The 185,527-nt window shown below is 66.5% G+C and carries 161 protein-coding genes, 1 tRNA gene and 2 pseudogenes; 68 read left to right on the plus strand and 96 right to left on the minus strand.

The window, feature by feature from the left end; genetic code table 11:
• Window positions 1-70: 70 nt before the first annotated feature.
• Complete coding sequence (locus ACQ3DC_RS03940; RefSeq protein ID WP_321214298.1) at window positions 71-1,234, minus strand: acetate kinase; 1,164 nt, start codon at window positions 1,232-1,234, stop codon at window positions 71-73.
• Between the two features lie 136 nt (window positions 1,235-1,370).
• On the opposite strand from ACQ3DC_RS03940, the gene ACQ3DC_RS03945 reads away from it, so the two are divergent.
• Window positions 1,371-1,676, plus strand: coding sequence for a hypothetical protein (locus ACQ3DC_RS03945; protein ID WP_321214299.1), 306 nt, complete (start codon window positions 1,371-1,373; stop codon window positions 1,674-1,676).
• 87 nt (window positions 1,677-1,763) lie between these two features.
• On the opposite strand, the gene pta is transcribed toward ACQ3DC_RS03945, so the two are convergent.
• The gene (gene pta / locus ACQ3DC_RS03950; RefSeq protein ID WP_430751599.1) at window positions 1,764-3,854 is read right to left on the minus strand and encodes a phosphate acetyltransferase; all 2,091 of its coding nucleotides are present in this window, start codon (window positions 3,852-3,854) and stop codon (window positions 1,764-1,766) included.
• A gap of 265 nt (window positions 3,855-4,119) precedes the next feature.
• On the opposite strand from pta, the gene ACQ3DC_RS03955 reads away from it, so the two are divergent.
• Complete coding sequence (locus ACQ3DC_RS03955; RefSeq protein ID WP_157241303.1) at window positions 4,120-4,602, plus strand: hotdog fold thioesterase; 483 nt, start codon at window positions 4,120-4,122, stop codon at window positions 4,600-4,602.
• 6 nt (window positions 4,603-4,608) lie between these two features.
• Window positions 4,609-5,958, plus strand: coding sequence for a phenylacetate--CoA ligase PaaK (gene paaK, locus ACQ3DC_RS03960; protein ID WP_323056768.1), 1,350 nt, complete (start codon window positions 4,609-4,611; stop codon window positions 5,956-5,958).
• A gap of 24 nt (window positions 5,959-5,982) precedes the next feature.
• Here the strand turns inward: paaK and ACQ3DC_RS03965 are convergent, their stop codons facing one another.
• On the minus strand, window positions 5,983-7,803 hold the full coding sequence (locus tag ACQ3DC_RS03965; protein ID WP_430751600.1) for an MBL fold metallo-hydrolase: 1,821 nt from the start codon (window positions 7,801-7,803) through the stop codon (window positions 5,983-5,985).
• 139 nt (window positions 7,804-7,942) lie between these two features.
• Between ACQ3DC_RS03965 and ACQ3DC_RS03970 the strand changes: the two genes are divergently transcribed.
• The gene (locus tag ACQ3DC_RS03970; protein WP_430751601.1) at window positions 7,943-8,548 is read left to right on the plus strand and encodes a TetR/AcrR family transcriptional regulator; all 606 of its coding nucleotides are present in this window, start codon (window positions 7,943-7,945) and stop codon (window positions 8,546-8,548) included.
• A 45-nt stretch (window positions 8,549-8,593) separates the two neighbouring features.
• Here ACQ3DC_RS03970 and ACQ3DC_RS03975 read toward each other — a convergent pair whose 3' ends face one another.
• Complete coding sequence (locus ACQ3DC_RS03975; RefSeq protein WP_430751602.1) at window positions 8,594-9,016, minus strand: hypothetical protein; 423 nt, start codon at window positions 9,014-9,016, stop codon at window positions 8,594-8,596.
• A 423-nt stretch (window positions 9,017-9,439) separates the two neighbouring features.
• Between ACQ3DC_RS03975 and ACQ3DC_RS03980 the strand changes: the two genes are divergently transcribed.
• Both ACQ3DC_RS03980 and ACQ3DC_RS03985 read left to right on the plus strand, forming a co-directional pair.
• Complete coding sequence (locus tag ACQ3DC_RS03980) at window positions 9,440-10,546, plus strand: S1C family serine protease (protein ID WP_430751603.1); 1,107 nt, start codon at window positions 9,440-9,442, stop codon at window positions 10,544-10,546.
• A 12-nt stretch (window positions 10,547-10,558) separates the two neighbouring features.
• Window positions 10,559-10,864, plus strand: a complete 306-nt coding sequence (locus tag ACQ3DC_RS03985) for a hypothetical protein (RefSeq protein ID WP_157241291.1) — start codon at window positions 10,559-10,561, stop codon at window positions 10,862-10,864.
• Between the two features lie 84 nt (window positions 10,865-10,948).
• On the opposite strand, the gene ACQ3DC_RS03990 is transcribed toward ACQ3DC_RS03985, so the two are convergent.
• Together ACQ3DC_RS03990 and paaZ are read right to left on the minus strand one after the other, a co-directional pair.
• Window positions 10,949-11,344 (minus strand): VOC family protein, encoded by a 396-nt coding sequence (locus ACQ3DC_RS03990; RefSeq protein ID WP_231754862.1) that lies wholly within the window; start codon window positions 11,342-11,344, stop codon window positions 10,949-10,951.
• A 245-nt stretch (window positions 11,345-11,589) separates the two neighbouring features.
• Window positions 11,590-13,701: a phenylacetic acid degradation bifunctional protein PaaZ gene (gene paaZ, locus ACQ3DC_RS03995; RefSeq protein ID WP_430751604.1), complete on the minus strand. Its 2,112-nt coding sequence runs from the start codon at window positions 13,699-13,701 to the stop codon at window positions 11,590-11,592.
• A gap of 145 nt (window positions 13,702-13,846) precedes the next feature.
• Here paaZ and ACQ3DC_RS04000 point away from each other — a divergent pair, with 145 nt between their 5' ends.
• Window positions 13,847-14,308 (plus strand): PaaI family thioesterase, encoded by a 462-nt coding sequence (locus ACQ3DC_RS04000; protein ID WP_157241285.1) that lies wholly within the window; start codon window positions 13,847-13,849, stop codon window positions 14,306-14,308.
• Here ACQ3DC_RS04000 and ACQ3DC_RS04005 read toward each other — a convergent pair.
• From ACQ3DC_RS04005 to ACQ3DC_RS04015, 3 genes are read right to left on the minus strand one after another with little or no spacing between them, the layout of a single operon-like run.
• Entirely contained in the window at window positions 14,305-16,491 is a 2,187-nt protein-coding gene (locus tag ACQ3DC_RS04005) for a S1 family peptidase (RefSeq protein WP_430751605.1), read from the minus strand. The genes ACQ3DC_RS04000 and ACQ3DC_RS04005 overlap by 4 nt on opposite strands.
• Entirely contained in the window at window positions 16,488-17,216 is a 729-nt protein-coding gene (locus ACQ3DC_RS04010) for a tyrosine-protein phosphatase (protein ID WP_430751606.1), read from the minus strand. Before ACQ3DC_RS04010 ends, ACQ3DC_RS04005 begins: the two co-directional genes overlap by 4 nt.
• Window positions 17,217-17,265: 49 nt before the next feature.
• On the minus strand, window positions 17,266-17,886 hold the full coding sequence (locus ACQ3DC_RS04015) for a GNAT family N-acetyltransferase (protein WP_430751607.1): 621 nt from the start codon (window positions 17,884-17,886) through the stop codon (window positions 17,266-17,268).
• Window positions 17,887-17,962: 76 nt separating this feature from the next.
• Here ACQ3DC_RS04015 and ACQ3DC_RS04020 point away from each other — a divergent pair, with 76 nt between their 5' ends.
• Window positions 17,963-18,196, plus strand: a complete 234-nt coding sequence (locus tag ACQ3DC_RS04020) for a DUF6480 family protein (RefSeq protein ID WP_104998929.1) — start codon at window positions 17,963-17,965, stop codon at window positions 18,194-18,196.
• Here the strand turns inward: ACQ3DC_RS04020 and ACQ3DC_RS04025 are convergent.
• The 5 genes from ACQ3DC_RS04025 to ACQ3DC_RS04045 all read right to left on the minus strand — a co-directional run bounded on the left by ACQ3DC_RS04025 (window position 18,193) and on the right by ACQ3DC_RS04045 (window position 22,407).
• Window positions 18,193-19,092, minus strand: coding sequence for a 3-hydroxyacyl-CoA dehydrogenase family protein (locus ACQ3DC_RS04025; protein WP_430751608.1), 900 nt, complete (start codon window positions 19,090-19,092; stop codon window positions 18,193-18,195). The genes ACQ3DC_RS04020 and ACQ3DC_RS04025 overlap by 4 nt on opposite strands.
• A complete protein-coding gene (locus ACQ3DC_RS04030; protein WP_430751609.1) occupies window positions 19,092-19,925 on the minus strand; it encodes an enoyl-CoA hydratase/isomerase family protein in 834 nt (277 codons plus the stop codon). Before ACQ3DC_RS04030 ends, ACQ3DC_RS04025 begins: the two co-directional genes overlap by 1 nt.
• On the minus strand, window positions 19,925-21,151 hold the full coding sequence (locus tag ACQ3DC_RS04035) for a thiolase family protein (protein WP_157241279.1): 1,227 nt from the start codon (window positions 21,149-21,151) through the stop codon (window positions 19,925-19,927). Before ACQ3DC_RS04035 ends, ACQ3DC_RS04030 begins: the two co-directional genes overlap by 1 nt.
• Before the next feature lie 120 nt (window positions 21,152-21,271).
• Window positions 21,272-21,949, minus strand: coding sequence for a pentapeptide repeat-containing protein (locus ACQ3DC_RS04040; protein ID WP_421092524.1), 678 nt, complete (start codon window positions 21,947-21,949; stop codon window positions 21,272-21,274).
• A complete protein-coding gene (locus ACQ3DC_RS04045; protein WP_157241277.1) occupies window positions 21,949-22,407 on the minus strand; it encodes an SRPBCC family protein in 459 nt (152 codons plus the stop codon). Before ACQ3DC_RS04045 ends, ACQ3DC_RS04040 begins: the two co-directional genes overlap by 1 nt.
• A 143-nt stretch (window positions 22,408-22,550) precedes the next feature.
• Here ACQ3DC_RS04045 and ACQ3DC_RS04050 point away from each other — a divergent pair, with 143 nt between their 5' ends.
• Window positions 22,551-22,727 (plus strand): CsbD family protein, encoded by a 177-nt coding sequence (locus ACQ3DC_RS04050; RefSeq protein WP_104998934.1) that lies wholly within the window; start codon window positions 22,551-22,553, stop codon window positions 22,725-22,727.
• Between the two features lie 117 nt (window positions 22,728-22,844).
• Here the strand turns inward: ACQ3DC_RS04050 and ACQ3DC_RS04055 are convergent, their stop codons facing one another.
• The 9 genes from ACQ3DC_RS04055 to ACQ3DC_RS04095 all read right to left on the minus strand — a co-directional run bounded on the left by ACQ3DC_RS04055 (window position 22,845) and on the right by ACQ3DC_RS04095 (window position 33,671).
• Window positions 22,845-23,900 (minus strand): DNA polymerase IV, encoded by a 1,056-nt coding sequence (locus tag ACQ3DC_RS04055; RefSeq protein WP_430751676.1) that lies wholly within the window; start codon window positions 23,898-23,900, stop codon window positions 22,845-22,847.
• A 198-nt stretch (window positions 23,901-24,098) separates the two neighbouring features.
• Window positions 24,099-25,559, minus strand: coding sequence for an amino acid permease (locus tag ACQ3DC_RS04060; protein WP_321214319.1), 1,461 nt, complete (start codon window positions 25,557-25,559; stop codon window positions 24,099-24,101).
• Between the two features lie 175 nt (window positions 25,560-25,734).
• Window positions 25,735-26,070: a Rieske (2Fe-2S) protein gene (locus ACQ3DC_RS04065; RefSeq protein WP_323056761.1), complete on the minus strand. Its 336-nt coding sequence runs from the start codon at window positions 26,068-26,070 to the stop codon at window positions 25,735-25,737.
• Window positions 26,067-28,586 carry a nitrite reductase large subunit NirB gene (nirB, locus tag ACQ3DC_RS04070; protein ID WP_430751677.1) on the minus strand — a complete coding sequence of 840 codons (2,520 nt, stop codon included), beginning with the start codon at window positions 28,584-28,586 and terminating at the stop codon, window positions 26,067-26,069. Before nirB ends, ACQ3DC_RS04065 begins: the two co-directional genes overlap by 4 nt.
• Before the next feature lie 20 nt (window positions 28,587-28,606).
• Entirely contained in the window at window positions 28,607-28,954 is a 348-nt protein-coding gene (locus tag ACQ3DC_RS04075; protein WP_421092521.1) for a molybdopterin oxidoreductase, read from the minus strand.
• 258 nt (window positions 28,955-29,212) lie between these two features.
• Window positions 29,213-30,922, minus strand: coding sequence for an ABC-F family ATP-binding cassette domain-containing protein (locus tag ACQ3DC_RS04080; protein ID WP_430751610.1), 1,710 nt, complete (start codon window positions 30,920-30,922; stop codon window positions 29,213-29,215).
• A 161-nt stretch (window positions 30,923-31,083) separates the two neighbouring features.
• Window positions 31,084-31,953, minus strand: a complete 870-nt coding sequence (locus ACQ3DC_RS04085) for a metal ABC transporter permease (protein ID WP_321214323.1) — start codon at window positions 31,951-31,953, stop codon at window positions 31,084-31,086.
• A gap of 3 nt (window positions 31,954-31,956) precedes the next feature.
• A complete protein-coding gene (locus ACQ3DC_RS04090; RefSeq protein WP_157241268.1) occupies window positions 31,957-32,700 on the minus strand; it encodes a metal ABC transporter ATP-binding protein in 744 nt (247 codons plus the stop codon).
• The gene (locus ACQ3DC_RS04095; RefSeq protein WP_430751611.1) at window positions 32,697-33,671 is read right to left on the minus strand and encodes a metal ABC transporter substrate-binding protein; all 975 of its coding nucleotides are present in this window, start codon (window positions 33,669-33,671) and stop codon (window positions 32,697-32,699) included. Before ACQ3DC_RS04095 ends, ACQ3DC_RS04090 begins: the two co-directional genes overlap by 4 nt.
• 147 nt (window positions 33,672-33,818) lie before the next feature.
• Here ACQ3DC_RS04095 and ACQ3DC_RS04100 point away from each other — a divergent pair, with 147 nt between their 5' ends.
• The 5 genes from ACQ3DC_RS04100 (at window position 33,819) to ACQ3DC_RS04120 (ending at window position 38,193) form a co-directional block, all read left to right on the plus strand.
• Complete coding sequence (locus ACQ3DC_RS04100; protein ID WP_430751612.1) at window positions 33,819-34,580, plus strand: lysostaphin resistance A-like protein; 762 nt, start codon at window positions 33,819-33,821, stop codon at window positions 34,578-34,580.
• Window positions 34,581-34,619: 39 nt separating this feature from the next.
• On the plus strand, window positions 34,620-35,060 hold the full coding sequence (locus ACQ3DC_RS04105; protein ID WP_157241262.1) for a VOC family protein: 441 nt from the start codon (window positions 34,620-34,622) through the stop codon (window positions 35,058-35,060).
• A gap of 22 nt (window positions 35,061-35,082) precedes the next feature.
• Window positions 35,083-36,051, plus strand: a complete 969-nt coding sequence (locus tag ACQ3DC_RS04110) for a 1,4-dihydroxy-2-naphthoyl-CoA synthase (RefSeq protein WP_321214327.1) — start codon at window positions 35,083-35,085, stop codon at window positions 36,049-36,051.
• Window positions 36,052-36,064: 13 nt separating this feature from the next.
• Complete coding sequence (locus ACQ3DC_RS04115) at window positions 36,065-37,243, plus strand: AMP-binding protein (protein WP_430751613.1); 1,179 nt, start codon at window positions 36,065-36,067, stop codon at window positions 37,241-37,243.
• A 68-nt stretch (window positions 37,244-37,311) separates the two neighbouring features.
• Entirely contained in the window at window positions 37,312-38,193 is an 882-nt protein-coding gene (locus ACQ3DC_RS04120; protein ID WP_104998946.1) for a 1,4-dihydroxy-2-naphthoate polyprenyltransferase, read from the plus strand.
• 2 nt (window positions 38,194-38,195) lie between these two features.
• Here ACQ3DC_RS04120 and ACQ3DC_RS04125 read toward each other — a convergent pair whose 3' ends face one another.
• On the minus strand, window positions 38,196-38,507 hold the full coding sequence (locus ACQ3DC_RS04125) for a DUF4229 domain-containing protein (RefSeq protein WP_321214329.1): 312 nt from the start codon (window positions 38,505-38,507) through the stop codon (window positions 38,196-38,198).
• 62 nt (window positions 38,508-38,569) lie between these two features.
• On the opposite strand from ACQ3DC_RS04125, the gene ACQ3DC_RS04130 reads away from it, so the two are divergent.
• Both ACQ3DC_RS04130 and ACQ3DC_RS04135 read left to right on the plus strand, forming a co-directional pair.
• Window positions 38,570-38,962, plus strand: a complete 393-nt coding sequence (locus ACQ3DC_RS04130; protein ID WP_157241258.1) for a PLD nuclease N-terminal domain-containing protein — start codon at window positions 38,570-38,572, stop codon at window positions 38,960-38,962.
• A 12-nt stretch (window positions 38,963-38,974) separates the two neighbouring features.
• The gene (locus tag ACQ3DC_RS04135; protein WP_430751614.1) at window positions 38,975-39,583 is read left to right on the plus strand and encodes a hypothetical protein; all 609 of its coding nucleotides are present in this window, start codon (window positions 38,975-38,977) and stop codon (window positions 39,581-39,583) included.
• On the opposite strand, the gene ACQ3DC_RS04140 is transcribed toward ACQ3DC_RS04135, so the two are convergent.
• From ACQ3DC_RS04140 to ACQ3DC_RS04185, 10 genes are all read right to left on the minus strand, one after another.
• Window positions 39,572-41,101 carry a dynamin family protein gene (locus ACQ3DC_RS04140; protein ID WP_430751615.1) on the minus strand — a complete coding sequence of 510 codons (1,530 nt, stop codon included), beginning with the start codon at window positions 41,099-41,101 and terminating at the stop codon, window positions 39,572-39,574. The two genes, ACQ3DC_RS04135 and ACQ3DC_RS04140, sit on opposite strands and share 12 nt — an antisense overlap.
• Window positions 41,098-43,044 carry a dynamin family protein gene (locus ACQ3DC_RS04145; RefSeq protein WP_430751616.1) on the minus strand — a complete coding sequence of 649 codons (1,947 nt, stop codon included), beginning with the start codon at window positions 43,042-43,044 and terminating at the stop codon, window positions 41,098-41,100. The genes ACQ3DC_RS04140 and ACQ3DC_RS04145 overlap by 4 nt, the downstream gene beginning before the upstream one ends.
• Before the next feature lie 109 nt (window positions 43,045-43,153).
• Window positions 43,154-44,269, minus strand: a complete 1,116-nt coding sequence (locus tag ACQ3DC_RS04150; protein WP_430751617.1) for an IniB N-terminal domain-containing protein — start codon at window positions 44,267-44,269, stop codon at window positions 43,154-43,156.
• A gap of 163 nt (window positions 44,270-44,432) precedes the next feature.
• Window positions 44,433-46,496, minus strand: coding sequence for a LuxR C-terminal-related transcriptional regulator (locus ACQ3DC_RS04155; protein WP_430751618.1), 2,064 nt, complete (start codon window positions 46,494-46,496; stop codon window positions 44,433-44,435).
• A gap of 2 nt (window positions 46,497-46,498) precedes the next feature.
• The gene (locus tag ACQ3DC_RS04160) at window positions 46,499-48,586 is read right to left on the minus strand and encodes an Hsp70 family protein (protein ID WP_430751619.1); all 2,088 of its coding nucleotides are present in this window, start codon (window positions 48,584-48,586) and stop codon (window positions 46,499-46,501) included.
• A 155-nt stretch (window positions 48,587-48,741) separates the two neighbouring features.
• A complete protein-coding gene (gene ccsB / locus ACQ3DC_RS04165; RefSeq protein WP_430751620.1) occupies window positions 48,742-49,845 on the minus strand; it encodes a c-type cytochrome biogenesis protein CcsB in 1,104 nt (367 codons plus the stop codon).
• Window positions 49,845-51,620 (minus strand): cytochrome c biogenesis protein ResB, encoded by a 1,776-nt coding sequence (gene resB / locus ACQ3DC_RS04170; RefSeq protein WP_323056751.1) that lies wholly within the window; start codon window positions 51,618-51,620, stop codon window positions 49,845-49,847. Before resB ends, ccsB begins: the two co-directional genes overlap by 1 nt.
• Complete coding sequence (locus ACQ3DC_RS04175; protein ID WP_321214338.1) at window positions 51,620-52,375, minus strand: cytochrome c biogenesis CcdA family protein; 756 nt, start codon at window positions 52,373-52,375, stop codon at window positions 51,620-51,622. The genes resB and ACQ3DC_RS04175 overlap by 1 nt, the downstream gene beginning before the upstream one ends.
• Window positions 52,376-52,389: 14 nt before the next feature.
• Window positions 52,390-53,028: a TlpA family protein disulfide reductase gene (locus ACQ3DC_RS04180; RefSeq protein WP_430751621.1), complete on the minus strand. Its 639-nt coding sequence runs from the start codon at window positions 53,026-53,028 to the stop codon at window positions 52,390-52,392.
• A 2-nt stretch (window positions 53,029-53,030) separates the two neighbouring features.
• Window positions 53,031-53,711: a histidine phosphatase family protein gene (locus tag ACQ3DC_RS04185; protein WP_157241245.1), complete on the minus strand. Its 681-nt coding sequence runs from the start codon at window positions 53,709-53,711 to the stop codon at window positions 53,031-53,033.
• Window positions 53,712-53,908: 197 nt separating this feature from the next.
• Here ACQ3DC_RS04185 and ACQ3DC_RS04190 point away from each other — a divergent pair, with 197 nt between their 5' ends.
• The 3 genes from ACQ3DC_RS04190 (at window position 53,909) to ACQ3DC_RS04200 (ending at window position 55,968) form a co-directional block, all read left to right on the plus strand.
• Window positions 53,909-54,457 (plus strand): YceI family protein, encoded by a 549-nt coding sequence (locus ACQ3DC_RS04190; protein WP_157241243.1) that lies wholly within the window; start codon window positions 53,909-53,911, stop codon window positions 54,455-54,457.
• A 112-nt stretch (window positions 54,458-54,569) separates the two neighbouring features.
• On the plus strand, window positions 54,570-55,037 hold the full coding sequence (locus ACQ3DC_RS04195) for a hypothetical protein (RefSeq protein ID WP_430751622.1): 468 nt from the start codon (window positions 54,570-54,572) through the stop codon (window positions 55,035-55,037).
• 109 nt (window positions 55,038-55,146) lie between these two features.
• On the plus strand, window positions 55,147-55,968 hold the full coding sequence (locus ACQ3DC_RS04200; protein ID WP_321214340.1) for a hypothetical protein: 822 nt from the start codon (window positions 55,147-55,149) through the stop codon (window positions 55,966-55,968).
• Window positions 55,969-56,030: 62 nt separating this feature from the next.
• Here ACQ3DC_RS04200 and ACQ3DC_RS04205 read toward each other — a convergent pair whose 3' ends face one another.
• The gene (locus ACQ3DC_RS04205; RefSeq protein WP_321214341.1) at window positions 56,031-56,735 is read right to left on the minus strand and encodes a redox-sensing transcriptional repressor Rex; all 705 of its coding nucleotides are present in this window, start codon (window positions 56,733-56,735) and stop codon (window positions 56,031-56,033) included.
• Window positions 56,736-56,839: 104 nt separating this feature from the next.
• Window positions 56,840-57,094 (minus strand): glutaredoxin family protein, encoded by a 255-nt coding sequence (locus ACQ3DC_RS04210; RefSeq protein ID WP_157241237.1) that lies wholly within the window; start codon window positions 57,092-57,094, stop codon window positions 56,840-56,842.
• 89 nt (window positions 57,095-57,183) lie between these two features.
• Here ACQ3DC_RS04210 and ACQ3DC_RS04215 point away from each other — a divergent pair, with 89 nt between their 5' ends.
• On the plus strand, window positions 57,184-58,002 hold the full coding sequence (locus ACQ3DC_RS04215) for an HAD family hydrolase (protein WP_157241235.1): 819 nt from the start codon (window positions 57,184-57,186) through the stop codon (window positions 58,000-58,002).
• 67 nt (window positions 58,003-58,069) lie between these two features.
• Here the strand turns inward: ACQ3DC_RS04215 and ACQ3DC_RS04220 are convergent, their stop codons facing one another.
• The 8 genes from ACQ3DC_RS04220 to ACQ3DC_RS04255 form a co-directional block, all read right to left on the minus strand.
• Complete coding sequence (locus ACQ3DC_RS04220) at window positions 58,070-58,168, minus strand: 30S ribosomal protein bS22 (protein ID WP_003792170.1); 99 nt, start codon at window positions 58,166-58,168, stop codon at window positions 58,070-58,072.
• Window positions 58,169-58,318: 150 nt separating this feature from the next.
• The gene (locus ACQ3DC_RS04225) at window positions 58,319-58,531 is read right to left on the minus strand and encodes a helix-turn-helix domain-containing protein (protein WP_104998964.1); all 213 of its coding nucleotides are present in this window, start codon (window positions 58,529-58,531) and stop codon (window positions 58,319-58,321) included.
• A gap of 154 nt (window positions 58,532-58,685) precedes the next feature.
• Window positions 58,686-59,840 (minus strand): 3-deoxy-7-phosphoheptulonate synthase, encoded by a 1,155-nt coding sequence (locus ACQ3DC_RS04230; RefSeq protein WP_321214342.1) that lies wholly within the window; start codon window positions 59,838-59,840, stop codon window positions 58,686-58,688.
• A gap of 241 nt (window positions 59,841-60,081) precedes the next feature.
• The gene (locus ACQ3DC_RS04235; RefSeq protein WP_430751623.1) at window positions 60,082-61,101 is read right to left on the minus strand and encodes an acetylxylan esterase; all 1,020 of its coding nucleotides are present in this window, start codon (window positions 61,099-61,101) and stop codon (window positions 60,082-60,084) included.
• Window positions 61,102-61,147: 46 nt separating this feature from the next.
• On the minus strand, window positions 61,148-62,593 hold the full coding sequence (locus ACQ3DC_RS04240) for a rhamnulokinase (RefSeq protein WP_430751624.1): 1,446 nt from the start codon (window positions 62,591-62,593) through the stop codon (window positions 61,148-61,150).
• A complete protein-coding gene (locus ACQ3DC_RS04245; RefSeq protein ID WP_430751625.1) occupies window positions 62,590-64,632 on the minus strand; it encodes a bifunctional aldolase/short-chain dehydrogenase in 2,043 nt (680 codons plus the stop codon). The genes ACQ3DC_RS04240 and ACQ3DC_RS04245 overlap by 4 nt, the downstream gene beginning before the upstream one ends.
• An 11-nt stretch (window positions 64,633-64,643) precedes the next feature.
• Window positions 64,644-65,810 carry an L-rhamnose isomerase gene (gene rhaI / locus ACQ3DC_RS04250; protein WP_321214345.1) on the minus strand — a complete coding sequence of 389 codons (1,167 nt, stop codon included), beginning with the start codon at window positions 65,808-65,810 and terminating at the stop codon, window positions 64,644-64,646.
• 87 nt (window positions 65,811-65,897) lie between these two features.
• Window positions 65,898-66,245 carry an L-rhamnose mutarotase gene (locus tag ACQ3DC_RS04255; RefSeq protein WP_430751626.1) on the minus strand — a complete coding sequence of 116 codons (348 nt, stop codon included), beginning with the start codon at window positions 66,243-66,245 and terminating at the stop codon, window positions 65,898-65,900.
• Between the two features lie 151 nt (window positions 66,246-66,396).
• Here ACQ3DC_RS04255 and ACQ3DC_RS04260 point away from each other — a divergent pair, with 151 nt between their 5' ends.
• Entirely contained in the window at window positions 66,397-67,419 is a 1,023-nt protein-coding gene (locus ACQ3DC_RS04260; RefSeq protein ID WP_430751627.1) for a LacI family DNA-binding transcriptional regulator, read from the plus strand.
• A gap of 52 nt (window positions 67,420-67,471) precedes the next feature.
• On the opposite strand, the gene ACQ3DC_RS04265 is transcribed toward ACQ3DC_RS04260, so the two are convergent.
• The gene (locus ACQ3DC_RS04265; protein ID WP_157241224.1) at window positions 67,472-67,846 is read right to left on the minus strand and encodes an STAS/SEC14 domain-containing protein; all 375 of its coding nucleotides are present in this window, start codon (window positions 67,844-67,846) and stop codon (window positions 67,472-67,474) included.
• A 226-nt stretch (window positions 67,847-68,072) separates the two neighbouring features.
• On the opposite strand from ACQ3DC_RS04265, the gene ACQ3DC_RS04270 reads away from it, so the two are divergent.
• From ACQ3DC_RS04270 to ACQ3DC_RS04280, 3 genes are all read left to right on the plus strand, one after another.
• Window positions 68,073-69,137 carry a spore photoproduct lyase family protein gene (locus ACQ3DC_RS04270; RefSeq protein ID WP_430751628.1) on the plus strand — a complete coding sequence of 355 codons (1,065 nt, stop codon included), beginning with the start codon at window positions 68,073-68,075 and terminating at the stop codon, window positions 69,135-69,137.
• 83 nt (window positions 69,138-69,220) lie between these two features.
• Window positions 69,221-70,036 (plus strand): hypothetical protein, encoded by an 816-nt coding sequence (locus ACQ3DC_RS04275; protein ID WP_430751629.1) that lies wholly within the window; start codon window positions 69,221-69,223, stop codon window positions 70,034-70,036.
• 164 nt (window positions 70,037-70,200) lie between these two features.
• The gene (locus tag ACQ3DC_RS04280) at window positions 70,201-71,223 is read left to right on the plus strand and encodes a DUF808 domain-containing protein (RefSeq protein WP_321214349.1); all 1,023 of its coding nucleotides are present in this window, start codon (window positions 70,201-70,203) and stop codon (window positions 71,221-71,223) included.
• Here ACQ3DC_RS04280 and ACQ3DC_RS04285 read toward each other — a convergent pair whose 3' ends face one another.
• From ACQ3DC_RS04285 to ACQ3DC_RS04310, 6 genes are all read right to left on the minus strand, one after another.
• Window positions 71,224-71,868: a DUF1961 family protein gene (locus ACQ3DC_RS04285; RefSeq protein ID WP_430751630.1), complete on the minus strand. Its 645-nt coding sequence runs from the start codon at window positions 71,866-71,868 to the stop codon at window positions 71,224-71,226. It lies immediately after the preceding gene.
• A gap of 42 nt (window positions 71,869-71,910) precedes the next feature.
• On the minus strand, window positions 71,911-72,612 hold the full coding sequence (locus tag ACQ3DC_RS04290) for a rhamnogalacturonan acetylesterase (RefSeq protein ID WP_430751631.1): 702 nt from the start codon (window positions 72,610-72,612) through the stop codon (window positions 71,911-71,913).
• A 30-nt stretch (window positions 72,613-72,642) separates the two neighbouring features.
• Window positions 72,643-73,515 (minus strand): carbohydrate ABC transporter permease, encoded by an 873-nt coding sequence (locus ACQ3DC_RS04295; protein ID WP_157241214.1) that lies wholly within the window; start codon window positions 73,513-73,515, stop codon window positions 72,643-72,645.
• A complete protein-coding gene (locus tag ACQ3DC_RS04300) occupies window positions 73,515-74,486 on the minus strand; it encodes an ABC transporter permease (protein ID WP_430751632.1) in 972 nt (323 codons plus the stop codon). Before ACQ3DC_RS04300 ends, ACQ3DC_RS04295 begins: the two co-directional genes overlap by 1 nt.
• Window positions 74,487-76,016, minus strand: coding sequence for an extracellular solute-binding protein (locus tag ACQ3DC_RS04305; RefSeq protein ID WP_157241210.1), 1,530 nt, complete (start codon window positions 76,014-76,016; stop codon window positions 74,487-74,489).
• Between the two features lie 137 nt (window positions 76,017-76,153).
• Window positions 76,154-76,822, minus strand: coding sequence for a YesL family protein (locus ACQ3DC_RS04310; RefSeq protein WP_430751633.1), 669 nt, complete (start codon window positions 76,820-76,822; stop codon window positions 76,154-76,156).
• Between the two features lie 237 nt (window positions 76,823-77,059).
• Between ACQ3DC_RS04310 and ACQ3DC_RS04315 the strand changes: the two genes are divergently transcribed.
• Window positions 77,060-78,310 (plus strand): Gfo/Idh/MocA family protein, encoded by a 1,251-nt coding sequence (locus tag ACQ3DC_RS04315; RefSeq protein ID WP_430751634.1) that lies wholly within the window; start codon window positions 77,060-77,062, stop codon window positions 78,308-78,310.
• Window positions 78,310-81,630 carry a family 78 glycoside hydrolase catalytic domain gene (locus ACQ3DC_RS04320; protein WP_430751635.1) on the plus strand — a complete coding sequence of 1,107 codons (3,321 nt, stop codon included), beginning with the start codon at window positions 78,310-78,312 and terminating at the stop codon, window positions 81,628-81,630. The genes ACQ3DC_RS04315 and ACQ3DC_RS04320 overlap by 1 nt, the downstream gene beginning before the upstream one ends.
• A 24-nt stretch (window positions 81,631-81,654) precedes the next feature.
• Here the strand turns inward: ACQ3DC_RS04320 and ACQ3DC_RS04325 are convergent, their stop codons facing one another.
• Genes ACQ3DC_RS04325 through ACQ3DC_RS04345 form a run of 5 tightly spaced genes read right to left on the minus strand, consistent with a single transcriptional unit; the run spans window position 81,655 to window position 86,807 of the window.
• Window positions 81,655-82,908 (minus strand): MFS transporter, encoded by a 1,254-nt coding sequence (locus ACQ3DC_RS04325; protein ID WP_430751636.1) that lies wholly within the window; start codon window positions 82,906-82,908, stop codon window positions 81,655-81,657.
• A gap of 44 nt (window positions 82,909-82,952) precedes the next feature.
• On the minus strand, window positions 82,953-83,579 hold the full coding sequence (locus ACQ3DC_RS04330; protein WP_430751637.1) for a Poxvirus protein I5: 627 nt from the start codon (window positions 83,577-83,579) through the stop codon (window positions 82,953-82,955).
• Window positions 83,580-83,601: 22 nt separating this feature from the next.
• A complete protein-coding gene (locus ACQ3DC_RS04335) occupies window positions 83,602-84,519 on the minus strand; it encodes a carbohydrate ABC transporter permease (protein WP_321214358.1) in 918 nt (305 codons plus the stop codon).
• Entirely contained in the window at window positions 84,516-85,469 is a 954-nt protein-coding gene (locus ACQ3DC_RS04340) for a carbohydrate ABC transporter permease (RefSeq protein ID WP_321214359.1), read from the minus strand. The genes ACQ3DC_RS04335 and ACQ3DC_RS04340 overlap by 4 nt, the downstream gene beginning before the upstream one ends.
• A gap of 48 nt (window positions 85,470-85,517) precedes the next feature.
• Complete coding sequence (locus ACQ3DC_RS04345; protein WP_430751638.1) at window positions 85,518-86,807, minus strand: ABC transporter substrate-binding protein; 1,290 nt, start codon at window positions 86,805-86,807, stop codon at window positions 85,518-85,520.
• A gap of 199 nt (window positions 86,808-87,006) precedes the next feature.
• Between ACQ3DC_RS04345 and ACQ3DC_RS04350 the strand changes: the two genes are divergently transcribed.
• Entirely contained in the window at window positions 87,007-89,022 is a 2,016-nt protein-coding gene (locus ACQ3DC_RS04350) for a beta-galactosidase (RefSeq protein ID WP_430751639.1), read from the plus strand.
• 490 nt (window positions 89,023-89,512) lie between these two features.
• Window positions 89,513-91,054 carry an HNH endonuclease gene (locus ACQ3DC_RS04355; RefSeq protein WP_430751640.1) on the plus strand — a complete coding sequence of 514 codons (1,542 nt, stop codon included), beginning with the start codon at window positions 89,513-89,515 and terminating at the stop codon, window positions 91,052-91,054.
• Window positions 91,055-91,178: 124 nt separating this feature from the next.
• On the opposite strand, the gene ACQ3DC_RS04360 is transcribed toward ACQ3DC_RS04355, so the two are convergent.
• The 3 genes from ACQ3DC_RS04360 to ACQ3DC_RS04370 all read right to left on the minus strand — a co-directional run bounded on the left by ACQ3DC_RS04360 (window position 91,179) and on the right by ACQ3DC_RS04370 (window position 94,661).
• On the minus strand, window positions 91,179-92,546 hold the full coding sequence (locus ACQ3DC_RS04360; protein ID WP_421092492.1) for an ABC transporter substrate-binding protein: 1,368 nt from the start codon (window positions 92,544-92,546) through the stop codon (window positions 91,179-91,181).
• Between the two features lie 239 nt (window positions 92,547-92,785).
• Complete coding sequence (locus ACQ3DC_RS04365; RefSeq protein WP_421092491.1) at window positions 92,786-93,727, minus strand: carbohydrate ABC transporter permease; 942 nt, start codon at window positions 93,725-93,727, stop codon at window positions 92,786-92,788.
• Window positions 93,717-94,661: a carbohydrate ABC transporter permease gene (locus ACQ3DC_RS04370; protein ID WP_321214363.1), complete on the minus strand. Its 945-nt coding sequence runs from the start codon at window positions 94,659-94,661 to the stop codon at window positions 93,717-93,719. The genes ACQ3DC_RS04365 and ACQ3DC_RS04370 overlap by 11 nt, the downstream gene beginning before the upstream one ends.
• Before the next feature lie 522 nt (window positions 94,662-95,183).
• Between ACQ3DC_RS04370 and ACQ3DC_RS04375 the strand changes: the two genes are divergently transcribed.
• Genes ACQ3DC_RS04375 through ACQ3DC_RS04385 form a run of 3 tightly spaced genes read left to right on the plus strand, consistent with a single transcriptional unit; the run spans window position 95,184 to window position 99,624 of the window.
• Window positions 95,184-96,359 (plus strand): acetylxylan esterase, encoded by a 1,176-nt coding sequence (locus ACQ3DC_RS04375; RefSeq protein WP_430751641.1) that lies wholly within the window; start codon window positions 95,184-95,186, stop codon window positions 96,357-96,359.
• On the plus strand, window positions 96,356-98,458 hold the full coding sequence (locus tag ACQ3DC_RS04380; protein ID WP_430751642.1) for a DUF6807 family protein: 2,103 nt from the start codon (window positions 96,356-96,358) through the stop codon (window positions 98,456-98,458). Before ACQ3DC_RS04375 ends, ACQ3DC_RS04380 begins: the two co-directional genes overlap by 4 nt.
• Entirely contained in the window at window positions 98,455-99,624 is a 1,170-nt protein-coding gene (locus tag ACQ3DC_RS04385; RefSeq protein ID WP_430751643.1) for a M24 family metallopeptidase, read from the plus strand. The genes ACQ3DC_RS04380 and ACQ3DC_RS04385 overlap by 4 nt, the downstream gene beginning before the upstream one ends.
• A gap of 119 nt (window positions 99,625-99,743) precedes the next feature.
• Here ACQ3DC_RS04385 and ACQ3DC_RS04390 read toward each other — a convergent pair whose 3' ends face one another.
• The 5 genes from ACQ3DC_RS04390 to ACQ3DC_RS04410 are packed head-to-tail and all read right to left on the minus strand — an operon-like array spanning window position 99,744 to window position 105,692.
• Window positions 99,744-101,195, minus strand: a complete 1,452-nt coding sequence (locus ACQ3DC_RS04390) for an aldehyde dehydrogenase (NADP(+)) (protein ID WP_430751644.1) — start codon at window positions 101,193-101,195, stop codon at window positions 99,744-99,746.
• Between the two features lie 20 nt (window positions 101,196-101,215).
• Window positions 101,216-102,325 (minus strand): mandelate racemase/muconate lactonizing enzyme family protein, encoded by a 1,110-nt coding sequence (locus tag ACQ3DC_RS04395; RefSeq protein ID WP_430751645.1) that lies wholly within the window; start codon window positions 102,323-102,325, stop codon window positions 101,216-101,218.
• Window positions 102,325-103,230 carry a 5-dehydro-4-deoxyglucarate dehydratase gene (locus ACQ3DC_RS04400; RefSeq protein WP_430751646.1) on the minus strand — a complete coding sequence of 302 codons (906 nt, stop codon included), beginning with the start codon at window positions 103,228-103,230 and terminating at the stop codon, window positions 102,325-102,327. Before ACQ3DC_RS04400 ends, ACQ3DC_RS04395 begins: the two co-directional genes overlap by 1 nt.
• Window positions 103,227-104,192 (minus strand): NAD-dependent epimerase/dehydratase family protein, encoded by a 966-nt coding sequence (locus ACQ3DC_RS04405; protein ID WP_430751647.1) that lies wholly within the window; start codon window positions 104,190-104,192, stop codon window positions 103,227-103,229. The genes ACQ3DC_RS04400 and ACQ3DC_RS04405 overlap by 4 nt, the downstream gene beginning before the upstream one ends.
• 27 nt (window positions 104,193-104,219) lie before the next feature.
• Complete coding sequence (locus ACQ3DC_RS04410) at window positions 104,220-105,692, minus strand: Gfo/Idh/MocA family protein (protein ID WP_430751648.1); 1,473 nt, start codon at window positions 105,690-105,692, stop codon at window positions 104,220-104,222.
• Between the two features lie 375 nt (window positions 105,693-106,067).
• Between ACQ3DC_RS04410 and ACQ3DC_RS04415 the strand changes: the two genes are divergently transcribed.
• Window positions 106,068-107,102 carry a LacI family DNA-binding transcriptional regulator gene (locus ACQ3DC_RS04415; RefSeq protein ID WP_157241174.1) on the plus strand — a complete coding sequence of 345 codons (1,035 nt, stop codon included), beginning with the start codon at window positions 106,068-106,070 and terminating at the stop codon, window positions 107,100-107,102.
• A 7-nt stretch (window positions 107,103-107,109) separates the two neighbouring features.
• Here ACQ3DC_RS04415 and ACQ3DC_RS04420 read toward each other — a convergent pair whose 3' ends face one another.
• Window positions 107,110-107,817 carry a FadR/GntR family transcriptional regulator gene (locus ACQ3DC_RS04420; RefSeq protein ID WP_157241172.1) on the minus strand — a complete coding sequence of 236 codons (708 nt, stop codon included), beginning with the start codon at window positions 107,815-107,817 and terminating at the stop codon, window positions 107,110-107,112.
• 98 nt (window positions 107,818-107,915) lie between these two features.
• Between ACQ3DC_RS04420 and ACQ3DC_RS04425 the strand changes: the two genes are divergently transcribed.
• Window positions 107,916-109,277 (plus strand): alpha-hydroxy acid oxidase, encoded by a 1,362-nt coding sequence (locus tag ACQ3DC_RS04425; protein WP_321214372.1) that lies wholly within the window; start codon window positions 107,916-107,918, stop codon window positions 109,275-109,277.
• Between the two features lie 79 nt (window positions 109,278-109,356).
• On the opposite strand, the gene ACQ3DC_RS04430 is transcribed toward ACQ3DC_RS04425, so the two are convergent.
• Entirely contained in the window at window positions 109,357-109,962 is a 606-nt protein-coding gene (locus ACQ3DC_RS04430) for an ArsR/SmtB family transcription factor (protein ID WP_430751649.1), read from the minus strand.
• 150 nt (window positions 109,963-110,112) lie between these two features.
• Here ACQ3DC_RS04430 and ACQ3DC_RS04435 point away from each other — a divergent pair, with 150 nt between their 5' ends.
• On the plus strand, window positions 110,113-110,427 hold the full coding sequence (locus ACQ3DC_RS04435) for a hypothetical protein (RefSeq protein WP_430751650.1): 315 nt from the start codon (window positions 110,113-110,115) through the stop codon (window positions 110,425-110,427).
• 23 nt (window positions 110,428-110,450) lie between these two features.
• On the opposite strand, the gene ACQ3DC_RS04440 is transcribed toward ACQ3DC_RS04435, so the two are convergent.
• Entirely contained in the window at window positions 110,451-111,662 is a 1,212-nt protein-coding gene (locus ACQ3DC_RS04440; protein WP_157241166.1) for an acetoin utilization protein AcuC, read from the minus strand.
• Window positions 111,663-111,765: 103 nt separating this feature from the next.
• Between ACQ3DC_RS04440 and ACQ3DC_RS04445 the strand changes: the two genes are divergently transcribed.
• Window positions 111,766-113,199 (plus strand): TrkH family potassium uptake protein, encoded by a 1,434-nt coding sequence (locus ACQ3DC_RS04445; RefSeq protein WP_157241164.1) that lies wholly within the window; start codon window positions 111,766-111,768, stop codon window positions 113,197-113,199.
• A 40-nt stretch (window positions 113,200-113,239) separates the two neighbouring features.
• On the plus strand, window positions 113,240-113,878 hold the full coding sequence (locus ACQ3DC_RS04450) for a potassium channel family protein (protein WP_171059109.1): 639 nt from the start codon (window positions 113,240-113,242) through the stop codon (window positions 113,876-113,878).
• Window positions 113,879-113,950: 72 nt separating this feature from the next.
• Here ACQ3DC_RS04450 and proC read toward each other — a convergent pair whose 3' ends face one another.
• The 5 genes from proC to ACQ3DC_RS04475 all read right to left on the minus strand — a co-directional run bounded on the left by proC (window position 113,951) and on the right by ACQ3DC_RS04475 (window position 121,060).
• The gene (gene proC / locus ACQ3DC_RS04455) at window positions 113,951-114,784 is read right to left on the minus strand and encodes a pyrroline-5-carboxylate reductase (protein WP_321214374.1); all 834 of its coding nucleotides are present in this window, start codon (window positions 114,782-114,784) and stop codon (window positions 113,951-113,953) included.
• Window positions 114,785-115,090: 306 nt separating this feature from the next.
• Window positions 115,091-116,080: a Ppx/GppA phosphatase family protein gene (locus ACQ3DC_RS04460; RefSeq protein WP_157241159.1), complete on the minus strand. Its 990-nt coding sequence runs from the start codon at window positions 116,078-116,080 to the stop codon at window positions 115,091-115,093.
• A 7-nt stretch (window positions 116,081-116,087) separates the two neighbouring features.
• Window positions 116,088-116,507, minus strand: a complete 420-nt coding sequence (locus ACQ3DC_RS04465; protein ID WP_157241157.1) for an SseB family protein — start codon at window positions 116,505-116,507, stop codon at window positions 116,088-116,090.
• A 43-nt stretch (window positions 116,508-116,550) separates the two neighbouring features.
• On the minus strand, window positions 116,551-119,277 hold the full coding sequence (topA, locus tag ACQ3DC_RS04470; protein ID WP_323056719.1) for a type I DNA topoisomerase: 2,727 nt from the start codon (window positions 119,275-119,277) through the stop codon (window positions 116,551-116,553).
• Window positions 119,278-119,392: 115 nt separating this feature from the next.
• Window positions 119,393-121,060, minus strand: a complete 1,668-nt coding sequence (locus tag ACQ3DC_RS04475; protein WP_321214377.1) for a DUF7059 domain-containing protein — start codon at window positions 121,058-121,060, stop codon at window positions 119,393-119,395.
• A gap of 65 nt (window positions 121,061-121,125) precedes the next feature.
• On the opposite strand from ACQ3DC_RS04475, the gene ACQ3DC_RS04480 reads away from it, so the two are divergent.
• A complete protein-coding gene (locus tag ACQ3DC_RS04480) occupies window positions 121,126-121,602 on the plus strand; it encodes a hypothetical protein (RefSeq protein ID WP_321214378.1) in 477 nt (158 codons plus the stop codon).
• A 50-nt stretch (window positions 121,603-121,652) separates the two neighbouring features.
• Window positions 121,653-122,252, plus strand: a complete 600-nt coding sequence (locus tag ACQ3DC_RS04485; protein ID WP_157241152.1) for a hypothetical protein — start codon at window positions 121,653-121,655, stop codon at window positions 122,250-122,252.
• Here ACQ3DC_RS04485 and ACQ3DC_RS04490 read toward each other — a convergent pair.
• Window positions 122,249-123,142, minus strand: a complete 894-nt coding sequence (locus ACQ3DC_RS04490) for a rhodanese-related sulfurtransferase (protein ID WP_370460582.1) — start codon at window positions 123,140-123,142, stop codon at window positions 122,249-122,251. The genes ACQ3DC_RS04485 and ACQ3DC_RS04490 overlap by 4 nt on opposite strands.
• A gap of 152 nt (window positions 123,143-123,294) precedes the next feature.
• Here ACQ3DC_RS04490 and ACQ3DC_RS04495 point away from each other — a divergent pair, with 152 nt between their 5' ends.
• Complete coding sequence (locus ACQ3DC_RS04495) at window positions 123,295-123,987, plus strand: GNAT family N-acetyltransferase (protein WP_157241150.1); 693 nt, start codon at window positions 123,295-123,297, stop codon at window positions 123,985-123,987.
• 80 nt (window positions 123,988-124,067) lie between these two features.
• Entirely contained in the window at window positions 124,068-126,443 is a 2,376-nt protein-coding gene (locus ACQ3DC_RS04500; protein ID WP_430751651.1) for a DEAD/DEAH box helicase, read from the plus strand.
• A 95-nt stretch (window positions 126,444-126,538) separates the two neighbouring features.
• Here ACQ3DC_RS04500 and ACQ3DC_RS04505 read toward each other — a convergent pair whose 3' ends face one another.
• Complete coding sequence (locus tag ACQ3DC_RS04505; RefSeq protein ID WP_370460581.1) at window positions 126,539-126,814, minus strand: Rv3654c family TadE-like protein; 276 nt, start codon at window positions 126,812-126,814, stop codon at window positions 126,539-126,541.
• On the opposite strand from ACQ3DC_RS04505, the gene ACQ3DC_RS04510 reads away from it, so the two are divergent.
• On the plus strand, window positions 126,813-126,935 hold the full coding sequence (locus tag ACQ3DC_RS04510; protein WP_255428755.1) for a hypothetical protein: 123 nt from the start codon (window positions 126,813-126,815) through the stop codon (window positions 126,933-126,935). The two genes, ACQ3DC_RS04505 and ACQ3DC_RS04510, sit on opposite strands and share 2 nt — an antisense overlap.
• Window positions 126,936-126,969: 34 nt before the next feature.
• Here ACQ3DC_RS04510 and ACQ3DC_RS04515 read toward each other — a convergent pair whose 3' ends face one another.
• From ACQ3DC_RS04515 to ssd, 6 genes are all read right to left on the minus strand, one after another.
• The gene (locus ACQ3DC_RS04515; RefSeq protein ID WP_430751652.1) at window positions 126,970-127,416 is read right to left on the minus strand and encodes a TadE family type IV pilus minor pilin; all 447 of its coding nucleotides are present in this window, start codon (window positions 127,414-127,416) and stop codon (window positions 126,970-126,972) included.
• Window positions 127,413-127,757, minus strand: coding sequence for a DUF4244 domain-containing protein (locus ACQ3DC_RS04520; protein WP_430751653.1), 345 nt, complete (start codon window positions 127,755-127,757; stop codon window positions 127,413-127,415). The genes ACQ3DC_RS04515 and ACQ3DC_RS04520 overlap by 4 nt, the downstream gene beginning before the upstream one ends.
• A gap of 165 nt (window positions 127,758-127,922) precedes the next feature.
• A complete protein-coding gene (locus tag ACQ3DC_RS04525) occupies window positions 127,923-128,531 on the minus strand; it encodes a type II secretion system F family protein (RefSeq protein WP_430751654.1) in 609 nt (202 codons plus the stop codon).
• The gene (locus ACQ3DC_RS04530; RefSeq protein ID WP_321214389.1) at window positions 128,528-129,334 is read right to left on the minus strand and encodes a hypothetical protein; all 807 of its coding nucleotides are present in this window, start codon (window positions 129,332-129,334) and stop codon (window positions 128,528-128,530) included. Before ACQ3DC_RS04530 ends, ACQ3DC_RS04525 begins: the two co-directional genes overlap by 4 nt.
• Window positions 129,331-130,485 (minus strand): TadA family conjugal transfer-associated ATPase, encoded by a 1,155-nt coding sequence (locus tag ACQ3DC_RS04535; protein ID WP_321216295.1) that lies wholly within the window; start codon window positions 130,483-130,485, stop codon window positions 129,331-129,333. The genes ACQ3DC_RS04530 and ACQ3DC_RS04535 overlap by 4 nt, the downstream gene beginning before the upstream one ends.
• Before the next feature lie 152 nt (window positions 130,486-130,637).
• On the minus strand, window positions 130,638-131,702 hold the full coding sequence (gene ssd / locus ACQ3DC_RS04540; protein WP_421092561.1) for a septum site-determining protein Ssd: 1,065 nt from the start codon (window positions 131,700-131,702) through the stop codon (window positions 130,638-130,640).
• 263 nt (window positions 131,703-131,965) lie between these two features.
• Here ssd and ACQ3DC_RS04545 point away from each other — a divergent pair, with 263 nt between their 5' ends.
• Together ACQ3DC_RS04545 and ACQ3DC_RS04550 are read left to right on the plus strand one after the other, a co-directional pair.
• Window positions 131,966-133,684 (plus strand): bifunctional 3'-5' exonuclease/DNA polymerase, encoded by a 1,719-nt coding sequence (locus ACQ3DC_RS04545; protein WP_321214390.1) that lies wholly within the window; start codon window positions 131,966-131,968, stop codon window positions 133,682-133,684.
• A 166-nt stretch (window positions 133,685-133,850) separates the two neighbouring features.
• The gene (locus ACQ3DC_RS04550; protein WP_157241136.1) at window positions 133,851-134,042 is read left to right on the plus strand and encodes a YegP family protein; all 192 of its coding nucleotides are present in this window, start codon (window positions 133,851-133,853) and stop codon (window positions 134,040-134,042) included.
• A gap of 2 nt (window positions 134,043-134,044) precedes the next feature.
• On the opposite strand, the gene ACQ3DC_RS04555 is transcribed toward ACQ3DC_RS04550, so the two are convergent.
• From ACQ3DC_RS04555 to ACQ3DC_RS04565, 3 genes are all read right to left on the minus strand, one after another.
• Window positions 134,045-134,722 (minus strand): NUDIX hydrolase, encoded by a 678-nt coding sequence (locus tag ACQ3DC_RS04555; RefSeq protein WP_323056714.1) that lies wholly within the window; start codon window positions 134,720-134,722, stop codon window positions 134,045-134,047.
• Complete coding sequence (gene nth, locus ACQ3DC_RS04560) at window positions 134,719-135,513, minus strand: endonuclease III (protein ID WP_430751678.1); 795 nt, start codon at window positions 135,511-135,513, stop codon at window positions 134,719-134,721. The genes ACQ3DC_RS04555 and nth overlap by 4 nt, the downstream gene beginning before the upstream one ends.
• Window positions 135,514-135,581: 68 nt before the next feature.
• The gene (locus tag ACQ3DC_RS04565) at window positions 135,582-136,928 is read right to left on the minus strand and encodes a hypothetical protein (protein WP_430751655.1); all 1,347 of its coding nucleotides are present in this window, start codon (window positions 136,926-136,928) and stop codon (window positions 135,582-135,584) included.
• A 410-nt stretch (window positions 136,929-137,338) separates the two neighbouring features.
• Here ACQ3DC_RS04565 and acs point away from each other — a divergent pair, with 410 nt between their 5' ends.
• Both acs and ACQ3DC_RS04575 read left to right on the plus strand, forming a co-directional pair.
• Window positions 137,339-139,363: an acetate--CoA ligase gene (gene acs / locus ACQ3DC_RS04570; protein ID WP_321214393.1), complete on the plus strand. Its 2,025-nt coding sequence runs from the start codon at window positions 137,339-137,341 to the stop codon at window positions 139,361-139,363.
• Window positions 139,364-139,463: 100 nt separating this feature from the next.
• The gene (locus ACQ3DC_RS04575; RefSeq protein ID WP_157241130.1) at window positions 139,464-140,249 is read left to right on the plus strand and encodes a DeoR/GlpR family DNA-binding transcription regulator; all 786 of its coding nucleotides are present in this window, start codon (window positions 139,464-139,466) and stop codon (window positions 140,247-140,249) included.
• 7 nt (window positions 140,250-140,256) lie between these two features.
• Here ACQ3DC_RS04575 and ACQ3DC_RS04580 read toward each other — a convergent pair whose 3' ends face one another.
• The gene (locus ACQ3DC_RS04580) at window positions 140,257-141,273 is read right to left on the minus strand and encodes a LacI family DNA-binding transcriptional regulator (RefSeq protein ID WP_321214394.1); all 1,017 of its coding nucleotides are present in this window, start codon (window positions 141,271-141,273) and stop codon (window positions 140,257-140,259) included.
• 212 nt (window positions 141,274-141,485) lie between these two features.
• Here ACQ3DC_RS04580 and ACQ3DC_RS04585 point away from each other — a divergent pair, with 212 nt between their 5' ends.
• From ACQ3DC_RS04585 to ACQ3DC_RS04600, 4 genes are all read left to right on the plus strand, one after another.
• Complete coding sequence (locus ACQ3DC_RS04585; RefSeq protein WP_430751656.1) at window positions 141,486-143,549, plus strand: beta-galactosidase; 2,064 nt, start codon at window positions 141,486-141,488, stop codon at window positions 143,547-143,549.
• A complete protein-coding gene (locus tag ACQ3DC_RS04590) occupies window positions 143,536-144,471 on the plus strand; it encodes a carbohydrate ABC transporter permease (RefSeq protein WP_157241124.1) in 936 nt (311 codons plus the stop codon). Before ACQ3DC_RS04585 ends, ACQ3DC_RS04590 begins: the two co-directional genes overlap by 14 nt.
• 77 nt (window positions 144,472-144,548) lie before the next feature.
• Window positions 144,549-145,382: a carbohydrate ABC transporter permease gene (locus ACQ3DC_RS04595; protein ID WP_157242935.1), complete on the plus strand. Its 834-nt coding sequence runs from the start codon at window positions 144,549-144,551 to the stop codon at window positions 145,380-145,382.
• Between the two features lie 72 nt (window positions 145,383-145,454).
• Complete coding sequence (locus ACQ3DC_RS04600; protein ID WP_157241122.1) at window positions 145,455-146,786, plus strand: ABC transporter substrate-binding protein; 1,332 nt, start codon at window positions 145,455-145,457, stop codon at window positions 146,784-146,786.
• 82 nt (window positions 146,787-146,868) lie between these two features.
• On the opposite strand, the gene ACQ3DC_RS04605 is transcribed toward ACQ3DC_RS04600, so the two are convergent.
• Window positions 146,869-147,924 carry a LacI family DNA-binding transcriptional regulator gene (locus ACQ3DC_RS04605; protein ID WP_157241120.1) on the minus strand — a complete coding sequence of 352 codons (1,056 nt, stop codon included), beginning with the start codon at window positions 147,922-147,924 and terminating at the stop codon, window positions 146,869-146,871.
• Between the two features lie 10 nt (window positions 147,925-147,934).
• On the minus strand, window positions 147,935-149,140 hold the full coding sequence (locus ACQ3DC_RS04610; RefSeq protein WP_321214396.1) for a Gfo/Idh/MocA family protein: 1,206 nt from the start codon (window positions 149,138-149,140) through the stop codon (window positions 147,935-147,937).
• A gap of 206 nt (window positions 149,141-149,346) precedes the next feature.
• Here ACQ3DC_RS04610 and ACQ3DC_RS04615 point away from each other — a divergent pair, with 206 nt between their 5' ends.
• The 5 genes from ACQ3DC_RS04615 to aroQ all read left to right on the plus strand — a co-directional run bounded on the left by ACQ3DC_RS04615 (window position 149,347) and on the right by aroQ (window position 155,535).
• Complete coding sequence (locus ACQ3DC_RS04615; RefSeq protein ID WP_311217723.1) at window positions 149,347-150,291, plus strand: carbohydrate ABC transporter permease; 945 nt, start codon at window positions 149,347-149,349, stop codon at window positions 150,289-150,291.
• Between the two features lie 12 nt (window positions 150,292-150,303).
• Window positions 150,304-151,230 (plus strand): carbohydrate ABC transporter permease, encoded by a 927-nt coding sequence (locus ACQ3DC_RS04620; RefSeq protein WP_323056707.1) that lies wholly within the window; start codon window positions 150,304-150,306, stop codon window positions 151,228-151,230.
• A 48-nt stretch (window positions 151,231-151,278) separates the two neighbouring features.
• Complete coding sequence (locus ACQ3DC_RS04625) at window positions 151,279-152,619, plus strand: ABC transporter substrate-binding protein (RefSeq protein ID WP_157241112.1); 1,341 nt, start codon at window positions 151,279-151,281, stop codon at window positions 152,617-152,619.
• Window positions 152,620-152,759: 140 nt separating this feature from the next.
• On the plus strand, window positions 152,760-154,952 hold the full coding sequence (locus ACQ3DC_RS04630; protein WP_430751657.1) for an alpha-galactosidase: 2,193 nt from the start codon (window positions 152,760-152,762) through the stop codon (window positions 154,950-154,952).
• Between the two features lie 121 nt (window positions 154,953-155,073).
• Entirely contained in the window at window positions 155,074-155,535 is a 462-nt protein-coding gene (aroQ, locus tag ACQ3DC_RS04635; protein ID WP_157241108.1) for a type II 3-dehydroquinate dehydratase, read from the plus strand.
• A 3-nt stretch (window positions 155,536-155,538) separates the two neighbouring features.
• On the opposite strand, the gene ACQ3DC_RS04640 is transcribed toward aroQ, so the two are convergent.
• Entirely contained in the window at window positions 155,539-156,723 is a 1,185-nt protein-coding gene (locus tag ACQ3DC_RS04640; protein ID WP_157241106.1) for a MarP family serine protease, read from the minus strand.
• Between the two features lie 251 nt (window positions 156,724-156,974).
• Here ACQ3DC_RS04640 and ACQ3DC_RS04645 point away from each other — a divergent pair, with 251 nt between their 5' ends.
• A complete protein-coding gene (locus tag ACQ3DC_RS04645) occupies window positions 156,975-157,652 on the plus strand; it encodes a Crp/Fnr family transcriptional regulator (protein WP_050684013.1) in 678 nt (225 codons plus the stop codon).
• Window positions 157,653-157,842: 190 nt separating this feature from the next.
• Here ACQ3DC_RS04645 and ACQ3DC_RS04650 read toward each other — a convergent pair whose 3' ends face one another.
• Genes ACQ3DC_RS04650 through ACQ3DC_RS04660 form a run of 3 tightly spaced genes read right to left on the minus strand, consistent with a single transcriptional unit; the run spans window position 157,843 to window position 159,461 of the window.
• Window positions 157,843-158,754, minus strand: coding sequence for an NUDIX hydrolase (locus ACQ3DC_RS04650; RefSeq protein ID WP_323056704.1), 912 nt, complete (start codon window positions 158,752-158,754; stop codon window positions 157,843-157,845).
• Between the two features lie 16 nt (window positions 158,755-158,770).
• Window positions 158,771-159,304, minus strand: coding sequence for a RidA family protein (locus ACQ3DC_RS04655; RefSeq protein ID WP_321214401.1), 534 nt, complete (start codon window positions 159,302-159,304; stop codon window positions 158,771-158,773).
• 1 nt (window position 159,305) lies between these two features.
• Entirely contained in the window at window positions 159,306-159,461 is a 156-nt protein-coding gene (locus ACQ3DC_RS04660; RefSeq protein WP_003797879.1) for a DUF4177 domain-containing protein, read from the minus strand.
• A 37-nt stretch (window positions 159,462-159,498) separates the two neighbouring features.
• On the opposite strand from ACQ3DC_RS04660, the gene ACQ3DC_RS04665 reads away from it, so the two are divergent.
• From ACQ3DC_RS04665 to ACQ3DC_RS04700, 8 genes and pseudogenes are all read left to right on the plus strand, one after another.
• Window positions 159,499-161,784: a transglycosylase domain-containing protein gene (locus ACQ3DC_RS04665; RefSeq protein WP_157241101.1), complete on the plus strand. Its 2,286-nt coding sequence runs from the start codon at window positions 159,499-159,501 to the stop codon at window positions 161,782-161,784.
• Between the two features lie 6 nt (window positions 161,785-161,790).
• Complete coding sequence (locus ACQ3DC_RS04670; protein ID WP_430751658.1) at window positions 161,791-162,738, plus strand: metallophosphoesterase; 948 nt, start codon at window positions 161,791-161,793, stop codon at window positions 162,736-162,738.
• A gap of 139 nt (window positions 162,739-162,877) precedes the next feature.
• On the plus strand, window positions 162,878-164,698 hold the full coding sequence (locus ACQ3DC_RS04675; protein WP_430751659.1) for an ABC transporter ATP-binding protein: 1,821 nt from the start codon (window positions 162,878-162,880) through the stop codon (window positions 164,696-164,698).
• Window positions 164,695-166,521, plus strand: coding sequence for an ABC transporter ATP-binding protein (locus tag ACQ3DC_RS04680; RefSeq protein ID WP_430751660.1), 1,827 nt, complete (start codon window positions 164,695-164,697; stop codon window positions 166,519-166,521). The genes ACQ3DC_RS04675 and ACQ3DC_RS04680 overlap by 4 nt, the downstream gene beginning before the upstream one ends.
• 104 nt (window positions 166,522-166,625) lie before the next feature.
• Window positions 166,626-166,702, plus strand: a tRNA-Pro gene (locus tag ACQ3DC_RS04685).
• Between the two features lie 175 nt (window positions 166,703-166,877).
• On the plus strand, window positions 166,878-167,435 hold the full coding sequence (locus ACQ3DC_RS04690) for a hypothetical protein (protein ID WP_323056701.1): 558 nt from the start codon (window positions 166,878-166,880) through the stop codon (window positions 167,433-167,435).
• 67 nt (window positions 167,436-167,502) lie between these two features.
• Window positions 167,503-168,477 (plus strand): annotated as a pseudogene (locus ACQ3DC_RS04695) (M48 family metallopeptidase).
• A gap of 68 nt (window positions 168,478-168,545) precedes the next feature.
• Window positions 168,546-173,006 carry a hypothetical protein gene (locus ACQ3DC_RS04700; protein WP_323056700.1) on the plus strand — a complete coding sequence of 1,487 codons (4,461 nt, stop codon included), beginning with the start codon at window positions 168,546-168,548 and terminating at the stop codon, window positions 173,004-173,006.
• Between the two features lie 632 nt (window positions 173,007-173,638).
• On the opposite strand, the gene ACQ3DC_RS04705 is transcribed toward ACQ3DC_RS04700, so the two are convergent.
• Complete coding sequence (locus tag ACQ3DC_RS04705) at window positions 173,639-173,866, minus strand: hypothetical protein (RefSeq protein ID WP_323056699.1); 228 nt, start codon at window positions 173,864-173,866, stop codon at window positions 173,639-173,641.
• Window positions 173,867-173,994: 128 nt separating this feature from the next.
• Here ACQ3DC_RS04705 and ACQ3DC_RS04710 point away from each other — a divergent pair, with 128 nt between their 5' ends.
• Window positions 173,995-175,260 (plus strand): helix-turn-helix transcriptional regulator, encoded by a 1,266-nt coding sequence (locus ACQ3DC_RS04710; RefSeq protein ID WP_321214406.1) that lies wholly within the window; start codon window positions 173,995-173,997, stop codon window positions 175,258-175,260.
• Window positions 175,261-175,296: 36 nt separating this feature from the next.
• On the opposite strand, the gene ACQ3DC_RS04715 is transcribed toward ACQ3DC_RS04710, so the two are convergent.
• Window positions 175,297-176,235 (minus strand): phosphoribosylaminoimidazolesuccinocarboxamide synthase, encoded by a 939-nt coding sequence (locus ACQ3DC_RS04715; protein WP_157241089.1) that lies wholly within the window; start codon window positions 176,233-176,235, stop codon window positions 175,297-175,299.
• 1 nt (window position 176,236) lies between these two features.
• Window positions 176,237-177,553, minus strand: coding sequence for a phosphoribosylamine--glycine ligase (purD, locus tag ACQ3DC_RS04720; protein WP_321216298.1), 1,317 nt, complete (start codon window positions 177,551-177,553; stop codon window positions 176,237-176,239).
• A gap of 125 nt (window positions 177,554-177,678) precedes the next feature.
• Here purD and ACQ3DC_RS04725 point away from each other — a divergent pair, with 125 nt between their 5' ends.
• The 3 genes from ACQ3DC_RS04725 to ACQ3DC_RS04735 are packed head-to-tail and all read left to right on the plus strand — an operon-like array spanning window position 177,679 to window position 180,752.
• Window positions 177,679-179,253 carry a molybdopterin-dependent oxidoreductase gene (locus tag ACQ3DC_RS04725; RefSeq protein WP_430751661.1) on the plus strand — a complete coding sequence of 525 codons (1,575 nt, stop codon included), beginning with the start codon at window positions 177,679-177,681 and terminating at the stop codon, window positions 179,251-179,253.
• Window positions 179,254-179,299: 46 nt separating this feature from the next.
• On the plus strand, window positions 179,300-180,316 hold the full coding sequence (locus ACQ3DC_RS04730) for an asparaginase (protein WP_157241085.1): 1,017 nt from the start codon (window positions 179,300-179,302) through the stop codon (window positions 180,314-180,316).
• 58 nt (window positions 180,317-180,374) lie between these two features.
• Window positions 180,375-180,752 (plus strand): sterol carrier family protein, encoded by a 378-nt coding sequence (locus tag ACQ3DC_RS04735; RefSeq protein WP_430751662.1) that lies wholly within the window; start codon window positions 180,375-180,377, stop codon window positions 180,750-180,752.
• A 6-nt stretch (window positions 180,753-180,758) separates the two neighbouring features.
• Here the strand turns inward: ACQ3DC_RS04735 and ACQ3DC_RS04740 are convergent, their stop codons facing one another.
• Genes ACQ3DC_RS04740 through ACQ3DC_RS04750 form a run of 3 tightly spaced genes read right to left on the minus strand, consistent with a single transcriptional unit; the run spans window position 180,759 to window position 183,891 of the window.
• On the minus strand, window positions 180,759-181,520 hold the full coding sequence (locus ACQ3DC_RS04740) for an SDR family oxidoreductase (protein WP_157241082.1): 762 nt from the start codon (window positions 181,518-181,520) through the stop codon (window positions 180,759-180,761).
• A 24-nt stretch (window positions 181,521-181,544) separates the two neighbouring features.
• Window positions 181,545-182,312, minus strand: coding sequence for an aspartate/glutamate racemase family protein (locus ACQ3DC_RS04745; RefSeq protein ID WP_430751663.1), 768 nt, complete (start codon window positions 182,310-182,312; stop codon window positions 181,545-181,547).
• 10 nt (window positions 182,313-182,322) lie between these two features.
• Window positions 182,323-183,891, minus strand: a complete 1,569-nt coding sequence (locus ACQ3DC_RS04750) for an NCS1 family nucleobase:cation symporter-1 (RefSeq protein ID WP_421093983.1) — start codon at window positions 183,889-183,891, stop codon at window positions 182,323-182,325.
• 296 nt (window positions 183,892-184,187) lie between these two features.
• On the opposite strand from ACQ3DC_RS04750, the pseudogene ACQ3DC_RS04755 reads away from it, so the two are divergent.
• Window positions 184,188-185,527: pseudogene (locus ACQ3DC_RS04755) on the plus strand (pyruvate dehydrogenase (acetyl-transferring), homodimeric type); the annotation flags it as partial.

A 185,527-nucleotide genomic window follows, 5' to 3' on the forward strand; every position in this document is an offset into this window, starting at 1 on the left:
CGTCCGGGGAAACCCCGCGTTAAGTGAAAGAGCGTCCAAGGAAACTCCGCGTTAAGTGAGAGAGCGTCGGTTACCCGGCCGCGGAAGTCACGACGGCGGCAGTCGCCTCCGCGATGGCCCGCTCCTCGTCCGTGGGAACCACCAGGACGGGAATGGCGGACCGCGCCGTGGAAATGACGCGCGGCTCCTTTGACCGCTCGGCGTTCAGGCCGGCGTCGAGCTCTATGCCCAGCGCGCCCAGCCTGTCCGCCACCAGGGCACGGAACTGGTGGGAGTTCTCGCCGATCCCTGCAGTGAACACCAGTGCCTTCGCCCCGCCCACGGCGACGTGGTACCCGCCGATGTACTTGGCCAGCCGGTAGGAGGTGACGGCGAGCGCCGTCGCAGCCCGCGCGTCGCCGGATTCCGAGGCCTCCACCACGGAGCGCATGTCGTTGTTGCCGGCCAGGCCTTTCAACCCGGATTCCCGGTTGAGCATGGTGTCCAGGTCCTCCGGCGTCCAGCCTGCCCGGCCCAGGAACACCAGGATGGACGGGTCCAGGTCGCCCGAGCGGGTCCCCATCACCAGGCCTTCCAGGGGCGTGAAGCCCATGGACGTGTCCACGGAGTGGCCGCCCCGGATGGCGGTGACGGAGGCGCCGTTGCCCAGGTGGGCAATCACGCCGTCGAACTCTTCCATGGGCAGGTCCAGCAGCGCTGCCGCGCGCCGCGCCACGTACTCGTGGGAGGTGCCGTGGAAGCCGTAGCGGCGGATGCCGTGGTTGGTGTACAGCTCATCCGGGACAGCGTAGCGCCAGGCGTGCTCCGGGAGGGTGCGGTGGAAGGCGGTGTCGAACACGGCAACCTGCGGCATGTCCGGCCACTTCCTGGTGATGGCGCGGATCCCCAGCACGTTGGCCGGGTTGTGCAGCGGTGCCAGCGGGTTCAGGCGCTCGATGGCGCGGGTGATCTCGTTGTCAATCAGTACGGGTTCGGCGAACCGCTCGCCGCCGTGCACCACCCGGTGGCCCACTGCCGCCAGCTCCAGGCCGCCGAGTTCCTGGTGGATGGCGGCGTCCACCTGTTCCAGTGCCTCGGCATGGTCCCGCGGGCCCTCGATTTCCCCGTCCCCGTCACCGCCGTTGCCCATGCCGATCTTCTCGATCAGCCCCTCGGTCAGGACGCTCCCGGCCGCGACATCGCGCACCTGGTATTTGAGCGAGGACGATCCGGAGTTGATGACGAGCACGAGCATGAGGGGCCTCCTGAGCCTTGCTTCTGCGGTTCAAACCCCACTATAGGTGGGCGCGGCGGCCGATTCCTTGCGGATGGGCCCGGCTGCGCCTAGAGTCGGGGCGGACAGGCTGGACCACGCCCGAGAGGACACTTCCATGACGAACGAACCCGCGTCGATTGACGAGAATGATCCCACCAACACGGGATCCAGCAGCACCGCTCCCCTGAATGCCCAGGCGGATTCGGATGCCCGGCCGGGCTCCGGAAAGAAGGACCCCACGGTGGTGGAGGGCGCCAACCCGGCCCTGGACGACACCGGCAACCTCAAGGCCGCCGAGACGGGCGAAGCCCCCGAGGCTCCGGAGAACACGGAGGACCTGGACCTCACCCCGCAGGGCCTGTCGGACGAACCCGCCAAGCAGGAGGACCAGGAAAGCCTGGCCAAGCCGGACAACAGCTGACTTATGCAAAAGGGCGACGCCGGCACCCATGGTGGTGTCGGCGTCGCCCTTTTGCATTGGCCCTCCCCCGCGGGCCTGGAGAGGGCCTTAGGAGGGTTCTTGGGAGGCCTGCGCCTGGGCCTGGATGGCCGTGATGGCTACGGTGTTGACGATGTCCTCCACGGTGCAGCCGCGGGAGAGGTCGTTGACAGGCTTCCGGAGCCCCTGCAGGACAGGCCCGACGGCGACCGCCCCGGAGCTCTGCTGCACCGCCTTGTACGTGTTGTTGCCGGTGTTGAGGTCCGGGAAGATGAAAACGGTGGCCTGCCCGGCAACCGAGGACCCCGGCATCTTTGACTCGGCGATGGAGGCGTCCACCGCGGCGTCGTACTGGATGGGGCCTTCGACGGCGAGGTCCGGCCGGCGCTCACGGACCAGCTCGGTGGCCTGCCGCACCTCGTCCACCGCCTCCCCGGAGCCGGAGCCGCCCGTTGAGTAGGACAGCATGGCCACCCGCGGCTCCACCCCGAACTGGGCGGCGGTCTCCGCCGAAGCCAGCGCAATGTCCGCCAGCTGCTCCACGTTGGGGTCAGGGTTCACCGCGCAGTCGCCGTACACCAGCACCCGGTCCGGCATGAGCATGAGGAACACCGAGGACACGATCTTCACGCCCGGGCGCGTCTTCACGAACTCCAGGGCCGGCCGGATGGTGTGGGCCGTGGTGTGCGCGGCCCCGGACACCATGCCGTCCACCACGCCCAGCTGGACCATCATGGTGCCGAAGTAGCTGACGTCCTGCATGATCTCCAGCGCCTTGGCCAGGTCCACCCCCTTGTGCGCCCTCAGCTCGGCGTACTTCTCGGCAAACTTCTGCCGGAGGTCCGAGGTGGCGGGGTCCACGATGCTGATGCCGGTGAGGTCGATGCCGTTCGCTGCGGCCAGTTCGCGGACGTCAGGCTCCGGCCCAAGCACGGTGAGGTCGCAGACGTCGCGCCGGTGCAGGATCTCCGCCGCGCGCAGGATCCTCACGTCCGTTCCTTCCGGCAGCACCACGTGCCGGCGCTGCGAGCGGGCGCGTTCGATGAGGTCGTGCAGGAAGCGCAGCGGCGTCATCCGCTCGGCCCTTGGCAGGTGCAGGCGCTCCACAAGTTCGGTTTCGTCCACCCGGCGGGACCACAGCCCCAGGGCGGAGGCAACCTTGCGGCGGTGCCCGGACCAGATCTCGCTGCGGACTTCGGAGACCCGGCGCGCGGTGGTGTAGGTGTCCTCCTTCGTGGCGAACACGGGGAACGGCGCCTGCGCCAGGAGCGGGTAGATGTTGGCGTCCGGCGCGAGCCCGCCGGTGAGGATGAGCGCGGATGCCACCGGAAATTCCGGCGAGAAGGATGAGGCCAGGCAGGCCACCATCACGTCGGCGCGGTCCCCGGGAACGATCACCAGCGCGCCCTCGTCCAGCACGTTCAGGAAGTTGCCCACGTTCATGGCCGCCACCTTGATGTCCTTGACGTCGCGCTCCATGTCCCGCCGGCCGGCGATCTGCCGGACCCCGAGCGCCGTGGCCACTTCACCGGTGGTGGGCCGGGCTATCTCCTCCAGTTCCGGCAGGACGTACACGGGCCGTTTGGACGCGCCGGGCTTGACCGCCGCCCCGATCGCTTCCACGTCCTCCGGGTCCGCACGGTTCACCAGGATGGCCAGGAGCGCGCACCGTTCTGCGGCAAGTTCCTTCCGGGCAACCTCGACGGCGGCCACGGCTTCTGCAACGGTCCGCCCCTTGGCGCCCACCACGGCCACCACGGGCGTGGCCAGGTTGTTCGCCAGGCGGGCGTTGAGGTCGAATTCGACGGCGGAGTCCTGGCCCACCAGGTCGGTTCCCTCCACGATCACCACGTCGCAGTGCCGCGAAATGTCCGCGAAAATTTCCACGCAGCGGGCATCGATCTCGGCGCGGTTGCCTTCCGCCAGCAGATCACGGACTTCGGTGTAGGTCAGGCCGCCGCGGCACCGCTCATCCTCCAGCGCGAAACGGGATTTCATCAGCGCCACCATGGGATCGGCCGTGGCATCCGGGCCGTGGACCACGGGTTTGAAGAAGCCGATCCTGTCCGCGTGCCGGTGCAGGGTGTCCGCCAGGCCCAGGGCAACAAGTGACTTGCCCGAGCCGGGGGTGGTTGCGCTGACGTAAATGCCTTTGGCCATGGTCCGCCCTTTGCTGTGCTGGTGCCGGTCCCTCCATCCTTGCACTTCCAACCCTCCCGCGCCGCCGCTGTACGTTCCCGCCCAGTTGCCGGCCGCCGTCGTCCCTTCCAGCCCAGTTTTCGAACGCCTCCCTGGACTGCCCCCACAGACTGCTGGCCTGGACCCTCCTAAACTGGGCTGGTCCGGCCGCCCTCCCCTTGACACAGGACCCCTCGATGGGATTACCTAATGAACATTCGGTAAATAAAGCTGGAGGCAATGACGCATGGCTGAAACCACCCTTTCCGGGCCCACGCACCAGATCCTGGAGAACGACTATGCCTCCGAGTGGATGGGCATCCAGGTCCTCGCCATCAGCGACGGGCACGCCACCATCCGGATGACCCTCCGGCAGGAAATGCTCAACGGCTTCGGCATGGCCCACGGCGGAATGATCTTCGCCTTCGGGGATACGGCGTTCGCCCTCGCGTGCAACCCCGCCGTGCCGGCACCCGGCGAGGAAAACAGCATCACCGTGGCCTCCGGCGTCGACATCAACTTCCTCAAGCCAGCCTTCCGCGGCCAGGTGCTCACCGCAGTGGCGGACCGCCGCTCCAGCGCCGGACGCAGCGGCCTGTACGACATCCAGATTTTCGCCGCCGACGCCCCGCCCGCCGACGCCGGCCAGCCGGGCGAGCCCACCCCGAACCAGCCAGGCGAGCTCATTGCCGAGTTCCGCGGACGCAGCCGCACCATCCCCAAGAAGTAGGAAACCATGACCCTGCATGCCCCCGAATCCCCCGCAGCCACCACCGCAGCCGGACTGGACCGCGAGGAGACCATCTCCCGCGACGAGCTCGAGGCCCTCCAGCTCAGCCGGCTACAGCACACCGTTGCCTACGCCTACGAGCGCGTGCCCCTCTACAAGCGCAAGTTCGACGACGCCGGCATCCACCCCAACGACCTGCGTGAACTGAGCGACCTGGGCAACTTCCCGTTCACCACCAAGGACGACCTGCGCGAGGAATACCCGTTCGGCATGTTCGCGGTGCCGCAGCACGAAGTAGCCCGCATCCATGCCAGCTCGGGCACCACGGGCCGGCCCACCGTCGTCGGCTACACCAAGCAGGACCTGGCGGACTGGGCAAAACTCGTGGCCCGCAGCTTCCGCGCCTCCGGCATCCGCCCGGGCATGAAAGTCCACAACGCCTACGGGTACGGCCTGTTCACCGGCGGCCTGGGCGCCCACGCCGGCGCCGAAGCCCTGGGCTGCACCGTCATCCCCATCTCCGGCGGCCAGACCGAACGCCAGATCCAGCTGATCCAGGACTTCAAGCCCGACGCCATCCTGGCCACGCCCACGTACCTGCTGACCATCGCCGACGCCATGGCCCACATGGGCATCGACCCCGCCTCCACGTCGCTGAAGTATGCGGTGCTGGGCGCCGAGCCGTGGACCGAAGAGATGCGGCACGAGCTTGAGGTCACCATGAACCTCAAGGCCTGCGACATCTACGGGCTGTCCGAAGTGATGGGCCCGGGCGTGGCCGGCGAAGCGGTGGAAACACAGGACGGCAGCCACATCTGGGAGGACCACTTCCGCCCCGAAATCATCGACGCCTTCAACCCGGTAGTGGGCAAGGAAAACGTCCTGGGCGACGGCGAGCACGGCGAACTGGTGTTCACCTCGCTGACCAAGGAAGCGCTGCCCATCATCCGGTACCGCACCAAGGACCTCACCCGCCTGCTCCCCGGCACGGCCCGCCCCGCGCACCGCCGGATGGGGCGCATCACCGGCCGCAGCGACGACATGATCATCCTCCGCGGCGTGAACGTGTTCCCGTCCCAGATCGAGGAAATCGCCCTCCGGATCCCCGAACTCAGCCCGCACTTCCAGCTGGAGCTCACCCGCCCCGAGGGGCAGCGGATGGACCAGATGACGGTCAAGATCGAACGCCGGGAGAGCGTCACCTTCGAGCAGAGCACGACGGCGGCACGCACCTTGAAGGAACAGATCAAGATCCACGTGGGTTCCTCCTGCGCGGTTGACGTGGTGGAGCCGGGCTCGCTTGAGCGGTCCAACGGCAAGCTGCGGAGGATCTACGACCTGCGCCCCAAGGGGTAGCAGCCCAAGGGGTAGCAGCGGTGCTCAGGGCCGGTCTTCTCCCGGCACCATGAGGACGAGGTTTCCCGCAATGTCCCCGCGCTCCAGCCGGGCGTGCGCCTGCCGCGCCTCAGCCAGCGGGAACCGGTCCGCGATCACCGGGGCTATTTTCCGCGCCCCGAGCAGTCCATAAAGCGTGGCCCACGCCTCCATCAGCGGCCGGCGGTCCAGCCGCCAGGACGTCGTCCCGTACAGCCGGATCCTCTTGCCCTTCGGGATCAGGTCCTGCCCTGCGGCCCGGGCCAGGAGGCGCAGGGTGGAGGCCGGGCTGCCGGGGTTGGCGTACTCCACCAGCACCCCGCCGGGCCGCAGCACGGCAAGGCCGGCATCGGCCCACTCCCCGCCTGCCCCGTCCAGGACTGCATCGACGCCGGCGGGCTCCAGCCTGCGGAGGGCCTTGACCACGTCGTCCCGCTGCGTGTCCAGGGGCACCACCCCGTGCTCAACGAGCCAGCGGTGTTTGGCCGGGATGTCCACGCCGTACATCCTGAGCCGCAGCAACCGGCCGAGCTGGACGATCGCCGTACCGATCCCGCCGGCGGCGCCGGTGACAAGGACGGCCTGCCCCCGCCGGATCCGGGCCACGCGGGAGAGGGCCTGGTGGGCCACCAGGTAGTTCAGCGCAACAACCACCACCTCGCCGGCGTCCAGTTCATCGGGAATCCGCATCATGGGGTGCGAGCTGGCGAAGATGTACTCGGCGTACCCGCCCTTCTCGGTCATCACCACCACCCTGTCCCCCGGCGCAACCGCGGTGACGCCCGCCCCTGTCGCATCCACCACGCCCACCACGGCGTAGCCGGGCACAAAGGGGAACGTCGGCGGGTAGGTGGAGAGCCCGCTGCGGGCCTGCACGTCAACAGCGCTCACGCTGCACGCCTCAACCCGCACCCTGGCCTCGTCCCGTCGCGGCGTCCGCAGCCGCCGTCGTACAACCTCCAGCACTTCCGGCCCGCCCATCCGGACAGCGGCCACGCAGCGGTACTCCAAAGGCGCCTCCGGCGCCGCGGTTGAAGCGGCGGCATTGTCCGCAGCACCGGCCCTGGCGGCCAGTTCTTCCAACTGGCGGGAGGCCGCCGGCCCGGACACCGCACGCCCGTGCCCGCTGGCCAGGACCCGCGGCCGAAGCCGGGCCAGCGTACCGATGGAAGCCTCCGCCGTCGGCCAGTCGCAGGTGGCAATCCGGGGCGGGTCGCTGACCCTGTGCGTCCGGCCCAGGAGGCCGCGCAGCGAGTTCACGTCAGTGGTCAGCACCGCGTCGCCGGTGAGCAGCACGCCGTCGGCCTCCCGAAAGAAGGCGATGTGCCCGGGTGTGTGCCCCGGGGTGGGCACGCACCTCCAGTCCGGAAGCCCCGGGACGCCGGCTGCCGGATCGAAAGGACGCACGACGGAGGTCAGGTCCGTCGCGGGCATGGTCCCCTGCGGCAGGACCTTCTGCAGTGGACGCAACACCCGGCGGTCGAGGGGGTTGGCGTATTCATCCAGCAGCTTCCCGGACGCCTGCGGCAGTTCATCCGGATGAACGAAAACCGGCACGTCCCACCGGCGGGCCAGGCCGGGGACGGCGCCGGTGTGGTCCGGGTGGATATGCGTCAGGATAATCGCTGCGGGCGTGCTGCTTTTTCCAAAGAGGGACTCCGCAGCGGCCGCAATCGCCTCGTCCGCCTTCGGCCAGCCGGCATCCACCAGCACCCAGCCCTGCCCGGAGCGGACAAAATAGACGTGGGAGGCGAACCGGCCGCTCCCGGTGGGCAGCTGGTACACGCCGTCCGCGACGGCTGTGGGCTGGGGTGTGCTGGGCCTCATGCCTGTGCGCCTTCCTGGAGTAATGCGGCTGGTTTGCCTGCCCTACCAGCGTGGTCCTCCCGCACAAACCGCCACAGGGTCCAAGGTCCCTCGCCGATAACGGCCTAAATAACCGAACGTTCATGAGAAAATGGCCGGTATGTCCACAACTGATGCACCCACCAAGCGCGGCCGCCCGGGGTACGACCAGCAATCGGTGCTCCGCATCGCCGTCGACGTCTTCAACCGGCACGGCTACGACGCCACCTCAATGGGGATCCTGGCGGACAACCTCGGCATTTCAAAGTCTGCCATCTACCACCACGTCCCCTCCAAGGGCGACCTCCTCAAACTCGCACTGGACCACGCGCTCGGCGGGCTCGAGGCCATGCTGGAAGAACCCGCGGCGGTGTCCGGCGCGGCGGATGCGCGCCTGGAGTTTGTGCTGCGGCAAACCGTGGCGGTGCTGGTGGACCGGCTGCCGTTCGTCACGCTGCTCCTGCGCCTGCGCGGCAACACCGAGATAGAGCGGGACGCCCTGGAACGCCGTCGCGCGTTCGACCACAAGGTTGCCGGGCTGATCTCCGCCGCCCGGGACGAGGGCTCGCTGCGCCAGGACATCGATCCGCGAACCGTCACCCGCCTGCTGTTCGGCATGATCAACTCCATCGTTGAGTGGTACAAGCCGGGCGGCTCCCTCTCGCCCGAACGGCTGGCGGACGACGTGATCACCATGGCGTTCGACGGCCTGCACGCGGAACCCTAGCAGCCTGCAGTACGGGTCTCGCGGCACTGGCCTACGCCGCCCCCCTCACTGGCTGGCGATGACCACCGTCATCGAAGAGCCCTTCGAGGCTGAGATGTAGGCGTTCTCGAACGAGAGCGTCCCGCTGACCACTGCCTCCTGAATGGTGCCGCGATTGGTGGTTCGCTGCACGAACTGTCCGGGCAGGATGTCCCTCGACGTGCTGCCGCCGCGTTCGATCGTTCCCGTACCCTGCCACGTGAGGTCCAAGCCGATGTCGGTCCCGTCGGAAAGCGGCACTGTGGCGGTGGCATGTACCGAAGTGCGTTCGAAAGTGAACACCTCTGTCGGGGCTTCGCCGTAGACCGAGTAGCCCTCCCCGGTGCAGACGTTGAAGCTGGACGAAGAGTAGAACATGGTGGTGCCGCCGCCGAATGCGGTTCCCGCGGCAGCCGATATGGAGCTGAAGGCGCATCCGTCCTCAGACATCGTGCTTGTATAGGCCTGCGCGTACTCGGAGGTGTACTGCATCCTGAAGACGTCAGCGGCCTGTGCTGGTGGTGCTGCGACCAAGCTGCTTCCCAAAGCAGCTGCCAGGCCCGCTATCGCTGCGATGCGGGTTCTTGGATTCGAGTTTGCAGTACGCATGAAGCGCCTCTTCTTCCGATTAATTGTCCCTCCCGGCCGGGCTGGATGCCCGAAGGCTAGCACCGCCCCAGGAGCGCAGATAGGGCCCTTCGGCAGTGCCTTCCGGGCAGCCCCGCGTCCACCGGCTCCGGCCCGGCCCCGTCTCGCCGGTGACGTTATCCGGGCGCCGCCGCGCGCGACGGAACGCGGATAATAAGCGTGCTTGGTATTTTGCCCGCTCCCCGGCTACCGTGGTAGAAAACCAGCATCCGCAGGGAGGTACCAATGAGCCAAGCCAGCGGTCCGCAGCGTACAGGCCGCCTGCGGACAGTACTTGGAACCACCGCCCTCGCGGCCGCACTGGCCCTCAGCGGCTGCACCGGGACGCCAAGTCCCCCGGCGCCCAGCGACACCACAACCGCCGCTCCCACTTCCACCTCCACCGCCACGCCGGGCAGCTCTTCGCCGGCCCCGGCACCGGCCGCGGCGGGCGACATCCCCCAGCTCGTGGAGAACCTCGCGCCGTCCGTGGTGACCATCTTCACCGAGGGCGGCCTGGGCAGCGGCGTTGTCTATTCCGAGGACGGCCTCATCCTCACGAACGAACACGTGATCCGGGGCAACACCACGGTGGAAGTTGCCTTTGCCGACGGCCAGCGGGTAGAGGGAACAGTCAAGGCCACGGATCCTGTCACCGACCTCGCCCTGGTGCAGGCAAAGCGCACCGGCCTGCCCAAACCCGTCTACCAGGCCAACCTGCCGCGCGTTGGTGAGGGGGCTGTGGTGCTGGGCTCTCCCCTGGGCTTCGAGAACACCGCCACGGCCGGCATCATCTCGGGACTGCACCGCTCCATCCCGGGCTCCGCCTCCAACAGCCTGTCCCTCGTGGACCTGATCCAGACCGATGCCCCCATCAGCCCCGGCAACTCCGGCGGCGCCGTCATCAACATGCGCGGCGAAATCATTGGCATCAGCGAGGCCTACATCCCGCCGTCTGCAGGCGCCGTGGCTTTGGGATTCGCCATTCCCGCCGCGACGGCCGTGGAGGTGGCCGAGGACCTGCTGGCGGACGGCACTGCCGAGCACGCCTACCTGGGCCTCACGCCCGGCGAACTTACGGCCCAGATTGCCGAGCAGCTGGGCATTGACGCCAGTACCGGCGTCGTGGTCCTGGCAGTGGACGACGGCGGTCCGGCGGCACGTGCGGGCATCCGGCCGGGCGACGTGCTGGAGTCGATGGAAGGCGTGGAACTGAACGCACCGGAGAAGCTCCTGGCGGAACTCCGCGGCCGCAATCCCGGCGATACCGTAGGCTTCAAGGTCAAGCGGGGAGGTCAGAGCCTTGACGTCAAGGCGGACCTCATCGCCCGGCCCACAAGTAACACCCGATAGGAAGGTAAGAACATGAGCCACCCCAAGGACGATGCAGAGGCCGGATACATCATTCCGGACCCCTCAAAGATCCGCGAAGACCTAACCGGCGACGCCGGAGACGAAGCCAACGCCATCCGCTTCAGCGAAGAGCAGGCACTGATCGAGGAACAGTCCCACGGCATCCGCCCGGACACCTACAGCGTCCCCTCCGGCGGCCCCACCATGGCGGAGGCCCGCGGCAACATGGACCTTTCCGACCAAAGCGAAAGCGGGCACGGCACCGGCCGCGAGGACGACAGCAGCGACGACGGCCTGCATGGCGGCGCCGAATCCTGACCCCGCTTCCTGCCGGAACGGCAGCAGGGGCGCCCCGGAAACCCGGGGCGCCCCTGCTGTGTTTTGGGGGCGTTCGCTGCGCCGCTAGAGCTCGTACTCGGCCTGGACGCCCAGCTTCTCGTGGACGCAGAGGATGTTGTGCTCGGTGTCCATGAACCAGGCACATTTTTCCGAGTCGGTTGTGCAGATATGGTTCTCGGTCCTCAGGTTCGGCAGGTCATAATCCTGGAACCTGACGCCCCTGGCCTCCATGTCCCGGACCGTCCTCTCGATGTCCGTCACCTCAAAGCTCAGGGCGGTGTGCTCGGAGTGCTTACCGTCCGAAACCGGCAACAACTGCAGCATCGGGCCGCCGTCACTGCCGAGCAATTCGCTTCCATCGTCTGCCTTGCCGCGGAGCGGGAGTCCGAGCTTTTCGGTGTAGAACCTACGGGCGCGTGCTGGATCGTCGACTGGCAGGACCGTTGTGGCTGTGTTCATTCTTAGGCTCATAAGGGCCACCTCCTACGGGCAGAATTTTACGCTTCCGCCAGCCAAAAAGATCCCCGCGCTCCCTCACTTCCCGCAGGAAGACCCACACCCTCTCTCACTTAATGCGGCTTAAGCGCCAACGCTCTATCACCTGTCGCCGGCAGGTGATAGAGCGTCCGGGGGTAACCCGCGTTAAGTGAGAGAGCGTCCGGGGGAAACCCGCGTTAAGTGATAGAGCGTCCGGGGGGCGTGGGCTACTTGGCGACGAGGGTGAGGACGTCGTAGGTGGCCACGATCTCGTCGTCCTGGTTGGTGAGCACGGCGTCCCAGGCCACCTCGCCGTATTCGTCGGTTTCGCGGGGGGTGATCTTCTTGGCCGTGAGGGTCACCCGGATCGAATCACCTGCGGCCACAGGGGTGATGAAGCGCAGGTTCTCCAGCCCGTAGTTGGCCAGGACCGGGCCCGGGGCAGGCTCCACGAACAGTCCGGCGCCCCAGGCAAGCAGGAGGTAGCCGTGGGCCACGATGCCCGGGAAGAACGGGTTGGCTTCCGCGGCCTCCTGGTTGGTGTGGGCGTAGAACGTGTCGCCGGTGGAGTTGGCAAACGCGGTGATGTCCTCCAGCGTGACCTGGCGCAGGTCCGAGCGGACGGCGTCACCGATCCGCAGCGTCTCCAGCGACTTCCGGAACGGGTGGGTCCCCTCGGTTTCCAGGGTGAAGTTGCGGTCCGCGCCGGCGTGCCACAGTCCGGTGACGGCGGTGAGCATGTTCGGCGAGCCCTGGATGGCCGTGCGCTGCATGTGGTGCATCACCGACCGGATGCCGCCCAGTTCCTCGCCGCCGCCCGCACGGCCGGGACCACCGTGGACCAGGTGCGGCACGGGCGAACCGTGGCCCGTTGACGAACGTGCGTCCTCGCGGTTGAGCATCAGGACACGTCCGTGGTGAGCCGCGATCCCGGTGACAAGTTCGCGGGCCACGGACGGATCGTTGGTGCACACCGAGGCCACCAGGGAGCCGCCGCCGCGGGCGGCGAGGCGGACGGCGTCGGGAATGTCCTTGTACCCGATCACGGACGAAACGGGACCGAACGCCTCGAGCGAGTGCACTTCCTCGGCCTCGGGGTCCTGCCAGTTCAAGACGACGGGCGCCATGAATGCCCCGCCGTCCACCACGCCGGTGGTTCCGTCGGCGGAAGTGACCGACGGCGAATCGAGGGTTCCGTACGCAAGCTCACCGCCGGCGTCGAGCATGGACTGCACGGCCGCGCGCACATCGTTCAGCTGCTCCACCGAGGCGAGGGCACCCATGGTGACGCCGTCGGCCCGGGGATCGCCCAGGACAACGCGCTCGGAGATCCGCGTGCCGATGGCCGCTGAGACTGCGGCAACCAGCTCCTGCGGCACGATGGCGCGGCGGATGGCGGTGCACTTCTGCCCTGCCTTCGCCGTCATTTCCGTGACCACCGATTTTACGAAGGCATCGAATTCAGGCGTCCCTTCCACCGCGTCCGGGCCGAGGATGGCGGCGTTCAGGGAGTCCGTTTCGGAAGTGAAGCGGACCCCGCCCTGGACCACATTGGGGTGGGCCTTCAGGGAAAGCGCGGTGGATGCGGAGCCGGTGAAGGCCACCAGGTCGCGGTAGTCCAGGACGTCCAGCAGCCCGCGGACGGAGCCGGAGATCAGCTGCAGCGAGCCCTTGGGCAGGATGTTCGATTCGACGATGGCCTTGACCACTGCGGCCGCCACGTAGCCGGTGGGCGTTGCGGGCTTGACGATGGTGGGGACGCCGGCGAGGAAGGCCGGGGCGAACTTTTCCAGCATGCCCCAGACCGGGAAGTTGAAGGCGTTGATCTGCACGGCGACGCCGGGGATGCGGGTGTAGATGTGTTCGCCGGCGAAGGAGCCGTCCTTGGACAGGACCTCCATGGGGCCGTCCACCACCACCTGCGAGTTGGGCAGTTCGCGCCGGCCCTTGGAACCGAACGTGAAGAGTACGCCGATGCCGCCGTCGATATCGATCATGGAGTCCACCTTGGTGGCGCCCGTCTGGGCCGAGAACGTGTAGAAGTGCTCGCGCCGGGCATTGAGGTACTGGGCGAGCTCCTTCAGCTTGAGGGCACGCTGGTGGAAGGTGAACCGGCCGAGCTCCTGTTGGCCCGTGCTGCGGCCGTAGTCCACGACCGCAGCCAGGTCCAGCCCTTCAGTGCTCACCTTGGCCAGGATCTCCCCCGTGCTTGCGTCCCTGACGGGCGTCGCGGACCCGGCCGATCCGGCGTCGGGGGTCCACCAGGAATCCATGATGAAGCTGGGCACTGTCTCCACGGTGTCGACCGTGGCCTGGGGAGCTGTGGCGGTGGTGGTCATCGTTGACGGGTCCTTCCAACAAGGGGGCAGGCAGAATCGGCCAATGATTACTGACCGTCCGTTCGGTAATATATTCACCATACATGAAGTGCCGTGCTGCACACTAGAAGGCCGGGACTGAATCCGGCCACCCAAAGGAGAATGTATGAGCGCCCCGTCACCCATGGATGCTGCCGAGAACCAGCCCTCCGCGCACGAGCTGTGGAAGATCACGCTCGGGGAGCTGGACGAGAAGATGGGCGTGAAGATCGTCGAGGAGTCCGTCCAGCGCGTGGTGGCCACCATGCCTGTGGAGGGCAACCGGCAGTCGTTCGGACTGCTCCACGGCGGCGCCTCCCTTGCCGTAGGCGAGGCCGTCGGGTCCTGGGCGGCCGTGATCCACGCGAGCACCCTGGGCAAGACGGCAGTAGGCGTGGACGTCTCGGCCACCCACCACCGCTCCGCACGCGAGGGGCAGATCACCATCACCGCCACGCCCATCCACCTGGGCGGCACGCTCACCACCCACGAGGTACTAATCACCAACGAGGCCGGCCAGCGGCTCTGCACCCTGCGCATCACCAACCTGCTGATGAGGCGGCACAAGAAGCCCGCCGCCGAAGCCTAGTCCCGGGTGCGCTGCCTCCGGCGCCGGACCAGCAGCATGAGCACCGCGCCGGCCGCGATGGCCGCCGCGGCCGCGCCCGCCGGCGGGAGGGCATTGGCGCCGGTATAGGCGAGGTTGCCCCCGTCCGCCGCGTCCCTGGCGCTGCCGCCCGTGTCCGCCAGGCCAGCAGGAGGGGTGGACGCCGGACCGGGGACGACGGCGGCGCGGTCGTCCACCGGGGCTGGAGCTGTTGGGGACGGGGCCGGGTCCGCCGGGGCCGGGTTCGCCGGGGCAGGTTCGGCCGGTACCGGCCCAGCGGCTGCCGGAGGCTCCGGGACGGGAGCCGGGTCGGGAGCCGGGTCGGCAGGCGCTGCCGGAACGGGTTCTGCCGGCGCGGGTTGGGCCGGCGCAACAGGGGCAAACCCGAAATCCGCGGCGCCCGAGACGCTGAAGCCGTTGACCGTCTCCGCGGTGAACCGGAGCGTCTGCCTGCCGTCCGGTGCCGTGAAACTCCAGCTTCCGTCAGCATTCACCGGGACCTCGAACCGGTCCTGCCCCTGGACGGTAATCCGCACGGTGGACCCGGCAGCAACGGCCGAGGCCGGGGCGGCGGGAACGGTTCCGCTGACGACCTGCCCGGGTTCATAGGCGCCGCCGGGCGCGGGCGAGGAAACCAGCGGCTTGTTGAGGAAGAGCTCCAGTTGGTAGCCGGGCAGGACCTTCAGGGATTCCTCCAACGTAGCCGCGACGGCGAAGTTGGGCGGCGGGGGTTCGTTGGGCTGGGGGTCGTCGCCGGCGCTGTGCGTCCCTACCGCGTAGTTTCCGCTGATCCACGGACCGCCGGAGTCACCGCCGCTGGATTGCACGTCGTAGGACAGGAAACCGTTGAAGGCGCGGACATCGGCAGGGTCCGCGGGATAGGCGGGTCCTCCCACCAAAAAGATCCCCACGGCGCTCACGGTTCCGCAGGACCATCCCGTCCGCCAGCCCGAACGGCAGACCTCCATGCCAACCACCGGACTGGCGGTGCCGATGATTTTGACGTCCGGTCCCGGCTGCAGCGTGTCACCGTGCGTGCTGGCGGCCGGCACCGGGTCCTGTTCAGGGCTGAGCGCTCCGACGACCGCAATGTCGGTTCCCACGTTGCCGGGGTCCTCAAGTGCCGCGCCGTCCTGGTTCGTGGGAATATTCGGGTCCAGCACCCTCGAATTGCCGGGCCCGCCCAGCTGGCTGAATTCGAAGGCACCCAAGGGCCCGGCAGGCACACCCTGAAGCAACAGGTCCGCGGTTGTGGCCGCGCCGTCACCTGTGCAGTGCCCGGCCGTGAGGACCGCGGGCAGGCCCGAGGGATCAAACGCGGAAAATCCCGTGGAGCAGATTTCGCCTTTGTCCGTTTGGTAACCCACCCCGCCCGGGACGTCCGCCTCAGGCTTAAGGGGCGCGCCGCCGTCGAGCACTACGTTGGCGTACCTCGCGACGAATTCCGACGGCGATATCTTGCCGGGGGCGGCAGTGGTGTCCAGCGTGCCAGGCGGGGTGGAGGGCGCCCCGCCCGTGCCCTGCGTTGCCTGGGCTGCGGCGATGCTGCCCGTCCGGATGACGAATTTGCCGCCGGAATAGACCACTGCCTGCAGGCCGGCGGTTCCGACCTCGCGCAGATAGGCGTGGAACAGCTGTTCGGTGCTCACGGCGATTTGGGATCCGGGAGCGGCCGTCGCCGCAGGAACCGGAGCAGGTGCGGGCTGCGGCGCTGAACTGCCGGGCGCTTCAAGGTTGAGGCCAGCCAGGCTGCCGGACAGCCGGTCGACGGCCGACTGCAGCTCGGCCCCCGTACCACTCACGATGATTCTGTTGTCCTGCAGCCTGATGCCTGTATAGCCGGGAACGCCGCGCAGCCGGCTGGCGGCAGCAGCTGCCCGGCTGCCCAGCTCCCCTGCCGCATTGAACTGCTCAGGGGTGAGGCCCAGGTCCCGCCGGACCGCGTCGGCGAGGCCCTCCTCCGAAAGCCCGGCGCTCCCCGTTTCCGCGGCGGGTGCAGTGGCAGCAGGGCCGGACGCTGCAGCCGGAGCCGGCGGCGCCGCGTCCTCCGCCTCCGTCATGGCCCAGCCGGGAGCGTAACCCAGAACGGATGCGGCGAGGACGCCGGCGGCGGCGCCCAGGACAACACCGCGTTTTCCCCGGCGGAACGCTGCACCGGTTCTCATTGTGGTTCCTTGACGCGGGCGGCTCCGCAGAGGGACAGCACCGCATCCAGCTCGGGGACACTCAGTCCGTTGGCCAGCAGGAAAGCGCGCGTGTCCAGGGTCCGCACGAAGTGGGCCACGGCTTCTCCGCGCGACTGGAGGAGGGGGCCAAGTTCATCCTCGGGCAAGTAGCGTTCCCGTGCATGGGGCGGCCCATGGGTGCGGTAGCGCTCGTTGATGCCGCGGGCTGCGCGCCGGTAGCCGTCGGCAATGTCCTGGCAGGAGTCCCCCGCGAGGTCCTGGACCATGGCGGCCACCATGCCGCTGCGGTCACGCCCGGCCGCGCAGTGCAGCACCGCGCCGCCCCGGGCGGAGGCGGCGGCCAGCTCCTTGAAGACGCCCACCAGCTTGCCCGGAAAGAGCCGGGCGTTCTCCGCGTAGTGGGCAGGATCGTTGAGGTAGGGCCCGGCCACCGCGGTGAACTGCGGATGGTTCGGCTCCTCCGTGGGCGCCGAAACGACAGTCATGCCGGACCAGGCCGCCCCGCCCACCACCGGGTCCGTGCTGCGGCGCCGCGCCTCCGCAGCGTTGCGGAGATCGATCACGGTGCGGATGCCGTCGTCGTACGCCTGCTGCCAGCCCGCTTCCGTGAGCCATTCCCGCCGCCCCATCCGGTACACCCCGCCGGCCACATGCCACGCGTTGACAGCACCATGCCAGTCCATGGATCCGCCCGGTTTCCTCATTGGCAAAGTTAATCACACTGGCCACATGAGACGCACGTCATAACGTAGTTCAGCCGAGCCCCTGCCCACGCCGGGCCAGCCTGTACTCGAGGCCGGCCCGGACCATGGGCCATTCGTGCTCCAGGATGGAGTACACCACCGTGTCACGGAGGAGCCCGTCGCCGGTCCGGGAATGGCTGCGGAGCACGCCGTCCTGCTTGGCCCCGAGCCGGGCGATGGCCTCCCGCGACTGGTGGTTGAGCCAGTGCGTCCGGAACTCCACGGCAGGGCAGCCAACAGCCTCGAACGCGTGCCGCAGGAGCAACAGCTTGGACTCGGGGTTCGTGCCGGTGCCGTGGACGGACGCGGCGTTCCAGGTGGAGCCGATCTCCACGCGGGGAGTACCGGCGTCGATATTCATGTAGGTGGTCATGCCGATGATCCGCCCGGGGCCTCCGGTGGCCGGATCGGTCAGCCGGGTGGTGAACGGCAGCATGGAGCCCTGCTCCTGCAGGGCCAGCCGCCGCTCGATCTCCCCGGCCATCTGCTCCGGCGACGGCACCGAGGTGTACCAGAGCCGCCACAGCTCACCGTCCCGGGCCGCGTCCACCAGGCCGTCGTGGTGATCCCCGGACAAGGGTTCCAGGGTTACATACCTGCCAGTCAGCGTAAGGGGTTCCAGGAAAGTCACGGCACCAGCCTAGGTGCAACCACCACGCCACGGTTACGCTGGGGAAACACCCAGGACGGCGAGCAAGGGAGTTTACGTGTCAGGAACCAATCCGGACCCGGAGGACGACAAGATCACAGGCCTGGAGCCCGGCGGTGGCGTGCCGCCGGGCGAAACGCCTCCCGGTGAAGGGTCGGTGGCAGGCACCCAGGAGCCCCGGCAGAAGGGGTCCGGGAAGGGACAGCAGGTCTTCTGGCTTGGAGCCATCGGAGCCGGCGTGCTGCTGTTCCTCCTGTACTTCATCGGCTACATCGTCGGGCTTTTCGACTAACCCGCGGTCCCCTGGCTGGGCCAGTCAAAGAAACCCTTGCCGGACTTCCGTCCCAGCTCCCCCCGGGCCACCTTCTCCTTGAGGATCCGGGGCGGGGCGAAGCGCTCCCCCAGCGTGGAGTGCAGGTACTCGGCGATGCCCAGCCGGACATCCAGCCCCACGATGTCCGTGGTCCGCAGCGGTCCGGTGGGGTGCTTGTAGCCCAGGACCATGGCGTTGTCGATGTCCTCGGCGCTGGCAACGCCCTCCTCCACCATGCGCATCGCCTCGAGGGCGATGGCCACGCCCAGCCGTGAGGACGCGAATCCCGGGGCGTCATTGACCACGACGGCGGTCTTGCCGAGTGCCTCGACCCACCTTTTCGCGGCGGCGGCAAGTTCGGGGGACGTGCGCTCCCCCAGCACCACTTCGATGAGGGTGGACGCCGGGACCGGGTTGAAGAAGTGAAGGCCCAGGAAGTTCCCTGGCCGCTTCAGTTCACCGGCCAGTCCGTTGACGGAAAGCGATGACGTGTTGGAGGCGAGATAGGCGTCATCGGCCAGCCGCTCTTCGATTCCGCGCAGTGAGGTGACTTTCAGGTCCCAGTCCTCGGGAACGGCTTCCACCACCAGCTGCCGGTCCGCGAACGCGTCGTAGTCCACGCCCACGGTGAGCCGGGACGCCATCTCATCGAGGTTCGCGTCCGTCATGCCCCGCTCGATGCTCTTGGCAGCGGCAGATTCCACCCGCTCCCGGGCAGCCTCCGCGGACTGGTCGTCGCGCTCCACCACCAGCACGTCGGCACCCTTGACCAGGAAGGCATGGGCAATGCCGGCGCCCATGCGGCCGCCGCCCAGGACACCGACGAAGACGGGAAGACCAGATGGCAGGCCGGGGGCAGGTTTCGATGTGTTCATCAGTTCTTTTCTCCGGTCTCGGCAGCGGCGCTCCCGGCTGCGTTCTTGTCGGCCTTCCGGGCCTTCTTGGCTGCGTTCTTGTCCAGGAACTTCTGCATCCGGTCGAACTTGGCCTCGGATTCGAAGAGGATGCCCTGGGCCAGCTGGTCGATCAGGGGGTGTGCTTCCGCAGGGGCGTGGAACACGGACTTGGTGATGCGCACGGCCAGCGGATCCTGCCGTCCGATCCTGTCCGCCAGGTTGTGCGCGGCGTCCAGGAGCCCCGCGGGCTCGTGGACCTCGGTAATGAGGTTCACGGCCAGGGCTTCGTCGGCGCCCAGGATCCGGCCGGCCAGGAGGATCTGCTTGGCCACCGGTTCGCCCACCAGTTCCTTCAGCCGCCAGCTGGCGCCGGCAGCGGCGAGGATTCCCAGCCCGGTTTCGGGGTTGCCGATGCGGACACCGGGGGTTCCGATCCGGAAGTCGGCGGCGTACGCGAGTTCCGCCCCGCCGCCCAGGCAGTAGCCGTCAAGTGCCGCGATGACCGGCATGGGCAGCTTGGCGATCCGGACGAAGATGGTGGAGTTGATGCCCTGCAGGGCATCGTCCCGGCGCCGCTCGCGCAGCTGGCCGATGTCCGCGCCGGAGGCAAACACCCCGTCCACGCCGGCAATGATCAGCACCTTGGGGTTCTGTTCCAGCGCCGTGCAGACCACATGCAGCTCGTCCACCATCTGCTGGTCGATGGCGTTGCGCACCTCGGGCCGGTTGAGCAGCACCACCACCCGGTCGCCGCGTTCCTCCACCAGGAGGGCGTGGAACTTCTCCGCGGCCAGGTCCACAGCCCCGGGCATCAGACCTTCTCCAGCAGCATCGCGGTACCCTGGCCCACGCCGATGCACATGGTGGCCAGGCCGATCCTGGCGTCCTCGCGCTCCATGCGCCCCAGAAGGGTGATGGCGATCCGTGCCCCGCTGGAACCGAGCGGGTGCCCCAGGGCGATCGCGCCGCCGTCGTTGTTCACAATGTCCTGTTCCAGGCCCAGGCGCCGGATGCAGGCAAGGGACTGCGTGGCAAAGGCCTCGTTAAGTTCGACGGCGGCAAGGTCGCCTACGCTGAGTCCGCTGCGCTTGAGGACCTTCTGCGTGGCCGGCACCGGGCCGATGCCCATGATCTCGGGTTCACAGCCTGCGGAGGCGCCGTCGATGATCCGCGCGCGGGGCGTCAGGCCCAGCCGCTCGATGGCTGCTTCCGAGGCGACGATGATCGCTGAGGCGCCGTCGTTGAGGGAGGAGGAGTTGCCTGCAGTGACCACGGATCCGCCGTGGGTTACCGGTTTCAGTCCTGCGAGGACGTCCAGGGTGGTGCCCTCACGGGGCCCTTCATCGGTGTCCACGACGTTCTCGGACTTGCGGGTCCTGACGGTGACGGGAACGATTTCGTCCTTGAACCGCCCGGCTGCGATGGCGTCCAGGGCCCGCTGGTGGGAGCGGACGGCGAAGGCGTCGGCGTCCTCACGGGAAATGTTGTCCACACGGGCCACCTCTTCGGCAGTCTCCGGCATGGAGTAGGTCATCTTGCCGTCCCGGGACAGCCCGCCCTTGTGGAACAGCGGGTTGGTGAAGCGCCAGCCGATGGAGGTGTCGAAAATCTGCCCGGGCTTCGCGAAGGCGGCGGTGGGCTTTTCCTGGACCCACGGCGCCCGGCTCATCGATTCCACGCCGCCGGCGATCACGATGTCCGCGGCTCCGGCCTTGATCATGTGGCTGGCCTGGATGATGGCGCTCAGGCCGGAGGCGCAGAGCCGGTTCACTGTGATCCCGGGGATGTGGAGGGGAAGTCCGGCCAGCAGGGTTGCCATGCGGGCCACGTTGCGGTTCTCTTCGCCGGCCCCGTTGGCATTGCCCAGGATGACCTCGTCAATGCTGTCCGGATCCAGTCCCGCCCGGGCCACCGCCTCCCGGAGAACCAGGGCTGCCAGGTCATCGGGGCGGACCGACGAGAGCGCCCCGCCGTATCTACCCACCGGCGTTCGGACCCCGCCAACAAGGAAAGCCTGCGGACCTGCGGTTGCAGCCATGGAAACACCCTTCACGCGATAAACGGCACTGTCATCTGCAGCCGGCAGCTCCCCCACTTACCGACCGTTCGTTCTGTAAATAGTACACGGGAGGGCTGATCCGTGGATACCGGATAAGGCCTAGCGGACAGTGAGGCCCAGATGGGCTGCCAGCAGCGGCGCGAGGAGGCCCAGCTGGTACTCATCTATGACCATGCCGGCCACGCTGCCGAGTCCGCTGATGCTCCGGAATTCCGTGCCGCGAACGTCAAAGTCCTTCAGCCTGGCCCCGCTGACATCCAGGGATCCGATGGTGCAGTCCTTCAGCGCCACCCGGGTTGCGGCGGCCGAGCCCAGGTCCAGCTCGTTGATGATGCAGCCGGTGATCAGGACGTCCGTGAGCTTTGCGCCCCGCAGGTTGAGGAAATCCAGCTTGCCGCCGTCGATGTGGACCGACTGCCAGCCGCTCTCATGCAGTTCGGCGGACCCCAGCCGGGGATTGCGGATCTCCACCTCCCGCCAGGTTGACCGCGCCGCCCGGAAAACCGGGGCGTACAGCTCCGCGAGGATGCAGTCACGGAAGGTGGAGCCGCGGAGCTGTGCCTCATTGAATGACGCGCCGCTGAACTCGCATCCGGCAAAGTCGGTGCCGCCCAGCTCCAGCCCGTCGGCAGCCACGCGGCTGTACCGCTCGCCGTCGTACCTCCCGCCGCGCCGGAAGTCCGGCACGGCGACGTCCGTGAGGTTCTCGAGCCGCACGGGAGTGAGCCGCGGCGCAGCCGCGTCGGGGCCGCCCTTCCGCGGGATGCGCGCGGCCACTACAGCGTTTCCGCCTTCGCCGCTATTTCCGTGAGGTCCTTGGCCAGGGCTTTGCGGGTGGCAGCCATGCCCATCCTGCCGAACAGCAGCATCATGATCCTGCTGGCCAGGGTGGGCTTGATGACCTCGGCCCCGAAGGTGAGGGTGAGGTCCGTTCCGCCGTCGCGCGGGGCCAGGCTGAACCGCGTGGTGTAGTCCGCCCCGCCCTGGACTGCCTTGACGGTGGTGCTGCGGTTCCGTTCAGCCTCGGCCACCCACATCTCCACCGTTTCCGCTTTGCCCAGCATCTTCCGGGTCTCCTTCCAGCGGGTCCCCTCACCGTAGGGGCCATCTGTCAGGAGCTGGATCGAGTCCACTCCGGAGAGGGTGGCCGCGGAGCCCGGGATGTCCGTGATGACGGACCAGACTTTCTCGGGTGGCGCCTGGATGTGCTGGGTGAGGCTGAGGCTGTGGTCCATGGTTTCGAGCCTAGCGGCGGGTACGGAGAATCAACAGGCGCTGCCCGCAGCAGGCGCCCAAAGGCTTGAATTAGTAAGCATGCTTCGTGTTAGTGTGAAAATGCATTGTTTTGGTCAACGGAAACGAAAGGAGGCCACACACCATGGGCCTCGGAGACAAGATCAGTAACGCAGCGGAAGACATGGGCGGCAAGGCCAAGGAAGCGGCCGGCAACGCCACCGACAATGACCGCCTGAAGGCTGAAGGCCAGGCGGACCAGGTCAAGGCTGACGCCAAGAAGGTCGGCGAAAGCGTCAAGGACGAGTTCAAGCGCGACTAGCCCCTGCCTGGGGCAGGCCCGGCCGGACCGGGCGGCTGCAACAGAGCGACACGGCGGTGGATCCTACGGGATCCGCCGCCGTTCTGTTTGCGCGGTACTTGAGGGATCGGGGGCCCGTCACCAGCCGCTGCGGGTGGGGGTGTGCCCCTGCCGGGAGTCGTCCGGCATCGTCATTTCGGCCCGCAGCCCCAGGAGCCTGATGGGGCGGCCCGGCTCGATCTTCGCCACCAGGTCCAGGACCCGGGCGAGCACTTCCGCCGGGTCCGAGGTCTCGGGGATCTTCCGGGCATACGTCTTGGTGATGAACGGTGCATAGCGGACCTTGAGCGTCAGCCCGACCACCGGCCGGCCCTCTGCCGCGACATCCTCCAGCACGTGCGCCGCCAGCTCCCTGACGGCATCGTCAATCTGCCCCGGCCCGGTCAGGTCGCGCTGGAAGGTGGTTTCACGGCTGTGCCCGCGCGCCACCCAGGGTGTGTCATCAACTGTCCGTCCGCCGTCGCCGCGGCCCAGCTGCGCATACCAGGGACCCATCTTCGGGCCGAACTCGGGGACAAGGTCGTCAGGGTTGGACGCTGCCAGCTCGGCCACCGTCCGGATGCCAAGCTTGGCGAGCCGCTGGGACACTTTCGTTCCCACGCCCCACAGCTCGATGGTGGGCCGGCTCCCCATGACGTCCAGCCAATTGCCTGCCGTGAGCCGGAAGACGCCGGCCGGCTTGCCGAACGTCGTCGCCACCTTGGCGCGGAGAAGGGTGTCGCCGATACCCACGCTGCAGTGCAGCCGGGTCGCCCCGAGCACGGCCTGCTGCAGTTGCCGGGCGTAGGCGTCCGGATCATCCGTCTGCACGCCAACAAACGCCTCGTCCCAGCCGAGCACCTGGACGGTAGCGCCCGGCTGCGAGCGCAGCACCGCCATGACCTGTTCGGACGCCTCCAGGTAGGCTTCATGGTCGACCGGCAGGATGACGGCATCGGGCACTTTCCGCGCGGCGATGCGCAGCGGCATCCCCGAGCCGACGCCGTACGCCCTGGCTTCGTAGGATGCCGTGGACACCACCGCCCGTTCGGTGGGATCGCCGCGGCCGCCGACAATCACCGCCTTGCCCGCAAGCTCGGGCTGGCGAAGCACTTCGACGGCCGCGATGAACTGGTCAAGGTCCACATGCAGCACCCAGGGTTCGCCCACAAGCCCCAGTCTGCCCCGGCGGCGCGCTCCGCACCACCGCTCCGGCACCATCGATTGCTCCGTAGCGGTCCTTTTGAGGCCCCAAAACGGCAGTTGCGGAGCAATCGATGCAGGGAAACGCCGCCGGCGGGACTCCCCTCCCAAGGGGCGTCCCGCCGTCGTATGTACTGCTTGGGTGAGCCGTTAGCTGTAGAGCGCGCTCTTCGGCTCGTTGTTCTTGACCTTCTGCCAGCCCAGCCACAGGACCACGGCGAAGAACGGGATGGTGGCCAGGGTCCAGAGGCCCAGGTAGAACACCTCACCGCTCTTGCTGGTCATGGTGTCGAAGCCGATCAGGACGGTGATGGCCAGCAGGCCCACCAGTCCGGCCCAGCTGGTCCACGGCGAACCGGGCATCGGCAGGCCGGAGGTGACGCCCTTGCGGCGGCGCAGCACGATCTGGCTGGCGAAGATGGAGCCCCAGCAGAAGATCACGCCGATGGAGGCGGTGTTGAGGGCGAGGTCGAACGCGTGCGATCCGCCCAGCCAGATGTTCAGCAGGATGCCTACCGCGTAGAAGGCAGCGATGGCCAGGATGGCCGCGTACGGGACGTGCCGCTTGGACATCTTGGTGAGCCACTGCGGGGCGTGGCCGTTGTTGGCCATGGTGCGGAACACGCGGCCGATCGAGTACAGGCCGGAGTTGCAGGAGGACAGCGCGGCGGTGATGACGATCATGTTCATCACGTCGCCCACCCAGGCGAGGCCCATCTGGCCGAAGACGGTGACGAACGGGGACGTTCCGGCAACGTACTGGTCGGACGGCAGCAGCATGGCGAGCAGGGTCACGGAACCGACGTAGAACACCACAATGCGGAGGACGACGGCGCGGATCGCCTTGGGCACTTCGCGTTCCGGGTCCTGCATTTCACCGGCGGTGATGCCCACCAGTTCGATGCCGTTGTAGGCGAAGATGACGGCGTTGAGCACCAGGACCATCACCAGGGCGCCCTTGGGGAACATGCCGCCTTCGGCCGCGAAGAGGTTGGCAACCGAGGCGTTGCCGTCGCCCACCCGGGCGTTGGTGACCACCATGAAGGTGCCCACCGCCAGGAAGATCAGGATGGCGCCCACCTTGAGGCAGGAGGCCCAGAATTCGAACTCGCCGAACGCCTTGACGCTGAGCAGGTTCACTGCCACCAGGATGGCCAGGGCGGCGATGGCCGAGGCTTCCACGGGGACATTGGGGAAGAAGAACTGGAAGTACAGGCCGATGGCAATCAGTTCGGCGATGCCGGTCATGCCCCAGTTGATGAAGTACATCCAGCCGGACAGGAACGCGCCCTTCTTGCCGAACATTTCGCCGGCGTAGCTCACGAAGGAGCCGGAGGTCTGGCGGTACATGATGAGTTCGCCCAGGGCCCGCATGAGCAGGTAGGCGATGACGCCCGCGATGGCGTAGGAGAAGATCAGGGCCGGGCCGGTGGAGGCCAGCCGGCCGCCGGCACCCATGAAGAGGCCGACGCCGATGGCGCCGCCCATGGCGATCATGGTGACATGGCGCCGGCCCAGGGTCTTGCTGTAGCCCTCGGCGCTGAGGGTGGGGTCGACGGCGACGGATGGGGCCGTACGGTTCTCGAGATCTGTGGGGGTAATTTGAGGCACAACGATTCCTTGTGGGTTGGGGGTTGGCCGCATCCGGACTACAGCATGATCCAGCTCACAAAATTCGGGCTTACGCCGTTGGGGCGACCGTTTGTGAGCGCAATCCTCCGTAAAGCCGAAGCTTCGCGCGGCTCGTCCATCCTACAAGACGCTGAGGGGTGCTACGTGACGCGCGCTACACAGCGGCCGTCTCAAGCACCATATTCTGCTCCCCGTCCAGGGAAATCCGGTAGGTCCGCAGGGGTTCCGCACCGGTAGTGGAGCATCCGGAGGTGAGGTCAAAAGCGTGCTGGTGCAGCGGACAAATGACCACCTGCCGGTCCACGGTGCCGTCCGCAACCGGCCCGCCGCGGTGGGGACAGACGCCGGAGACCGCCCGCAGTGAACCGTCCCGCAGCCGGAAGACGGCCACCTGCTCGCCGCCGACCCCGAAGGCCCGCCCCTCGCCCAGCGGAATCTGGTCCACCGGGCCCAGGACGTGGGCGTTGGCATGTGTTCCGGTACTGCTCATCGGACCGGCACCTGCGGGAGGACGGTCAGGGGCAGCGACGTCCTGAACTGCCCGGGCGTTTGCGGGTCATCGCGTTCCCGCCACGGGTCAACGTAGCTGTCCACGGAGGCCTGCATCGCCTCGTCCAGCCGGCCCGCGATCCCCTCCGAATCCTCCACGATCACGGCCCGCAGGTGCTCGATGCCCACTCGCGGGACGAAGGCGTAGGTCCGTTCCAGCCAGTTGGCCTGTTCCCGGTAGTACTGCATGAACCGGCCGGTGAGGACTTTCACCTCGTCCGGATCGTCCACGGTGGCCAGCAGGTCTCCCTTGCGGATGTGGGCACCGGCGGCTCCGCCCACGTAGATCTCCCAGCGGCCGCCCTCCACTGCCACCACGCCCACATCCTTCACCAGCGATTCGGCGCAGTTCCGGGGACAGCCCGAGACCGCGAGCTTCAGTTTGGCGGGCGCCTCAAGGCCCTGGAAGCGGGATTCGATCTCGATCCCCAGCTTGGTGGAGTCACCGGTGCCGTAGCGGCAAAAGTCCTTTCCCACGCACGTCTTCACCGTCCGGAAGCTCTTGCCGTAGGCATAGCCGGAGGGCATGTCCAGGTCCGCCCAGACCTGCGGCAGGTCCTCCTTGCGGATCCCCAGCAGGTCGATGCGCTGCCCCCCGGTGAGCTTGATCAGCGGGACGTTGTGCTTCTCCGCCACGTCAGCGATCCGGCGCAGCTGCTGGACCGACGTCACGCCGCCCTTCATCTGGGGCACCACGGAGAAGGTGCCGTCCCGCTGGATGTTGGCGTGGACGCGGTCGTTGATGAAGCGGGCGTCGCGTTCGTCGATGTACCGGTCGCCCAGCATCATCTTGAGCAGCGAGGCGAGCCCCATCTTGGACTTTGCGTCCTCGGCGCCGCCCGGAGCCAGCGCCTGGAACACCGCCGAAACCGACCGCAGGCCGCGGGCCCGGACCTCTGCCATCAGAGCCTGCTTGTCCAGTGGAATGCCGCGGACGTAGTAAGCGGCAGCCGGATCCTCCTCCACGGCCCCGTCCGCCGCCCACTCCACCACCTGTTTCACCAGGAGCTTGCAGGAGCCGCACCCTTTGCCGGCGCGGGTGGCGTCCATGGCCCCGGATACCGAGCTGCAGCCGCCCTTCACCGCGCCCACCAGGTCCTTCTTGCTGACGCCGTTGCAGTTGCAGACCTGTGCCTCGTCGTCGAGCTCGGCAACCCCGGTCTCCTCCCCGGGCGTGCCGAGGTCGAACATCAGCCCGAGCCGTTCCTCGGGCAGCGGCAGCCCGCGGTCGAACGCCTGGGTCAGGTAGGCCACCTTGCGGCTGTCCCCCAGGAGCGTGGCGCCCACCATCTTGTTGTCCCGGACCACGAAGGACTTGAAGATCCCGCGGCTGGGCTCCGAGAAGACGATGTGTTCGTCCGTCTCAAGTTCCGGCCCGTGCAGGCCCATGGAGGCCACTTCGACGCCGGCCACCTTGAGTTTGGTGGCCGTGCGCGAGCCCAGGTACGCGGAGCCGGTGTCCGTGCCCGTCACATGGTTGGCCAGCACCACCGCCTGCTCCCACAGCGGGGCCACCAGCCCGTACACCTCGCCGCGGTGCTGGACGCACTCCCCCACCGCGTAGATGTCGTCCTCGTCCTGGACCCGCAGGCTGTCATCCACCACAATGGCCCGCTCCACCGGGAGCCCGCTGAGGACGGCCAGGTCCACGTTGGGACGGATCCCGGCCGCCACCACCACCATGTCGCACCCGATGTCCGGCCGGCCGCGGAGGCTGACGCCGGTCACCCTGTCCCTGCCAAGGACGGCCGCGGTCCGGCAGCCGGTCAGTACCCCGATGCCCAGTGCCTCTACGCTCCGGCGGAGCACCGCACCGCCGTCGGGCCCCATCTGTGCGCTCATCAGGTGGCCGCCGGAGTGGACCACGTCCACGCCCAGCCCGAAGCTGCGCAGCCCGGCAGCGGCCTCCAGCCCCAGCAGGCCCCCGCCGATCACCACGGCGTGCCGGTGGTGTTCCTGCTGCGCGTGGGCAGCCATTTTGCGGGTGTCGTCGATGGTGCGGAAGCCGAAGACGCCCGGCTTGACCGACCCGCCGGGTGTGTAGAGGCCGTCCATGGGAGGAAGGTGGGAGCGGCTTCCCGTGGCGATGATCAGCGTGTCGTAGGGCGTCACCCGGCCGTCGCTGGAAAACACGTGTTTGGCGAACCGGTCGATCCGGTCCGCCCGGACGCCCGCGTGCAGCGTGATCCCGTTGTCCTGGTACCAGGACAGGGGGTTGAGGAAGATGTCTGCGTCGCTCTCCTCGCCCGAAAGGACGTGGCTGAGCATGATCCGGTTGTAGTTTCCGTACGGCTCGTCCCCGAACATGGTGATGCTGAACTGCTCCGCACCGCCCCGGGCCAGGATCTCCTCCACGGCCCGGGCGCCGGCCATGCCGTTGCCGATGACCACGAGGCGCCGCCGGCTGTCCCGGCCGCCGGACCGGGAGCGCGGCCTGGCCTGGGCCCCGGCTTGCATCTGCTCCGCCACGCTGCCCATCAGTGTTCCACCATCCCCAGGTCGATCACCACAGACCCGTTGAGGCCCTCCGGAGCCGCCAGGTACAGCTCGATCACCGAGCCGCCGTCGATATCCTCCACCACGCGCAGCGGAACATGGACCTCGCTCTTGGCGCCGATGGGGAAGTAGCGCATGGGAACCCCGTTGCGCATGAGCACCACGGCGATCAGCTCACTGCTCGAGTTACCGCCGCGGAAGTACAGCGCCTGGTTGATCACGCCGTCCGGGACATAGTGCGAGAGCTCGCTGTGCAGCGGGACGGGCTTCTCCAGGCCCACGCCCTGGAAGTGGTAGATGCCTTGCAGGAAAAGGTTCTTGGCGATCACGGACAGATCCTTTCGGCCGGCGGAAAGACGGGCATGGGCCCCATTTTCCGCCGCCGATGTTTCCGGCCGCCGGTCCCCCGGTAAAGACTGCTTTACGCGAATCTCACCGGTTCCCAGGCCAGGCTGCTGCCCCAAATGCGTGACTTATGCCCTGCCAGGCGGGAGGAAACCCCGCCAATCCGGACCAACTGCGCCACTGCGGGGCCAAAAGTGACGCATTCCGGTCGGGATTGCCCCTTGGTTGCCCCAGGCAATCCCCTAAGCCGGTGCGAGCACGCCCTTGTCCATGGAATACCGGGTCCAACGTCCGCCGGCGGTGTTCCCGGCCCGGGTGCCTTCCAGGGCGCCGGCCCCACCGCTGCTCCGCCGCGCGCACGCCGCGAACCACTCCCGAAGCGCCCTGTCATGGCTGACCATCACCAGGGTCCCGGCAAAGTCCGCCAGCGCCGCCTCCAGCTGTTCCACCAGCACGGGCGCCAAGTGGTTGGTCGGCTCGTCCACCACCAGGGTGCCGTAGCCGCCCAACAGCAGCCGGGCCAGGGCAAGCCTGCGTTGCTGGCCGGCGGACAGGCTGCCGACGGGTACGTGGAACTCGCTGGTGCGGAAGAGGCCGAGGCGGAGGAGGGCCTCGGCGTGCTCGTCGATGTTGCCGCCGAGGCCCGCGGCGAAGGCCGGCAGCAGGCGCAAGGCGGGCCGTTGCGGCAGCTCCAGTTCCTGCTGCAGGTAGCCAACGCGTTCGGGCCGCGTGACGGAGCCGGCAGCTGGTTCCAGGGGTCCGGCAAGGATGGAGAGCAGCGTGGATTTGCCCGCGCCGTTGGGCCCGGTGATCAGGATCTTCTCGCCGGCGCCCGCCTGGAAGTCTGTGGTTTCCAGCCTGCCGGGCACGCTCACCCCGCGCAGTGCCAGCACCGGCACACCCTCCTGCGCTGCCCCGGAAGGCGCGGCACCTGAGTCCGCGGCCAGATCGACGTTCAGCCGCAGGGGTACCGGCGGCCGGTCCACGGGGCTGGCTTCGAGCCGGCGCAGCCGCTCCTGGGCGTTCCGGACCTGGCTGCTGGCGGCCTTCTGCCAGGTGCCGGCCTTGAAGTCGAAGCCCATCTTGTCGCCGTCGCGCTTGCGGCCGTAGCCCATGGTCCCGGCAACAGTTTCTGCCTGCCGCTTTTCGGACTCCATTGCATCAATCCAGGTGTGGTACTGCTGGACCCAGCGCGCGCGTTCGGCTGCCTTCTCCCGGAGGTAGCCGTCGTAGCCGTTGCCGTAACGGGTCACGGCGCGGCGCTCGGCATCCACCTCAATGATGGTGGCCGCCACCTTGCGGAGGAGCACGCGGTCGTGGGACACCACCACCACCGTGCCGCGGTGGGCCGCCAGCCGGTCCTCCAGCCAGGCGGTTCCGCGGGCGTCCAGATGGTTGGTGGGTTCGTCCAGGAGCAGGATGTCCGCCGGATCGGCCAGGACACAGGCCAAGGCCACGCGTTCCTGTTCCCCGCCGGACAGGGATCCCAGCACCCGGTTCCGGTCCAGGCCGCCCAGGCCCAGCCGGTCCAGGGCAGCCTCCACCCGGTGTTCCGCGGCGTAGCCTTCGCGCAGCTGGTACTCCGTCTGCAGCCGGCCGTAGGTATCCAGTTCGTCGTCCCCGGCGTCGGCGAGGTTGGCCTCCAGCCGGTCAAGCTCCGCTTCGAGGGCACGCAGCGAGGCAAGGGAAGCGTCGACGGCGGCGCCCACGGTGAAGGACTCGGGCAGGCCATGGGTCTGGGCCAGGTAGCCCACCCTGCCTTGGATCACCACGGCGCCTTCGTCAGGCGCTTCGAGGCCGGCCAGGATCCGGAGCAGGGTGGATTTGCCGGCACCGTTTTCGCCCACCACGGCAACGTGCTCGCCGGCCGTAATCACCAGGCTGATGCGGTCCAGCAGCCGGCGGTCGCCATAGCCATGGGAAACGTCCGAAAGGTTAAGGTGTTCAGTCAAGGGAAGTCCTCGCAAATTTCCGCAGTGTGGCCGCCGGAGCTGAACGGGACGTTTCATCCAGCGCTCGAGGGCGGCCTTGGTTTGGGAGAACAGCCTGGCGCAGGGCCGGGGCTGCTGGTCAGGACTTCATCGCTCCAGACTGCCCCGGGTGAAGCCACGAGTCAAGCTGCAGCGAGGGCCGCCGCCTTCCTGCGCCGGGCCTTCGCCAGGCGGGTGCCGATCAGGCCCTGGCGCGGGCTGAAAAGGTAGACGACGGCGAACACCACTCCCTGCGTCAGCACCACCATGGCGCCCGAGGCCGTGTCCAGGTAGTAGCTGACGTAGATGCCGGTGATCGAACAGAGCGCCGAGACCACCGGGGCGATCACCAGCATCCGGGAGAACCGGTCCGTGAGCAGGTAGGCCGTGGCGCCGGGGATGATGAGCATGGCCACCACCAGGACAACGCCCACGGTCTGCAGCGCCACCACCGATGTCAGGGCCAGGAGGCCCAGCAGCAGCGCCCCGAGCCTCCGCGGGGACAGTCCGATGGCGTGCGCATGCGTGGGATCGAAGGCGTAGAGCGTGAGGTCGCGGCGCTTGAGGATCAGGATGGCGAAGGCCACCACGCCCAGCACCAGCACCTGGATGAGGTCCGGAATGCTGACGCCCAGCAGGTTGCCGAAGATGATGTGGTTCAGGTCCGTCTGGCTGGGCGTCACGGAAATCAGCACCAGGCCAAGGGCGAACAGCGAGGAGAACACGATGCCGATCGCCGCGTCCTCCTTCACCCGGCTGGTATTGCGGACCACCCCGATCAGGGTCACGGCGATCAGGGCGAACACCAGAGCGCCGAGCGCGAAGGGGGCGCCCACAATGTAGGCCAGGACGACGCCGGGCAGCACCGCGTGGGAGACGGCGTCGCCCATGAGGGACCAGCCGATCAGCACCAGCCAGCAGCTGAGGACGGCGCAGACGACGGCGGCGAGCGCCGTGGTGACGATGGCCCGGACCATGAAGTCGTAGCTGAGGGGTTCGAGGAGGAGTTCCACGGGTCAGCTCCGCCCTTCCCGGTTGAGCACGTCCAGGCCGAACGCCATGGCCAGGTTTTCGGGCTGCAGCACCACCTGCGGCGGGCCGTGCATGAGGACCCGGTGCATCAGCAGCACGGCTTCGTCGCAGAGCTGCGGGAGCGCGTGCAGGTCGTGGGTGGAGACCAGGATGGTGCAGCCGTCCGCGGCGAGCTCGCGCAGGAGCCTGGTGATGGTGGCTTCCGACCTCTTGTCCACGCCGGCGAATGGTTCGTCCAGCAGCATGGTGGTGGCACCCTGCGCTATCCCGCGGGCAACAAAGGCACGCTTCTTCTGCCCGCCGGAGAGTTGGCCGATCTGCCGCCCGGCGTACTCCCCCAGTTCCACCCGGTCCAGTGCCTCGTCCACGGCAGCCCGGTCGGCCTTCGATGCCCGGCGGGTGAAGCCCTGGTGGCCGTAGCGGCCCATCATCACCACGTCGCGCACGGACAGCGGGAACTGCCAGTCCACTTCCTCGCTTTGCGGCACGTAGCCGATGCCCCCTTCCCTGCGCGCCTTGGAAGGTGGCTCTCCTCCGATCCGCACCGTGCCGGCGTCGGGCTTGATCATGCCCATGATCACCTTGAACAGCGTGGACTTCCCGGAGCCGTTCATGCCCACCAGGCCGCAGATCCGCGCCGGGTCAAGGGACAGCGACGCCGAGTCGAGTGCCAGGACTTCGCCGTAGTGGACGGTGACGTTGTCCACCTGGATGGCCGGGGAGGTCATTGCCCCACCCCTGCTGTGAGTGCTTTGGTGATGGTGTCGGCGTCGTGCCTGATCAGGTCCAGGTAGGTGGGGACGGGCCCGTCCGCTTCGGAAAGGGAGTCCACGTACAGGGTGCCGCCGAACCGTGCGCCCGTGGCTTCCACCACCTGCTGCATGGGGGCGTTGGAAACCGTGGATTCGCAGAAGACGGCCGGGACTTTGTTGGCCTTCACGTACTCGATGGCACGGGTGATCTGCTGGGGCGTGGCCTGCTGTTCGGCGTTCACGGCCCAGATGTACACCTCCTTGAGCCCGGTGTCGCGGGCCAGGTAGGAGAACGCGCCTTCGCAGGTCACCAGGGCCCGCTGGGCTTCCGGAACCGCGGCAAGGCTGGTGGTCATCTGGTCCTGCACGGCCTGGAGTTCGGCTTTGTAGGCGTCCCCGTTGGCTTTGAAGGCAGCGGCGTTGCCGGGGTCAAGGTCGCTGAAGGCCCGCACCATGTTGTCCACGTAGGCCTGGACGTTCACCGGTGACATCCAGGCGTGCGGGTTGGGCTTGCCTTGGTAGGAGTCCTCGCTGATGGGCATCGGCTCAACGCCCTCGCTCACCACGGCGTGGGGCACGTCCAGCCCGTCCACGAACTGCGCGAACCAGGCTTCCAGGTTCAGGCCGTTGTCCAGGATGAGATCGGCCTTGGAGGCTTTCCGGATGTCGCCGGGAGTGGGTTCGTAGCCGTGGATTTCCGCGCCGGCCTTTGTGATGGATTCCACGGTGAGCTTGTCCCCCGCGACGTTCCGGGCGATGTCCGCCAGCACCGTGAACGTGGTCAGCACCACGGGCTTGCTGTCCCCGTCCCCCGAAGCCCCGCCGCCGCAGGCGGTCAGCACAAGGGAAAGCACGACGGCGGCAGCGGCCGCCGCCCTGAAGCGCACGGTCCTGCGGGCGCCGGTCGGGGCAGCTTCTTTGGCGCACCGAAACGTAAATTTAGGCATACCGAATATTCTAGGGGACGCGCGTTTCCCCCAGCAACGCGGCCGGCCCACCTCCCCCCGTTCCCGCCCAACTAGGTAGCGCTAAGTGTCGTTTTGGAGCCCCAGAACGACACTTAGCGCTACCTAGTTGGGGGATAGGCTGAAGCCATGGCGACCGCCCACCGAATACCCCCTGCTCCGCAGCCGCAGCTGTACCGCTTCTCGCCGTTGGACGGGGCAACCCTGATTGTGTACGTGGCCATCGCCGGGTTCTTCGCCGTGGCGGGGGAACTCCTGGCCCCGTTCCTGCGGCAGGTTGCTCCTTCCCCGGCGGCGGCTTCCTACGCGGCGAACCTGCTTTTTTACGCCACAGTGGGCATCCTGGCGCTCCTGGCGGCCCGGAAGGTGGTGGGCCGCGACCTGAAGGTCCTCGCCACGCGCCCGTGGTTCACGCTCATGATGGTGCCCGCCGCGGTGATTGCCATGCTGATCCTGACCGCCATCGTGGTGGCCGCCGGCGGCGAGGCACAGACGTCAGAGAACCAGGCGGGCCTGCAGGAACTGATGCAGCAGGTGCCGGCCTGGCTCATGGTTCCGCTGGTGGTAGTGGTGGGACCGTTCGTGGAGGAGTACATCTTCCGCCACCTGCTCATAGGCAAGCTGAGCCGGCGGGTGAACATCTGGATCTGCTGCGCCGTCTCGGTGGTCCTGTTCGCCGCCATGCACATCGTGGGCCGGGAAGCCATCACCCTGGCTGCCCTGCTCCCCTACCTGGCCATGGGCGCCACCCTGGTCTTCATGTACGTCTGGACAGGGAAGAACCTGATGTTTTCCTACTTCGTCCATGCTGCGAAGAACCTGCTGGCCGTGGTGTTCATCTATGCCATCCCGCCGGAGGTCTTCGACCAGCTCCAGCAGGTGCAGCCGTAGGCCCTACCGCGGCCCCATCGACCCCCGTACCTTGGTGGGATGGGACTGAACATCCAGATCGTCGTCGATTGCAGCAAGCCGCACGAGCTCGCGGACTGGTGGGCTGAAACCCTGCAGTGGTCCGTGGAGCCCCAGGACGCCGCGTTCATCCGCTCCATGATCGAGCAGGGCTTCGCCACGGAGGACCAGACCATGACGCACCGGGGCAACCTGGTCTGGCGTGAGGGCTGCGCCATCCGGCCGCCGGAGGAACTGGAGTCCAAACAACCCGCAAGGCGTGTCCTCTTCCAGACGGCACCCGAGGGGAAAACCGTGAAGAACCGCGTGCACTGGGACGTGAACCTGGCCGGCCGGGACAAGGATGAGGTCCGCCGGGAGCTTGAGGCCAGGGGCGCCACTTTCCTCTGGACCGCCAGCCAGGGTCCGCACTCCTGGCACACCATGGCAGATCCGGAAGGCAACGAGTTCTGCATCAGCTAAGGCCGATTACTAGACTTGGACAGTGAGCAAACAGATTCCCGCCCAAGTGTCAGACGTCTTCGACCCCATCCGCTGGCGGACCGTGGCCGGTTTCGAGGACTTCCAGGACATGACGTACCACCGGCAGGTGGAAAGGGATTCCGACGGCGGGTGGGTGCGTGACCTGCCCGCGGTGCGGATCGCCTTCAACCGGCCGGAAGTGCGGAACGCGTTCCGGCCCGGCACTGTCGACGAGCTCTACCGTGCCATGGACCACGCCCGCATGACCCCGGACGTTGCCACCGTGCTGCTCACCGGCAACGGCCCCTCCCCCAAGGACGGCGGCCACTCCTTCTGCTCCGGCGGGGACCAGCGGATCCGGGGCCGGGACGGCTATCGGTACGTAGTACAAGACACAGCAGACGGCGAGTCGCAGGAAACCATCGACCCCGCCCGCGCCGGCAGGCTGCACATCCTGGAAGTCCAGCGGCTGATGCGGACCATGCCGAAGGTGGTCATCGCCGTCGTCAACGGCTGGGCGGCCGGCGGCGGGCACTCGCTGCACGTCGTGGCGGACCTGACCATCGCCTCCCGCCAGCACGGCAAGTTCAAGCAGACGGATGCCACCGTGGGCAGCTTCGACGCCGGCTACGGCTCCGCCCTGCTCGCACGGCAGATCGGGCAGAAGGCAGCGCGCGAGATCTTCTTCCTGGCCCGCGAATATTCCGCCGGGGACATGGTGCGGATGGGTGCGGTGAACGAGGCCGTGGACCACGAACGCCTGGAAGAGGTTGCCTTGGAGTACGCAGCTGATATTGCCCGGCAGTCGCCGCAGGCCATCCGCATGCTCAAGTTCGCCTTCAACCTTGCCGACGACGGCCTGGCCGGCCAGCAGGTGTTTGCCGGCGAGGCCACGCGGCTGGCGTACATGACGGACGAGGCGGTGGAGGGCAAGGAAGCCTTCCTGCAAAAACGCGAACCCGACTGGTCCTCCTTCCCGTACTACTTCTAGCCAGGAGCGGCATATGAACAGCGGCCCACTCAATGTAGAGCCCGCCCTCAAGGCCCTCGCGGCCGCCCTCCACGGCGAGGGCCCCGCCGTCGAACTCTCCGTCGGGAGCGACGGCGCCCTGCTGGTGGGACATGTGGAAACTCCCGGCTGCGATGACGCGGTGGCCGTGGTGCGCACGTCCGGCTCCACCGGCGCCCCCAAGGCGACGGTGTTGACGGTGGAATCCCTGGCTGCCTCCTCCATGGCTACGGCTCTGGCGCTCAAGGGCGAAGGCCAGTGGCTCCTGGCCCTTCCGGTGGAGTACGTGGCGGGCATCCAGGTCCTGGTCCGTTCCCTGTTCGCCGGCACCCGCCCGTGGGTCATGGACATGTCCCGGGGTTTCACGCCCGAAGCATTCACCGAGGCTGCCCTGGAACTGACGGACAGGATCAGGTTCACCTCCCTGGTTCCCACCCAGCTCCAGCGCCTCCTCGACGAACCGTCTCCGGAAACCCTGGCCGTGCTCCGCCGCTTCAACGCCGTCCTGCTGGGCGGCGCCCCGGCCCCCGCCTCACTGCTGGCCGCCGCCCGCGACGCCGGCGTCCGGGTCATCACCACCTACGGCTCCGCCGAGACGTCCGGCGGGTGCGTCTACGACGGCTTCCCCCTGGAGGGAGTGTCCCTCCGGGTTGAGGGGGACGGCCGGATCCTGCTCGGCGGTGACACCATCGCCGCGGGGTACCTTGAGGCCCCTGAAAGCACCGAGACATTCTTCGAGGAAGACGGCGTGCGCTGGTACCGCACCAGCGACCTGGGCAGCATCGGCGAGGACGGCCGCCTGACCGTCCTGGGCCGCGCCGACGACGTGATCATCACCGGGGGGATGAAGGTTTCCGCGGCGCACGTCCAGGACGAGCTGGTGAAGTCCGACGGCGTCGCGGCGGCTTTCGTGGCGGGCGTGCCCTCCGCGGAATGGGGCCAGGCCGTGGCCGCCTACGTGGCGCTGGCAGAGTCCGCACGGGGCGCCGAATCCGACGACGCCCTGCGCAGCCGGGACCACGCCGTCGTGCTTCAGCAGGAATGGCGCCGGACATTGGGGATCCTGGCACCCAAAACGGTCCTGGCCGCATCCTCGCTGCCGCTGCTGCCCAACGGCAAGCCGGACCGGCTGGCCATGACCGCCGAACTGAATGCCCTCCACGAGGGAAAGTAAAGTAGACCTGCACCATCCGGCAGGCCCCCCGCCTGCCGCCCTCCCCAACCACACACGAGGTACTGACCGTGGCTACAGCCGCACAATGGATCCAAGGCGCCCGACTCCGGACGCTGCCCGCCGCGATTGCGCCGGTGCTGATCGGCTCCGCCGCAGCCTACGAGATGGATTCGTTCCTCCTGTTCAACGCCATCCTCGCGGCGCTCGTGGCACTCCTGCTGCAGGTGGGCGTGAACTTCGCCAACGACTACTCGGACGGCATCCGCGGCACCGACGATGACCGGGTGGGCCCGCTGCGGCTTGTGGGATCAGGGGCCGCAAGCCCGGAACACGTCAAGCGGGCCGCCTTCGGCGCGTTCGCCGCAGCCATGGTCTTCGGGCTGGTCCTGGTGGTGATCACCCAGAGCTGGTGGCTCATCCTGGTGGGACTGGGCTGCGTCATGGCCGCCTGGGGCTACACCGGAGGCAAGAACCCCTACGGCTACATGGGCCTGGGCGATGTTTTCGTGTTTGTGTTCTTCGGACTGGTAGCAACCCTGGGCACCACCTACACCCAGGCCGGGCAGATCAACCTGCCCTCCATCATCGGCGCGATCGGCACCGGCCTCATCGCCACCGCGCTGCTCATGGCCAACAACGTCCGGGACATTCCCACGGACATGCAGGCCGGCAAGAAGACCCTGGCGGTCCGGCTGGGCGACAAGCACGCCCGGGAAAGCTACGTGCTGATGCTCGCGGTGGCCATCCTGTTGGTGGTGATCCTGGCTCCCGGCCGGCCGTGGATGCTGATTGTGCTGCTGCTGATTCCGGCCTGCCTGATGCCGGCATGGCTGATGATCAACGGCCGCAAGCGCAAGAGCCTGATCCCGGTCCTGAAGCAGACCGGCCTGATCAACCTCGGCTACAGCCTGCTGTTCTCACTGGGCCTGGTCCTCAGCCACGGGTTCTAGTCCTAAGCCCGCTTGCGGTCCTTGGCGTCGTTGCTGATGGCCACGTCCGGGTTGGCGTCCAGGAGGGCGTCCTCGGCGCGGGCGTCCTGGACCTCGCCGGCCGAACGCAGCGGTTTGGCCTTGCCGGAGAAACGGTGCTGCAGTGCTGCCGCTGCTTCGTCCCGCTGCTTCTGGAAGAACAGGTAGCTCACGGCGAAGGCAATCAGGGCCGCGCAGATGACGGACATCAGGGCGCCCAGGCCCAGGAAAGTGAAAAGCACGAACAGGGGTGCGAACAGCGCCAGGCGGATCAGGGAATATTTCAAAAAGGCCACTATTCAAGTTTAGCCGCCTCCCGCCCACGGCCCCTGCGCCTCCTGACGATAGACTTAATGGCATGCTCCTCCGTGTGGTTTTGGCCGTCGCAGTCCTCGCCATCTTCGTGTACGGGCTCGTCGACGTGATCCGCACCGACGCGCGCCTCACCCGCGGGATCTCCAAACCTGCCTGGATCGTGGTCATGATCGTCCTGCCGGTGATCGGGGCGGTCCTCTGGCTCCTGATCGGCCGGCCGCGCGGCGCTCCCCCGCAGCGCCAGAACTACAGCCACCCCACCGCCCCGGACGACGATCCGGACTTCCTCCGCAACCTGGAGGTGCGCCGCCGGCAGGAAGCCGAGGCCGCACGCCTGAAGAAGCTCAAGGATGAGCTGGACGCCAAGGCAAAGACCGACGACGGCGGGAAAGACAAGCACGAGACCGACGAACACGACACCGACGGACTGAAGTAGGGGACCAGTCTGATGGCCCGCGACGCTGACGGAGAAGACCGGCTGCGGAACCCTGCCGGTGCAGCGTCGCCGCCAGACGGGGCACCCCGCACACAGCCCGCGCCGCCTCCGCGGCCCGGGCTGTCCTATTCGTCCCCGGCACCGATCGTGGTGGTCCCGCCGGCACCGGGGAGCGTCCGGGTGGCCAGGAACCTCTGGCTGTTCAGCTTCGTGGCCGGGTTGGCGGTCCTGGTGGGCTCCTTCCTTACCCGGGACTCCCACTTGGAACGGCTGCGAAGCGTGGTGCAGGAAACGGCTCCCGGCGGCGACGAGACCGCCATAACCACGGCCACCGCCATCGTCTTTTGGGGAAGCATCGGTGCGCTGCTGCTGGTAATGCTCCTCGAGGCGGCAATGCTCGGCGTGGTGGCAGGCCGGCAGGGCTGGGCCCGGTTGGCACTGGTCCCGCTGCTGGCGGGGCACGTGCTGGTCATGGTGGTGACGGCCACGTTCCTGGTGCCCCCGGGCGACGCCGGCAGCTATGTGGCCATCCTCTGGGGCATCGAGATCCTGCTGGCATTCATCGGGCTCGTCCTGTTCTTCTTCCCGTCCGCTGCCGCCTGGCTCAGGTCAGGCCGGTAACGGTTTGGCCTGGCGCGACGAGTGTTGGGCGAGCTGACGCTGGAATTCGCGCACTGAACATTCCGCCACGATGCCTTCGCAGCTCCGGATCACCACCCGGCAGGCGTCCTGGGCCGCCCGGTCCGTCAGCGGGTTCTCCGCCAGTGCACGCCAGCGGGTCAGCAAACGCCGTGCCTCGTCAGCCAACTGTTCGGGGGTGGCATCCGGGCCCAGCCCGAGCCGTACATGGGAGGCAGCACCCAGGCCCCCGATGAGTGCCTCTGCTTCGGCGGCAAACTCGGGGTTCAGTCCGACGCCGGTGGTCCGCAGCGTCGACAACAGCCGCAGTTCCCGGAACTCATGGGCGTTGGCCTGCAGCTTCTCCAGGGCCTCGGCGAGGTGCTCGGTCCCCTTGCGGGGAGAAGCGCGGAGCAGGGCTTCCACCCCCACCAAGGCTGTCCGGGCCTTCAACGCATCTGCCCGTGCCTGGAACTGCCGGCCCACCGTCTCCAGCAGCGGGTCCAGGCCGCTGCGCCGGGCAAGCTCGTGGGCCAGTGGCGTTGGCTGGTCGAATCCATTCCGGAGCAGGACCACCGCCAGGCGGATGCCAAAAAGGCCGTATCTCTCCAGCAGCGAGGCCCGGGCCTCCGCCGTCATGCCTTCCGGATCCGTTGCGCGGAGGAACCGGTCCGCCGAGAGCATCATCTTTTCCCTGGCCGCGCGGTCCATGCCGGCCAGCAGTTCAAGCGCGCGGAAGTCCGGCTGGCGCATGGTCCGGGCACTTTGCGCCAGGAGGCCGGCAACGGGTACCACACCCAGCGCCAGCTTCCTCAGGTTGTGGTCGCGGCGGTACCTTTCGGCGATGTCTCCGGCGGACAGGAGGGAATCGATCCGTCCTGCGCCCACCTCGTCGGCCCGGGACAGGACGGCAATGGCATTCACGGTGCCTGAGCGGCCCACGGCGGTGTCGGCAAAGGATTCCAGGAACCTTAGGTCCGAGGCGTGCATGTGCCGCATCAGGTAGATGATGGCATCAGCCTCCGACGGGGTATCCAAGGGGGTCAGGAAGCTGGTGGACCGTGCAGATATGTCCCCCGAGAGCGAGGCTATGCCGGGGGTATCGATCAGCGTCATGTCTTTCAGGCCCGGCGCGGGCCACTGGACGTCCAGGCGCTCCACGTCCTCCGCCCGCACGTCCCCCAGGACGAACACCAGCCGCCCGTCCACGCGTTTGAGGGGCAGGCTCCTGGGTTCGCCCTGCACCGGGTATAGCGTGATGCGGGGCGTGTGCCCGTGCCGGTACCACGTGATGATCCGGGTGCATTCGCCGGTATCCGTGGGAGCTATCTCTTCCCCGATAATCGCGTTCAGCAGCGTGGACTTTCCGGCTTTCACCATTCCGGCGATGGCGATCCGCAGGGGCTCGGACAGCCTGCGCCCATAGCCCTTGAGCGCGTCGGAGGCAGCAGGATCATCCCCGTACACTTCCAGGGCGGCGGCAACCAGCTCCTTGGCACCGGCTATCGTAGGGTTCTTCATCCCACGGCCGCCACGGTTGAAGCCCCCGCCGGCCGGCCGGCTGAAGGCCGGGCAGTGTCCTGGCCTCCGCCCGCCTGGCGGGGCGTTGCCGCAGATACCTCTGCGGCAACAGCTGCGGCGGCGCGGGACACCGCGTCAACCTTCTTAAGCTCCGCCTTGATCTCCCGGATGCGGGCGTCCTTTTCGAGGGCGTATGTGGTGGCTGCCTGTTGCGCTGCCGCTACAGAGTCCGTCAGCGAACGGTGGTGCTCGTCCGCGATCTCCGTGAAGTGGTCACGGATGGAGCGCTGAACCAGCCGCAGCCGGTCCTTCAGCTGTTTGCCTACCTGGAACGTGACATCGTCCAGCTGGCGCCGTACCAACGCCTTGGCTTCGGCCTGCCGGCGCTTGAGCCGCGCTTCCTGGTCTTCCCGGAATGCCTTGCGTCCCAGCAACAGTCCGGCCCCCACGGAGAGGGGATTGATCAAAGCCATCCCAAAGATCCCCGTCAGGAGGCCAAACATCAGCACACCGCCGTAGGATCCGCGCATGCCGATCAGGACCTTCTGCACCGGCTTGATGCGTCCGTCGTCGAGCGTTGGCATTTCGTCCACGGGGTCCAGGGCATCCCCGGTGTCGGAGACGCGGAACACCGGCAGGGTGACTTCATCGGCAGCGAAGTGTTCTGCCACCTGCGCCGCCAGCCACTGGGCCCGTTCACTGGTCCATACGAACGTGTCCGAAATGGCGGCCGCCGCGCATTCCTCGAGCCACTTGGAGAACTGCGGCCACGTGGGTCCCGGGTCGCCCTGGTCTATGGCTGTCTCGGCTTCCCGCTGGATCCGCCGCAGCCGGTCCCGGAGGTCGTATTCCATGTCCGCGATCAGGTCGCTGATGCCGTCGTTGAGGGTGATCTGCCACCGCGCGGAGCGTTTCCGCAGGTCGTCCGCCTCGGCCTTGGCCAGCTCCAGCCCCGCGATCATCTGGGGCGTACCCTGCGGGTTCTCGAGGGCTTCAAGCTCGGACTGCAGCGAGAGCCGCAGGTTTTCCGTAACTGACAGCAGGTCCTGGCTCACCGAACGTCGCTGGAGGCGCTGCGCCTTGCCCAGGATCTCGTTCCGGAGGTGCGTGATCAGCCCCGGGAAGCCGGATTCGGCGTTGAGCTCGGCATCCTGCAGCCGGGAGGCCTCCAGGCGCAGGTCGGAGGAGACGGGGTAGAGCGGGATGTCCGGTGCAACCTGGGCCAGGTGGGCCCGGTCCAGCTCCTCGACGCGACGCCATTCCGGGTAGAGGTCGGTCTTGGACAGGACCCCCACCACACTGGGGGTGATCCGCATGGCCTGCCGGAGGAAGCGCAGTTCCGGTTCGGTGTATTCCTGCGAGGCGTCGCTGACCAGCAGCATGGCATCCGCTGTGGGCAGTGCGGTGAGGGTGGTCAGGGTGTGTGAGGATCCCATGCCGCCAACGCCCGGGGAGTCGATAACGGTGAGTCCGCCGGTCAGTATCCTGCGGGGAAGGCAGACCTCGGCGGCCACCAGTTTCTTGCTGTTGCCAGGGTTGCCGCGTTCTGAAACGAAGGCGGCAAGTTCGGCAATGTTGACTGGCTGCCGCTCCACGTTGGATTCGTCCGGGGCGTCCGTGCCGTCTTTTGGCACCAGGATGCTCGCCGAGGCGGGATCGCCGTAGCGGACCACCGTGGGGACGGAGGTGGCGATGTCGTCATCCACCGGGCACACAGGGGCATTAACCAGGGCATTGATGAGCTTGCTCTTGCCTTGCTTGAATTCGCCGACGACGATCACCCGGATGCTCGGGTCCTTCAGCCTTGCCAGGGTTTGGTGCAGGCGTTTGCGGAGATCCGCCCTGTCCCCCGTGCCCACCAGCTGAAGGCCTTGCTCCACCAGCTTGATGAGCTGCCCCGCGCTTGCCGGCGTTGGCTGTCCTGCCGTTCCTGCTTCTGCCACGGTCTGTCCTTTGCCTCAATTCTCGGAAATGGAACGGGGGGTGAGCCCCGAAAAGCCCGGCAGGAGGGAGAAACCTCCTGCCGGGCACTTCCGCTGCCCCCGGGGCCGCCTAGCCGGCGACTGAATCGTCTATGGCCGTGTTGACCTCGATGTCTTCCACGTACACGTCGGTGTTGGTGGAGTTGTCCTCGGTGTGGGTCATCTCGGTCTCGGAGTTGTCCTGGAACGAGTCCTCGATCGCAACCTCGGTGGTGTTGGTCTCCGCGGTGGAGTTGTCCTGGAACGAGTCCTCGATCGCAACCTCGGTGGTGTTGGTCTCCGTGGTGGAGTTGTCGTTGAACGAATCCTCCAGTGCGACGTCCACGTCGGTGTTGGTGGAGCTGTCTTCGTTGAAGGAATCTTCAATGGCAACGTCGGTGGAGTTGTCCGTGTTGTCCACGCTGTTGTCCGAGTTGTCGGAGTTGTCGGAGTTGTCGTTGAAGGAATCCTCGACGGCGACATCCATATCGTGGTTCACGGAGTTGTCCGAGTTGTCGTTGAACGAATCAGCCACGTCAACATCCAGGTCTGTGTTGAAGGAGTCGTCGATGTCCGTCTTCTCGTTGCCGATGTTGACGTCGCCGCCGGCGTGGACCGAGTTGTCCGTGGAGTTGTCCGCGGAATTGTCCGTGTTGTTGGAATCGCTGATGTTGTTGGAGTCCCGGACGTATGCGTCGTCGCCGGCTGCGACGGAGCGGTCCCCCGAGGCGATGACGGAGTCATTGTCGAACCACTGCTCAACGTCGCCCTCGGCCCAGATGTTCTGGTTGACGGACTGGTCAACGATGTTGTCCCGGTCATCCACCGTTGAGGTGTAGGAGTAATTGTTCACCACGTGGTGGAGCTGCTGGACTGCGTGGGCGTGGTCATCGTGGTCGTGGTGTCCGCCGCCGCTTCCGCCACCTGCAGGAGGAGTTTGTCCGGTGCCGCCCGCGCCCCCGCCGCCGCCGATGTGGCCGGTCCAGGACGTGTTGCCGCCGGTGTTGTACTCGCGGTCGAACCGGGAGGTGGTGACTGGTGCGTAGTCCAGGACTACCGGCATTGCGGCATCCACATCTGCGGAGCAGACTTCACCGAAGCCGTGGTCTTCCAGAACCTTCTCGGGATTGTCCAGGAAGTCCTGTGCGGCCTGGCGGTTGCCGAAGAGGTGCATCAGGAACTGGACGAGGTCGTTTGCGAGCGTCATTTGATTTGTCCTCAATCTTCTCTGAGTTGCGGATCGCTCGGCGTCGTAACCGGGCTTGCATCAAACGTATGGTTCGGGCCAAGGACCGGGCATCGGGCCGATTCCCCCTACCGGATGGCTTTCCGCCGGGGAATCGGGCCCCGTGGCGTTAGGGCGTTAGGGGTTATTCCTGCATAGGGTCCTCGGGGCCCAAGGCCAGGCGGAGCCGGGCCAGCAGGTCGGAGCGGTTTTCAGCGCCAAGGCGGCGGCGCATCCTGGCGATGTGGTGTTCAGCGGTCCGCGGGGAGATGTAGATGGCCTCGCCGATCTCGCGGTACGTCTTGCCCTCGAGCACCAGGCGGGCCACTTCCTTTTCCCTTTCGCTCAGCCCCGGACCGTCCGGCTGCAGGCTGCCGGCCGCCTCAGCGGCGGCAGGGGTGCTGCGGGCCGCGGGGCCGGATGAGCCGTTGGCTGCCGGGCTAACTTGGGGATGCAGGTCCCTGGCACAGGACAGCAGCCGCACCATGTCCTTACGCTCCTCTGCCCGCGCCGCTGCATGCCCGGCCAGCCTGGCGCCCTCCCAGGGCATGCCCACCCTGCCCAGGCCCCGGGCAGCGGCCTCCACATCAGCGGGCGTCATCCTCCCGGCCAGGACCGACACCCAGGCTTTGCCCGCTGCGGCAAGCACCGCGGCGAGGTGGCTGTCACGCGCCGCCCGTGCCAGCGCCGCCGCATGGGGCGCGAGGCCCGCGGGGTCTTCGCTCAGCAACGCTGCCTGGACCGCCGCCCAGTGGAAGGGAACGGCCCACAGCGGCGGATCGCCCAGCCGGTCAAGAAGCTGCCACGCTTCGGTGAGGTAGTGCGCCACCCGCCGGGTCTCCCTGAGGCGGGCGGCCGTGATCATGAGCTCGCCCCATGGCAGGAGGCTGTAGAGGTCCACGGACGTGTGCAGCATGGCTTCCCGGGCCCGCTCCCACGCCATGATGAGTTCCGGCACGTCGCCGTTCCGCCTGGCCAGGCCAACTTCCAGGGCTGCGCGCAGGAACTCGTCCCTGGGCACGAGCGGCCAGTGGTTCGCTTTGGAGGCCTCGTTGATCGCGAGCCGGGCATCCTCGAGTTTGTCCTGCTGCATGGCAGACCACGCCTGAAGCAGGAAAAGCCTGGGCTTCGCGGCATTGCCGCCCTGGCCGGCAGCGGTGGCAGACCGGCACACGGTTTCCGCCAGCCGCGGCTCCCCGCTGTGCAGTGCCAGGAGGGCAGCCATTGCGGCCGGCGTCTCCGGAAGGGGAAGCGCCGCGTTTGCCGCATTGAACATGTCCGAGGCATGGATCAGCACGGGGAGTGCCTGCTGCGGGTCCGCGCTTACTGATCCGTAGATGCCCTTCCCTGTCTCGACCAGCGTGGCAGCCAGGAGGGTGGGAGAAGCGGGCGGCGCGGCCGGCTGGAAAAGTGCTTCCGCGCCGGCCCGGTTGCCGCACCCGATCATGGCCACTGCCGCGAGGGGGGCTGATGGTCCAATCCGGCTGGCACCCAGCCAGCTGTACACGTCCGCTGCCCGCGCCAGCATGCCTCGCTGGGCCCAGACTGCTGCGGCCACGTCCACGCCCCGGCGCACGTCCGGCGGATCGTCGCACACGAGCAGCGAGTCGATGATCCGCGTAGCTGCGTCCAGGTCGCCGTTCGCTGCTGCGGCCTGCGCGCGGCGGGCGGCGGTCGCTGCTTCGTCGGCCCCTGCCAGCAGGGCTTCCCCATAGAGTTGGGACGCCAGCGCAGGATCATGGTCAAGAGCCTTGTCGGCCGCATGCTCCAGTTCAGCCGCCACGCGGGAATCTGCCAGGCCTCCGCGCGCCAGTTCGCGGGCGACGTCGCCGAGGGGCACGCCGTCCCTGGCGTACACCGTAACGAGCTCCCGCTGAAGCGCATGGACCTTGGCGGCGGGGACGACGGCAAGCAGGGCTTGCTGCGCCGGCCCCGCCACGGTCCCGTCCGCCGTCAGGAGTCCTGCAGCTTCTGCCCGTTCCACAAGGGCGCCAAGGCTTTGCACGTCGCCAGTGTCAAGTCTGCGCTGCAGGTCCGCTGGCAGTGGTCCAGGCAGGACGAAGCCGACGGAAAGGGCCAGCAGCAGTTCACGCATGGCAGCGTTCTCGCCTTTGAGCTGCCGGGCCATCTGTTCTGCGGCACCGGGCTCCTGCACGTGGTGGTTCAGCTCGGGCAACAGGGTCACCGGCCGGATCTCATTCCCGGTCATGCTCAAGCCGCCGGTTCAGCGGCCGTGGCCGGATCGGTGGCCGGAGCGGCCTCCGTGGCCGTGGCCGGATCGGTGGCCGGAGCGGACTCCGTGGCCGTGGACGCGGTGGGTTCGGGCGCGGAAGGCGGCGGCTCCTCGGTTGCCGGCGGCGTGGGCTCCTCCGTCACCGGGGGCGGAGGCTCCTCGGTAGCTGGCGGGGGCTCCTCGGTCACTGGCGGAGGCTCCTCGGTCGCGGGCGGCTCCTCCGTCGTCGGCGGCGGGTCCACGGGGACAGGGCTCCCCGTTCCCGTCTCAACCGGCACTGGTTCGCTTGTACCCGGCGCAGGATCAACCGTTCCGGCAGGGACAGTGGGTGTGCCGACGGGCTCCGTAACTCCGCCGGCACCGGTTCCGGCGGAGTCAGCTGTACCGGTACCGGTGTCAAGAGCGCCCGTTCCGCCGGAGTCCGCGGCAGCCTGCTCCGCGGCGGCGCTGGACGTCGGCCTGCTGGTGGGTGAGGCGGCCACGTCCAGGCCCGCGCCGCCCGGGGCGGAGTCCTTCGTGCTGGCACTGGCTTCGATGCCCCTCGCAGGTTCCTGCGCTTCCGCACCGGCACCGGCCGCTGCCGCCCCGCCGACTCCTCCGCCGCCGCCCGAGCCGCCTAAGGAAGAACCCTTCTCGGGGGCGGCGTCCGCCTTGGGGGTGAAGATGGATGTCAGGCTGCTGAGGCCCTCGGGGCTCTGGGCAGCGGTAGCCGAAAGGACCGTGAACGCGGCCGCAGCTGCCGCGATGGCGGTCAGCCGAACCGTAGGTTTCGGCGCATGGGCGCCGCCCCGGTGTCCGTGCTGGCCATGCCCGGCACCCTGGGCTGCGATTCCAGCCATCGCGCCTGCCGCCGTCGTGCTCTTCCGCGACCAGCTCGCCAGCCGTCCGGGCGCGTAACCCGGTGCGGCCGCATCACGGGCCGCGGCGGCACGGCCGGCTTCCGCCGCAGCGGCAGCCTGCGCCGCAACCTCGGCGGCGGCTGCCTCGCGCGCCAGGACAGCCGCGGCGGCAGCACCGAGGCAAATGGAGGACTTGGGATCAGCGTCGACGGCGATGGGCCGGTCCAGCTGTTCGGAGATCACCTGCGCAACCAGGGGGATCCTCGATGATCCGCCAATGAGCAGCACGGCGGAAAGGTCCGCCGGTTCCAGCCGCAGGCTCGCCAGGGACTGTTCCAGCGCGTCCACCGTGTCCCGGATGGGCTCGTTGATCAGTGCTTCGAATTCGGAACGGACCAGGCGCACCTGCTGGTGGAATCCCGGCAGCAGGACGGAGATGCTGGCTTCGCTGTCCGCGGAGAGCGCCTCCTTGGCTTCCACGCATTCGCGCTGCAGCCTCGCCAGCGCAGCGCGGGCCCCGGGATCGGAGGTGTCGAGGCTGGAGAGGAAGCCGCCGGTGTTACTGGCCACGTAGCGCAGGACCGCCGCATCAAAGTCGGCTCCCCCAAGGTTTTCGATGCCTTCCGGGCGGCCCAGCAGCTCAAACCGGTTGTTGCCGGCCTTCCGGAGGACGGCCGTGTCGAAGGTTCCGCCGCCAAGGTCGTAGACGGCAATGGTGCTTCCCTCTTCCACGCGCACCTGGGAGGCGTAATGCAGGGCTGCGGCCTCCGGTTCCGTCACCAGGGCAACGTTCTGCAGGCTCCTGGCGGCCAGGGCTTCCCTGAGGAGCGAGGTGCGGTGGCTCCCCCAGGCGGCCGGGTGGGTCAGGATGATCTCCGACGGCGGCGCCCCCTCGCGTTCCTCCGCGCGGTCGGCCACCCAGCGGGCCATGGTGGCGAAGACGTCCTCGGCGGGCAGGGAGAGCGTGCCCACGGAGATCGGCACGGCGTCGCCCATCCGGCGCTTGAATTCCCGTACCACCCGGCCCGGGGAATCAAGCCCGCGGCGTTCCGCGGCTTCCCCCACCAGGACGGGGCCTTCCTCCGGGTAAAACAGCACAGAGGGTACTGAGGTTCCGCGGATTCCCAGCGGGAGGCACTCAGGAGAAGAGGAGGTACCGTGATCGAAGCGTGCAACGGCAGCAGCGGTGAAGCTGGTCCCGACATCAATGGCGAGAACGTAGCTCATGGGGTACCTCAGGGAATACTGTCGTTTCGCCTGCAAGCTTCATCACTGGCGAACGTCACCAAGGTAGCATTACGGCCGGACCGGGAACACCCCCATTGCTAAAACGAATTGTTATTTCCCTGCCCGGCGCCTTGGCCTCCGGAAGAAACCCCTGCTCAGAGCCCTGAATAGGAGTGGAGGCCGTTGAAGAATTGGTTCACGATGGTGAAATTGAAAATGACGCAAAGGTAGCCCACAATCGACAGCCAGGCAGCCCGCGTGCCCGTCCACCCGCGCGTTGCGCGCGCATGGAGGTAGCCTGCGTAGACCACCCAGATGACGAAGGTCCACACCTCCTTGGTGTCCCAGCCCCAGAACCGTCCCCACGCCTTCTCGGCCCAGATGGCGCCGAACATGAGGGTGAAGGTCCAGCCGATGAAAGCGATGGCATTGATGCGGTAGGACAGGTTCTCCAGGCTCAGCGCGGACGGCACCAGGCGCATGAAGCCGAGCTTGTCAGCGCCACCGGCAGCCACCGATTTCTGCCGGTGCGATTGGACCAGCTGGAGCGCGGACATGGCGAATGTCAGGGTGAACAGCGCGGAGGACAGCACGGCGATGGACACGTGGATGATCAGCCAGTAGCTCTGCAGGGCGGGAACCAGGTGGCCCACCGGGGTCCAGTAGGCCACGGACGCGGCTACCAGCATGATGATAGCCAGGCCCACCACGAAGGTACCCAGGAAGCGGAGGTCGCGGCGGACCAGGACCAGCAGGAACACCGCCACCGCCACGAAGGCGCCGGTGGTGAGGAATTCGTACATGTTGCCCCAGGGCACGCGTCCCGCACCCAGCGCCCGGGTCACGACACCGGCACCATGGATCAGTGCGCCGAGGACGGTCAGGGCCACGGCTACCCGGGCGGGGGCGCGGCGTTCAGCGGCGTACCGCATGTCAGCGTCGGCGGTGGCCACGCCTCCGGCCCCTGCCCCTGCGGTCCTGGCAGTGGACGACGACGGCCGCTCGGCCCTGCCGGCAGGTCCGGCCAGGTGCGTTTCAGCGCGCTCCCCCGCCCCGGCCGCCACCGGAACCTTGGCTGCCTCCCGGGTGTGGCCGTCGAGGCCGGCCTGCGCAGCCTTCAGGTCGATGGCGCGCAGGGCCTTGCTGCTCTTGGCCAGGTCCCAGGCGAAGGCGATGAAGGCCACCGTGTATGTGCCGGCCGCCAGGAGCATGAACAGCTCGCTGTACTGGCCCATGGTTTCGTTGATTCCAAACGGCATTACTGGTCCTTTTCGGGCCCTGGGGGGCCGGCTGGGGTGGTGGCTGGGCCTGCGGTTGCGGCAGCGCCGGCGCTATTCTCGCGCACGCTGCTGGGTGTTTGCTGGGAATCGCCCGGCTGTGCAGTGTCCGGCCCGGGGTCCAGCTGCCACTCACCGCCGAGCAGCTGACGGAGGGCAGCGGCTTCGGCAGCAAGCCGGTGGTCCTCGCCGCGGGCCAGGAGTCCGTACTCAACCATGGTGCGGCCGTCCTCGTGGGTGCCCGTGCGGATCCACACCCGGCGGCGGTTGACGTAAAGCGAGAGGATCAGTCCGGCCACGGCCAGGAGCGCAAACACCAGGGCGTAGGCCTGCCCGGGGTTGTGGTGGATGTCCACGCCGATGTAGCGCTTGACGCCGTCGAAGCTGATGGTGCCTTTACCGTCCGGCAGCGTGTAGCTGGTCCCGGGGGCCAGGGTAATGCCGCCGGCGTCCAGGTTCCGTGCGTTCAGCGGTGTGAGGTCCTTGACGTCCAGTTCGAAGACGTTCTGCGGAGCCCCGTCATCCAGGCCGAGATCCCCGTAGTAGGAGTTGAGCGTCAGCTGCGGGTTGAACAGTTCCGGGTCCCCGCTGAAGGAGACCCCCTCGTTGGAGACGAAGGCGGTGGGCAGGAAGAAGCCCGCGAACCCCAGCTGGTCTGGCTTGGCGTCGGGAACCTTGATCACCACGGAGGAGTAGTAGTTGTCCCCCTGCAGCTTGGCCACCACGGGTCCCTGCATGGCCACGTTGCCGGCGCCGTCCCGGATGGTCACCACGGGAGCGTAGCCGTTGCCGGTCAGGTAGATGCTGGTGCCGCCGAGGGTGATGGGATCGTTGACCTTCAGGGTTTCCTGGCGCGCGGGTGCGTCCGGGTTTTCCTTGGTGGTGACGGCGGCGGAGAAATCGATGGGCTGGCCGAACTTGCCCCGGGATTCGCGGTCGAAGGTGATGTCGAACTTGTCCAGCTGGATGGAGTAGGGCTGCAGCTGGCTGGACTGGAAGTTGGTGCCGGGGTTGAACTGGTCATAGCCCACCAGGGTGTTCACGAAGGTGTCGCCCTCCACCAGGATGCGCTGGCCGCTGTAGCCGAACAGGCCGCCGGCGGCCACGGACACCAGCACGCCAATGAGGGAAGTGTGGAAGACAAGGTTTCCCACTTCCTTCAGGAAGCCGCGCTCGGCGCCCAAAGACGGCCGCGCGCCGTCGTCGTCCCTCACTTCAACGCGGTAGCCGCGCTTCCTCAGCAGCCCGGCGGCACTGTGGATGGCCGCGGGCGCCGGAATCCCGGCGTCGGCCGGTATGACCAGGGTGCCGTACTCGGGAAGGCGGGACAGGCGTTTGGGGGTCCGCGGCGGCTGGGACCGCATGGCCCTGTAGTGGGCAATGGCGCGGGGCACCACGCAGCCGATCAGCGAGATGAACAGCAGCAGGTAGATGGCCGAGAACCAGGCCGAAGAGTAGACGTCGTACAGCTGCAGGGTGTCCAGCAGCTTTCCGTAGTCCGGGTTGTCCTTGATGTACTGGGTGACGACGGCGGGATTGGCCGGGCGCTGCGGGAACAGCGAGCCCGGCACGGCCGCGACGGCCAGGAGCAGCAGCAGGAAAAGCGCCGTGCGCATGCTGGTCAGCTGGGTCCACGCCCAGCGCAGCATCTCTTTGGGGCCCAGGGCCGGCAGCGCGGCGTCCGCCTTGGAACCTGGCGCACCGGCGCCAGTGACCGGGGCGGAAGATTTCTTGTCTACGTTCACGCGCTCGCTCATCAGATCGGCAACTTCACATCGGTTTGGAACCAGTACTGGAGTTCGGTCACCCAGGCGCCCCAGACGCCGCTGGCCATCAGCAGGCCCAGCACCACCAGGATGCCCCCGCCGGTGCGCTGGATGGCCAGGCGGTGCTTGCGGAAGAACGCCATCACACCCATGCCGCGGCGGAGTGCCAAAGCGATCAGCAGGAAGGGAATGCCCAGGCCCAGGCTGTAGACAAAGGCCAGGAAGGCGCCCTTGGCGGCGGAGGAGCCGCCGGAGAGGCTCAGCAGCTGGACGGCGGAGTAGGTGGGGCCGATGCACGGCGCCCAGCCCAGCCCGAAGGTCAGGCCCAGCAGCGGCGCGCCCCAGAGCCCGGCCGGCGGCTTGGCGTGGATCTTGGCGTCGCGCTGCAGCCAGCTGAAGCCGCCCATGAACACCACGCCCATGACGATCACCAGGATGCCCAGGAGTTGGGTGATCCAGGCGTTCTGCGTGCCAGTGATGAGGGTTCCCAGCTGGCCGAAGGCACCGCCCAGCAGGACGAAGATCACGGAGAAGCCGAGCACGAACAGTCCAATGCCCAGCAGCATCCGGCCGCGCTTCTGCTTTTCCAGGTCCACGCCGCTCAGCCCGGTGACGTAACCCAGGTACCCGGGAACCAGGGGCAGGACGCAGGGCGAGAGGAAGGAAACCAGTCCGGCCAGCAGTGCCACGGGAATGGCAAGGAGGAGCGAGCCGTTCAGGATGGCTTCGGCGAAGGGGCTGTTCACGGTCCGGGCCGCCGCTACTCTGCCACGGCGGCAGCGATGAGGGCCTTCAGGGTGCCCTTTTGGACTTCGCCCAGGACACGGGAGGCCACGCGGCCCTGCTTGTCCAGCACCAGGGTGGTGGGAACCGCGCCGGGCGGAACCAGCCCGGAGACGGCCAGGAGGACGCCGCCGTCCTTGTCGTCGAAGCTCGGGTAGGTCAGGTTGAAGTTCTTCTCGAACGCCTCTGCCGTGGCTTTCTCGTCCCGGAGGTTGACGCCGAAGAACTGCACGCCCTGGTCCTTGAATTCCTGGTGGAGCTCTTCCAGGATGGGCGCTTCCACCCGGCAGGGGGCGCAGGCCGCGAACCAGAAGTTCAGGACTGTCACTTTGCCCTGGAAGTCGGCGGGCGCAACCGCGGTGCCGTTGAACAGGGTGCCGTTGACCTGGATGGCGGACTTGCGGTCTCCGGCGGCGAACTCCGTGACGGACCCGTCCCCGGCCACATAGTTCTTGTTGTCCCCCGCTTTGGCCTGCTGCGCCAGGGCGTCCTCCTGCGCACAGCCGGACAGCCCCAGGGCCAGGGCGGCCAGGGCGAGGCCGCCGGCAGCAAGCAGGCTGCGGCGGGAGGTGACGGGCGCAGGGGGCAGCCCGTTCCTTTCATTACTGTCGGTCACTACTAGGCTCCAGGGGTGCTTGCCGCACCCGGAAGTAGGGATGCCGCCGGTTCGCTGTACTGCACGCGCAGGAGCGCGCCGCCGTCGTCGAACACCAGCGACGTGATGGATGTCAGCGTGCATTCACGCTTCCGGGGGTCGTGCCACAGGGGCCTGCCCTCGGCGCTCAGCCGGGTGGCCCAGATGGGGAGCTGGTGGCTGACCATGATCGCTTCAGGCCCGTCCGTTCCGAAGTCCCCGGCTGCCAGTTCGATGGCGCGCAGCCGTGCATCCTGCACCGCTTCCATCACCCGGGAGGCCTGGTTCCTGTAGGGCTCGCCCCACGAAGGCCGCAGCGGGTTGACCAGCCTGGGCCAGTGCTTGGGCCGGCGAAGCTCCGCCTTGGTGACCTTCATGCCCTCGAAGTAGTTCTCCGCCTCGATGATCCGCTCGTCCGTGTGGATTTCCAGGTGCAGGGCGTCCGACGTCGGCCGTGCAGTTTCCTGCGCACGGTCCAGCGGCGACGCTGCCAGGTAGGTGATGCGGGCACCTGCTGCGGCGCGGCGGCGGAAGTGCTCGGCGAGCATGCGCGCCATCTCCTGCCCCAGCTCGGAGAGGTGGAATTCGGGCAGCCTTCCGTACAGAACGCCGTCAGGGTTGTGGACCTCGCCGTGGCGGAGCAAATGGACAGTGGCTTGGGGCATGTTTACCAGTTTCTCAAAGATGGCGTGCGATCCGAAATCTTCTACACAGAGTAGAACTGAAGTTTTTGAAGAAATGTTCCGAAGATGGGAATGAAACATGCAAATGCATGTTTATACTGGATGCAGCAGTTAGTTGATACTTCAACAGATGAAGCTTCAATAGCAGAACCCTCACGGCACACACAAGGAGCAAAATCATGGCACTTCCCGCAGACGTCACCACCGGCACCTGGACCCTGGACAACTCCCACAGCGAGATCGGCTTCACCGTCCGCCACGCGGGCATCAGCAAGGTCCGCGGCCAGTTCAAGGAAGCCGCAGCAACCCTGGACCTCCCTGAGGATGTGGCCGGCGCGAAGATCAACGCCACCATCAACACGGCCAGCTTCGATTCCGGCGATGCCAACCGCGACGGCCACGTCAAGGGCGAGGACTTCTTCGACGTGGAGAAGTTCCCCGAGATCTCCTTCGTCTCCAACGGCCTGGTGGCCAAGGGCAACAGCTACGAGCTGACCGGGGACCTGACCATCAAGGGCGTCACCCGCCCCGTCACGCTGGACACCGAGTTCAACGGCGTGGCCGTGGACCCGTTCGGCAACACCCGCGCCGGCGTTTCCGCTGAGACCACCATCAGCCGCAAGGACTTCGGCCTGACCTGGAACGCTGTCCTGGAGACCGGCGGCGTCCTGGTGAGCGACAAGGTGGCCATCAACCTGGAACTGGCTTTCATCGCTCCCGCAGCGTAATCGCCTTTCCCGCCGGCACCCCGGCACTGGACGTCCTCAGTCCGGTGCCGGGGTGCCTCCTTTTAACTCCCGACTCCACTCCCCCTCGCCGGAGGGGTTTACAGTGAGGGCCATGAGCAACTCTCCCAGCGCGCCCCGGACCGGTTTCGCCCGGATCTTCGCGGTGGCGGCCCTTCCCACCGAACTCAAGGTTTCGTTCTGGATCTGGTTCTTGGGCGGCATCCTGGGCCTGCTGGGGGGACTCCTCGGCATGCTGGCCTCCCTGGTGCTCTTCGCTGCTGCGCCGGGAGCCGCAACCCAGGTGCTGCTGCTCATGCTGCTGGCGGCCAGCGTGGGGGCGGCCCAGATCGTGTTCGCCCTCGCCATGAAAGAGGGGAAGCACCGGGCACGGCTGGGCCTGACGGCACTCACCGGCATCACCCTGGTCCTGGCCGTCGCCAACGGGGCCATGGGCGTGGGCCAGGCTGGCAACTGGGCTGCCTTCCTCATCAGCCTGGCCGCCACTGTCCTTCTCTGGCTGCCCCGTTCGCAGGCCTTCTTTGCCGCAGCAGGACGGCGCGGGAATACCTCTTCCGAATGACCCACAAGCCGCCCGCCCCGGAGTACGGTGGACTTAAGCCATGCTGGGGGTAGGGCACAGGACCATTCCCGGCAGCCTACCTGGAACCCGACATGCAAAAGGAACGCCCATGAGTACTCCCCCTGTCCCGCCTCCCGTTCCAAACGATCCCGAGTCCGGCTCCGAGCCTGGCACGCAGGGTCCCCGCTACGGCCAGAACGCACCCCAGTCCGGCGCCCCGCAGTACGGCCAGAACGCACCCCAGTACGGGCAGAGCGCCCCGCAGTACGGCCAGCAGTCCGGCGCGCCCCAGTACGGGCAGAACGCCCCGCAGTACGGCCAGCAGTCCGGCGCACCCCAGTACGGGCAAAACGCGCCGCAGTACGGCCAGAACCCGCCGGCGGCTCCGGGCTACGGGCAGCAGCCGTACGGGCAGTCACCCTACGCGCAATACCCGTCGGAGCAGCCGCAGCCGTCCGGAAGCACGGGCGTTCCCCAGCTGGTCAACATTTCGTTCTGGTTGCTGATCGCCTCTGCCGCCATCTTCGTTGCCTCCGCGCTTGCCGGCCTCACCACGCTGGATGATCCCCGGTTCCGCGATGTCTTCGACAGCCAGGTCCAGGGCACCGGCGCCGGAGTCACGTACGAGGATATGAAGGGTGTCATCGCCGGCACCCTGGTGGTTTTCACCATCATCGGCCTGGCGCTGTACCTGTTGGTGGCATTCTTTGTCCGCAAGGGCAAGAACTGGGCACGCATCCTGGGCACCGTCTTCGCGGCACTTTCCGTCCTGGGCCTCTTCGGCCCTCCCAGTTTCGCGACCATCGGCACGTTGTTGGGGATCGCGGCCATTGTGCTGCTCTACCTGCCTGGTGCCGCTCCGTATTTCCGGCGGCAGCAGCCGTTCGCCAATCCGTACGGCGGCAACATGGGCAACCCGTACGGCCGGTAGTCCAGGCACCAACCACCCTGCGGGCGTGGGTCCCGAAAAAGCAGCCGGAACCGCGAAGGAACCTAGGCGGTCTGGCCCGGGGCCTGCGCCCGCTGTGCGTGGTAGGCCAGGATCTGCAGCTCCGTTGCCATGTCCACCTTGCGGAGGTTGACCCCCTCCGGCACCTGGAGCATCACGGGGGCGAAACTCAGGACGCTGCGGACGCCGGCCGCCACCACGCGGTCGCAAACATCCTGGGCCACGGCGGCCGGCAGTGCCAGCACCACCATGTTGGCCCCGGTCCGGTGCAACACCGCTTCCAGGTCGGCCACGTCGCTGACCCGCAGCCAGCCCACTTCGTTGCCCACCACCATCTGGTCCGCGTCAAAAATGGCAACTACGTCGAAGCCGCGGGATTCAAAGCCGCCGTACCGGGCCAGGGCCTTGCCCAGGTTGCCGGCCCCCACGATCGCCACTTTCCAGTCGTGCGTAAGTCCCAGGGCGGCCGCGATGTGCCGGCTCAAGTACTGCACCTCGTAGCCCACACCGCGGGTTCCATACGAACCAACGTGGGAGAGGTCTTTGCGCAGGGTTGCGGAGCTGACGCCCGAGGCCTCGGCGAGGGATTCTGAGGAGACCCGCTCCACCCCCTCGGAGAGCAGGGTGTTGAGGGCGCGCAGGTAGAGGGTCAGCCGTGCCACCGCAGCGGGCGGAATCTGTTTACCCGCCGTGCCCGTGGCTCCCGGCAGGTCCGGGACAGCCTGGGGAGTTGAATCCAGCGAAGCCACCAGCTCCTCCCTCGCATTGCGTTGTGACACCACTCTAGAGCCCCATCAGCATTGCCAACAAAGCAGGTGACGCCGATGTCCGCATCATCACAAGGTGCTGCTCCCTACTGCGCCATTGCCTGCCGGAGCACGCGTTCAAGGCGGGCTTCGTCGATCTTCCAGAAATCGCGCTGCACCCCGTCCACCAGCACCACGGGGATTTCTTCCGCATAGCGTTCACGGAGTTCCGGCTGGTGGTCCACCAACTCCTCGTCCCACTCAAGTCCCAGCGACGCGGTAACCCGCCCGACGGCGTCGCGCGCGTCTTCGCAAAGGTGGCAGTCTGCTTTGGTGATGAGGAGGACGCGCGGTGAGGCCATGCCTTAACGGTATCCCCGTTGCCCGGGCGCGGCGACGTCCGGCGTGACACCGCAGTGGAATGAAGAGTGGATTGACTAGACTCAACTGCATGCCCGTCGAGAAATACGTCGCCGTAGTCACCAAGCCGGTTGCTGCGCCGCAGCCCGGCGAGGCGGCGTTCTTCGATGTGGACAACACCCTGATGCGCGGCGCCAGCCTCTTCCACGTTGCACGGAAGATGCACCAGCGCGGCGCCTTCACCATGACCCAGGCTGCCGGCTTTGCCTGGAAGCAGTTCAAGTTCGTGGCCCGCGGCGAGAACATCGACGACGTCCATGCGGTGCGCGACTCCGCCCTGACCCTCGCCGCGGGGATCACGGTCGACGACGTAAAGGCCTTGGGCGAAGAGGTCTACGACGAGATGATCGCCTCGAGGATCTGGCCCGGCGCCAAGGCCTTGGCGGAGCAGCACCTGCGGGTTGGCCGCCGGGTGTGGCTGGTGACCGCCACACCCATCGAAGTGGCCACCGTGATTTCCACCCGGCTGGGACTGACCGGAGCCCTGGGAACGGTGGGCGAAATACATGACGGCATGTACACGGGCCGGCTGGTGGGGGACATCCTGCACGGCTCCGCCAAGGCCGTTGCCGTCCGGGCCATTGCCGACGCCGAAGAGCTGGACCTGATGCGCTGCTGGGCCTACAGCGACTCCTACAACGACATCCCCCTGCTGACCCTGGTGGGCCACCCCGTGGCCATTAACCCGGACGCCCGCCTGCGCCGGCACGCCCGGGACAACAACTGGCCCGTCTACGACTTCCGCGCAGGCCGCCGCGCAGCCACGCTCGGGCTCAAAGCGGCAACGGCCTGCGGCGCCGTCTACGGTCTCTGGAAGGGGTTCGCCCGCATCCGGGGCCCCCGCGTCTAGGCAGCGCCAACAGAAATGCCCGCCACCTCGGAAGGCGGCGGGCATTTCCACGCAGTTCGAAGTATTGCTACTTCTTGTTGCGGCGCTGGTGACGGGTCTTGCGAAGCAACTTGCGGTGCTTCTTCTTGGCCATACGCTTGCGACGCTTCTTAATAACTGAACCCACGAAAGTTCCTCACAAACTAGATGCAGTACCTGTCTGATGGAAAAGGTTCGTGGACAGAGCTACGAACTGAACAACTGACAGATTCTTACAATGACGTAAAACGTTCCTTAACAGGGTACCGCTTCCGGGAGGCGGCTATGGACAAGCTTGTCAGGCGGTCTCGGTGTGGCCGTCCACCACAGCACCTTTGAGGTACTGCTCCACCGCCTGCTCCGGGACGCGGTAGGAGCGTCCGAAGCGCACTGCCGGCATTTCGCCGGAGTGGACCAGCCGGTACACGGTCATCTTGGAGACCCGCATAACCTGGGCGACTTCAGCCACGGTGAGGAACTTCGCGTTTGAGAAGTTCTGTTCTGGCGACATTTCCCATATTCCTTTGCTGACGGATGGACAACAGTGACCCCATGTTCATGCCAATGCGGTGTTCCGATGCTGAGCCATCCACCAACCACCTATCTAGATACTCTAGATGTTCCTGTGGCAGAAGTGAAAGTAGTACGGTCCCCTATTTCATCCCCTATTTAGTGAGAGCCGACTCCCTCCGCTTGCGGGCGGAGGCGGCCAGCTGGTCCAGGACAGAGACCGAAACATCCCACTCCATGCAGGCGTCCGTGACGCTCTGCCCGTACACCAGCTCCGGTCGTCCCGCGGCGTGCCCGGCAACATCGAGGTTCTGTGCGCCGCCCACCAGGAAGCTTTCCAGCATGACACCGGCAATCGCCTGGGCCGAAGTGCCGCCGTCTTCCAGCTGGGCGCCGATCTCCATGGCCACTTCGGCCTGGCGGTGGTGGCTCTTGCCGCTGTTGGCGTGGCTGGCGTCGACGATGAGGCGGGGGTTCAGCTGCTTGCCCGCCAGCTTTGCCGAGGCAGCCTCCACGTCGGCGGCAGAGTAGTTCGGTCCCTTGCGCCCGCCGCGGAGGATGACATGGGCGTCCGGGTTTCCGGCGGTGGACACCAGCGCGGCCCGGCCGTCGCCATCAATGCCGAGGAAGGCCTGGGCGGCCGCCGCCGCGCCGCAGGCGTCGATGGCTACCTGGAGATCGCCGTCGGTCCCGTTCTTGAAGCCGATGGGCATGGACAGGCCCGAGGCAAGCTGCCGGTGGATCTGGCTTTCGGTGGTGCGGGCCCCGATGGCGCCCCAGGAAATCAAATCCGCCATGTACTGCGGGCTGATCGGCTCGAGGAATTCCGTGGCCGTGGGCAGCCCCAGCGCGGTGACCTGCTGCAGGAAGCGCCGCGCGGTCCGCAGGCCGGTGACCATGTCGTGGCTGCCGTCCAGCCGCGGGTCGTTGATCAGGCCCTTCCAGCCCACCGTGGTGCGGGGCTTCTCGAAGTAGGTCCGCATGACGATGAGCAGGTCTTCCCGGTGCTTCTCGGCCTGGCTGACCAGCCGCCGCGCGTACTCCAGTCCCGCCTTCGGATCATGGATGGAGCAGGGTCCCACGATCACCAGCAGGCGGTCGTCCACACCGTCCATGATGGCGCGGACTTCGTCGCGTCCGCGTTCGACGACGTCCGCCGCCCGTGCGTCCAGCGGCAGTTCCGCGATGACTTCCTGGGGCGTGGGCAGCGCGGTGAATTCGCTGACACGAAGGTTGGACGTCGATTTTGCGGCTTCGGCGCCGGCGGCGGTCTGGGCTGTGGCGGATGCTTCTGCTGTTGCGGTGCTCATGTTCGGGTCCTGTTCCAGATGGGAAGCGGGCCCGGATCAGAACCCGCCGGAGAAACGGCGAAGGGCAGAGAATAATCTCTGCCCTGTTGGCTCTGAAGGAAAGTTGGATGCGTGTCAGTTAGACGCGGGCCCCTCCAGAGCCAACGAAAAATACGCATACCAACGGTTTGTCATGCCTTGAACCATAACCGCAACCTGTTGCCCCCCGCAAAGTGTTACGCCGCATCGCGGGACGGGCGGCCTACCCCAGCAGCTTCCGCAGGAAAAGCAGCTGCCTGATCCAGTGGTGCTCCTGGCCGCCCTCGTGGTTGTTGAACCTGTACACCTCGATCTCTTTCGCAGCACCGGTGGCCGGAACGCCGGGCGTCCCGCATCCGTACGCGTTGAAACTGGCAAAAACAGTCGAGGGCGGGCAGATGTCATCCATCTGCGCCGCCGAATACAGCGCCGGCGCGGTTGCCCAGCGTGCCAGGTTGACGCCGTCGAAATAGCGCAGCACCGCGAGGGCGGCGTCGTACCGGTCCCGGTGCCGGGCCAGGAACTGCGCTATCTCCGGGTACGGCCCGCGCGGGGTGATGTCGATGGCGCGGGGGAAGTCCTGCAGGAAGGGGACGTCGGGCAGGGCGGCGATGACGCCGTCGAGCCTTCCGGCCACCAGCCCGGCGACGGCCACAACGATGCCGCCGCCCTGGCTGACGCCGGCCAGCACCACGCGGGACGGGTCGACGGCGGGGTGGGACCGGGCAGCTTCCACGGCCCGGAAGGCGTCCACGTAGACCCGGCGGTAGTAATAACCGTCCCGGTTGGCGATGCCGCGGGTCATAAGGCCGGCGTGGGCCACGTCCCCGGCGGAAGGGTGCGGGTCCGGCGTCTCCCCCAGGGTGCCGCCGTAGCCCTGGCCCCGGGTGTCCATGATGAAGTGCGCGTATCCGGCCTGCGCCCACCGGGTGTCCTGGTTGACCAGCCCGCGGCCGCCGGAATATCCGACGTACTGGACCACCACGGGCAGCGCCGCATCGGGTTCCCGGTGCGCAGGGAGGTGCAGCCACCCCTTGACCGGAGCGCCGCCGTAGCCGGCAAAGGTCACGTCGAAGGTGTCGATGACGGAAAGGTAGTTCTCCACGGGTTCAAAGCCGGGGTCCAGGGGGAACTCCCGTGCTTCCGCGATGGTTGCGTCCCAGAATTCGCGCAGGTCCTCCGGCGGCGTCACGTCCGAGGTGTAGGTACGGAGCTGGGCGAGCGGGAGATCGAAGAGCGGCATGGTTATCGAATCCTGTCCTGTGTTGACGTGTCGCAGTGCGGTCAGGCTACAGCCGCGAGAGTTCCGGCGCGAACGCCTGCAGGTCATGGCCCTGCACCACCAGGGCGCGGAGCTCAGCCAGCCCGCCGCAGACGGCACCGGCCGCCCGTGCCTGCACCAGCACATTGCCCAGTGCGGTGGCTTCCACGGGTCCTGCCACCACTTTCCTGCCCGTGGCGTCTGCCGTGAGCTGGCACAGCAGCCTGTTCTGGGAACCGCCGCCCACGATGTGCACCACGTCGACGGTCCGGTCGGCGACGCGTTCGGCGTCGCGGATGGTGCGGGCGTAGCCGGCCGCGAGGCTGTCCATGATGCACCGTGTGATGGCTGCTGGATCGTTGGGCAGCACCTCTCCGGTGCGGCGAACGGCACCCCGGATGCGTTCGGGCATGTGGTCCGGGGCGATGAAGTAGGGGTCGTCCGGGTTGATCTGCGGCCCGCCGGCCGGCAGCGCGGCCGCCGCGGTGAGCAGCGCCGTCAGTTCGGGACGGACCCCTTCCTGTGCCCAGGTCCGCTGGCATTCGCTGAGCAGCCAGAGCCCGCCCATGTTCCGGAGGTACCGGATGGTGCCGTCCACGCCCCGTTCGTTGGTGAAGTTCGCCGCGCGGCTGGCTTCGGTGAGGACGGGGTGTTTCAGTTCCAGCCCCACCAGGGACCAGGTTCCCGAGGAGATGTACGCGAAGTTTTCCTCGCCGTCTTCCGCTTTGGCGGGGACTGCGGCGACGGCGGATGCGGTGTCGTGCGAGCCGACCGCCACCACCTTTGTATCCCGCGGCAGTCCCGACCGGGCGGCGATCTCCGGCAGCAGGGTGCCTATCGCTTCACCGGGCTGGATCAGCGGCGGGAACAGGTCCTTCCGCAGGCCCAGGGCGGTGAAGAACTCGGTGGCCCACTCCCCCGCCACGGCATCGAACAGGCCGGTGGTGGAGGCGTTGGTGGCCTCGGTCCGCCGCTGCCCGGTGAGCAGGAACGCGATGAGGTCCGGGATCAGCAGGGCCTGCAGCCCGTCCAGGTCCGGTTCGCTGGCCAGCTGGTAGATCGTGTTGAACTGCAGGAACTGCAGCCCGGTGGTGGCGTAGAGGCGGGCGGGGTCCAGTTTCCGGTGCACGGGTTCGACGGCGGCGCGGCTGCGGTCGTCGCGGTAGCTGAACGGCGGAGCCGTCAGCTCGCCCGCGGCGTTGACCAGGCCGTAGTCCACAGCCCAGGTGTCGATGCCGATGCTGAGGATCCGCTCGCCCTGCACGGCGGCAACCGTGGCCGCGGCCGTCAGGCCCTTCAGCACCTCCGCGAAGAGGGCGTCGAAGTCCCAGCGGAGGCCGCCGTCGATCTCCACCACGCCGTTGGAGAAACGGTGGACCACCTCCAGCTCCACGCCGCTTCCTGCGATCCGGCCCAGGATGACCCGGCCGGAGGAAGCGCCAATATCGACGGCGGCAAACACAGGCGTGTTCATCGGAGGAAGGCTGCGGCCACTCCGGCGTCCACGGGGATGTGCAGGCCGGTGGTGTGGGACAGTTCGCTGCCGGTGAGGACGGCGGCGGCGTTGGCGACGTGTTCGGGGAGGACTTCGCGTTTGAGCAGGGTGCGCTGGGCGTAGTACTTGCCCAGTTCCGTCTCGTCCACGCCGTAAACGGCGGCGCGTTTGGCGCCCCAGCCGCCGGCGAAGATCCCGGAGCCGCGGACCACGCCGTCGGGGTTGATGCCGTTGACGCGGATGCCGTGCTCGCCCAGTTCCGCGGCGAGGAGGCGGACCTGGTGGGCCTGGTCGGCCTTGGTGGCGGAGTAGGCGATGTTGTTCGGGCCGGCGAACACGGAGTTCTTGGAGGAGATGTAGATGATGTCCCCGCCCATGCCCTGGGCGATCATGACCTTTGCCGCGGCCTTTGCCACCAGGAAGGAGCCCTTGGCCATCACGTTGTGCTGCAGGTCCCAGTCCTTTTCGGTGGTGTCCAGCAGCGGCTTGGAGATGGACAGGCCGGCGTTGTTGACCACCAGGTCCAGCCCGCCGAACGCCAGCACCGCGGCGTCGATGGCAGCGGCGACCTGGGCCTCGTCCGTGACGTCGGCCTGGACACCGACTGCAACGTCCGGCCCGCCAAGCTCTTCGGCCACCTTCTGCGCGTTCTCGAGGTTGAGGTCCGCGATGACCACGCAGGCGCCTTCGGCGGCGAGGCGGGTGGCGATGGCCTTGCCGATCCCGGACGCCGCGCCGGTGACCAGGGCGATCCGGGTGGCGTGGGACTTGGGCTTGGGCATCCGTGCCAGCTTGGCTTCCTCCAGCGCCCAGTATTCGATCCGGAACTTCTCGGATTCCTCGATCGGGGCGTAGCTGGAGATGGCCTCGGCGCCTCGCATCACGTTGATCGCGTTGAGGTAGAACTCGCCGGCCACCCGGGCGGTCTGCTTGTTGGCGCCGTACGAGAACATGCCCACGCCGGGGACCAGCACGATGGCCGGGTCGGCGCCGCGCAGCGCCGGCGAATCGGCATCCGCGTGGCGGTCGTAGTAGGCCTGGTAGTCCTCGCGGTATCCGGCGTGGAGCTCCTGCAGCCGGGCAATCGAATCCTCGATGGAGGCGTCGGCCGGAAGGTCCAGGATCAGCGGCTTGACCTTGGTCCGAAGGAAATGGTCCGGGCAGGACGTGCCCAGCGCACCCAGGCGCGGGTGCCCGGCGGCTTCCAGGAAGTCCAGCACGACGGCGTCATCACTGAAGTGCCCCAGGACCGGCTTGTCCGTGGAGGCCAGGCCGCGGATCACCGGCGCCAGGGCCCCGGCTTTGGCGCGCCGCTCGGCCTCGGGCAGGGCGCCGTAGCCGGGCAGCTTCGCACCGAACGGCTCGGCCTTGCCGTTGTCCCTGATGTACTTCTCGGCCTGGTCGATGATCCACAGCGAGTTCTGTTCCGCCTCTTCGGAGGTGGCGCCCCACGCGGTGATGCCGTGCCCGCCCAGGATAGTGCCGATGGCCTGCGGGTTTGCGTCCTTGATCGCCGCGATGTCCAGGCCCAGCTGGAATCCCGGACGGCGCCATGGCACCCACACCACCTTGTTCCCGAAAATCTTCGCCGTCAGCGCCTCACCCTCGGCCGCCGTCGCAATGGCAATCCCGGAGTCCGGGTGCAGATGGTCCACGTGCGCCGCATCCACCAGCCCGTGCATCGCCGTGTCAATCGATGGGGCCGCGCCGCCTTTGCCATGCAGGCAGTAATCGAACGCGGCCACCATCTCGTCTTCACGCTCAACGCCCGGGTACACGTTCTTCAAAGCGTTCAGCCGGTCAAGGCGCAGCACCGCAAGGTTCCCGGCCCTCAAAGTACCCAGGTCCCCGCCGGAACCCTTGACCCACAGCAGCTGGACGTCCTCACCCGTCACCGGGTCCTTCTCCGTGCCCTTCGCCGACGTGTTGCCCCCGGCAAAGTTAGTGTTCCGCTTATCCGCACCCAGGCGGTTCGAACGGGAAATCAGGTCTTCAACAGTCTTGGCTGTGTTCTGCATGTTCATGCCTTTCAGGCGCCCCATCCGGCTTGCTGGCCGCCCACGCGGTCCTCGTTGATCTTCTTCTGGTAACCGCTGGCCTTGAACGCGGCCAGCGGGTCCGCGGGCAGGCCGCGGGATTCACGCCACTCGGCCAGGACCGGCCGGACGTCGGTGTAGAACGCATCATTGAAGATGCCGTTGGCGGCCAGCACATCTCCGGCACGCTGGGCCTCGGCCAGGGCCTCGGTGTCCACGAGCAGGGCGCGGGCGGTCATTTCCTGGACGTTCAGGACCGAGCGGATCTGGCCCGGGATCTTCTCCTCCAGGTTGTGGCACTGGTCCAGCATCAGCGCAACTCCAGAGTCCTTGCCGAACCCGCCGCCGCGGATCACCTCATGCATGATGCGGAACAGCTGGAACGGGTCCGCCGCGCCCACGATCAGGTCATCATCCGCGTAGAAGCGGGAGTTGAAGTCGAACGAGCCAAGCTTGCCCAGGCGCAGCAGTTGCATCACGATGAACTCGATATTGGTGCCCGGGGCGTGGTGGCCGGTGTCCAGGCACACAAACGCCTTCTCCCCGAGCGCGAGGGTCTGGGCGTAAGAGGTGCCCCAGTCCGGAACATCGGTGTGATAGAAAGCCGGCTCGAAGAACTTGTACTCCAGCACCAGGCGCTGCCCGTCCCCGAGGGCCGCGTAGATCTCCTGCAGGGACTCGGCCAGGCGGTCCTGGCGGCCGCGCATATCGTCCTGGCCCGGGTAGTTGGTGCCGTCCGCCAGCCAGATCTTCAGGTCCTTGGAACCCGTGGCGTGCATGATCCCAATGCAGTCCAGGTGATGGTCGATGGCCCTGCGGCGCACGGACTCATTGGACGAGGTCAGCGAACCGAACTTGTACTCATCATCCTGGAACGTGTTGGAGTTGATAGTGCCCAGGCCAACACCCAGGCCGGCCGCGTACTCCTTCAAAGCCGAGTAGTCATCCACCTTGTCCCACGGGATGTGCAGCGCCACCGTGGGCGCGAGGCCGGTCAGTTCATGGACCTTTGCGGCGTCCGCCAGCTTCTCCTGCACAGTGCGCGGGGTGCCGGGCGTGCCGAACACCCTGAACCGCGTACCCGAATTTCCATATGCCCACGAAGGGACCTCGATGGCAAGCTCCCCGAGCCTGCCCAGCGCCGTTGCTACGTCATTCATGATGATTCTTTCCGGTGTCTTGTGATGCTGTTGGTCTGCTGGATGCCGCCCCGCTGCTGGAGCCTGTTGTTTGCCGGCCCGCCGGCTTTAGGAGGTGGAGGCCTGTGCCGCGGCCAGCTGGCTGTCAAGGTTGAAGACTTCCTCCAGGACCTGGAACCCTTCATCGGGAGCCTGGCCAGGGTTTTCAAAAAGCGCTGCCATTTCCGCCTGCCACCGGGCGTTGACCTCGGTCAGGGCCATGCGGGCGCGGGCGGCATCGAAATCGTCGCATTCCACGTAGCCAACCAGGAGCCCGTCCCCGGCCAGGAACAGGGAGTAGTTGTTCCAGCCCGCGGCCTTGAGGGCGCGCAGCATCTCCAGCCACACGGCCGCATGCCGCCGCCGGTATTCGTCAATCAGCGCTGGCTGTATCGAGGAGCGGAAACACACCCTCATGTTGGACCCTCCTAAACTCGCGGAAACTTTGAATCGTTTCATTGTTACGATTCAAAGTACTCTTGAACTGGAGTAGGTGTCAAGCATTCCGGACAAGCCGTCCATGGGGCGGCCCGGACGCCTGGCACATCGCGCAGCAGCACGGAGAATCATGAACCGCTCAGCCAGTATCAAGGACGTCGCCAACCATGCCAGCGTGGCGGTGGGCACGGTCTCCAACGTGCTGAATTACCCTGACAGGGTCTCGCAGCGGACCAAGGACCGGGTGCTCAAGGCGATCGATGAGTTGGGGTTCGTCCGTAACGACGCAGCCCGCCAATTGCGCGCCGGCCACAGCCGCACCATCGGCCTGATCGTCCTGGACGTAGGCAACCCGTTCTTCACCTCCGTGGTGCGTGCGGCCGAGGACGCCGCTGCCCTGCACGGCAGTGCGGTGCTGCTTGGGGACAGCGGCCACGACGTCGGCCGGGAGGCCAATTACATCGATCTTTTCCAGGAACAGCGTGTCCAGGGACTGCTGATCTCGCCGGTGGGTGACGTGACGGAGCGCCTTGACCTCCTCCGCGAGCGCGGCGTGCCCACCGTACTGGTGGACCGGCTGGCTGACGAGGCAAAGTTCAGCTCCGTAGCAGTGGACGACGACGCCGGGGGGTACCTTGCCGCGCGGCACCTGCTGGACACCGGCCGCCGTCGGCTGGCCTTTGTGGGCGGCCCCACCTCCATCCGGCAGGTGGCGGACCGCCTGCAGGGCGCGCAGCGTGCCGTCAAGGAAGAACCCGACGCGTCGCTGGAGGTTCTGGCATCGGACGCCATGACGGTCCTGGCCGGGCGAAGCGTGGGGAACGCACTGGTGGAGCGGGGCCGGGAAAAGCTGCCGGACGGCATCTTCTGCGCCAACGACCTCCTGGCGCTGGGGGTCATGCAGTCCCTGACCATGACCCACACGTTCCGCATCCCCGAGGACGTTGCGCTGATTGGCTATGACGACATTGACTTCGCCGTCTCGGCCGTGGTTCCGCTGTCCTCCATCCGGCAGCCCACGGAGGCGCTGGGGCGCACGGCAATCGAACTTCTCGCCGAAGAAGTGGGGTCCCGGAACCCCACGCACCGTTCGGTGGTCTTCACGCCGGAACTGGTGGTCCGGCAGAGCACGGGGACTTCCGCCGGCGGCTGATATGGCACCGTCCGGTTAAGTAGGCATTGCCCGGTTGGCAGGCAACGCCCGGTCAGTCACCTTCCTGCAGCCATTTCATGGACTCTGTCCGGGAGGTGAAGAAACGGGTGGGGCAGGGCGGGATGTGCACGCCCAGGAAGAAGTTTGCGATGATCCGGTCTACCGGGCTTGCTCCCAGCAGCGCGATCCGGTTGGCAGCGCACGGGATGGAAAAGACAGCACGGGCTGCCCTGGTGACGTCCTCGGTGGTGGCCATGTCCACCAGCATCGGGTAAGTGCTGTCCCCCGCTATCTGGTTGACGGCAGCCATGGCTGCCCGTGCGTCCTGCAGCTCTATCCGGACCCTGGGTTCCCAGATCAGGTGGATGATGCCGTCGGAGCGGAGCTCCACCGTCCCCTTGCCGCCGTCGACAATTACAGGCTCCATAACCTGCCTCCCTCCCTGGGCGCACGCCCATGATCTTCCTATCTTGCCGTATGCCTCCGAAGCGGCGGACAGGCTTGTGCCAACGCAGGAGGCATTGCCCGTTGACTGTTTCGACATGGGTGGATTGGCCGTGGCTGTTGAGGAACTGGCGCTGGAGACCATAGCCTGGCGAGGCCCTGGGCTTAATTGCCCGCGGCCATCCCCGCGACTTGCAAGAATGGCCATCATGGACTTCAACCGGCTGCTGCAGATCCGCCGCATCTACGCGCAGCCTGCCGCACTGGAGCTGCCCCGGGGCAGGGACATCGTGGAACGGTGGCCGGACGCCGACGTCGTGCTTGTCGATAACCACTGGAACATCCCGGCTGTGCACGGTGATGAAACGAACGTGCCGCGCTGGTCCCGGATCAAAACGGAGGCGTTGGTCCTCGGGGTCAAGAAAGCGCTGACCGTCAAGCCGAACGGCAGGTCCGCAGACTTCATTGCGCCCTCAACCGCTAACGGCTGCGCCATGGCGTGCGCCTACTGCTACGTGCCCCGGCACAAGGGGTACAGCAATCCCGTCACGGTGTTCGCGAACATCGACCAGATCGCGGGGTCACTGGAGCGCCACGTTACGCGCCAAGGCATCAAGCTTGAGCCCAACCAGTGCGATCCGGAGTTCTGGGTCTACGACATCGGTGAGAACAGCGACTGCTCCGTGGACGCCCTTGTCAGCGACAACGTGGAAGATCTGGTCACGCTCTTCCGCGACCTGCCTACCGCCAAGCTGTCCTTTGCCACCAAGTACGTCAACCCGGCGATGCTGGGCTGGGACCACGGCGGCCACACCCGGATCCGCTTTTCCCTCATGCCCGCGGCTTTGGCGAAGTCGATCGACGTCAGGACCTCGCCGGTGGGCGAACGCATGGCGGCCATCAACGACTTCGTCGCTGCCGGCTATGAGGTGCACGTGAACTTTTCCCCGGTCATCATTACGGACACCTGGCTCAGCGACTGGGAGGAGCTGCTCTGCCAACTCGACGCGACGCTGAGTGCCGCTGCGAAGTCCCAGCTGGCGGCGGAAGTCATCTTCCTGACGCACAATGAACGGCTCCACGAGGTCAACCTCGGCTGGCATCCGCAGGCCGAGAGCGTGCTGTGGCGCCCGGACCTCCAAGAGGCAAAGGTCTCATCCAACGGCTTCACCAACGTCCGCTACCGCTCCGGAACCAAGGCCGGCTACGTGCGGCAACTGACCGCCCTGATTGGGAGGATCGCACCATACTGCCGCATCCGGTACGCCTTCTGAGGGTCCGGGTTCCTGGCCGGCGTCGGGGCGCGAACCGGGCCTCGGGCCAGGGCCTGCCCCGCCGCGCGGCGCTAGACTGAAGCATGACCGGCGCCCGCCCCCGTCTCTTGGCCTGGCTCCTCGTCCTGGCAGCCTTCCTCGGGGCCTGCACGCCCGCCGTCGGCATCAACGACGCCGTTACCGGGCAAGCGAGCCCGGCCTCCCCGGCGCCGGCATCGGCCGCCCTGACCGCCCCGCCGCCGGCGTCAGCGGCCCCGCCCGCCCCGTCGCCGGCACCCGCGGCACCGCCGGAACCCCAGCCGTTCGCCCTTAACCTTTACCAGGAGGGCGACTTCGTGCCGCAGTACACCTTTGACTGGTGTGTGGCAGCGAGCATCCAGATGGCCCACAACCTCGTCGACGACACGGGCGGCGGCACGTGGGCGGATTCCACCCAGCAGGGGGAACTCTGGGAGATGGCCCGGGCCCGATCGTCCAACTCGTTCAACGGCGCCAACCCCCTCGGGTGGGCGCAGGTGCTGACGGAGGTTGGCATGGGGCCGTACACGGTGGTCAGCATCGCCGACTACGGGACCGCGCTCCGGACGGCGGCGCGCGCCATTGCCGCCACGGGCCGGCCGGTGGGGCTGGTCATGTGGCGCGGCCGCCACGCATGGGTGATGAGCGGTTTCGAGTCGATCGGCGATCCCGCCCGGTTCCAGGATTTCTCCGTCACCGGCGTCCGGGTCCAGGATCCGCTCTACCCGCACGGCAGCGGGCAGTGGGGCCCGTCGCCCGCGCCCAACAGCCTGCTCACCCCGGAGGAGCTGGCAACGCAATTCGTGGTCCGCGAGCCGCGGCGCTGGAGCAGCGAACTGCCCACCGGTTACCTGATGGTGCTGCCGGTCGCCGGGGCCTGACCGGCCGCGGTTGGGGACAAAGGTCGAAGGAATGCTGGCCGTGCGCAGCGGAGCCGGGCCGGTACGGCTGCCCGCCCCCCGTATAATCTCAGCATGCCGATCACGCGCCTGCACCCAGGCAGCCAAGCCCAGCCGACGGAACGCGAACACTGCGGGAGCGGTCTGTGAGCGGCGGCCTCGTCGCCCTGCTGGACGACGTCGCGGCCCTGGCCCGCATCGCCGCCGCGTCGGTTGACGACGTCGCAGCCGGAGCCGCCAAGGCGGGAGCCAAGGCCGCCGGTGTGGTCATCGACGACGCCGCTGTAACCCCGCAGTACGTGTCCGGGGCTGACCCGTCCCGCGAACTGCCGATGATCAAGCGGATCTTCTGGGGCTCGCTCCGGAACAAGCTGCTGATCATCCTCCCGGCCCTGCTGCTCATCAGCGCCTTCCTCCCGTGGGCCATCCCGTTCATCCTCATGCTGGGCGGCACGTACCTGTGCTTCGAAGGTGCCGAGAAGGTCTGGCACAAACTCCGCCGGGACCACTCGGACGAAAAAGCGCCGGCGGTCCAGCGGGGTCCGGAGGCGGAGGCGAAGGTGGTCAAGGGCGCCATCACCACAGACTTCATCCTGTCCTGCGAGATCATGGTCATCTCGATGAACGAGGTGGCCGCCGAATCCATCTGGGCGCGGGCTGTCATCCTGGTGGTCGTGGCCCTCGCCATCACGGTGCTCGTGTACGGTGCGGTGGCACTGATCGTCAAGATGGACGACATTGGCCTGCACCTGGCCGCCAAGGAATCTGCGGGCTCGCAACGCTTCGGCGAGCTGCTGGTCAAGGGGATGCCCGCCGTGCTGGCTGCAATCACCCTGATCGGGACAGTCGCCATGCTGTGGGTTGGCGGCCACATCATGCTGCAGGGGGCCTACGACCTCGGCTGGCACCTTCCGTATGACCTGGTCCATGCCCTTGAGGCCCCGGTCGCCGGAATCGCGGGCATTGGCGGGCTCCTGGCCTGGCTCGTGAACACCCTGTGCTCAGCCGTCCTGGGACTCGTGTGGGGCCTCGCCGTGATGGCCGTCCTGCACCCGCTGCTGAAGGCCCTGCCGTTCGGCAAGGAGAAGGGCCAGCACGAGGAAGGTGACGTCCGCGCCGAACTCGCCGGCTACCGGCCGACGAAACACAAGGCGGATCCCGCTCCCTAGCTAGAGTTCCTCCACCACCAGGTTGCGGTAGGCCGCCCGGAGCGGGGCCATGTGCCGGAAGCCCAGGTGGCCGGCCCCAAGCACCTTGCCGGACGGATCCTGCCACTCAAGCAGCGGCAACCCGTTGATGGAAAAAGCCACGCGTGGCCCGTCCTTCACCACCTCCAGGCGGTAGAAGTCCATCGCGTCCCCGGCAGGCGGCAACGGATCGGCACCCTGCGCCACGAGCTCAAAACCCGCGCTCTTGCGCAGGTTGCAGGTGCGGAACGCCCGCTCGGACGCGTATTTGTGCCGGAAGTAGGAGATGTGCAGGGCATCGATGTCCCCGGAATGGTATTGCGGGTAGTACCCCGTCCGCGGTGCGAGCCCGGGTGAGAACAGGTCCCGCCCGCCGTGCCCCCGGGCGGCGAAGAAGAGCATGGCCAGGCCCGGCTCCTCCAGCGGAAGGAACTCCCAGCTGATCCGGACTCCGTCCGGGAACTCCACCGGGCACCAGAACGTCCAGTGCGCGTGGTCCCCGAATTCCGCGTCGTCCAGCGAACCCGAAAGTTCCAGCGCACCGCCATGCCCGCCCGCGCTCAGCGGCCCTTCCGCCACCCAGTCCGCGACATCCTCCGGCCCGGTCAGTGCGTTGCTGTAGAGCACCTTCGTCCCCGGGCCAGGCGTTCCCAAGCCAGGCGTGCCCACTTAGCTGCGTCCCGCCGTCGTACTTAACACACTGTCCGGGACCAGCCCCAGCTCCTGGAGCTCCGCGGCAACATGCTCCGCCACCAGGGCGGCTCCCGGCCGGGAAAAGTGGGTGTTGTCCGCCAGCCCTTCCGGCCAGTAGGCGTGCGTGCCCGGCGCAAAGTGGCAGAAGAGGGACGCCGAGTCCTCCGGTCCCAGGCGAAGGTAAAGCCCGCGCGTCCACGCGTTCAGGTCAACCACCGGCAGCCCCAGCTCCAGGCCGATTTCCCGGACCACCTCCGGGTAGTCCTCCAGGCTCGGCTCCAGGATCCCCTCCGCAGCAGCGTCCGACGGCGGCGCGTCCAGGAAGTGCCGCCGCTCCACCGGGGTGCACAGGACGGGAAGCGCCCCGCGGCTCCGCACGTCCCCGGCCATGGTGCGCAGGTTCGCCGCGTAACCGGTGCGGGCCGCGAGGTGTTGCCTCTTCTGGTCGTTGTGGCCGAACTGGATCAGCACCAGGTCCCCCTCGGCTGCTTCCGAAAGCAGCCGGCCCCACAGCCCCTCCTCCCGGAAGGACTCCGTGCTTGCCCCGCCCTTGGCGAAGTTGTGCACGGCCGCCCGATTGTAGACATGCGGCGCAAGCTGCGCTCCCCAGCCGCTCATGGGGTACTCATGCGTGGGGCAGTTGGCCACCGTGGAATCTCCGGCGAGCAGGATTTTCATGCTGTGCTTTCTGGTAGTCCGGCTCCCCCATCAGCCCTTGACGGAGCCGATGAGCATGCCTTTGGCGAAGTGTTTTTGCAGGAACGGGTAGAAGACCAAAATGGGCAGGGTTGCCACCACGATGACCGCGAATTTGATGCCCTGTTCCGGCGGGATGTAGTTGGGGTCCACGTTTCCGGTGCCGAGCAGGTCGGAGGAGGCTGTGACCTGGCGCAGGTACATCTGCAGGGTCCATTTGGAGTTGTCGGACAGGTAGAGAAGGGGTGACATGAAGTCGTTCCAGATGCCCACGGCGTAGAACAGCGCGAACGTGGCCAGCACCGGCTTGGACAGCGGCAGCAGGATGCGCCAGAGGATCCCGACCTCGGTGGCGCCGTCCATCTTGGCGGATTCCTCGAGCTCGGCGGGAAGCTCCTGGAAGAAGTTCTTGATGATGATCAGGCTGAACGGGTTGATGGCCGCCGGCAGGATCAGGGCCCAGTAGCTGTTGAGCAGGCCGAGGTCCTTGACCAGCAGGAAAGTGGGAATCATGCCGCCGGAGAAGACCATGGCGAAGACCACCAGGGACAGGATGAGCTTGCGGCCGCGGAGGTTCCGTTTGGCCAGCGGGTAGGCCATGGTGACGGTCAGGATCAGCTGGACCCCGGTGCCCACGGCGGTGACCAGGACAGTGGTGACCAGGGCGCGGATGAAGGCGGGCGTGGAGAAGATGTACTCGTAGGAGCCCAGGGAAAACTGTTCGGGCCAGACGAAGAAGGCCCGCCGGGTGATCTCGGCTTCGGTGGCGAAGGAACCGGCGAAAACATAGATGAACGGCAGCAGGGTGATGATGCCGATCAGGGCCAGGAAGACGTAGTTGGCGGCGTCGAAAATCCGGCCGCCGGTGGTGTTGTGAATCTTCATTAGAACAGTCCGCTCTGGTTGAACCGCTTGGCCAGGGCGTTGGTGCCGAAGATCAGCACGATGCCCACCAGGGATTTGAACAGTCCCACCGCGGTGGAATAGGAGTAGGCGCCCTGGGTGATGCCCACGAAGTAGACGTAGGTGTCGAAGACGTCAGCGACATCGCGGTTCAGGGCGTTGGTCATCAGGTAGATCTGCTCGAAGCCGGTGTTGAGCATCTGCCCGATCGCGAGGATGAGCATCACGATGATGGTGGAGCGGATCCCGGGCAGGGTGATGTGCCATACCCGGCGGAACCGTCCGGCGCCGTCAATGATGGCGGCCTCGTACTGGTCCTGGTCCACGGTGGCCAGGGCGGCGAGGAAGATGATGGTTCCCCAGCCGGTGTTCTTCCAGATCTCTTGGAGCACGATCAGCGGCCGGAACCAGGCAGGGTCGGACAGGAAGTCGATGTCCGTGCCCATCACGTTGTTCAGGAACAGGAACAGCGGGCCGAAGTCCAGCGCGAACAGCAGGAAACTCAGCGACGCCACGATGGTCCACGAGAGAAAGTGCGGGATGTAGACCAGGGTCTGGACGGTGCGCTTGAGGATGGAGAGGCGGACCTCGTTCAGCAGCAGCGCCAGCACGATGGTCAGCGGGAACGCGATACCCAGGTTCAGGAACGCCAGGACCAGCGTGTTGCCCAGCAGCCGGGGGAAGTCCGGGTTGGCGAAGAAGTCCTGGAAATGCTGGATCCCCACCCACGGGCTGCCGTTCACCCCGAGGAACGGGACGTAGTCCTTGAAGGCGATCGACACCCCGTACATCGGGGCGTAGCGGAAGACGGCGAAATAGAGCACGCCGGGCAGCAGCAGGAGGTACAGCCACTTATAGTGCGCGAAGTGGACGGAGAACCTGCCCCGCGGCCGGGGAACGGAGACGGGCTGCGCCCGCTCCCCGGCCTGGGCGTCAATGACAGGGGCTGCCATTTACTTGCTGTCCTGCCAGAGCTTGTTGATTTCTTCCTGGACCTTGTCGCCGCCGCTGCTCTTCCACAGCTTGATGGCGTCCTTCAGGCCCTGCTCATCAATCTGGCCGGCCAGGTACTTGATCCGGGCATCGGCCACAATGTTGTCCAGCTGCGCGCCCTTGGCCACATACGTGGGTGAGACGAAGGCTGCTGCCGGGTTGTAGACCGCGCTCTTGAGGTCCTCGGCCATGACCTCGACCCGCTTGTCGAAGACCTCCTGCTCGTAGCCCGAGGCCTGCTTGACCGGGTAGAAGTTGTTGCCCGTGACGTTCATTCCCAGCTGGGCGTAGCTCTTGATATCGGTGTTGACCACCTTGCCCTCAGGGGTCTCGGGTTTGATGGTGGCGGCCTTGCCGTCCTCCACCGTGAAGTTCACGCCCTCGATGCCGTTGTTCAGCAGGACAGCGGTTTCCTTGGAGTTCATCTTGTTCAGGAACTCCAGCACGGTCTTCAGCTCGGCCTCGGTCCGGACGCTGGTTTTGGGAATGGCCAGGAAGCCGGAGTAACCGTCGGTGGGATGTGTGTGCAGTTCACCGTCCGGGCCTTCGAGCCCGCCGACAAAGCCGACCTTGTTTTCAAAGTCGTTGGGGTTGGCCTGCTTGAACAGGTTGATCAGCACGCTGACACGGGAGTCGACGTCGATAATGATGCCGCCCTTGCCGTTGAAGAAGGGCTCGTTCCACTTGGTCCCGTCGAAGGTGGCAAAGTCAGGGTTGATGAGCTTCTCATCCACCATCTTCTTGACGAAGCGGTTGGCTTCGATGAACTCTTCGGTCTCAAAGCTCGGGACCAGCTTGCCGTCACGTTCGGCCCAGCGGTTGCCGGCGCCGTACCAGGTTTCGATCATGTCGTAGGGGCTGTTGGACCCCAATGCGCCCCACTTCGGGATGGTGATGCCCCAGGTATCGTTCTGGCCGTTGCCGTCCGGGTCCTGTTCCGTGAAGGCCTTGGCCACCTTGTAGAGGTCCTCGGTGGTTTTGGGCGCTTGCAGGCCCAGTTTGTCCAGCCAGTCCTGGCGGAACATGACAGCCGAGCGGATCGGGTTGCGGGCGCGGTAAACGCCGTAGACCTTGCCGTTGATGCTGGCGTTCCGCTCCACCGCCGGGGAGGTGGACTTCAGGTTTGGGTACTCCTTGAGCTTATCCGTGAGGTCCCAGAAGGCACCCGCTTCGGCGTTCTTGACGAAGCCCGGAGACTTGCTCTGCACCACCAGGACGTGCGGAATCTCGGACGAAGCCAGCGTGATGTTCATCTTGTCTTCATAGGAGGCGTTAGGCGTCCAGGCGATGTTGACGTCCTTCCCTGTGAGTTCCTCCAACTTCTGTTGGACGGCGCCGTCCGCGGAGGGCGGCTGCGCCTCGAGGAAGGGGGCCATCACGTTGATGGCGGCCAGGTCCGCGGACTGGGTTTCCCCGGCTCCGCAGGCTGTCAGTGTCAGGGCCGTGGCGGTCACGACGGCGGCGGCCAGGCTGAGTTTTCTAGTAATCATCTTGTTCCTTTTCCACTTCTTCTGGGTTGGTTGGCGAGCATGGCATAGGGATTTTGATACGTTTCAGTAGTGCGGTGAGGCCGACGGCGGCAAGGGGCCGGAGCACCGGCGCAGGACTTGCTGGCGGGTACGACGGGTCAGGCCACTGAGGCCACCGGCACGGCATCATCGGGGGCTGCCGCTTCCGCCGTGGCGACCGATTCGTCATTGGCGCTGAAGAACCTGTCACACAGCCAGCCTGTAACGAACAGCCAGGCGCCGACGCTGAAGAACGGGATCAGGCCGGGGACCGTGCTGCTTGCATAGAACGCGGCAGCGGAGATGAACAGCAGGATGACCGTTCCAGCCAGATGGCGGAAGGCAAAACGGGACGACGTGAGCAGGTACTGGGCCAGGGGCAGCTCATACCGCGCATACATGGGAAAGAGGTAGCACGCTGCCCCGGCCAGGAAGATGGCCACCACGAAGATTCCTGCCGCAACGAGCTGCGAAATGACATCGCCGGAGCGCGAAAAGTAGTTCCAGTTCATGGCCAGGACTACCGCCACACCCATGACGGGCAGGGCGATGGCATTGGCTCTGCCGAAGTTGCTGAAGTAGTGGGAAGCAAAGCTCCGAGCCAGCGGAGCCCCATCCCCCCGCACCCGCTTTCGTATTGCGATGTGGGCGGCCGCGGTGGCCGGACCGGCACCGAGGATGCCCGCGCCAGCCAGGGCAAAAAAGATCCACAGCAAGTTCAGGCAGGCGATCCAAAGGAGCGTGTCAAAGAACGAGTAGGCACGGGCGTTGAAGGATCCAGACGGCATGGCGCAGCTCCCTCCATTTCTCCATCGTTGCAGAGGCGAAGGCGGTAGTGGTCCGCGTCACGCCAGTAATCGGTTTCTCGAAAATCTAGACCCCCTGAGGCGGTCGGGTCAAGCCAACTTTTGAATCGTTACATAACTGGACTCCAACCCTTCCCGTCCCGCACACTGGTTGGTGGAAAGCGCTTGCTGAATCCTGCTCGCGCAACGGCCAGTGCCCGCCGGGCAGAACGGAGAACCATGGGAACGCCAAGAGGCACCCGTTCCACCGAAACGCCCGCCGAAGCGCCCGCCGAAGCGTCCGCCGGGGCCTGGGCGCCTGCCATGGACGGCAGCAGGGCAGCCAGGGTGGCCCTCGTCGGCGTGCACGGCTTCGGCACCCACCACCTCCGCAACCTTGAACGGCTCCAGGCGGCAGGCGCCGTCGAACTCATTGCCGTGGCGGACCCGCAGCCGCCGGAAGCCGGTTCCCTCCCGCCGTCTGCCGCGGTCTATCCGGGGCTGGCCGAGCTGCTCGCCGCCACCCGGACGCTGGACCTGGTCATCGTGGCAACCCCCATCCAGACCCATGCCCCGCTGGCGCTGGCGGCCCTGCGGACAGACGCGGACCTCTATCTGGAGAAGCCTCCCGTTGCGTCATTGGCGGACTTCAACCGGCTCTGTGACGCAGCCGCGGCATCGGGCAGAAGCGTCCAGGTGGGGTTCCAGAGCCTCGGTTCGCATGCCCTTCAGGCCATCGAAGACCTGCTGGCGGACGGCACCATCGGCACGCTCCAGGGCATTTCGGCCACGGGCCGCTGGGTCCGCGACCGGGCGTACTACAAACGCTCACGGTGGGCCGGAAAGCGCAGCATCAACGGCGTGGACGTGGTGGACGGTGTGGCCACCAATCCCCTGGCGCATGCCGTGGCAACGGCGTTGAGGATCGCCGGGGCACGGACCACGGCTGATGTGGTGTCCGTGGAAACCGAGCTGTACCGTGCCAACGATATCGAGTCCGATGACACCTCAGTGATCCGTATCCGCACGGTGTCCGGCCTGCCCATCACCTGCGCCCTCACCATCTGCGCGGCGGAATCGGTGGAGCCCTGCGTCACCCTCCAGGGATCAGCCGGAACTGCCGTGTTCCACTACACGGAGGACCGCCTGAGCGTCACCACGGAGGCCGGCACCTCCGAGGAAACCTATGGCCGCGACGACCTCACCGAGAACCTCCTGGCGCACCGGAACGGCGGAACCCCGCTGACCAGCCCGCTGCTGGACAGCGGCGCATTCATGCTGGTCCTGGAAGCGGTCCGGACCGCTCCGCCGCCCGCGCCCATCGGTGATGCGCACGTCCGGTGGGAGGGGGCAGGTGAAGCAGCCCGCGCCGTCGTCCTTGACATCGAGTCGGCACTGGACCGTGCCGGCCGCGGGCACGCCACGTTCAGTGAGCTGGGCCTGCCGTGGGCAACCAGTGCCCCTCACGCCTTCAGCCTGCCGGTTTCCTGATGCGCCGGCAGTGGGCAGGGAAGGCCGCGGCACGCAAAGCACCAGCCACCGCCACCGGCCAGCTGCACGCCGTCAACCTCCTGACCGACGGCCTCGCGGCCTGCCTGACGGCCACGCCGCGCCCCACCTTCAGCTGGCAACTTGCCCAGCAGGAGGGCGCAGACCCGGCGCGCGCACTGCAGACCGGCTTTGAAATCACGGTGGAAGACTCACAAGGGGTGAAGTTTTGGAGTTCGGGGCCGGTCCCCTCCGCCGCCCAGCGGGGCGTCCCCTATTGCGGGCCAGCGCTCGACGACGACACAGACTATGCCTGGCGCGTGCGGGTCCGCGACGCAACAGGAATGCCCGGGGCCTGGTCCGCGGCGCAGCCTTTCAGCACCGGGCTTGCCGATCCTTCCTGGCAGGCGGACTGGATCAGGAGGGTGCCCGGCGGCCGCGCACCCCTGGAAATCCTGGACAACGCCCTGCGGGTGGCGGGCTCGCCGTTCCTTCCGGTTCCCTGCCCGCCTGTCCGCAGCTTCCGCCTTGAAGCCCGCGTCCGGCCGGCCATGGGATGGGCGGGACTGATCCTGCGGAGCAACGGACCCGGCACAGGCCTGCTGCTGGAACTCAACTCGGCGGGCGAGGTGGTCCTGCGGCATGCACCGGAATGGGACATTCCCGCCCCGGGCGCCCCGGAGACCGCCGAGCTGGCCACGGCCCGGCTGCCGCGCCAGGACGTGGCGTCCGGCTCGTGGCAGGACCTGGTGGTCACTGATGACGGGCTGGCCATCACAGTCTCCCTGGACGGTGTAGAACTCTTGGCCGTGCATGAGCCGGCCGCTGCCGGGTCCGCCGGCAAACTCGCCCTGCACCAGGGTCCGCGGACCCAGGCCGAGTACGCGTCCCTTCGCATCACCACCGCCGGCGCCCTGCTGCTGGACCACAAGTTCAACGCCGCCGGGGACCACGCCCGCGCCTGCCTGGCCCACTGGAGTTCCACTACGGCGCACCGCCAACCGGATGAATGGACCTTGTTCCGGACCACCCTGACGTTGACCGGTACAGTGCGCCGCGCGCGGGTGTTCCTGGCCGCGAACCACCACGCGCAGCTCTCCCTGGCCGGTACCGCCTGCTTGAGCACAACATCCTTCGGCTATCCGGGCGAAGGCTACTACGACGCCGCAGACGTCACCGGGCTGCTCGCCGCCCAGCCTCCGGCCACAGCTGTTCCGCTGACGGCCCTGCTCCACTGGTACGGCCCGGGCCAAGGCCGCGCCGCCGGACTGCCCGGCCTGCTGGTCCACATCAGCGTGCAGTACACGGACGGCCGCCGGGAAGTGTTCGGCTCCGGAGCGGACTGGACCGCAGGCGAGGCGCCCTACCGGCAGTCCGGGTACCGCAACGACGAGGGCGACCCCGTGGAACACCTGGACGGGCATGCTGCCGCCGCCCCTCCCTCCGCCGCCGATGACCTGCCCGCCGCGATCAGTTACGGCGGCCACCCGGCACCGGAATGTCCCCGGCTGCACCCGCGCCGCACTTTCCTTGCCCAGGAATTCGCGGCGCCCAAGGCCTTTCTGGCGGCTGACGACGGCACGCTGGTGGCGGACTTCGGCCAGGTCCTTCCCGGGCGCCCCGAAGTGGACTTCCTGGACGGCGTTCCCGGCCGCACCCTTATGATCCGTACCGGCTACACCCTCCGGGCCGACGGACGGGTGGACACCGGAAGGACGGCAAGCCAGAACACGGACATGTCCTTCCCGTATACGCAGTCGGCGGGCCCGCAGCAGTTCCGGGCCACGGTGCACCTGGGCTTCCGCTACCTTGAGCTTCCCGGCGTGGACACCGCAGAGGTGAACCGGCTGGGCGCACTGGTGGTGCACGGCCGGCATCCGGGCGAGGGGAGCTTCAGCAGTTCGGATCCCGCCCTGAATGATGTCTTCAAGCTGCTGCGGGACTCAGCACTGTTCGGCGTCCAGGAGCAGTTCGTGGACACCCCTACGCGGGAGAAGGGCCAGTTCCTGGCGGACGCCGTGAACATCTCCTACGCCACGATGGCGCTCTTCGGGGAACATGCCTATACCGCCCAGGCGCTGCGCGAGTTCGGCTGGTCGGCGGCCCGGTACTGGACAGACGGCGAAGACCGGGGCCGCTACAACGCGGTATACCCCAACGGGGACGGCAAGCGCGACATACCGGATTTCTCCCTCATGATTCCCGAGTGGGCCGAGGAGTACCATCTGCGCACCGGGGACCTCGCCCTGGTCCGGGAACTGCTGCCGCACTGCCGCAACACCGCGGACTACGCGCTGCGGCACATTCCGGCAGATGGTCCGACGGCGGGACTGGTCACCCGGCTGGGCGGCGGTTCCGGCCCCTACCTGCACGGCATCGTGGACTGGCCCGAACCCGGCCGGTTCGGCTACGACATGGAGTGCGCGGCCAAGACAACCGTCAACGCCCAGGCCTATTCTGCACTCGTCGCCACGTCCCGGCTCTGCAGCCTGGCGGGCGACCACGAGGCCGCCATCCGCTACGCCTCGTCTGCCCGGCACCTGGCCGGCGCAATCCGCGCCCGCCTGCGCGTGGACGGTGTGATGGTGGACGGCCTGCACGCCGACGGCACACCCAGCTCGCACGCCTCACAGCACGCCACGTCCTTTCCGCTGTCCTTGGGCATCACTGAGCCGGAACTGGCGGCCTCTGACGCCCGGCGGATCGCCGGCCTGGGCATGATGCAGGGGCCCATGACCGTGCACCGCCTGGTTCGCGCACTCCTTTCCCAGGGGCTGACGGACGCCGTGCTGGACCTTCTGACGGACAAGGACCAGCCCGGCTGGGCACGTCTTTTGGACCGCGGTGCCACCTTCACCTGGGAGGCGTGGGACCTGGTGGAGGGAACGGACTACAGCCAGTCCCACGCCTGGTCGGCATCCGTGGCCAAGGAGATCCTTGAACACCTGCTGGGCGTCCGGTACAGCTCACCGGGAGGCTGCGGGCTGGTGCTCGAGCCACCGCTGTGCCGGCTGGAACATGCCCGCGGCTCCGTGCCTGCGGCGAACGGATATGTGGAGGCCAACTGGAGCCGGGAAGACGGGCTGGTGCGGCTGGAATGCACCATTCCGGCCGGAACCACCGCAGTTGTCCGGCTACCGGCCGGCAGGTACCGGGTCACGTCCCGGCCTAAGCACGCTGCGGCGGATGCCGCCGTCGAACAATCCGCTCCGGCGAGTCCCGCGAAACCGGGCATGCATCCCGACGGCGGCACGGCCAGCGGTGCAGCCAAGGTGGAGTTCCGCGTCCTTGCCGGCACCTGGACGTTCACGCCATCCCGGTGATCCGCACCCGCGCCGTACGCGGGCTTAGGTTTTCCGGGAGTTCAGCCAGAGCAGGAATCCGATGACGGCGGCTGACAGCATGCCTCCGGCGCCGGTGGCCACCAAGCCGGGCCGCACGCCGAACTGCTCAGTCAACCAGCCGGCCAGGAGACCGCCCAGGGCATGGCCGCCGAGCAGGAGCGGAAGGTAGAGGGCCATCACGCGGCCACGGATTTCCGGCCCGGCTTCAAGCTGGACCGCGGTGGCGGCGCTGGTCAGGAACAGGAGGGTCATGAGGCCCACCACCGCAAGCATCGCAGTGAAGAGGACGAGGTTGGGCATCAGGGCAGCCACCAGCTGGGAGAGCCCGAACAGGCCGGCGGCGGCCACGATCCCCTTCCGGCCCAGGCTTCTCAGCCGGGCTGCCAGGAGCGCTCCGGCCAGGGCACCGAGGGCGCTGACGGTATTGAAGAGGCCGAACCCTTCAACGCCGTTGTGCCACACCCGCTCGGCGAACGCCGCCAAGACCACCGGTCCGTTCATGCCGAACACACCCAACAGCCCGGCCAGGGCAATGACCAGCAGCAACGGAGGCCGTTCCCGGACGTAGCGGAACCCGGCCAGGAGCTGGCCCTGCCCGCGAACCACCGGAACGCTTGTGTGCAGCTCGGCAGGACGGATGGCCGCGATCAGGCCGAGGACCAGCAGGCACAGCAGCGAGTTCGCCGCGAACGCCGCGGCCGTTCCTGCCTGCGCAATGACAACTCCTGCCAGGGCCGGCCCCGCCATGGCGCCCAGCTGGCCGGTTGCATTGTTGAGGCCGATAGCGGGCCGGAGGGCGGCGTCGCCTACCACTTCGTTAACGAACACCTGGATGGCAGGCTGGTTGATGGCCGACGTCACGCCGAGCGCAGCGCAACTGGCGTAGACAGCCCAGACGGTGATGGTGCCGGTCGCCGCCCAGGCCGCCAGGCCCAGGGCCAGGACGGCAACGACGGCCTGGCAGGCCAGCATGATGCGCCGCTTGGAAAACATGTCCACCAGCAGGCCGCTCAGGGGCCCCACCACCAGCATGGGAAGGAACTGGAGGGCAACGGCCACGCCGACGGCGGCGGGACTGCCGGTCAGCTGCAGCACCAGCCAGTCCTGGGCGAGCCGCTGCATCCACACACCCACGCTCCCTGCAAACACCAGGGCCAGGAAGAGCCGGTAGTTCCGCTGCGTCAGCGGCTGGTACCACCGGGGCTGGTCCTGCGGGGAATGGACGGACTGTTCGGAACGCTGGCGGTCGGAAGGCACGTCGGACTCAACTCAATAGTGGCGGGCAGGACCAGGAAAAATGTTCAGCGGGCGGAACGCAGTTTGACCGCCGCGGCGGCGAGGATGAGGGTGCCGGGAACCACCACGAAGAGTGCTGCGAGCATCCAGACGAAAACCACTGCCCCGAAGAGTGCGGCAGCCAGCAGGAGCGATCCGGTCCAGTCCCTGACGGACAGCGATTGGGCATTTTCGAGCGCCAAGCGCCAGGCACTCTTGCCATCCTTTGAAGAGACTGCGGCGTCAGGCCACCCGGCGGCGGTGCGCAGCAGCAGGATGGCCGCCCCGGCGGCAAGGATGAGGGTGGCCGGCAGGACCACTTCGCGGCCGGGCAGCTGCCCCACCCATGCGAGCAGCAGGTTGAGGACAATCACGACGGCGGCTGCCGCCGTCGTGATTCCCAGCTTCCAGCTGCCGGGCAGGGCAGCTTTGAACGTGCCCCAGAGGCCGCGGACGGAATCGTCGCGGCCGGAGAGGTGCCGTTCCAGGTGGGCGATTCCCGCCGCGTACGCGGCGGGAATCGTCACCAGCGGGACGGAGAGCACCAGGACCAGCACCCCGGCCAGGAGGGTCTCGGAGAACAATGCGAAGCGGTTCACCGGGACGGGTTCGTGGTGGTTGGGGGCGGGTGTGGTGCTGTCCATGGCGCTCATTTTCTGTCTCGGGTTCCCGGCACTAGCCTTTGAGGCCCTGGGTGGAGACGCCTTCGACGATGTAGCGCTGGAACACCAGGAAGAAGATCAGCACGGGCAGGAGGGCCAGGACGGACATGGCGATCATGGCGCCGTAGTCCGAGGACTGGGTCTGGTCCACGAAGAGGCGCAGCGCCAGGGGCAGCGGGTACTTGTCCGGGGTGTTCAGGTAGAGCAGCGGGCCCAGGAAGTCGTTCCAGCTCCAGATGAAGGAGAAGATCGAGGTGGAGATCAGGGCCGGCTTCATCAGCGGGAGCATGATGGAGGTGAAGATCCGGACGTGCCCGGCGCCGTCGATCCTTGCCGCCTCGTCCAGCTCACCGGGGAGGTTGCGCATGAACTGGACCATGAGGAACACGAAGAACGCGTCGGCGGCGAGGAACTTGCCGATCAGCAGCGGCACGTACGTGTCCACCAGGCCCAGCTGCTGGAACACGATGTACTGCGGGATGATCACCACGTGGAACGGCAGGAGCAGGGTGGCGATCATCATGCCGAAGAACACGCTGCGGCCGGGAAATTTGATCCGGGCGAACGCGTAGGCGGAGACCGACGCGGAGAGGACGGTTCCCGCCACGGCGCCGACGGCCAGGATCAGGGAGTTGGTGAAGAACTGCAGGGTGGAGACCCCGCCGATCCCGTCCATGGCTGTGACGAAGTTGTCGAAGCTGAAGTTGTTGGACCACAGCGACGTGTTCGCGCCGCCGATCTCGGCATTGGGCTTGAACGAGGAGGCGATCATCCACAGGCCCGGGTACAGGACCACGGCCGTGAGTGCCAGCGCCACGACGTGGAAAATGGTGCTCTTGGCGCGCTTGGCACCTGCTGATTCGGATTTCGGGTTGTAGTGCGGCACCTGTGCGTCGCGGGCGGACTGGGTGGGGGTTGCCATGGTTGTCATTTTGCATCACCGCTGTAATGGACCCAGGACTTGGACGTGCGGAAGATGATCAGGGTCAGGATGCCCACCACGATCAGGAGCAGCCAGGCCATGGCCGAGGCGTAGCCCATCCGGAAATCGCTGAAGCCCCGCAGGTAGAGGTAGAGGGTGTAGAAGAGGGTGGAGCCGGCCGGGCCGCCTTCACCGTTGGAGATGATGTAGGCCGAGTTGAAGATCTGGAACGCGTGGATGGTTTCCATCAGCAGGTTGAAGAAGATCACCGGCGAGAGCATGGGCCAGGTGATGTTGAGGAACTTCCGCACCGGCCCGGCCCCATCCATGGACGCGGCCTCGTAAAGGTCGTTGGGGATCTGCTTCAGGCCGGCCAGGAAGATCACCATCGGGGCGCCGAACTGCCACACGGTCAGCAGGATGAACATCGGCATGGTCATGGCCGGGTTGCCCACCCACCCGCCCAGGTTGATCCCGAAGAGGGACAGGCCCTGGTCCACCGGGCCGGAATCGCCGAACATGGCCTTCCAGACAATCGCGATGGACACCGAGGCGCCGATCAGGGACGGGGCATAGAACGCGGACCGGTAGAACCCCTGGCCGCGGCGCTTGCTGTTCAGGAGCATCGCCACTGCCAGTGCGGCGGCGAGCTTGAGCGGGGTACCGAACACAACGTAGCTGACGGTCACGCCCACCGACTGCAGGAACCGCTCGTCCTGGAAGAGGGTGGTGTAGTTGTCGAAACCGATCCATTTGGGCGGATCAAACAGGTTGTAGTTGGTGAAGGACAGATACAGCGAGGAAATCATCGGCCCGATGGTGAGGGCGATGAATCCCAGCAGCCAGGGCAGCAGGAAGGTATAGCCGGCGCGGGCGTCCACCCCCCGCTGCCGCGACTTGCGCGGCAGCGGGGAGGCGGACGACGTCGAACGCCTGCTCAGGGTTGGGCTTTGGGTCACGGGTTCATTCCGTCAGTTGTGGACGTCTTGGTCAGTCAGTCTGCCTGGTCAGGCGTTCTGCTTGATGAGGTCTTCGGCTTCCTTGAACCAGGAATCGGCTGCACCGTCGATGGTCAGCTTGCCGTAGTTCAGGTCCGAGCTGACCCGCTTGAAGGATGTCTCGAGGGTGCCGAAACCGACGATGGGCGGCTCGGGAGCGTCCTTGAGGTACTGCTCGATCGACTTTTCGTAGTCGACGACGAGCTTGTCAGTACCTTCGAAGGTGGTGCCGTCCCGCTGGGTCTTCGACGCCGGAACGCCGCGGGAGGTCTTGAAGATGTTGCTCACCTCGGGGTCGTTGACCATGAAGTCGATGAAGCGGGCAGCAGCATCCTTGTACTTGGTCTTGGCGCTGGCCACCATCAGCATGGACGGCTTGAGGAACAGGCCCAGGTTGTCCGGGTCATCCGAGGGCACCGGCACAAGCTTGAGCTCCTTGGCACCGCTGTCCCCGAGGTAGGCAGCCATGAAGTTGTCCCAGGTGACTTCGCTGGCGGTGACATTCGAGCCAAAGGGGGACTTGGGGGCGAGCTGGGTGACGCGCTCTTCGGAGACGAGGGCAGGGGTGCCGCGAAGGGCGGCGGTCTGGTTCCACCACTTCTTCAGGTCATCCTTGGTGAAGCCGAGCTTGCCGTCCTCAGTGAACGCTTGGATGTTGTTCTGGCGCAGCCAGATGTTGAACATCCACCAGACGCCGGTGTAGTCGGTGGAGCCGAAAAGCGCGCCGTTGCCCTTGGTGCCTACTTCGGCGAGGAAGGCGTTGTACTCCTTGTAGGTCCACGTGCCGTCCGGCTCGGCAATGCCCAGGGAGGCCAGCTTGGCGGGATCGTAGTAGACGGCGAAGGCGTTGGTGCTGGTGGGGATGCCGTAGGTCTTGCCCCGGATCTGGCCGGACGGCAGGAGGGACTTGTCAAAGGCATCCGTGTTGATCTTGACGGTACCCAGGTCCAGGAGCTGGTTGCGCTGGCCGTAATCCCGCAAGTAGGAGAGGTCCCACTGCATAACGTCGGGCAGGCCGCCGCCGGCAGCTTCGGTGGCACGCTTCTGCCAGTACCCGGCGAAGTCGGTGAAGTTGCCGTTGACCTTGATATCCGGGTTCTTCGACTCGAACAGGGCAATGGCCTTGCGGGTGCGCTCCGCACGGTCATCGTTGCCCCACCAGGTGTAATTGATGGTGACGGGCTTCTCGGCGGTGCCGGTCCCTCCGGAAGAGCTGGAGCCCGTTCCGCACGCCGCGAGGGCCGCAGCAGATGCGGTGCCGACGGCCACGGTGGTGAGGAAATGCCTTCTGTTGATCATGGGAGCCTCCTTGCTCGATCTGTGCAATGCTGTCGCCCACCTGCAACGGGAGTAGTGAGCTGGCTTACACGGCTTCTGAATCGATACAATATCGGCATTCCCGGCTGCGGGCAAGCGTTTTCCATGAATATGGGCAAGCGTTTTCCAAGAACACGTTTTCTCCCAGTGCCACAGCCCTCCCATTAGATAAAGGAGTCCCATGGATTCGCAGGATATCCCTCAGCCGGCCAGCGTCTGGAACAACATCGGAGGCATCGCCTACGGCGGGGACTACAACCCTGAGCAGTGGCCCGTCAGCGTCCGTATGGAGGACCTGGAGCTGATGAGGGAAGCGGGCGTGAACTTCCTGAGCGTGGGAATTTTCTCCTGGGCACTGCTGGAACCCGCCGAAGGGAAGTACGACTTCGGCTGGCTCGATGAGGTGCTGGACAACCTCCACGGCATCGGCGTCAAGGTCGCCCTGGCCACCGCCACCGCAGCTCCCCCGGCATGGCTGGTACGGAAGCATCCGGAAATCCTCCCGGTCACGGCTGACGGAACCGTGCTGGGCCCGGGGTCACGGCGGCACTACACGCCGTCGTCGGCCGTTTACCGCCGCTACGCCAGCGGCATCACCCGGATGCTCGCTGAGCGCTACAAGGACCACCCCGCCCTGGCGCTGTGGCACGTGGACAACGAACTGGGCTGCCACGTTTCGGAGTTCTACGGCGAGGAAGACGCCGCCGCGTTCCGCCTGTGGCTCGAGCGGCGGTACGGCAGCATCGCGGCCTTGAATGCAGCCTGGGGCACAGCGTTCTGGTCCCAGAACTACGGCTCATTCGAGGAGATCCTGCCGCCCGCAGCCGCGCCTTCCACGCTGAATCCGGGGCAGCAGCTGGACTTCCAGCGCTTCAGCTCCTGGGTACTCATGGACTACTACCGCGAACTCGTGGCGGTCCTGCGGGAAGTCACACCGGGCGTGCCGTGCACCACCAACCTCATGGCTTCCAGCGCCACCAAGTCCATGGACTACTTTGACTGGGCCAAGGACCTGGACGTCATCGCCAACGACCACTACCTCGTGGCCGCCGATCCGGAGCGGCACATCGAACTCGCGTTCAGCGCGGACCTCACCCGCGGCATCGCGGAAGGGGACCCGTGGATCCTGATGGAACATTCGACGTCGGCCGTCAACTGGCAGCCGCGAAACCGGCCCAAGATGCCCGGGGAAATGCTGCGCAACTCGCTGGCGCACGTGTCCCGCGGTGCCGACGCCGTGATGTTTTTCCAGTGGCGGCAGAGCTTCGCCGGCTCGGAGAAGTTCCACTCGGCCATGGTGCCGCACGGCGGCCGGGACACACGGGTGTGGCGCGAGGTGGTGGAACTGGGGGCGGACCTGACGCGGTTGGCTCCGGTGCGCGGTTCCCGCGTGGAATCGCGGGTTGCCATCGTGTTCGACTACGAGGCCTGGTGGGCCAGTGAGATCGACTCCAAGCCGAGCATTGACGTGCGGTACCTGGACCTGCAGCGGGCGTTCCACCGCTCGCTGTTCCTTCGGGGCGTGTCCGTGGATTTCGTGCACCCTTCCGCTTCCCTTGATGGATACGACCTCGTGCTGGTGTGCACCCTGTACACCGTCACTGACGAGGCCGCGGCCAACATTTCCGCCGCAGCCTCCGCCGGCGCCACTGTGCTGGTGAGCTACTTCAGCGGGATCGCGGACGGGAAGGACCACGTCCGGCTGGGCGGCTATCCCGGGGCCTTCCGGGAGCTGCTGGGCGTTCGGGTTGAGGAGTTCCATCCATTGCTGGCCGGGTCGCAGCTGAAGCTGAGCGACGGGACCGTTTCTTCCATCTGGAGCGAGCACGTCCACCTGGCCGGCGGGGAAGCCATGCAGGCGTTTACCGAGTATCCGCTGGAAGGCGTACCGTCCCTCACGCGACGGGCCGTGGGTTCGGGAGCGGCCTGGTACCTGGCCACGTTCCCCGATCCCGACGGCATTGATTCCGTGGTGGACCGGCTGTTGGAAGAGTCCTGTGTGGCCCCCGCTGCTGCGGCCGACCCTGGTGTGGAACTGGTGCGGCGGCGCTCTGCCGACGGGCAGGGCTTCCTTTTCGCGATCAACCACACGCGTTCGGATGCCGCCGTGGAGGCATCCGGCCAGGATTTGCTGACCGGCGAACCGTTTCCGGGGCTGGTCCCGGCGGGCGGCGTGGCGGTAGTTGCGGAGGGCTAGGCACCCGCGCTAAGAACGTGCGACGGCGGCGCCTCCTTTGGCGTCGCCGTTCCGCTTCGCACAGGGCGGCCTGGAGGCGGGGCCGCTTGGGGCGGAGCGGCACAGGGCGGAGCGGCTTTTCCCGTTTTCCACATAGGGCTTTTGGGTGGCTGTCGTTGTCACACCCTGGTGGAAGACTTTGGCTATGGAAGCGGTATTGGGGACGGTTGCAGTGCTGGGGGCGGAGCCTCGGGTGCCCCTTGCTGCCAGCGTGCCGCAGCCCTCGCCTGTGGTTATCGAAGGGGATAAGCCGGACTCCTCCCCTGCCATTCCGACCTTTGCCGATAAACCCCACGCATCGCGTGCCATTCCCACCGCTGCCGATACACCCCACCCAACGCCTGTTGTTCCGGCTTCCGGAGGCGCGCCTGCGTCCCTGCCTGCCGCGCCGACCCTCGCTGATGCATTGGCCGTTCTGGCTGGTATTCCTGTGGCCCGCGATAGTGCGGGGATGGTTGAGCAGATGCGGCAGTGGGAGGACCTGAAATGCCTGGCCGGCGCGCAGCAGGCCCGGCTTGCTGTGGCCTTCGATCTATTGCAGCGGCAGGAGCAGGCTGACGCCGGCGTGCCCGTGGATGAGCAGGGCGCCGGTGTCGCGGCGCAGATCGCACTGGCACGGCGGGAATCCCCGGCCAGGGGGTCCCGGTTGCTGGGCCTGGCCAAAGCCCTTACGGGCATGCCCCGCACCTTCGCCGCCTTTCGGAGCGGCCAGCTGAACGAGTGGCGCGCCACCCTGATCGTGAAGGAAACCATCTGTCTCACGGTGGAGGACCGTGCCGGCGTGGATGAGGAACTCGCTGCCGACACCGGCACGCTCGACGGCGCCGGCGACCGCGCCATCGTCGCCGCAGTCCGCGCCGCGGCGTACCGCCGGGACCCCCGCTCCATCGCAAAGCGGGCCGCACGAGCGGTTACCGAACGGACCGTGAGCCTTCGCCCGGCCCCTGACACTATGACCTACCTGACCGCGCTGCTCCCCGTTGCCCAAGGCGTCGCCGCCTACGCCGCCCTGGCCAGGGACGCCGATGCCGCCCGCTCTGCAGGAGACGAACGGTCCCGGGGGCAAGTTATGGCCGACACCCTCGTCGACAGGGTTACCGGCACCCCGGCCGGCATCAGCGGGGTGGAGATTCAGCTCGTTATGACCGACCGCGCCCTGCTCCAGGCCGATTCAGAGACCGCCCGGCTTCCCGGGTACGGCACCATTCCCGCAGACTCGGCCAGAACCATCGCCCTTGCCAGTACATCGGCCGCGGGAATGCCGGCCACAGACCCAAGCACCGGCAGCGCTAGTTCTCCTGCCGCTGACGGCACCGCCGGCGACGGTGCCGGAGGCGAGGGCGCAGCGGGCGATCACGCCGCTGCTGTTCGCCGCGAGCTTGATGTGTGGGTCCGGCGGCTTTACACCGCCCCCGGCAGCGGGGACCTGCTGGCCATGGATGCCAAAGCCCGGCTTTTCCCGGCGGGGCTGAAGCGCTTCCTTCAAGTCCGGGACGAAACCTGCCGCACCCCGTACTGCGACGCCCCCATCAGGCATCACGATCACATCGCTTCCTGGCATAGCGGCGGAGCCACCAGCGCCGGCAACGGCCAAGGCCTCTGCGAAGCCTGTAACCACACCAAGGAAACCGGCGGCTGGGCGGCAGAACGCGTGCCCGGCCCGCGGCATACAGTGGCAACCACCACCCCAACCGGCCACACCTACTATTCCACCGCACCACCCCTCCCCGGAACATTCCCGGTACCTCAGGAAGACGGTAGGGGGCCACACCAGGTGGACCCGGGAGCGGAGCCACCCGGTCGTGCACATCCGGCCCGCCCCGCCCGGGCCCCGGCAGTCGCACAGTCGCCACCCCACGATGCCGTCCAACTCCCGGGAAGGGTGATGCCGCCGCGCGTCTATAGGCGGGGAGAACGCGTCCATGCGCAAGGAGCAGGTGTCGGACGGCCACGGTCCAGGGAAAGCGCCCTTCCCTGGCCTCCACAAGATTAGACAGCTCCGCCCCGGCTGGAACCTGATGGTTCCAGCCGGGGCGAAGCTGCCGCCCGCCGTCGGACGTGGTGGGCGGAGGAGGCGTCCACCCACGTTGTCCCAAGCCGTGTTGGCGGCGTGAAGACTAGCTGCTGATTGCGGATTTCATTTCGGCGTGGGCCTTCTTGCCGGCTTCCTCCGTGGACAGCCTCTCAAAGAGAACCTCGGAAGTGTAGCGCTTGATGATTTCCTGGATGGCCCCGGCTCCCTTCGGCGGCGGCGCGGGGGCTTCGCCCAGTTCGTCCTTGATCTGGTCGATGAACTTGACCACCTTCACGTCCGCCGGGGTCAGCTTGGACTCGATGGCCGCACGGACCTCGGAGTTCGGGTAGACGCCGCGGTCAGCCAGCAGGGTCTCGCCGGCCTTGACGTCGTTGGCCAGGAAGTTGATGAACTTGGCGGTCTCCTCAGGGTGCTTGGTGCGTGAGGACGCGGACCAGAACTGGGAAGCCTTGTACCAAAGCTTCGCATCGGCGGATGACCCGGTCTTGCTGGGGAACCGCAGGATCTTCAAGTCGCTGCCGGATGCCTTCTCCAAGGCAGGAGCCTGGTTGGACCACCAGAATGCGAGGCCGTTCTTTCCGGTGGCGAGTCCGGACTGGTCAAGCGGGGCGGCCTCAGCTTCCACAACCTCGGATGCCGTCGGAACGGCCTTGTTCTCGCTGAGCTGCTTCAGGAAGGCCCACCATTCGGCGATGTCGCCCGGCTCGAAGCCCAGCTTGCCATCGGAGGTGTAGAGGGACTTGCCGTTCTGGCGTAGCCAGACTCCGAGTGACGCCTCGTCGGTCCCGTAGGCGGCAGCGCCGTAGGTGCCCTTCGGGGACTTGGCAGTGACCTCGGAGGCGATCCGCCCAAAGTCCTCCCAGGTCCACTTGGAGTCGTCAGGCAGCGGAACACCGGCAGCCTCAAAAACCTTCGGGTTCGCCAGGATGGTGGCGGCGTTGATGCCGGCCGCTATGCCAGTCAGGCCGTCTTCGCCCTTGCCCGCGTTCAGTGCCGCTTCGTCGAGCTTGGAGGTGTCGATGTCGTACTTGGACAGGTCAAGAAGGGCTCCGCGGCTGGAGTACTCGGTGATGTACTTTTCGTCCATCTGGATAATGTCCGGGGCATCGTTCGCCGCCACCTGGGTGGCAAGCTTGTCCCAATAACCGCTCCAGTCACCGAATTCCGGCTTGATCTTGATGTTGGGGTTTTCGGCCTCAAACTTTTTGATGGCTTCCTGGGTCAGCTGGGCCCGCTTGTCGCCGCCCCACCAGGAGAAACGGAGTTCGACGGGGCCGTCAGCGTTTTGTTGACCGGATCCCCCGCCACAGGCACTGAGGCTCAGAGCCATGACGACGGCGGCAGCAGCTGCTGCAACACCAGTCTTACGTCGGCGGCGTCGTCCGCCCGTGGAGGATGTTGCTGCCGGCTGCTTGGCTGCAGCAGGGGCAGAGCGGGAAAAAAGCGGCATTGGTGCTCCGATCTTCTTTGATCTTGGTGCTGGGGCTGGAGTTCGGGGATGAATCTCAAACGAGGTGGCACCGAAACGGGAAACCGTTTTCTTAGTCTAAGAATACAAGTAGCAAACTTGTATTACAAGATGTTTCAGAATGTTATGGACCTCGGAAGCGGCCCGTCGGCGGACGGGCCGCTTCCTGCAGCGCAGTTAGTACCGCGGCCGGCGAGGGAGGCGTGTAAAAGCCGGGACTGCTATTTGATGCCTGTGGTGGCAATGCCCTTGATGAGGAACCGCTGGCCGAAGAGGAACACGAGGAAGACCGGCAGGAGCGACACGATGGACATCGCGAACAGCGATCCCCAGCTCGTAGCCGACTGCGAATCCACGAAGGCGCGCAGTGCGACAGGAACCGTGAACATGTCGGGGTCCGTCAGGTAGATCAGGGCGCCGAAAAAGTCGTTCCACGTCCAGATGAACGTGAAGATTGTGGTGGTGGCCAGGGCCGGGACCATCAGCGGCAGGATGACCCGCAGGAAGATGCGGGGGTGGCCTGCGCCGTCGATCCTTGCGGCCTCATCCAGCTCCCGGGGAATGCCGCGGATGAACTGGACCATAAGGAAGACAAAGAACGCTTCGGTGGCCAGCAGCTTGGGCACGATCAGCGGCCAGAACGTATTCACCCAGCCAATCTGCGAGAAAAGGATGTACTGGGGAACGATCACCACATGGAACGGCAGCATGATGGTCAGCAGCATGATGCCGAACAGCAGCTTCTTCGCGGTGAACTGAAGACGGGCGAAGGCGTACGCGGCCATGGAGCAGGAGACCAGGTTGCCAAGGATCGAGCCGATCACCACAATCGCGGAGTTGATCATGTAGTGGCCGAAGGGATGCGTCAGGGCCGACCAGCCTGAGGTGTAGTTGCTCATTTCCAGGCTGTTGAGCCAGAGTCCGGGTTCGCGGAAGATCAGCTCGTTGGGACGAAGTGATGAAACCACCATCCACAGCAGGGGGTAGATCATCAACCCGCCGGCAAGGATCAGGACGGCGTGCTTCATCAGGGCCTTGCCGCGCTGGGCCTTGCTGAAGGCCAGTGTTCCGCGGGACTCGCGGGGCTTGCGATGGTTCGTAGGCTTGCCGGCACCTCCGGACTTCTTGTCCGTGGCGGGCAGCGTCTCCAGCTTAGTCGTCATAGAAAACCCAATACTTAGAAGCGATGAAGTTGATGGCGGTGAACACACCGATGATCACCAGCAGGATCCACGCCATGGCGGAGGCGTAGCCCATGTCGAACTGGCCGAAGCCCTTTTGGTAGAGGTACAGGGTGAAGAACATCGTGGAGTCCGAAGGGCCGCCGTTGCCGCCCGAGACGATGAACGCCTGGGTGAACGACTGGAAGGACCCGATGATCTGCAGCACGAGGTTGAAGAAGATGATCGGGCTCAGCATGGGGAGGGTAATCCGCCAGAACTGCTGGAGGGTGGTGGCACCGTCAACCCTGGCTGCCTCGTAGTACATGTTCGGGATCTGGCGCAGGCCGGCCAGGAAGATGATCATGGGGGCGCCAAAGGTCCAGACGTGCAGCAGGATAATCGAGCCCAGCGCCGTGCTCGGGTCAGAAATCCAGCCGGGCCCCTGGATGCCGAACATGGCGAGGACCTGGTTCACCAGGCCGGTGGTGCCGAAAATCTGCTTCCAGAGGATAGCGACGGCAACCGAGCCGCCCAGCAGGGACGGCAGGTAGAACACCGAGCGGTAGAACGGCAGGCCTCGCAGGCCTTTGTCCAGGACGAGGGCAATCAGCAGCGCCACCGCAAGCTGGAGCGGGACCCCGATGAACACGTACGTGAAGGTCACGCCAAGCGAGTTGTGCAGCCGGGCGTCCGTGAGCATGCGGGTGAAGTTGTCCAGGCCCACCCATTCCGGAGGCTGGAGGAGGTTGTAGTCGGTGAAGGACAGGTACAGGGACATCAGCATGGGGCCGATGGTGATCGCCACCAGGCCCACCAGCCATGGCAGCAGGAAGATATAGGCGGCCTTGTTGTCCCTGCCGTTGGCCTTCTTTTCCGCGGCGGTGAGTTTGCCCTTTCGCCGGGTAATGGAGCTGAGTTCGCTGATGGCGCTCACTGGTCGCGCCCCATTCGTCTTGATGGCACCACTGCTGCCGGCATTCCTGCCGGGCGCGATACCTCCGGTATGTGCTTAGCGGCCATGTGGTCTCCTTTGGTCATCGTGGCCTCCACGTTGGTGTTTCCGCCCTGGGCGGAGGTGTGCTCCCGCTGCGGGGCGGCATCCCCGCCAAATTATTGGCAGTGGGAGGCCCCGCGCCGCCGGGAGGTGGGGGTTTGAAAAAGCGGCTCCGTACCAAAGTAAACGGTTTCTTGACTCGTGTATAGCCCTTTGCTAGTTTTTGAGAAAACGCTTTCCGCGTTGTCTGTCACTACGAATAGAATCGAAGGGCCCAGGGGACGCAACAGTGCGGTTTCGTCTCACGGAATCTGTCTTGGCGCGGATGTGCTGTTCGGGAAGATCTCGCCGCAGGGCGGCGCGAAAGGGGCTTCAAGAAGCCAGCTCCAAGCCGGCCTGACCCCCGGTTGGTCCCCGTTTGATCCACGCCATCAAAACCACATCCGAACAGGAGGTCAGCCAATGACAGGTAGCAGCCAGCGCGTCAGGCCCAGCGCCATCGCCGGCTACGAAGACTGGCCCGCCTATGTCCAGCAGCACCCCCGCTACCAGGCTGCCACCATTGCAGCCCAGGAACTTGCGGACGCCCTCGGCGTTCCCGGGGCGCTGCCGTCTCCTGACGTGACCGTCCACTGGGAGGAGACGTACGACGGCGTCACCACCTCCCAGCTCAGCTGGCAGTTGGGCTTCGGTCCCCGGAGTACGGGCTGGCTGATCCGCCCGGCCGGCGCTTCCGGGCCGCTGCCCGGCATCCTGGCACTGCACTGCCACGGCGGCAACAAGTTCGGCGGCGCGGACCGGCTGGTTGAACTCCCCAAGTCCCATCCCTCCGCGAAAAACGCCCGGGCCGGCCATTACGACGGCCGCGCCCTGGCCACGGACCTGGCCCGTGCCGGTTCCGCCGTCCTGGCCCACGACACGTTCGGCTGGGGCAGCCGCCGTTTTGACCTATCGGTTCCGGCCTGGCGGACGGCCGACGCACTGGAGGCGAGGCAGGCGCAGTGGCGGCAGGACGGCGTCGTACCTTCCGAGGCCGACGTGTACAACGCCGCAGCCGGATTCCACGAGGAAACCGTGGCCAAGACCGCCGGCCTGCTGGGCACCAGCCTCGCCGGGATGGTGGCCCACGACGACCTCGCTGCCCTGGAGATCCTCGCCTCGCTGCCGGACGTGGACCAGCAAAGGCTCGGCTGCATCGGCTTCTCCGGCGGCGGGGGCCGGTCCCTGGCCCTCGCCGCGCTGAGCCCCCGCATCAAGAGCTACGTGGTGACGTGCATGATGACCACCTTCCAGTCGCTTCTGCCCGCCTACCTCGACGCCCATTCATGGCTGCTGCAGACGCCGGGGCTGTGGAAGCTGGGTGACTGGCCGGAACTCTCCGCCCGGGCCGCGGCCCGCCGCCTGCTGGTGCAGTACGCACTGGCGGACCAGCTCTTCCCTGAAGACGGCATGCGCGGCGCCCACCGCATACTGGAGTCCCTGCACAGCCCCGACAGCTACACCGGGAGCTTCTGGCCCGGCGGCCACGTCTTCACCGCAGGCATGCAACAGGAAGCGATCGATTTCCTGTCCGCCTCGCTCGGCGCCAAAGACCCCAAAACCCTTCCTCCCTTCAGCTACCAAGGACCCACCTCATGATTGATCAATCCGCCACAGCGCAGCGCGGCCGCCACGCCACGGGAGGTGCCGCCCCCGGGGGCGTCCAGCGCATCGCCCTGGTGGGCGTCCACGGCTTCGGCGAACAACACCTCGCCAACCTCGCCAGGCTCGAACAGGCCGGCACCGTGGAACTCGTCGCCGTCGCGGACCCCAACCCGCCGGCCCCCGGACGGCTCGCGGAATCCGTAGCTGTCTTCGACAACCTGGCCCAGCTGCTGGCAGCAGACCCCGGCGTCGACGTCGTCATTCTCGCCACCCCCATCCAGACCCATGCTCCCCTGGCCCTCGCAGCCCTGTCAGCGGGCACGGACGTCTATGTGGAAAAGCCGCCGGTGGCCTCGCTGGCCCAGTTCCGGGAAGTGCTGGCAGCAGCCGAAACCGCGGGACGCCTGGTCCAGGTGGGCTTCCAAAGCCTCGGCTCCCACGCGCTTCCCGCCATCCGGGCGCACGTCGCATCAGGCGGCATCGGTGACATCCTCGGCGTGAGCGCAAGGGGCGAATGGGTGCGCAGCAAGGCGTACTTCAAGCGCTCCCGCTGGGCCGGAAAGCGCAACCTGGACGGCACCGACGTGGTGGACGGGGTGGCAACCAACGCCCTGGCCCACGCCGTGGCCACGGCGCTCCACCTGGCCGGGGCGCACACCCTGGCGGACGTGGAATCGGTGGAGACGGACCTGTACCGGGCACACGATACCGAGAGCGACGACACCTCCGTCCTCCGCGTGCGCACCGCCGGCGGAACCACCGTCACCTGCGGGCTGACGCTGTGCGCGCCGGAGCAGCAGAACCCGTCCGTGACGGTGCACGGCACCCAGGGCGAAATCACCTTCTTCTACACCGAGGACCAGGTGGTCTTCAGCACCGCGGACGGCGAGCGCCGGGAGACGTTCGGCCGTACGGACCTGCTGGAGAACCTGTTGGCCGCGCGCTCCACGGGCACGCCGCTGCTGTGTTCGCTGGCGGACACCGGCGCCTTCACTACAGTGCTGGAAGCCATCCGGACGGCCCCGGCGCCGCAGCCCATCCCGCCGGAACATGTCACCTGGGAGGGCGAAGGCGACGACGCCCACCCCGTGGTTCACGGCGTCGCAGCCGTCATCGAAAGGGCCCTCAAGGCCCAGGCCACCTTCGCCGAGCTGGGTGTTCGCTGGGCCCGGGACCTGCCGCCGGCCCGCACGCTCACTGTGGACCGCAAGCCCGTTGCCGGGTACCAGGACGGCAGCCGGATCCGGGCAGTGTCCTCGCCCCGCCCCTACCTGCATCCCGTCCGGACCCTGGCGGGCACGGTGGTGACGGACCACCAGCCGCTTGACCACGTGTGGCATCTCGGCGTCGGAGTGGCGCTGCAGGACGTGGACGGCATCAACTTCTGGGGCGGCCGTACCTATACCCGTGAAGCCGGCCAGTACGTCTGGCGCCCGGACCACGGCAGCATCACGGTCCGGGACACCCTCGTCGAAGAAACAGCTGCCCGGACGGGCGGACGGGACGGGAAGCTACAGGAACTCCTGGGCTGGAACGGTCCCGACGGCGCGCCGGTGCTCGTCGAGGAGCGCACCTGGACCTGGGCCGGCGTCAGCCCGTCCATCTGGCGAATGTCCCTGGACTTCGCCCTCTCCCCCGCGGGCGGCCAGCCCGTCAGCCTCGGGAGCCCCGGCTCCAACGGCCGCCTTGAAGGCGGCTACGGCGGGTTCTTCTGGCGGCTGCCCGCGTGTGAGGCCGCCACCGTATGGACGTCCGCCGGTTCCGGCGAGTCCGGGGTGCACGGTTCGGTGACGCCCTGGCTCGCCTGGGCTGCAAAGTTCGACGGCGGCGCGCCAGTCGGCGGGGCATCAGGCGCCGGGGCACCCGCCGGCAGCGCCACGCTCGTCTTCGTCGCCGCTGAGGGCTCCACCGACCCCTGGTTCGTCCGCGTGGACGGCTACCCGGGCGTCGGCCAATCCCTCGCCTGGGACACCCCGGTCATCGCCGAACCGGGCCGTCCGGTCCAGCGCAGCATCACCGTTTTCGTAGCCGACGGGATCCTGGGCACCACCGACATCGAAGCACTCATCAACCAGCAGGGGAACCGTTCATGAGCCAGACCACAGCCGACAAAACGCTGCATTCGGGCAGGACGGCCCCGGCCTCCGCGGCGGACCGCGCCATCAAACGCCGGCGCGCGCTGGACATCCTTGACGCCAAAGGGCGCGAATCCCTGCTCCTGACCACCAACACCGCGCTGACGTGGTACCTGGACGGCAGCCGGGTGCACATCAGCCTGGCCGGCGATCCGATCGCCGCCCTTCTCGTGGACCGCGAGGGCGACCACCTCGTGACCTTCAACAATGAGGCCGGCCGGATCGCCGCCGAGGAGCTGCCGGCCGGCGTCGCCCTGCACTCCGTGCCCTGGTACGGCAACCTGCACGAGGCCGCTGCCGCCGTCGGACGTACTGCCTCGGCTGGAACTGGCCCGGGTGGAACTGCCGCCCAAGGCGGCACAGCCGGGCGTGGCACAGCGCCGCTGGCCGAAGCCGACGTGGCGTCGGAGCTGCGCGCCGCACGCCAGCAGCTGCTCCCGGCCGAGAGCACCCGCTATGCCCGGCTCAGCGCCGAGGTTGCCGTGATCATGACGGACGTCCTCTCCACGGCCCGGCCGGAGACCACGGAGTTCGAGCTGGTGTCCGCCTTGGCCGGCCGGGTTGTCGCCGCCGGCGCGGAGCCCCTGGTCCTGCTGTGCAACGGCAGCAGCCGCAGCGGGTTCCGGCACCCGCTGGCCACGCACTCGCCCCTGGGCCGCCGCGCGATGGCCGTCGTGTGCGCCCGTCGGGACGGCCTGGTTGCCAACATCACCCGCTGGGTAAGGTTCGACGCCGGCACGGCGGAAGAGCGCGACGCCGAGGCACGCATCGCCGCAGTGGAAGCAGACATCTTCGACGCCATGGTCCCCGGAGCACGGCTGGACCGGATCTTCACCGAGATCCAGGCCTCCTACGCCCGGCACGGCTTCGGCGCGGACCAATGGGAGCAGCACCACCAGGGCGGTCCCGCCGGCTACGCGGGCCGTGACCCCCGGGTTACGGCCGCCGCGACGGACACAGTGGTCCTGGACCAGGCCTTCACCTGGAACCCGTCCGGGCCCGGCGTCAAGATCGAGGACACGGTCCAGCTCACCGCAACGGGCCTGCGGGTCCTCACCGTCGACCCCCGCTGGCCCTCGACGGCGGTCAACGGACTGGAGCGGCCGGCCACCCTCCAGCTCTAGCCACAACGCTCGCTCAGTTCCTGCGGCAAAACCCGAAACGCTCTATCAGTTGACGCCGTAGTCCCGGCACCAACTGATAGAGCGTTTCGGTTAAACCGACATTAAGTGGGAGAGCGTTGTCAGGGAAGTACGAGTTCCCCGTCGACCCGGCGCGGGATGCCCAGCGGGTTGCTTTCGTGCAGGGCCGGGTGCAGCACCGTTTCGGGCGCATCCTGGTAGGCAACCGGACGCTGGAAGCGGCGGACCGCCGTCGCGCCCACCGAGGTGAACAGCGAGGTGGTGGCCGGGTAGGGGCCGCCGTGCTGCTGGGCCCAGTTGACGGCCACACCGGTGGGCCAGCCGTCGAAGAGGACGCGGCCGGCCAGCTCGGACAACTGGCCGACTAGGCCGGACACGTCCTCGCCCGGCTGGGCGTGCACGGTGGCGGTGAGGCTGCCCGGCACCTTGGCCAGGACCGCGGACAGCTCCTCCTGGCCCGAGTACTCGATCAGCATGGTGGTGGGGCCGAAGCACTCTTCCAGCAGCTCCCCGGGGCGCTCCAGGACCTTTGCCGCCGAGGTGGAAAAGACCACGGGTGCGGCGCCGTCGGACACTGCGTCCTGGTCCACGGTGCCGCTGACCACCTTCACGCCCTCCACGGACGCGAAGCTGCGCAGGCCGTCCGGGTAGGCCTCCGCAATCCGGCTGGTGAGCATGCCCAGGGCAGGCTTGTCCTTGCTGGCTGCCGCCACTTTCGCGGCAAAGTCTGTGCCAGCCGGGATGAATACCAGGCCGGGCTTGGTGCAGAACTGTCCGGCGCCCAGGGTGAAGGACCCTGCAAGCCCGGCAGCGAGCTGGTCCGGGCGTTGCGCCAGGGCTGCCTCCGTGACCACTACCGGGTTGAGGCTGCCCAGTTCGCCGTAGAACGGGATGGGATCGGGGCGGGACGTGGCCAGGTCGAAGAGGGCGCGGCCGCCGGGGATGGACCCGGTGAAGCCCACGGCCTTGATGGCGGGGTCCTGGACCAGCGCTGTTCCCACTTCGCGGCCGCTCACCAGGGCGAACAGGCCGTCCGGAGCGCCCGCGCCGCGAAGCGCCTCTGCCACAATCTCCGCCGTCCGTTCCGACAGCCGGAGGTGGCCCGAGTGCGCCTTGACGATCACGGAGCAGCCCACGGCCAGGGCCGAGGCAGTGTCGCCGCCGGCAACCGAGAAGGCGAACGGGAAGTTGGAGGCGGAGAAGACCGCAACCGGTCCGATGGGCCGCAGGATGCGCCGCAGGTCCGGCTTGGGCGGGGTGGAGTCCGGATCCGCGTGGTCGATGATGGCCTCAAGGTAAGTGCCCTCGGTGATCACCCCGGCGAACAGGCGCAGCTGGCCGGTGGTGCGGGCCACTTCGCCGGTGAGGCGGGCGGCGCCCAGGCTGGTCTCGGAATCCGCGATCTCGACGAGCTCGGCGGCGTTGGCGTCCAAAGCATCGGCCACAGCGTTGAGCCAGGCAGCGCGCCGGGCATCCGAGGCAGCCGCGGAAACTTTCGCTGCCTTCGTGGCCGCAGCCGTGAGCTCGGTAAGGGAAAGGGTTGCAGTAGTCACTGGGATCCTGTTCGTCGTGATTAGGTCTGCGGGTTGTCAGTGAACCGGAAGCCGAGCCCCGGCTGGTCCGTGAGCCTCACCCGGTTGTTGCTGAACCGGACCGGCGACGGGCCGGCCAGGATCCCCAACTGTTCGAAGGATGCCTCTTCGACGTCCTCCACCATGGTGGGCTCCGCCAGGGTCAGGGCCAGCTGCCCGGACAGTTCGGGCAGCAGATGCGGCATGACCCTGATGCTGTTGGTCCGTGCCAGCTCAACGATCCGCCGGAACGGGGTAATGCCGCCCACCCGGACGATGTTGGGCTGGATGATGTCCACCGCTTCCGCCTCAATGAAATCGCGGAACCGGTAGACGGTGTGCAGGTTTTCGCCAAGGGCAATCGGCACCGGTGAATGCTTGCGGAGCCGCCGGTACGCCCAGAGATCGTCCGCCCGGATGGGTTCCTCGAGCCACTCCAGCCCGAATTCGGACAGGACGTCGAGGGCGCGGAAGGTGGCGGGCAGGTCCCACCGCTGGTTCGCGTCGATCATGAGCTTCCGGTCCGGCCCCAGCACGGAGCGGACCGCGGCAACACGTTCGCGGTCCTCGCGCAGGTCGGGTTTGCCCACCTTGATCTTCACTGCCTGGTGCCCGGCCGCGACCCAGCGTTCGGCCTGCGCCACCAGCTCGTCAAGTGTGTAGTGCAGGTTCACCCCGGAGCCGTAGACCTCGGCAGACTCCTGCCGCTGGCCGAGGTATCCGGTGACGGAGGTTCCGGCGCGGGAGGCCTGCAGGTCCCAGAGGGCAAGGTCCACCCCGGCCATCGCGATGGTGGTCAGTCCCCCGCCGCCGGCCTCATGCAGCCGTTTCCACAGCGCGTCCCACACCACCTCGGGGTTGGCCGGCAAGCCGGCGACGAAAGGCGCAATGTCATGGTCCAGCAGTGCCTTAACCGCCTGGGGGCCGATGGTGGGCGTCCAGGAGAAACCGTGCCCCGCGCCGCCGTCGTCCGTGTGGATCTCCGTGACGATCACGTGGTTTTCGGGTGCTTCCACGCCCCAGCTGCGGCGCAGCGGAACCGTGATGAGGCGGGTGGTGAGGCCCGTGATGCGCGGTGCGGTGCGCACCGCTTCGGCGGCCGGGGCGCCCATCAGCGGCCGGCCAACTCGTAGCCCCTGGCGAGGATGGCCTTCAGCTGGACCAACTGCTCCTCGGTGGGGTCGACCAGCGGCGGGCGCACGGGGCCCACCGGCAGGCCGCCCAGGCGCAGGCCTGCCTTGATCAGTGAAACGCCGAAGCCCGGAGTCTGGTCACGGAGCCGAACCAGCGGCGCGTAGAAGCCTTCCAGCAGGGCGTTCCGGCGGTCCTCGTCGCCCGCTTCGTAGGCGTGGTAGTAGGCCGTGGCGATTTCCGGCGCCATGGCGAACGCGGCGGACGAGTACAGCGGGATCCCCAGTCCGCGGTAGGCGCCCTGGGTCAGTTCGGCGGTCAGCAGCCCGTTGAAGAACGCAAAGTCCGGGCGTCCCGTGGCGCGGACCGCGGACACAATTTCCTGGGCCAGGCCAACGTCGCCGAGCCCGTCCTTGAAGCCGATGACCTTGGGGTTGGCGGCCAGCCTGGTCATGGATGCGGCCGTGAACCTGGCGTTGCCGCGGTGGTACACGATGACCGGCAGGCCGCTGGCGTTGGCCACGGCCTCGACATAGGCCACCAGACCGTCCGTGGGGCCGGTGACCAGGTACGGCGGCAGCACCAGGAGCGCGTCCGCGCCTGCTTCTTCGGCAGCGCGGGCGGCGGCGAGGGCATGGCCCAGGGGTCCGCCGGCTCCTGCTACTACCGGCACCTTTCCGGCAACAACCTCGACGGCGGCAGCGACTACGATGCGGATCTCGTCGATGCTGAGGGCGTGGAATTCGCCGGTGCCGCAGGCGGGGAAAACGCCGCCCGGCCCGAACGGAAGCCGCGAGCTGATGTGTTCTTTGAGCAGTTCCACGTCGACGGGACCAACGGCTGTGAACGGGGTGACGGGGAAGAACAGTACGCCGTCGAATTTCATGGTGTCTCCTTGGCTCCGCCGCCGGTGCTGACCAGCGCGGAGTTCTCGTCGTTGAGGGTGGAACGGGACTTGAGTTCCGTGCGCCAACTGCGCGCGGGGTGCCAGCCCAGGAGTTCCTGTGCTTTGGCGATGGAGAAGGCCGGGCTGGTGCCGGTGAGCCCTGCGCTGAGGACTTCGCTTCCGGGCAGGAATTTTGGCATCAGTTCGGCCAGGGGCGCGGTGGCGAGGGCGTCAGCGGCTCCGACGAAGAAGGTTTCCCCGTTGGGGATGAACGGCATCCTGTCCAGCAGCAAATCGAGGAAGTCCGCCACGTCCCGGGCGTCCACGTAGTTGAACAGGGCGGGTGCGGAGAGGGCGGGGTCGGCCAGCCGTTCCACAAGGGTGTGGCCCTGCTGGGTGGGCGCGCCTTCCCACTCCTCCGGGGAGATCACGTAGCAGGGGCGGAACGCCGCGTAGCGGATCTTTTCGCCCTGGGCTGCCGCGAAGGCCTGGACGGTCTGCTCCGCGATGAGCTTGGAGAGCGCGTACGCGTTCCACGGCTTCGGCGGGGTCCGCTCATCCAGCGGGAACGACGGCGGCAGCCAGCCCGCAGGTGCGCCGTAGCCCAGCACGGTGGGGCTGCTGGCGGTGACGATCTTCGGCACGCCCACTTCCGTCGCGGCGCTGACCACGGCGAAGGCGAGGCGTGTGTTCGTAGCGAAGATGACGTCCTCGGGCGCGCTGAAAGGCACCGCGATCGCAGCGAGGTGGATGACGGCGTCGGGCGTGGTTTCCCGGAGGAGGCGCGGCGCCTCGCCCGGCGCCAGGAGGTCGGCGGTTTCCTGCACCACCCCGGCGGGAAGCTGGTCCGCCGGGACGGCGTCGCGGTCCACGGAGATGACCTGGTGGCCTTTGCCGGCCAGCCCCGCCACCACGCTGCGTCCCAGCCGGCCGGAGCCGCCGGTGACAAAGATCCTGCTCATGGTTGTTCCTTCAGGTTCTCGGGCCGGTCACTTGCCGCGGCGGAGGTCGATGCCGAGGTCCAGGTCCGCGATGCGTACGGGCAGGGAGGTCTCGAGGGAGCGGTTGCCGGCGATGCCCACGGACACCGACCTCAGCCCGTCCAGGTAACCGGAGGGGCGGCCCAGCGGGTCCTCGCCCGGACCGTTGAAGAGGTCCGAGAGCAGGAGCTCGTCGCCGCCGCCGTGTCCGCCTTCGCCGTTGACGATCGGCACCTCGTAGGCGGCTTCCCAGTGGCGCTGGACCACCAGGCGTTCGCCGTTGCGGCGGATGGCGTCCTCTTCCTCCACCGGGGTGGCGCTGGGGTCCACCACAGTCTTCTTGTCCGTGCTGTGCAGCACGGCGGCGCGTTCCACGACTTCCAGCTCGGCGCGGCCCTCGGTGCCGTTGACTGCGACGCGATAGCCCTCCCAGGGGCTGTGGGCGTTCAGCGAGTAGCTCAGGCGGGGCCCGCCCTGGTACTCCACCACGAGTGCGAGGTTGTCCTCGATGGTGATGCCGCCGGTGAAGACGTCCTGGTCGCGGCGGTAGCCGTCGTAGTGCTCGTTGTCCAGGAACAGCGCCTTGAGCCGCTCGTCCTCCCGCAGGTCCAGCGCGAAGGGGTCCTTCGCGCTGGTGCTTGTTCCGGCGGCGGAAGCATCGGCGTCGGGCGTGCCGCGCTCCGGACGGGGGCCCAGGCCGCGCTCGGCGGCGTTCGTGTCACCGTAGAACTTCAGCCCGCCGGAGGCGAACACGCGCTCGGGGACGTCGTCGATCCACCAGTTCACCAGGTCGAAGTGGTGGGACGCCTTGTGGATGAGCAGGCCGCCGGAGTTCTTCTTTTCGCGGTGCCAGCGGCGGAAGTAGTCCGCGCCGTGGACGGTGTCCAGCACCCAGCTGAAGTCGACGGACGTGACCTTGCCGATCACGCCGCTCTGGATGATCCCCTTCAGTGCGGTGTTGCGCGGCGAATAGCGGTAGTTGAAGGTGACCACAACGTTGCGGCCGGTCTCGTGCACGGCCTGGGTGATGCGGCGGCAGCCCTCGGCGTCGATGGTGAGGGGTTTTTCGACGACGACGTCCGCCCCGGCGCGCAGGCCCTCCACGATGTAATCGGCGTGGGTGTAGTCCGGCGTGGTCACGATGACCCGGTCGATGTTGTTGGCCTGGATGAAGGCTGTGAGGTCCGCCGGATCAAAGGACGCAACGGGTCCCGGGGCGCCGAGTTCCTGGATGAGCTGCTGGTAGAACTCCACCCGGCCGGGGTTTACATCCGAGAACGCCACCAGTTCGGCGGTATCTGCGTGCTTGCCGAAGATCGCGCGGATGTACATCTCGGAGCGCCCGCCGGTCCCGATCAGGGCGATGCGGGCCTTTCCGCCCCGGCGGGCGGCAGCAGCTTGGGCGCCGGGAACGGCGTGAAGGCCGTCCGCGGACTCGGACCGGGCCTCTGAAGCAGAAGTCGACTCGGCTGTGTTGACCATGAGGGTCCCTTTCGAAGGCTTAAATCCGGCCCGCCGGGCCGTTGTTCGGGGTTGATCCGGTTCTATGCTGACGAGGCGTGAGAAAACGCTTTCCGGATTCGTTATATGAGTTCTATCAACCGGACCGCCCATCCGTCAACCATTGGCAGCGTTGTGAGAAAGCGTTTTCTACCCCGGCGCGGCGGCCGCACGGGAAAAGCCGGGAAAACCGTGCGGGAAAATTCGGGAAAAGAAGAGAAATCGCTTTCCCGTCCCGTTATATGCTTTCACGTACGACATGCTCTGACTAGTACGTCGACAAGGAGTTGGCCGGGTACCCCCGCCAGCGGACTGCGCCCGGGCCTGCCGGCTCCGGCGCTGAGGAAGGGGCCACTTATGGTCAGGAAATCGGCTTCCGGCCGGATCGGCATCGCGGATGTTGCCCTCAAGGCGGGCGTCTCGCACGCCACGGTTTCGCGCGTCATGAACGGCAACTTCACTGTTGACCCTGAGATCGCCGCCCGCGTGAAGGCAGCTGCGGCTGACCTGAAGTACCAGCCCAACCCGGTGGGACGAAGCCTGGCCCTCGGCAAGACCGACACCATCGGCATCGTGGTGCCGGACCTGGCCAACCCCACTTTCCAGGCCATCCTCCGCGGCCTCAGCCGGGCGGCCGCCCAGGACGGCTACCGCGTCCTCATCGCCGACTCCTTTGAAGTCTCCAGCGAGGAGTCCATCCTTGCGGGTGAGGCGCGGCGGCGCTGCGATGGCCTGGTCCTGTGCGCTCCGCGCATGAGCGACGCCGAGCTGGAAGAGCTGGCCCCGTCACTGCGCCCGCTGGTGCTGATCAACCGCACCACGGCAGCCGCCGATGTTCCCAGCCTGGTGGTGGACTACGGCCAGGGCGTGCAGGACATCGCCGAACATTTGGTAGAGCTCGGGCATACCCGCCTCGCCTTCCTGGCAGGGCCTCCCCGCAGCGCGTCCAACAACCTCCGGCTCCAGGGCCTGGAGGCGTTCAAGGCCGCCCATCCGCATGTTGAGGTCACCATGCTTGAAGGCGGCTCCGATTTCGACACCGGCCATGGGTCAGTAGACGCGGTGCTGGAGAGCGGTGCCACCGGGATCCTGGCCTTCAACGACCTCGTGGCCATGGGCCTGATGAGCGGGCTGCACGAGCGCGGCCTTGACGTTCCCGGCGACATCTCCGTCACCGGGTTTGATGACATCCCCTTCGCCAAATACACGACGCCGACGCTCACCACGGCAGCGGTGCCCATCACCGAGCTGGGGGCGGAGGCATGGCACCAGCTGCGGGCCCTCATCCGGAATGAAGCGAGCCAGACTCCCGGCAGCCGCTACCAGCCGAGGCTCGAAGTGCGGGCCAGCACGGGCCCGGCCAAGGCCGCCCGCACCGCGGTGCACGGCTGACATCCGCTCACGGGGCTGGCCGGGCCTCCGCCGGATCCAGTCCTGCTTCCTTGTAGTAGCCCTGGATGTGGGCGGCAACGAGCCTTGCCGCCCGTTCGCCGTCGTCATTCCTGATGGCGGCGAGGATGCCGCCGTGCTCCGACTTCAGCCGCGATGCCGTGTCCTCCCAGTCGGGGAGGCTGGAGGTGATCTGCGCGGCATAGCTCTGGATGGATTCGCGCAACGATCCCATCATGGCGCTCACGACGGCATTGCCGGCGGCGTCGGCCAGGGCAAGGTGGAACCGGACGTCCAGCGCCAGGAACTCGTCGACGGCAAGCCCTTCCGCGGCCATCTGGTCCAGCAAGGCGGCGGCTGTCTCCAGCTCCGGCGCGTCCGGCCTGGCTTTCGACGCGGCCCAGGACTCGAGGAGCACCCGGGTTTCCACGATGTCCGCCACCGGAAGGTGCTGGGTTGCAACGTGCAGCCGCAGGGCAGAGCCGAGGGCCGCCGTGGGATCCGAAATGACCACCGTGCCGGCCTCCGGACCCGAGCCGACCCCGGCCCGGACCACGCCCATCGCCTCAAGGATCCTGATGGCCTCGCGCACGGACGTTCGCGAGACCTTCAGCTGTTCCGCAAGCGTGCGCTCGGCCGGAAGGCGGCCGCCCACGGTCAGCCTGCCCTCCGAAAGCTCATTTTCGATCCACGACAAAACAAGCTGGTGCGTCCGCATAGGGCAATGGTACTTGATGTGGTTGGACCACATGGCCTACAGTGTGGTTAGACCACAGGAGGTCCCGGATGCGGACCTGCCGGCCAATGGAGGACGCCATGACCCACACCATCCAGCCCAACAATCCGGAAGCAACTCCCGCACCGGACGCGACGGATATTCCGGCCACAACGCCGCCCGCCCCGTCCACTACCCAGGCACCGGCCGCTCCCCCGGCCGCCGCTGCCGTGCCGGCGGCGCTGAAGCGCCGCATCCCGAAGTACTCGGACCTGGCTCCGCTGATGCAGTTCAAGAAGCCGGAGTTCAGCAAGGAAGCCCGGCTCAAGCGGGCCAGCACGGTCTGGGAGCTGCGGGACATCGCAAAGCGCCGCACCCCGCAGGCGCCTTTTGACTACACGGACGGCGCCGCCGAAGCGGAAATCACCCTTCGGCGTGCACGCCAGGCCTTCCTGGACATCGAATTCCGGCCCGGCATCCTGCGGAACGTCTCCGCGATCGACCTCAGTACCGACATCCTGGGCAAGCCGTCCCGCCTTCCGGTGGGGATCGCGCCCACCGGCTTCACGCGGATGATGCAGTCCGAGGGCGAGTACGCCGGTTCGCAGGCAGCCGAGGCCGCCGGCATCCCCTACACGCTGTCCACCATGGGCACCGCGTCCATCGAGGATGTTGCCGCCGCCGCACCGAACGGCCGCAACTGGTTCCAGCTGTACCTGTGGACGGACCGCGACCGCTCGCTGGAACTGATCGAGCGCGCCGCCAAGGCGGGTAACGACACGCTGATGGTCACCGTGGACACCGCCGTCGCCGGCGCCCGCCTCCGCGATGTCCGCAACGGCATGACCATCCCGCCGGCGCTGACCATCAAGACTGTCCTTGATGCGTCCTACCGGCCCGCCTGGTGGTTCAACTTCCTCACGCATGAGCCGCTGACCTTCGCTTCCCTGTCCCGCTACACCGGCACCGTGGCGGACCTGATCAACTCCATGTTCGACCCCACCCTGACGTTCGAGGACCTGGACTGGCTGCGCGAAACCTGGAAGGGCAACCTGGTGGTCAAGGGCATCCAGACCGTGGAGGATGCCCGCCGGGTTGTTGACCATGGAGCGGACGGCGTCATCCTGTCCAACCACGGCGGCCGCCAGCTGGACCGGGCCCCCATCCCGTTCCATTTGCTCCCCGAGGTCAAGGAAGCCTTCACCAAGGACAACACGGATGCGGCGATCATGCTGGACACCGGCATCATGAGCGGCGCGGACATCGTGGCAGCCCTCGCCCTGGGCGCCGACTTCACGCTGATCGGCCGCGCTTACCTGTACGGCCTGATGGCCGGCGGCCGGGCGGGCGTTGACCGCACCCTGCAGATCCTCGAGAAGGACATGGCCCGCACCATGGCGCTGCTGGGCGCCAGCAAGATCTCCGAGCTGACCCCGGACCACGTGCGCCTGCTCAACAACTAAGCCCCGCCCAACTGGCTCGCAGTTAACGCACCGAAATCCGGATTTGAATGCGTCAACTGCGAGTCAGTTGGATTAAGAGCTACTTCTTCCGGCCGAACTTCGGCAGGTTGGGGAGGTTGGCCAGGAGATCCGCGGCCCTGGTGGCGGCGCGCCCCACGGTCCTGCCGATCTGCTGGGGCACGCTGTCATCACTCAGTGGCGCGGTGGTTCCGCCGGGAATCACGACGGCGGGACTCAGGTCCGCACCGTCCCTCGCCAAGACTCCGGCGGACACAGCCTCGGCCGCTACTGCGCCGGCGGTCGCGGCCTCCTTGTGTGCGGCAGCCGCCTTCCTGGCTTGCGCGGGCGCAGGTTCGGCCCGCTTGGCGTCAGTGGCTGCGGCCGGGGCCGCGCCGGCTGCCGCAGCCGGCGCCGGTGCCGCCGAACCGACGTCGAGCGTTTCCAGCCAGCTGGCAATCCCCTCCAGCGGCTTACGGTTCAGTGCGTAGTAGCGCTTCTGCCCCTGGGCCCTCATGCTCACCAGCTGGGCTTCGCGGAGGACTTTGAGGTGCTTGGAAATGGTGGGCTGGCTTGCCGCCAGTTCCTCCACCAGTTCGCCCACGGCCTTGTCTCCGGAACGGAGGGAGACGAGGATGTCCCGCCGGGTCGATTCCGCTATGACGGCAAATACGTCGTCTGTCACCATGCCTCCCACCCTAGCGACATATACGCCCAAAGGCATCAACTATTTCGGCCGGTACCCGTCACCATTGCCCCGGTTTCCCGGCAGTGCTAGAACGGTGTCACTGCTGCCCGGATTCCCGCGCGGCGGCCACCACGGTTTGAGGGGTGGGTGGTGATGGAGTTCCTTCGCCAGCAACTGTTCAATATCATCGCGTTCGTGTTCCTGGGCTTTTTCGTGGCGGTCTGGGGCGCGGTGCTGCTGCGCGTCGGATTCTGGGTGCCGGACGGACGCACGGTGGCGCCGCCGCTCAACGGGGCCCTGGTCACGGGCTGTCCTGTTGCTCTGGCTGGCCAAAGGGACGGCATCAACGGACCTGATCGGCGCTTTCGCGTTGTCCCTGCTGGGCTGGCTCATCGGCGCTGCCGGGGTGGTGTTCCAGACGGAAAAGCCGAGCAGCTGACCAGGCAATCAGCGCATGGAAGTTGAACCGGCACCGGTCGAACCCGCGGTCAGTCGAACCAGGGGTCCAGCCCGTGGAGCGGGAAGACTGCCTTCCTCGTGGCCATGACCGTCCTGTCCACGGCATCGTTGGGGTCGAAGCCCACTTCCCAGGACCGCCACCACAGTTCCACGTCGTCGCCCATCAGGAGGGGGGCGTCCCTGCCGAATTTTGCCAGGACATAGGCGCGCCAGTCCTCCGGGACGGGAGTGCGCAGCGGCACGGGCCGCCCTGACGCGATGGCAATCAGGTGGCTCCAGGACCGCGGGACCACGTCCGTAACGTTGTACCCGCCGCCCCCGGTGGCGATCCAGCGGTTGTCGCAGTGCCGGGCGGCGAGACTGCCGACGGCGGATGCGGCCTCGCGCTGGCCGTCAACGCTGAGGTTGAGGTGTGTCAGCGGGTCCGTGCGGTGGGAGTCGCACCCGTGCTGGCTGACGATCACCTCCGGCTGGAAAGCGGCCACCAGCTGCGGCACCACCGCGTGGAAGGCGCGAAGCCAGCCGGCATCCCCCGTCCCTGACGGCAGGGCGACATTCACCGCCGTCCCCTCGGCCTGCGGACCGCCGATCTCATTGGCGAATCCGGTTCCGGGGAAGAGCGTAAGGCCGCTCTCGTGCAGCGAAATGGTGAGCACACGGGGATCATTCCAGAAGATGCTCTCCGTCCCGTCCCCGTGGTGGGCGTCGACGTCGATATATGCCACCTTGCTGATGCCGCCGTCGAGCAGCTTCTGCACGGCGAGTGCAGCGTCGTTATAGATGCAGAACCCGCTGGCCCGTTCGCGGGCGGCATGGTGCATGCCGCCGCCGAAGTTAACCGCGTGCAGCGCGGAGCCGTCCAGGATCCGGGAAGCTGACAGCAGCGAACCGCCGGCCAGCCGGGCTGCCGCCTCATGCATGCCGGCGAAGGCGGGATCGTCTTCCGTGCCCAGCCCGCGGGCCTCATCGGGCTCCGCTGGGTTGGCGCTGACCCTGCGGACCGCCGCAACAAAGTCTGCGGAATGCACCGACTCCAGCGCGGCGTCGTCCGCCACTTCGGGCGCTTCCACCACGACGTGGTCCAGGCCGAACAAACCCAGGCTGCCGGCCAGGCGGGCTGTCAGGTCCATCCGCTCCGGCGCCATCGGATGGCCCGGACCGAAATTGTAGGCAGTCATGTCAGAACTCCACGCCACCACCGTTGGGGGCGCGGGCTGGCTGAGACCCGGGAGGTATGTCATCAATCACAGGCTACCTGAGCCGGCGGCCCCTCCTGCCCGGCCATAACGCCGCATTAGTGGTTTACTACTGAGGGAAGCAGTTTCTACCGAGGAAAAGCCACACATGACGCAAAGCCAGTCGAGGCCCCGGAACCCGGCCAGCTGGCATCCCGCAGCGCAGGAGCGGGAAGGCCTCTGGATCCTTACGCGGCTGCGCGACTTCATTGACGACATCGCAAACACCTCCCCGGCCCGGCTTGCCCTGACGGTGTTCGCCGCCGTCTGCCTGGTCTTCACACTCATCCTCTCGCTGCCGGTCTCGTCCGCCGCCGGCACGCCCACCCCGGTCCACCAGGCACTGTTCACGGCCGTTTCGGCCGTGTGCGTCACCGGCCTGACCGTGGTGTCGACGGCGGTCCACTGGTCCTTCTTCGGGCAGCTGGTGATCCTGGTGGGCGTCTTCATTGGAGGCCTGGGCACGCTGACCCTGGCCTCCTTGCTTGCCCTGATGGTCAGCAAGCGGCTGGGCGTGCGGGGGAAAATCATCGCCGCGGAATCCATGAACAACGCAGGCCGCCTGGGCGAGGTGGGCACCCTGCTGCGGATCGTCATCACAACATCAGTGGTGATCGAAGGAATGCTGGCGCTTGCCCTTGTCCCGCGGTTCCTGACCCTGGGAGAGCCGTTCTGGCAGTCCGTGTGGCACGGGATCTTCTACTCCATCTCGTCCTTCAACAATGCCGGTTTTACCCCGCATTCGGATGGGATCGTGCCTTACGAAACGGACCTTTGGATCCTGGTCCCGCTGATGCTCGGCGTCTTCCTGGGAAGCCTCGGGTTTCCCGTGGTGATGGTCCTCCAGCAGAACGGGCTGAACTGGAAGAAGTGGAACCTCCACACCAAGCTCACCATCCAGGTATCCTTCATCCTCTTGTTTGCCGGCACTTTCCTGTGGGCTTTGATGGAGTGGGACAACCTGCGGACCATCGGGACCATGGATTTCGATGACAAGGTGACGCATGCCCTGTTCGCCTCCGTGATGATGCGGTCCGGCGGCTTCAACCTGGTGGACCAGAACCAGATGGAGTCCACCACCATGCTCTTGACCGACGCGCTCATGTTCGCCGGCGGCGGCTCGGCATCCACGGCCGGCGGCATCAAGGTCACCACCATCGCCGTGATGTTCCTGGCGATCGTGGCGGAGGCCAGGGGCGACACCGACGTGCAGGTCTACGGCAGGACCATCCCGCAGGGCACCATGCGCGTTGCCATCTCCGTGATCGTCGCGGGCGCCACCCTGGTGTCCGTGTCCGCCTTCCTCCTGCTGCACATCAGCGGGGCGTCCCTGGACCGGGTGCTGTTCGAGACCATTTCGGCTTTCGCCACCGTGGGTCTCAGCACCAACCTCAGCGCAGAGGTGCCGCCGGCGGGCGTTTACGTCCTTGCCGCCCTGATGTTCGCCGGCCGCGTCGGCACCGTGACCCTGGCGGCCGCCCTGGCCCTCCGCCAGCGCAGCCAGTTGTACCACTATCCCGAAGAGAGGCCGATCATTGGCTAGTTCCCCAGACGCCCCCCGGCGCCCCGCCCACAACGCTCCAGTGCTGGTGATCGGGCTGGGCCGCTTCGGTTCATCCACGGCAGAACAGCTGGTCAAGCAGGGCCGGGAAGTCCTGGCTATTGAACGGGACCGGTCCCTGGTGCAGAAGTGGGCACCGCTGCTGACCCACGTGGTGGAGGCTGACGCCACCAACATCGATGCGCTCCGCCAGCTCGGCGCGCAGGAGTTCAGTTCCGCCGTCGTGGGCGTGGGCACGTCCATCGAGTCCTCCGTGCTGATCACGGTCAACCTGGTGGACCTTGGCATCGAGCACCTGTGGGTGAAGGCGATTACGCCGTCCCACGGCAAGATCCTCACCCGGATCGGCGCCAACCATGTGATTTATCCGGAGGCCGACGCCGGCGTCCGCGCAGCCCACCTGGTGTCCGGCCGGATGCTGGACTTCATCGAGTTCGACGACGACTTCGCGATCGTGAAAATGTACCCGCCGCGCGAAACGGTGGGGTTCACCCTGGACGAGTCAAAGGTCCGTTCCAAGTACGGCGTGACGATCGTGGGCGTGAAGTCGCCCGGCGAGGACTTCACCTATGCCCGCCCGGAGACCAAGGTGTCCTCCCGGGACATGCTGATCGTGTCCGGCCACGTGGACCTGCTGGAACGGTTCGCTGCCCGGCCGTAATTGCACGGGTGCCTGGGCCCACGCCCGCCGGGTTCCCTGGCCGAGCTTGCGAGGTTAGGGAGCGGGTGGGGACTAGCCGAGCTGCCTGGTGATTTCGGCTGCCCGCTCCGTAGCCGCGCGGGCACCGGCCACAATGATGGCGGGAAGGCCCCGCTCGTCAAAAGTGGCGATGGCCCGTTCAGTGGTGCCGTTCGGGCTGGTCACTGCCTTGCGCAGCGCTGTTGGATCCGCCCCGGGCTCGGCCAGCATGAAGCCGGCTCCGGCCACGGTTTCCCTGGCAAGGAGAACGGACAGTTCCGGATCCAGGCCCAGTTCCCGGCCGGCTGCCGCCATTGCTTCCGCCAGGTAGAACGCGTAGGCGGGTCCGGAGCCGCTGATGGCCGAGACCGCGTCCACCTGCTCCTCGGGGACCTCCACCACTGTTCCCGCACCCCGCAGGACGTCCTTGACCTTTTGAAGCTGCTCCGGGGTGCAGTGGGTCCCCGGCGACACCGACACCACGCCGCGGCCCAGCTTCGCCGGTGTATTGGGCATGGCGCGGATTACCGGCTGCCCCGCCGGCAGTGCGGCCTCGAGCTGGGCGATGGACACCGCGGCAGCCACACTGACCACCACGGCGGTTGGTGAGAGGGAGCGGCTGATCTCCCGCGCAAGGTCAAGGATGCCAACAGGCTTGACGCCAAGGATGACAACGCCGGAGCCCTTGGTTGCCTGTTTGTTGTTGTCCGGCTCCTCCTCACCGGCAATCGCGGTCACGCCGTGGTGCCGCTCGGCCAGTTCCGCGGCACGCCCGGCACGCCGGACCGTTGCGACGACGTCCGCGGGATCCGTCCCCGCTTCCAGCAGGCCACTCAGAATTGCTTCGTTCATGGATCCACAGCCCAGGAAGGCGATTCGGTTGCTCATGGCTCCATCATTACAGTTAGGCCCGGCCGGCGCCGAAAATGATGACCACGGGGTGGACAACCCGGTAACCAGGGAACCGGCTGAAATGCACTCACAGGTGGCTCACATGTAAGGCGCAGGTACCTCACAACTTGGGGTCCTAACGTAGTTATTACCTCATTGAGGGTGCGAGTGATGCGGCAGGGATGGGGATCCCTGCCAGGGCACCGGCGGTCGGCAACAGGTTTTCCCCCATTTTCCTGTTGTGGACGCCGGTGCTTCCGCTTTTAACCGGCTCGTGTGCCGCGGGCACCGTCCGGCAGGGCCCTAGGCCGGGGCTTCGACAGCCTGCGGCGCCGCCACGTGGGGCGCAGGCTCCAGCGGCCCCGAAAACACCAGCTGGTCCAGCCGGCGCAGGATCAGGCCTTCACGCAGGGCCCAGGGGCAGATCCGGAGCTTCTTGAACCTGAAGAGCTCCAGCGCGGCCTCGGCAACGAGCGCTCCGGCCAGCAGCTGATGGGCACGTGCCTCGGAAACCCCCGGCAGGTGCAGCCGGTCCTCGGCCTTCATCGCCGAGATGCGCTGCGCCCACACTCCAAGGTCCGTCGCGCGGAGCTCCCGCTTGACGTACGGGCCGGCCGCGCTCGGAGCCGCGCCGGCGATCCGTGCAAGGGAGCGGAAGGTCTTGGATGTTCCCGCCACGACGTTGGCACGGCCCAGCCCGTCGAATTCCCGCACCGCGGGCTTGAGGGTGGCCTGGATGTACCGCCGCAGTTCCTTGACGCTCTTGGCTGACGGCGGGTCCTCGGATAGCCAGTCCCTGGTGAGCCGGCTGGCACCCAGCGGCACGGAGGTGGCAACTTCCGGAAGTTCGTCCTGGCCGAAAGCCATCTCAAAGGAGCCGCCGCCGATGTCCAGGTTGAGGATGGGCCCGGCGCCCCAGCCGTGCCAGCGCCTGACGGCAAAAAAGGTCATCGACGCTTCTTCGCTGCCGGTGAGCTCCTGCAGCGTCACAGTGGTTTCGTGTTTTACGCGCGCCAGGACTTCAGGGCCGTTGGTGGCCTCGCGGATGGCCGACGTACAGAACGCCAGGAGGTCCTCGGCCTTGTGCCTGGCGGCAAACTCCCAGGCTTCCAGCACGAATTCGGTGAGCTCGTGCTGGCCGGCGTCGTTGATGCTGCCGTCCGGTTCCAGGTACTGGACCAGGGACAGCGGCCGCTTATGCGAGGCGAAAGGTACCGGGCGCGCGCCGGGGTGGGCGTCCACAAGGAGGAGATGGACAGTATTGGACCCGATATCGAGGACGCCTAGCCGCATGGTGACATTATTGCTCGTCAGCCCGCTTGAAGTCGCGCTTGATGTTGGCCACGCCCTCAGGGTTGATCTCGAACCCGTAGGCGGCGCCCGGGTTGATAACCATGCCCAGCTCCTCGCCGATGTTCGCGATGATGGCTGCGCCCTGGGTGCCCAGCACGTTCGGCGCAGCGTCAAGGTACTGCTGGTCCACGCGGCTGGGGTGCGAGAAGACGGCAAGCACGGGATCGCCGTCGGCATTGCCCAGGACCAGCGGCTCCACCTGGGAGTCCTCGCCCTCGATGCCGTCCGAACTGATGATGTAGACCTCGCTGTTCAGGAAGGACAGGATGACGTCCACCGGGCTGGCGTCGGGCTGCCCGCCCTTGGCGAGCTTTTCCTCGAGGTCGTTCAGGGGCTGGAGGTCCGTGTGCGCAGGCTGTTCAGTCATCCCTCTACCCGATCACGATCCCGTGCGGCATGCAAACGCCCGGCTACTTCTTCGCGGTGGCCTTTTTCTTGGCCGGCGCCTTGCGGGTGGCCGTGCGCTTTACCGGGCCTTTGGCGCGCTTCTCGGCCAGGAGCTCCACGGCCTGCTCGCGCGTCAGTTCCTCCAGGGAGGTGGCCCGCGGGACCGTGATGTTAGTGATCCCGTCCGTGATGTAGGGGCCGAACCGGCCTTCCTTCACCACGATGTTCTTCTCCGACACGGGGTCCGGGCCGAACTCCGCCAGCGGCGGGACGGCAGCCCGGGCTCCGCGCTGCTTCGGCTGGGAGTAGATCTCCAGCGCCTGGTCCAGCGTGATGGTGAAGATCTCCTCCTCCGAGCCGATGGACCGGGAGTCGGTTCCCTTCTTCAGGTATGGACCGAACCGGCCGTTCTGCACCGTGATGAGGTTGCCTTCGGCGTCCTCGCCCAGGACGCGGGGGAGGCTCATGAGCTGCAGGGCCTCGTCCAGCGTTACCGACTCAACGGTCATGGACTTGAACAGCGAGCCCGTGCGCGGTTTGGCCTTGACGGGCTTCTTGGGCGGCTTGGGCTTGCCGTTCTTGTAGTACTCCACCGGCTGCGCAGCGATTTGCTCCTCGGTCATCTCCGGGATGATCTCGGTGACGTAGGCGCCGTAGCGGCCGTTCTTGGCAACAACGGTGTGGCCGGTGTGCGGGTCCGTGCCCAGCACGCGTTCCTCGGGGGCAGCGGTCTCCATCAGCTCGATGGCCTTGGCAGCGGTCAGCTCGTCCGGAGCCAGGTCCTCCGGCACGTTGGCCCGGGGCGACTCCACGATCTCCCCCGTCTTCGGGTCAACAGTGGCGGCTGAGCTTTCCAGGTACGGGCCGAACTTGCCCACCCGGAGCGTGATCTGGTCCGTGATGGGAATGGAGTTGATTTCCCGCGCGTCGATTTCGCCGAGGTTGTTCACGATGCTCAGCAGGCCCGGATCCGAGTCCTCGCCGAAGTAGAAGTGCCGCAGCCAGGAGGCGCCCACGGCCTGGCCGTTGGCGATCTTGTCCAGGTCGCCTTCCATGTCCGCGGTGAACTCATAGTCCACATAGTCGCTGAAGTGCTGCTCCAGCAACCTGATGACGGAGAAGGCGATCCAGCTGGGGACCAGGGCCGAGCCCTGTTTCCGGACGTAGCCGCGGTCCTGGATGGTGGAGATGGTGGAGGCGTAAGTGGACGGGCGGCCGATGCCCTTCTTCTCCAGCTCCGCCGTCAGCGATGCTTCCGTGTAGCGCGGCGGCGGCGAGGTCTCGTGGCCCACGGCGATGATGTCGGACGCCTTGAGGGCGTCGCCCTTGGCCACATTGGGGAGGCGGCGGGCTTCGTCGGAGTCGTCGTCGCCGCGGGTCTCGTCCTTGCCTTCCTCGTAGGCGGCAAGGAAGCCGGGGAAGGTAATCACTGTGCCGGACGCGGAGAACTCGGCGTCCCGCCCGTCAGCGGACACGGCGCCCAGGCGGATGGTGGCCGTGGAGCCCTTGGCGTCAGCCATCTGGGAGGCGACGGTGCGCTTCCAGATCAGCTCGTAGAGCCGGAATTCGTCGCCGGAGAGCTGCTTGGCCACCTGGGCCGGGGTGCGGAACGAGTCGCCGGCGGGGCGGATGGCCTCGTGGGCTTCCTGGGCGTTGGCTGCCTTGCCGGTGTACACACGCGGGGACTGCGGGATGTACTCCGGGCCGTACAGCTCCGAGGCCTGGCGGCGGGCTGCGGTGACGGCTTCGTCGCTCAGCGCGGACGAGTCCGTACGCATGTAGGTGATGTAGCCGTTTTCGTAGAGCCGCTGGGCCACCTGCATGGTGCTCTTCGAGGAGAAACGCAGCTTGCGGCCTGCCTCCTGCTGCAGCGTGGAGGTGGTGAACGGCGCAGCCGGACGGCGGGTGTACGGCTTGGTGTCGACGGACCGGACGGTGAACGAAGCATCCTGCAGCCCGGCCGCCAGGGACGCAGCCAGCTCCTCATTGAGGTGGGCGACGTTCTTCGAGGTGAGGACGCCGTCGTCGTTGAAGTCCCGGCCGCTGGCTACCTTGGCGCCGTCCACGGCGGCGAGCTTCGCTTTGAACGAGCCGGCGTCTGCGCCGAACTGGCCCGTGAGGTCCCAGTACGAGGCGGCTTTGAAGGCCATCCGTTCGCGTTCGCGGTCCACCACCATGCGGGTCACCACGGACTGCACGCGGCCGGCGGACAGGCCGCGTGCCACCTTGCGCCACAGCACCGGGGAAATCTCGTAGCCGTACAGCCGGTCCAGGACGCGGCGGGTCTCCTGCGCATCCACCAGCGCGGTGTCCACATCGCGCAGGTTCCCCATGGCGCGCTGGATGGCTTCCTTGGTAATTTCACCGAAGGTCATCCGGTAGACCGGGACCTTGGGCTTGAGCACTTCGAGCAGGTGCCACGCGATGGCTTCGCCCTCGCGGTCCCCATCGGTTGCGAGGTAAAGTTCGTCGGCGTCCTTGAGCGCGGCCTTGAGCTCAGTCACCTTTTTCTTTTTGTCCGGGGAGACCACGTAGTACGGCTTGAAGTCGTGTTCAATGTCGACGGCGAACTTGCCCACCGAGGTCTTCTTCAGCTCAGCGGGGAGCTCGGACGGCTGGGGAAGGTCGCGGATGTGACCAATGGAGGCCTCTACGATGAAGCCCTCGCCCAGGTACTTGGCGATGGTCTTGCTCTTGGCCGGAGACTCCACAATCACGAGTTTCTTGCCGGTTTTGGCCTTGCTTGGCACGGTGCTCCTACAGAAAAAGGTTGCTCGGGCAGATGCGCCCATACTGGCCTAGTTCACCATATTTTGCAGAAATGTGCGCATCCATGTGGAAAAGTAGGGGGTTCCCCTGCTGGTCTTAGGCGCCCTGTTCCGGGGCCGGGATCAGGAAACCGTCGCGGACCAGATTAGCCACTTCGGTGAGCAGCCCGGTCCGGAACGAGCCAGCGTCGAACCCCTCCTCCCCCGCCATTCCGCCGCCCAGCAGCGCCTCCAGCGCCCCGGCGATCTGGCCGGCGGTCAGGTCGCCGTCGCACGCTGAAACGAAGCCGGCCAGCTCGGTGCTGAGCAGGTTGGTACGGCGCAGGCCGGCGCCCTGGCGCAGCAGGATGACCCCCGGGTGCTCGGCGCCCGGCCGCTGGTGGCGCTCCTCCGTGACGTCGTCCGCCACCAGCAGGTGCGCATCCTCCAGGGCGTGCACGGCCAGCCAGTCGATGCGTTCGACCGCGGCCCCCAGGTGGGGTCCGATGGGCTGCTCAATGGGGTACGTGATTTCCTCGAACCTGCTGATGGCGGCCCGCCCCGGTTCAACGGGCCGGCGCAGCCAGACCATGCCGAAACCGATGCCCTCCACGTTCCTGGATTCGAAGTCTGCGAGGTAGGCGGCGTAGGCCTCCCGGTAGTGCTGCCGGTCCCGGCCCTCCGAGGCGTCGCGCAGCCATGTTTCCGCATACTGTTCCGGCCCCACCTGCTCGCGCTGGATAAACCAGGCGTCAACGCCCGGACTGGCCCAGCTTTGCGGCCGTTCCTGCCATGACGTTCCCTTAATGACCTCCCAGTTGCCTAAAAGCTGGGCTGTTCCGCCGGGTGCCAGGACGTCCGGCAGGCCGGCAACGAGGGCCGCCACGATCTCATCGCCCGGCAGGCCGCCGTCGCGGTACGTGAACTGCCCTGCTGCGTCCTCCCCTGCGCTGCGCGGCGTGATCACGAACGGAGGGTTGGACACCACCAGCCCGAACTCCTCGCCCTCGACGGGGTCCAGGAGTGAGCCCAGGCGCAGGCTGACCCGGTCCGCAAGCCGCGCGGGATCAACGGAGAGGGCCTGCGCATTGAGGAGGATGTTGAAGCGGGTGAAGGCCAGGGCGCGTTCGGAGATGTCCGTGGCGGTGACGTGCCGGCAGTGCTGGAGCAGGTGGAACGTCTGGATGCCGCAGCCCGTGCCGAGGTCCAGGGCGCGTTCGGCGCGGCGGCGGGCGGTGGTCTGCACCAGCGTGGTGGAGGCATGGCCGATGCCCAGGACGTGGTCGTGCCGGAGCACCCCTTCCTGCTGGTGCGCCGCCAGGTCGCTGGCCACCCAGAGTTCCGTGCCGCCGCCGGCTGCGTTGTCCCCGGCGGTGCCGTGCCAGCCGTAGGGCCGCAGGTCCACCTTCGCTGCCAGCAGCCCTGGGCCGGGAACGGGTTCAACCAGCCCCAGCGTGAGCAGGCCTTCCGCACGGATGCCCGGAAGGGCGGCGTCGAGCGTCTCCGCCGCCTGCGGCTCGGCGAGAAGCCAGAGGCGGACGACGGCGGCGAGCGCCCTGTTTGCTTCGTCCTGCCGCACGGCGCGGTCGGCGGCGAGCAGGGCCGGGATGGTCTGGTCCCGGTCCAGCGCTGCGGAGGCGGCGGGGCCCAGGAACCGGGCGACGCCGTCGGGCGTGTAGTCGAGCCGGCGCAGGTCCGCGGCGAGGGCGGCGAGCAGCTCCGGCTGGTCGCTGCGGGGGGCGTCCGGGGTGTTGCCGGCGGTGAACTCGTACGGGGATTCAGGCACCGCTCAAGTTTAGTCCGGCGGGCTGCGGCGCATTGCGGGCTGCGTTGACGCGGTAGCGTGGAGCCATGCCTTCAAGTTTTGCCGTCCTTCTGCGCGCCCGGCTCCAGCCGGCGGGGCGCGCCCGCCTGTTGCCGTGGTCCGGAGCCTTGGCAGGTGCGGCGGCCCTTGCCCTGGCCGGCTGCTCACCCGTGGTTTCCGTCGAGAACGCGGACGTCCCCCATTGGCAGGCAACCGCGCTGCCCCCGGCGCCGGGCGCCGTCATCGAGGACGCCGGCAAGATCCTCAACCGGAACCGCATTATTAAGGAAGCCGCCGATGTTCCGGCAGGGCGCTACATCCTGACCGCAACGTGCGATGGCGGCGGCAAGGCCTTCTTCGCCGTATCACTTGATGGAGCGATGCTGGCGGACGCAGGAGCGGCGTGCAACGGCAGCCGGGAGACAACCAAAATCACCCTGCCCGAGGCCGGCACCCTGGAAATCAGCGCTTCCAGCGTGGACGCGCCCCTCATCTACGCGTACCGGCTGGAACCCGCCGGATAACGGTACCTTCGGCTCTGGCCCGCCGATGGCGGCGGGCATACAGTCTGACTATGCCCAGTGTGCGGATCGCCTCCGCGCCTTGTACCGTGCGGACGCCCCGCGTGCGCACAGCGCCGGTGCCGCTGGCCCGGAAGCCGGGCGCCGCCGTCGTCATTGCTGCGCTGGCCGCCGCGATGGTGCTGGGCGGCTGCGAGTATACGTACGACGACGGCCGCAGCCTTCCGGGGCCCGTCGAGGCAGAGCCGACGCGGCTTCCCGGGCCGGTGTTCACCCGGGACCCGCTGCAGAACGACCCCGTCAGCGAGGCTGAGCTTGGCGCTTGGGTAACCCGGACGCTGCCGGACACAGGGCAGCCGGTGGCCCACGCCAGGGCAGGGCTCATGGCAGCCGGGGAAATCCGGGCCGAGTCGACGCCCGTCCTGGGGACCGGCACGTACGCGCTGGCCCTGGCGTGCCGCAGCCAGCGGCGTGTGACGTTCACCGTCCGCAGCGAGTCGCTCACGCTGGTGGATCTGGGGCTCCGGTGCGGGATCAACCGGGAGAACGTTATTTATCTTTCCTCGGAGACAGCCCTCACCATCAGGGTGGAAGCCCGGACCGGCGCCAACTACGCCTACCGGCTGCGGCTTCTCTCGCCACCCGTTCCCTAGGCTGCGCACCCGTCGGGGCAGCGCAGGGTTTCCGGGCTGGATGCGCAGTCGGCGCAGTACAGGGTGAGGGTGCGGCAGCTGGGGTTTGAGCAGTTCTCGAACTTGCTGGTGGGCGCCGAGCAGCGGGTGCATTCGCCGATGGTCTTGGCGTCCTCGCTGAATTCCAGGTGCATGCGCTTGTCGAAGACGTAGAGCGAGCCTTCCCAGAGCCCCTGGTCCTTGAATGTTTCGCCGTAGCGGACAATGCCGCCGTCCAGCTGGTACACCTCCTTGAAACCCCGGTTCACCATGAGGCTGGACAGCACCTCGCAGCGGATGCCGCCGGTGCAGTAGGTGACCACGGGCTTGTCCTTGAGGTCGTCATACTTGCCGGACTCCAGCTCCTGGATGAAGTCGTGGGTGGTGGCGACATCGGGGACGATCGCGTCCTTGAAGCGGCCGATCCGGGCTTCGAAGGCATTCCGGCCGTCGAAGAAGACAACGTCCTCCCCGGCTTCCTTCTTGCTGTCCACCAGCTCGTGCAGTTCCTCCGGCTTGAGGTGCGTACCGCCGCCAACCACGCCGTTCTCGTCCACTTTGAGTTCCCCGGGCGCGCCGAAGGAGACAATCTCGTCCCGGACCTTGACGCTGAGCCGGGGGAAGTCCTCGGCACCGCCGTCGGACCATTTCACGTCGATGCCGCGGAAGCCCCTGTACTCGCGGGTGGTCTTCACGTACTGTTTGACCGCGCCGATCTCCCCCCCGACAGTCGCGTTGATGCCGTCCTTGGAGATCAGGATGCGTCCGGTCAGCCCGAGCTTCTCGCACAGCGCGCGCTGCCATAGCCGTACCGCCTCGGGGTCCGCGATCGGGGTAAAGCCGTAAAAAAGCACAATTCGGTTCAAAGCCACGTATTTAAGGGTACCGGCAGGGTCCGCGGCGACGGTGCCGGCCGGTCCGCTCCAGCTTCCGCGAAGGTCCGTGGCGTTTTCGGCTCATCACGATTGCATAAGCTCTCTGCCACCCCCTGTTGCTTAAGATCGGGCTGGAATATTCTCATCCCATGACCCCGGAAACCATGGTTGAAGACATCACTGGCCTTCTTGAGGTGTGGGTGGCGGGCTGGGCCGGTTGCCGCGGCTACAGGACATCCACCGAGGGCCGCTTTCCCGCCGTGCTGCGGGCGGATACCAGCGGCGAATGGGAATTCTTCGCGTCCGAGCCCACGGACGATGAGTTCGCGGCGCTGGCCGCCAAGACGGCCGAAGTTCCGGCCAGGGTCCTCACCATCCTGACCAATGACACAGCCCGCTACTCGGCCTTGGCCGCAAGGCACGGGCTGAATGTCACATCTGACTCGCAGGCGATGATGATTGTGGACATGGAGACCCAGGACGCCGAGGATCCCTGGCTTTCCGACGACGAACTGACCTGGACCACGTCCGCGCAGAACGGCGTCCACTACGCAGAGGTCCGTTCCGGCGACACCCTGGCCGCCAGCGGACGGGTTTACGTGGTGGGCGACACCGCGGTGTTCGACAAGATCATCACGGAACCGGCCTTCCAGCGCCGGGGCCTGGGCAGTTTCATCATGCGTGCCCTTGCAGCCAAGGCCTTCGAGCACGACGTGCAGGAGGGGCTCCTGCTGGCCTCCGCGGACGGCCAAAAACTCTACTCCCACCTCGGCTGGACCACCGTGTCCCGGGTACTCATGCTGTCCGCTTCGCACGATGGCTCAGACCTTTCCCTCAGCTGAGCCTTACCGTTCCCCCCCACACTGTTACCCCGACGGCGAACCGGGGCCCGCAAGTCCCTGCCGGGTGAAACAATGTTCGGGTGAACCCCCATGACTCCCTGATTCCCTTGCTGGGCCGTGGCCCGGAACCGGAACAGCTGCGTCATGTCCGCACTATCCCGGCCCGTGAGGCCGAGTACGAGCCCTGGCCCGCGTGGGTGCATCCGGACCTGGTTGCGGCGTACGGGACCCTGGGCATCCAGGAGCCCTACCGGCACCAGGTGGAAGCAGCCGGAATCGCCCACGCCGGCGAACACGTTGTGGTGGCCACCGGAACCGCATCGGGAAAGTCGCTCGCCTACCAGCTCCCCGCCCTGGACGCCATCCACCGTTCCGAACTGCGGGTCATGGCCGAGCCCGGGAAGATCCATGACGACGGCGCCGTGACGCTCTACCTGTCCCCCACGAAGGCCCTCGCCGCGGACCAGCTCAATGCCATCAGGGGCCTGGAACTGCCCACCGTGCGGGCGGAAACCTACGACGGGGACACCGACCCCGCCTCGCGCCGCTGGATCAGGGACCATGCCAACTTCATCCTTGCCAACCCGGACATGCTGCACTTTGGGATTCTTCCCAACCACGCCTGGTGGGCCGGGTTCTTCCGCCGCCTGCGCTACGTGGTCATTGACGAGGCCCACAGCTACCGAGGTGTCTTCGGTTCCCATGTGGCCAACCTGATGCGCCGGCTGCGCCGGGTCTGCGCGTACTACGGTGCGGGCACGGCCTACCCGGAGCCGGTATTCATCGCCGCCTCCGCGACCGCTTCGGAGCCCGAAGTCTCCTTCGCCCGGCTGATCGGGGCTCCGGTGAGGGCAGTTTCCCGGGACGGCTCGCCGCACGGTGCCACCACGGTGGCTTTCTGGGAACCCGCCCTCACCGACGTCCGAGGCGAAAACGGCGCCAAGGAGCGGCGGACGGCCGTGGCTGAAACCGCGGACCTGCTGGCGAACCTGGTATCGGCCCAGGTCCGCACCATAGCGTTCATCAAGTCCCGGCGCGGGGCGGAGTCCATCTCCTCCATCACCAAACGCCTCCTGGACGAGGTGGACCCCAGCCTGCCGCAGCGGGTGGCTGCATACCGTTCCGGGTACCTTCCCGAGGAACGCCGCGCCGTGGAGAAGGCGCTCCGTTCGGGGCGGCTCCTGGGTGTTTCGAGCACTTCCGCCCTGGAACTGGGGATCGACATTTCAGGACTGGACGCGGTCCTGGTGGCGGGCTGGCCGGGGACGCGCGCCTCCCTGTTCCAGCAGATCGGCCGGGCGGGCAGGGCCGGGCAGGACGCCATCGCGGCCTTTGTTGCCAGCGATGATCCCCTGGACACCTTCCTGGTGAACCATCCGGAAGCCATTTTCGACGTGTCCGTGGAAGCAACTGTCTTCGACCCCTCAAACCCCTACGTGCTGGGTCCACACCTGTGCGCCGCGGCCGCGGAACTTCCGCTTGGTCCTGCCGAACTCGACCTCTTCGGCAGCACGGCGGAGTCCCTCCTGGACCGGCTGGTGGCCCAGGGGTACCTGCGCCGGAGGCCCGCGGGCTGGTTCTGGACACACTCGCAGAGCGCGGCGGCCATGGTGAACCTGCGGGCCGACGGCGGCGGACCGGTGAGCATCGTGGATGCCGAAACCGGGTCCCTCCTTGGAACCATGGATTCCCCGCAGACCCACTACCAGGCCCACACCGGCGCTGTTTACATCCACCAGGGTGACAGTTACGTCGTGGAGGACCTGAATGAAGATGACCACTGCGTGATGGTGCGCCGCGCCAATCCCGATTACTACACCACCGCCCGGGACATCACCCAGATCGAGGTGCTGGAGACGCAGCGCACGGTGCAGTGGGGTGACGTTTCGGTGCACTTCGGTGATGTCAAAGTCACGACGCAAGTGGTGTCCTTTCAGCGCAAGGCCCTGATCTCCAACGAAATCCTTGGCGAGGAGCCGTTGGAACTGGGCGCCCGCGATCTCTTCACCAAGGCCGTCTGGTTCGTGGTGGACAACCGTTCCCTCACCGGGGCGGGGCTGATCGAAGCGCAGTTTCCCGGCGCCCTGCATGCCGCGGAGCATGCGGCCATTGGCCTGCTGCCCTTGGTGGCATCAAGCGATCGGTGGGACATCGGCGGGGTATCCACGGCCCTGCATGCGGACACCGGGGTGCCCACCATCTTCGTGTACGACGGGCATCCCGGCGGCGCGGGTTTCGCCGAACGGGGTTTCGACAAGGCGAAGGTATGGCTCACGGCCACCCGGGACGCCATCAAGGCCTGCGAGTGCGATTCCGGCTGTCCCTCCTGCGTCCAGTCACCGAAATGCGGCAACAAGAACAACCCCCTGGACAAGGCTGCCGCGGTCTCCCTCCTCGACGTCCTGCTCAAGGACGCCACCGAGGGCAGCTCCCTGAGGATGGAAGCACAGCGCTGACGGTGCCGGCCGCTTGTCCGGGTCTGCCCGGCAGACATTCGGGAAGCCAACACAGGAGCCGCGCCTGCCGGCCACACCCGGGGCAGGTGCGAGGTTCAGGGCGGCGGCCCCGCGCGGGAACGCCCGGTTGCTGCCCCGAACACGGTCCGTTCCATCAGCTCCGTCCTGACCTCGATCGTTTGCCCTGCACCCTCGGTGCAGCCAAGGACCGCAGCCCCCTGCCGGGCCGCAACCTGGAACGCTACGGTGCAGGGGTCCCCGTCAGTGACGCCGCGGAGGGCATCGGCCGCCGCAAGTGCCGCGAGGTCGGCAGCGGACGCGGCCCTGCTTGCCAGGACGGCCGACTGTGCCAGCAGCAGCATCAGCGCCATGGCCATCATCACCACCAAGGCCAGGCCGGCCGCCAGGACCGTCCCGGACCCGCGCTCCCGGCCGCAGCCGGAAGCCTGCCGGCGCCGGCCTGAGTCTGCAGCACCTGCCCGGCACGGCTGAACGATGCGAGTCCGTCCACAGGGCCCGGCACGCATCATCCGGCCGTCTCGGCGCGGGTGGAGGCCCGGGCAGTAAGCAGCCAGGGAATGGCCGAACCGAGCGGGCCGCCCACCCGGCCGGTGACGGTGACGTCCAGCCACTCGCCGTCGGCCGAAACCGCCGTCGACGCGGACCCGCCCGTCAGGGTATGGACGATTCTTTCCACAGCGGCTGAATCTTCGCCGCGGGCCAGGGCCCGGGCACCGGCGCGTGCTCCCTCCTCCAGCCGCAACTGGGTGACCCCGGCGGAGGCACCTGACAGCAGCATGGCCAGCAGCAGCAGGACCGCAGGCAGCGTGACGGCGAACTCGGCGGTCACGGCGCCGCACGATTCCTCCGGTCCGGGACCGACGTAGGGCCTGCCCGGCCCCAGGGGCCGGGAGCCGGGCAGCAGGGTGGGGCACGGACGAACGGGTGGAAGCACGGCCGGCGCGACGGTCATGGCAGGGCCAACGCCGTGCGGATCAGAGTCAGCAGGAAGCCACGGACCTCCTCGCTGCGGAGGATGAAGACCAGCAGCCCGGCAAAGCCCACGGCAGCGAGAGTGGCTATGGCGTACTCGGCGGTTGCCATTCCCGCCTCGGATCCCAGGAGCCGGAGACGCCGCCTGGGGCTGGTTGGCGCCTTCACGCCCGGGTACAGTTCTACGACGTTGGCCGGCAGGGAACCGTTTCCGGCCCCGCCCGCGTGGTGGCTGTTGCTGCGGTGTCCCCGGGAGGCGGAGCGGGCAGCGGCGAGCGCCGCTGTCCCGTCGGCGTAGTGGCGGCGGTGATGAGTGGGCATGTGGTTTTCCTTCCGTTGGGCCGGTGGTGTTGCCGGCTGTCTCGACTCTTCCGGGCCGTGCCGGAAGCGGTAAGCCCCGCGGACGCCTAAGTGGAAAAGCCGGGTGGTTCCGTGGTGTGGACCCCGCTGTGGAGGAGAAGAGTGCAGGAAAAGGCACATGGCGCCCTAGCCCGAGGGCACCAGCGCAAGCAGCACCGGGACCACGCCCAGGCAGATGAAGGCGGGCAGGGAACACACGCCGAGCGGAACCACCAGCTTGACGCCCAGCGACGCCGCGCGTTTTTCTGCCGCCCGGAACCGCTCGCGGCGGAGCCGGGCAGCCTGGGCGTAAAGGATCGCGGACGACGGCGCGCCGGTCAGGGCCGCGAACCCCAAGGCGTCCCGCAGTTCCAGGACCTCGGGCAGGCGGACCGCACTGCTGCGCCAGGCGGTTTCCCAGTCGGCCCCGATAGCCAAGGCAGCCACGACCGGCCGGAGAGCGTCCCTGTACCTGTCGGAAGCGGAGTCCGACACCAGGTCCAGCGCACGGCCGATGCCCGACCCCGCATCCAGCATGGCGGCCACGAGCTCCAGCATCATGGCGGTGTCCGTCAGGCCCTCCCGTCCCCCGCGCGGCAGGGATCCTCCGGAGCCGGCGGGCGCGCCCCTCATCGAGGGGCTGCCGGACAGCGCCCGCAGCCTCTTCCCCGGACTGCCCCTCCCGGCACACGCCAGGGCGGCGGCCGCAGCAAGCACGAGGAAAAGAGCGAGCGCTGAAGGGGAAGGCCAGGTCATGTCACGCCAGCCCCCGCCGCCGCGGCCACCAGCCTGGCGGACCACAGCCTTCCGGCAGCTGTAAGGCCAATTCCGGCGGCCAGCGCTGCCAGTCCCCATGGCGTTCCCAGCAGGATGGCCAGCGGATCCACGCCCAGCGCCATTCCCAGGCCCAACCCCAGCAGCGGCAGCCAGGTGAGGAGGCTTACGGTGGCCTTGGGTCCGGCCAGGGCGGTCTGCCGGGCGGCATCGGCGTCGTCCTCCGCTTCGAGCTGCGCGGCGAACCTGGTGAGCACGTCCGCAAGCGGACAGCCGCTTGCTTCCGCAACATCAAAGCACGCGGCAAGTTCCGCCCAGATGCGGGATTCCCGATCCCGCCGGGGAAAGGCGGAGGGCAGCGACCGGCGGATGGCGTCCGAGACCGGAGTTCCACCGGCCGCCGCAGCGCGTGCCGATCCCAGCATGGCGCTGGAGCCCGTTGGGAGGCCCTCGCTTGGGAGGCCATCGCTGCGGGAACCCGAGGAGCCGTAAACCAACCAGATCTCCTCCCAAAGCCGGGCCGTTGTCCGCCCGCCTTTGAGCAGGGCGGCAAGTTGCTGCACAACGACGGTCATGGGCGCTGCAGACTGTTTGCCTCCCTTCCCGGCCCTGCGCCTGCTCAGCAGAAGGATCCCTGCCCTGAGGGCACCTAATGCCGGGGCCGGACCGGGTTTTCCTGCAGGGCCGGCATTTCCTGCACGGCGCAGCCTGGCGGCAGCGCCGTGCGGCGGACGGGCAAGCAGCACTGCGGCCAGCCCCAAAACCATGACAAGAAGGGGGATCATTGCAGCTCTCCCAGGCCCAGCCCCAGCCGTTCGGCCAGGACCGGCCACGCCGGGCCTGTGCCCACCGGGCCTTCACCACCTTCCCAGGCAGGCAGAACCGTCAGGCCGTCCGGCCCCTCTCCCACCAGGCCAACGCACGTCACTTTCCGGGACTGTTGCGTGCGCTCGACGTGGATGATGACGTCCAGGGCGCTCGCTGCCTGGAGCCGCACGCCGTCGGGGTTCAGTCCCGCCAGGGCACCGAGAGCTGTGAGCCGGGCTGGAACGGCAGTGGCGGTATTGGCGTGGATGGTTCCGCCCCCGCCGCTGTGGCCGGTGTTCATGGCAGTCAGCAGCTCCCGCACTTCGGCGCCCCGGCATTCACCCACCACCAGCCTGTCCGGACGCATGCGCAAGGCCTGCCGGACCAGGTCCCCCAGGTCCACCGCGCCGCCACCTTCCAGGTTTCCGTGGCGGGATTCAAGGGAGACGATGTGCGGATGCACCGGATTCAGTTCCGATGCATCCTCGATCAGGACCAACCGCTCCGAGGGAGGGCACAGCCCGAGCAGGGTGGAAAGCAGGGTGGTCTTTCCGGACCCGGTGGCACCGCTGATAAGGAAGCTCAGCCTGCGCTCCACCACCCGTTCCAGGACACGCTGCAGTCCGGAACTGAACATTCCGCCGGCGCGGAGCTCATCCATGGTGAAGACCCGTTCGCGCCGGATCCTGATGCTCAGCAGCGTTCCCGCCGTGGAGACGGGCGGCAACACGGCATGGACGCGGTAGCCGCCGGCCAGCCTCACGTCAACGCAGGGTGAGCCGTCATCCAGCCGCCGGCCGCCGGCGGCCACCAGCCGGCAGGCCAATGCCCGCAGCTGGACTTCATGGTCGAAGGCCACCGCTACGCGCTCCATCCCGCGGCCCCTGTCAACCCAGACGGAGTCCGGGGCATTCACGAAGATATCCGTCACCGCGGGGTTGCGGGTGAGGTTTTGGAGAGGTCCCAGCCCGTTGAGCTCGGCGCTGATCCGCTCCACCGCCGCCAATGATCCGGCGGTGCCCAGCAGTTTGCCCGTGGCCTGCACTGCCGCCGCCACACGGGAGGGTGTCACAGCCGCCGCGTCCGCCATCATGGACTCCCGCACCGATTCGAGCAGCCCCACATCCACGGCGTCCCGGACGGCCGGACGGCGTTCGCGCCGCCGCCCCTCGCCGGAAGCATGCCCGCCGGAACTGAGTTCCCCAATGCGCCGTTCCCCGATGCGTCGTTCCCCGATGCGCCGTTCCCCGACGCTGCGTTCACCTGAGCCTGGCGGCTGCCTCACCCGAGATCCCCCGCAGGCAGGCCGTCTCCGAGAAGATCCAGCACGGAGGCAGCGAATTGCCTGACGCTCCGCCGCTTGCCCAGATCAAGGAGCCGGCCCGACTCCATGGCCGCCGGGACGCCCCGCAGCTCGGGCACGCGCCCCTGGACGGGAAGGCCGATGGCTTCGGCAAGAAGGGCGCCGTCCAGCGCCGCACCGTGCTTGCCCCGAACCAGGAGGGAAGCCTCCACCGGAGGGAATTCCTGAAGCAGCCGCACCGCCGCTACGGCAGCCTTCAGCTGCGCCGGAACCACCACGGTGATGAGGTCGCAGTCCCAGGCGAACGTGTGGATCGGCTCCGCTCCCCGGCCGATGTCCACCACCACCAGCTCATACCCACGGCGGGCGGCATCAAGGACGCCCGCCGAGGTGGCGGCGGCAACAGTCACAGGCTGCTCACGGCTGGCGGGCCAGGACAGGAACGAAAAGCCTCCTGCAACGGGCAGGGAATCCGCAAGCTGGACCGGATCGATGCTGCCCCTGGCCTCAGCGAGGTCGGGCCAGCGCAGCCCGGGGTCTTCTTCGGCGGCGAGGGCGAGCTCCAGCCCGCCGCCCCACGGGTCACCGTCCACCAGGAGCACCCGGGCCCCCAGCCCGGCGGCAGCCTGGGCAATCCAGATGGCTGCGGTAGTGGCACCCGCGCCGCCGCAGCCGCCGGCCACGCCCAGGATGAGGCCGCCGGGGCCCGGCGAACGCGACCTGCTGAGATGGTCCGCAAGCCAGGCGGCGGCGTCGGGCAGCACAGCCACCCGCTCTGCACCGAGGACCGCGGCCAGGTGCCACAGGCTGTCGCCTTCACCGTCAAGGCCCACCAGGACTGCCGGCGCCCGTCGCCGGGGAGGCAGTTCGCGGATGTCGCTGCCCACCAGGACTGCCGCCGCCCCGTCCCAATGCCTGCCCGCCCCGGCGGCATCGGCTGCCGTGCGCAGCTGTGCTCCGGCTGCCGCAACGATCCGCTCCACCTCGGCCCGGAGGACAGCGGACGAGGTCACCAGCAGTACCTCGCCGCCGCTGTCCGGCAGCCAGGCTTCCCGGGCTCCTCCCGGGGCGTGCACCGGGAGGGCTGCCCGTAATGGCTGACCAGCCTCTGCTGCAAGGCTGAAGCCGGCGGGGCCCGGTTCAGGGTGGGACGGAATCAGCTGATGCCTGCTCATGGACCCACTTTCCACCGCCGAAAGATGGCGGGTAAGGGCGCCGGGGCCGTATGTGGAAAAGCAGGGCGCGCCACGCGCGCAGCCGCCGGCCCCAGAGCCGGCAAGCCCGGAAACAAGGCAGAATGGGGACCATGTACCTGCTGCTCGCCGCCCACCCCCACGGCGCGGCACTGCAGGAACTCACGCAGGCGGGAGCCCCGCTGCCGTCCACCCCGGAACCAAGGCTCATCAGCACAGGCGACCTCGCCGCCGTCGTACGTGAACTGGAACACCGCCGGCCGAACGGGCAGCCGCCCCGCTGGATCTGGCACCGCACCCAGGATTGGTACCCCGCCCTGCTGGCAGCCGGCGTCGAACTGGAGCGGTGCCATGACCTAAGCCTGTGCGCGAACATCCTGGCCTTTTCCCGGTTCACCGCCGACACGGAATACGCACGGAACGCGGACAGGATCGCCGTCGAGGACCCACTGCTGCCTCCCAAAGCGTTGCAGCCGCCGCCTCCCCCGGCGGACCAGGGTGCCCTGTTCGAGGATCCCGGGACCCTGCCCCTCACTGGGCGTACTCCCGAAGAGCTGCGGGCCGAATACGCCGCCCAACAGGCGGCCCTGGCCTCGGTCGGCCATGAGGAGAACCGGCGGAACCGGCTGCAGCTCCTCCTCGCAGCAGAATCCGCCGGTGCCATGATCGCCGCCGAGATGCAGCATGCCGGCGTACCGTGGCGGGAAGACCTGCACGAACAGATCCTCGCCGGGCACCTTGGCCCCCGCCCGCCCCTGGGCCACCGCCCCGCGAAACTTGAGGCGCTGAACCAGGAGCTTCGCCGGCTCCTGAATTCGCCCACGCTGAATCCCGATTCCCCGCAGGACCTGATGCGGGCCCTGCACCGGAACGGGATCGAAGTCAAAAGCACCCGCAAATGGGAGCTGAGGGAATCCAGCCACCCGGCCATCGAACCGCTGCTGGCCTACAAGCAGTTGTCTCGCCTGCACACGGCCAACGGATGGGCCTGGCTCGACGCCTGGGTGGCCGGCGGCAGGTTCCGCCCCGAATACGTGGTGGGCGGCGTGGTTTCCGGCCGCTGGGCCTCCCGCGGCGGCGGTGCGCTCCAGATTCCGCGCCAGATCCGCGGCGCCGTCCATGCCGATCCCGGCTACAAGCTGATCGTCGCGGATGCCTCACAGCTGGAACCTCGGGTGCTGGCGGCCCTGGCCCGGGACTCGTCCATGGCCGAGGCTGCCCGCGACCAGGACCTCTACGCGGGCATCGCCGCCAAGGGATTCGGCGGGGACCGGGCAAAGGCAAAGATGGCGCTGCTGGGCGCAATGTACGGCGCAACCTCCGGCGAGGCCGGCCGGCTCATGCCGCAGCTGGCGAAGACTTATCCGCGGGCCGTGGACTTTGTGGAGCAGGCTGCGCGGGCGGGCGAGTCCGGTGGCACGGTGACCACGAGGCTGGGCCGGAGCAGCCCTCCGCCGTCCGGGCGATGGTTCCAGAGCCAACGGTCGGCCAGCGCCGAGGAGCAGCGCCGCGCCGAATCGATCGCCCGCTCCCGGGGACGCTTCACCCGCAACTTTGTTGTCCAGGGCTCGGCCGCTGACTGGGCGGCCTGCTGGCTGGCGGAATTACGACGGCGGCTGCGCACCCTCCGGAAGGACCGCCACCTTGACGCCGAGCTTGTCTTCTTCCTGCATGACGAGGTGATGGTCCACGCCCCCGTGGAGGCAGTGGACGCCTGCATCGCGGCGATCGAGGACGCGGCCAGCGCCGCGAGGGAGCTCCTGTTCGGTCCCATCCCCGTTGAGTTCCCGGTCAGCGTTGCAGTGGTTGACTCCTACGATCATGCGAAATAGCCGCCCGTCCGCGGCAATTGGGACGTTTGGCAGCCTGCCGACCCGCAAAGTAACCTACCCGGCGGTAGCTCGACCGGCCCCCGTGACCAGCGTTACAGTTCATAGCGGCGACTGAGGCAGACCGGTCAAAAGCTGATGCAACGACGCACAGGGGAGGTCCCGGCTTATGGCGGGCAGGTTCGAAATTCATCGGGTAGGCGACGAGTCCTACCGACTGCGGCTCACTGATGCAGAGGGCAACACTGTTGCCGTCTCACCCAAGTTCAAGTCCCTCAACTCGCTGCTTGAGGGCATCAAGGCAGTCCGGGAGAACGCCGCCACCGGCATCGTGGTGGATCTCCGCCAGCAGCAGGCCTGACGCTAGACGCCCATGCGGTGGAGCCGGCTCCGGTCCCACGGAACGGCCCAACCCAGCTGTTCGAACAGCCCGTTCAGGACAATTCCGGTAAATCCCCAAACCACCACGCCGTTCACTGTGAAGGCGGGGCTGTCGAAGCTGCGCCCGGCGCGGTGGACGGTTGCCATCACGCGGTTGTCCGGGTCCAGCAGGTCACGGACGGGGACGCGGAACACCTGGGCTGACTCGGCATAGTCCACCACCCTGACGGGGGTTGGCGAACGCCACCAGGCCAGCACCGGGGTAACCAGGAAATTGCTGTGGGCAAGGCCCAGTTCCTGAAGGGATCCCAGAACTTCCACGCCGTCCGAGTCGAGGCCGGTTTCTTCCTCTGCTTCCCGCAATGCCGCCTGAACCGGCGTTTCCCTGGCGTCAAGGGCGCCGCCAGGGAACGCCACCTGCCCGGGATGGGACCCTAAAGTATGGGCGCGTTCGAGCAGGAGGACGTCAAGATCGGCCGGCGCCAGTGGCTTGTTGGAAGCTGCGGGGACGTCATCAAGGGCCCCGAAGAGCATCAGGACGGCCGCCCTCCGCGCCCGGGACTTGTCCACCGTCAGGGCGGCCCAGAGGGGATCCGGCGCCGCGTCGGCACCGGACTCCGCCCGGCGCACCAGTTCGAGGAGGTCTTCGCGCGCGCTCACGGTGTCCTCTGCTGGGATTCCATCCGGATTTCGGCGGCGCGGTGGGTCTCGGCCAAAAGCTGCTCCAGCAGTGCCTCGTTGCCGGGAGCGAGCTCGTACTTCAGCAGCTTCGCAGCCTTCGCGGGATCCGTTTCGCCCAGCCCGAAGCTGGGGCACCACGTGGCCACGGGGCAGGCCCCGCAGGCCGGCTTCCGCGCGTGGCACACCCGCCGCCCGTGGAAGATCACCCGGTGGGACAGCATGGTCCAGTCCTTCCGGTCGAACAGCTCGGCCACGTCCCGTTCGATCTGCACGGGGTCGTCGGACTGCGTCCAGCCAAAGCGGTTGGCGAGCCGGGCGAAGTGGGTGTCCACCGAGATGCCGGGGATGCCGAAGCCGTTCCCCAGCACCACGTTTGCCGTTTTGCGGCCCACGCCCGGCAGGGTGACCAGGTCCTCCAGCCGCCCCGGTACAACGCCGTTGTACTCGTCCACAAGGCGGGTGCAGAGCGCAATGACGTTCCTGGCCTTGGCCCGGAAGAACCCCGTGGGTTTCAGGATCGTTTCCAGGTCGCCAGGATCCGCCTCGGCCAGGGCCCGGGCGTCCGGGTAGCGCGCGAACAGCACCCGGGTGACCTGGTTGACCGTCACGTCAGTGGTCTGGGCGGAAAGGACCGTGGCCACGAGCAGTTCGAACGGGTTGCGGAAGTCGAGCTCGGCGTGGGCGTATGGATACTTCTCGGCCAACGCCCTGTTGATCCGCCGTGCCCGCCGCTTCAGCGCCAGCACCGATTCGGAAGAGACCACCGGCATCCCGGCAGCCTGGCTGGCAAGTGCCTTGATTCCGCCGGCCTTCGAGGCCCCGGGCCCGGCCACAGGCGTCAGCCGCGCTCGATGTTGCTGAGGTCCCGCAGGACACCCAGGCGCCCGTCAGTGTGCTGCACCAGGAACTCGTGGCCGCGGTCCTCAAGGGCCAGTACCCAGCCGCCCGGTTCAATAACGAACGCCGGCGCGCCGGTTTGGGGGTCATAGGCAGTGCGGTGCTGTGCCACGGCAAACCAGAAGGCCTCGTGGATGGGGTGTTCTTCCGATTCGTCGGGCCGGCTGGCCGGATCAACCGTGGCGCCGATGGGCTGCTCGATCCGGACCTGCTGGTGCACTGCGGTGGCGGCCGGCGGCTCCCAGCCCGCCTGCCCGCCCTGGACCGGGGAGGCGGCACCCTGGCCGGACGGGGCAGCCGGCGGGGCGCCGCCGTCGTGAACCGGAGCAGGAGTGGAAGAAGGACGGACGACGTCGGCGGGCTGGGTTGCGGGCCCCGGGTCGCCTGCTGGAGTCCACTCAGAGACCTCGGGGGCAGTGGAAACAGGCGATGCCCCGGTAGGGATGGCAGCGGTGGCGGGGGCATGGACTGCCGCGGGCTGCGGGGCGGCACCGGGCTGCCCTGCTGACACCGGCTGCTCCGGCGAACCGTGCTGTTCCGGTGAACCGGTCTTGCCGTTTGAGCCCGGCCGGACAGCTGATGAACCTGCACCGGCACCGCCGAACAGCCCTCCGCCCGAGAACAGCTTCGAGCCCGGCTTCGACTCTTTCGAACCGGCGGCGGACTCGTCCTTCGGCTTCTTGGGAGCGCGGGGTTTCTGGACGGGAACAACCGCATCCCGGGCCACCACGTGGGCCGGCACTTCGGCCCGGCCCTGGAAGTCACCGGAGACGTAAGGCAGGAAGCGGCCCAGCACGGTTGCGGCGAACAGGACCAGCGAGCCGATCAGGCCCACAAGGAGGCTCGGCACGTAGGCGCCGGCCACGGAGATGAAGAAGAACGCCACGGCAAAGGAGGCAACCACTGACGCGAACTGGTCAATGGACAGGGAGCCAATCCGGAGCTTCGTGGCGGGAGCCAGCCTGCGCGCGGCGAAAAGCGCGCTCACGATCAGGGGCAGGACGATGCCCAGCCCCAGGAAGAACAGGTTGTTGAGGTTCCACAGGTTGTACCGTGCGCCGAAGATTGGCAGCAGGGAGGCAACGAAAAGGATGAGCGTGCCGGCGAAGACGGCCAGGTCCCGGATGGTGAACGGACCCAGCACTGCCTCGTTGGCGTTCGGAGCCTTGCCTCCCTTGGAGGCGGTGCCCGCGGTGGCCGGGGACCCTGGCCCGTCGGCTGTTCCGGCGCTGTGGCCGGAACCTGCCGTGTCGGGGCCGGTCTTCTGGCCGAAGCCTTGCTGGTTCATTCTGCTCTCCTTAGCGTGGCGGCACCGGGGCCTGCATGGTCCCGAAATCGTGCCGTCTTGACAGCGGTTCCGGTATTGCCAGGCCCTTGCGTTGCCTGGCCGAAGCGGACCGAAGTGAAGTCACAATTCCATCTCAGCCTAGTCAAGAGCCCAGCTGATCACTAGCTGGCCGCAGCCTGCGGCGGGCCGGAAAGGCCGGCCCGCAGACCATTCACCGCTTAATAAATGCCGTTCACGGGCTCTCGTGTGACACCGCACACATCAGCGGCGAGCCAAGCATTAGTCTTGATTCCGGAACAGCTCTTTGCGGAATGTCCGTGACCAGCCGGTGCCCGACGTCGTGCAGGCGGCGGAGCCCGGACGTCGGCGGACATCCCGCCCAGCAAAGATCGATGAATGATGAGGTTCACATGTCCCAGGACACTTCAAGCGCCGTTGCACCCGCTGCCGCAGGCGCAGGGCAGCAGGTTACCCACGGGAGCGATGAGCAGGGCGACGCCTTCGAAAACCTGCTGCATGAGACCCGCGCCTTTCCGCCCACGCCGGAGTTCGCTGCCGGCGCCGTGGTCACCGCGGCGGAGTATGAGGAGGCGGGCAACGACCATCCCGCTTTTTGGGCGAAGAAGGCCCGTGAGCTGCTGACCTGGAGCAAGGACTTTGACCAGCCGTTGGACTGGTCCAACCCGCCGTTCGCCAAGTGGTTTGTGGGCGGGGAGGTCAACGCCGCGTACAACGCGCTGGACCGGCACGTTGAGAACGGCCTGGGCGACAGGGTGGCCATCCACTTCGAAGGCGAGCCCGGGGACACCAGCACCTACACCTATGCCCAGCTCACCGAAGAGGTGAAAAAGGCCGCCAACGCCTTCGAGTCCCTGGGCGTGGCCAAGGGCGACCGGGTTGCCGTCTACCTGCCGATGATCCCCGAAGCCGTCATCACGCTGCTGGCCTGCGCCCGCATCGGCGCGGTGCACTCCGTGGTGTTCGGGGGCTTCTCCGCGGACGCCCTGCGCTCCCGGATCGACGACGCCGAAGCCAAGCTCGTGGTCACCGCGGACGGCACCTACCGCCGCGGCAAGCCCAGCGCACTGAAACCCGCCGTCGATGAGGCTCTCGCGAAGGACAACCACACCGTGCAGAACGTGGTGGTAGTCAAGCGCAACGGCCAGGACGTGGACTGGACCGAGGGCCGGGACCACTGGTGGGCCGACACCGTCGGGGCCGCCTCGAACCAGCACACCGCCGTCGGGCATGATTCCGAGCACCCGCTGTTCATCCTGTACACCTCCGGCACCACCGGAAAGCCCAAGGGCATCCTGCACACCACCGGCGGGTACCTCACCCAGACCGCCTACACGCACCGTGCCGTGTTCGACCTGCACCCCGAGACGGACGTGTACTGGTGCACGGCCGACGTCGGCTGGGTCACCGGCCACTCCTACGTCGCCTACGCCCCGCTCATCAACGGCGCCACCCAGGTGATGTACGAAGGCACCCCGGACTCCCCGCACCAGGGCCGCTGGTGGGAGATCGTGGAGAAGTACAAGGTCTCCATCCTCTACACCGCCCCCACCGCGATCCGCACGTTCATGAAGTGGGGCCGGGAGATCCCGGACAAGTACGACCTCTCCTCCCTGCGCGTCCTCGGCTCCGTGGGCGAACCCATCAACCCCGAGGCATGGATGTGGTACCGGAAGGTCATCGGCGGGGACAAGGCCCCCATCGTGGACACCTGGTGGCAGACCGAGACCGGCGCCCAGATGATCGCACCCCTCCCCGGGGTCACGGCCACCAAACCGGGCTCGGCGCAGGTCCCGCTGCCCGGCATCGCCGTGGACGTCGTGGACGAGATGGGCGAATCCGTGCCCAACGGCCACGGCGGGTTCCTCGTGATCCGCGAACCCTGGCCGGCCATGCTCCGCGGCATCTGGGGCGACCCGGAACGCTTCAAGGACACCTACTGGTCCCGCTTCGAGACCATGTACTTCGCCGGGGACGGCGCAAAGAAGGACGAGGACGGCGACATCTGGCTCCTGGGCCGGGTGGATGACGTCATGAACGTCTCCGGGCACCGCCTCTCCACCACGGAAATCGAGTCCGCCCTGGTCTCGCACCCGGCCGTGGCCGAGGCCGCCGTCGTGGGCGCTGCGGACGAGACCACCGGGCAGGCCGTCGTCGCGTTCGTCATCCTCCGCGGCGATGCCGTGGATTCCGGCGACGCCATCGTCCAGGAACTCCGGAACCACGTGGGCAAGGAAATCGGCCCCATCGCCAAACCGAAGGCCATCCTGGTGGTCCCGGAACTGCCCAAGACACGCTCCGGGAAGATCATGCGGCGCCTGCTCAAGGACGTCGCCGAAGGCCGCGATCCCGGAGACGCCACCACCCTCTCGGACCCCACCATCATGCAGCAGATCGCGGCATCCCTCAGGAAATAGGTAGAGCATCAACGCACGACGGCGGCGCCCGGCTCACAGCCCGGCGTCGCCGTCGTCGTATGCTGGGACCAGCCCCACCGCCTAGTGAAGGATTCCTACGATGCTCGCCGTCGCCCGCCACCAGGCTATTTTGGACGCTCTCCAGCGGGAGCGGGTTGTCCGGGTGTCAGACCTGGCCCAGCAACTGGGCGTGTCCCTGATGACGGTCCGCCGCGACATCGAGGTGCTGGAGGAGGGCGGCCGGCTGGAGCGGATCCATGGCGGCGCGAAGATCCCGGGCGACACCAGCACCCACGAGCCCGGATTCGACCTCAAGTCCACGCAGCTGACGGCAGAGAAGCGCGCCATCGCGGTGGAGGCGGCAACCCAGGTCCACGAAGGCATGGCCGTGGGGCTCAGCGCAGGAACCACCACCTGGGCCCTGGCCAGGGAACTGGTCAACGGACCGCAGATCACGGTGGTCACCAACTCGGTACGCATTGCGGACCTTTTCCATCACGCCGCTTCGGCCGGCTCCGCCCGGTACAGCTCCACCGTGATCCTGATTGGGGGCGAGCGCACGCCGTCGGACGCGCTGGTGGGACCCATCGCCACCGCTGCACTGAAACAGCTGCACCTGGACGTGCTGTTCCTGGGTGTGCACGGGATGGATGCCGACGCCGGTTTTACCACCCCAAACCTGCTCGAGGCCGAGACGGACCGTGCCTTCGTGGCGGCCGCGCGCAAAACCGTGGTGCTGGCGGACCACACCAAGTGGGGCCTGCTCGGCATCAGTTCCATTGCCGCGCTGGACGACGTGGATGAGGTCATCAGCGATTCCGGGCTAGGGCCGGAAGCGCAGCGCCTCATCAGTGACAGGACCATGCTCCGGGTAGTACCGGCCTAGGCCGCGCTCAGGCTGAGCCGCGCCACATAATCGCGGTTTCCAGGACCCGCGGCGGACTGGGCTGGCCGCTGAGCTGCGCAAGCACCAGTTCGGCGGCGGCGCTTCCCAGGAGATCGGCCGGCTGGCGCACAGTCGACAGCTGGGGCCTGCACCTTAGGGCCCAGCTGCTGTCGTCGAAGCCCACGATGCCAACGTCTTCAGGCACCTGGCGCCCGGCCTCCTGAAGTGCCGTCATCGCTCCCGCGGCCACAGCATCCGAGGCGGCGAAGACGCCGTCGATATCGGGAGCACGGCGGAGCAGTTCCTGCATCCCTTCCAGGCCCGCTGCGTACGTATACAGCGGGTACTCCACCACCATCCGGGGGTCGAAGCGCCCGCCCATTGCCGCACGGAAGCCGGCAAGGCGGTCCTGGCCGGAGTCCCGGTCCAGGGCGCTGGCAATCATGCCCACCCGCTGTCGCCCCGTATCCAGCAGCCTGCTGGTGATGCTTCGCGCTGCCGCGACATTGTCGATGGCAGCGTACGGGAGCTCCGGATTACCGTCAGGATGGCCCACAAAAGCAGCGGGCAGTCCGATGTCGGCGACGGCGGTCGCGATGGGGTCCGAGGCGCGGGCAGAAATGATGACCGCGCCGTCAACGAGGCCTCCGCGCAGGTAATCCGCCACCCGGCGGCTGTCGCGGTCTGAATCGATGATCAGCGATACCAGCTGATAGTCAGCCTTGGACAGCACCTCGTTGGCCCCGAGCAGGATTGAGCCGATATTCGGGTCCTCAAAAAGCAGCGAATGCGGCTCGTGGATGATCAGGCCTATTGCCCGGGACTCCTGCTTGACCAGGTTCCGTGCCGCACTGTTGCGGACATAACCCACGCGGGCGATGGCTTCTTCCACCGCCTGCCGGGCCTCGTCAGAGACGTATTTTTCCCCGTTGACGACCCTCGAAACGGTACCCCTTGAGAGCCCGGCAGCGTCCGCCACATCGTTGATGGTGGCGCGGCGGGCACGGGTGCGTGTCAGGGACATATCTGTACTGTAGCGGAGCAAACGGACGGTGCTGCTTCCGCCCGCCCGTTGACATGCCAGCAGGGCGAAGATATTCTGTGAACGTTCCCAGATAACCCGCATCACACTTTGGCGCGCACCCCTGGGAACGTTCACAGAAATTCGACAACAGCGTCCAATGCCGCAGGGTCTCTCCCCGGCTTGCACGTCTGCTGCAAGTTGAAGGAGCAGGGTTGAGCCCCACCAGAACGCCCGTCAAGGCACTGTCCGGCAGCGGAAAGCTTGTCTACGGCTGCGATTACAACCCCGAACAGTGGGACAGCGCCATCTGGCGGGAAGACGTCCGGTTGATGAAGCAGGCGGGGGTCAACCTTGTCGCAGTAAACATTTTCGGCTGGGCGGAACTGGAATCACTCCCGGGGGAATACTCGTTTGAACGCCTGGACGAGATCCTGGACCTCCTCCATGCGAACAACATCGGGGTCAACCTCGGAACAGGCACGTCATCCACCCCGGCCTGGCTCACCACCCTGTACCCCGGGATTCTTCCCCAGTCGGCGTCCGGGACCCGCGCCTGGCCGGGCGGCCGCCAGGCCTGGTGTCCCAGTTCCCCGCAGTACAGGGAACACGCCCTCAGGCTCGTGGGCGAAACCGTCCGCCGCTACGGCGCCCACCCTGCTGTCCGCTTGTGGCATGTCTCCAATGAGCTTGGTTGCCATAACGCCCTCTGCTACTGCGACGTCTCCGCAGGCGCCTTCCGTAGCTGGCTTAAGGCGCGGTACGGCACTTTGGATGCGCTCAACAAAGCCTGGGGCACCACGTTCTGGTCCCAACGGTATTCGAGCTGGGAGCAGATCCTTCCGCCCAGGACCACCGTCTCCACGAACAACCCCACCCAGGTTCTCGACTTCCACCGCTTCAGCTCCGATGAACTGCTTGGCTACTACCAGGCCGAGGCTGGAGTCCTCCGGCAGCACAGCACCGTTCCCGTCACCACCAACTTCATGGTCACGGCCCACATCCGCAACCTGGATTACTGGTCCTGGGCACCCCATATGGACGTGATCGCCAATGACCATTATTTGGACCACCGGCTTGATGCTCCCGCAACCGAACTGGCCTTCGCTGCCGACGCAACCCGGGGGCTTGCCCAGGGCCGGCCATGGCTACTGATGGAACACTCCACCTCGGCCGTGAACTGGCAGCCACGCAACATCGCCAAAGGCCCTGGCGAGATGCTCCGCAATTCCCTCGCCCACCTAGCAAGGGGAGCCGATGGGCTCTGCTTTTTCCAGTGGCGTGCCTCAGTGCAAGGCAGTGAAAAATTCCATTCGGCAATGCTTCCCCATGCGGGAACGGACTCGCGTATTTGGCGGGAGGTCCTGGAACTGGGCAGCATTTTGGAGACGCTTGCGGAGGTCGCCGGGACCACGGTGAAGGCCGAGGCCGCCCTGGTGTTCAGCTGGGAAGCGTGGTGGGCCTACGACCAGGAGTCACACCCGTCATCGGATGTTCGGTACCTCGACCAGGTCCATGCCATGTACGCCGCTTTCTGGGAGGCAGGCATCACCGTTGACGTCGTTGCCCCCGGCGCGGATCTTTCCACGTACAAGCTGGCCGTCGTTCCCGGCCTGTACCTTGTGCGGGAAAAGGACTCCGCCGCTCTGGCTGAATACGTCGCGAACGGGGGTACTGCCCTTGTGACCTACTTCAGCGGCATCGTGGATGAAAACGAGAAGGTGCTTGCCGGCGGCTATCCGGGGGCCTTCCGGACCATGCTTGGCATTCGTTCCGAGGAGTTCTACCCCCTGCCGCCCGGACGGACCCTGGCTTTGAGTAACGGTTCCACCGCCTCGCTCTGGAGTGAAGCGATGCGCCTCGAAGGCGCCGAGGCGCAGCTGACCTTCACCGAGGGGCACCTGTCCGGCACCGCGGCCGTCACGCGCAACCGCCATGGCGCCGGCAACGCCTGGTACCTCGGCACCGTCCTTGATCCTGCCTCGTTGCGCGACGTCGTCACCGGGGCTGCCGGCGAGGCGGGGATCAACGTCCTGGGCTCCCCCACCGGCCTTGAAGTCGTGGTCCGCTCCGGCGCCGACCATAGCTACGTCTTCCTCATCAACCACTCCGACGAGGACCACAAGTACGCCGCCCACGGCCACGAACTGATTGTGGGCGAGGACGTGTCCCATGCCGTCGTTGTTCCCGCGGGCGCCGTGCGCGTCGTCCGCACCTCCGATCCTGTTCCACAGACCGCTGGCCCCAGCGCCAGCCAAAAGGATGATGAAAGTGACTAGACCAAGCACCGCTCCGGCAGCGGCCCTGGGGACGCCGAAGACCCGGAAAGCCAAAACCACCGGCGCCCAGCGCCGCGCCGTCTTCCTGTTCATTGCGCCGTTCGGCGTCCTCTTCCTCGCTTTCTACGCCGTACCCATCATCTTCGCGGTGGTGCAGTCCCTGCTGACTGTTGAACGCAAAGGGACCTTCGGCCCTCCCCGGCAGGTCTTCGGCGGACTCGTCCAGTACCAGCAGGTGTTCCAGAACACCGAATTCTGGGAGTCGGTTGGACGGGTGCTCCTTTTCGGAGTGGTCCAGGTGCCAATCATGCTGGGCCTGGCCCTGCTGTTTGCCCTGCTGCTCGATTCGCCCCTCCTCAAGGGCAAGAAGTTCTTCCGGCTCGCATTCTTCGCCCCTTACGCAGTTCCCGGCGTCATCGCCGCCATCATGTGGGGGTTTCTGTACTCGCCGTCGCTGTCCCCCTTTGAAGCCGTCACTTCAGAGGTGAACTTCCTCTCCGCAGAACTGGTCCTGTGGGCGATCGCCAACATCGTCACCTGGGTGTACGTCGGCTACAACATGCTGATCATCTACTCGTCCCTGCTGGCCATCCCGACTGAAATATACGAGGCGGCCCGGCTCGACGGCGCCAGCAACCTGCAGATTGCCTGGCGGATCAAAATCCCGCTGGTGGTCCCGGCCATTATCCTCACCGGCGTGTTCTCCATCATCGGCACCCTCCAGCTGCTCGCGGAACCACAGACGCTGCGGAGCTTCAGCTCGGCGATCAGCAGCACATTCACGCCGAACCTCGCGGTGTACACAACAGCATCCGTCCCCAACTACAACCTCGCCGCAGCATTCTCGGTGGTGCTGGCGCTGGCAACATTCGTTCTTTCCTTCGTCTTCCTCAAGGCAACCCAGCGGAAGGTCTCCCAGTGAGTGCAGCAACGGTCACGGCAGCAGGACCCAAGTCCACCCACGGGGCGGCCGATGCCCGCGGGCCCCGTCACAGCGTGATGTCGCGCAGCGCGGCGATGCTCATCATGGGCGTCTTCACGCTCTACTTCCTCACCCCCATTTGGTGGCTTCTGGTGTCCTCTTCCAAGACGGGCGGAGAGATCACCAGTACCGCTCCGCTATGGTTCACCATGGATTCGGCCCCTACCTTCCTGGCAAACCTGGGCAACCTGTTCACGTACAGTGACGGTGTCTTCGGCCGCTGGCTCGCCAACAGCGCCCTCTATGCCGGACTGGGCGCCCTCATGGGCACCGTCATCGCGGCTATGTGCGGCTACGCGCTGGCAAAATACGAATTCCGGGGGCGGGAAGCTCTCTTCAATATCGTGCTCAGCGGGGTGCTGGTCCCGGCGACGGCTCTCGCGCTTCCGTTGTTCCTGATTTTCAGCGAAGTGAAACTGACCAACACCCTGTGGGCCGTCTTCCTTCCGAGCCTGGTCAGCCCCTTCGGCGTATACCTTGCCCGCATCTATGCCGCGGCCAGCGTGCCCACCGAGCTCCTGGAAGCTGCGCGGCTCGACGGGTCCTCCGAAGTCAGGACGTTTTTCACGGTCTCAACGCGCCTCATGGCCCCGGCGCTGGTAACCATCTTCCTGTTCCAGTTCGTCGCAATCTGGAACAACTTCTTCCTGCCCCTGATTATGCTCCGCGACCAGGTCCTGTTTCCGGTCACGCTCGGCCTCTACGCCTGGAACAGCCAAATCAGCCAGATTCCCGAGCTCCGCGTCCTGGTGATCGTCGGCGCACTTGTCTCAATCCTCCCGCTTATCGGAACGTTCCTTGCGCTTCAACGCTTCTGGAGCAGCGGGCTCGGCGCCGGAAGCGTCAAATAGCTTCCATCCTTCCCACGCAAACCGTCCCGCGGCTTCCGCCCCGGTACAGCACCCCCACTGATAGGAATAGAAATGCGCGCGCATTACGGAAAAGCCACTGCAGCCTTTGCCCTTGTTTCAGCGCTGGCCCTCGCCGGCTGCTCAGGCGGCGGAGGCACCACGGAAACCAAGGCCGCCGGATCCTGCGAACCCTCATCCGGTCCGGTCGAGCTGACCTTTACCACCTGGGTCCCCGGCATGGAAAAGGTGGTGGATCTGTGGAACAAGGAAAACGAAAATATCCAGGTCAAGGTACAGACCGGCCCCAACGGCAACTCCGGCACGTACCAGAACTTCTTCAACCAGCTGCAGGCCGGCAACGCCCCGGACCTCGGCCAGATCGAATACGACGCCCTGCCCAACTTCCGCGTCCAGGACGGCCTCGAGAACATCGCCGCCTGCGAAGGAGTGTCCGACGCCCGGGACAAGTTCGTTGACTGGACGTGGGGCCAGGTCACCTTCGGCGAGGAAGGCTCCGTCTATGCCATCCCGCAGGACAGCGGACCGATGGCGATGTTCTACCGGGCGGATCTCTTCAAGGAGGCAGGCATCAAGGTTCCCACCACCTGGGACGAATACGCCGCGGCTGCCGAGCAGATCAAAGCCCGCGGTTCGTACATCACCAATTTCCCCCGCAGCGATGTCAACTGGTTCGCCGGCAACGTATGGCAGGCAGGCGGGCAGTGGTTCTCAAGCGCCAACGACCAGTGGGAGGTCAACCTGACCGGCGCCGAATCCGAGAAGGTGGCGAACTACTGGCAGGACCTGCTGGACAAGAACCAGGTATCCACGCTGCCGTCCTTCTCCGATGAGTGGAATGCCTCGTTCAATACCGGTCAGCAGTGGACCTGGGTCTCCGCGGTCTGGGGCGCCTCAACGCTGGCCAGCGGTGCCCCAGATACCGCCGGCAAGTGGGCTGTCGCCCCGATGCCTCAGTGGGAAGACGGTGGAAAGCCCGCCGGCAACTGGGGCGGTTCCTCCACCGCAGTCCTGAAGGGCTCCAAGCACCCCTACGAGGCATCGAAATTCGCTCTGTGGTTGAACACGGATCCTGAGGCCCTGGCACTGGCAAATGAACTCGGCGGGCTCTACCCGGCTGCGAAGTCGGCCAAGGACCTCCCTGCGTTCACCGGCGGCGTGGACTACTTCGGCGGCCAGAAGATCTACGAAGTTTTCGCCGAGGCATCATCAAACGTCGATCCTAACTTCACCTGGGGCCCGACCATGACCCAGACGTACACCGACGTCTCTGACGGGTTCGGCAAGGCCGCGGGAGGCGACGGCACCCTCTTGGACGCGCTCAAGACAGGCGAGAAAAAGACTATCGATTCCCTGAAGTCACAGTCGATTCCTGTGAAGGAGTAGCCTCAACCCCCAGGGATTGCTTTCCGGCAGGACTGGCCGCCACCTCCGCTTTCAGCAGAGGTGGCGGCCAGTCCTTAATGCATTATCCGCCTTGCGGCGCCCCGGCGGACGGCGTCCACGGGCAGCCGCAGGACTGCCGGATGTGAAGTTTGGTGGGGAAGATCCGATGCTGTGGCGTTTCCCCGCGAGTGGCTCCCACCAGTGCGGCCACCGCCGCTTCCGCCATGGCAGCCACCGGCTGCTCCACCGTGGTCAGCGGCGGCCACGAGTACTCAGCTTCGATGGATCCGTCGAAAGACACCACCGCAATTTCGCCCGGCACAGCCAGACCTGCCTCATGCACTGCTCGCAACAGGCCCACTGCCTGGGTGTCCGAGGTGGCAAAGATGGCAGTCGGCCTGTTGACTGACGCAACCAGGCGCTGACCGGCGAGATAACCGCCGGGCCACGTGAATCCGCTGTACGCAATCGGCCCCTCCGGCAAACCTGCCTCCTGCAGTGCCTGGCGCCAGCCCACCTCGCGACCGTCAGTGCTGCCGGAAACGTTGGTTCCCATGGCCAGGCCGATGTTTGTATGGCCGTGGCCAATCAGGTGTTCGACGGCGATCCTGGCGCCGGCGGCGAGGTCAACGCCGATGCTGTTGAAGCCCGGCGCGTCGCGTTCCTGGTTCAGCAGCACCGACGGGATGTCCGCGGTTTCCAGGACCTCCAGGTCGGGTTCAAAAAGGACGCTGGCCAACAGCACGCCGTCCACCTGCCTGGCGGCGAGGTTGCGGATGTTGCGCCGTTCCTTGGCAAGGTTTCCGTCCGAGTTGCCCAGCACCAGGGCGTAGCCCAGGGCTGCGGCCGCGTCTTCAACGGCGTGGGAGAACTGGGCGAAGAACGGATTGGAGATGTCCGGAATCACCAGGCCCAGCGTCTCGCTGGAGCCCAGCTTGAGAGCCCGGGCCGCCGCGTTGGGCCGGTACCCCAGGACGCGGATGGCGTGCTGGACCTTCGCTTCTGTGGCTGGAGCAACTTTCTTGGGGCCGCCGTTGACCACATAGCTGACGACGGCGGTGCTCACGCCGGCGTAGCGTGCAACGTCCTTGCGGGTCACGGGGCCGCCGCGCGCAGTCTGCACTGCCGGAGTAGTCATGCTGTCCATACTAGGTACCTGTACCCGGCGCATCGCCAAAGTCACGGATGGGAAGGCGCGCCCCGTTTTGCAAGGCGGACTGGTGGGCAACTATGCCCGGAAGGGTGAACCGCGCGGCCACCCAGGCGTTCACCGGAGGCAGGGTGCGGTTGTTCACGGCAGTCACGAAGTCGTCCACCAGGAAGTGGTGGCTGCCCTCGTGGCCATTGGGCGCGCCCAGGAACTCCTCCGGAAGCCGCCCGGGATCATGGACCGGAGCCAGGCCTGAGACGAAGGCATCCCTCAGTTCTGGCGCGACATTCGCAAGGGAAGGGTCATCGAGGGGGATGCTGGGCCGGGTCTCCATCTGCTCGGAGATGTCGTGGACGTTCTGTTTGTCCTGCCAGACGGACACCGTGGCGAGCTGCTCGAAGCTGGCCTCCGTCCCGAAGAACCGGAACCGCGATTCGCGGATGTGCGAGGGATAGCCCACCCGGCGCATCTCGTTAGTGCGCATGACGCCGCCGTCGTTCAGCTCGAACAGCGCGGTGGCGTTGGAGAAGTCATTGCCGAACATGCTGACGTCCTTGTCGAAGACGCCGTCGTCGCGGTCATCCCTGACGCCCACGCAGCTGACGCTGACTGCATGGGCCGGGACTGCTCCCAGCACGCCGCCCACAGCGTGGGTGGGATACAGCATGGGCGGGTAGCTGGCGGTTTCCTTCCAGCGCTCGCCGCCGCTGTACTGGTAGGCCTCGTAGAAGCCCAGGTCCATGTCGTGGACGTAGTCGCCTTCGGCGTAGAAGATCCGCCCGAATTTTCCCTCGGCCAGCTGTTTGCGGGCAAAGACTGTGGCGGGGTTGTAGTAGCTGGTCTCCCCCATCATGTACACCAGGCCGGTTTCCCGGACGGCCTCGATGATCCGCGCTATTTCCTCTTCTGAAATCGCCATGGGAACGGCTGAGTAGACGTGCTTGCCCGCCCGGAGCGCCTGCTCCACGAGCGGACCATGCGTCCAGCGCTGCGTGAAGATGGCAACGGCGTCGACGTCGGAAGCCAGAAGGTCTTCAAAAGTCGCCATCGTGCCGGCCAAATGGTAGCGCCCGGCGGCCTCGGCTGCGCGATGTGCAACGTCGTCAACAGCGAAGACGCTGCTGACGCCCGGGTGGAGATTGAACAGGTGCGCGAACTGGCTGCCGAACTGGCCGGCTCCTACTACGCCGATCGAAAACGTCATCGTCTGCCTTTCGAGGATTGCAGGGGCGCGGCAAGCGCTCTCCGGAGGATTCCCAGTGTTTCATTGCAATCTACTCGAGTCAACAGTCCGGTGAATGGATTAATGCTTACCGACAAAAAGAAAAATTAGCCCCTTGCCCACTCAAATCTACTCGTGTAGATTCTTCCCTAGTTGTTACCCCCATCACAGTCAGGAAAGGGTCGAAGATGACCACCCTTGCCAAAAACCCGAGATCCGCCACCGGCGCAGCGGTGTCTGCAGCCAAGCCGCGGGGCAGCCTCCGCCGGTTCGGCGATCTCAAGATCGCACTGCTGTTCATCGCCCCGGCAATGATCGGTTTCGTCGTTTTCTACGTGGTGCCCACCATTCGCGGTGTCTACCTCAGCTTCACGGAGTACAACATCCTGGGAGACCCCACGTGGGTGGGGGTGGACAATTACACGGCGATCGCCAAGGATCCACTCTTCTGGAACTCCCTGGCCGTCACAGGCCAGTACGTTTTCCTCAATATCGTCCTCCAGACCGCCCTGGCCCTGGGCCTGGCACTGTTGATGAACAGGGTCGCCAAGTCCACCCTCATCCGGGGAGCCCTGCTGCTGCCCTGGATGATGTCCAACATCATCGCGGCACTGCTGTGGTTCTGGATGCTGGACTACCAGATTGGTGTGGTCAACCAGTTCATCGAGTGGGCCGGCCTCCCCCGCGTCGCGTTCTTCGGCAGCGAGGAGTGGGCCATCCCCACCCAGGCCCTGATCAACACCTGGCGCCACATGGGCTACACCGCCCTGCTCATCTTCGCCGGCATGCAGGCCATCCCGGGCCACGTCTATGAAGTTGCCAAGCTCGACGGCGCTTCGCCGTTCCAGACGTTCACCAAGATCACCCTTCCGCTGCTGCGGCCGGTCCTGGTCCTCGTCCTCGTCGTAACGGTGATCGGCTCCTTCCAGGTCTTCGACACTGTCGCAGTGACCACCGGCGGCGGGCCGGTCAACGCCACCCGCGTCATCCAGTACTACATCTACCAGCGGGCCTTCACCGAGTCGGACTTCGGCTACGGATCAGCCATCGCCGTCATTCTCTTCCTCATCCTCGCCCTGGTGGCCTTCATCCAGATGAAGTTCCTCAAGGGCAACGAGTCGGACCTGGACTAAGGAGCCTCCCGCATGACCACCACCACCAGCCGCGCAACGCTGCCGGCGCCAGCCCGCCGCCGTCGTCCGTTCAACGCCCGCCGCGCAGGCGCCTGGGCCCTCATTGTCCTCGCCATCGCCGTCTCCGTCCTCCCGTTCTTCTGGGTCCTGCGCACGGCGCTGTCCACCAACAACGCGCTTGCCGCCAACGCAACCAGCCTCCTTCCCGCTGAGTTCAGCTTCGGTGCGTTCCTGCGGGTCTTCGGCCTGCAGAGCCCGGCCGACGCCGTCGCAGAGGGCGGTTCCGGTGCAGCCATCAGCTTCTGGCTCTACCTGCGGAACTCGATCATCTTTTCCTCCATCACTACGGCAGGCGCCGTGTTCTTCAGCGCGATGGCCGCCTACGCCTTTGCCCGGCTGCGCTGGAAGGGCCGGAATGCGGTCTTCAGCCTCTTCCTGGGGACCATGCTGGTCCCGCCGATCTTCACCGCGCTGCCCAACTTCCTGCTGATCAAGAACCTGGACCTGCTCAACACCATGCTCGGCATGGTCCTCCCGTACATCTTCATGACGCCGTTCGCCATTTTCTTCCTCCGGCAGTTTTTCCTGAACATGTCCCGGGAGGTGGAGGAGGCGGCCATGCTCGACGGCGCCAAGCACCTGCGCATCTTCTTCCAGATTGTGCTTCCCAACGCCGCCGCCCCGATCGCCACCCTGGCGCTGCTCACCTTCATCGGCCAGTGGAACGAATATTTCTGGCCCCTGCTGGTGGGGTCGCAGGACGATGTCCGCGTCCTGCAGGTGGGGCTCGGCGTCTTCAAGTCCCAGTCACCCCAGGGCGCACCGGACTGGTCCGGCCTGATGGCGGCGACCCTCATCTCGGCCCTGCCGGTGCTGGTCCTCTTCGCCGCCTTCGGCAAGAAGATCGTCAATTCCATCGGCTTCTCCGGCATCAAATAAGAACCTCATTCACCGCCTCCCTCCCATCCCCAAAAGGAAAGTAGAACCATGAAGAAATCCCTCGGCGCCGTTGCCGTTGCCGCCGCTGTGGCGCTCTCCCTCTCCGCCTGCAGCGGATCCTCCTCCTCGGCTGAATCAGCCAAGGGCGAGATCAGCTACTGGCTCTGGGACGCCAACCAGCTCCCCGCCTACCAGCAGTGCGCCGATGACTTCACCAAGGCCAACCCGGACATCAAGGTGAAGATCACCCAGCGCGGCTGGGATGACTACTGGAGCACCCTCACCAACGGCTTTGTTGGCGGCACCGCCCCGGACGTGTTCACCAACCACCTGGGACGCTACGGCGAACTGGCAGAAAACAAGCAGCTGCTGGCCATCGACGACGCCGTCAAGAAGGACAACATCGACCTGACCGCCTACAACGAAGGCCTCGCCGATCTCTGGGTGGGCCAGGACGGCAAGCGCTACGGCCTGCCCAAGGACTGGGACACCATCGGCCTCTTCTACAACAAGGCCATGCTCGCCAGCGCGGGTATCACCGAGGAGCAGATGAAGGACCTCACCTGGAACCCGGAGGACGGCGGCACCTATGAAAAGGTCATCGCGCACCTCACCGTGGACAAGAGCGGGAAACGAGGCGACGAGCCAGGTTTCGACAAGAACAACGTCCAGGTCTACGGGCTGGGCCTGAACGGCGGCGGCGACTCCTCGGGCCAGACCGAGTGGAGCTACCTCACCAACACCACCGGCTGGTCCCACACGGACAAAAACCCGTGGGGCACCCGCTACAACTACGACGACCCCAAGTTCCAGGCGAGCATGGACTGGTTCTCCGGGCTGGCCGACAAGGGCTACATGCCCAAGCTGGAGACCACCGTCGGTGCGGCCATGGCTGACACTTTCGCAGCGGGCAAGTCCGCCATCAACGCCCACGGCTCGTGGATGATCGGCCAGTACACCGGCTACAAGGGCGTCGAGGTGGGCATCGCGCCTACCCCGGTGGGCCCCGAAGGCAAGCGCGCCTCCATGTTCAACGGCCTGGCAGATTCCATCTGGGCGGGTACCAAGAAGAAGGACGCGTCCATCAAGTGGGTGGAGTACCTCGCCTCGGCTGACTGCCAGGACGTCGTCGCGTCCAAGGCTGTTGTCTTCCCGGCCCTGAAGGCCTCGTCCGAGAAGGCGTCGGAGGCCTTCAAGGCCAAGGGCGTGGACGTCACCGCCTTCACCGAGCACGTCAGGAACAAGACCACCTTCCTGTACCCGATCACGGACAACACTGCCAAGGTCAAGGGCATCATGGAACCCGCCATGGACGCGGTGGTTTCCGGCAAGGCGCCGGCGAGCTCCCTGACCCAGGCCAACGAACAGGTCAACGCCCTCTTCAAGTAGGCCCCTGCTTCGGCAACGCCCCCAATCCGTGGCTGCGTATGTGGTCGCAGCCACCCGGCTGGATGCCGCCGTCCCCTCCTCGCGGCGGCGGCATCCACCACCCTGTTTTGCATCGCCCCACAAAACCGAAAGAGATCTCTATGGACCCCCTCCACCTCCGTTCCGCCGGCACCAGCCTGGTGATCAGCTTCGACAGCGGAGAGGCCGAGGTCATCCATTGGGGCGCGGACCTGGGCACCATCTTGCCGGATCTCGCCATCCTCACAGCCCCGGTCCCGCACTCCGCCATCGATGCGCGCGTTCCGGCGGGCCTCCTCCCCCAGGCTTCGTCGTCGTGGCGCGGCAGGGCCGCCCTGCGCGGTTCCCGAATGGCCGACGGCGTCTCCGGGCTGGATTTCTCGGCCCGCCTCCGCGTTGCCACAGCCAGCGCCAACGGCGGTTCCGCCGTCATCGTCCAGTCGGACCCGGATGCCGGCCTCACGGTGGAATCCACCCTGGCCCTGCACGACGGCGGCCTGCTGGAACTGCGGCACACCGTCACCAATGACGGCACCACCCCCTACCAGCTCGACGAACTGGCGACCGTCCTCCCCGTGGCGCCTGACGCCGTCGAGCTCCTCGACCTCACCGGCCGCTGGTGCCGCGAGCGCCACCCGCAGCGCCGGGCCATCCAGCAGGGGACCTGGGTCCGGACGGGCCGGCACGGCCGCACCGGCCATGATTCCTCCCTGCTGTTCGCCGCCGGCACCGCCGGTTTCGGCAACCGGCACGGGAAAGTCTGGGCCACGCACCTGGCCTGGAGCGGCAACCACGAGCAGTTCGCCGACACCATCGGTGATGGCCGCACCATGATCGGCGGTTCAGAGCTCCTGGGGCCTGCCGAAGTCATCCTTGAAGCCGGCGGCAGCTACACAACGCCCGCGCTGTTCGCCGCCTATTCGGACAAGGGACTGGACGGGATCACCGAAGCCTTCTACAGCTGGTTCCGGTCCCGTCCGCACCACGTGCTGCCCGCCGCTTCTACAGGCCGGCCCGCTGGCAAGCCGCGCCCGGTGGTGCTCAACACCTGGGAGGCCGTCTACTTTGACCACAACCTGGACACGCTGATTGAGCTGGCCGAGTCCGCGGCCGATCTTGGCGTGGAGCGCTTCGTGCTCGACGACGGCTGGTTCCGCGGCCGCCGCGACGACCACGCCGGCCTCGGCGACTGGTACGTGGATGAAAGCCTGTGGCCCAGGGGGCTGACGCCGCTCATTGAGGCGGTCACCTCGCGCGGCATGGAGTTCGGGCTGTGGGTGGAGCCGGAAATGGTCAACCTCGATTCGGACATCGCCCGGGCACATCCTGACTGGATCGTTGGCCCGTCCGCCGTCCAGCACAAGGACGGCGGACGGCTTCCCCTGGAATGGCGCAACCAGCACATCATCGACCTGGTGAATCCTGAAGCCTGGCAGTACATCTTCAGCCGCATCGATGCTCTCCTGCGCGAGAACAACATCAGCTACCTGAAGTGGGACCAGAACCGGGACCTCACGGAGCACGGCCATGCCGGCCGCTCCTCCGTCCACGAGCAGACCCTGGCCGCCTACCGGCTGTTCGACGAGCTCCGGAAGGCGCACCCCGGCGTCGAAATTGAATCCTGCTCCTCCGGCGGGGCACGCGTGGACCTGGGCATCCTGGAGCGGACGGACCGGATCTGGGGGTCCGACTGCAACGATGCGCTGGAGCGGCAGACCATCCAGCGCTGGACGGGCGCGGTGGTCCCGCCGGAACTGGTGGGCAGCCACATCGGCCCCACCACCTCGCACACCACCGCCCGCACGCACGATCTCTCCTTCCGGGCCATTTCCGCGCTGTTCGGCCACTTCGGCATGGAGTGGGATGTCCGGCAGGTCACCGGGGCTGAGCGTGAGGAGCTCAAGCGCTTCATCGCCCTGTTCAAGGAACACCGCGCGCTGATCCACAGCGGCCGCCGCGTCCACGCGGACGTTGCCGGCGATGCCCTGCTGCTGCACGGCGTCGTCACCGGGGCCCCTGCGGCTGAAGGCACGACGGCGGCCCTGTTCGCCCTGGTGAGCACGCGCACCTCCGCCGCCGAGGTACCGGGCCGGCTGGGCATCCCGGGGCTGGACCCTGAGCGCAGCTACCGCGCGGAGGCAATCTTCCCCACTCCGGATGACCCCGACTACGGCCACACCTACACCCAGGTGCAGCCGCCGGCCTGGCTGGCGGACGGGGCGGAGGCAACCGGACGCTTCTTCGCCGAGGTGGGCCTGCCCATGCCCAACCTCAACCCCGAGCACGGGCTGCTCGTGCGGTTCACCGCACTCTAATGACCGTCGATTGCTCCGTAAACGTCGTTTTCACGCTTCAAAACGGCATTTACGGAGCGATCGATGGGGGTGCCGGCGTAAGAATGCGCGGCACCCGAAGCCAGCCGATAGATTGTCATTCATGACTGAAGCCTCCACCGACCCTGCCGCCCGCCGCACCATTCTGGTAATCAACGGGCCCAACCTGAACCTGCTGGGAACCCGGGAGCCGGAAAAGTATGGCACGTCCACCCTGGCGGATGTGGAGCAGCTGGCGGCCGCAGCCGCCGAGGCCCACGGTTTTACGGTCGAATGCGTCCAGTCCAACCACGAAGGCGTCCTGCTCGACGTCATCCACGCCGCCCGGAGCAACGCCGCGGGCATCGTCATCAACGCGGGGGCGTTCACCCACACCTCAGTGGCTCTCCGTGACGCCCTCGCTGCCGTGCAGCTGCCCGCCGTCGAGGTCCACATCACCAATGTGCACCAGCGGGAAGAGTTCCGGCACCACTCGTTCCTGTCCCCCGTCTGCTCGGCGGTCATCGTGGGCGCAGGCGTTGTGGGGTACCGGCTGGCGATTGACTACCTCGCAGAGGTCCTCTAACCGCTACTTCTGGATGCACTGCCCGGAGGAAACCGGGGCGCTCAACGACGCCGCCTGAGAGGCCACCGGGTTGAGGTCATCCATGGTGATGGCGAATCCCATTTCCGTGTCTGCGGTCGCCTTGGCGAAAATCACCCCTGCCACATCCCCCTCCATGGTCAGCAGCGGCCCGCCGGAGTTCCCGGGCTGCACGTCGCCGGCCAGGCGGTAGATCTCCTCAGGGGAGGCATTGTTGCCGTAGATGTCCGGCACCATCACGGTGGTGATGTCCTGGACCGTGGCCGGCTTGGACTGGAACGGTCCGCCGTGGGGGTAGCCGGCAAAAGCGGCGGGGCTGCCGTTGGGCAGGTCGGGGCTAAGCGCCAGCGCATCCGCGGGGAGGTTGTCCACGGCCAGCACCGCGAGGTCGTGCTTGGTGTCGAAGTAGACGACGCGCCCGGGCATCGCCCCGCCGTCAGGCAGTTCCACCACCGGCTCCGACACGCCCGCCACGACATGCGCGTTGGTGATCACACGGTCCGCAGAGACCACGAACCCGGTGCCTGTCTGGTTCTGGCCGCACTGGTAGGCGGTCCCCGCGATCCTGAGCACGGAATCGGCGGCACGGTTCAGGGCCGGCGTATCGGTGCTGGCGTTCGGTACCGGCACTGCCGGGCCCTGTTCCAGTCCCTCGAGCAGGGTAGGGATGCCGTTGCCGATCACCGTGGAGCGAAGCTGCGCCATGGTTGCTTTGACGGGGTCCGGGGTCAGGCCGTCGATAAAGCGGATGACCTTGGATTCGGCCAACTGCTGGGACACCAGCGGCACGCCCAGGGAGCCGATGCTGAAGGCCAGCATGGACATCACCAGCGCGGATACCACCACGTTCACGGCCCCGCCCACCAGGCGGTCCACCGCACGCAAGGGCCGGATCCGCACGGCGCCGCGGATTTGCCGGCCTGCCATCGTCCCCAGGCCGTGCCCCAGGACCACCAGGACGACGGCGGCTGCCACGATGGCGGTCAGCCTCCATCCGGAGTCCTGGACAAAGCCGCTCACCAGGGGGACTGCAAAAAAGGCTGCCACTGCTCCGGCAGCGAATCCCGCAATGCCGCCGACTGTCACCAGGAAACCATTGCGCAGGCCGTAAACCAGATAGGACAGCAGCGCCAGGATCAGGACCAGGTCCAAGACAGTCAAGCCGACCAATGAGGCTCCTTATTAAGCAGTTGAACCTTCATTCTAATGTTGGATGCTGACAATATTCTGGACAGCTCCCCGCCCTGCGGGCCGTGTGGAGTCCCGCTGCCCGCCGCCTTCACGGCCGCCCGAATTAGGTCCCGACCGGCCGTTGGAGCCCTGCATCGGGGCGTTTTGCCTGCCAAGTTCGTCACAGAACCTTGAAAATTCTGAAACAATGGCACAAGCGCCACAGCCGACACTTTTATTCAGGAGATTTCATGGACATCGAGGTACTGCGCCGAGCACCCCTTTTCGCCACGCTCGACGACGACGCATTCCGTCTGCTGACGGACGAGCTCACCGAGGTGGACCTGTCCCGCGGCGCTTCGGTGTTCCGTGAAGGCGACCAAGGCGACCAGCTGTACTTCATCGTCTCCGGCAAGGTGAAGCTCGGCCGGACCTCTCCCGATGGCCGTGAATCCCTCCTGGCCATCCTGGGCCCGGGTGAACTCTTCGGCGAAATGGCCCTCTTCGATCCCAGCCCGCGGACCGCGACGGCAACCGCCGTCTCCGAGACCCGGCTTGCCGGCCTCCGGAACGAGAGCTTGAACACACTGCTCCGCACCCGTCCCGAGGTCTCCGCGCAGCTGCTGCAGGCCCTGGCCCGCCGCCTGCGCCGCACCAATGATTCGCTGTCCGACCTCGTGTTCTCCGACGTTCCGGGCCGCGTTGCCAAGGCGCTGCTTGACCTGGCAGACCGCTTCGGGCGGCCGGCGACGGACGGTGTCCTGGTAGCCCACGAGCTCACCCAGGAAGAGCTCGCCCAGCTCGTCGGCGCATCCCGCGAAACCGTCAACAAGGCCCTCGCCGAATTCGTCCAGCGCGGCTGGCTCCGGCTGGAAGCCCGCGCCGTCGTCATTTTGGACATGCAGCGCCTCCGCCAGCGCTCCCGCTAGCAACCCGCCGCCTCAGGCCCCGGGCCCTTGTTTCCCCGCGAACGCTCTCTCACTTGATGCGCTAAAACGGCCGACGCTCTATCACTTTCCTAAGGAAAGCGATAGAGCGTCGGTGGAAAACCAGCATCAAGTGAGAGAGCGTTTCACGTGGGCGGGCGCCCGCCAACCGGACCAGAGCCCCGCCGCGGACCTACCGTTCGCGCTGGGGATCGTCCGGGGTTGTCTTGGCGGCCTCGACCTCGAGCATGAGCTTGCCGTCCTCTTCAACCAGGACCGGCTGGTACACGTGGGCCTTGCGCTTGTAGCTCAGGTAGGCGATGCAGCCGTTGGCCATGGCCATCTTTTCGAGCATGATTTCAGAGCCGGGGACCAGGAGCTCACCCAAGGTGCGGCCCACTGTATTCTCCTGGCCAACCTCGTCGCCCAGGGCGGTGGTATCGCGCTCGGCGATCACGTCGGCAGCATTGACCCAGCGCCCCCAGACGCCCTTCCCGTCCAGCAGGGTGGGCTGCTGGTTCAGGGGCACGGTGGCGGCGAAGTAGCGGGTGTCGAACCGACGGTGCGCGAAGTCCGGACTGCGCCAGTTCACCAGTGACTTCAGCAGGTCCGCCCGGACGGACAGTCCCCGCTTTGCCAGGATCTCCGGGAAGGTCTTCTCCTGCTCAGCCACGGCAATGCGGGCGCGCATCCACTCCGGGGTCGACGTCGCTTCCACCGTACTGGCCATGTCCGGGCCGGCCAGCAGCACCCCGGTTTCCTCGAAGAGCTCGCGGATGGCGCCCAGCACGTGGCGCCGCGCCAGCCCGACGTCGTCCGTTCCCATCTGCTCAGCCCAATGCTGGGGCGGGGGGCCGAGCCAGCCCACGGGATCGTCGTCGGCGGCGTCCAGCGATCCGCCGGGGAAAGCGAGGACGCCCAACGGCGAGGACCCCGGCCGGTAGGCCAGCCAGGTTTCCAGGCCTGTGGGGGAATCGCGCAGGAGGACCACCGAGGACGCAAGGCGCGCCGCGCGGGGCGTCCGTTCGCCGTGTTCGAGCCAGCTCTGGGCGGCCCCTTCAAGGTCCTGGGGAAGAGCAAAGAGCCGTCGAGCTAGCTGAGGCAAGGGAAACCTACCGGTCCTAGCTGAATTCCGCTATGAGTTCGACCTCAACAGGAGAATCGAGCGGCAACACGGAGACGCCGACGGCGGAACGGGCGTGCTGGCCCGCGTCACCGAGGACGCGCCCCAGCAGTTCCGACGCGCCGTTGATGACACCAGGCTGTCCTGTGAAGGACGGATCGGACGAGACGAAGCCCACAACCTTGACGATGCGGGTGATCCGGTCAAGGTCACCAATGACGCTCTTGACGGCTGCCAGGGCGTTGACGGCGCAGATGGCCGCGAACCGCTGGGCGTCTTCGGGGGACACCGTGGGCTCGTCAGCGTAGCCTTCGGTTCCGGCCGACACTTTGCCGGTTGCCGGGAGTTTGCCGTTAATGAACGGCAGCTGTCCCGAGGTGTACACGTGGCTGCCGGAAATCACGGCGGGGACATAGGCGGCCACAGGCGGAGCGACCTCGGGAAGAGTGAGCCCAAGGTCTGCGAGCCGCTGCTCAACAGCCGAAACAGGCGCCGCTGCTGCGCCGGGCGTGGCCTCTGCGGAGGTGCCCATGCTACTGCTTCTCCCTCTTGAGGTAGGCCACCAGGCCGTTTCCGTCCGGTCCGGGGACCACCTGCACCAGCTCCCAGCCGTCGTCTCCCCACTGGTCCAGGATCTGCTTGGTGGCGTGAATAATGAGCGGAATCGTCGCGTACTCCCATTTGGTCATGAGAGAAAGACTAGTCCTTGCCGGTAAAGTGGAAAACATGGCGACTCGTACGAACCCATTATTCGACACTGCCACCACCCTCGGTAAGATCCTCGTTTTCCTTGGCGTGAGTGCTATTTGCGGTGTCCTGGTAGCAGGCCTGCTGGTTCCCGCAGCGGCCGTTTCAGGCAGCGCAGCGAGCGGTTCCATCGAGTTCTTCGACACCCTTCCGGCCGAGCTGAAGGTTGACCCGCCCAACCAGACCACCAGGATCCTGGCTGCGGACGGAAGCGAGATCGCCAGCGTCTACACCGAGAACCGCACCAAAGTCGCCCTGGACCAGATCTCGCCCTTCGTTAAGAAAGCTGTCATCGCCGTCGAGGACAGCCGTTTCTATGACCACGGGGGCGTGGACACCACAGGCATCCTCCGCGCGCTGGTCAGCACCGCCCGCGGCAACAAGCAGGGCGCGTCCACCATCACGCAGCAGTACGTAAACAACGTCCTCAACGCCAACCTCGCCGCCGAGGGCAACGAGGACCAGATCAAGCTCAACGGTGTCAACAAGGGCGTGGGCGACAAGCTCCGCGAGATGAAGCTTGCCATCGCCCTGGAAAAGGAGTTCAGCAAGGAGCAGATCCTTGAGGGCTACCTAAACATCGTCTTCTTCAACCGCGACGCATACGGCATCGAGGCCGCGTCCCGCTTCTTCTTCAGCACCAGCGCCAAGGACCTCACGCTCCCTCAGGCGGCGTTGCTGGCCGGACTCGTCAACAGCCCGTCCGCGTTTGACCCCATCAACAACCCGGAGAACGCCAAGCAGCGCCGCGACCTGGTACTGGGCCTGATGCTGAACCAGGGCAAGATCACCCAGGCCGAGCACGACGCCGCGGTGGCCACCCCCGTGGAGACCAAGGTCACGCAGCCGAAGCAGGGCTGCGCCTACGCGTCCACCGCTCCCTACTTCTGCGACTACGTGCTGCACCTGCTGGAGAACAACCCGGCGTACGGTGCGGACCGCGAAGAGCGCCTGCGCCTCATCTACGGTGGCGGCCTGACCATCACCACCACGCTGGACCCGAACGCCCAGGCAGTCGCGCAGGAGCAGGTCAACGCCTCCGCCGGCGCCAACCCGGACAAGTGGGGTGCGGCCATGGTCTCGGTGCAGCCCAACTCGGGCAAGATCGTCTCGATGGCCCAGAACACCTCCTTCCTGCCCGCGGAAGGCGCCTTCGATTCCCAGGTGAACTTCAACGTGGACAAGCTGGACAAGGACGGCAACGACCTCAACGGCCTTGGCGGTGCCCAGCCCGGCTCCACCATGAAGCCGTTCACCTTCGCGGAGTGGCTCAACGAGGGCAAGTCCATGAACACCGTGGTCAACGCAGCACAGCGCCGCTACCCGCTGAACTTCCCGTGGCGCAACACCTGCGGCAAGGTCGCGGGCGCCTACAACACTGCCGAGAAGTCGCTCGGCGCCGCCGACGACCTGCAGAACGCCGAACCGCAGTGGTACCGGCCCCTGTCGGTCCTCGAAGGCCTGTACAACTCCATCAACACCGTGACCTTCGCGTCGGCCGCGCAGCTTGACTTCTGCGGAATCCAAAAGATCGTGGACGCCACCGGTCTTCACGGCGGCCTCCCTGCGGAGGGAGACCCTAACCCGAAGATCAACATGTCCACGCTGGGCAACCTGCTCGGTTCCACCCAGACGGCACCGCTGACCATGGCCAGCGCCTTCGCCACGTTCGCCAACGACGGCAAGTATTGCGAACCCATCGCCATCACTGCGGTGACCGACCAGACCGGGGCCACCCTCCCGGCACAGTCCAGCAGCTGCCGGGACGCGATCAAGCCGGACGTTGCCCGTGGCGTGAACTACGCCCTCCAGGAAGTCCTGAACCGCGGCTCCGGCTCACTGATCCAGCCCCGGATTTCAACGCGCACCAGCTTCCCGATCGGCGCCAAGACCGGTACGTCCAACAACAACGGATCCACGTGGGTGGTGGGCCACACCACCGGCCTGGCCACGGCTGCCTGGTTCGGTGACGCACTCGGCGCCCAGGACCGGTCCGGCCAGAACATCACGGTCAACGGAAAGTTCTACCCCGGCATCGACGGTTACATGATTGCCGGCCCGATGTTCTCGAACTTCATGTCCCGGATCGCGCCGGCCTACGGCACCAATCCGTTCCCGGCCCCGCCCAGCAACCTCCTGAACGGCGGCACGAACACCCGCACGCCCGCCACGACGGCACCGCAGGCAACCCAGGCACCGGCCCCGGCACCCGCCACCCAGCCCGCCCCCGCACCCGCACCGGGCAACAGCGACAAGAAGAACTAGCCGCCGATGATTTCATCCAGCGAGTTGGCCAGCCGCGCCCGGACCATCGGGCGCGGCTTTGCCGTCACCGCCGGAACCGGGGCTGCCGCCGGGATGGCCGCCTTCGGGTACGGCCTGTGGGAGAAAAACCAGTTTGTCCTCCGTGAAGAGACCCTGGCCATCCTGCCCCCGGGGAAAAACCCCTTCCGCATCCTGCACCTGAGCGACATCCACTTCGTTCCCGGCCAGAAAAAGAAGGCTGCGTGGCTGCAGTCACTGGCCGAACTCAAACCGGACCTGGTAGTGAACACCGGCGACAACCTCAGCCACGCCAAAGCGGTGGATCCCCTCCTGGCCGCGCTCCGTCCGCTGCTGGAATTCCCCGGCGTCTTTGTCCCCGGCTCCAATGACTACTTCGCCCCGAGCCTGAAGAATCCCGCCTCCTACCTGCTGGGACCGTCCAAGGCCAAGCCCAAGCCGACGGCGCTTGACTGGCCGCGGCTGCGTTCAGGCTTCGGGATGGGCGGCTGGGTGGACCTGACCAACCGCCACCAGTCCCTGGTCATGAACGGCATGCGCTTCGACTTCTCCGGAGTGGACGATCCCCACCTGCAACGCGAGCGGTACGCCGGATGGCCGCGCGGGACCGTGAACCAGGACGCCGCAGACCACCTCAAAGTGGCCATCATCCACGCGCCCTACCAGCGGGTGCTGGACCACTTCACGGAGGACGGCGCGGATCTCCTGCTCGCCGGCCACACCCATGGCGGGCAGCTTTGCATCCCGGGCTACGGCGCCCTCGTGGCCAACTGCGACCTTCCCACCTGGCGGGCAAAAGGCCTGCATGACTGGAGCAGCAATGGACGCACGACGCCGGTCAACGTGTCGGGCGGCATCGGCACCTCGCGCTTCGCCCCGGTAAGGATCGCCTGCCGTCCGGAAGCTGTCCTACTGACCCTGACTTCGCCCGCCTGACCGGGTACGCGCGCCTATTGCCGTTCGTAACAACCGGCCAGGCTCTTTCCGGAACCACGACCCTGTGAATCGGCTCACGCCATGGCATAGGGTAGTTGCTACGGGAAACTACATTCGTTTTAGAGCTTGAGAAGCGGGCATGGCCAGGCAAACTCCATTTTTTCGGTCGATCAGTCGTCTCTACCCCCATGTCCGGCCCATTATCCCGCGGCTCGTGCTGGGACTCCTCTGCGCGCTGTTTGCCAGCGTTGTAGCCCTGGCCATCCCCCAGGTCCTGAGGGTCCTGGTCAACGAATCACTGCAGCCGGGCGGCAACACTGAGGCGATCTGGATGTCGGCCGGCATCATCCTGGTTCTGGGCATCGCTGAAGCGGGCCTGGTTGCGCTCCGCCGGCAGTTCGTCATCAACCCGGCCACCACCGTGGAGACCCGGATGCGCGTCTCCCTTTATGACCATCTCCAGGAACTGACGGTCTCCTTCCATGACCGCTGGGGCTCCGGCCAGCTCCTGTCCCGCGCCATGACCGACCTGAACTTCCTGCGCCGCTGGATGGCGTTCGGCGCCATCATGCTGGTGGTCACCACCCTCACCGTGATCATCGGTATTGCCGTCATGTTCGCCATGAGCTGGCAGCTTGCCCTGATCTTCCTGGCCGCGGCCGTGCCCATCATGGCGTACAGCTTCCGGTTCCGGACCCGCTTCAGCAAAGTGGCACGCCTCAGCCAGGACCAGGCAGGCGACCTGGCCACCACGGTGGAGGAATCCGTCCACGGCATCCGCGTGCTCAAGGCCTTTGGCCGCAGCCGGGAAGCACTCGAAACCTTCGAGTTACAGGCCGAAGAGCTCCGCCAGACGGAAATCGCCAAGGCGCGCCATCAGGCCACGTTCACCTTGGTGGTCACGCTCCTGCCGGAACTCGCCCTGGGCGCCGGCCTGGTGGTGGGTATCCTGCTGTGCTCCACCGGGCAGCTGAGCATCGGCGCGTTGGTGGCCTTCTTCGCCACCGCGGCGGTCATTGCCACACCCGTTGAATTTTCCGGCATGCTGCTGGCCATGGCACTTACCGCCAAGACCGCCGTCGACCGCCACTACGAAGTGATGGATACTGCCAACACCATTACCAGTCCCCCGGAACCGCGGAGCCCGCGCCAGCCCGCCGGCGCGCTCCGTTTCAACAACGCCACTTTCGCCTTCGAGGACGCCCCGGACAAGCCCATCCTCAAGGACATCAACCTGGAACTCCGGCCCGGTGAGACCATGGCCCTGGTGGGCATCACAGGAAGCGGCAAGAGCGCCCTGATCCAGCTGGTGCCCCGCCTCTACGATGTCACCGGCGGTTCCATCAGCATCGACGGCGTGGACCTGCGCGACTTCGACGTGGAGGAGCTCCGCCGCATCGTGGGCGTAGCCTTCGAGGACACCACCCTGTTCTCCAACTCCGTCCGCGACAACGTTCTCCTCGGCGCACCGGAGCGCACCGACGAGGCCCTGGACGAGGCGCTGGACGTGGCGCAGGCCCACTTCGCGTACTCCCTCCCGGACGGCGTGGACACGCTGATCGGCGAGGAGGGCCTCAGCCTGTCCGGCGGGCAGCGCCAACGGATTGCGCTGGCCCGCGCCATTGCCGCCCGGCCGCGGGTGCTGGTACTGGATGACCCGCTGTCCGCCTTGGACGTCCACACGGAGGAGCTGGTGGAGAACCGGCTCCGGACCGTCCTGAAGGACACCACCACGCTGATCGTCGCGCACCGGCCATCCACTGTTGCCCTCGCGGACCGGGTGGCCCTGCTCGAACAAGGCAGGATCGCCGCCGTCGGAACGCATACGGAACTGCTGGCAGGCAACGACCATTACCGTTACGTCATCGCCAGCCTGGACCAGGAACCCCGGGACCTGGATTCGGAATTGTCGGACCTCGAGGAAGATGCCGATATCCAGGAAGCCGAGGCCACCCGATGAGCGCCACGACATTCGGCACCGCCAACGAAGACAACGCCCACCTCAGCAAGAGCGACAGCAGGGCGGTACGACGGCGCTCGCTGGCGCTGCTGCGGTCACTGATCCGGCCGGTGCGCCTGCGCTTCTGGCTGACCATCGCCATGGTGGTCCTGTCCCAGGCGGCACGCGTGGCGGGCCCGGCGCTGATCGCCTACGGCATCGACCGCGCACTTCCCGCCCTCCAGGCCGGGGACAACGCGCCCCTAGTGCTCACCGGCGTCGCCTACCTCCTCGCGGCCATTGCGACGGCGGGGCTCACGGCCTTGTATGTCACGTCCACCGCCAGGCTGAGCCAGGCCATGCTGCTGGACCTGCGCCTCCGGGTGTTCCGCCACACCCAGCGGCTGAGCCTGGAGTTCCACGAGAAGTACACCTCCGGCCGGATCATAGCCCGGCAGACGTCGGACCTGGAGGCCCTCCGGGAGCTCCTGGACTCGGGGGTCAGCTCGCTCGCCTCAGGCGTGCTGTTCATGGTGTTTACTGCAGCCACCGTGTTCGCACTGGACTGGCGGAGCGGGCTGCTGGTGCTGGCCGCGGGCGTTCCCATGTTCCTCCTGGCCCGCTGGTACCAGAAACACTCCCAGATCGTCTTCCGGGAATCGCGGGTGGTCTCCGCCCGGCTGATTGTGCATTTCGTGGAAACCATGACAGGCATCCGCGCAGTCAAGGCCTTCCGGAAGGAGCAGGAAAACTCCGGGCTTTACAGCCGGCTCGCCGAGGAATACCGGCGGGTCACCGTGCGCTCCATCAACCTGAACGGCATCTTCCAGCCCGGGCTGGTGCTGATCGGCAACGTGTGCGTGGCAGTGGTCCTGCTCTTCGGAGGCTTCCGCGTCCTCGGCGGGGACCTGGAAGTCGGGGTTCTCCTGGCACTCATCCTCTCCACCAAACGGTTCTTCCAGCCGGTGGACCAGATGGCCATGTTCTACAACTCGTTCCAGAGTGCCCAGGCCGCGCTCGAAAAGGTCTCGGGGCTCCTCGAGGAGGTGCCTACTGTCCGGCCGCCGAAGAATCCCGTCGCACTGAAGGACGCCAAGGGTGCAATTGACTTCACGGACGTCGAATTCCGGTACGGAGACGGTCCTGTCATCGTCCCCAACCTGAACCTGCACATCCCTGCTGGGCAAACCGTAGCCTTGGTGGGCCAGACGGGAGCAGGGAAATCCACCCTGGCCAAGCTGATAGCCCGTTTCTACGACGTCACGTCGGGTTCGATCACGCTCGACGGCATCGACCTCCGGAGCCTCGGCACCACTGACCTGCGCCGCAACATTGTCATGGTCACCCAAGAGGCGTTCCTGTTCAGCGGCTCGGTGGCGGACAACATCGCATTGGGCCGCCCGGAAGCCTCACGCTCCGAGATCGAGGAAGCAGCCAAGGCAGTGGGCGCCCACGACTTCATCATGGAACTTCCCGAGGGCTATGACACCGATGTCAACAAGCGCGGCGGGCGGGTGTCATCCGGTCAGCGGCAGCTCATCAGCTTTGCCAGGGCTTTCCTGGCCCGCCCGGCAGTACTGATCCTGGACGAGGCGACCTCCTCGCTGGACATTCCCTCCGAACGGCTGGTGCAGCAGGGCCTTGCCCGCCTCCTCGCGGGCACGGAGGCGGCCAGCCGGACGGCCCTGATCATCGCCCACCGCCTGTCCACAGTGGAAACCGCGGACAGGGTGCTGGTGGTGCAGGACGGCCGCATCGTGGAGGACGGCAGCCCGGCCGATCTCATTGGCGGCGGCGGACGCTTTGCGGACCTGCATGGAGCGTGGAAGGACTCGCTGGTCTGATCCCGGTCCCCTGCCCCTGCCCGGCCGGCCTTCCTGTCCGGGCTGAGGATTTCGCATCGGGACCCGGCATCGGCTATCCTTGTAAAGTTGCTTTTGCAGCGGATCGGGATGTAGCGCAGCTTGGTAGCGCGCTTCGTTCGGGACGAAGAGGTCGCAGGTTCAAATCCTGTCATCCCGACCAGAGTCGCTTTATTCGAACCATGGTTTGAATAGACCGACTTTAGTTTGAAAAACAGAGATGGCGTCGAGAAATCGGCGCCATTTTTGGTTCCCCGGAATTGCGCGGCAAGTACGCCTGAATCGCCCGGGAACGACCCTATTTGGGACGATTGGGACGATCCTGGACCAGGTACCGCATGCGGCGTCTTGGACGCGCGGAAGGCGGTCTGGGCGGCGAAGATGTCGTCAAACGGTTCGTTGAGATCAGCACCAACCGCACCGTCTTGATAGACAAAGAATCGCAGGAAGAAGGTGAAGCCAAGCGCGTCGAGCTCTACAAGTCTGTTGCGGCTCTAGTGCGCACCTACGGTGCCATCGCTAATGACATGACTGAAGCTGGGTACGACGAAAATGAAACATCGTCAATCGCCAAGGAAGTAGCCCATTACGTTGCCGTTCGAGACGAGGTCAAGCTAGGTGCTGGCGAGAACGTCGACTTCAAGCAATACGAAGCCGGCATGCGGTTCCTACTCGATACCTACATCCGTGCCGATGCCTCCGAAGCGGTCGCCGACTTCCAGGATGTCGGGCTTGTGCAGCTCATTGTTGAGCAGGGATCGGCCGCCCTCGACAAGCTGCCCAGCGGTATCAAGAAGGACCCTGAGGCCGTCGCCGAAACCATCGCCAATAACATCCGCAAAGTCATCATCGATGAAAATGCGATGAACCCCGAAGTACTACGAGAACATGTCTAGCTTGCTTGACGCGATCATCGAGCAACGCCGACAAGGTGCTCTCGATTACAAGAAGTACCTCGAGCAATTGATTACACACGCAAAAAAGGTCGGTTCAAAGGAATCCGACACCATCTACCCCGCTTGGGGGGTAAACGGTGCACAGCGAGCCATAGTCGACTTCGGTTGGGCAGATCCTGCGACACCAATCCAAGTTGATACAGCCATCAATGCCAGCAAACCGCATGAATGGGTCGGCAACACCTTCAAAGAAGAGGAAGTCGCCCGGGCCATCCGCCTCGTCCTACCGGCTGACTTCGATCGCTTCGATGAACTTTTTGAGTTGGTAAAGCCCGAAATGAGTACCGCTAGCGCCTATCTCAAGGTTTCAGGCATCGATGTCGATGTCATCTATAAGAACATCAAGAATCTGCATATCGCCGTCTACCCTCCCCTAGGCCGCGTCCGCGTGGCAGCGCCAACGCGACTGGATGACGACACTGTCAGACTCGCAGTGGTACAACGATTGCCGTGGATCAAGAAGCAGCGGCAGCAGCTTCGCGATGCTGTTCGTCAATCCGAACGTGAGATGGTCACCGGTGAGTCCCACTACATCTGGGGGCGGCGGTATCGGCTGAAGGTGGTCGAACGACCGGGCCGCACCCATTTCAAAATCGATGGTGAACGACTTGTGCTGTACACGACGAGCCATTCAACGGCCGAACAGCGCCGCGCTGCACTCGACCTATGGCACCGACAGCAACTACGCGAAGCCATTCCTACCTTCGTCGATACCTGGGAACAGAACTTCGAAGTGTCAGTGCCCAAATGGACGATCCGCCGCATGAAGACCAAATGGGGTTCATGCAACCGCGAGACGCGTCATCTGTAGGTTAACGTTGAGCTAGTCAAGAAGCACCCCGACTGTCTGGAGTACATCGTGGTCCACGAAATGGCTCATTACTTCGAGCGCAACCACGGCGAGCGCTTCACCAGCCTGGTGGACAAGCACCCCCCGATTGGCGCAGCCGACGCGATTTGCTCAACGGTGCGCCCTTGGTGAGGAGGCCTGGTGATGCCTGAGCGCATGGAGTACGCGGAAACGCGGACCACCGGCAGGTTGGAGTCGCTGTGAGTCCGAGGCCGGGAGGTGAAGCCGACAAGCTGGGCAACAAGTACGAGGCTGCATGGGCAATTCGGCATGCGCTCTACTGCATCGCCGATGACCGCCATTCACTGACTCTAGAAGACGTGGATATCGAAGTCGGCAAGGGTTCGGAGTTCACCTTTGAAAGCGGTACATCCAGCGAGGTTCATCAGCTCAAGCGCCAGAACGGAAGCAGTAATAGCTGGACTGTGAAGTCCCTTGCTGACCTCCACGTCTTCGAGGCGGCGGCCAATCATGTGGCGGCAGGTCGTGAGTTTCACTTCGTATCCCTGGTCCCTTACCGTCCACTACAGGAACTGACGGAGCGAGCCCGCAGGTCGTCTGACCTGACGTCATTCACCCAGTCCTGGCTGACAGAAAAGCTCCGCGATATCTTTGATCAGTTATCCGCCGCGAGCATTCTTGGCAGTCCACAAAGGACATGGGACACCTTGCGGGGCATGTGGTTCTCAGTGCAGGACGAACACGATATCGTCCGAATGAACGCGATGTTCGCCGGAAGTCACTTGGGTGGAGCTACGGGACATTTGATTGCGCTCGCGATCGGAGACATCCTTCTCGAAAACCTCGGCCGCCGTCTTTCCGGCACTGATCTTCGGGAGATGCTCGCCCGGCAAGGCATCCATCCCATTGAGGCTACCTCCCACCAGAGCGCACGCGAGCAGGTACATGCCCTCACCAACAGTTGGCGCGAGTCGGTCCGTCGCGAACTACTCCAGCCCACTATCACGCGTGCAGAGGCCGCTCAGCTAATAGACGTGCTTCGCGATTATCGGATGGGCTTTGTCACCGGTACGGCGGGTGGTGGCAAGAGTTCCGTTTTGGAGCAGTCTATCGCTTTACTTGAAGCGACAGGCGCAGAAGTACTCGCGATTCGGCTTGACCGCCTAGACTCGTTCGCGTCGACGACGGACTTAGGCCGACAAATTGGATTAGAAACCTCCCCGGCTGTTGCGTTAGCGAGGGCCGCCGAGAACCGGGACGCGACTCTTGTCATCGACCAGCTTGATGCGGTCAGCCTCGCTTCGGGACGAATGCCCGAGAGTTTTGATGTCATTGCAGACCTCATCAAAGAGGCATTGTCGGTGTCGAACGTCAACGTCATCCTCGCCTGCCGGGAGTTCGACATCGACAACGACTATCGGATCCGATCGTTAACTGACCGACCAGATACGGCGAAGGTGTCGGTTGGCCCTCTCTCTGATGAAGTAGTCAACACTGCCGTCACTGACATGGGTCTCGATCCCACACGCTTGACTGCTTCGCAGCGATTGATCCTTCGAACTCCAATGCACCTCGTTCTACTCAAAACTATCGCTGGGCAAGATGGAGCGTTTGCGTTTCAATCCAAGGGCTCGCTGTTTGAGGCTTACTGGGAACGTAAACGACAAACTTCTCGCGCAAGGCGAGCTGATGTGCGATTCAACGAGGTCCTAAGCCGGGTCGCGAACGCGGCGAGTGACCGCCAGACGCTTTCCGTTCCAGTCGAGATCCTTGATGACGGTGAACTGATCGAGGATGCGAACGTACTCGTTTCGGAGCACGTCCTGGCACGTGAAGGAGACCGAATCGCATTCTTCCACGAGACGTTCTTCGACTACGCGTTTGCTCGACAATGGGTGTCGCGATCAGAATCATTGGTCGACTTTCTGCTTCGGGACGAGCAAGAGCTGTTCCGCAGAGCTCAGGTTCGTCAGATCCTTCATCACCTATATGAACGCGAACCCGAACGTTTCCGAGTTGAAGCATCGGCCGTGTTGACGAGTGAACAGATACGCTTTCACATCAAGGCGACAGCGCTGGCAGTCCTTTCGAACCTGAGCGCTCCAACCAGCGAGGACGCCGAAGCGGTCTTCGAGATTGCCGCAACGGCGCCGCAGCTCGCGGTGCAACTTTGGTTGCACACACGCCGAGCTCCGTGGTTCAAAAGGTTTTACGAAGACCACACGATCGCCGCCTGGCTTGATAGCGGAAAGCCAGCTCTTCAGCAACGCGCAGTAAATCTGATGGCAAGCGCTATCAAGGAAGCACCGGGCGAAGTCGCTGAGCTTCTAGGTGCACGTCGAACTGCGCCAGAGTATCTCAATTGGCTGCGCTGGATCACCCGGTTCTCTGATGCCCACGAGAGTCGTGCGCTATTCGACCTAGTACTCGCGGCGGTCGTCGAAGGTGGCTTCGATGCCGCTGATCATGAGTTATGGCTATCGGTCCATGACCTCGCGAAGCACAAGCCACTTTGGGCGATTGAGTTGCTCCAAGCACGTGTTGTTAACCACGCAGAAGGTTTAATGCTTGAGAACAGCGGGAAGGTGGCTCTCCTCAATCTTCGCGAGTACGGCGCAGCAGAGCTGGTGCGTGAATCCGCCGCAGCCGAGCCTCTAGCTTTCGCCCAGGCGGTCGTACCGTATCTACTTAGGGTCATGGCCGCCACGGCCTATGAGCCGCGGCGCGGTGCCCCCATTCGTGACCGACACTTCTCCGCGCGGTTTGATGTCGACGATCCAAATGACAGAGAGCTTGACGATGCGCTCTTCACCGGCTCAATCCGTGCACTCGAAGCACTTGCTCGGACCCCACGTCCGGAAGTTCAAGCGCTACTTGAGGAACTTGCCTCCGATCCTCACGATGCGGCACAGTTCTTGCTCTACCGCGCGCTTACTGCCGGTGCCGCCAACTTCGCTGACTGGGCAGCGACCCTGATCTTTGAAGGCGGCGCTCGTCTTGATTGTGGGTACATGTCAGACTCGGACTGGGCCGCGCGTGAATTGGTCAAAGCCATTGCTCCGCACCTTAGCGATGAATTTCATCGGCAGCTTGAAGACCAGTTCCGCGACCTGCGTAATGAACACGAGAGTCGACTCAGCTCCGGACGGTGTGCGTTCACCTTCCTTTCGGCCCTTGAGGAGCGGCGACTAAGCCCAGCCGGTGTGCGTCGGCTGGGAGAGTATCGCCGAAGGTTCCAGGAAGACGAACCTTCAAAGCCACAGGGCATTATTAGCGGCACTATCGGGTCGCCAATCGGGTCAGAACCGGCCAGCAAGATGACCGATGAGCAGTGGCTCAAAGCCATAGTCAAGTACAAATCTGACGAAACGAATTGGGGTACCTTCACTGGTGGAGCCCGCGAATTGTCGCATGTTCTACGGCAGCAAACTGCTGCCAACCCAAACCGCTTCGCACGTCTGGCACTCAGGCTGACACCAGAACACAATGCAGCCTATGCCGATGGCATCCTCATGGGCTTCGCGGATGCCAACCACGCGGACGAGACGGCACCTCTGATCTATGACGCTGTTCGACACATCGCGTCCCTGGGGCATAATGACGTCGACCGTTGGCTTGGCAACGCGCTGCGACACTACTACCGGGACGTGCCGATTGATCTAGTCGAACTTCTCCGCGATCGCGCACTTCAGTCCTCAGACCCAGAAGACGACTCGCCAATTTTCACTCGCGAGGGAGACGACGGCAGAAGTGCTGCCGATATGCACAACAACGCCATCAACACGGCGAGAGGCAGTCTTGCCGAGACGCTTGGCAATCTGCTGGTCTATGACGCTGAGGGCGAGCGAACCGAGATCGTCCGACCGCATCTCGACACCCTCGCTAGCGACCCAGTGCTCTTCGTCCGCTCTTGTGTAGCACATACGGTGGCCGCATCACTTCGACACGCTCGTCCGGATGCCGTCGCGGCGTTCGAGAAGTTGATCGATGCCGACGATCGAATCTTGGCGGCAGTGATGGTGCAGCGATTAATGCTCTACATTGGCAATGTCGATCCAGAGATCATCGCCCCAGTCATTCAACGGATGCTCGAGTCTCGCGACGCAGAAGCGCGGGAGGCGGGTGGGGCCCTCGCCGCATTCGCTGCCCTTGAATGGAGCCGTCCGGACTTGATGAGGCAAGTGTTGGCGGGTGACGCCAAGACGCGCAAGGGGGCCGCGGAGATGTGCGCCAATCGAGTTGACCGCACATTGAACGCTGAGCTTGCAAGTTCTACTCTCATCGACCTAATGAATGACGACGATGAAGAAGTCCTAAGGGCGGCCGCGAATGTTGCTCCTCATCTACGCGACCGTCCACTACGCCCCTTCGCTGGCCTGCTGACCGCACTCATTGAATCGCCGGCCTACAACCATGCCACGCCGCAGCTACTGATCACACTGCAGCACGCGCCAGACAAGATTGATGAACTCGTTTTGAAAGCGTCGCAACAGTTCATTTCCGTCTTTGGCAGTGATGCCAAAGACATCAGGACCGGTGCCGCTGGCGACGCGCATTACATCAGCGAGCTTGTAGTCCGTGGCTTGGCCCAATCTCGTAGCAGAGGCCATCGCGCGGCACTGCTCGACGTGCTTGACACCCTCCTTGAGCTCGGCGTATACGGCGTAGATACCGCAATTGCCGAAGCTGAGCGGCTGTAGAAACCGTAGACAAACAAACCTGTGCTTGTATGCGCGTCACATAGGCTGCGCAGGATCTTTGACGACCGATCGGAGCACTAGTCCGCTCTACTGGCCAGGAGAAACAGTCGGGCAGCGTCATAGCTACAGCCAACGCGCTTAGCGATTTCGCGGATAACCATCCCCTTTACGGAGCCGGAGAATCTCTTTCTCTTTGGCCGGGGTCAGGCCGCGAGGTCTGGTGCCGACGCCATACTCGGCGAGCAGTCGGAGGAATGTCGATTTGGCGATACCTGCTCCCGAGCCAGCGTCGTGCTCATTTCACCGGCTTGGTAGCGAGCGACAAGCTGACGGAGTTCGTCAGGCGTGAAGCGATCCGTCAGGCGATATCGCTGAGTTAGCGGCAGGACGGTGGAGCTTCCCTGCATCGATCTGATCCTAGGCGTTGGTGAATGGCATCGAACCTGTCGACGGTCCATCTGGCCCGGTTCGAGTAACATCCTAGGACCTCGACCACAACTGAAGAGGGTCTCCTTACGGAGGCCCTCTTTTATGTTGCCTGGAATCCGGAGCATCGGTAACTTTTTGGTAAAGGAAAAGCCCCGGAGCGGATGCTCCGGGGCTTTCCTCGCCTCCTGTGTGAGGAAGCTTGTTTACACCGGGTCGGGCCAGTTGCCCGTGTAGGTGGTGTAGCTGGTTTCGGTGCTGTCGGCCTTCTTGCCCTTGGTCTCCTTGGAGACGGGATCCGGCCAGTTTCCGGTTCCGGCTACAGCCACTCGTTCCGTGTCGGCAATGGAACCTGCAGACAGGACAGCCGGAGCCGCCGCAGAAAACGCTAAGGCTCCAGCCAAGGCGGCTGCAGCTGCAATCTTCTTCAACATATAAGTTCCTCAATACGAGTCGGATTCGTTACAAAGCCAGCACTGTCCTTGTTGACATACATTGTAAAATGTTTTCCACAGCGGCTGTCAAGCGCCAATGGGAAACCTGTGGAGAAAGGAGGAGTCCTGTGGGCAACGGATTCGGGGAGAAGCTCCGGGCGGAGAGGCTCGATCGGGGGCTGACACAGGCGGAACTGGGCAAGGACCTGTATTCACCCAGCTACATTTCCCTACTCGAAACAGGCCGCAGGGAACCAACTGCGGAGGTCATTGAAGAACTGGCACGCAGGCTGGAGCTTGCACCGAAGGCCTTGGAGGCATGGAGCCAGCCCATCTCGGTCAGCGACGCCGAGTACGTACTTGCAGGGCTCTACGCCCGCCAGGCCTGGGACCTGAGGGACTATCCCCTCGCCGCCAGCCATGCGGCTTCAGCAGCGCAGATAGCCCTGGACGGACGAAACACCAGCGCCTGGTGGAACATGAGCTATATGCAGGCCGAGTGCCTGCTGAAGCACGGCGACCTGCTGGAGTGCAGGGAGCTTGTGGAAAGGCTGCTCGAGCACCCGATGGCCAGGGAATCCGTGGGGCTGGGCGCGCGTGCCCGGCAGATGCTCGCGGTTGTGTGCCAGCGCCAGGGCCAGTTGACGGCTGCCGTGGAGCATGCAACGGAGGCAGTGGCCTTCGCGGAGCAGTTGCCCAGGGGCTCAGTGATCACCATCGGCGCGCTCCGGGCCCTGATCGGTGCATTGGCCGAAAGCGGCCGCCTCAATGAGGCGTGGAAGTACTGCCAGGAATTGCTCGCCCAGGTGGATGAGCACGCGATGTCCCAGCTGGCCGGCGAGGTGGCCTGGGTCATCGGCAATGTGGCGTTTATGCGCCACGACTATGTGGAGGGCGTCAAACACCACGAACGGGCAGCGAAACTGCTGTCACCGGCAAATGACATCGAGCTGTGGGCCCGTTTCAATAAAGCGTCCGCCGCGGTACGGCTGTCCTCCGGAATTGTGGAGCCTGAAACGCTGTCATCCATTGAGCGGGCCGAGCTTGCTTTTTCAATCGTCAGCGGCACCAAGAGTGATGAGCTGGAAGTTGCCTTCATCCGCGCCCGGTGGCTGTACCTGACCGGGGACATCGTTGCCGCCGTCGAGAAGCTCCGGGAAATCCATGCCGAGCGGGACAACCTTGCGAAGCACACCGCCGGGGAAGTGTCTTTGCTGCTGGGGAAGTCCCTTAAGGCCGCGGGCGAGGCAGAAGAAGCCCTGGTGCACCTCGAAGAAGCGCAGAAAGCCTTCAGCGCCGCGGGAGCCGCTGACCGCGTCCAGCAGGCAATGGACGCGGTCCTGGAAATAAAGCTGGCCCAGCGGCGCGCCGCGGCCGCTGCGAAGGCAAGCTAGCCGGCACGCCGTTCGCCGGGAGCCGCTGGGGCTCCGTCAGGCGAAGGTTTTCCCCGTGAGTTTCTCGTACGCCTCAACGTAGCGGCTGCGGGTGCGCTCGATGACCTCGGCCGGCAGGGCCGGCGGAGGGGTGTCCGAGGACCTGTCCCAGCCCGATTCGTCCGATGTGAGCCAATCCCGGACGTACTGCTTGTCAAAGGAAGGCTGCGCACTGCCCGGCTGGTATGTTGCGGCGTCCCAGAACCGTGAGGAATCCGGTGTCAGGACCTCGTCGCCAAGCGTGATCGACCCCGAAACGGCGTCGTAGCCGAATTCCACTTTGGTGTCTGCCAGGATGATGCCACGCTCCCGGGCGATCTTTTCGGCAGTGGAGTAGATCTTCAAGGTGAGCTCGCTCAGTCGTCCAGCGATGTCGTCGCCCACCATGGCCACCACGGCGTCGTAGGTGATGTTCTCGTCGTGCTTCCCCACCTCCGCCTTGGCCGAGGGTGTGAAGATGGCGTGGTCCAGGCGCGAACCGTCCACCAGTCCCTCCGGCAGCGGAATGCTGCACACGGTCCCCGAAGCTTTGTATTCCTCCAGGCCCGAGCCGGTGAGGTAGCCGCGGGCGATGCATTCCACCGGAAACATGTCCAGCTTCTTGCAGATCATGGCCCGGCCCTCCACCGCGGCGGGGACGCCGTCCTCCACGGTGGATCCCAGTACGTGGTGTTCCACGTCCAGCTGGTCAAACCACCACAGGCTCAACTGGGTGAGGATGCGCCCCTTGTCCGGAATCCCGCTGGACAGGACATGGTCAAACGCGCTGATCCGGTCGCTGGCCACCACCAGCACACAGTCCTGGCCGACGCGCTGCAGGATGGACTCGTCCGCCGGCTCGTACAGGTCCCTGACTTTCCCCGAGTAGACATGGGTCCATCCGGGCAGTTCGGGGGCCGTGGTGCTGAAACCGCGGGATGCTGGAACGTTGCTCATGCTAGGCCTTCGTCTCGGTCCTGTGGAGGGATGCACTGGCATTAAAGGGGACCTTCACTTCCCCGCGGGCGGCCTTGCCGCCGATGTCCGTACGGAACTGCGCGCCATCGAGCTGAATCAGTTCCACGCCGTCGTACGCTCTTTCACGCGCCTCCACCAGGTCGCTGCCCAGCGCGACGACGGCGAGCACGCGTCCGCCGGCGGACACCACTTTACCGTCCTCGTCGAAGGAGGTGCCGGCGTGGATGATGTGTACGCCTTCCAGTTCCTCCGCCTTCTTGAGCCCGCGGATTCGGTCCCCGGTGCGCGGAGTGTCCGGGTAGTTTTCGGACGCAATGACGACGGCGACGGCAGTCTCCTTCGCCCACCGCAGCTCTTCTGCCTTATCGAGTTCGCCCTTGGCGGCTGCCAGCAGCAGGGCACCAAGGGGCGTCTTGAGCCGGGCCAGGACGGCCTGGGTCTCCGGGTCGCCGAAACGGACGTTGAATTCGATGACGCGGGTGCCGCGCGAGGTGAGGGCCAGCCCCACGAACAGTACGCCGACAAACGGGGTGCCGCGGCTGGCCATTTCGTTGACGGTGGGCTGGGCAACGCGGTCGAGAACCTCCTGGACCAGGCCCTCGGGCGCCCATTCCAGCGGAGTGTACGCGCCCATGCCCCCGGTGTTGGGGCCTTCGTCGTTGTCGAAGATCCGCTTGAAGTCCTGTGCCGGGGAAAGTGCCACGGTGTTGTGTCCGTCGCAAAGGACGAACAGGGACACCTCGGGCCCGTCCAGGAACTCCTCGATGACAACCGAGCCGCCAGCTTCGAAGCAGGACTGCGCGTGGGCCAGGGCTTCCTCGCGGTTCGTGGTGACAACCACGCCCTTGCCCGCGGCCAGGCCGTCGTCCTTCACCACGTAGGGGGCGCCGAAGGTGTCCAGGGCCGAGGCGGCTTCCTCCGCGTTGGTGGCCACCATGGCCATGGCCGTGGGCACTCCGGCTTCCGCCATGATTTCCTTGGCGAAAGCCTTGGAGGCCTCAAGCTGTGCGGCCGCCTTGCTGGGGCCGAACACGGGGATCCCGGCCTCGCGGACAGCGTCGGACACACCTGCTGCGAGCGGCGCCTCGGGACCCACCACCACCAGGTCCACGGCGAGCTTGGTGGCCAGGGCGGCGACGGCGTCGGGATCGTTGGCGTTGATGCTGTGGGTCGGGACCAGCTTGCTGATGCCGGCGTTGCCGGGAGCTGAGTGGACCTCGGACACGTTGGGATCGGCGAGCAGGGAGCGGACAATGGCGTGTTCGCGGCCTCCGGGGCCGATGACGAGTACCTTCACAGTCTCCAAGGGTACTTCGTGCACCCTGCCCGTTCCTAAGCTGTGTCGGCGGATCAATTCGGCGGTTCTTTCCGGTAGAGGGCCGCCGCAACAATCCGCGGCCCGCGCCGCTCCGAATCCTCATCATGAAGAAGCTGAGGAACTCGCCCAAAGGACCCACTGCCATGGCCGCGCTGGCAGGCGCGGTGGCAGCCGCCGTCGTCCTCGCCGTGGCCGAACTGCTCGGCGCGTTCTTCACCGCCCGCGCCACACCGCTGATCGCCCTGGGATCGACCTTCATCGACTTCACGCCGCCCTGGCTGAAGGACTTCGCCATCGCTACTTTCGGCACCAATGACAAAGCTGCACTGTTCGCGGGCATGGGCCTGACCATTGCCGTGCTGGCATGCGTCCTGGGCGTGGTGGCCTACCGGCGCTGGGCATTGGGCGTGCTGGGGGTCCTGGCCATGGGAGCGGTCATCGTCGCCAGCGTGGTGACCCGGGCAGGCGTCGCGCCGGCTGATGCCCTTCCCTCGGTAGCGGGCACCTTTGCCGGCCTGGCCGTCCTGCGGCTGCTGATGAACCGCATGCCGCGGCAGGCGGCGTGGCCCGAAGCCCCCGCGAAGGCCGCTGAGCCTGACGGACACCCGGGGACCAGCCGTCGGCGGTTCTTCGCGGCAGCCGGGATCACCGCGGCTGCTGCCGGTTTGGCCGCCACCGGAGGCCGGCTGCTGGGCGCGGCCCGCAGCAACATCCTCCAGGCACGGGACGCCCTGAAGCTGCCCGCCCCGGCCAAGGCGGCGCCGGCCGTTCCCGCCGGCGTCCAGTCACCGGTAGCCGGAGTTGCGCCGTGGCTGACGCCCAACGGGGAGTTTTACCGCATTGATACAGCGCTGAGCATCCCCGAAATCGACGTGGACAGCTGGGAGCTCCGGGTCCACGGCCTGGTGGAGGAGGAGGTCCGCCTCACCTTCCAGGACCTGCTCGACGCCGACCTGATCGAGTCCCACGTCACCCTCACCTGCGTGTCCAATCCCGTGGGCGGAAACCTGGCCGGCAACGCGAAATGGCTGGGCCTGCCGCTGCGGGAGGTCCTGAAGCGGGCAAGGCCCAAGGACGGCGCAGACATGGTGCTGTCCACGTCCGTTGACGGCTTCAGCGCCTCCACGCCGCTGGAGGTGCTGCAGGACGACCGGGACGCGATGCTGGCCATCGGCATGAATGGCGAGCCCCTGCCGCTGGAGCACGGCTATCCCGTGCGGATGGTGGTTCCGGGCCTGTACGGCTTTGTCTCCGCCACCAAGTGGGTGGTGGACCTCGAAGTGACCCGGTTCGCCGACAGCAAGGCCTACTGGACCGAGCGAGGCTGGTCCGAACGCGGCCCCATCAAGACCATGGCCCGCGTGGACGTCCCCAAGTCCTTCGCCAAGGTCCCCGCAGGAAGAGTGGCCGTGGGCGGCACCGCCTGGGCCCAGACGCGCGGCATCACCAGAGTGGAAATCCAGGTGGACGACGGCGATTGGGCGGCCGCGGATCTTTCCGCAGAGGCTTCCCTGGTTACCTGGCGCCAGTGGTCCTACCAGTGGGACGCGACCCCCGGCCCGCACTACATCAAAGTCCGTGCCACCGACGGGTCCGGCGAAGTGCAGACGGACCGGCGCGCGGACCCCGTTCCCGACGGCGCGTCCGGCTGGCAGTCCGTGATGGTCACGGTCGAGTAGGGCGGCCTTCCGCCGCATTCCATCAGGCGGCCCCTAGACTGGCACCATGCCGCACAACCCGCATGCCACCTTTACCGTGGACTCCGCAGTGGAACTGGCCGTGATCGAACGGAGCGGTTTTGTGGAGTCGCGGCACATCGGTTCTGCCGTGCTCCTGGCTGCGGACGGGTCCGTGGTTACTGAGCTGGGCGACATCAACACCCCGATTTTCGCCAGGTCCACGCTGAAGCCGTTCCAGGCCCTGGCATCCATGCAGTCCGGCGTCCCGCTGCGGGGCGCGCAGGTGGCGGTGGCCTGTGGCAGCCATACCGGTTCCCTGGACCACATGGATGTCGTGGAAGGAATGCTCAAGGCAGCCGGGGTCCGCGAGGACCAGCTCCAATGCCCGGAGGCCTGGCCCCAGGACGAGACGGCCCGCAACTGGCTGGTGCGGTCAGAGCGGGGAAAATCCAGGCTTGCCTGCAACTGTTCCGGCAAGCACGCGGCCTTCCTCTGGGCATGCACCGAAAACGGCTGGGATACCCACAGCTACCTTGAGCCCAACCACCCGCTGCAGCAGCGGGTGCGCACCGTCATCGAGGAATACACGGGCGAGAAGATCGCCCACCTGGGCATCGATGGCTGCGGCGCTCCGGTGGCGGCAGTTTCCCTCAAGGGACTGGCCAGGGGGTACTCGCTGCTGGCGAAGGCCCCGGGCGACCAGAGCTTCAGCGCCCGGGCTGCCACCATTGCAACGTCCATGCTGGACTACCCCTGGGCGGTCCAGGGACGGGGCGAGGCCAACACACTGGTCATGGACGAGCTGGAGATCATCGCGAAGATCGGTGCGGAAGGCGTCCTGGCCATGGCCACCCCACAGGGTGTTTCCGTAGCCGTGAAGATCCTGGACGGGAACGTCCGTGCCACCTCGCTGGTGGCCTTGACCCTCCTGGCCGCGGCCGGTGCAGTGGAGATTCCCGGGGTTGCCAGCGTGTTGGAAAAAGTGGTTGACCCTGTGCTGGGCGGCGGAAAACCTGTTGGCAAAATTCGGCTGGGTCCCGCAGTGTCGGCGCTGCTGGACTAGGCTCCTGCCGCTCGAAGTTCTCCTTATCGCCAACCCCAACGTGAAGGAAGCCGGATCCATGGCTGTTGCCCGCCGTCGTATCGACCCGGAGGAAGGCGCCGCCGCCCTCGCCGCCTGGCAGGAAGCCGCCGGCCCGTCGTCGGACGTTCCTGTCCCGCGAAGCATCCTGGCCACTGCGGTCCGATACACGCTTGAGGAGGTCACAGCGCGGGCGCCGGGCAATTCCGTGGAGGTGCGGGTGCCCCCGTTCGGCGTCACCCAGTGCGTGGAAGGTCCGCGGCATACGCGCGGCACCCCGCCCAACGTCATAGAGTGCGATGCCGACACCTGGCTTGCGATGGTTACAGGCCGGTTGGGCTGGGCGGATGCGGTGGCCGCGCACAAGGTTGCTGCCTCCGGACTCCGGGCCGACCTCTCGGCACTGCTCCCGCTGTAGCCGGGCTCAGCCGCGGCCGATGAACGGCATGCCGGCAGCGGTGACCACCACGGACCCCACATTGGCTGTGGGCGGCATGTTGGCCATCATCAGGACGGCACGGGCGGCGTCCTCCACGGGAAAGGTGGGTTCAACCCGCCGGCTGCCGTCAGCCTGGAGCGCCCCGGCACCCACGCCGATGGTATCCATGATCTCCGTGGCCGTGTTGCCGATGTCGATCTGCCCGCACGTGATCCCGAAGCCCCGCCCGTCCAGCTCGATGCTCTTGGTCAACCCTGTCATGGCATGCTTGGTGACGGCGTAGGCTACCGTTTTGGGCCGTGGCGAGTGCGCGGAGATGGAGCCGTTGTTGATGATCCGCCCGCCCTGCGGATCCTGCGCCTTCATGGCCCTCACAGCGGCTGCGGCGCACAGCATGGAGCCTGTGAGGTTCACTGCCAGGGTAGCGTTCCAGTCCTCCAGCGAGATTTCGTCCACGCTGGCCGCCGGGCCGAACACCCCGGCATTGTTGAACAGAACGTCCACCCGGCCCCACTTTTGGCGGGTGGCCTCGAAAAGATTCTCGACGTCGTGGGGCCGGGTGACGTCACAGGTGACCGGCAGGGCGTTCGGATGGCCGTCCGCCGTCTCGGCAAGCTGTTGTTCCCGCCGCCCGGCGAGGGCGACGGCGTAGCCGTCGGCCAGGAGAAGGCGCGCCACTGCACGGCCAATTCCGGAACCCGCTCCGGTGACGACTGCTACGCGCCCCGGTTGCTGGAACTGGTTCAAAGTCTTCTCCTGTACTGCCGGTCGCTACGCGTCGGTGGACGCTGCAGCCTCGAGAGGTGCCGCGACTCCCGCGCTGTTCAGCGGCCAGCCTATGACGGTCTTGGGCCGGGGCGCAGCGTAGGTCCGCACCTTGGAAGTGGACAGCCGCATGCGGACCAGGGATTCAGCGATGGCCACGGCCGACGCGACACCGTCCACCACGGGCACTCCCGCCCGCTGCCGGATCTGCTCGTCCAGGCCGGCCATGCCGCCGCAGCCGAGGACAATCACTTCGGCCTTGTCCTGCGTGACGGCCTGCATGGCCTGGCTGATGATGGCTTCCACGGCCCGTTCCGGTTCCTCCTCAAGTTCCAGGACCGCCATGCCGCTGGCCCGCACCGAGGCGCACCTGGCATCCAGCCCCGCCAGCTTGAGCCGGTCTTCAATGAGCGGAACGGTACGGTCCAGGGTGGTGACCACGGAGTACTTGTGGCCCAGGAACATCGCCGTGCTGGCTGCGGCTTCGGTGATGTCCACCACCGGGACGTCCAGCAGCTCCTGCAGCCCCTCCCGTCCGTGCTCGCCGTAGCCTGCCTGGACGACGGCGTCGAACGGTTCCGGGTAGGAAGTCACGGCGTCCATCACAGCGATGGCTGCCAGGTAGCTCTCGAAGTTGCCTTCGCAGGAGTCCGCCCCGAACCGCGGCGTGATGCCAACGATCTCCGTGCCCGGTGCCGCGATGCTGCGGGCCTGGGCCGCAATGGAATCCGTCATGGACCGGGTGGTGTTGACGTTCGCAACGAGTATGCGCATCAGGGGATCCTTAGTGTTTGCTGGCGACGGCGATGGCCTCGCCGTCGCGGTCTTCGAGCCGCTGCGAGCGGTCCGCGATGAAGAAGTACACAACGGCTGCGATGCCGGCGGCGAAGAACCAGGCGAACGGTGCTGCCGCCGCCAGCGCCGGGATGAAGGCGATGAGGAGCGCCAGGACGGCGGCCGGCACCATGGCGATGATGGCCCTGGGGTTGACGCCGTTCTTGTAGTAGTAGGCGCCGGCAGCAGATGCGGTGTACAGCTCGGGAACGTTGACCTTGCCGCGGCGGATCAGCCAGTAGTCAGCCATCACGACGCCGAACAGCGGGCCAAGCAGGGCGCCGAGGCCCCCGAGGAAGTACACGATCACCAGCGGGTTGTTGTAGAGGTTCCAGGGCAGGATGACCAGGCCGATGACGGCGCTGACGATGGCAGCCTTGCGGAAGTCCAGGTGTTTGGGGAACAGGTTGGTGAGGGCATAGACCGGAGCCACGAAGTTGGCCATGAGGTTCACCGCGATGGTCAGGATCAGCAGGGCCAGGCATGCCAGGACCAGGAAGAGCGTGTTGGGGATGGTCTGGACGATGTCCGAGGGGCTCTCGATGATGGTGCCGTTGATTTTGAACTGCCCTCCCGCCATCACGACGACGATGGCGCCGAAGACGAGCATGTTGATGGGAATGCCCCAGAAGTTTCCGCTGACCACGGCCTTCTTGGAGACGGCGGACCGGGTGAAGTCGCAGAAGTTCAGGACGAATGTGCCGTAGATGGAGACCCAGAGGGCGCCGCCGGCGAAGATGGTCAGCCACATTTGCGGCCCTTCGAGGGCGTTGTCCGAGGACCAGGCAATGGCGCCGCCCGCTTCCATGAAGATCCAGACGGCGATGGCGGCCATGGTGACCAGGATGATCGGGCCTGCGAAGGCCTCATACTTGCGGATCATTTCCATGCCGAAGCTCACGATGACCAGCTGGACAACCCAAAGGATGATGAACGCGATCCATCCCAGGGTGGACAGCCCCAGGATGGAGTCCTTGTCCAGCTCACCGAGGGGCGGGAACACGGCCACGAGCATCACCCGGAAGACCACCGAGGCCAGGTAGGTCTGGATGCCGAACCAGGCCACGGCGACGGCGCCGCGGAGCAGGCTGGCGATTTGGGCGCCGCGGATGCCGAAGCTGATCCTGCTCATCACCGGGAATGGGACGCCGGTTTTGACGCCCATGAATCCGGAGAGGTTCAGGAGGCCGAAGAGCAGGGCGGCTCCGATGCCGAGTGCCAGCAGTATCTGCCAGCCGCCAAGGCCCAGGGCGAAGAGTCCGATGGCAAAGGCGTAGTTTCCGAGGCTGTGGACATCATTGGCCCACAGGGTGAAGATGCTGTAGCCGGACCAGCTGCGGCCGGCACGCTTGGTGGGGGCAAGGTCCGCGTTGTAAAGGGTGGGGCTGATGGCCTGCCCTGATGCTGCGCTGGCTGATTCGCACAGGGCTTCGACACGTTCGGCGGAGTGGGCTGAGGAATCTGACGGCGTTGTCAGGTCAGGAGCCATATCAACGCCCGTCGGGGGAGGGGTCTGCATGGGGAACTCCAGTTCTGGAAAGGTTTCGCTGCGGTGAGCCCTGGCTGGACAGGCCGGTTCTGTTATTCCGTATTGCGAAATCTTGATATTGAATGGTGAAAAAAGGTTATGACGTGGATCACCCGCCGTCAAGGTGCCCAGCGAACGGCGCCAGTCACAAACGCGATCTTCCCGCCGGACGGCCTTCTTCCCTGAGCGAAGGGGCGGGAGCGTTTGACCGGCCGTGACCGGCTCACTAATCTCGTATAGCAATAATGTTTTCCCACATTATGAAAATAAGTGCCCAGCATTCAAAGATGAAAGAGGCTGCCGTGGCTGCAGGAGAAGATACCTCCCATATCCTCAGCGGGTTGACTAACCAGCTGCCTGATCGTGATCCCGAAGAGACTGCCGAGTGGGTTGAGTCCCTGGATGCATTGATCAGGGAACAGGGCACCGAGCGTGCCCAATTCATCATGCGGAGCCTGCTGCAGCGTGCCGGCGCGCAGAGCGTCGGGGTGCCGATGGTGACCACCACCGATTACGTGAACACCATCCCGGTGGACCAGGAAGCGGAATTCCCGGGCAACGAGGAATTCGAGCGCCGTTACCGGGCCTACATGCGCTGGAACGCTGCGGTGATGGTCCACCGGGCCCAGCGGGCGAACATCGGGGTGGGCGGACACATCTCCACCTATGCCGGGGCCGCGACCCTGTACGAGGTCGGGTTCAACCACTTCTTCCGGGGCAAGGACCACCCCGGCGGCGGGGACCAGGTCTTCTTCCAGGGCCACGCCTCCCCCGGCATGTACGCCCGGGCGTTCATGGAAGGCCGGCTCTCCGAGGAGGACCTGGACGGGTTCCGGCAGGAAAAGTCCCGCGAGGGCCACGCCCTGTCCTCCTACCCGCACCCGCGCCTGATGCCGCACTTCTGGGAATTCCCCACCGTGTCCATGGGCATCGGGCCGATGAACGCGATCTACCAGGCCCAGTCCAACCGGTACCTGCACAACCGCGGCCTGAAGGACACCAGTGACCAGCAGGTCTGGGCGTTCCTCGGCGACGGCGAAATGGACGAGCCCGAGTCCCGCGGCCTGCTCCAGCTCGCCGCGAACGAGAACCTGGACAACCTCAACTTCGTGATCAACTGCAACCTCCAGCGCCTGGACGGGCCCGTGCGGGGCAACGGCAAGATCATGCAGGAACTCGAAGCGTTCTTCCGCGGTGCGGGCTGGAACGTGATCAAGGTCGTCTGGGGCCGGGAGTGGGACGACCTCCTCACCAAGGACACCGACGGGTCGCTGGTGAAGATCATGAACGAAACCCCCGACGGGGACTACCAGACCTACAAGGCCGAATCCGGCGGGTTCGTCCGCGAACACTTCTTCGGCAAGACCCCGCAGACCAAGGACATGGTCGCGGACCTCACCGATGACCAGATCTGGAACCTCAAGCGCGGCGGCCACGACTACCGCAAGGTCTACGCCGCCTACAAGGCAGCCACCGAATTCAAGGGCAAGCCCACCGTCATCCTGGCCAAGACCGTCAAGGGCTACGGCCTCGGACCGCACTTCGAGGGCCGCAACGCGACCCACCAGATGAAGAAACTCACCCTGGATGACCTGAAGAAATTCCGCGACCACCTGCGGATCCCTAT

This window comes from Paenarthrobacter sp. NEAU-H11 (assembly GCF_050573415.1).
Classification (GTDB): domain Bacteria; phylum Actinomycetota; class Actinomycetes; order Actinomycetales; family Micrococcaceae; genus Arthrobacter.

Excerpts from the sequence above, each read along its gene's own strand:
- ACQ3DC_RS03940 (WP_321214298.1), bottom strand. The coding sequence starts at position 1,234 with ATGCTCGTGCTCGTCATCAACTCCGGATCGTCCTCGCTCAAATACCAG.
- ACQ3DC_RS03945 (WP_321214299.1), top strand. The coding sequence starts at position 1,371 with ATGACGAACGAACCCGCGTCGATTGACGAGAATGATCCCACCAACACG.
- pta (WP_430751599.1), bottom strand. The coding sequence starts at position 3,854 with ATGGCCAAAGGCATTTACGTCAGCGCAACCACCCCCGGCTCGGGCAAG.
- ACQ3DC_RS03955 (WP_157241303.1), top strand. The coding sequence starts at position 4,120 with ATGGCTGAAACCACCCTTTCCGGGCCCACGCACCAGATCCTGGAGAAC.
- paaK (WP_323056768.1), top strand. The coding sequence starts at position 4,609 with ATGACCCTGCATGCCCCCGAATCCCCCGCAGCCACCACCGCAGCCGGA.
- ACQ3DC_RS03965 (WP_430751600.1), bottom strand. The coding sequence starts at position 7,803 with ATGAGGCCCAGCACACCCCAGCCCACAGCCGTCGCGGACGGCGTGTAC.
- ACQ3DC_RS03970 (WP_430751601.1), top strand. The coding sequence starts at position 7,943 with ATGTCCACAACTGATGCACCCACCAAGCGCGGCCGCCCGGGGTACGAC.
- ACQ3DC_RS03975 (WP_430751602.1), bottom strand. The coding sequence starts at position 9,016 with ATGTCTGAGGACGGATGCGCCTTCAGCTCCATATCGGCTGCCGCGGGA.
- ACQ3DC_RS03980 (WP_430751603.1), top strand. The coding sequence starts at position 9,440 with ATGAGCCAAGCCAGCGGTCCGCAGCGTACAGGCCGCCTGCGGACAGTA.
- ACQ3DC_RS03985 (WP_157241291.1), top strand. The coding sequence starts at position 10,559 with ATGAGCCACCCCAAGGACGATGCAGAGGCCGGATACATCATTCCGGAC.
- ACQ3DC_RS03990 (WP_231754862.1), bottom strand. The coding sequence starts at position 11,344 with ATGAACACAGCCACAACGGTCCTGCCAGTCGACGATCCAGCACGCGCC.
- paaZ (WP_430751604.1), bottom strand. The coding sequence starts at position 13,701 with ATGACCACCACCGCCACAGCTCCCCAGGCCACGGTCGACACCGTGGAG.
- ACQ3DC_RS04000 (WP_157241285.1), top strand. The coding sequence starts at position 13,847 with ATGAGCGCCCCGTCACCCATGGATGCTGCCGAGAACCAGCCCTCCGCG.
- ACQ3DC_RS04005 (WP_430751605.1), bottom strand. The coding sequence starts at position 16,491 with ATGAGAACCGGTGCAGCGTTCCGCCGGGGAAAACGCGGTGTTGTCCTG.
- ACQ3DC_RS04010 (WP_430751606.1), bottom strand. The coding sequence starts at position 17,216 with ATGAGGAAACCGGGCGGATCCATGGACTGGCATGGTGCTGTCAACGCG.
- ACQ3DC_RS04025 (WP_430751608.1), bottom strand. The coding sequence starts at position 19,092 with ATGAACACATCGAAACCTGCCCCCGGCCTGCCATCTGGTCTTCCCGTC.
- ACQ3DC_RS04030 (WP_430751609.1), bottom strand. The coding sequence starts at position 19,925 with ATGCCCGGGGCTGTGGACCTGGCCGCGGAGAAGTTCCACGCCCTCCTG.
- ACQ3DC_RS04035 (WP_157241279.1), bottom strand. The coding sequence starts at position 21,151 with ATGGCTGCAACCGCAGGTCCGCAGGCTTTCCTTGTTGGCGGGGTCCGA.
- ACQ3DC_RS04045 (WP_157241277.1), bottom strand. The coding sequence starts at position 22,407 with ATGGACCACAGCCTCAGCCTCACCCAGCACATCCAGGCGCCACCCGAG.
- ACQ3DC_RS04050 (WP_104998934.1), top strand. The coding sequence starts at position 22,551 with ATGGGCCTCGGAGACAAGATCAGTAACGCAGCGGAAGACATGGGCGGC.
- ACQ3DC_RS04065 (WP_323056761.1), bottom strand. The coding sequence starts at position 26,070 with ATGAGCAGTACCGGAACACATGCCAACGCCCACGTCCTGGGCCCGGTG.
- nirB (WP_430751677.1), bottom strand. The coding sequence starts at position 28,586 with ATGCAAGCCGGGGCCCAGGCCAGGCCGCGCTCCCGGTCCGGCGGCCGG.
- ACQ3DC_RS04090 (WP_157241268.1), bottom strand. The coding sequence starts at position 32,700 with ATGACCTCCCCGGCCATCCAGGTGGACAACGTCACCGTCCACTACGGC.
- ACQ3DC_RS04095 (WP_430751611.1), bottom strand. The coding sequence starts at position 33,671 with ATGCCTAAATTTACGTTTCGGTGCGCCAAAGAAGCTGCCCCGACCGGC.
- ACQ3DC_RS04100 (WP_430751612.1), top strand. The coding sequence starts at position 33,819 with ATGGCGACCGCCCACCGAATACCCCCTGCTCCGCAGCCGCAGCTGTAC.
- ACQ3DC_RS04105 (WP_157241262.1), top strand. The coding sequence starts at position 34,620 with ATGGGACTGAACATCCAGATCGTCGTCGATTGCAGCAAGCCGCACGAG.
- ACQ3DC_RS04115 (WP_430751613.1), top strand. The coding sequence starts at position 36,065 with ATGAACAGCGGCCCACTCAATGTAGAGCCCGCCCTCAAGGCCCTCGCG.
- ACQ3DC_RS04130 (WP_157241258.1), top strand. The coding sequence starts at position 38,570 with ATGCTCCTCCGTGTGGTTTTGGCCGTCGCAGTCCTCGCCATCTTCGTG.
- ACQ3DC_RS04135 (WP_430751614.1), top strand. The coding sequence starts at position 38,975 with ATGGCCCGCGACGCTGACGGAGAAGACCGGCTGCGGAACCCTGCCGGT.
- ACQ3DC_RS04140 (WP_430751615.1), bottom strand. The coding sequence starts at position 41,101 with ATGAAGAACCCTACGATAGCCGGTGCCAAGGAGCTGGTTGCCGCCGCC.
- ACQ3DC_RS04150 (WP_430751617.1), bottom strand. The coding sequence starts at position 44,269 with ATGACGCTCGCAAACGACCTCGTCCAGTTCCTGATGCACCTCTTCGGC.
- ACQ3DC_RS04155 (WP_430751618.1), bottom strand. The coding sequence starts at position 46,496 with ATGACCGGGAATGAGATCCGGCCGGTGACCCTGTTGCCCGAGCTGAAC.
- ACQ3DC_RS04160 (WP_430751619.1), bottom strand. The coding sequence starts at position 48,586 with ATGAGCTACGTTCTCGCCATTGATGTCGGGACCAGCTTCACCGCTGCT.
- ccsB (WP_430751620.1), bottom strand. The coding sequence starts at position 49,845 with ATGCCGTTTGGAATCAACGAAACCATGGGCCAGTACAGCGAGCTGTTC.
- resB (WP_323056751.1), bottom strand. The coding sequence starts at position 51,620 with ATGAGCGAGCGCGTGAACGTAGACAAGAAATCTTCCGCCCCGGTCACT.
- ACQ3DC_RS04185 (WP_157241245.1), bottom strand. The coding sequence starts at position 53,711 with ATGCCCCAAGCCACTGTCCATTTGCTCCGCCACGGCGAGGTCCACAAC.
- ACQ3DC_RS04190 (WP_157241243.1), top strand. The coding sequence starts at position 53,909 with ATGGCACTTCCCGCAGACGTCACCACCGGCACCTGGACCCTGGACAAC.
- ACQ3DC_RS04195 (WP_430751622.1), top strand. The coding sequence starts at position 54,570 with ATGAGCAACTCTCCCAGCGCGCCCCGGACCGGTTTCGCCCGGATCTTC.
- ACQ3DC_RS04200 (WP_321214340.1), top strand. The coding sequence starts at position 55,147 with ATGAGTACTCCCCCTGTCCCGCCTCCCGTTCCAAACGATCCCGAGTCC.
- ACQ3DC_RS04210 (WP_157241237.1), bottom strand. The coding sequence starts at position 57,094 with ATGGCCTCACCGCGCGTCCTCCTCATCACCAAAGCAGACTGCCACCTT.
- ACQ3DC_RS04215 (WP_157241235.1), top strand. The coding sequence starts at position 57,184 with ATGCCCGTCGAGAAATACGTCGCCGTAGTCACCAAGCCGGTTGCTGCG.
- ACQ3DC_RS04225 (WP_104998964.1), bottom strand. The coding sequence starts at position 58,531 with ATGTCGCCAGAACAGAACTTCTCAAACGCGAAGTTCCTCACCGTGGCT.
- ACQ3DC_RS04230 (WP_321214342.1), bottom strand. The coding sequence starts at position 59,840 with ATGAGCACCGCAACAGCAGAAGCATCCGCCACAGCCCAGACCGCCGCC.
- ACQ3DC_RS04235 (WP_430751623.1), bottom strand. The coding sequence starts at position 61,101 with ATGCCGCTCTTCGATCTCCCGCTCGCCCAGCTCCGTACCTACACCTCG.
- ACQ3DC_RS04240 (WP_430751624.1), bottom strand. The coding sequence starts at position 62,593 with ATGAACACGCCTGTGTTTGCCGCCGTCGATATTGGCGCTTCCTCCGGC.
- ACQ3DC_RS04245 (WP_430751625.1), bottom strand. The coding sequence starts at position 64,632 with ATGCAGAACACAGCCAAGACTGTTGAAGACCTGATTTCCCGTTCGAAC.
- rhaI (WP_321214345.1), bottom strand. The coding sequence starts at position 65,810 with ATGAATGACGTAGCAACGGCGCTGGGCAGGCTCGGGGAGCTTGCCATC.
- ACQ3DC_RS04255 (WP_430751626.1), bottom strand. The coding sequence starts at position 66,245 with ATGAGGGTGTGTTTCCGCTCCTCGATACAGCCAGCGCTGATTGACGAA.
- ACQ3DC_RS04260 (WP_430751627.1), top strand. The coding sequence starts at position 66,397 with ATGAACCGCTCAGCCAGTATCAAGGACGTCGCCAACCATGCCAGCGTG.
- ACQ3DC_RS04265 (WP_157241224.1), bottom strand. The coding sequence starts at position 67,846 with ATGGAGCCTGTAATTGTCGACGGCGGCAAGGGGACGGTGGAGCTCCGC.
- ACQ3DC_RS04270 (WP_430751628.1), top strand. The coding sequence starts at position 68,073 with ATGGACTTCAACCGGCTGCTGCAGATCCGCCGCATCTACGCGCAGCCT.
- ACQ3DC_RS04275 (WP_430751629.1), top strand. The coding sequence starts at position 69,221 with ATGACCGGCGCCCGCCCCCGTCTCTTGGCCTGGCTCCTCGTCCTGGCA.
- ACQ3DC_RS04290 (WP_430751631.1), bottom strand. The coding sequence starts at position 72,612 with ATGAAAATCCTGCTCGCCGGAGATTCCACGGTGGCCAACTGCCCCACG.
- ACQ3DC_RS04295 (WP_157241214.1), bottom strand. The coding sequence starts at position 73,515 with ATGAAGATTCACAACACCACCGGCGGCCGGATTTTCGACGCCGCCAAC.
- ACQ3DC_RS04300 (WP_430751632.1), bottom strand. The coding sequence starts at position 74,486 with ATGGCAGCCCCTGTCATTGACGCCCAGGCCGGGGAGCGGGCGCAGCCC.
- ACQ3DC_RS04305 (WP_157241210.1), bottom strand. The coding sequence starts at position 76,016 with ATGATTACTAGAAAACTCAGCCTGGCCGCCGCCGTCGTGACCGCCACG.
- ACQ3DC_RS04310 (WP_430751633.1), bottom strand. The coding sequence starts at position 76,822 with ATGCCGTCTGGATCCTTCAACGCCCGTGCCTACTCGTTCTTTGACACG.
- ACQ3DC_RS04315 (WP_430751634.1), top strand. The coding sequence starts at position 77,060 with ATGGGAACGCCAAGAGGCACCCGTTCCACCGAAACGCCCGCCGAAGCG.
- ACQ3DC_RS04320 (WP_430751635.1), top strand. The coding sequence starts at position 78,310 with ATGCGCCGGCAGTGGGCAGGGAAGGCCGCGGCACGCAAAGCACCAGCC.
- ACQ3DC_RS04330 (WP_430751637.1), bottom strand. The coding sequence starts at position 83,579 with ATGAGCGCCATGGACAGCACCACACCCGCCCCCAACCACCACGAACCC.
- ACQ3DC_RS04335 (WP_321214358.1), bottom strand. The coding sequence starts at position 84,519 with ATGACAACCATGGCAACCCCCACCCAGTCCGCCCGCGACGCACAGGTG.
- ACQ3DC_RS04345 (WP_430751638.1), bottom strand. The coding sequence starts at position 86,807 with ATGATCAACAGAAGGCATTTCCTCACCACCGTGGCCGTCGGCACCGCA.
- ACQ3DC_RS04350 (WP_430751639.1), top strand. The coding sequence starts at position 87,007 with ATGGATTCGCAGGATATCCCTCAGCCGGCCAGCGTCTGGAACAACATC.
- ACQ3DC_RS04355 (WP_430751640.1), top strand. The coding sequence starts at position 89,513 with ATGGTTGAGCAGATGCGGCAGTGGGAGGACCTGAAATGCCTGGCCGGC.
- ACQ3DC_RS04360 (WP_421092492.1), bottom strand. The coding sequence starts at position 92,546 with ATGCCGCTTTTTTCCCGCTCTGCCCCTGCTGCAGCCAAGCAGCCGGCA.
- ACQ3DC_RS04365 (WP_421092491.1), bottom strand. The coding sequence starts at position 93,727 with ATGACGACTAAGCTGGAGACGCTGCCCGCCACGGACAAGAAGTCCGGA.
- ACQ3DC_RS04375 (WP_430751641.1), top strand. The coding sequence starts at position 95,184 with ATGACAGGTAGCAGCCAGCGCGTCAGGCCCAGCGCCATCGCCGGCTAC.
- ACQ3DC_RS04380 (WP_430751642.1), top strand. The coding sequence starts at position 96,356 with ATGATTGATCAATCCGCCACAGCGCAGCGCGGCCGCCACGCCACGGGA.
- ACQ3DC_RS04385 (WP_430751643.1), top strand. The coding sequence starts at position 98,455 with ATGAGCCAGACCACAGCCGACAAAACGCTGCATTCGGGCAGGACGGCC.
- ACQ3DC_RS04395 (WP_430751645.1), bottom strand. The coding sequence starts at position 102,325 with ATGGGCGCCCCGGCCGCCGAAGCGGTGCGCACCGCACCGCGCATCACG.
- ACQ3DC_RS04400 (WP_430751646.1), bottom strand. The coding sequence starts at position 103,230 with ATGAAATTCGACGGCGTACTGTTCTTCCCCGTCACCCCGTTCACAGCC.
- ACQ3DC_RS04405 (WP_430751647.1), bottom strand. The coding sequence starts at position 104,192 with ATGAGCAGGATCTTTGTCACCGGCGGCTCCGGCCGGCTGGGACGCAGC.
- ACQ3DC_RS04410 (WP_430751648.1), bottom strand. The coding sequence starts at position 105,692 with ATGGTCAACACAGCCGAGTCGACTTCTGCTTCAGAGGCCCGGTCCGAG.
- ACQ3DC_RS04415 (WP_157241174.1), top strand. The coding sequence starts at position 106,068 with ATGGTCAGGAAATCGGCTTCCGGCCGGATCGGCATCGCGGATGTTGCC.
- ACQ3DC_RS04420 (WP_157241172.1), bottom strand. The coding sequence starts at position 107,817 with ATGCGGACGCACCAGCTTGTTTTGTCGTGGATCGAAAATGAGCTTTCG.
- ACQ3DC_RS04425 (WP_321214372.1), top strand. The coding sequence starts at position 107,916 with ATGACCCACACCATCCAGCCCAACAATCCGGAAGCAACTCCCGCACCG.
- ACQ3DC_RS04430 (WP_430751649.1), bottom strand. The coding sequence starts at position 109,962 with ATGGTGACAGACGACGTATTTGCCGTCATAGCGGAATCGACCCGGCGG.
- ACQ3DC_RS04440 (WP_157241166.1), bottom strand. The coding sequence starts at position 111,662 with ATGACATACCTCCCGGGTCTCAGCCAGCCCGCGCCCCCAACGGTGGTG.
- ACQ3DC_RS04445 (WP_157241164.1), top strand. The coding sequence starts at position 111,766 with ATGACGCAAAGCCAGTCGAGGCCCCGGAACCCGGCCAGCTGGCATCCC.
- proC (WP_321214374.1), bottom strand. The coding sequence starts at position 114,784 with ATGAGCAACCGAATCGCCTTCCTGGGCTGTGGATCCATGAACGAAGCA.
- ACQ3DC_RS04460 (WP_157241159.1), bottom strand. The coding sequence starts at position 116,080 with ATGCGGCTAGGCGTCCTCGATATCGGGTCCAATACTGTCCATCTCCTC.
- ACQ3DC_RS04465 (WP_157241157.1), bottom strand. The coding sequence starts at position 116,507 with ATGACTGAACAGCCTGCGCACACGGACCTCCAGCCCCTGAACGACCTC.
- ACQ3DC_RS04480 (WP_321214378.1), top strand. The coding sequence starts at position 121,126 with ATGCCTTCAAGTTTTGCCGTCCTTCTGCGCGCCCGGCTCCAGCCGGCG.
- ACQ3DC_RS04485 (WP_157241152.1), top strand. The coding sequence starts at position 121,653 with ATGCCCAGTGTGCGGATCGCCTCCGCGCCTTGTACCGTGCGGACGCCC.
- ACQ3DC_RS04495 (WP_157241150.1), top strand. The coding sequence starts at position 123,295 with ATGACCCCGGAAACCATGGTTGAAGACATCACTGGCCTTCTTGAGGTG.
- ACQ3DC_RS04510 (WP_255428755.1), top strand. The coding sequence starts at position 126,813 with ATGGCCATCATCACCACCAAGGCCAGGCCGGCCGCCAGGACCGTCCCG.
- ACQ3DC_RS04505 (WP_370460581.1), bottom strand. The coding sequence starts at position 126,814 with ATGGCGCTGATGCTGCTGCTGGCACAGTCGGCCGTCCTGGCAAGCAGG.
- ACQ3DC_RS04515 (WP_430751652.1), bottom strand. The coding sequence starts at position 127,416 with ATGACCGTCGCGCCGGCCGTGCTTCCACCCGTTCGTCCGTGCCCCACC.
- ACQ3DC_RS04520 (WP_430751653.1), bottom strand. The coding sequence starts at position 127,757 with ATGCCCACTCATCACCGCCGCCACTACGCCGACGGGACAGCGGCGCTC.
- ACQ3DC_RS04525 (WP_430751654.1), bottom strand. The coding sequence starts at position 128,531 with ATGACCTGGCCTTCCCCTTCAGCGCTCGCTCTTTTCCTCGTGCTTGCT.
- ACQ3DC_RS04530 (WP_321214389.1), bottom strand. The coding sequence starts at position 129,334 with ATGATCCCCCTTCTTGTCATGGTTTTGGGGCTGGCCGCAGTGCTGCTT.
- ACQ3DC_RS04545 (WP_321214390.1), top strand. The coding sequence starts at position 131,966 with ATGTACCTGCTGCTCGCCGCCCACCCCCACGGCGCGGCACTGCAGGAA.
- ACQ3DC_RS04550 (WP_157241136.1), top strand. The coding sequence starts at position 133,851 with ATGGCGGGCAGGTTCGAAATTCATCGGGTAGGCGACGAGTCCTACCGA.
- nth (WP_430751678.1), bottom strand. The coding sequence starts at position 135,513 with ATGCCGGTGGTCTCTTCCGAATCGGTGCTGGCGCTGAAGCGGCGGGCA.
- ACQ3DC_RS04565 (WP_430751655.1), bottom strand. The coding sequence starts at position 136,928 with ATGAACCAGCAAGGCTTCGGCCAGAAGACCGGCCCCGACACGGCAGGT.
- acs (WP_321214393.1), top strand. The coding sequence starts at position 137,339 with ATGTCCCAGGACACTTCAAGCGCCGTTGCACCCGCTGCCGCAGGCGCA.
- ACQ3DC_RS04575 (WP_157241130.1), top strand. The coding sequence starts at position 139,464 with ATGCTCGCCGTCGCCCGCCACCAGGCTATTTTGGACGCTCTCCAGCGG.
- ACQ3DC_RS04580 (WP_321214394.1), bottom strand. The coding sequence starts at position 141,273 with ATGTCCCTGACACGCACCCGTGCCCGCCGCGCCACCATCAACGATGTG.
- ACQ3DC_RS04590 (WP_157241124.1), top strand. The coding sequence starts at position 143,536 with ATGAAAGTGACTAGACCAAGCACCGCTCCGGCAGCGGCCCTGGGGACG.
- ACQ3DC_RS04595 (WP_157242935.1), top strand. The coding sequence starts at position 144,549 with ATGTCGCGCAGCGCGGCGATGCTCATCATGGGCGTCTTCACGCTCTAC.
- ACQ3DC_RS04600 (WP_157241122.1), top strand. The coding sequence starts at position 145,455 with ATGCGCGCGCATTACGGAAAAGCCACTGCAGCCTTTGCCCTTGTTTCA.
- ACQ3DC_RS04605 (WP_157241120.1), bottom strand. The coding sequence starts at position 147,924 with ATGACTACTCCGGCAGTGCAGACTGCGCGCGGCGGCCCCGTGACCCGC.
- ACQ3DC_RS04610 (WP_321214396.1), bottom strand. The coding sequence starts at position 149,140 with ATGACGTTTTCGATCGGCGTAGTAGGAGCCGGCCAGTTCGGCAGCCAG.
- ACQ3DC_RS04615 (WP_311217723.1), top strand. The coding sequence starts at position 149,347 with ATGACCACCCTTGCCAAAAACCCGAGATCCGCCACCGGCGCAGCGGTG.
- ACQ3DC_RS04620 (WP_323056707.1), top strand. The coding sequence starts at position 150,304 with ATGACCACCACCACCAGCCGCGCAACGCTGCCGGCGCCAGCCCGCCGC.
- ACQ3DC_RS04625 (WP_157241112.1), top strand. The coding sequence starts at position 151,279 with ATGAAGAAATCCCTCGGCGCCGTTGCCGTTGCCGCCGCTGTGGCGCTC.
- ACQ3DC_RS04630 (WP_430751657.1), top strand. The coding sequence starts at position 152,760 with ATGGACCCCCTCCACCTCCGTTCCGCCGGCACCAGCCTGGTGATCAGC.
- aroQ (WP_157241108.1), top strand. The coding sequence starts at position 155,074 with ATGACTGAAGCCTCCACCGACCCTGCCGCCCGCCGCACCATTCTGGTA.
- ACQ3DC_RS04645 (WP_050684013.1), top strand. The coding sequence starts at position 156,975 with ATGGACATCGAGGTACTGCGCCGAGCACCCCTTTTCGCCACGCTCGAC.
- ACQ3DC_RS04655 (WP_321214401.1), bottom strand. The coding sequence starts at position 159,304 with ATGGGCACCTCCGCAGAGGCCACGCCCGGCGCAGCAGCGGCGCCTGTT.
- ACQ3DC_RS04660 (WP_003797879.1), bottom strand. The coding sequence starts at position 159,461 with ATGACCAAATGGGAGTACGCGACGATTCCGCTCATTATTCACGCCACC.
- ACQ3DC_RS04665 (WP_157241101.1), top strand. The coding sequence starts at position 159,499 with ATGGCGACTCGTACGAACCCATTATTCGACACTGCCACCACCCTCGGT.
- ACQ3DC_RS04670 (WP_430751658.1), top strand. The coding sequence starts at position 161,791 with ATGATTTCATCCAGCGAGTTGGCCAGCCGCGCCCGGACCATCGGGCGC.
- ACQ3DC_RS04675 (WP_430751659.1), top strand. The coding sequence starts at position 162,878 with ATGGCCAGGCAAACTCCATTTTTTCGGTCGATCAGTCGTCTCTACCCC.
- ACQ3DC_RS04680 (WP_430751660.1), top strand. The coding sequence starts at position 164,695 with ATGAGCGCCACGACATTCGGCACCGCCAACGAAGACAACGCCCACCTC.
- ACQ3DC_RS04690 (WP_323056701.1), top strand. The coding sequence starts at position 166,878 with ATGCGGCGTCTTGGACGCGCGGAAGGCGGTCTGGGCGGCGAAGATGTC.
- ACQ3DC_RS04705 (WP_323056699.1), bottom strand. The coding sequence starts at position 173,866 with ATGTTGAAGAAGATTGCAGCTGCAGCCGCCTTGGCTGGAGCCTTAGCG.
- ACQ3DC_RS04715 (WP_157241089.1), bottom strand. The coding sequence starts at position 176,235 with ATGAGCAACGTTCCAGCATCCCGCGGTTTCAGCACCACGGCCCCCGAA.
- ACQ3DC_RS04725 (WP_430751661.1), top strand. The coding sequence starts at position 177,679 with ATGAAGAAGCTGAGGAACTCGCCCAAAGGACCCACTGCCATGGCCGCG.
- ACQ3DC_RS04730 (WP_157241085.1), top strand. The coding sequence starts at position 179,300 with ATGCCGCACAACCCGCATGCCACCTTTACCGTGGACTCCGCAGTGGAA.
- ACQ3DC_RS04735 (WP_430751662.1), top strand. The coding sequence starts at position 180,375 with ATGGCTGTTGCCCGCCGTCGTATCGACCCGGAGGAAGGCGCCGCCGCC.
- ACQ3DC_RS04745 (WP_430751663.1), bottom strand. The coding sequence starts at position 182,312 with ATGCGCATACTCGTTGCGAACGTCAACACCACCCGGTCCATGACGGAT.
- ACQ3DC_RS04750 (WP_421093983.1), bottom strand. The coding sequence starts at position 183,891 with ATGCAGACCCCTCCCCCGACGGGCGTTGATATGGCTCCTGACCTGACA.